Raw genomic sequence first — 230,686 nt, 5'->3', positions numbered from 1 at the left:
GTCCTGTTCACCGGGCTCCGCAAGGCCGGCCGCACCGCTGAACCCGGGGGGCGGTCGCCGCAGCTGTTACGGACCGACCCTTGCGGAGCATCGCAGCAGCCCCATAGGTTCCACGCCGGAGCAGTAATTGGGAGCGCTCCCATCATCGAGTCCTAGGGAAAGGACATCATGAAGAGCCTCATCGTCTCTCTCAGGTCCGCACGTGCCGCGGTGACGGCGTTACTCGTGACGCTGGCCTCGCTCGCGGCCCTCGGTGCAGTGGCGACGCCCGCCCAGGCGGACACCCTGATCTGCGACCAGTACGGAACGACCGTCATCCAGGACCGCTACGTGGTGCAGAACAACCGCTGGGGCACCGGTGAAGCACAGTGCGTCAACGTCTCCGGCGACGGCTTCACCGTCCAGCGGGCCGACGGTTCTGTCCCGACGAACGGGGCGCCCAAATCGTATCCGTCCGTCTTCAACGGCTGTCACTACACGAACTGTTCGCCCGGCACCGCCCTCCCGGCGAAGGTGAGCTCGATCAGCAGCGCACCGACCGCGTTCACCTACGGGTACGTCGACAACGCTGTCTACAACGCGTCCTACGACATCTGGCTCGACCCGGAGCCGAAGACCGACGGCGTCAACCGGACCGAGATCATGATCTGGTTCAACCGGGTGGGCCCCATCCAGCCGATCGGCTCGCAGTCCGGCACCGCGTCCGTCGCCGGCCGTACCTGGGAGGTCTGGACCGGGAACAACGGCGGGAACGACGTCATCTCCTTCGTGGCGCCGTCCGCGGTCACGAGCTGGAGTTTCGACGTCATGGACTTCGTGGACCAGACCGTGGCCCGGGGGATGGCCCAGAACTCCTGGTACCTCACCAGCGTCCAGGCCGGGTTCGAGCCCTGGCAGAACGGTGCCGGTCTCTCGCTCAGCTCCTTCTCCTCGGTCGTCAACACCGGTGGCGGCACCGAGAACCCGGGTGAGCCGGAGGAGCCGGGCACGCCCGCGGCCTGCCGGGTGACGTACACGGCGAACTCCTGGTCGAACGGATTCACCGCCGATGTGAAGGTCGAGAACACCGGGACCGCACCCGTCGACGGCTGGAAGCTCGGCTTCACCCTGCCGTCCGGACAGTCGGTCGGCCAGGTGTGGAACGCGGCCCTCTCGGCCTCCTCGGGCGCGGTGACCGCCACCAACGCGGCCTTCAACACCCGGATCGCCGCAGGCGGCAGCCAGTCGTTCGGCTTCCAGGGCACGCACTCCGGAACGTTCACGGAGCCCGAACAGTTCACGCTCAACGGTGCGGCCTGCGCGGTGAACTGACCGTACGGCGGTCGTGTCCGTACTGCCGCTCTGTTCGTACGGCGGGCCCGTCCCCGTACGGCTGCCCTGTCCCCGTACGGCGGAGGGCACCGGGTCGGCCGCCCAGCTGTAGGTGGGACGCCGGCCCCCTCCGTGCGGCGGGCGGGCCGGCCACCCCCGTCGCACAGGGGGCGGCCGGCATTCCCGCTCAGACCTTGCGGTACCCGTACGCGTCCACGGCCGCCGCCTCCACGGTTGCCAGATCGCCCCCGGCCGACGCGGTCACCAGCGCGGCGACCGCGCCCTCGACGAACGGCGCGTCCACCAGCCGTGCGCCGTCGGGGAGTTCGCTGCCCTCGGCCAGCATGGACTTCACCGTCAGCACCGCACTACCGAGATCGACAAGCAGTGCGACGCCCGCACCCCTGTCGACCGACCTGGCCGCCTCGGCGATCAGCTGCGCACTGGTCCCGAGCCCTCCGGCGGAGGTACCCCCGGCCGCGGCCACCGGGGCGGTCGCACCGCCGGCCGCCAGTCCCCGTGCCAGCTCGACGACGGCGTCCGCCACCGGACCGCTGTGCGAGACCAGCACGATCCCGACCTGTTTCTTGTCGCTCACGCGTCTCCTCCGCCGCTCGACTCCGCCACCTCGGCGAGCGCGGCGACCAGCAGGGCGGCCGAGGTGGCCCCGGGATCCTGATGACCGATGCTGCGCTCGCCCAGATAACTTGCCCTGCCCTTGCGCGCCTGCAACGGCACGGTCGCCAACGCACCCGCCAGCGCCGCGTCCCTGGCCGCCCCGGCCGACGTGCCCAGCGCCTGGACGGCCGGCAGCAGCGCGTCGAGCATCGTCTTGTCCCCGGCCTTCGCCCCGCCCAACTGCGCCACGGCCTCGACACCGGCCCCGAACGCCTCGGCGAATTGGCTGTCGGTCACTTCCGGATCGGTGCCCAGTGCTTTGCCGGTACGGCGCAACAGGGTGCCGTACAACGGCCCCGACGCACCGCCCACCGTCGAGATCAGCTGCCGTCCCGCGAGAGTCAGGAGCGCACCGGGCGTCTCGGGGGACTTCTCCTCCAGGACGGCGGTCACCGCGGTGAAACCGCGCTGCATGTTGCTTCCGTGGTCGGCGTCCCCGATCGCCGCGTCCAGGTCGGTCAGCCGGCCCGCCTCACGGTCGACGGCCGCCGCGGTGGCGGCCATCCAGCGGCGGAAGAAGTCGGTGTCGAGCACATGATCTCCTGTTCCTCACACACATCGGGCGGTGGTCCGTCAGCCACAAATGGGACGGGCGGTCGTCCAGTTGACCGGGTGGTGGTCGGGTTCACCGGCCCCAGCGGAGCGCGGGCGTCTGCACCGGCGCGTCCCAGAGCCTCAGCAGCTCCTCGTCCACCTGGCAGAGCGTCACCGAACAGCCTGCCATGTCGAGCGACGTCACATAGTTCCCCACCAGGGTACGAGCCACCGTCACGCCCCTCTCGGAGAGCGCCCGGTGCACCTCGGCATTGAACCCGTACAGCTCCAGCAGCGGTGTCGCCCCCATCCCGTTGACCAGCGCCAGCACCGGTCCGTTCGGCCGCAGGTCCTCCAGCACCGCGTTCACCGCGAAGTCGGCGATCTCCCCGGACGTCATCATCTGACGGCGCTCCCGCCCCGGCTCGCCGTGGATGCCGATACCCAACTCCAGCTCACCCGGCGGCAGATCGAACGTCGGGCTGCCCTTCGACGGCGTGGTGACGGCACCGAGAGCCACCCCGAAGCTGCGTGAGGACTCGTTGACCTGGCGCGCCACGGCCTCGACCCGCTCCAGGGGCGCGCCCTCGTCGGCGAGCGCACCCGCGATCTTCTCGACGAACAGCGTCGCACCCGTGCCCCGCCGGCCCGCCGTGAACGTGCTGTCGGTGACCGCGACGTCGTCGTCGACCAGCACCCGGGCGACCCGCAGGCCCTCTTCCTCGGCGAGCTCGATCGCCATGTCGAAGTTCAGCACGTCACCCGTGTAGTTCTTGACGACGAACAGGACCCCCGCGCCGCTGTCGACAGCGGCGGCGGCCCGGACCATCTGGTCGGGCACGGGCGAGGTGAAGACCTCACCGGGACACGCCGCGGACAGCATGCCGGGCCCGACGAACCCCGCGTGCAGGGGCTCATGACCCGAGCCGCCGCCGGAGACGAGCCCCACCTTCCCGGCGACCGGCGCGTCGCGCCGCACGACCACGCGGTTCTCGACGTCCACGGTGAGTTCCGGATGAGCGGCGGCCATACCGCGCAGGGCGTCCGCGACGACGGTCTCCGGTACGTTGATCAGCATCTTCAACGGTTCCTCCTGGGTAAGTTCCCGGTCAGGCCATGGAGCATGGTATTACCTGGTCAACGGGTCCGTAGGGCTTCGCGGGGGTTCGTGGTCCGTGGCGGCCGATGGCTCACGTGGGCGGTGTCCGGCGGGGCTGATGCTGACTTCCGGCTCTTTGTCAGGAGCACTCGGCTGTCGTTGTCGGGACGATGGGCGTCGTCACGTAACGAAGAGGCGGACCCAGTCGGGAAGCGGCGCGTCGAAAGAGGGCGATGGGAGGCATCCGCACCCCGGCCGGCCCGAATCGCTGTCAACACGGGGCAGGGGCTGGAGACCCTGAGGCCAGGCGTTTTCACGGTTCTCGTCGCAGGCGACGAGAGGACGGCCTGCGAGCCGGACGGAGTGTCTGCAGCCGGCACCGCGAGGTCGGCGGCCTGCACCCTGCCGAGGCCGAGCACCAGGTCAGGTCTGATCTGCGGCGCGCAGGGCCCGCGCCAGCCATTCCAGCTCCTCAGTCGCGTCGGGCGACGAATCCTGCCCGCGCACACGGGCGACGAGCCTGCGGTAGTGCTCCGCTCCTGCCTCGATCCCGGCCTCCAGACTGCGCAGCACGGCGGCCCGATCGGCGTCACCGAACAGGTCGGACAGCACCTCGGCCGCTGCGGGCCCCTCGGGAGCGACCCTGCCTTTCCTGGCCTCCGCGACGGTCTGCACGATCTGCCTGGCCCACCAGATGGACGCCCCAGGGGGACGTCCCTGCCCCGGTACGGGCGTGTTGAGCTCCATCCATGTGCGCAACCGGGCGCGGAAGCCGGGGTCCCGCACCAATTCGGCCAGTTCGATCCAGGCGTCGACCTGCTCGGGTGTGGGATCGTCGGGCAGGTCGATGCTGTAAGTGCGTATGCGGTCGCGCAGGCGTGGGTCACCGAGGCCGCCGAACACCCCCTCCTTGAACTCGTCGATGATTTGCTTGCGCTCGGCGGCGGAAAGCCGCGCCAACCGGTTCATCAGTGTTGTCTCCTCAACGGTCGAACCCCGCTTCGCCACGGTGGACAGGACGGCCCGGCTCACCTTGAGTGAGCTGATCTGCGCGTCGAGCGCGGTCACATGCGCATGGGCCACCTCGGCAACCGTGGTGCGGCCGCTCAGGACGCGGCACACGTCGTCGAGCCCGAGGCCCAGCTCCCGCAAGGTGCGGACCAGCTCGACGCGGGCCACGGACCCGGCGTCGTACAACCGGTAGCCGCCGGCGGAGCGGGCCACAGGCGGCACCGCCCCCTCGTCCGACCAGAAGCGCAGGGTACGCACCGGAAGCCCGGTGCGGTGCGCGAGTCGGCCAATGGTGAGCACGTCGGGGAGTTCGTCGTCCATGAGTAAGATCCTGAACCCTCCAGCGGCGGGAGACTCAAGTGCCTCGGTGTGACATCCCGTGAGTTCTCCAGAGCTCTGCCGAGTTTCCTCACCGCCGCCGGCGCCGACAGCATGTGCGTCCTCGCCTTCGGTCGGACTGCAGCCTGATCAGATCGGACGAGAGAGCTTCAGGAATCCCGAAGCCACGTCACTGAGCGGCCGATCAGGAGAACGAGAGAGAAGCCCCAGGCCAAGGCCCCGGAAGGAATCACGGGAACCCACGGGATGTCGCACATGCCATGGAACATGCAAGAGGGGCTGCAGCGGTCATTCCGCCAGTCCCCAGGGGCTCCCCTTGACCGAGGTGCACGCCCCGGCCTGGCTTCGGGCCGAGGTGCACGCCCCGGCCTGGGTGGGGGCCGGAGCGTGCACACAGGCCCGTCAGGTCGTGTCCTCGTGCAGAAGTCGGGGCCGTCGACGGCGGGTTCAGCGGCCACCCGCCGTGACACCGCCGACGGCTTCCGGTGCGCCTGAGGTAGTTGTGGCGGGCGGTGAGAACTACCTGGCTGAAGAGATCTTTGTGCCTGCACGGCGCGAAGGTCACCCGATTCGGATGCCGACCCCGAATTGCCGCTCGCCGCACACTCCGAGACCGTTACGAGGCCGGCTTCCTACGTCTCTATGCGTCAGTCGATCGACTCGCACCCACTGCGGCCACCTGTGATCTCCCGGTATCGCGGAAACTTCAGGTACTGACGACCTTGAGGGCCGTATGTGCCGTCAGCGGTGATGTTCTCCTGCTGCTGGGCGGACGCAAGGGCATTGCGAGTGTTCGACCCGAACTCGCCGTCAGTCGCGAGGCTGAACCCGTAGCAGGAGTTGAGCGTGAACTGGAGCCACTCCACGCCGGATCCGCTGCTGCCGTAATCCATCCGACAGTTGGCCGTTCTGCTGCCGCCAACTCTTCTGGACCGGCCCTCCACGAGTGCCATGCAGGCCTTGTCCGTCGATTGACGTCGGCTCCGTAGGCGGCCCGGTCCTCCCCGGATGCCTGCTGCCACTGGCGGCGGCCTTCATGTGTTCCGGGCCGACAGCCAAGGCAGGCCGTCAGGGGGTGCGAAACCCTCGGAAGGTCATCTGCCGACGGGTTCTGAACCCGAGTCGCTCGTACAGCGCGATCGCGCCGGCGTTCGTCTCGGCCACGTGCAGGAAGGGACGCTCGCCGCGAGCCACGATTCGGGTGACGAGCGCGCTGACCAGGCGTGCGGCGTGTCCTCGCCCACGTGCGTCGGGAAGGGTGCAGACGGCGCTGATCTCGGTCCACCCCGGGGGCCGCAGGCGCTCACCTGCCATCGCCACCAGGGCGCCGTCGTCACGAAGACCCAGATAGGCGCCGAGTTCGTGGGTACGGGGCCAGAAGGGCCCCGGCTCCGTGCGCGCAACCAGGTCGAGCATCTCGGGCACGCTGTCCGCGCCCAGTTCGACCACACCGGTGTCGGACTCGGGACCAGGCAGGTCGGGGCGGGCACCGCCGGGCCAGATCATCTGACGGCCCTCAAGACTGAAGACCGGATCCCAACCCGGCGGTGGAACGGCCGGACAGTTGAACATGTCAGCGAAGGCGCCTGGGCCGAGCAACCCGGCAAGATCGGTCCAGCCCTCTGCGTCCCGGCCGGTGGACACAGAGGAAAAGGTCGCCACATCCGCGTGATAGGTGGCGGCTCCGCCGAGCCGTCGGGCGAAACGCGCGTGCTGACCCGCGAGCGACTGTTCTACCGGTTCGTCGAGTACAGGGTCATCGTCATTCATCATCGTGCTGTGCCTTTCCTGGTGGGCCGGATAGAGATGGTCAGATAGGCCCGGCCGGCCCCATCAGCACCCCGGGTGCGGCATATTGACGTAGGTCCGTCAACGGCCCGGCTACCGCTCAAGAACCGACTCGCTGCCGCCGAACGTGACAACACTGCGGCTTGATCAACACAAAATATCCGAGGTCGTGGGCCAGACGACTCGGGAAGCCTTCGGCCTTGGCGTTCCGGCCGACGTCGATACGCTCACACGCCGCTCCACCGAGCTGGAACAGCAGATTCTCGCCCCCCGCAGCGAACTCAACCGCTGACGGCGTCGTCGCCCGCACCCGTGATTCCCCGAGGGCGGTGTCCCGGACGATCAACCTCTGATGGACTCGTGCCATGACGACGCTGCTGCCCCGCATCTTTCGAGCACTTGAACAGTTCCATGCCTCCCACCCCTGGGACCACAACGCCCACTACCACCGGCAGATCCTGCGCCAGCTCCCGAGAAGCTTCGACAGTGCCCTGGACGTCGGATCCGGCAGCGGTGACCTCGCCAGACTGCTGGCGTCACGAGCCGCAGCGGTGCACGGCATCGACGTCGACTCCACCATCGCCGCTCGCGCGCGGGAACTCACACCCCCCCCGCAGCCCCGGTGACCTTCACCGTCGGAGACGCACTGAACGAGATGCCCCCTGGCCCATACGACGTCATCACATGTGTCGCCACCATCCATCACCTGCCGTTCAGGGACGCACTCACCCGCTTCCGACAGCACCTGGCACCCGGCGGAACCCTGGTCGTCATCGGTCTCTACCGCCCGCGCTCTCGGAGCGACTACCTGATCGACGCCGTCGCCATTCCGTCGAACGTCGCCATGGCGTGGATCAAGAACAAGGGCCGCAAGTCACCGCGACCGACCTCGATGACCGCCCCGACCCGGCCGGCGACCATGACCTTCGCAGACATCGTGCGCGACGCTCGCCACGCACTGCCCGGCGCCCGGCTGCGCCGGGGACTGTTCTGGCGCTACAGGCTGGTCTGGCACCAGTGCTGAGCAACGCCCGCGTTCGCCTCATACAGTCACCGCATGGCCACCGAGGACGCGAGCCCAAGCCGGCTCGACATCGGCGCGATGCTCACCGACCGGACCCGTGCCTGCAAGGCAGCACGCGACGCCATCGCCGCCGGCGGCCAGGTGACGGTCTGGGACAACGAGGTGCCCCATGGGATGGTCGCCGGCATCGCCGCGACGAGACCGAGGCGGTCGTTGAAGATCGGCCTGACGACCCTCGGCCTCGAGAAGACCGTCGAGATCCTGGCTCACCACCGCGACAGGCAGTTGCGCACCGGCATCATCGACGCAGCAGACCGGTCGTGGCACTTCACGCTGTACTTCGACGCACCGGGACCGAGCTCTTGGCGTGCAGCGGCGTCAAACGTGAGCCCCCTTCGAAGGCGGGTGGTCAGAAGCTCCAGCTGTAGAGGCCGCCACCGGTATTCACCGCACTGGCCGCGAGCCGGGCACCTCCCTGCAGGACCGCCAGTAGGTCATGTCGTTGCCGTCCTCGGACCGGAGCCGCGTGGTCCAGCGGCCTGCGAGCTCTTCGAGTTCGGCAGAGCTCCCGTTGGCCAGCGCTCGGGTCAGCCGTTTCGGCAGAGCGAACACCTCCACTCCATCGCTCAAGGGAGCCGTGACCCACTCCGGCCACGCCCAACCGAGAAGCCGCTCAATCGTCGGGGCGTCGGCCGAAGGCTCCTCGAAGTACATGTCCCGCTCGGCGATGGCACTGACCGGCTCAATAGAGCGGCAGGTCACAGACTTGGTTGTTGCGGCAGTCGCTGCAGAAGGTCGCGCCGTCGGTGGGTTCGGATATTCGAGGCTGCGGAATAGCTCCTGGCTCAGAGCAGCTGAGGGCGTACGGGCACCCTGTAGGCGATCCCCGTCCCCATGTGGGCAGCTGGTATTGCGGCAGCGCGTGCCCAGTGAAGTAGGCCAAGATGACCCGATGAGCCAGGAGACAGACGGTGTAGCCAAGTCGATCGCAGGCGAGTTGAAGCGGGGCAGTTTCCGGCTGGCGGCGTACGCCGTGTGCATCGAGGACGGACGTGTGCTACTCGCCCATCACGCGTCAGGAAACTGGACTCTTCCCGGCGGAAGAGTCGAGCACGCGGAGGATCCGTTCGACACGGTGATCCGGGAGGTTGCCGAGGAGACCGGCTGCGACGCAGTGGTCGAACGCCTGCTGGGCGTGGACTCGAGAGTGATTCCCACGACCGCCGCGCGTGCGGGAATCGAGCACCAGAATGTCGGCATCTTCTACCAGGTCCGTATTACTGGCGGCCGGCTCCGACCTGAGCCGAACGGCGAAACCGTCGAGTCGGTCTGGACACCCATCCCCGAGATCGCACGCCTCCGCCGGTCATCGCTGGTCGACATCGGCCTCGCCCTGGCGCAGACCGTTCCGGCAACCGGCCACGTCGCTCCCGTCCCGGTCGTCGGCCTGATCCAGCACTGAGGCACCACCGACACCTACCTGGCCCGCTCAACCGCCCCCGGCTCGCATGGTCGACGAGCTACCTCAACTGCCGGGAGGCGACCGGGGTACGGGGAGCACTCAGGCGCCCGGTACCCGCGTGGGGCGGCGGTGGATCCCCTCATCGTCGTCGCTGGGCCGGTGGGTGCCCCCGCCCTCGGCGATGCCGTAGTTGTTTGCCGCCGTTGATGGTGACGGAGCCGTCCGCGGCCCGCTGGAAGCTATCCCGCGCTTGCGGTGGAGGAGTCGACCTGGTGGCCGTTGCCGAATGGGAAGAGCGCCATGACGGTGCCTCCTTCTGGTGTTGGTGAGGGGTGGCCAGGCGGCCTTCGTGACAGCCGACGGGCTGCGGGAACCGGGGGCGGCGGGGTGCCGTCGTGGCACTCCAGGCAGGTCCCGAGCGAGGTACGTAGGTCATGCCGGCCGAGATGACAGCGGCCGGTGCCGCTCACGCCAGGGATGACCGTGCTGGTCAACAGGGCCGCCGGTGGAGTGGGCCACTTCGCGCTGCAGCTGGCGAAGTGGAAGAGGGCACACGTCATCGCGGTGTCCTCGGGCCGGCACGAGCAGTTCCTGCGCAGGCCCGGCACCGATGAGTTCATCGACTGCACCAGGACTCAGGCCGCGGACGTGGTCAGTGGCGTCGACCTGGTGATCGACACCGTCGGTGGCCCGGACAGCTCACGCTTCCTGACCGTGCTCTAGCGCGGCGGCACCATGCTTCCGGTGTTCTTCGCCCAGTACGACCCGGAAGAGACGGCGAGTCCGGGCATCGCAGTCTGGAACATTCAGGTGCGTTCCAACGGCCCCCAGCCCGCCGAGATCGGGCGCCTGTTCGACGAGGGCAAGCTCCAGGCCGGGGTGGACAGTACCTACCCGCTGCCCGAGGCGGGCAGCGCACACACGCGAGCCGCGCAGGGCCACCTCCAAGGCGAGATCGTGCTGACGGTGGTCTCGTGATCGCCGAACTCCAGCAGGCGGTGGCGAACTGCGCCCACGCCCTGGACGAGCTGAATGTGCCCGGGCTGGAAGCGGTCCTGACCGAAGACACCACCTGGACCTTCATCGACGCGCTGTTGAACGCCGGCGGGTTCGGCTGCCCACCAGCGGATCGAGCAGGCAGTCGGGGACAGCCGGAGCGGTGATGGCCGTTCCGGCGGACGCGGGGCAGATCCTCGACGCGGAGAGCACCTGGGCGGCGAGTCCCGGCGAGGTCCTGCGCGCGGCGGGGCTCGCTGTGGCCGGCCCCGCTACGGCAGCAGGGCCCGGACCGCGCGTCGCGGTCCGGGCCCTGCCCCGTGCGGTGCCGCCCTGCGGCGGCGGTGCCTCAGCTCTGTGCGGTGTCGTCGCCCGTCTGCCCGGCGCCCTCAGCGGCGCCTGCCTTCTCGCGCATCCTGCGCACCAGCTCCGCCTTCTGGTCGGCGGCACCCTGGCGGTCGAGGTTGCGGTGCGGCCCATTGTTCTGCCGTTCGGCGCGGGACAGCCTCTTGCGCTGGCCGCCGCCCATGCCCACGGGGTTGTTGATGTTCTTGCTCACGGTCATGGGTTCTCCCGGAAGGATGTGAAGTGATCTACGGATTCATCGGTGGGGGACGGTCGCGGCGACGTCGAGGGACGTCAGCAGGGGCCCATCACGCGCTCACTCGTAAATCGGCGTTAGGAAGAACATGACACAAGACGTTACCCGGTTCCGTCGGCCCCGCACACCAAGGTTCTTGCCTTCCGGTTGCAGCCAGGCCTTCGGTGAGGCCTGAGGCGGTACTGCCGGTGGTTCGCCGCGCACTCGGAACACGGCGAGGACGCATCCCCACGTGACCCACGCGCTGGAGGTACGGACACCAGCACGCAGTGCGACGCCTTCGCCTCGTCGTTCCGGCCCCTCGTCCCAGCCGCGACGCCGGAAACCCTCGATACCCTGGCCCGAGTCTCGTCGCCCATCGTACGGAGCACCATGGCTGACCTGCCCGAATCGCACACCACCACGCTCCACGACCAGCCGTTTCCCGAACTGCTCGGATACCCGTGCGAGGTAGTGGTCAGCAGCGACGGGCAGTGGATAGCGGGCAGCTCGGTGATGCACCGGCACAGCCGGGTCGCCGTATACCGGGCCGCCGACCTGTCCTGCGCGCACCTGCTGACCTTCACGATGGAGGCCGGGTCGATCGCCTTCCACCCCACACTGCCCCTCCTGGCCGTCGGGCTCGACAACGGCGACGAGTACGACCGCGCAGGGGGCCTCACCCTGCTCAAGTGCGACACGGGCCACCGCGTCGACTTCACCGACCCGGCATGGGGCATCGAGCCCGTCCGCTGGCTGGACGACGGCACCCTGGAGCTCATCCTCTTCGCGCTGGACGACGGAGTCGACCACCTGATGGCCCGGGCGACGGTCGTACGGGAGAACTGGCTGGGTCTGACCTCCGACGCACTCGACCTGACCGCACTCGACCGGACACCGATCGACCTCGACGCCCCGAGGGTGTACGACGAGGTATCGCCCGCGCAACCACTGCTGCGCACACTGGCCGAGCGGGCCGGGCGCGGTTACGACGCGCAGGGCGGGGTCCGGGCCGTGGCCGGGCTCGGCAACGGCCGCGTGCTCGCCACCCGCAAGCACGTGGCGGTGGAGTGCTGGGCCGCGGACGGATCGGCGCTGTGGAGCGTGCCCGCGCCGTCGGCGAGCGGCGGCACCCGGATCGAGGTGGCCTCCGACGAGCGGAGCGTCCGCGTGGCCGTCGCCGGTCCCGACGCCCGCGCCCGGACCGACTTCCTGCTCGTGGACACGGCCGACGGCACCGTTCTCGACCGGCACTCCGTGCCGTTCTCGGCCGCGATGTCCGCCCGTACGGACGGGGTCTGGGCGATCCGGGACACGTACGACCGCAGTATCGGGACGGAGCCGCCCGCCCCGCCCAACACGCAGATCTTCGCCGCCGGCGGCAGCGACCTGATCGGCTCGGTCCACGTGCCGGACCGGTACGACCTTGTCCCGCTCCAGGCGCGCCGGTGCCCCGAGCTGCTGTACGGGCGAAGCGGCCGGAATGTGGTCGCGCTCGCCCCTGACGGTGCGATCGAGACCGTGCTCTTCTCCGTCGACGCACCGCTCGGGCGGGTGGTGTACGTGTCCGACGGCGCCGGCGCCGCTCTGCTACACGGGCACAGGGAGCTTGTCCGCCGACGCTTCCCGTCCGGCAAGGTCCTCTGGGGCAGGCCGTTGGAATCCGAGGTCATCGACCTCGACTCCCATGCCGGGGTCCTGCACGCCCTGTGCGCCGACGACAGCCTCGTGTCCCTCGATGCGGCCGACGGGACGGTACTCCGCCGGCATCCGCTGCCCCCGTACCAACCACTCTCCCTGTACGCGGCACCCGACGGCACGACCCTCGTCGGCACCACCGCAGGCCAGATCCTGCGATGTCCAACGATCCGGGTGCAAGACCGCCGGACGACCACCGACCGGTAGAGCTGTGCAGCCGTACCCACGGCCCGGCCAGCCCAGCCCGGTATGACGCCCGCCTCGACGCGATACGCGGGCCTGCCGCCGCTCCGCCCGCCCCCTCCGCAGGCGCCACCGGTGCCGGTGAAGTACTCCTCCGACCGGCACCGGCCCGGTCGCCTCATGGTTGTGGCCCACCCCAGCAGTCCCATCGACTGACGAGGGGCCACGACGCCGGAGGCCGCCTTGCGCGTACGGGTGGTGACCTCTCAGCCGCGCAGACAGAATTCCTGGTCCGCCACCCACTGGCCGAACCATTCGCTCAGCGGCACGCTGAAGCACCACTCGCGCCCGTTCGGGTCCGGCTCCGGCCCGACGGGCGCGGGCTTGTCCGGCTTCGGGGTCCCGCTCGGCGTGGGCTCCGGCGTGACGGGTCCCTCTTCGCCCGGCTGCCGGGTCAGCATGTCGCGGTACACCCGGGAGGACTCGGGATTGTCGGCGCACTGCCACACACCGTGCGGGCAGTAGTCCGTGATCGTCTGGTAGACCGGCTCGTGCTGCTCGAACCACTCCAGCATGCGGCGCATGTACTCGGAGTTGTCCCCGTTGCGGAACAGCCCCCACTCGGGGAACGAGATCGGCTTGCCGTGCTCCGCGGCGAAGTCGACCTGCTTCTGCAGGCCGTACGGTTCATTCACCTGGTCGTCGAACGTGCGGGCGGGAGGCTGGTCGTACGAGTCCATGCCGATGATGTCCACGACGTCGTCACCGGGATAGCACTCGGTCCAGGGCACGGCGTCCAGCCCCCGGCTCGGTGCGAAGTCGAAGCGGAACTCCTGGCCGGGCACCGACCGCATCGTGGTCACGATGCGCTTCCAGTACGCCTTCCACGCGACGGGATCGGGACCGCAGCGGTGGGTGTACGTGGTCCCGTTCATCTCCCAGCCGAGCACGATCACCGTGTCCGGGACGCCCAGCAGGACCAGGCGGTCGGCCAGTTTGCGGAAGTGCTCGTCGAAATCCCCGTCGGCACCCGCCCGCAGCAGCCGACGGACCTCGCCGTCGGGGACGCGCTCCTCGTTGCGCTCCAGCATCGGCGTGTTGAGCACGAACATCCGGTCCTCGGAAGCCCGCCGCCAGGCCGCCCACGAGGCGAGGAAGCCGGGGCTGCCCTCGATGTTCACCCATAGATCGCCCGGCAGATAGCTGTGCCCGACCCGCATCTCCGTCCCCCCGAGCCAGCGCGACAGCTCCGCCATCCGCTGCACGCCCTTCGGCCCGTAGTCCAGATAGGCGCCGACGGCCGTCGAGCCGTCCGGCCACGCCGGAGCCGGTGAGGAGCCCTTGCCGGCCGTGGAACCCGGAGTGTCCCGGTCCGCGACGACCGCGCCACCGACGAGAAGGCCGAGCACAGCCGTCCCGATTCCGAAGTTGATGAGACGGCGCTGCACGGGCACGGCTCCTCCTTGGATTGTGGCGTACCTCCGACCTTGTCGACCATAAAGAAAAATGTTCAACAACGGGCTCTGCGAAAACTCGTGAATAGACCATTCGCGACGCGCGGGGAATCAGACCCGGCCGTTCGGGTGAACCATTCCGAAGGTGAAAGGAAGGGAGCGGACCCGGTTGTCGAAATTCGAATCGACCAGCTCCGGTTCGCCCACCGCCCGCACCGCGTCCGGGCGCATGAGGAGTTCCCTGAAGAGTGCCCTCATCTCCAGCCGCGCCAGATGCGCGCCCAGACAGTGATGCGGACCGCCCCCGCCGTATCCCAGGTGCGGATTGGGCGACCGGGTGATGTCGAACGCGTCGGGATCGGTGAACACCGAAGCGTCCCGGTTCGCCGAGGCGTAGAGGAGCATCACCTTCTCGCCGGGGAGGAAGACACGGCCGCCGAGCTCGTACTCGGCGGCGACCGTCCGGCGGAACTGGATGATCGGCGTCGAATGGCGGACGATCTCGTCCACCGCACCGTCGGCGTACCGGTCGAAGTCGGACTCCAGCAGGGCGCGCTGCTCCGGGTGGGCCGCCAGCAGGACCATCCCGTGGGCGATCGCGTTACGGGTCGTCTCCACCCCGGCCACGAGCAGCAGCGAGAAGAACGCGCCCAGCTGACGGGAGGACAGTGCCTGCCCGTCGACGTCCGCGCGGACCAGCGCCGAGATCACGTCGTCCTCCGGGCGGTGGCGGCGCTCCCGGGCGATCTGCGCCATCACGATCTGCATCCGGGCCAGGGACCGCAGACCCCGTCCGGGCACCCGCAGCCGGGCCCGGCCCCGGCGCTGGACCCCGACGTACTCCGACGCGTGGTCGATCTGCGCCGCGATCCCGGCACGGTGGCGGCCGGGAATGCCCATCAGGTCGCAGATGACCTCGAACGGCATACGGGAGGGGGCCGACCGCATGAAGTCGCCGGGCCGCCCGGTGGCCACCTCGTCCACCAGACGCCGGGCGATCCCGTCGATGTTCTCCTCGGCGCGAGCGAGCAGCCGCGGGGTGAAGGCGCGGGAGATGGTCCGGCGCAGGCCGGCGTGCTCGGCACCGTCCATGTTCACCATGGAATTGCCGAACACGGCCTTGGCCCAGCGGGCCGGCTCCGGAGTGGTGACACCGGGCGCACTGGCGAACACCCGCGGCTGCCGGCTCGCCGCCCTCACGTCCTCGTACCGCACCAGCGCGTGGAACGGGGTGCGCGAACCCGTACACGGGGTGAAACGCACCGGTGCGCCGAGCTCCCGCAACCGGGCGAACGCGGCCAGCCGCTCGGCCCTGTGCAGCCGCCAGAACGACGGGTCGGCCAGATCGGCGTCCACCGTCCCTCCTCCACGGTCCGTGGAAACCTGCGTCGGCGCGTTCATGCACAACCTCCGGGAGCTCGAACGGCCATGCTGGCGCGCCGCGAGCCGCTGCGGGGCCGACGCGGCCGGACGGCCCCGAGAATTCCCACGGTCGCGTGACACGCGCCGACGAGAACCGTTCGCGCGTCATCTCGTTGCCCACTTCGAGAGAGAAGACAACTCGGAAGAGTGGACGAGAGGCAGGTACACCACCATGGACCCGACCGCAGGTACGAGCGGCGAAACAGCGGGCGGCCGCAGGCCCGGCCGCCGCGCCGTGCTGCGCACCGCCTTCACCGCGACGGTGATCGCCGGAACGGGCGGGGCGCTCGCCCCGGTCCTCCTCGGCGGCCCGGAGGCCGGACCCCCCGCGGCGCGCGACGCGGCGCGGCCCGAGCGGTTCGCGGAGAGGTACAAGGGCCGGGAGATCCGCGGCGCGGCCACGGTCATGGTCCCGGCCGGCGGGCAGCCGCGCGCCGGTGAGGCCGGAGCCGTGGCCGCCGTACCGGACGTCGAGGTCCGCATCGACGGCAGGCCGCTGCACGTGATGCGGCGCGCCGACGGCAGTTACCTCAGCACGGTCAACCACTACGAGTCTTTCCCGACGCTGCTGGAGACGGCCCGCGCGGCCGTCGACGAGCTCGGCACCTCCCAGCTGTCCACAGCCTCCCCGCACACCATCCGACCCTAAGGACGAGCACGGGTGTACAGCCGCAAGGATCAGCGCAACCTCACACGCACGGAGAAGAAGCGCCTGGTCGGCGCGATCCTGGAGCTCAAGCGCTCCGGACGCTACGACGAATTCGTCACGATGCACCGTCAGCACTACGTCACCGACGCCGAGGGCCGGCCACGGGCCGCCCACATGACACCGTCCTTCTTCCCGTGGCACCGCAGGTATCTGCTGGAGTTCGAGAAGGCGCTGCAGGCCGTCGACCCCACGGTCTCGGTCCCGTACTGGGACTGGACCCGGGACAGCACACCGTCCTCCTCCCTCTGGGCGGAGGACTTCCTCGGCGGCAACGGCAGATCCGGCGACCGCCAGGTCATGACGGGACCGTTCGCCTTCCGGCAGGGCGACTGGCGCATCAGCGGGGGAGTCACCGACGACCGCTTCCTGCGCCGGGACTTCGGCCGGCCGTCCGCACCGGTCACGCTGCCCACCAAGGCGGAGGTGGACCGCGCGCTGAGCGACCCGGTCTACGACACCGCGCCCTGGAACAGCCTCAGCACCACCGGCTTCCGCAACAGGATCGAGGGCTGGGGCATCAGAGGGACCCGGGGAGTCGCCAACCACAACCGGGTGCACCGCTGGATCGGCGGGTCGATGGCGGGCGCGGGGTCACCCGACGACCCTGTCTTCTGGCTGCACCACGCCTACATGGACCTGCTCTGGGACCGCTGGCAGAAGGCGCACCCGCGCTCCCGCTACCTTCCCGCCCGCAAGCTCCCGGCCGACGACCCGCAACGGGACCGCGTCTTCGCCCGGGACCAGCCGATGCCGCCGTGGGACGTGGCCCCCTCGCAACTCATGGACCACACCCGGATCTACCGGTACGTCTGAGAGGAGGCGGGTCCGCCCGGAATCGGGCGGGCCTCCCCTCTCCGCGGGAGCAAGGAGGGGAGGCCCGGGCCGGACAGCTACGGAGATCAGTAGCCGTAGCCACCCTTGTCGTGGTGGTTGTCCGGCACGTTCGCGCAGGTGTTGCCGAAGGCCGGGTTCAGCAGGGCGATGACGTTCACGGTGTTGCCGCAGACGTTGACCGGGATGTGAACGGGCACCTGCACGGCGTTGCCCGATCCGACACCGGGGGAGTGGGCCGCGACGGCCTCGGCTCCGGAGTCGGCGGTAGCCAGGCCGGCACCGCCGGCGATCAGGGCACCGGTACCGGCCATGACGGCGGCCACCTTCGAGATACGCGACATCAGTTCTCCTTGGGAGGGGTCGAAACCGGCCACAGAACGTGCGGCCGGTATGCCCTGACAACGCGGGAATCGACAGACGGTAACGGATCGGTCGAAAAGTCGTAATCCTTCGTCAGTTCCGGCCCGCCATCGGCAGTCCCGAGGCCGGGAATCCGCTCAGCCGGCCGTGCCAGTCGCGCGCGGCGGGGAAGCGGGCCTTCACGGTCTCCGCGGCCCTGTCCCGCACCGCCACCTGTGACTCCCTCAGTCGCAGCATCGGCTCCAGGGAGGAACGGGCCAGCAGCAGACGCTGATTGACGACCGGCTCCGGCGCCCAGTGGTTCTTGTACTGCTCCGAGCCGCGCAGCAGACTCAGCACCCCGCACCCGGTGCTCGCCGCCTGCTCGGCCACCTCGCGCAGCAGCATCGAGGACACGTCCACCTTCCTTTCCCTGAGCCGGGGATCGGCGCCGTACAGATAGCCGCCCGTCAGCAGCGCGGACCGGAGTGCAAGATCGGCGGCCACCACCTCTCCGTCGAGAAGGAACTCCCGGAGCGAGGCCTCCCCGTCGCGCACCATCCGGCGGGTGGAGCGCACCAGGTGCGCGCGGAAGCGGGGGCGCAGGTGCTCGGGGTTGATCCCGCGGCCACGCCACTGGAGTTCGTGCAGGCGCAGCAGGGTGTCGACCGCACCCGCCACCCGGTGGCCGGGCACCGGGTGGCACTCGATGCCCGTGGCGTCGGTCTTGCGCAGCTTGGCCCGGGCCCGTTGCGCACGCGAGCCCGGCATCCGCTCGATCAGGGAGGCGATCGGCAGGGCCGGCAGCTCCATGCAGGTCGAGTCGGTGAGTCTGCTCCGGGCCCCGGACCAGAGCCCGAACAGCGACTGGGCCGAGGCGTCGGGCCGTACCTCCCGCAGATCGATCACGGTGTGCACGGCGGCCCGGACGAGTCCGCGCTCCAGAGCGGCGACCGCGTCGTCGGCGCACCCGCCGTCGACGAGGATGTCGAAGAAGTCGGAGATCGCACCGCCCATGGCCACCAGCAGGGGCATCGGCCGGTGCGCGAGCATCAGGGGAGCCGCGCCGATCAGCCGGTCCCCGCGACGGGCCAGGACCACCCGGAGCCGCCCCGGGACTCCGTAGGACAGCCACCAGGAATGGAGCCAGGCATGGCTCTGGAACGGGGTCGCGGTCGGGCAGCGGCGGTGCAGCGCGTCCCATTCCCCGGCGAGCGCGGAGAACTCCCGCAGATCCCGGCACAGAGTGACGGAGAGCCGGCCGGAACGGGCTGAGGTCATCGGACGAGCTCCCGTTCATCGGCCGGGGCCGCCTGGGCGGGGCCCGGCACCTGGGCGGTGACGTCCCGTCGCCCCGGACGGGGCCGGACGAGGAGGACCAGCCCGCCGATCAGGCCGCCCGCGCTCGCACCCACGGCCGTGCCGAGCGGTACGGAGGGGGAGACCGGCTCGACCGGGCGCACGGCGTCCGAGAACTTGATCAGCTTCACCCCGGTGTCCTTGGCGACGTGCCCGCTGCTGACGACCACGGCCTCGGTCACCGCGTTGGCGATGTCGGCGGCCCGGCGCGGATCCGCCGACGTGCCGGTGATCGCGATCATCGGCGAGTCGGGGGAGGTCTCGGACCGCACATGGGTGCGCAGTTCGCGCACCGGCTCCCCGGCGGCGCCACGGGCGTAGGCCAGGGTCGCGTCGCTGGTGGCCAGTCGGCCGTACGACTGCGCGTAACCCAGTGCCGCCGCCGGGTCGATGTCCTTGCCCGCGGTCACCATGGCGTAGCTGGTGGACGCGTACTCGGGCCGGGCGAGCAGCCCGTAGGACAGCCCGCACGCCGTTCCGATCAGGACGCAGGCGGGCAGGGGCCACCAACGGGGCGGTACGAACGCGGGGCGGAGCCTGCGCGGACGCCGGCCGGGGTCGGTCGGCTGCGGCTCGGGCGAGTCGGTCATGAGTGGGCTCTCTCGGTCGAGGGGGCGGGGTCGAGGGCGTGTGCGTAGACGTTCATGAGGCGTTCGCCGCTGAGCCTGATGTCATAGCGGTCCACGGCCGGCGGGGGCGGCAGCCTGCGGGTGCCGCTCGCCATCCGGTGGCGCACCGCGGTCGTCAACTCACCGACGGGATCAGTGAGGGAGCCGAGGCGGACGGTGTCCGGAGCGAGGCCGGGGGGCAGGTCGTCGACGGCGGGACAGACACCGTGCACGACGGGCAGTCCGGCGGCCAGTGCCTCGACGACGGCCAGGCCGAAGGTCTCCTCGCGGGACGCCGAGACGAAGGTGTCCATGGCCCACAGCACCGGGGGAATGCCGGGCGTGTCGCCCCCCGCCCCGCACCCTCCGAGGAATCGGACGCGATCCGCGACCCCCGACCGGGTGGCCAGGGCACGCAGCGCACCGGCCTCCGGCCCCTCCCCGGCCAGCACGAGCCAGGCACCGGGGAGAGCCGCGACGGCGCGGATCAGCAGGTCGAAGCGCTTTCCTGGTACGAGCCTGCCCACGCCCCCGACCACGAAGGCGTCGTCGGGAATGCCGAGCAGCGCACGGGTCGCGCGCCGTTGCGCGTGGTCGAAACGGAAGGCCGCCACATCGATTCCGTTGGGCACCGTGTGGATCCGTGCGGCCGGTACACCCCAGTCGCGCAGCCGGCCGGCGACGGTGCCGGAGACGGCCACCGTCGCCGCTCCGAGCCGCTCGGTGCGCAGATAGAGCGCCCGGGTGCCACGGGTGAGCGGGCGCCCCTCGATCTCCGCGCGCCCCAGCGAATGCTCCGTCGCCACCGAGGTGGTCCCCGCGAGCCGCGCCGCGATCCGGCCGTACACACAGGCCCGGTACAGGTGCGTGTGCACGAGGTCGTAGGCCCCCCGGCGGATGAGCCGGGTCAGCCTGGGCACGGCGGTGAGGTCCCGGTTTCCGTTCATCGCGAGGTTCCGCACCCGGACGCCGTCGGCGCGCAGTCCCTCGGCGACCGCCCCAGGATTGGTGAGCGTCACGACGTCGCAGCGCACCGGCAGATGACGCAGCAGCAGCCTCAACTGCTGCTCGGCCCCGCCGATACCGAGGCCGGTGATGATGTGCAGGACCTTCACCGTCCCTCGCCCCCCGCCCGGCCGACGGGAGCGGCGGTGGTCCGGTGCCGCAGCCGGTGCCGGACCGCCTTCGCGCGGAGCCGGGCACCCCGGTCGGCATGACTGACATGCGTACGGGGCAGGGCCAGCGGCCCCAGCAGAGGGCCGGGGGTGAGGGCGCAGCCGTACGCGTACCCGGCGTCGCGCACCGACGCGACCACCCGCCGGTCGGCGGTGCCGTACGGATAGCAGAAGCCCGCCGGTCCCGTTCCGGTGAGACGGCGGATCGCCTCCCGGCTGCCGTGCGTCTCCTCACGCAGCTCGTCGTCGGCCAGCGCCGTCAGATCCCGGTGGCGCATACCGTGCGAGCCGATCTCCATGCCCGCCCCGGCGAGCGCGCGGATGCCCTCCTCGGTGAGCAGCGGCTTCCGCGGACCGAGCGGATCCCAGGCGTTGGAGCCGCCCGCCCGGCCGGGCAGGACGAACACCGTCGCCGAGCAGCCGTGCCGGAGCAGCACCGGCAGCGCCTCGTGGAGGAAGTCGGCGTACCCGTCGTCGAAGGTCAGCCCGACCAGCCCGCGCCGTCCGGCGGCGTGTGCCCGCAGCAGCGCGGTGACGCCCACCCCGGTGAGACCCCGGCGCCGCAGCCAGGTCAGCTGCTCGTCCAGACGGCCGGCGGAGACGGTGATGCCGTACGGATCGTCCGTCGGGTCGGTCACCGAGTGGTAGGTGAGGATCCAGGGCTGGGATCGGCGGATGTACGGGACGGCACGGGGCGCCGAGGTGTCAGCGGCCATGGGAGAACCTCTGTCGGATGAGGGCCAGCAGATGGACGGCTTCGGGAGCTCTGAGCGCGAGTCCGGCGAGAAGGAACGCCATGGGTACGAGGAAGCAGCCGGCTGCCAGGCTGAGCACCGGATTCGCCGTCAGGGAGGAGGCGAGCCAGCCCGTGGTCCCGGCGACCGTCGAGGCCGCCGCGGGCCGGCCGAGCGCGAGCGCCACGGCACCTGCCCGGACAGCCACCGCACGCGAGCCCAGCCCCAGGAGCATCAGCACCGCGGCCGTGCTGATGCCGATCGCGTTGGCCGCCGCGATGCCGTCGACACCGAACGGGCCGGTCAACACCAGCCCCGCACCGACGGTGACCAGCAGGCCCACGCCCATCGCGCGGAGCGGATACCAGGTGGGCGTCCCCGTCGCGAAGTACGGCCTGCACAGGGCTCCGACCAGGGTGTGGCCGAGGAGGCCGAGCGCGTAGACGCGCATGACCCCGGCCGTGTCCGCGGTGTCCGCGGCGTCGAACGCGCCGTGCTGGAAGAGGACTTCGACGATCCGGGGGGCGTACCCCAGCACCATCGCGGTGCCCAGCAGCACGACCGTGCCGGCCAGCGCGAGATCGCGCTCCACCCGTCGCCGGGCACCCTCCCGGTCCCCGGCCGCCATGGCCCTGGCGACCACCGGGAAGGTCACCGTGCAGATCATCATGGACAGCACCATCGGCAGCTGCGCGACCTTCTGTGCGTAGTTGAGGTGGGAGATCGCGCCGTCGGACAGCGACGACGCGAGGAACCGCTCCACGAACACCTGCGCCTGACGGCTCACCACGAACAGCACCACGGGCGCGAGGGCGGAGGCGCCGAGCAGCGCGGACACCCCCGGCCGTGCCCCCCGCCGCCGCGGCACGCCCGGCTTCCGCCGCGGCACCAGCCGCACGAACGCCGGCAGCTGGGTGAGGATCATGAACACACTGCCGACGGCGACCCCGGCCGCCGCCGCGCGCACCCCCCAGAGGGAATGCAGCGCGAGCGTCATCCCGATGATGCCGATGTTGTACGCGATGTAGACACCGGCCGGGGCCAGGAAACGGCCGTGCGCCCGCAGCGCCGCGCTGAAGTACCCCGTCACGCCGAAGGTGAGCACGGTGACGGCCGTCAGCCGCGTGCAGTCCACGGCGAGCGAGGGATCGTCGAGTCCCGGCGCCAGGACACCCACGACCCACGGGGCACCGAGGGCGAGCAGCACGCCCGCGCACGCCAGGGCGGTGAACAGCCGGGGAAAGGTGCCGGCGACGAGCGCGCGGACGGGATCGTCCGGGGAATCGCCGGCCGCGCGCCGCGTCAGGGCATGGCTGAAGGCGGGGACCAGCAGCAGTGCCATCCCGTCCTCGATCAGCAGCGTGGCGGCCATCTCCGGCACGGTCCACGCGATGAGGAACGCGTCGCTGTCATGACTGGCGCCGAACAGCTGGGCGATGGCCTGGTCCCGCACGAGCCCGAGCAGTGCCGCGATCACCGTGAGACCGGCGGCGCCCGCCGCGGCCCGGGCGGGGAACCCCCCGGGCCGCGGTGGAACAACAGGCGTGGATGTTCCGGGAACGGCTGTCTGCCCGGCTGTTCCCGTAACGGTCCCGGTCACGCGGCGGTCGCCCTTTCCGGGCCGGCCAGCGCCCACCACGCGGCCAGACCGAGCACGATCCCGGTGAGCACGGTGGAGGGGCCGCCGATGTCCGCGTACAGGAAGTCGACGGTCTGCCAGGTCATCAGCCCGACGGCGGCGAGACCGCAGTCGACTGCCGCGGCCCCCCGCGACCGGGTGAGCACCAGTCTGCGCACCCCGCCGACCAGCAGCGCCGCCCAGGAGCCCACCAGCACGGTGAAACCGATGAGGCCCTGCTCGCTCAGGACGAGCAGATACATGTTGTGGGGGGACAGCAGCGGCTGCTTCACGAAGTCCTGCCCGGCGCCCGCGATGTCACTGCCGGCCGAGAGACCGATCGAGGCGTGTCCGTCCCGGTGGGCCGGGAAGCCCTTGAGACCGACGCCGGTCGCGGGCTGCTCGCGCCACATCCCGGCTGCCGCGGCCCACATGGTGTAGCGGTCGTTGACCGACCGGTCGGGTGCGCTGGTCACCTCGGTGATGCTGGTGAGCCGCTGCGAGATCATCACGGACCCCACGCCGAAACCGCCGACGAGCACGACCCCGGCAGCGATCAGCACCGCCAGCGAGCGCACGGCCTGCCGGGCCCCGGCCGCCGCGATCACGGTCAGGGCGCCCGCCGCCGTCGCGATCCAGGCTCCCCGGCTGAAGGACAGCGTGAGCGGAACGACCAGCAGGGCGGCCGTCACCGGGGCGCCGAGCCGCAGCCACCGGGGTGCGCCCGAAGGGGTGCGGAGGGCGTACGCGGCCGCCGCGAGCAGCCCGTAGCCGACGACCGTGGCCATCCCCATCACATCACCGGCGCCGAACGTGCCGACGGCCCGGATGTCCTCACCCATGTACGAGGCCCCGGAACCGGTGGCGTACTGGTGCGCGCCCGTCGCGCCCTGGACGAGCGCGAGCAGTACGAGCGAACCCGTGATGATCCGGAACCCGTGGGCGTCCCTGACCAGCAACAGGACGGCAGCGGGGACCAGGACGAAGATCTGGAGGTACCGGACGAAGCCCGGCAGTGCGGCCATCGGGTCCGCTGCGGTCACCGTGGCCACGGCGAGCCCCGCGGCCGGCAGGCCGAGGACGAACGCCCCGGCCCGGGTGAGCGGACGGGCACGCAGGAACACCAGACGCCCCAGGCAGACGAGCACGGCCACGCCCGAGAGCAGATCGGCCGGAGGGACGCCGTACACGGTGCCGGCCCCCGTCCCGTCGGCGGGAACGGCCAGCAGCAGCACGGTGCCGACCAGGGGGAGCACCGGCCATCTGCCGCGCCACCGGCGCAGGAACGGATGCGCCGGAGCGGAAGGTACGGGCGCCGGCGCGGAACGTACGGCGGGGACCGCGGGAGCGGTGGTCACGGTGAGCGTCACGGTTCAGCTGCCTCCGAGCCGGAACAGCGAGCCGGCCGTGCGCGCGAGGACGCACACGTCCTGCCAGAGCGACCAGGTCTCGATGTACAGGTTGTCGAAGCGGGCGCGGTCCTCGATCGAGGTGTCCCCGCGCAGACCGTGCACCTGGGCCAGTCCCGTGATGCCGACCGGCATCCGGTGCCGGGCCCGGTAGCCGGGGTGGATTCGGCTGAACTGCTGGACGAAGTACGGGCGTTCGGGACGCGGCCCCACCAGGCTCATGTCGCCGCGCACCACGTTCCACAGCTGCGGCAGCTCGTCCAGCGAGGTCCGGCGCAGCGTCCTGCCGACGTGGCTCATACGCCCGTCGTCCGACACGTTCCACCGGGTGGCGGACTCGTGCGCGTCGGACGGACGCAGGGTGCGGAACTTCAGCAGGACGAACGGCCGCCCGTGCCGGCCGATGCGCTCCTGGTGGAAGATCACACCCCTGCCGTCACACACGCGTACGGCGAGTGCGCAGACGGCCATCACCGGGGCGGCCGCGACCAGGGCGACCATGGCGAGAACGGCGTCCATCGCACGCTTCACCCGGTGTGCGACCGGTCTGTGGGGACCCCCGTGCAGCGGGTGGGCGGCGAAACCCCACAGGTGGTCCGGCCGGTCCTGCCGGGACACCGACGGACCGGCGACGGGCGTTCCCTGATCGGTGATCAGCCATACCCGGCAGCCGTGCCGCACGAACAGCTCGACGAGCGCCGCCCCGTCGGGTGCGGACTCGGGCGGGACCGTGAAGACGGCGTGCCGCACGGAGTTCTGGATGACGGCCCGGGCGACGTCCTGCGAATCCGCGAGGACGGGCAGGACCGGCAGCGCCGCCGCGTCCGCCGGGGCAGCCGCGGATTCGGGGCCGGCGTCCACGGGGCCGCCGGAGCCCACCCGGCCGACCGGCCGGAGTCCGTACTCCGGGTGCTCCTGCAGCACCACCATGACCCGGTCGGCCGTCGGCCCCTCGCCCATCACCAGAGTGGACTGCGGATTCCGGGCGGCCCACCGGAGCCGGGCCCGGTGGACCGCGGCGCGCGCCCCGCTGCCCAGCAACGTCTGGGCGCCCGCCGCGAGGGCCAGCGCCGTCCAGCCCATGCCGTAGCGGGGGTCGTACGCGCCGAGCACCTCGGCGGTGGCGTACCACTGCACCAGCGCCAGGCCGCAGAGCGCGGGCAGTTCCGCCAGGACGGACGGGGACAGTCCGATCCGGTAAAGGCCCCGACAGGCGTTCAGGAGCAGCTGGGCCGCGGCCTGCAGGAGAAGGACACCCGGTGGCCAGGGCACCGGGGCCACCAGGGCGAGCGCCAGGCCCAGCGCCAGCCCGTCCGCGGCCACGAGGCCGGTGACGGGTGCCCATCCTCCGCGGCTCCCGGCGGCCCGCACGGACCGCGCGCGACCGCTCCCGCCGCGCGGGGGACGGATCGCGGAAGCCGCACGGCGTACGGCCGTCGCCTGGGCGGATCGGGGGGCCGGTGCACTCTCCGTCGTCATCGCTCGGTGCGCTTCCTCGTCGTGGGGCGGGACTGGCCGACAAGTTCCCGGTAGAGGCCCAGGACCGCGTCCGCGGTCTTCGTCACGTCGAAGACCGACCGGGTGTGCCGCTCTGCCGTGCGGCCCAGCTCCGTCCGCAGCGCCGGATCGGCCAGCAGGGCGGTGAGCGCCGCCGCGAGGGCGGCAGGGTCCTCGGGCGGCACGAGGCAGTGGGGTGCGTGGCCCGGCGGCAGGCTCTCCCTGGCGCCGTTGACGTCGGACAACAGGACGGGCAGGCCGCAGGCCATGGCCTCCAGCGGGGCCAGCGCCATGCCCTCCCAGCGCGACGGGAGCACGAGCACGTCGGCCGCGTGGATCCACGGCCGTACGTCCCCGCTCGCCCCCGCGAACACCACCCCGGCAGGCGCGGTGCGCCGCAGCTCGTCCCCGTACGGTCCGTCGCCGACCAGGACGAGCCGAGCGTCCCCGACGGGGGACCGGGCCCAGGCCCGCAGCAGGACGTCCTGGCCCTTCTGCCGGCTCAGCCGTCCGACGCACACGACCAGGGGTGCGTCGGCCGGAACGCCCTCCAGCAGGGCCAGGCCGGCGCGGGCAGCCGCCTGACCACAGCCGGGCCGGAAGCGGCCGAGGTCGATGCCGTTGCGGATCACCGACCAGCGGGCGGCGATGCCGGCCCGCTGACCCGCCCGGCGTTCGGACTCGCTGACGCAGAGGATACGGTCGCTCCACCGGGCCCCGAACCGCTCCCAGGCCATCGCCATCCCGGCCGCTCGGCCCTCCAGGGCCTCGAACGACCAGGCGTGCGGCTGGAACACGGTCGGAACCCTGCCCCGGACGGCGAGCCGCCCCGCGAGCCCCGCCTTGGAGCTGTGGGCGTGGATCACATCGGGGGCGCAGGCGCGGATCAGCCGGCTCGCGGTGGCGATCTCACGCCCCAGCCGGGGGCCCGGAACACGCTCCGCGGGCCAGAGGCACACACGTGCCCCGGCGGCGGCCGCCTCCGACGCCAGCGACCCGCCGGGCGGACAGGCGACCACAGGCCGCAGTCCCGCCCGGACCTGCGCGGCGACGAGGTCCGTCACGACCCGTGCGACGCCCCCCTCCACCGGCTGGACCAAATGAAGGACCGTCAGGCGACTTTCCTCGGTGCAACTCTTCTGCAGCACGCACGGCTCTCTTCTCACATGCCCCCGGGGAGCCGGATCGGGTGAACACCGGCGGCCCAGAATTTCGGAGGCAGAGATCAAGTGGGTAAAACCGAAGTGCACTTTGACAGACAGTGCGTGCGAAAACGCGTAGGACTCGCGCATCTGTCCGCACAGATTACCCTCGGGTGGGGATTGCGGGAGGATTTCCGGTGTGCTGCGGCGTGTCAGATGCCGGTCTTCGTATGTGTTCCGGACCGTGCCGCATGATGAAAAGGTCCGTATGCATTCGCCCGGTGCCAGGGTGCTCCGCAATTCGTCGCGGAATCGCGCACCGCCAATCCGGTGGTCGGTAAAGTGCGGGTAATGGCCGTCGGGTTGGGCATGCCCTTTGCGCGCCTTCCGGTTCTCTTCCCGCGGCCGGCAGCCGCCTGCCCCAGTCGACGGCACCCTGCCCGCGCCGTCGCGGCGCGGCTTCCGTGCGAACCGGCCAATCTTGGCGAAAGCGCCGGGTGTACACCGGACCCCGGATGTACTGCTGGTCCGTCCGCCCGACCCGGGGGTGTGGCCGCGGGAACGGCATCAGGTACAACTCGTGATGATCGTCCGCCCGTCGGCGGCCCCCGTACAGCCGGGCCCACCGGCGAACACAGAGGAGAAGCGATGGTTCACGAACGGGCCGGTCAGCCGGCGCAGCCCGGTGATCTGGTCGACGTGGCACGGCTGGTGACGGCCTATTACACCGTCCGCCCCGACCCGTCCGAGCCCGGCCAGCGCGTCGCCTTCGGCACCTCGGGGCACCGCGGCTCCGCCCTGTCGGCGGCCTTCAACGACGATCACATCGCCGCCACCACGCAGGCCATCTGCGAATACCGGGCCCGGCAGGGCACCGACGGGCCGCTGTTCCTAGGCGCCGACACCCATGCGCTGTCCGAACCCGCCCGGATCACCGCGCTGGAGGTGCTCGCAGCCAACGGGGCCACCGTCCTGATCGACACCGACGACGGCTACACGCCCACCCCGGCCGTCTCGCACGCCATCCTGACGTACAACCGGGACCGCACCACCGGACTCGCCGACGGCATCGTGGTCACGCCCTCGCACAACCCGCCCGCCGACGGGGGCTTCAAGTACAACCCGACCCACGGCGGTCCGGCCGGCTCGGACGCCACCTCCTGGATCCAGGACCGGGCCAACGCCCTGATCGAGGACGGGCTGAAGGGGGTACGGCGGATTCCCCACGACCGCGCGCTCGCCGCCGACACCACCGGACGGCACGACTTCCTGACCGCCTACGTCGACGACCTCCCGGCCGTCCTGGACCTGGACGCCGTACGCGATGCGGGGATCCGGATCGGCGCCGACCCCCTCGGCGGCGCGTCGGTCGCCTACTGGGGCCGGATCGCCGAACGCCACCGGCTCGACCTCACCGTGGTCAACCCGCTGGCGGACCCCACCTGGCGGTTCATGACGCTGGACTGGGACGGGAAGATCCGCATGGACTGCTCCTCCCCGTACGCCATGGCCTCCCTGATCGAACAGCGCGACGCCTACACCATCGCCACCGGCAACGACGCGGACGCCGACCGGCACGGCATCGTCACCCCCGACGGCGGGCTGATGAACCCCAACCACTACCTGGCCGTCGCCATCCGCTACCTCTACTCGCACCGCGAGGGCTGGCCGGCCGGTACCGGCATCGGGAAGACCCTGGTCTCCTCCTCCATGATCGACCGGGTGGCCGCGGACCTGGGCCGGCAACTGGTGGAGGTTCCGGTGGGATTCAAGTGGTTCGTCGACGGACTCTTCGGCGGCACCCTCGGCTTCGGCGGCGAGGAGTCGGCCGGGGCGTCGTTCCTGCGCCGTGACGGCCGGGTGTGGACCACCGACAAGGACGGCATCCTGCTGGCGTTGCTGGCCTCGGAGATCACCGCCGTCACCGGTTCCACACCCTCCCAGCACTACGGCGAGCTCACCGCACGGTTCGGCGACCCCGCCTACGCACGGGTCGACGCCCCCGCGACGCGCGAGGAGAAGGCGGTACTGGCCCGGCTCTCCCCGGAACAGGTCACCGCGGACACGCTGGCCGGCGAGCCCATCACGGCGGTCCTCACGGAGGCACCCGGCAACGGCGCCGCGATCGGAGGCCTCAAGGTCTGCACCGACAGCGCCTGGTTCGCGGCCCGGCCCTCCGGCACCGAGGACGTCTACAAGGTGTACGCGGAGAGCTTCCAGGGCGCCGAACACCTGGCCAGGGTCCAGGACGAGGCCCGTGCCCTGGTTTCCGAGGCGCTGGGCGGCACGGCCTGAGCGGACCCCCGGGCGGACCCCGGCGTCCGGGGTCCGTTCCGGGGTCCGGACGCCGGCCGGTCGGCCCTGACACACCGTCATGCCTCGGGAACGGTGTGCTGGACCTGCCGGAGGAACGTGGCGTTGTCCGGGGTCCTGCGGACCTTGTCCAGCAGCGCCTCGAGCATCGAGTGGCTGTCCCGGGTCCGCAGCGCGCGCCGCAGCCCCCGTACGGCTGTCAGCTCCGACGCCGACAGCAGGAGTTCCTCGCGGCGGGTGCCCGAGGGCGTGATGTCGACGGCGGGGAAGACGCGCCTGCCGGCCAGCGTGCGGTCGAGGCGGAGCTCCATGTTGCCGGTGCTCTTGAGCTCCTCGAAGAAGTAGTCGTCGGCCCGGGAGCCGGTGTCCACCAGCACGGTCGCCAGGATGGTCAGCGAACCACCCTCCTCGGCGAGCCGCGCCGCGCCGAACAGCTTCTTGGGTCCCGTGAGAGCCGCGGCGTCGACACCACCGCTCAGGGTGCGTCCGCCGGCCCCGGCCGCGTTGTTGTGGGCCCGGCACAGCCGGGTGAGGGAGTCGAGCAGGATCACGACGTCCCGGCCCTGCTCGACGAGCCGCTTGGCGCGTTCCACGGCGAGGTCCGCGAGCGCGATGTGCTCCTTCGCGGGCCGGTCGAACGTGGAGGCGTACACCTCGCCCCGGACGGAACGGCGCATGTCCGTGACCTCTTCCGGGCGTTCGTCCAGGAGGACCACCATCAGGTGGCACTCGGGGTGGTTGACGGCGACGGCCGCGGCGAGCTGCTGCAGCAGCACGGTCTTCCCGGTCTTCGGCGGAGCGACGATCAGTCCGCGCTGCCCCTTACCGACGGGGGACACCAGATCGACGATGCGCGGGGCAGGACCGCCGTTCGGGGTCTCCAGGCGCAGGCGCTCCCGGGGGTGCAGCGGAGTGAGGTCGCGGAAGTGCGGACGGCCCCGGAGCTCCCGCACCGCACGGCCGTTGACCGAGTCGGCATGGGACAGGGCGCGGGGGCGCTCGCAGGTGCCCTCGACGACATCGCCCTTGCGCAGGCCGTGCTGCCGGATCAGGGCGGGCGACACGCGGATGTCGCCGGGGGAGGGACGGCCGCCGTCGGTGCGCAGTACGCCGTGTCCGTCGTTCGTGGTGTCGAGGACACCGGCGGCGCGGACAGGGCTGCCCTGCTGGGCGACGGGGCGTTCGAGTGTGCTGGTCATGGGTGGGTCCTTTCGCGGACATGGCGAATGAGAGGTCCGGCGAAGCGAAGGCGGCAGAAAACACGCCTCGTACGACGGGCTGAATGAGCCCGGACCGGACAGAGGAAGCTGGATCGCCGGTCGTCGAAGGACGGGCGCGACAGCGAGAGAGAAAAAACAGCACCGGCGCCCGAAGAAGGGGGCGTACACATGTGCTGCTCGCAACGTAGCACGCGAGAACGGATACGGGAAGGGAGCAGCCTTGCTACCGCGCTGCAGCCGACCCGGACCAGACCTGCTGGACCGTGCGGTAGTCCGTCACCACGATCCCCTCCTGCCGCACGATCTCGCGCGCCTCCGGCGACGTCAGGAAGGCATGGTCCGTGCTGCGCACCCGCCATCCGCCGTCGATCGCGCGGGCTTCCGCGTCACCCAGCCCCGGGTGCACCGCCCACTCGCTCAGCCCGGCCGGAAGGGACCGCAGCAGCTCGGCATAGCGTGCCGCCTTGCCGTCGAGGTCCAGCGAGAAACTGTCCAGGAAGTCATGGTCCGTGACGGGCCGGCCCAGGCGCAGCATCTTCTCCCTGGCCGGCGGGAGCCAGATCCGTACCGCCAGGCCGTACTCCCCGGCCAGGGCCACGGTCAGGTCGAGAATGTCCTCGCGCCCGCCGTCCTCCAGACAGTGCCAGTCGAGGTGGGTCGGCCGGAGCCCGGTGTCCACGACGGCGTCGATCTGCGCGCGGAACTCGCGCTCGACCTCCTCCGGGCGGGCCCGGCCCAGCAGTTCGGGGATGCCCGCAGGCGTGAAGAGCTCACCCGCGTCGTCCAGCAGCGAGGGAACCCTGTCCTTCGCGCTCAGCGGCCCCCAGCGGTGGTCCGTCGTGTCGCGGACCAGCGTGAGGTGGATCCCGAACGGGATCTGAGGCCGTTCGCGGAGCAGACGCATGCCGTGCGACGCCCACGGGCACGGCACCATGAGGCTGCACGAGGCCGCGATACCGTCCTCGATCGACGCGACGACCGCGGAGTTGACCGCGTGGTACATCCCGAAGTCGTCGCAGTTGACGATGAGCACCCGGGCATCGGGCGCGAACCCCAGCAGCTTACCGGAGACGGTCGTGGGTGCGGTGTCGTCGGTCACCGCACCCACTATGGGCGAACGGCGCTCAGCCGTCCTCCGGATTCTTTCCGCCGACCGGGTCCGGCGTACCCGCCGCACCGCCCCGGAACGCCCCGAGGATCTGCTCCGCGGCCAGCGAGGCCGTCAACTCGCCCCCACGTACGCGCTGTTCGAGCCCAGGAGCGAGGGCGCGCACCGCCGCGTGGCTGCGCAGACTGTCCAGCAGCTCGTCGCGGACCATCGTCCACGTCCAGTCCACCTGCTGCTCCCGGCGCTTGGCCGTGAGCCGCCCGGTGGAGTCCAGCAGCGTACGGTGCTGCTCCAGCCGCTCCCAGAGCTCGTCCAGACCGGTCGACTCCCGGGCGCTGCAGGTGAGCACCGGAGGAGTCCACGCCGCGTCCACCGGATGCATCAGCCGTAGCGCACCCGCCAGTTCACGAGCGGCCGAACGCGCGTCGCGCTCGTGCGGGCCGTCCGCCTTGTTGACCGCGATGGCGTCGGCCAGCTCCAGGACGCCCTTCTTGATGCCCTGCAGCTGGTCGCCGGTACGGGCCAGGGTGAGCAGCAGGAACGTGTCGACCATGTTCGCGACCGCCGTCTCCGACTGCCCGACCCCGACCGTCTCCACCAGCACCACGTCGTAACCCGCCGCCTCCATCACCACCATGGACTCGCGGGTCGCCCTGGCCACCCCGCCGAGCGTTCCCGCCGTGGGGGAGGGGCGGACGAACGCCCGGGCGTCCACGGCCAGCCGCTCCATCCGGGTCTTGTCGCCCAGGATGGAACCGCCCGTACGGCTGGACGACGGATCCACCGCCAGCACCGCTACCCGGTGCCCGAGCCCCGTCAGCAGGGTCCCGAGCGCGTCGATGAACGTGGACTTCCCCACGCCCGGCACCCCGCTGATCCCGATGCGTCTGGCCCGCCCCGAATGCGGCAGCAGCTCGCCCAGCAACCGCTGCGCCAGCACCCGGTGATCGGCACGGGTCGACTCGACGAGAGTGATCGCGCGGGCCACGAAGGCACGCTTCCCGTCGAGCACACCCTTGACGTACGCGTCGATGTCGATGTCTCGCGCCATCCGTCAGCGGCTCACAGCTCGTGGCCCAGCGCGGCACCGAGCCGCGCGACCAGGTCGTGCGCGGCGTCCGGGATCACGGTGCCGGGCGGGAAAACCGCTGCGGCCCCCGCCTCGTGCAGCGCCTCGACGTCCTGCGGCGGAATCACCCCACCCACCACGATCATGATGTCCTCCCGGCCCTCCGCCGCCAGCTCCGCGCGGAGCGCCGGTACGAGCGTGAGGTGCCCGGCGGCCAGCGACGAGACGCCCACGATGTGCACGTCCGCCTCGACCGCCTGCCGGGCGACCTCGCCCGGCGTCTGGAACAGGGGGCCGACGTCGACGTCGAAGCCCAGGTCGGCGAAGGCCGTCGCGATCACCTTCTGGCCGCGGTCGTGGCCGTCCTGGCCCATCTTCGCGACCAGGATGCGAGGCCGCCGCCCCTCCGCCGCCTCGAAGACGTCGACCAGCGTGCGGGTACGGTCCACGGAGGGGGACTCTCCTGCCTCTTTGCGGTACACCCCGGAGATCGTACGGATCTGGCCCGAGTGCCTCCCGTACACCTTCTCCAGCGCGTCCGAGATCTCGCCGACCGTGGCCATCGCGCGGGCCGCGTCGACCGCCAGGGCCAGCAGATTGCCTTCGAGCCCCGGCCCCGGGTCCCGCTCGGCCGCCGCCGTCAGCGCGCGCAGGGCGTCCTGGCAGACCGCCTCGTCCCGCTCCTCGCGCAGCCGCCGCAGCTTCTCGACCTGCTGGGTGCGCACCGAGGAGTTGTCGACCTTGAGCACGTCGATCTTCTCGTCCGTCTCCACCCGGTACTTGTTGACCCCGATGACCGGCTGGCGCCCCGCGTCGATCCGCGCCTGGGTACGGGCCGCGGCCTCCTCGATCCGGAGCTTCGGGATGCCCGCGTCGATCGCCTTCGCCATGCCGCCGGCCGCCTCCACCTCCTCGATGTGCTGCCAGGCCCGCCGCGCCAGGTCGTACGTCAGCTTCTCCACGTACGCGCTGCCGCCCCACGGGTCGATGACCCGGCCGGTACCCGACTCCTGCTGGAGCAGCAGCTGGGTGTTGCGGGCGATCCGGGCGGAGAAGTCCGTCGGCAGGGCCAGCGCCTCGTCCAGCGCGTTGGTGTGCAGCGACTGGGTGTGGCCCTGGGTTGCGGCCATCGCCTCCACGCACGTCCGCGTCACGTTGTTGAACACGTCCTGCGCCGTCAGCGACCAGCCCGACGTCTGCGAATGGGTGCGCAGGGAGAGCGACTTGGCGTTCTTCGGCCCGAACTCCTTGACCAGCTTCGCCCACAGCAGCCGGGCCGCCCGCAGCTTCGCGATCTCCATGAAGAAGTTCATGCCGATTGCCCAGAAGAACGAGAGCCGCGGCGCGAACGCGTCCACGTCGAGCCCCGCGGCCTGCCCGGCCCGCAGGTACTCCACACCGTCGGCCAGCGTGTACGCCAGCTCCAGATCGGCCGTCGCACCCGCCTCCTGGATGTGGTAACCGGAGATGGAGATGGAGTTGTAACGCGGCATCTTCTGCGAGGTGAACGCGAAGATGTCGGAGATGATCCGCATCGAGGGGCCGGGCGGATAGATGTAGGTGTTGCGGACCATGAACTCCTTGAGGATGTCGTTCTGAATGGTCCCGGCCAGCTTCTCCGGTGCGACGCCCTGCTCCTCGGCGGCCACGATGTACAGCGCCAGTACGGGCAGCACCGCGCCGTTCATCGTCATCGACACCGACATCCTGTCCAGCGGGATGCCGTCGAAGAGCTGGCGCATGTCGTAGATCGAGTCGATCGCCACGCCCGCCATGCCGACGTCACCGGTCACCCGGGGGTGGTCGCTGTCGTAGCCGCGGTGGGTGGGCAGGTCGAACGCGACGGAGAGACCCTTCTGCCCGGCGGCCAGATTGCGCCGGTAGAAGGCGTTGGACTCCTCGGCCGTGGAGAATCCTGCGTACTGCCGGATGGTCCACGGCTGGTTGACGTACATCGTGGGGTACGGGCCGCGCAGATACGGGGCGATGCCCGGGCGCGTGTTCAGGAAGTCCAGGCCCTCCAGGTCCTGCCCGGTGTACAGCGGCTTGACCGCGATACCCTCCGGCGTCTCCCAGAGCAGCTCGTCCTCGGACGCGCCGGTCGACTCCTTCACCGCGGCACTCCACCGGTCGGCGGATCCGTCGGCTGCGGTCCCGGCGGACAGGGGGATATCGGCGAAGTCCGGTACCGGGTTGCCCGCCACGGCGGTCTCGGAGGCCTCCGAGGTCACCGGGGTCTGTGAGGTCACAGGGGTCTGAGGGGTCTGCATCACGCCACTCCCATGCGGTCGAGTGCGGAGGAGAGGAAGGCGACCACGTCGCAGCCGGCGAACACATGGGCGTCGACACCGGTGTAACCGCCCGGCCGGCCCGCGAGGAAGACCTGCTCGGCGCCGGCGGACCGGAGCTCTCCGGCGACGGCCTCCGCCTGCTCGGCGTAGAGCGCGTCCCCGGAGCACAGGCAGGCGATCGTCGCCCCCGTGGCGGCGAAGGCGCCGCCCGCGGTCGACACGTCCACGGAAGCCGGCTCGTGGACGGGCTCGATCCCGCCCGCGCGGAAGAGATTCGCCGCGAAGGACGCCCGCCCCGTGTGCACCGCGGCGGGTCCCAGGGCCGCGAGGAACACCTTCGGGCGACTTCCCGTGGCCGCCAGATGGCGGTCCGACCTGGCCCGCAGCGCCTCGAACGCCTCGTCGCGGCGTACCTTCGGCAGACCACCCGAGGGGCCGGCGGGCGCGGACTCGCGCTCCACGGACCGCTCGTCCAGATTCGGGAACTCGCTGACCCCGGTCACCGGCTCCTTGCGCCGCGCCAGGTCCCTGCCGCGCGCGGCCCAGGTGGCCGCGAGCCGTTCCCCGACCATGCCGGAGCGCAGCGCGGCGGCCTGACCGCCCGCCCGCTCCACCTCCTGGAAGAAGGACCAGGCGGCGGCGGCCAGTTCATCGGTCAGCCGCTCCACGTACCAGGAGCCGCCCGCCGGGTCGATGACCCGGGCCAGATGAGACTCCTCCATCAGGATCGTCGACGTGTTGCGCGCGATCCGCCGGGCGAACGCGTCCGGCAGCCCCAGAGCATGATCGAACGGCAGTACGGTGACGGAGTCGGCCCCGCCGACACCCGCCCCCAGGCAGGCCAGCGTCGTCCGCAGCATGTTCACCCACGGATCGCGGCGGGTCATCATCACCGACGAGGTCACCGCGTGCTGGTGCTGCGCACCCGCCGCCCTCGCCCCGCACACCTCGGCCACCCGGGCCCACAGACGCCGTGCGGCGCGCAGCTTGGCGATCGTCAGGAACTGGTCGGCCGTCGCCGCGTAGCGGAACTCCAGCTGGTGGCAGGCCTCTTCGGCGGAGAGTCCCGCCGCGGTCAGCGCCCGCAGATAGGCGACGCCCGTAGCCAGCGAGAGCCCCAGCTCCTCCGCGGCCGAACCGCCCGCCTCGTGGTACGGCAGCGCGTCCACGGTCAGGGCGCGCAGCCCCGGGTACTCGCGGCCGCACACCCGCGCCCAGTGGACGGCGGCCGTCAGGTCCGGCTCCGTGCCGGTACGGGCAGTCCGCCCGAGCGGGTCCGCCCCGAGGCTGCCGCGTACCGCGTCCTTCGCCACTCCGCGCGTCTCGTGGAGTGCCAGCAGCGCGCGCACCGCGGGTTCGAAGTCGTCGCCGGCGTCGAGGGCGACGGGTGCCAGATCGAGGTACACGCCGTCCAGCGCACGGGCGAGGCCCGAGGCGGGAACCCCGCCGGGCCCGCCCACGGTGAGCCAGAGCGAGGTGACGCCGTTCTCCAGATCGCCGAGCAGCGCCTCGTTCAGGCGTACGGGATCCGTCAGGGCGTGGTGTTGTCGTACGTCCCAGCCGGCCGCGGTGTTCCCCGCAGCCCTGTTGCCCCGGACGAAGGGGGCAAAGCCAGGGAATCCGGGGTCGGCTGAGGTGTCGTCGGAGGTGTACAGGGGCCGGGCGGTGAGCCCGTCCCCGAGCGCGGTGGACAGCGCTTCCTCGGCGGCCGTGCCCGTGACGTCCTTGCCCGACTTGCGCAGTACACCTTCGACAAGGCTCTGCCACTGGTCGTGGGAGGGGTCAGGGAAATCGGCGGCCAGAGAGAGCCCGTCAGCAGGCAGGACCGTCATGCTCAGATGCTAGGGCAGCACTTTTGGTGGCATCAGTAGAACCGGCTGTGACCTTGCACTCTCCGGAACGCACGCGATCCTGTGAGTAAGGGGGTGAAGTTCTCTTGGTCATGGTTCTTCACAGTGCGTCACTTAATGACCGAAGTTATGCTTTGGCGACCCAGCACCGTGAGGGAAAGGACGCGCCATGGCCGTGGGACCCGTGGAGTACCTGGTCGTCACTTTTCCCGACGGCCGGTTCGCCGACGTGATCGCGCCCGTCCTGGCCGACGCGGTGGCGTCGCAGGCGGTGCGCATCCTCGCCCTGGCCTTCGCGCGAAGGGGTGAGGACGGCACCCTGGAACGTGTGGAGCAGCGGGTGCTCGACCCCGCGGGGCTGGTGTCGTTCCGGCCGCCGCAGGACGAGACGGCCGGACTGCCGGACATCACGGACGTCGACGCGCTCGGGCGCATGCCGGAGGGCAGTTCCGCGGCGCTGATCGTCTGGGAAGACCTCTGGTCGGTGCCGCTCGCCCAGGCGGCCCGCACGGCGGGCGGGGAGCTCGTGGCGCACGAGCGTGTCCCGGCGGACGGAGGGGACGACATCATCACGCTCCTGGAGCGGCTCGCCGAACTGAGGGCACAGGGTGTCCTGACCGATGCCGAGTTCGCGGCGCAGAAGGCCAGGATCCTCACCGACTGACACCCGGGCCGATACCCCCCGTCGGCGCCCGGCGTTTCTTTTGTTGAATTTCATGCTCCGTGCGACGTTGATCCTGACCTGTGCAGTTCGTCGGGAAAGAGGCAGTTCATCGTGCAGACCGCCCGGGCCGTCCCGGCCGCCACCGTCGTCAACCTGCGCGATCTGGGCGGTATCGCCCTGGGGCGCGACCGCCGCCTGCGACAGGGAATCCTTCTGCGCTCGGGCCAGCTGAGCGAATTCGACCCGGAGCACGACATGGCGGTGGCCGCACTCGGTATCCGCACCGTCGTCGACCTCCGCACCGCGGACGAACGCAAGTGGGCGCCCGACCGGCTTCCGCCGGGCGCCAGACTGTTCGTCGCCGACGTCCTTGGCGACAACCCGGGCGTCGCCCCGGCCCGGCTCAGGGCGCTGCTCTGCGACCCGGACGGAGCAGCGGCCGCACTCGGCGGCGGCAGGGCGGAGGAACTGTTCGCACAGACCTACCGGAAGATGGTCCTGTCGCCGGGCGCGGCGGCCGCGTACCGGGCCTTCGTGGAGACGGCCGCGGACCCGCGGGCGCGACCGCTGCTCTTCCACTGCGCCACCGGCAAGGACCGCACGGGCTGGGCCGCCGCACTCCTGCTGCTCGTCGCGGGCGCGCCCCGTGACGTCGTACGGGCGGAGTTCCTGGCGGTGAACCGCGCGGTCAGGGCCACATTCGGACCACTGGTGCGGCGCTTCCTCGACGAGGGCGGTGACCCGGACATCGCGACCGCGGTCGTCGAGGCCCGGCCCCGCTATCTGGAGGCCGCCCTGGACGCCATGGACGAGCGCTGGGGCGGACTCGACGGCTATCTGCGCGACGGGCTGCGATTGCCTCCGGCAGTGGTGGAGCGGTTGCGCGCCGACATGGCCGTACCGGTCTGACATCCGGCACGGCCAGGTGCGACGTCCGCGAAGGACCTCGCACCTGGCCGCAGTCCCGGGGGTCCCGTTCAGATCCGCAGGAGCCGTTCGCCGACGTCACGGTACTGCTGCAGGGCCACCCGCAGCTCCTCCGTCCGGGCCTCGGTGTCCCGCGTCCGCCAGCTGGAACGCAGGACATGCCTGCGGTCCTCCAGCGCCTCGGTCAGCTCGGCCACGATCCGGTCGAAGGTGCCCTCGGCCTCCTCGACCGCGTGGCGCGGGCTCTCGACGAAGTCGGAGACGGCCTGGCGCATACGCCGGGTCAGCGCGTCCTGCTCCTCGGCGGGCAGCAGCGGCAGGCCCGCCGAGGTGACCTCGGGGCGTGCGGCCGGCCGGTCCGTGGGGGCGGCCGTGGGCGGCGCACCCGTATCGCCGGGACCCCGGTTCATCACCTGGTGCCCGTCGGGGCCGGGTGCCGCGGTCCGTGACCCGTCGGTCTCGTGCGGCGGTTCCGGGACCGGGCGGGGTGCCTCGGTGTGCAGCCTCTCCGTCGCGGTCCGGGGTGCCTCGGTGGGATTCTCGGTGTGTCCGGTGCGGTGCGTCATGCCGCGGTCCTTCCGTCGGTCCGTTGCCGGTCCGGCCGGACCGGCTCGTCGGGCGCCTGCCCGAGCAGTACGTCGAAGAGGTCGCGGGACTCGATCAGTGCCTTCCGCATCTCCTCCGTGCCGCCCCGGCCGCGTACCGCCGTGTGCACCTTGCGGTACCCGTCGACCTGCTCCGCGTGGTGCACGGAGAGGGCGGCGGTCTGCTCCTCGAAGCCGGTGCCGTCCGGGAAACCCCGGTCGCGGGCCAGCCGTGCCAGCAGCGCGTCGGCCTCGGCGAGCGCCTCGGTGGGTGAGTCGATGAACCCCTCCTGCACGGCGGCCCAGCGGCCGGCGTAGGCCTCGCGCGCCTCCTGGGAAAGGGGCCGCTCCCGCAGGTGGCCGTGCAGCTTCACGCGCTCGGCGAGCTCGTGCTCGGCGGCCTTCGTGTCGCCGTCGTGACGGGCGACGGTGCGGTCGTACTCGGGTCCGAAACGGCGGCGCAGCCCGTGGCCGCCACCGGTCCGGGCACGGACGAGGAAGTAGCCGAGCACTGCCACCAGGACGGCGGCGACGATGATGATCACCACGGTCGTCATGACAGGCGCTCCTTCCGGTTCGTGGACGGTGCGTCGTGCTGTCCCACTCTCGTCATCCCCTTTCGGACGGGCCCGGCCGATGTGCCGGGCGGTGTGCACGCTGACGTGTACCCATCTGACGGAGTTCATGCGGACGTGACCGCTCGGTATCGTGGAAGCGCCGGACCGGGCCCGGACCCGGAGTCCTGCCGGACGCGTTCTGAGAGGGGCACACGGTGACCGAGCGCAAGCCCGCGGGTGTCAGCTTCGAATCGTGGGTGGACAAGCAGATCCGCGAGGCCGAACAGCGCGGCGATTTCTCCGCGTTGCCGGGCTTCGGCAAGCCGCTCCCCGGTCTCGGACGGCCCTACGACGAGACGTGGTGGATCAAGGCCAAGATGCAGCGGGAGGGACTCTCGTTGCTCCCGCCGTCGCTGACGCTCCGCAAAGAGGCGGAGGACGCCGGGCAAGCAGCCGCCGCAGCGAAGACGGACGCCGAGGTCCGGCGCATCCTTTCCGAGGTCAACGAGAAGATCCGCAAGGCGCTCCTCATGCCGCCCGAGGGCCCGCCGTTGAACCTCAGGCCCTTCGACATCGAGGCGGCCGTGGGGGAGTGGCGCGAGCGGCGCGGCCGGGTCTGAACCGGATCCCCCGCGGCCCCGTGCACGCGGGCCCGCACAGGTGCGTGATACTCGCTCTATGAGCGTTACGTACCGGCGTGACAGGTCCGCCGGCCCCGCAGGGGTCCGCATCCGGCGGGCCGTCGCGCGGGATGCCAAGCGGCTCACCCGTCTCGTCACCACCTCACGCGCCTACGAGGGTCCGTACGCGCCGATGGTCGCCGGGTACCGCGTCGGCCCGGACTACATCGAGACGCACCGGGTCTTCGTCGCCGTGGGTGGGGACGGGCGTGTGCTCGGTTTCTACGCGCTGGTCGTCTCCCCGCCGGAACTCGACCTGATGTTCGTCGGCGACGACGCCCAGGGGCTGGGGATCGGGCGCCTCCTCGTCGCCCACATGCGGGACGAGGCGCACCGCGCGGGGCTGAGCGAGGTGCGCGTGGTCGCGCATCCGCCGGCCGAGGGCTTCTACCTCGGCGTGGGTGCCGAGCGCACCGGTACGGTGGCGGCCCGCCCGCCCGCGGTGATGTGGGACCGGCCCGAACTGACCCTCCCGGTCGCGAGCGCCTGACGGGAGTGACCCCGGCCGGGGTCACTCCCGCGCCTTGTCGGCAGCCTCCGCTACGACCAGCCACCGTACGGGCGGGTGATGAGCTCCATCCCGTGCCCGTTCGGGTCGGGGAAGTAGATCCCCCGTCCACCGTCGTTGTGGTTGATCTCGCCGGGGCGCTTCTGGTGCGGATCGGCGTAGTACACGATCCCCTGCGCCTTGATCCGCTCGAACGCCGTATCGAACTCCGCCTCGGAAATGAGGAACGCGTAGTGCTGCGCGGTGATCGATTCGGCGGGAATGGCCGCGAAATCCAGCGTGACGCCGTTCGCGAGGACGAGCGGAATGAAGGGGCCCCATTCCCGTCCGGCTTCCAGGCCCAGAATGTGCGCCAGGAACTCGACGGACTCACGGTTGTCCCGGCAGTGAATGATGGTGTGATTCAACTCGACTGACACTGTGGAATGCCTCCAGCGGGCATCTCACGGGCTACCTCCACGCCTCACCCGGCCGGTGACCGACGCGCGATGCCGTAGGGACGATCTTAGGCGAGTGCTCACGGTGCGTCGAGGGCTTGGCCTGTAATCGCCCGGTGCCGACAGTCCCACGGTCACGCCCGCGCCGGCCCGGCCTGGTGAATTCCCAGGTGGGTGCCACCATGGACGGAACGGGCGGGTGCTGAGCCCGCCCGGGCGCGGCCGTACTGCCCGAAAAGGCCCCGGACCTGCGATGTTCCGGACGGGACCCTCATGCGCTTGCCCGCTGGATGTATTCGTGGAGCCGGTACGGGGCACCAGAACCACCCACTCGACGTGGTGGAGGCAGCGATGGGACGGATATCGACGGGCGGGGACGACAACGGCCCGGAACGCGACGTGACAGCGGCCAGGAGCGGCCGTGAGGAGACCGAGGAGGAGCGGGCGGACCGGCGGTGGACGGATCTGCTCCAGGAGCTGCGGGTCGCCCAGACCGGCGTGCAGATCCTGTTCGGCTTCCTGCTCGCGGTGGTGTTCCAGCCACGGTTCGCCGATCTCTCGACCACCGACCGGAACATCTACGTCGTCACCGTCATGCTGGGGTCGGCCACGGCCGCCGCCCTGATCGGGCCGGTGTCCTACCACCGGCTGCTCACCGGCCGGCGGATGAAGCCGCAGACCGTGACCTGGGCCTCGCACCTGACGAAGCTCGGACTCGGGCTGCTCTTCTGCACGATGTGCTCCGCCCTGCTGCTCATCCTGCGGGTGGCGCTCCACAACGCCCTGGCGTTCTGGCTGGTGGGCGCGATGGCGCTGTGGTTCCTGGTCTGCTGGTTCGTCTTCCCGCTGTGGGTCATCGCCAGGGGGCCGAAGCAGGGCGACGGCGAGCGGTCACCGGGCGACGGGGACTCCGGTCCGGCCGGATGACCCGTTCATCCGTCGTCGCTGTCCGCGGGGCTGCGTACGTCCGTCACGGTGAAGAGCCCGCCGTCCGGGTCGCGCAGCGTCGCCTCGCTGCCGTGGGGCACAGCGCGCCGCTCCATGACCGTGCCCCCGTGCTCCTCCGCGAGGTGGACCGTCGCCGCCACGTCGTCGACCGGGAACTGCACCTGCCAGTGCGGGCGCACCATCGGATCGGGCGCGGCCTCGACGGCCCCGGAGCTGATCCTGGCCAGCGGTCGGCCGTCGCACCGCACGAGTACCTCCTCCTTGACGTACGAGACCTCGCAACAGCCGGGCGCGCCGCTCTCCCAGCCGAGGACCTCGCCGTAGAAGATCGCGGCGTCGAAGGCGTTCCTGGTGCGCAGCCTGAGCCAGGCGTGCGCCCGGTGCCCGGACGGTGCCAGGGAGGCCGCGCGCCCCGTCCACTCCCAGACGCCGAACGACGCGCCCTCCCGGTCGGCGGCCAGGACGGCACGCCCCTTGCCGATGGCCAGCGGGCCCACCGCCACCGTGCCGCTGCGCTCGCGGATGCGGGCCGAGGCCTCGTCGGCGTTCCGGACCGAGAAGTACGGCGTCCAGGCCACGGCCACCTGGAAGGCGGAGGCGACCGCACCGATGCCCGCCACCGGCACACCGCCCGAACGGGCCATGGCGTAGTCCTCGCCAAGCGGGCCGGTGCGGAACGTCCAGCCGAGGACGGCACCGTAGAAGCGCTGTGCGGCCCCCAGCTCCTGGGTCACCAGGTGGACCCAGCACGGCGCGGTGGCGCCGGTCAGCGGCGCCGGTTCGCTTGCGGTCATGGTGGCACTGCCTTATCGGTTCTGCGGCATGACTTCTTCGGTGCCGCGGGGCCAGCCCCAGCCTCATGCGCACCGGCCGGTCCCGCAACACACGGCCTCCCCGCCGACGGAGCGACGGGAAGGCGGCGGCGGGTGGCGCCCCGCGGACCGGGGCGTACCCACCTCAGTCACGCGGGCGGTCGGTGTCGGGCGGGATCACCTCGTTGCCGTGGTCGCCGAGCTCGTACGGTGACAGGCCCCGGCGGTCCTCGGGGAAGCGGTCCGAGCCGTGCACGTCCTTCTCCCGGATCTCCGTCCGGTGATCCGGGCGGTGCGGCTGCTCCTCGGGGCGCGGGGGCGGCAGCTCCCGGTCCCGGCGCCGCATGCCCCACCAGAACGAGCCGATCAGCAGGACCACCACGGCAAGTCCTGCGATGCCGAGAACGACCCCGATGGGACCGGGTCCGGCGAGGGTGACGGCGAGAGAATCCCTGGCTCCGTTTGTTACGTCCATGCATGGCGCATACCCCGGGGGGCCGACAACAGACGGTTGAGGGAGTTAATTCATGTTTTGTGACGGTGTCCCGGCGAAAGAGTTTCACGCGGCTCGAACCGGCTACACGATCATGACGCGGCAGGTCGGCCCGCCCGGCATCTGCCCTCAGCGGGGCGAAACCCCCTCGTGTCGCCGTCGCGCGGCCACGGGGTGAGCCTGGAATGAATCCCCGGAACACCGGAGGGACGCCCGGGACAACCCGATTCGCTCGGCCGCCACCCGCTTCACCCGCACGAGTGCACTGTCCGACCGGTTCGTGACGATCCGCACCGGCAGCGGTACCGCCCTCCACGAAGTCGAAAGGAACCACTGTGAACAGCACGGACGTACAGACACAGGAGCACCGGGAGAGCGGCGACGTAGTGGTCGCGGTGACCGGCTGCCCGAAGGAGGACGCGCGGACCGTCTTCGACGTGCTGCGCCGGGCCTTCGTCTCCGACCGCCCGGCGAGCGACACACCGGAGGACGAGTCGACGACACGCCCTACCGTGTGGACGGCGACCGTCGATGTGTCCGAGACGCTGGCTGGCGCCAGGCCCACGCGGCTGTCGGCACCCGTGATCGTCGAGGCGCAAGGCGGCTACTGGGCGGTCGACCGCCTCCGTCAGCACCTGGCGGACACCTTCGCCGTCCGGGTCGTGGGAACGGCCGCGGGAGACCAGGAACAGGAGATCCGGCTGCGACTGGAGAGCCGCGGTCCCGCCTGATGCCCGCACCGTCCGAGACCGGAAGGCACCAGTCCATGCACCCCACCCCCGGGAAGGACGACGCGGACGCCGGACAGGGTCCGCCGCCGGGCACCCGCTCGGCCCTCACCCTCCACATCAACGGCGCCGCACGAACGCTGACGCTCGATCACCGCACCACCGTGCTGGACGCGCTGCGCGAACACCTCGGACTCACCGGTGCGAAGAAGGGCTGCGACCACGGCCAGTGCGGTGCCTGCACCGTGCTCGTCGACGGCCGGCGCGCCAACAGCTGCCTGCTGCTCGCCGTCGCTCAGGAGGGTGCACGCATCACCACGGTCGAAGGGCTGGCCGACGGCGACCGGCTGCACCCCGTGCAGGCCGCCTTCCTGGAGAGGGACGCCCTGCAGTGCGGCTACTGCACACCCGGGCAGATCTGTTCGGCGGTCGGCATGCTCGGCGAGGCGGCGGACGGATTTCCCTCCCACGTCACCCCGCCCACCGCGACCGCCCCCGACGGGCCTGCCGCCCTCGGGGCGGAGGAGATCCGCGAACGGATGAGCGGCAACCTCTGCCGGTGCGGCGCCTACCCCCACATCGTCCGGGCGATCGAGGACGTGGCGCCGTGAAACCCTTCCTCTACCTGCGCCCCGGCTCCGTGGCCGAGGCCGTCCGCGCCTGCGCCGAGCACCCCGGGGCCCGGTTCCTCGGCGGTGGCACCAACCTCGTCGACCTGATGAAGCTCGGGGTGGAGTCGCCCGGCCTGCTCGTCGACATCAGCCGGCTCCCGCTGGACCGGGTGACGCGGACGGACGACGGCGGACTCCGGATCGGCGCTACCGTACGCAACAGCGACCTCGCCGCCCATCCCGGCGTACGGACCGACTACCCCGCCCTGTCGCAGGCGCTCCTGGCCGGTGCCTCCGGCCAGCTCCGCAACACCGCCACCACCGGCGGGAACCTGCTCCAGCGCACCCGGTGCCCGTACTTCCAGGACACCTCCAAGCCCTGCAACAAACGTCTGCCCGGCTCCGGCTGCCCGGCCCGGGAGGGCGCCCACCGAGATCTCGCGGTGCTCGGCCACTCGCGGGACTGCGTCGCCACCAACCCCTCGGACATGGCGGTCGCCCTCGCGGCCCTCGACGCCACGGTCCTGCTGCACGGGCCCGAGGGGGAACGGACCGTGCCCGTCACCGGATTCCACCGGCTGCCGGGCGCCAACCCCGACCAGGACACCGTGATCAGGCCGGGCGAGCTGATCACCGAAGTGGTGCTGCCACCGCGTCCGGACGGTGCCGTATCCCTGTACCGCAAGGCACGCGACCGCGCCTCGTACGCCTTCGCGCTGGCCTCCGTCGCCGCTGTGATGACCGTCCGCGACGGCCGTGTCGAACAGGCGTCGCTCGCCTTCGGCGGGCTCGCCCACCGGCCGTGGCGCGCCTGGGCGGCGGAGACCGTGCTGCGGGACGCACCCGCGACCGACGAGACCTTCGCCCGGGCGGTGGACACCGAACTCGAAGCCGCCAGGCCCTTGCGGGACAACGGATTCAAGGTGGCCCTGGCCCGCAATCTGGCGATCGGGGCCCTGACAGGCCTCACCGCCCGGGCGGCACCGCCCCGCTGAGCCGCCCGGCCCGCACTTCGACGAACCGAGGACTTCCGCCATGAGCCACGCACCCCAGCCGCCCGGAGCCCCCGTCGCCCGCAGGGAGGGCCGGGACAAGGTCACCGGCACCGCCCGGTACGCCGCGGAGCACACCCCGCCCGGCTGTCTGTACGGCTGGATCGTCCCCGCCACCGTCCCGAGCGGGCACGTCGTCGCGACCCGTACCGCCGACGCCCTCGCCGTGCCGGGCGTGCACACCGTCCTGACCCCGGACAACGCGCCGCGCCTGAAGGAACCCGACGACCCGATCCTCTCCGTTCTCCAGGACGACCGGGTTCCGCACCGGGGCTGGCCCGTCGCCCTCGTCCTGGGCGAGAGCCCGGAAGCCGCCAGGGCCGGTGCGGCGGCCGTCCGGGTCGAGTACAGGACGACCGGCCACGACGTGATCCTCACCGGGGACCACCCCGGCCTCTACACGCCCGAGCAGGCCAACGGCGGCCACCCGGCGGTCCGCGAACGCGGCGACGCCGACACCGCGTTCGCCGCCTCACCGGTGCGGATCGACGTCACATACACCCTGGGGGGCCTGCACAACCACCCCATGGAACCGCATGCCTCCACCGCTCGGTGGGCCGACGGACATCTGACCGTCCACGACTCCAGCCAGGGCTCCACCACGGTGCGCGACAGCCTCGCCCGGGCACTGGGGATCGAACAGGACCGCATCACCGTCATCTCCGAGCACGTGGGCGGCGGCTTCGGTTCCAAGGGCACCCCGCGCCCCCAGGCCGTGCTGGCCGCGATGGCCGCGGGGCACACCGGACGCCCGGTCCAGCTCGCGCTGCCCCGCCGGTACATGGCGGCGATCGTCGGTCACCGCGCGCCCACGGTGCAGCGGGTGCGACTGGGCGCCGACCGCGACGGCGTACTCGCCTCCGTCTCCCACGAGATCGTCACCCACACCTCGACGGTCAAGGAGTTCGTCGAACAGGCCGCCGTGCCGGCCCGCGTCATGTACGCCTCGCCCCACAGCCGCACGGTGCACCGCGTGACCGCCCTCGACGTGCCCAGCCCCTCCTGGATGCGCGCACCGGGCGAGGCGTCGGGGATGTACGCCCTGGAATCCGCCATGGACGAGCTGGCCTGCGCCCTGGGGATCGACCCGGTCGAACTGCGCCTGCGCAACGAACCGGTGGCCGAACCCGACAGCGGACGCCCGTTCAGCAGCCGCAACCTCGCAGCCTGCCTGACCGAAGGTGCCCGGCGGTTCGGCTGGTACGACCGGGACCCGAATCCCGCAGTCCGGCAGGAGGGGCCGTGGCTGCTGGGTACCGGGGTCGCCTCGGCGACGTACCCCGTGCTCGTCTCGAAGTCCGCCGCCTTCGCGCACGCAGCGCCGGACGGCTCGTTCCGTATCGGGGTGAACGCCACCGACATCGGCACCGGCGCCCGTACCGTCCTGGCCCAGATCGCGGCCTCGGTACTGGGCACCCCGCCGGAGAACGTCCGTATCGACATCGGCGACAGCGACCTGCCCGCGGCTTCCGTGGCCGGCGGCTCCTCCGGCACGGCGTCCTGGGGATCGGCTGTGCACAAGGCGGCCAACGCCCTGGTGGACAGGCTCGGCGGCCGCACCGGGCCGGTCCCGCCGGAGGGCATCACCGTCACGGCGGACACGGAACAGGAGACGGCGAAGGAGTCCCCCTACGCGCGTCACGCCTTCGGTGCCCACTTCGCCGAGGTGGCGGTCGACTCCCTCACCGGCGAGGCGCGGGTGCGGCGGCTGCTCGGAGTGTTCGCCGCCGGCCACATCCTCAACTCCCGTACCGCACGCTCCCAGTTCATCGGAGGCATGGTGATGGGACTCGGCATGGCCCTCACCGAGGGCAGCACCATGGACCCGGTCTTCGGGGACTTCACCGAGAGCGACCTGGCCTCTTACCACGTGCCGTCGTGCGCCGACGTCCCCGACATCCAGGCGCACTGGATCGACGAGGACGACCCCCACCTCAACCCGATGGGCAGCAAGGGCATCGGTGAGATCGGCGTCGTCGGTACGGCGGCCGCCATCGGGAACGCAGTGCGGCACGCCACCGGCGTGCGGCTGCGCGCCCTCCCGCTCACCCCGGACAAACTGCTGCCCCACCTGCTGTGACGCAGCGTGAGTGGGCCCCTCGGTTGCGCAACCGGCCCCCTCGGGTCACTCTGATGAGTGACCCAGATGTGACAGCTGCTCACGCTTCGCGTTCGGGGGTCGTTGGTTCGAACGGGGTGAAGCACGTGGGCCTCGCGGTGAGGAGCCTCGACGATGACCGTTCCACTCGACCGGCACTATCTGGTCGAACTACAGGTGTCGGCAGAGCGTATTTCCCAGCTGCGGCGCATAGTCGCCGCGCACCTTCGTCACTGGAGTCTCGATCTGCACGTCCGGCCGGTGTGCCGGGCGGCGGAGGAGCTCCTGACCAACGTCCAGCGGCATGTCGGCGCCGACAACAAGTGCGTCGTCGAGCTCCGCTTCACCGGCCGGCACCTGACGGTGTCCGTGGCCGACAACGACTCCCGGATGCCCAAGCCGCTCAGCGGCGGTGGCGGCGGTCTCAGCCGCGTCATGGCCCTCAGCGACAGCTGGGGCACCTGCAGGACCACGGACGGCAAAGTCGTCTGGTTCACGCGCTACGCGGAGACGCCGTGCACCACCGGACTGCTGCCGCGTACACCGCTCCCCGGAGGCCGCACGTTCCTCGCCGGACCCGTTCCCGCCCTCGTGTGACGAGCGGCCCGGCGCCCGGCCGGTGCGGACGGCGTGCCCCGCGCACGCATGATCCACGCCGGCCGGGTACGTGTGACAGGGGGCCGCGTCGCGCGGCAGGGCGTGGCGTGTCACGGTCGGTCAACCGATGCAAGGAGGCCATGTCATGCCCATCGCGACGGTGAATCCCGCGAACGGCGAGACGCTCAGGACATTCGACCCAATGGACGCGCGGGAGACCGAGCGCAGGCTCGCCGCCGCCCACCGGGCGTTCCACAGCTACCGCACGACGGACTTCGCCGAGCGGGCCCGGCTGCTGAACCGGGCCGCGGACCTTCTCGACGAGGACCGGCAGGAGATCGCCCGCACCATGACCACCGAAATGGGCAAGCCGGTCACGGCGGCCCGCGCGGAGGCCGCGAAGTGCGCGAAGGCGATGCGCTGGTACGCGGCCGAAGCGGAGCGCCTGCTCGCCGACGAGCACCCCGCGGACGCCGACGTCAAGGACTCAGGGGCCTCCCGGGCCTACATCCACTACCGCCCGCTGGGCGTGGTCCTCGCCGTGATGCCGTGGAACTTCCCGCTCTGGCAGGTCATGCGCTTCGCCGCGCCCGCACTCATGGCGGGCAACACCGGACTGCTCAAGCACGCCTCGAACGTGCCGCAGACCGCCCTGTACATCGAGGACCTGTTCACGAGGGCGGGATTCCCCGACGGCTGCTTCCAGACGCTGCTCGTCGGTTCGGGCGCGGTCGAAGCGATCCTGCGCGACCCCCGGGTCGCCGCGGCGACGCTCACCGGCAGCGAACCGGCGGGCCGGGCGGTCGCCTCCGCGGCGGGTGACGAGGTGAAGAAGACCGTGCTGGAGCTGGGCGGCAGCGACCCGTTCGTCGTCCTGCCGTCGGCTGACGTGGCCAAGGCCGCGGAGACCGCGGTGACCGCCCGGGTGCAGAACAACGGACAGTCCTGCATCGCCGCGAAGCGCTTCATCGTGCACGCGGACGTGTACGACGCGTTCGCCGAGCGGTTCACCGCGGGGATGCGCGCCCTGACCGTCGGCGACCCGCTGGAGGAGTCCACCGACGTGGGGCCGCTCTCCAGCGAACAGGGCCGCGCCGACCTGGAGGAGCTCGTCGACGACGCCGTACGCCAGGGCGCCACCGCGCTGTGCGGGGGAGGCAGGCCCGAAGGGCTGGGCGGCGGCCTGGACCGGGGCTGGTTCTACACGCCGACCGTCCTCGCCGGGATCACCCCCGGCATGCGCATCCACCGCGAGGAGACCTTCGGCCCGGTCGCGACGCTCTACCGGGTGGCGGACGTGGACGAGGCCGTGGAACTCGCCAACGACACCCCCTTCGGGCTCAGCTCCAACGTCTGGACGCGCGACCGGGCGGAGACGGCACGGTGCGTGCGCGACCTGGAGGCGGGCGGTGTCTTCTTCAACGGCATGACCGCCTCGCACCCCGCACTGCCCTTCGGCGGGGTGAAGCGCTCCGGCTACGGGCGGGAGCTGGCCGGGCACGGCATCCGGGAGTTCTGCAACGCCACCACCGTCTGGTACGGCCCCGAGTAGGACACCGAGATCAGCCCACCGTGGTGCGGACGGCGGGCGAGACAGCGCCGCCGCCGACGATCCGAAGGGCGTTCTCGCCCTTGATGCCGAGACGCACCCGCAGGCTGTAGCCGCCGTCGCCGGTGGTCCTCATGCTCGCGGGCAGGGACACCCAGCGCTTGCCCTGCTTCTGCTGGAGGGTCACCTGGGTGCCGGGGCGGATGTGCCGGGCGGATCCGTGGACACGGAACTCCTGCCAGGCCGCGACGTGGCTCAGGGTCGTCCGCGCGGTGAGCGCGGGCCGGGTCGCCAGGTCCTCCGCGCTCGCCCCGGACGGCGGTGCGGGGACACCGGAGGACGCTGCGGCCCCGCCCACCGCGCCGGCCAGCACCACCGCTGTGAGCAGGGCCGCCGCCGATGCGCGCCTGAATCGGTCCATGAATGGCTCTCCTTCGTGTACAGAGTGATCAGTGAGATCAACCCGGAGCGCCAAACCTAGACATAATTCACATAATCTCCATGCAAGGACACGCCCTCAGAAGCGCAGGGCCGCAGCGATCCGGCCGTGTTCCGCGAGGGAGTCGTCCGCGACGAACACCACGTCGCAGCCGTTGTCCAGCGCCGCCTCGATGAGCTCGTCGACGATGTCCTCGCGCACCTGGCCGTCCGCCGCCCGCCTCTCGGCGTCGTCGGCCGGCTCCAGGTGCTCGTCGGTGACTCTGACCGTCTGCTGGAAGTGCTCCTCCACGGCGACCAGGCCTGCACGGCCCTCCCGTACCGCGGCCCACACCTCGTCGAGGCCGCCCGCGAAGGAGTTGCTGCCCCGGGCGTTGTCGAGCCTCTCCTGGATGCCGGCCGCGGTCTGCCGCTGCCGGTCCTGGAGTGCGGGGGTCAGGTCCCTGAGGAGTTCGGGCGCGGTCGTCTCCGCGGTGGTGCCCTTCGCGGCCCTGCCGACGGCCGACCTGGAGGTCTCGCCCACCCCGTCGAGCAGGGCGAGCGCGGGAGCGAGGCCGACAAGGAACAGCGGCCGTGGCTCCGCCGCCAGGACCGCGCGCAGCTTCTCGTCGACCGTACGCAGGAAATTGCGCGCGTCCTCGCTGCTGTACGTGCTCGGGGTGTCGCCGATCCGCTCCTCGCGCTGCGGGTTGGGCTCCTCGTGCGGGGCCGTGAGCGGGAATCCGCCCCTGCTCTCCTTGCGCAGTCCGTCGTTCGTCCCCGACCACAGCGCCGCGTGCTCGGCGGACACACTCAGGACCCAGAAGAGCTGCGCCCGTGCCTTCGCCGCGACGAGGTTGCGGGTGAGGTAGGTGTCGCTGAGGACCACTCGTTCGGGCGCGGTGCGTGGCAGTTGCCAGATCTGGTACTCGTCGGCGTCGGCGAGGATGACCAGGGCGTCCAGGGCCCGTCGCTGGTCCACCTCCTCGGCCGCCCGGTCGAGCTGCGCCCTGATCGCGGCGCGGGACTCGCGGTTCACCCGCGGGTCGGCCTCCAGTCGGTTGGCGGCCTCGGCCACCAGGTTGCGCAGCCGTACGGCGTCCTGGGCGTTGTCCGGCGCCCGGCGGTGGGTCGGCATCGTCAGGGACAGGGCCGGATAGGGCCTGGTCGCTCGAAGTTCCTGCAACAGGCCGGCGGTCAGGGCGTCCGTATCCATCGTTCCCTCCCGGAGGGTTCAAGGTCCGCGGTGCTGGGGCCGCCCTGCGGGCTGGGGCGGGTCGTTCGACGAGTCAATTCATACCGTTTGATCCTAGGATGAGCGAGTTATCCCCTTGCTTTTCGGAGGTATGTGCGATGTCCACGCTCACCGTGTGGAAGTTCCACTCGGCCGACGGCGCCGAGAACGTGGAGGCGGCCCTGAAGTCCCTCCGGAAGGAAGACCCGATCAAGATCCTCGACGCCGCCGTCGTGACCTGGCCCGCCGAGCGATCGAAGCCGAAGACGAAGCAGCTGATCAACCTGGTCGGCGCCGGTGCGCTGAGCGGGACGTTCTGGGGGATGCTGTTCGGGCTCATCTTCCTGATGCCGCTGCTCGGCGCGGCCATCGGCGCGGCGGCCGGGGCGCTCGGCGGGAAGCTCGCCGACGTCGGCATCGACGACGAGTTCATCGCCGAGGTCAAGCAGAAGGTGACACCGGGGACTTCGGCGCTGTTCCTGCTGACCACGGACGAGGTGGCGAGCCGTATCGGCGAGTCGCTCCCCGGCGGCGGGGCCGAACTGCTCCACAGCAACCTCCGCACCGAGCATGAGGCCAAGCTCCGCGACATGTTCGGTGACGACGCGGAATGACCGCGCGAGAGTTGTACGTCCGCACCCCCGGCAGGCCGGGGTGACCGCGGCCGAAGCCGTCACGGACGCCCTGGATGAGCTGCACGCCCGGTTCGTAGGTGTGCGCGACGGCGAACAGGCGCACTACATCCCGCAGTTGACGCGTGCCGACCCGGGTGACTTCGGTCTGGCGCTCGTCAGCATGGACGGCCACTGCTACAGCGCGGGGGAGGCGGACACCCCATTCACCGTGCAATCGGTGTCCAAACCCTTCGTCTACGCGCTCACCCTGTCCTCGCTCGGCCTGGACGAGGTGGACCGCTGGGTCGGCGCGGAGCCCAGTGGTGAGGCGTACAACGCCATCAGCCTGGAGCCCGGCACGGGGCGGCCCGCCAACGCCATGGTCAACGCCGGTGCGATCGTCACCACCGCCCTGGTCCCCGACACCCCGGAGTCCCCCGCCTTCAACCGGATCCTGGCCTGCCTGAGCCGGTTCGCCGGGCGGCTGCTGGACGTGGACGAGGAGGTGTACGCGTCCGAGGCCGCCACCGGGGACCGCAACAGGGCGCTGGCCTACCTGATCCGCAGCACGGGGACCGCGCACCTGGACCCGGTGGCCGCCGTGGACACGTACTTCCGGCAGTGCGCGGTGCGGGTGACGGCCGTGGACCTCGCGGTGATGTCGGCGACCCTCGCGTACGGCGGGGTCAACCCGATCACCGGCGAGACCGTCGTCTCCGCGGAGGTCGCCGCGCAGGTGCTCGCCGTGATGGCCACCTGCGGCATGTACAACGGCTCCGGCGAATGGCTGCTGCGCGTCGGGCTTCCCGCCAAGAGCGGGGTGTCGGGCGGTCTGATCGCCGCAGGCCCGGCCCGCTTCGGCCTGGCCGCCTACAGTCCACCGCTGGACGCGGCCGGCACCTCGGTCCGGGGACGGGCGGCGCTCGGAGCGATTTCGGAGCGGTACGGGCTCCACCTCATGCGGAACCCGGCCCTGCCGGGCTCCACCGTCACGCTGGCCACCACCGCCGACGCGTTGCCCTCCGCCCCCTCGGGCCGGCGTGAGCGTGCCCTGCGCGAGCGGGTCGGGATCGTCGCGGCCCAGGGAGCCCTCGACTTCACCGCCGCCGAGCGCGTGCTGTACGCCCTGGACGAGTCCGGACCGGAGCGGACGGGTTCGGTCGTGCTCGACCTGAGCGAGGTGACGGGGGCCGACTCCGTCGCCCTGGGCCTGCTGCACGCGGGTCTGGCGCGGCTCGTCGCGGACGGGCGGCGCGCGGCCGTCGTCGACCCGGGGAACCGACTGGGTCCGCCCGACCTCGTCCGCGAACGGACCGGCCGGGACCTGCCGCGCTTCGCCTCCCGCGAGGAGGCGCTGGAGCGCTGCGCGCAGGTCCTGGCCGGTCCGGACTGAGCGTCTACCGGACGGCGGCCTCGCCTACCAGATGGCCTCGACCCACTCCGGGTGGTCGATGAACGGGTTCCGGTTGTGCTGGTACTCGTCGAATATGACGTCGTTGCGGTTCTGCTCGAAGCTGTCCGGCGGGTCCTCCTGGCTCCACTGCTTCAGTACGGAGAGCCGCCCGATGTACGGGGCCGAACCGTTGTTCACGCTGTTGTTCGGTTCGAGGTCGGCCCAGGAGTCGTCGCCCTCGTACCGCACCGCCATGTAGAGGATCATCCGGGCGACGTCGCCCTTGACCGCGTCGCGCGGTTCGAAGGAGTCGCTGTCGGTGTAGTTGCCGGGAGCTCCCGACACCGCGCTGCCGCCGTTGTCGAAGTCCTTGTTGCCGCGGATGGAGTTGACCTGGACGTCCTCGGGGCGCAGGTGGTGGATGTCGGTGCCGGGTCCGGTGGAGGTGCCGAAGTCGCCGTGCGACTTGGCCCAGACGTGCTCACGGTTCCACTGGCCGACGCTGCCGCCGTTGCTGCTCTTGGACTGCGAGCGGCCGGTGTAGAGCAGGACCACGTTGGAGGAGTTGGACGGGTCCTCGTCGGTGTTCTTGAGTGCCTCCCAGACCTGGCTGTAGGAGAGCTTGGTCTGGTTGCTGATGATCGTGTGCAGCGAGCCCTTGAGCGCGGTGCCGGTCTTGCCCAGGGCGTTCTGGTAGTAGGTGTCGTCGAGGGCGGTGAGTGACGTCGTGGCGGCGGCCGGGGCGGTGGCGGTGGCCGCGGGTGCGGTGGCCGCGACGCCCGTGAGTACGGCGATCGAGGCGGCTGAGGCCAGTAGTGGACGCGCGTAGAAACGGCGGCGACTGGACATGGGGGGTGTCCTCTCCGGAGCAGCAGGAACCGCGCCGCCGCCACCGGGTACGTGGCGGGAGCGGTGCCGTGGTTGCCGAGTGATGCCTGGTCAGCCGGGAGCCTTCCACACGTAGGGTGCCGGTCGTGTGAACGTTGCGTAATCATCATGTGCAGGTCAAGTGACGGCTGGAGCGGGCTGCCGGGGCAACGGATGCGGCAACGCCGTCCCGGCGCGAGAATTGCCGCAAGGACGAGGAGGCGGCATGAGCGAAGAGTCCGAAACCACATCCGCATCCGTGCCGGAGGAGCAGGGGGTGACTCCCGACCGTCTGCTGCACACAGGTGGGAACGACCGGCCGGCCGCGGAGGACCTGGTGCTCGCCTCCGGGCGGGACCTGACCCCGGAGACCCTGGAGTGGGCACGGCGCAGGCTGGCCGAGGAGGGCCGGTCGGCCCTGGACAAGCGGCTTCCGTAGGAACCCGCGGCGGGGAGCGTGCGGAACGCTCCCCGCCACTCGGCTAGCCTGAACGCAATATGAACCGTTTGACGACGTCACAGGGCGCATTCGATCTCGCCCGCTTTCCCGAGGACCCGCGCGACCCGTTCCGTGCGTGGGACGCCGCCGACGAGTACCTGCTGCGCCGGCTGGAGGGGGAGCAGGACAGCGAGCCGGTCGCCCTGTCCGGCACCGTCGCCGTGGTCGGCGACCGCTGGGGCGCCCTCGCCACCGCGCTGGCCGGACACCGTCCGGTACAGATCACCGACTCGTATCTCGCGCAGCGCGCCACCGCGGCCAATCTGGTCCGCAACGGCGGCGACCCGGACTCGGTGAGCATGCAGTCGGTGCGCGACACTCCGCCGGAGCGCATCGACGTGCTGCTCGTACGGGTGCCCAAGAGCCTTGCGCTCCTGGAGGACCAGCTGCACCGGCTCGCGCCGGCCGTCCACGCCGGGACCGTCGTCATCGGCACCGGCATGGTCAAGGAGATCCACACCTCCACCCTCAAACTCTTCGAGCGGATCATCGGCCCCACCCGCACCTCCCTCGCGGTGAAGAAGGCCCGGCTCATCTTCTGCACACCCGATCCGGCGCTGACCAGGAGCCCCAGCCCCTGGCCGTACCACTACGACCTGCCCGACGACGTCGGTGCCGTCTCCGGCCGGACCGTCACCAACCACGCCGGGATCTTCTGCGCCGAGCGCCTGGACATCGGCACCCGCTTCTTCCTGAAGCACCTGCCCGGGCGGACCGGCGCCGACCGCGTCGTCGACCTCGGCTGCGGCAACGGCGTCCTGGGGCTGTCCGCCGCACTCGCCAACCCCGAAGCCTCCGTCACCTTCATCGACGAGTCGTACCAGGCGGTCGCGTCCGCGGAGGCGACCTTCCGGGCCAACACGGGACCGGACGCCAAGGCGGACTTCCTGGTCGGGGACGTGATGGCGGGCCTGCCCGCGGGGAGCGTGGACCTCGTCCTCAGCAACCCGCCGTTCCACTCGCACCAGGCGGTCTCGGACGCCACGGCCCGGAACATGTTCCACGGTGCGCGTGCCGCGCTGCGCCCCGGCGGTGAGCTGTGGGTCGTCGGCAACCGTCACCTCGGCTACCACACGCAGCTGCGCCGGACGTTCGGCAACTGCACCACCGTGGCCGGCGACCCCAAGTTCGTCGTCCTGCGGGCCGTCAAGCGCTGACCCGGCTCAGGACAGGCCGTCCCGGCCGGGACGGCACCACGGGCCGCCGCGTCCCACGGGCGTGGCGGCCCGGCTCCGGCGCGCACAGTTCGGCAGGGCCCCACCCCTCCCCGGAACGTGCGCGGTTGCGGTATGCATGTACCGACGCGGCGGCGTCACCGTACGTTTCGCGATCTTCCGAGCACGACCGCACCCCGGCACGACGACCCGGCCGCGAGGCCTCCCGGTTCCCCAGTCGAGCGGAAGGTACGAGCCGATGGACGAGCCCACGAGAGACGCGGACCCCGGGCTGTTCGGCCCCGGTTCCGTCTCCTGGCAGATGCACGGGGACCCCATGATGTGGGTCGCCGGCGTACGCGCCCTCTACCTCCAGGCACTGCACCCGCGTGCCGTCCGCGGTGTCATGCAGAACTCGGACTTCCGCAAGGACGCCTGGGGACGGCTGATGCGCACCGCCGGTTTCGTCGGCACCCTCACCTACGGCACCACCGAGGCCGCGGAGAGGTACGGCGCCCGGGTCCGCAGGATCCACCGCCTCCTCAAGGCCACCGACCCGGCGACCGGCGAGAGCTACGGCGTCGACGAACCCGGACTCCTGCTCTGGGTGCACTGCGCCGAGGTCGACTCCTACCTCCAGGTACAGCGCCGCTCCGGCTTCCCCCTCACCGACACCCAGGCCGACCGGTACGTCGACGAACAGCGTGTCTCCGCCCGTCTCGTCGGCCTCGACCCCGCCGGAGTCCCCGCGACGGCCGCGGCACTCGCCGCCCACCTCCGACAGGTCCGCCCCGAACTCGCCGCCGGTCCCGAGGCGCGGGACGTCGACGACTTCCTGCGCAGCCCACCGGTCCACGCCCTGCTGACACCTGCGCGCGCACTGGTGTGGCGGCGTGTGGCGGCACTCGCCTACGACTCCCTGCCCCCGTACGCCCACGAGTTGTACGGCAGGCCGGCGCCGCCCCGGGAAGCCGTCGACCGCCGGCTGCGCACCACCGGCGCCACCCTGCGCCGCATCCCCGCACGCCTCCGCTGGTGCCTGCCGCCCGGACACATCGTGAAGGCGATGAAACGACTCGGTCCCGACAGCCGCCCCGCCCCGTACAAACTCCGCAGACAGGCCGCCATACTGGACGCGCCGGGGAGGGCGCAGCAGTAGGCGAAGCAACGGGGGCGACAACAGGCGATGGCGGACACCAGGCTGATCCAGAGCCGGTACCGGCTGCTCGACATGATCGGGCGCGGCGGCATGGGCGAGGTGTGGCGTGCCCGCGACGAATCGCTGGGCCGCCACGTGGCCGTGAAATGCCTCAAACCGATGGGCCCCCCGCACGACCGGTCCTTCACCCGCATCCTGCGTGAACGCTTCCGCCGCGAGGCACGGGTGGCCGCCGCGCTCCAGCACCGGGGCGTCACCGTCGTCCACGACTTCGGCGAGTCCGAGGGCGGCGTCCTCTATCTCGTCATGGAGCTCCTGGAAGGCCGCAACCTCAGCCAGCTCCTGGAGGACAACAAGCAGCACCCGCTGCCGGTCCCCGACGTCGTCGACATCGCGGAGCAGGTCGCCGACGCCCTCGGATACACCCATCAGCAGGGCATCGTGCACCGGGACCTCAAGCCCGCCAACATCATGCGGCTCGACGACGGCACCGTGAAGATCTGCGACTTCGGCATCGCCCGGCTGGGCCACGACATCGGCTTCAGCTCACGGCTCACCGGCACCGGAATCGCCATGGGCACCCCGCACTACATGTCGCCCGAGCAGATCAGCGGCGGTGAGGTCGACCACCGCAGCGACCTCTACTCACTGGGCTGCGTCCTCTACGAGATCGCCACGGGCGTACCGCCGTTCGACCTCGACGACGCCTGGGCGGTGCTCGTCGGACACCGTGACACCCAGCCCGAACCGCTGCGCACCCATCGCGCCGAACTGCCGGGGTTCCTCGACCGGGTCGTCCTGGACCTGCTGGCCAAGACGCCCGGGGAACGGCCCGCCGACGCGAGCGACCTGCGACAGCGCATCGCCCTCGGCCGTACCGGCGAACAGCCCCGCGGACCCGAGGCCGGAAGGTTCCGGCTCGCCCCGCCCGTGCCCGTCCTGCACCCCGGCCCGCCGGCCGTCTCCCGGACGCCGCGGCTGCCCTCCTGGACCCGCGACATGACCACCGGGCACAAGGCGACCGGCGCGGCCCACCTCGGCACCGCGCCCGTCGACCACTCGGCGGGCCTGACCGGGGCATGGACGACCGGGCTCGGACTGCTGCCCCTCCCCGGCCCCCCGGCCGCCCGGACCTCGCGCCCCACCCCGTCGCCCGAGTTCCTCGCCACCCTGGCCGGCCGGCACAGCGCCGGGCTGAACCTGGCACGCCTGGGTCACTGGGAGGAGGCCGCGGAGGTGCACCGGTCGGTCGCGGACGCACGCGAACAGGCCCTCGGCCCCGACCACCCCGACACCCTCACCAGCCGGTACGAGGTCGCCTTCACCCTCAGCCGCACCGGACACGCGGCCGACGCGCTGCGCGCCTTCGTGCGGGTCGCCGACGGCCGCGAACGCTCCCTGGGCCCCGACCACCCCGAGACGCTGGCGGTCCGCCAGGAGACGGCGTACGTCCTTGGGCAGCTCGGCCGGCACGTCGAGGCCCACCAGGTGTACGCCGCCGTGCTCGCGTCCCGGGAGCGTTCCATGGGCCCGGACCACCCGGACACCCTGCGCTGCCGCCACAACCTGGCCTTCAGCCTCAGCCGACTGGGCCGCGTCGAGGACTCGTACCGGATGGCCCGCGAGGTGGCGGACGCCCGCGCCCGGCTGCTCGGGGCGACGCACCCGGACACCCTGGTCACCCTGTACGAAGTGGCGTACACCCTCGGCCGGCTGGACCGCTGGGACGAGGCCCTGCTGACGTACCGCGAGGTCGCGCGGGCCCGCGCCGTCGTCCTCGGCCCCGACCACCCCGACACCCTGTCCGCGCGCTACGAGGTCGGCATCAGCCTCGGCAGGCTCGGCCGCAGCGCCGAGGCCCTGGAGCTGTACCGCGCGCTGGTCGAGGACCGTACCCGGATCGACGGGCCCGCGGACGAGGAGACACTGCGCGCCCGGCACGGCCTCGGCGTCAATCTGGGACGGATGGCCCGCTGGGAGGAAGCCCTCGTCGAGTCGCGCGACGTGTGCGCGATCCGCGAACGCACCCTGGGCCCCGACCACCCCGACACGCTCGTCAGCCGCCGGGAGGTCGCCGTCGGACTCGGCTGGCTCGGCCGGTGGGCCGACGCCCTCACCGACTACCGGGCGGTCGCCGAGGCCCGCGAACGGGTCCTGGGCGCCGGCCACCCCGACGCACTCGCCAGCCGCAACGACGAGGCGTACTGCCTGGAACAGCTCGGCCGCGGCACCGAGGCGGTGGAGCTGTACCGGCGGGTCGCCGACCTGTGCGGGCAGGGCGGCCCGCAGCCGCACTGAGCGGCGCTCAGGCCCCCTGGGCCCGAGCGCGGTAGAGGTCTCGCAGCAGCGCGATCTCGGCCCCGTGGTGCAGCAGTTCCTGATTGACCCACCAGACGATGTCGATGAACGGGTCCTCCGGGTCGCTGCCGTGCGGATAGGTGCTGTACCCGACCGTGTCGAGCGCCGCGTCGTCGACGCCGAGCAGCGCGGCACGCCACGCGGCGGCCCCGGCCTCGAAGGCCGCGATCGCCCCGGCGGCGTCCCCCACGACCCGCTGGTCGTCCCGGGTCAGGGTGTGCCCGCCGGCCGTGTGGTCGGCGCGCAGCGTCAGCAGTTCGGTGAGGTGGCTCAGACGCCACGCGAGGGTGGTGAACGGCGGGGGCGACGGATGCGGGGGCGACGTGGTGTCGCGCCCCCATTCGCCCGTACCGGCGAGCTGGGTCGCGGCCGGGCCGGGACCGGCGCTCCGGCGGCGGACCGACCAGCAGCCCGGCACGGGCTCCCACAGGTACTCCTCGTCCGTCATCACCGGGGCCTCGACGCCCGTGCCGTTGCCGCTGTCCACGAACGGGCCCGTCATCCGGTTCCCGAGGCGCTCGCGAGCCCGGTCGAACTGCTCCAGCAGCGGGATCAGACGTGCCGGCGGTGTGGCCATGGACTCTCCTGCGGCGAGGACGGGCAGAGCGGTCGAAGGCAGCACCCTGCCACAGCAGCACCCCGCGCCGCGCACCGTTTCCGTGCCCACGGCCCGTCACGGTGCTCTGGCCAGCAGGGATCGTCCCGTGTTACGAAGAGTCCATGCCCACGGACGAGACACCCGCACCCGGCACACCCGCGCACGACCGCTACGACGCGGTGATCGTGGGCGGCGGCCACAACGGCCTCGTGGCCGCCGCCTACCTCGCCCGCGCCGGGCAGTCCGTCCTCGTCCTGGAGCGCCTCGGCACCACCGGGGGAGCGGCCGTCTCGACGCGCCCGTTCGACGGGATCGACGCCCGGCTGTCCCGCTACTCGTACCTCGTCTCGCTGCTCCCGCCGAAGATCGTCCGCGATCTCGGCCTCGACTTCGCCGTACGCAAGCGCACGGTGTCCTCGTACACCCCGGCCGTGCGCGGCGGACGGGCCACCGGGCTGCTCGTCGGCGGCGACGGCACCCGGGCGTCCTTCGCCGAACTCACCGGCGACGACCGCGAGTACGACGCCTGGCAGCGTTTCTACGCGATGACCCAGCGGGTCGCCGAGCGGGTCTTCCCGACGCTCACCGAACCCCTGCCGGCCCGCGACGTGCTGCGGAGCCGGATCGACGACGCGGACGCCTGGCGCACCCTGTTCGAGGAGCCCATCGGGGTCGCCGTCGAGGAGCGGTTCACCGACGACCTCGTACGCGGAGTCGTGCTGACCGATGCCCTGATCGGCACCTTCGCCGACGCCCACGACCCCTCGCTGCTCCAGAACCGCTGCTTCCTCTACCACGTGATCGGCGGCGGCACCGGGGACTGGGACGTGCCCGTCGGCGGGATGGGTGCGCTCACCGACGCACTGGCCGGGGCGGCCCGGGCGGCGGGCGCCGAGATCCGCGTCCTGCACGAGGCCACCCGGATCGACACGGACGGCGCCCGCGCGGAGGTCACGGTCCGCTCGCCCGACGGCGAACGGGTGGTCGGCGCCCGCCGCGTCCTGGTCAACGCCTCGCCGCAGGCACTGGCCTCGCTCCTCGGTGACGAGCCGCCCGCCCCGGCCGAGGGCGCACAGCTCAAGGTGAACATGCTGCTCACCCGGCTGCCGGAACTGCGTGACCACGCCGTCGACCCGCACCGGGCGTTCGCCGGTACGTTCCACATCGCGGAGGGGTACACACAGCTTGCCGACGCCTACCGCGACGCGGCGGCGGGACGGCTGCCCGCCGCCCCGCCGTCCGAGATCTACTGCCACTCACTGACCGACCCGTCGATCCTCGGCCCCGACCTCGCGGCCCGTGGCTACCAGACCCTGACCCTCTTCGGGCTGCACACCCCCGCCCGGCTCTTCGCCGCGGACAACGGGGCGACGCGCGCGGTCCTGCTCAAGGCCACCCTCGCGGAACTCGACAGCCATCTGGAGGAGCCCATCGCCGACTGCCTGGCCCTCGACGGCAACGGCGAGCCGTGCATCGAGGCGAAGACACCGCTCGACCTGGAGGCGGACCTGAGGCTGCCCGGCGGCCACATCTTCCACCGGGACCTGTCCTTCCCGTACGCCACCGAGGGCACCGGCCGCTGGGGCGTCGAGACCGCGCACGCCAACGTCCTGCTGTGCGGGGCGGGCGCGGTGCGCGGCGGCGGGGTCAGCGGGGTGCCCGGCCACAACGCCGCCATGGCGGCGCTGGGCCGGTGACGGACCGCCCGTCGCCTACTGGCCGAACACTCCGCGCAATGCGGAGAGCTTGCGCGGCAGGTCGTACTCCGCGCCGCCCTCGTGCCCGTTGTAGGGGAACACCTCGATCTCGGCCGGGCCGGCGTACGCGTGGTACGCCGCGAACACGGTCGAGGACGGGCAGATCCGGTCCATCAGCCCGACCGAGAACCACGCCGGAGCGGTCGCCCGCGCCGCGAAGTTCATCCCGTCGAAGTACGACAGGGTCTCCATCGCCTCCTCGACCCGGAAGCGGTGACCGGACAGCCAGCGGGCGATCTCCGCGTACGGACCCGCGTCCGTGATCTGCGACCCGCGCCGGAAGTGGCACAGGAACGGCACGTCGGCGACCGCCGCCGCCACGTCGTCACGCAGCCCGGCCACCGCGAGGACGAGACCGCCGCCCTGGCTGCCGCCGAGCACCGCGACCCTGGAGGGGTCCACGGCCTCGTGGGCCTTCACCGCGTCCACGGCCCGCACCGCGTCGGTGATGAGCCGCCCGTAGTAGTGCCGGGCGGGATCCTCGATGCCGCGGGTGACGAACCCGGGGGAGGAGGAGCCGTGCCCGTCCGGGCCGAAGTCCGGGGTGTCCGCGGTGTTCTTGCCGCCGCCGCCCTGGCCCCGGTTGTCCATGACGAGGTGGGCGTAGCCGAGCGCGCTCCAGGTCAGCCAGGAGTACGGGATGCCGCGCCCGCCGTTGTAGCCGATGTACTGCACCACGGCGGGCAGCGGCCCGGAGCGGACGCGCGGCAGCATCAGCCACGCCTTCACCCGCTGGCCGCCCCAGCCGGAGAACGTCACGTCGAACACGTCCACGGTCGCGAATCCGGCGTCGTACGGGACGAAGGTGGCGTCCAGGTCGTTCCGGGCCGTCTCGGTGAGCGTCTTCTCCCAGAAGGCGTCGAAGCCGGCCGGCTCCTCCGGCTGCGGCCGGTACTCGCGCAACCGCTCCAGGGGCATGTCGAACAGCAAGGGTCTAGCTCCTCTTCAGGGTGAGGTTGAGGGTCGCGCCGTGCAGGTTCGCCGTGTCGGCGGTGATCCGGATGCCCCGGCCGGTGGAGGTGACGCGGACGCCCGGGTCCGCCGCGACGACCTTCAGGCCGCGCCGGGCGAGGTCCACGGCGACGGAGGACCGGAGCTGGGTCGGGTCCGAGAGCGCCACCCTGACCGTGGGGCCGTCCACCCGCACGAGCACCGAGGCGGGTCCGTCTGCGGTCAGCTCCTGGGCGGTGCCGGCGGTCCAGAAGTTCGCGGCGAGCAGACCGTCCGCGCGACGGCGCACGGCGTGCACCGCCGTCGAGTCGGAGACGAGCTCCACCGGGGGCGCCGCCGCCCACTGCCTGGTGCGCGCGGCGGAGGCGGCCGGGGCCTGCAGCCAGAAGTAGCCCGCACCGTCCGGAGCCGCGCCGTGGTCCTGCCACAGCGTCAGGTAGGAGCGGGTCACCGGAGTGTCGGTGCCGTACTTGAGGTTGATCTCCCGCCAGGTCGCGGTGCGTTCCTCACGCAGGCCGCGCAGCGTGGCGGGCTTCGGGAAGACGTAGCCGCCGGTGCCCTCGGCGTGCAGCCACCGCACCCCGTCGAGCCGCGCCGACCAGCCGGCGTCCGTGGGGGCGGCCATTCCGTCGACGAGGAGTGCCGCGCGCGGGTCGCGCAGCTTGCGGTTCTCCACGACGGTCTCCACCGTCCCCGCGTCCGCGGTGATCCCGGAGCCCACGCACGCGATCACGTCGTCCAGACAGAACCAGCTCTTGAGGCCCTGCAGCGAACTCCCGTACGCCCGCAGCTCCATGCCGTACGCACCGAGCGTCGTCCCCGGCAGCGCGGTGCCGCCCGCCCAGTCGGCCGTGCTCGTCGTGCGCTGCCCCGCCGCGTCCGCCGGCCGGCCCGCGACGACCGTGGTGCCCGGCAGCCGGGCGGCGTCGACGGTGGGCCAGTAGTCCTCGCTGTAGTGCCCGAGGTCGTCGGTGTACAGCAGCACCATGCCGTCGGAGAGGTGCCAGCCGTGCAGATTCTCGTTCTGGATCGACTCGTAGTTGTAGATCCGGCTCGAGTACGCCGAGATGCCCAGCGCGAACGACGGCCTGTGGTGCGCCGCCTTGTCCATCCGGGGGTGCTGCTTGTGGGCGACCAGCGGGCCGCGCGCGGGGACGGACGAGTCGAGGATCCGGCGGGCGGCGACGAGCGAGGCCAGATCGGTGACGGCCAGGAAGTCCCGGTAGGTGTCCTCGGCGATCCACTGCTTGACCAGCGCGGTGAACCGGTCGGCCGTGTCGCCCGGGAAGCTCGGGATCAGCCGCAGCACCGCCTCGATGACCGTCTGTGCCGAGGTGTGCCCCTGCTTGCTGGGACGCGCGATCTCACGGCCGCACACCGACGCCATCACATCGCCCCGGGCCAGCAGCGGATCGAAACCGTCGTCGACCCAGCCGCGGACGTTGTCGAGATCCGGGTCGGTGACCGTCCAGTCCGTGCCCGCGAGCAGATTGAGCAGCCGGGAGAGGTTGTTGAGCAGTTCCTTGCCGTAGCCGCCGTTGTACGGGTGCTTGTAGTGCTGGAGGAACGAGCCGTCGGAGTAGAAGCCCTCACCCGTGCCCGCCGAGCCGTCGGCCCGGTCGTTGAAGGCCAGGACGCTGTTGGCACCCGAACCCTCGACGTCCGAAAGAGCGTCGCGCACCCGGGCCAGGGCGTCCCCGTCGTCCCGCAGGACGGCGTTGACCGCGACCACGGTGGAGATCCACACCCGGTTCGCCCCGGTCGCGATCTGCCGGTCCGCCCGCCACAGGTTCGGGTCGGGCGTGTAGTGCCGTACGGCCTCGTTGATCCGGGCCAGACGTTCCGTGCCGAGCACGTCGTACAGCAGCACGGACGCGTCGTTGAGCGCGAGCGCCGAGCCGATCTCCCAGTCCCAGTCGTTGTCGAACCGGGTGTGCTCGGCGCCGTACCGGTGCGTCAGCATCCAGTCGATGCCCGCGAGCAGCAGGTCGGCGAGTGCCGTGTCCCCGTGCTGCGGGGTGCCGGGTACGGCCCACGCGGTGGCGATCGTGGCCAGCCGCTTGAACGACGTGGTGACGTGGTTGGAGAGCGTGGTGCTGGTCAGGTCGGCGAACAGGCCGTCGGTACGGGACGGGTCCATGCCCTTAGCCGCCGTGGTCGCGGCACGGCCGGTGCGGGCGACCGCCGCCGCGATCCGCTCGTCCGCCAGGTCGAGACCGGCGCCCCCGGTGAGCAGCGTGTGCCAGCGGACCCGCAGCGCGGCCGCGTCCCCGGCGGCCGCGTGCGCGGCCCCGGACGTAAGGGTGAGGGGCAGGGTGACGGCCACGCCGAGCGCCGCCGCTCCGGCCAGGACGGTACGTCGGGTGGTTCCACTGTTGGTGCCTGGATTCATGCGGGCCCTCACAGGAGGTGTCGGCGGTCGACGGCCGCGGCGAGCGCGGCGTGACCGGAAGGGTTGGGGTGCAGGCCGTCGCCGCTGTCGAACGCGGGGAGCAGGCGCGAGGGACGGGCGGGATCACGCAGGGCGCCGTCGAAGTCGGCGACCGCGTCGAACAGCAGGCCGGTGCGTACGGCGCGGTTGATCTGCTGCCGGACCGCGTCGAGTTCCGGTGTCCAGCGGATCCATCCCTCGAACGGGGTGATGGTGGAGCCGACGATCCGCAGCCCCGCGTTCCTGGCCCGCAGGACGAGCTGGCGGTAGCCGGCCAGGACGAGTGCGGGATCCGTCTGGGAGGGCGGCTGCTGGAGGTCGTTGATGCCCAGGTGGACGAGCACGGTGCGCAGTCCGGGCAGCGAGAGGACGTCGCGGTCGAACCTGGCCTGTCCGCCCGGCCCGAACCGGGCGTCGTCCAGCAGCAGCCGGTTGCCGCTGACACCGAGGTTGGCGACGGCCGATCCGGGCAGCCGCCGGGCCAGCTGGTCCGGCCAGCGCAGGTCCGCGTCGTCGGGTGTGCCGACGCCCTCCGCGATGGAGTCGCCGAGCACGGCGAGCACCGGACCGTGGGCGCCGGTCACCTCGACGCCGGTGAGCAGGAACACGGAGGTGGTGCGGACCCCGTCGACGGTGTGCGAGGCATGGGTGTTGCGGTGGAAGGACAGGGGCCCGGTGGGGCCGGGCAGCCGGGTCTCCACCGTCAGCCGCGAAGCCGCCGGCACGCTCAGCCCGTGGACCGGATCACTGGTCAGGGACGCGCCCGCGGCCAGCCAGGCCTGCCGCTTCCCGCCGAACGTCACCGCCCGCCCGCCGGCCGTCACCGGACCGATCAGGACCGGTGCGGCCCCGAAGGCGTTCCCGTACCGCAGACGCACCTGCCCGCCGGCCGACAGCCGCAGGACGGCCGTGAACACACCGTCGGTGAGTCCGTGGGCGGCCACCGTGTCGGTCCCGGTCGGCGCGGTCTGCGCCGTCGCCCAGGACGTGGACCAGCGCGACCCGCCGCCGTCACCGTCACGCGCTGTCGTCGCGGCCCGGGCTCCGGGCGCGGCCGCCACCACGGCCACGCCCGCCGCTGCCGCCGCCAGAATCCCGCGTCTCGCGGGCCCCCGGCCGGTCACTGCGGGCACGCACCGGTCGGGTTGTACTCGCTCGCGTAGGTGCCGACCGCGTTGCCGCCGGTGTTGCCGCTCATGGTGTTGGTGCACACAGGGCCCTGCGGGGTGCGCATGAACTTGATGCCGCCGCCCGCGTTGCCGGTGATGGTGTTGCCGTACACGCTCGTGTCCGTGCCGTCGGCCGCGGTGTCACCGCCGAGCCGGACACCGGCGCCGACGTTGTCGTGCACGGTGTTGTAGCGGAAGATGTTGCCGCTGCCCCGGGCGTCGAGTCCGCCGGAGCTGGCGTCCTTCTGGCCGCTGCAGTCGTTGTACTCGACGTAGTTGTTCGTCGAGTTCTCCTTCACGTCGACGCACTCGTTGCCCTGCGTCGCGATGGTGTTGTGGTGGATGCGGTTGTTCCTGCTGATGTCCGCCGCCGCGTCCGGGGCGCCGTTCGCGCCCTGCTGCTCGGGGGCCGTGCCGAGGTAGATGCCCTCGCCGTTCTTGCCGCCCCCGCCGAACTTGAAGTCGGCGACCCCGCAGTTGGTGATCGTGTTGTCGTTCACCTCCGCGCCGGTGACCAGATAGCGCAGCCGCAGGCATTCGTCGGCGGCGTTCTTCAGCGTCATCCCGGTGATGTGCAGGGCTCCCACCCCGTTCCCCGGGGTCGTGCTCATGACATATATGAGCTTCAGTCGATAGCCGGCCACATCGCTGGACGAGCCGTGCAGCCCGTCCACCGTGAAGCCGCTCAGCGTCGTCGAGTCGTGCTGCACCTGGATGATCCGGGGGCCGCCGGCCCCCTTCACCACGGCGCCCGACGGGCCGGTGAGCGTGACACCGGAGCGCTTGGTCACCACGTCCTGCCGGTAGGTGCCGGCCGCGAGGTTCACCACCGCGCCCGTGGGGGCCAGGTCGAGGGCCTTCTGGATCGTGGCGAGCGGCGCCCCCGCCGACGTACCGGCGTTGGAGTCGCTGCCGGTCGGCGAGACGTAGTACGCCGTCGCCGCCTCGGCGGCCACGGACGGCGCCGGGAGAAGGAGCGAGGTGCCGGCGGCCAGAGCGGCGGCCAGGGTGGTGCGCAGTGCGTGGCTCATGAGGTGTGCCTCCTGGGATCAGCGAAGGACAGAGCGAGCAGTACGGGGATGCTGGGGCCCAGCAACAGCGGCCCCAGCGGTACGACCAGTGAGAGCAGCACGGCGGAGACCACCGCGCCGAGCAGTGCGGTGCCCCGGGCCGGGGACCCGAAGCCGAGCGCCAGCGCCCCGGCCGACCAGGTACGGACCGAGCCCCGCGGAGTCAGTCCGGCCTCGGCGGCGAGGGCGATGTGATGGATGACGAGCGCGGCGGCGATGCCCACCTGCGCGGCGAGCACGACGAAGGTCCACGGCTCCGAACGGGACAGCAGATACACGATGTTCGCGCCGAGGACGACCGCTGCCGCCGTCGACAGCAGCCCGTGCCGCCACAGCGCGCGCCAGTAACGGGGGAACGCGGCGAACGCGTTGACGAACACGCGGCTGTCACCCTCCGTCCGCCACAGCTGCAGCGCGTGCGCCATGGCCGCGAGTGCGGGCAGCCACGTCACGACGCCCAGGGACAGCAAGGTGCACGCCGCCCCGGCGACGGCCGGATACGCGAGGTACTCCAGGCGCCGCAGCAGCGTCGGCCAGCCGGACGAGAGGGTTGCCTGCATGATTCAGCCGACCTTTCCTGTGTAGGGCTCCGGCACGTCGAGGAGCACGTGCCCGTCCAGCTCCAGCAGTGTGCACCGCACGACGTACGGTGCGGAGCCGGCCCGGATCAGCACGGCGGCGCCGTCGGCGCTCACCCGTGCCGTACGGATCCGACGGGCGACGGGGGACAGCAGGACGCTCTCCCCGGTCTCCGCGAACATGACCCCGTGCCCGTCGAGGCACTCGATCCGCTCACCGGCCGGTTCCCCGCCGGGCACGACGGCGGTGAGGAAGAGACCGTCCGAGGCCCGCGGGGCCGTCGAACGCAGCGTGTGCAGCGTCCGCGTGAGACGCAGCTCCGGCGTACTGGAGGTCGGATTGGCCTCCACCTCGGTGACCTCGCAGGTGACCGAGGCGTCGTGGGGTGCGAACTGCCGTACGAGCGCGGTCGCCGCGCCCGACCTGATCAGCCGGCTGCCGTCCGGCCGCGGCTCGGTCGGACGGTCGGTCTGCAGCAGGAACGTCCACTCCCGCTCCGCGTCCGCCTCCGCCAGGTCGAGCAGCACGAGCCGTCCCGACGGGGTGAACACCAGGGTCCGGTCCAGGCGCCGGACGCCGAGCGCGGGGTCGTACATCGCGGCGATCTCCGCCGTGGCGTGCGCCCAGCCGGTCTCGGCGCCCACCAGGACATCGCGCTGCCTGGCCTGCCTTTCGTACGGGATGTCCTTGTAGACGTGGTAGCGGTTCTCGTCCGCGTACCCCTGTCCGTCCACCAGCAGCAGATTGTGGTGCGCCGCCCGCTTGCGGTTGCTGTAGCCCTCGTCGACGGCGAGGAACGCCCCCTGCGAGACCAGCACGAACGAGCCGGAATCCGGGTGGTGGTGACCCTGGTTCAGGGTTTCCCAGCCCAGTTCGTCCCGGTGCTTCGCCGAGGTCTCCCACGCGGTGTGGCCACCACCCGGACTCGCCTTGAACGACACCAGCGTGGCGTCCTCGTCCCACCCGGTGCGGGCCGCGAGCAGCCCGAGATCGGGGAAGAACGCACGGGTCTCGGTGGGCCGGGCCGCCGGGACGGACGGGTCGTACCAGAGGTACTCCAGATAGGCCTCGGGCAGGATTCCCGGCCGCACCCCGCTCTCCGCCGCCTCCTGCCACAGCAGCTCGCCCGAGGCCAGATCGCCCATCCACCGGGCCTCCGGGATGCCGTACTGGGCGGCGAGCCGGTAGTACAGCCCGGCGCTGTGGCCGCTCCGCCGGTCGTGGCAGTCGCCGTGATCGACGTTGAACGCGAAACCCGGCGCCGTCTGGTGGAGCCGGTAGCGGAAGGTGTTGGCGAGGAACCCGCCGCGCTCCCACCAGTCGACACCCTCCGCCTCCTTCAGGAGATCCAGATGGATCGCCAGGAACGGCACCCCGTAGCGCCAGTACACGACGCCCTCGGCATGGGAACCGTCGGCCGGCATCAGGTCCAGGACCGTGCCGAGATTGTCCTTGGCACGCTGGGTCCACTCCTCCTTGCCCAGGACGTAACCGGCGGTCGCCAGGCCCGCGTAACAGATCCAGTTGTGGTTCTGCCAGTACGAGGACGACCACCAGCGGCCCTCGCTCGCCACCGCGAACTCGTACATCCGGCGGCCCTGCAGCAGCAGCTTGTACCGCAGCAGCGCCCGCACCCCGTCCGGCAGGTCGTCACCGATCCACCGGTAGGCCAGCGACAGATGGTGCAGCAGCCAGCCCGCGTCCAGGTCGTGGTCCGGCATGTGGGCCCGGCCCCAGTGCGGCAGCCGCACCGCCGCCTCGATCCAGCGCCGGCTCTCCGCCAGATGCGCTCCGTCGCCGGTGACGCGGTACGCCAGAGCCGGGTTGGAGGCGGCGGGGCCCAGCCAGGTGATGCTGGCCAGGGGGTGCGTGCGGGGCGGGGTGAGGCCGCGATGGCGCGCGGCCTCCTCCCGCAGCCGGACCTCCTGCGCGGGGCGAGCGCCCGGTGGCGGCGTGGCGGACAGCAGCAAGGATCAGCCCTCCGTCCGGAAGCGCGCGGTGGAACCGTCCGCCAGATCCACCGTCAGCTCCTCGCCGTCGAGTCGTACGTCACTCACCGCGGGGCCCGCGGAGGCCGCCTGGTACACCGAGGCGAAGGTGACCCGGTCCGCCTCGGCGGTGAGGTCGACCCGGGTGCGCACGCGCTGCGGATCGTCGGCCGGACCGGGCCCCGGCCGGGTCACCGGCCGGACCGGCACCCCCGGGGTGTGGGTGTGCCAGCCGTGCAGGGTCTCGTCTCCGTACCAGGTGGTGCGTACGGGGCCGGCGGCCTGCAGCTGGATGTCGAGCTCCGTTCCCGGGCGGAGCTGGGCCGTGATCCGGCGCGCCTCCCGGCCCGTCACCGTCAGCAGGTCCACCAGGTAGCAGTCGCCGGCCACCACCCGCCGTACCGCGCGCACCCCTTCGTACGCCTCGGTGACCTCGGCGGTCACCGAGACGGCGTCCGAGTCCAGCAGCGCGCCCGTGCACTCCGCCTGCTCGGCGCCGTCCACCCGGAACGCCGGATGGGCCTCGGTGGAGGTGTACAGATCGCGGAACTCGGCGTGCGCGTACGGCACCTGGCCGGGGTCCGGCTGCCACGGCGTCGTCGCCCCGTACAGATAGAGGGACAGCTTGTCGCGGTGCCCGTGCGAGCCCCCGTGCGGACCGAAGTCCAGCAGCGCGTGGACGCCCGCCACCCGCACCACGCCGTAACCGGCCGCCGGGAACACGGTGACCGGACCCGGAGCCGGGCGGCGGGGGAGCGGTGGCCCGGCGAACCAGCCGCCGAGCTCCCGGTCCAGCCCGTCGTCCTGGGTGCCGAGCTCGGCCCGGGCCCGTGCCGCCACCGCCTCCAGCGCCTCGGACGGCACCAACTGCTGCGCGAGCGCCACCAGTTCGAGCCATTCCAGAGCCAGCGGGCGACGCAGGTAGGGGCCGTCGTGCAGCGCCGGCAGAATGCCGCCGTCCGTCGCGATCGCCGCCAGGACGTCCGTCATCCCGGCCAGCACCCCCACCACGTCGGACGGGATCGCCCTCGGATCGGTGGAGCGGAGCGCCAGCAGGGCCGCCCGCAGCACGAACCCGTGGTAGTAGGTGCTGCCCTCCCACTCCCAGCCGTCGTCCGCGACCGCCACCCGAAGATGGGCGTACAGGCCGTGGTCACCCTCCAGCCACTGCTTCGCGCCGTCCCACTCCCGGCCGCGGGCCGCCGACGCCGCCCGGCTCGTGGCGACGCCTGCCGCGTTCAGCCACGCGGTGTAGTTGGACGCGAGGTGCCCCTGGCCGGTCAGCACGTCACGGGCGTCGAGCGCCGCCCGCTCCAGGTCGTCGAGCAGCGGCAGCACCGCCGCCAGATCCTCCGTGCCCGTCGCCGCGAGCGTGCTCACCGCGTGCCCGATGTTCACCGCCCAGATGGCGTCGGTCAGCGCCTGGTGGAAGAGCCGGCCGCGCAGCATCCACGCCTGCGCCTCGCCGTGCCGCTCCGTGGCGAGGCCCGCGTACACCTCGGCGTACTCGGCGAGCCCGGCCACCGCCTCCGCCCGGTCGCCGTGATGGGCGAGCACCCGCAGATGCCGTGCCCACGCCTGGTGCGACAGCACCAGCCACGCGCCGCGCACCGCCTCCGTGTCGACCCGGCAGCCGTGCGAGCAGCGCGCGCCGTCCTCGGGGAAGACCCCGCCGAGGAGATCGCCGTGGTCGAGCTCGACCCCGTGCGCCGGGCACACGTACGCGTGCCACCAGCCGCCCCGCTCCCGGGCGATGCGCCTCAACGCGGCCACACGCCACCGTCGATGTCCACCGTGGTGGCGGTGAGGAAGCCCGAGGCGGGCAGGGCCAGATGGACGACCGCGTGGGCGACGTCCTCCGGCGTGCCGGCCCGGCCGACCGGGATGCCGGCCTCCATCGCCCGCTGGGCCTCGGGAGCGGTGAACGTCTCGTGGAAGGCGGTGCCCTTGATGAAGCCCGGCGCGACGGTGTTGACCGTGATGCCCGTACCCGCGAGCTCCTTCGCCAGGCCCTTGGTGAAGCCGCGGATGCCCGCCTTGGCGGCCGCGTAGGCGACCGAGCCGGGGCCGCCGCCGTTGTGCGCGGCCAGGGACGACATCGTGATGACGCGCCCGGCGGAGGACTGCGTCAGATACGGCAGCGCCGCCCGCACCGTGCGGAACGCCGACGTCAGATTGACGGAGATGACCTGGTCGAAGTGGTCGTCCGACATGTCCGCGATCTTCTCGCGGCCGATCAGATGTCCCGCGTTGCAGACCAGGATGTCCAGGCCGCCGAGGAATCCGGCGGCCTCCTCGACCAGCGTGTCCACCTCGCCGCTCAGCGTCGCGTCGGCCTTGAACGCCCTGGCCCTGCGGCCCAGCGCCTCGATCTCGGAGACCGTCTTCGCGGCCTCCTCGGCGGAGGAGTGGTAGTGGACGGCGACGTCGGCGCCGGCCTGTGCCAGGGCGACGGCGATGGCGCGACCGATGCCGTGGCCCGCTCCCGTCACCAGTGCGCGGGAGCCGTTGAGTTCAGCAGACATGGGTGGAGCCCTTTCGGTGACCGGCCCACGAGGGGCCGGAACCGGTCACTTGAGACCGGCGGTTGCGAAGCCCTGCACGAAGTAGCGCTGGCCTATGAGGAAGAGGACGACCATGGGAAGGGTGGCGAGCGTGGTGCCGGCCATCAGGAAGTGCCACTGGGTGCCGTTCTCCGTCTTGAAGACGGAGAGCCCCACCTGGATCACCCGCATGCTGTCCGTGTGCGTCACCAGCAGCGGCCAGAGGAAGTTGTTCCACGAGGACTCGAAGGTCAGCAGCGCCACCGTGATGAACGCGGGCTTGACCTGCGGGCTCATGATCCGGGTGTAGATCCGGAACTCGCCGAGCCCGTCGAGCCGGGCCGCCTCCTCCAGCTCCACCGGCAGGTCCAGGTAGAACTGCCGGAAGAGGAAGACCGCGAACGGCGTGACCGCCCCCGGGATGATGAGCGCCCACCAGCTGTCCAGCCAGCCGCTGCCGCCCTGGCCGAGGATGTCGTTCCCGCCGGCCAGCGGCATGAAGCGGACGATCAGGAACTCGGGCAGCACCTTGGTGTAGGTGGGGATCATGAGCGCCGCGATGAAGAGATAGAAGATCATCTCGCTGCCGCGGAACCTGATGCGCGCCAGGGCGTATCCCGCCATCGACGCGATCAGCACGTTGAGCACGGTGTGACTGGTCGCGATGATGAGACTGTTGCGGGCGTACGTGGCGAACGGCGCTGCCTTCAGCGCGTCGGCGTAGTTCCCGAACTCCCAGTGCTCCGGGAGCAGTCCGGCATCCTGCGACGCGATCTCCACAGGCGTCTTGAGCGAGGTGAGCACCATCCAGGCGAACGGCACCACCATCAGCAGGGAGACCAGGGAAAGCGTCACGTAGAGCGCGATCCGGCCGGCGGAGACCGGCTTCCTCTCGGCCACGACCCTCGGCGCGGGTGCCGGCTTCTGCAGCTCAGCTGTGGCCACGACTGCCTCCCATGATCCGCTTGTTGACCAGGGTGAAGCCCATCAGCAGCACGAAGAGCACCAGTGACTGTGCGCTGGCGTAGCCGACGCGGAATTCCCGGAAGGCGGACTTGTAGATCTCGTACGTCATCATCGTGGTGCTGTTGGCGGGGCCGCCGTCGGTCAGGATGTAGATCTGGTCGAAGGACTGGAAGGCCGTGATCATCGAGGTGATCAGCACGAAGAACGTCGCCGGCTTCAGCAGCGGCAGCGTGATCGAGAAGAACTGCCGGACCTTGGACGCCCCGTCCACCGAAGCCGCCTCGTACAGCTCCTTCGGCAGGGACTGCAGCGCGGCCAGATAGATGAGCATCTTCATGCCGATGCCCTGCCAGATCCCCACCAGGATCACCGAGGGCATCGCCCACGTCGTCGAGGAGAGCCAGGCGGGCCCGTCGATGCCCAGGAACGACAGCAGCGCGTTGAGCAGCCCGTTGCCGGGGTTGTAGATCCACAGCCAGACCAGGGCGATCGCGACGGTGGCCGTGACCTGGGGCAGGAACACCGCCGTACGGAAGAGGCCGCGCGCCTTGAGCCCCGTGTGCAGGGCCAGTGCCACCAGCAGGCCGAGCGCCATGCCGAAGGGCACCGTGAAGAAGGTGTAGACGAGCGTGTTGACGACGGACTTGCGGAAGACCGCGTCGTCCAGCATGTCCCGGAAGTTGGCCAGGCCCACGAACTCCGGCGCCGTCAGCACGTCGTACTTCGTGAAGGCCAGGGCCACCGAGACCACGACCGGAAGACCGATCCACAGCGAGGCGTGCAGCAGCGCGGGCGCCACCATGAGCATGCCCGCGCGGCGCCGACGGCGCCCCGGGCCCGTGGGGGCCCGGCGGGGACGCTTCGTCGCGGAGGTCTCGGGAGGGGAAGGCGGCCGGGCGGGCCGTGCCTTCACTACGGATGTTGCCACGGTGTCGGTCCTTACATCCGGCCGATGGCGGCCTCGGCGAGACGGCCGAGCTCCGCGATGGCGTCCTTCGCGGACTGACCGCCCACGATCGCGGGCTCCAGCGTCGGCTTGATCTTTTCGCGGATCTCCATCCAGGCAGCGGTGCCGCCCTCCGAGACGGCGTGCTGCAGGTTCTGCAGGGAGAGATCGACGAACTGGTTCTCCTTGACGTAACCCGACTCGTTGAGGTCCCGGAGACCGGGAACCGAGCCGCGCTGCTCCGCCGCGCCGAGGATCGACTCGGGGTTAGACAGGTACTCGACGAGCGCGCGGGCGGCGGCCGGGTGCTTGGACCGTGCCGACTGGGTGACGAGCGTGCCGCCCTGGAGCATGGCCGGCCTGCGGTTGGCCAGGACGAACGCACCGAGCTTGTCGTCCTCGATCAGCTCCGGGTTCTGCTCCTTGGCCTGCACCCACAGGGCGCTCGTCGACATCATCATCGACGCCTTGCCCGTCTGGACGTTGGACGGGGCTCCGGCGTCCGTCTTCTTCGCGTAGTCGGCAGAGCCGTCCTTCACCAGATCCTTGAAGAACTGCAGTGCCTCGACGCCGCGCGCGTCCGTGAACAGCACCTTCTTGCCGTCCGCGCTGAACAACTGGCCGCCGTTGGCGAAGAGGAAGGTCTCCCAGCACTGGCGCAGATCGATGGAGAACGGGTCGAATCCGATGCGGTCGCCCCCGGTCAACTGCTTCGCGACGGCGCGCAGCTCCGCCCAGTTGGCCGGGGTCTTCTTGATCCCGGCCTCCGCGAAGTGGTCCTTGCGGTACACGACGATGCGGGTGTCGAGGACGACGGGCAGCGCGTAGAGCTTGCCGTCGTAGCGTGACGGCTCCAGCACGCGCTTCTCGTAGTCGTGCGCGGTGGCGAGCTCCTCGGGAAGCTCGGCGATCGCCTTCTTCGCGGCGAAGGGAGGGATCCAGCCGACGCCCATCATCAGCACGTCGGGCAGCAGTCCGCCCGCGAGACCGGTGGTGATCTTCTCGTTGAGCTGCAGATACGTGGTGTAGTCCACGTTCACCTTGACGTCCGGATACTTCTTCCGGAACCCGCCGAGGATCTTCCCCTCCAGCAGGGTCTTGCCCTTCGCACCCTCGTAGATCGGGGTGAGCAGCGTGATCTCGCCCTCGGCGGGGCCGTCCGCCGAACCTGCCGCCGTGGAGCCGCCGCCGCAGCCTGCGAGGGCGGCGGCAGCGGTACCCGCGCCGATGGCAGCGAGGACGGACCGTCTGTTGAGTTCCATGGGCACCCCTTTTGAGGTGGAGTCGGTGGATCGATCCAGCGATGCCATCTCAGTCATGGCCGAGAAGTGCTGGTAAATCGATGCACTGATGCTAAGAACGCTCCGAGAGCGGCGTCAACAGCTGATGCACATGAATTTTCAGGGATGTTAACGGGTGTACCGGTGAAGTACGTTCAGTAAATCGATACACTAGGGTCAGCAGTGCGTTCCGAACCGGAGGTGGCATGAGCGGGGTAACGATCCATCAGGTCGCGGAGGCAGCAGGAGTCTCCGCGAGCACGGTCTCCAACGTCCTCAACGGACGTACCGACCGTATGCAGGCGGCCACCCTCGCTCGTGTGGAGCAGGTGATAGAGCAGCTCAGCTACCGGCCCAACCGGGCGGCGCGCATGCTGCGCACCGGCCGGATCAAGGTCATCGGCCTGATCGTGCCGTCCGTCGCCAACCCCTTCTGGGGCGCGCTCGCGAGGGAGCTGGAGGCCATCGCGCTGGCCGAGGGTTACCACGTACTGCTGTGCAACAGCGAGCGGGATCCCGCCCGTGAGCTCAAGTACGGGGAGGAACTGCTGGCCGACGGGGTCAGCGGGGTGGTCCTGTGCTCCTCGCTGCCCTCGCTCGACCATGTGGCCCCGCTGCTCAGCCGGGGCCTGAAGATGGTCGCCTTCGACCGCACCGCGCAGTCGGGCGATCCGGCGTCGCTGTCCAGTATCAGTGTGGACAACGCGATGGGCGCCGAGCTCGCCACCAGTCATCTCATCGATCTGGGCCACCGAAGACTCGCGTTCGTCTCGGGTTCGGTCAACAGCGTCAACCGCCGGGAGCGACTGCGCGGCTTCCGGGCCGCGCTGGAGTCGGCGGGCCTCGACCCGGCCGACGCGATCGTGTGGCCCGGCGCGGACACCACGGAATTCGGGGACAAGAACGCCGCCGAACTGGGCCGGAACGCCGCCCGGGAGCTGCTGTCGCGGCCGGACCCGCCCACCGGTTTCGTCGCGATCAACGACATGTGCGCGATCGGGATCTGCCGTGGCGCCAAGGACGCGGGGCTCAGCGCGGGGCGGGACATCTCGGTGGTCGGCTTCGACGACATCCTGCTCGCCGACCTCTTCGAACCCCCGCTCACCACGGTCCGCCAGCCGCTTCCGGAGATGGCGGCCGAGACCTTCCAGCAGCTGCGGGCCCGGATCGACTCGGCCCCGGGTGCCGGACGTTCACTGCTGATCAGGCCCCGGCTGGTCGTACGGGAATCGACGGCGCCGGCGCCGTCCCCGGCCCTCGCCGCGACGGGCGCGGGCCGCGCGGAGGCTGAGCGGGGGTGACGGGGTCGGCTCATGCCTCGGCCCTTCCGCGTCGGGCCCCGCACAGCAGCCGGCCCCGGACCCCGATGACGGCGGACCGCCCCGCCCGGTCTGGAGGACCGGACGAGGCGGGGTGCGGGACGGGAGGGACGGTTGCGGGCTTCACCCCTCCCGGTCCCGGCCGGTGACCGGCTCAGTTCATGAGGCGGTGCAGGAACCGACGACAGGAGCCGAGGTGTTGCCGTTGGTGTTGACGGTGAACCCGAAGGACGTCGAGGCGCCCGCAGCGAGACTCCCGTTGTACGTGGGCCTGATCGTCATGACGTTGCCACTGGAGTCCCAGGTGGGCGAGCCGTTCCAGGTGGCGGAGACTTTCTGCGGCGACGTCACGGTCACCGGAACCGTCCAGGTGCTGATCGCCGAACTGCCGGCCTTGATGGTCACCTGCCCGTTGTAACCGCCGTTCCAGGTGGCGGTCTGGGTGTAGGTGGCCGTGCAACTGCCGGAACCGCCGCCGTCGCCGCCACCGGGGGACCCGCCGAGCGCGGCGAGCACCGCGTCGTACGCCGGCTTCCTGTCGTAGTTCCCGTCGAACAGCAGCGGGGTGCCGCTGCTGCGCCACGAGTACTTGTCGGTGACCCCCCACACCGTGATGCCGGTGCAGCGCGAGACCGCCAGGCAGGCGTTCACGACACTGGTGTAGGAAGCGGCCTGGGCCGAGCCCGATCCCTCGATGTCCAGCTCCGTGATCTGCACGTCGACACCGAGGTCGGCGAAGCGCTGCAGATTGGCGCGGTAGTCGGAGGGGACGGGGGAGTTGCTGTTGAAGTGCGACTGGAAGCCGACGCAGTCGATCGGCACACCACGCTGCTTGAAGTCCTTCACCATGTCGTAGACCGCGTTGCTCTTCGCGTTCTGACCGTCGGTGTTGTAGTCGTTGTAGCAGAGCTTGGCGTCGGCATCGACCGTACGCGCGGTACGGAACGCCTCCTCGATGAAGCCGTTCCCGAGCTTGTCCTGGAACGGCGAACTGCGGCGCGCCCCGCTGCTGCCGTCCTGGTACGCCTCGTTCACCACGTCCCAGGAGTCGATCTTCCCCTTGTAGTGGGTCATCACCTGCGTGATGTGGTTGTTCATAGCCGTACGGAGATCGGCGGCGCCCAGGCCGCCGACCCAGCCCGGCAACTGCGAATGCCAGACGAGCGTGTGGCCCCGTACCTTCATGCCCTTGCTCTGGGCGTGGCTGACGATCTGGTCGGCGGACGAGAAGTTGAACGAGTTGCGGGTGCCCTCGACGGCGTCCCACTTCATCTCGTTCTCGGGCGTGACCGAGTCGAACTGGGCGTCCAGCGTGGACGCGTACTGCGCCTCGCCGAGGTGGTTGGCGGCCACCGCCGTGCCGAAGTACCGGCCCTTCGCCTCCGCGGCGTTGCCGAGCGTACCGACGGCCTCCGCCGGACCGGCGAGCGACACCACGCCCGCCACGGCGAGGACACCGGCCGTGACGAGGGACATTGCCCGTCCGGTACGGGCCGGCAGGTGCCGGCGGGCGGACATGCCGCCGGGGGATATCTGTGCCATCGCGTTTCCAGCCTCTTCTTCCGGATGCCGGGCGGATCCAACAGAGCGCCCGGACGGGTGAGTCGGACCGTTCGAGGTGCTGTGCAGCCGCCGGTGGATACGCCGAAGGGCGCTTCCGCGGCGGGAAGGCGAGCAGTGGTACAAGGGGAGCGAGGGAGAGTATGCGCCCAACGGGAAGTCGCGTCAACGGCATATTTCCGAAATATTTCCGAGCGAATAACTGCTCATCTGATTAGCCTCGCTCATTTCACCTGCTTAGCCGACGTGGTTCCGGTATGGAACGCGAATCATCAACAAGGCAGGGGCGTAATCACGCACGAGCATGACGAAAGAGATTCACAGCCTTGACCGAAAGTTTCGGTCCATGGTCTGCGGCTTCGCGCGAGGGGGGAGAAAGGGCCTTGCGGCCGCCGTGGAGAGGGAGAAAGGGCCTTGCGGGCCGCCGTGGAGAGGGAGCCGGCGAAGACCGCGAGCGTCCACGGGGAAGCACGAATCTCCTACGTGGAGTCGATCACTAACGACGACATCCGCTTCATCGTCGATGCCGAACAGATGCCGTTCGCCCGGCCCGTGTTCCCCGATGCCCGAGGGGCTGCCCACCGATGCCCGGGGAACGCTGAAGTTATCCCACACCCCCGGGGCGGAGCCACGGGCTGGGCGGCGGCGCGGGTGGACCGCCTGGTCGCCGGCGGCCGGACGGCGACCCTGACCGCGATCGTGACGAAGCCGAACGTCGAGGAGGCCGGCGCCCGGCTGGGCATCAGCGTCCAGCAGGGCGGCAAGGGTGAGCCGGACCGGCTCGGCTTCTCCTGGGGAGGGGGAACATCGACCCGGGGAACGCCGATGAGAACGGCTGGCCCGTAAGGCCGCAGTCCGGTACGTGCATGGCACCCGCACCGTTCACGACCGTGATCGCAGGCGGCTTCGGGGTGTTCCAAGCCGCGCCGAGATCACCAGGTCTCCCGTGCAACCCGAGGCGGCGATCCGCCGCGGCTGACGCCCTGGTCGCCGGGACGCCCTTCACGGCCGCACCGCAAGTGCCCCTTCCGTCCGCCCGGCGCCGCACGCCGCCGCGCTGACCCCGGTGCCTTACGGGCTGCGGCGCATCGCCATCGTCCCATGGCCGTACCGATGGTCCCCGAGGCCGGAGAAGAGCGCGGCCCGTCCCCGACTCGGCCCGCGCCCGCTTTCGCGTCCCGTGGCGCTTGTCTCAACTGCCGGTCAGGGAAAGGCCGATCACGACGCCTGCCGACACCGTCACCTTGCCGGGCGTCAGATCGCCCTCGCCGCTCCCGCTGTTCCGGCTGCGCCCGCGGGAACTCTGCAGCTGCTCGGAGTCCACGTCCTTGATGTGGGCGACGGGACCGAGCCGGACCTCGGCCGCAGCGGCGTACAGGGCGGCCTTCTCAGGCCCCGGCCACCGCCGCCGTACGCGCCTGGGCGCGCAGCTCCTTCCTGGTGCGCACATCGAATTCGACACCCCTGACCTGGTTGGCCCCCGCTTCGACGACATCGACGAGCACGGTCTGCGGGATGTCCGGATCCCGCAGCTCGATCACGAACGACGCGGTGCACTCGTAGCCCAGGAACATGCGTCCGCTGCCGTACGTCCACGGCGAGCGTGACGTCGACACGGCGGTGTCGGGTATCCGGTGCCCGCGCAGGACCTCGCGGATCCGGTTCACCCCGCCCCGGGTGGCGGCGAACGCCTCACCCGGCTTGTTCCTGGTCCGCTCGATCGCGACGCGGAGGCGTGCCAGGTCGGGCGCGGCGTCCACGCTCGCCGCCCCGAACACCGACACGCCCCACGGAGCGTCTACGGACTGTGTTCCGTTCATGCCGGTCATCCGACCGGCGATTCGCCGGCCGGACCGCTCAGTCGGCGGAGACGGTCCAGCCGGTCGCCTCGATGCGACCGGAGTCGCCCGGCCTGTTCCCGTCGAAGAGGGTGCGGCTGCCGTCCCGGACGCGCAAGCCGTCGACGTACGCACCGCGCCCGACGTACAACCGGTCGGTGGTGTACCGCCAGCGCAGCCTGACCTCCGTGCCGCGCCAGGCCGCCAGATCCGCGTCGAGACGGTGCCAGACCCGCCCCGACCAGCCGGACACCGAGCCGGTCGGGTGCGGTTGATCCCCCTGGGGCCGACCCGAGTACGCGGGGGCGGTCGTGAACGGGACCGGCTGCCACGTCGCTCCGGAGTCCGACGACGCCTCCAGGCTCAGGAAGTCCGACGCCGGCTCGGTGTCCCACCAGAGCGCGCAGCTCAGCGCCGCGCGCGCGGAGACCGGGCGCAGTGCCGGAAGCGTCAGCGTGGCGGTGGCCGCGCTCTCCATTCCGGAGAACCAGGCGGTGCCGCCCCGGGCGGGACGGACGGGCACGGCACGCGCCATCCGGTTGGCGGCCGCGACCCTCGGCGCACTGCCCGAGCGCCAGTTGCGCACGGGGTGCACGGAGTTGCCGAGGATGACGAGGAACGAATCCGTCGTCGGGTCGATGACCAGGCTGGTGCCGGTGAATCCGGTGTGGCCGGCCGTGTGCGGGGTGGCCATCGCACCCATGTACCAGTGCTGGTAGAGCTCGAAGCCCAGCCCGTGCTCATCGCCGGGGAACGCGGTGTTGAAGTCGGTGAACAGCAGCTCCACCGACTCCTCGGACAGGATCCGGGACCTGCCGTACACACCCCCGTTGAGGAGCGTGCGGGCCAGGACGGCCAGGTCCCAGGCGCAGGAGAAGACCCCCGCGTGCCCGGCGACCCCGTCCAGGCTGTACGCGTTCTCGTCGTGGACCTCGCCCCAGACCAGCCCGCGCTCCAGCCCCGACCAGGGCAGCCGGGCGTCCTCGGTGGCGGCGATCTTCGGCTTCCAGGAGGCGGGCGGGTTGTACCGGGTGCGCTGCATCCCGAGCGGAGCGGTGATCTCCTCGCGGAGCAGTGCGTCCTGGGTGCGGCCGGTGACCTTCTCCAGGACCAGCTGGAGCGAGATGAGATTGAGGTCGGAGTAGAGGTACTTCGTACCCGGGGCGGAGGCCGGTACCTCGTCCCACAGGAGGCGGAGCTTCCCCTCGCGGGTGGGCTCCTTGTACAGCGGGATCCAGGACCGGAAGCCCGACGTGTGGGTGAGCAGCTGACGGACCGTGATGTCCTGCTTGCCGCCGCCCGCGAAGTCCGGCAGGTACGAGGCGACCGCCGCCTCCAGTTCCAGCGTGCCCCGTTCGATCTGCTGCACGGCCAGGATCGAGGTGAACAGCTTGGACACCGAGGCCAGGTCGAAGACCGTGTCCTCGGCCATCGCGATCTGCTGGTCCGCGGGGAACTCCACCCCCGTGTCGGTCTTCTCGTCGTAGGCCGCGTACCGCACCGCCTTGCCGATCGGCCGGTGCAGAGCCACGGTGCCGCCGCGCCCGGCGAGCAGCACCGCGCCCGCGTACCAGGGGTGGGCGGGCGAGTCGGCGAGGTACTTCTCCGCGTCGGACACGAGCCGGTCGAGCTGTTCCTCCAGCAGCCCGGCACGCGCGGCGGAGCCCCGGCGCAGCGTGGGTCTGTCCGACCCTGATCCCATACCCGTCCCGGTTCCCGCTCCCGTGCCCGCCGCCTCCGCGTCCTGCCCGGCGCCGACCGCCGCTCCCGCCGCTCCCGCGAAGGGGATCGGTGCGAGGGCGAGTGCTCCGCCCAGCGCCAGTATCCCGCCGCCCATCCTCCGACGGCTCATTCCCCGGTCCGACACGTCCCCGGCCATCCGGAACCCCTTCCCCTTCATGTCGAAAGCACCAGCACGAAAGTAACTTTCGAAATCTCGTCCGATGATGAAACTTCCTGCCGAAGCAGAGATTACTGTCACCTCCGCCGCCCCGTACGTCTCTGACGGAACAAAGAATCTGACGACACATCAGTAAGCTGATGCGCAGCGGACACCCCGGCCGGTGCGACGGCGAGGAGCGTGCGCCAGGGCGAACCGCCGTCGTGAACATCCGCCTCACACCGTGCGAGTCCCGCCCACCTCCGGCAGCCTGTGCCCCATGAACGCGAGCGCGACGTCCGTGCCCTGGTCACCCGGTGGACCGTCACGGTGCCGGTGATCGCGGCGCTCGCCCTGGTGTTCAGCTGGGGACGCGACCTCTGCCCGTTCGCGGTCGCGGTCGTCGCGCTCTGCCTCGCGGGCGCGATGCTCGCAGCCGTCCACCACGCGGAGGTGGTCGCCCACCGGGTCGGCGACCCCTACGGCTCGCTGATCCTCGCGGTCGCGGTCACCGTCATCGAAGTGGCCCCGATCGTCCCCCCGATGGTGGACGGCGGCCCCAAGGCGTCCACGCTCGCCCGCGACACCGTCTTCGCCGCCGTCATGATCACCTGCAACGGCATCGTCGGCCTCTCCCTCATGGTCGGCGCCGTACGCAGCCGGGTCGCCGTCTTCAACGCGGAGGGCACCGGCGCGGCGTCGGCGACGGTGACGACACTCGCCACCTTCAGCCTGGTCCTGCCCACCTTCACCATCGGAAAGCCGGGCCCCGAGCTCTCCCCGGCCCAGCTCGGCTTCGCCGCCGTCGCCTCACTGCTGCTCCACGGCCTGTTCGTCGCCACACCGTGCGGCACCGCGAGTACTTCCTGCCGCTCACCCCGGACGGCAGACCGCGCGAGGACGACGACCCGGCCGCCCTGCCGGGTCAGGGGCGACCACCCTCAGCCTGGTCATGCTCCTGGTGGCGCTCGTCGCGGTCGCCGGGGACGCCAAGGCCGTGTCGCCGACCGTCGAATCGGGGGTCGAGGCCGCCGGGATGCCGCAGTCCGTGGCCGGCGTCGTCATCGCTCTGCTCGCCCTCCAGCCGGAAACCCTCGCCGCCGTACGGGCCGCCCGCCGCGAACGGGTGCAGACCAGCCTCAACCTGGCCCTCGGCTCTGCGATGGCCGGCATCGGCCTCACAGTCCCGGCGATCGCGCTCGCCTCGATCTGGCTGGACGGGCCCCTGCACCTCGGCCTCGGCGCCACCCACATGGTGCTGCTCGCGCTGACCGTCGTGGTGGGCGCCCTGACCGTCGTACCCGGGCGTGCCACGCTGCTCCAGGGCGGGTGCACCTGGCCATCTTCGCCGCGTTCGTCGTCCTGGCGATCAGCTCCTGAAGCCTCCTGAAGCCTACCGAGGACCCCTGACACCCACGGCCGAACCTTCCGGTGACGGCCCGTCCCCCCGGCCCCCGTCGGCCCCGTGCCGGACGCCGGACTCTTGACCCCCGGGCCCCGGGCCGCCCAGGATCACGCCATGACAGGTGTACGCAGCAGCACAGTCGACGGTGTCGTGGCGCGCAGCGCACGGCGCAACCCCGGACGCACCGCCGTGCGGTACCAAGGCCGGTCCTGGACGTACGCCGCGCTGGACGAGGCGGTCGGCACGGCCGCCGCCGTCCTGACCGGCGCCCACGGACTTCGCCCCGGGGACCGGGTCGCCTCCTACGCCCACAACTCCGACGTGTACCTGATCGCCTACCTGGCCTGCGCCCGGGCCGGACTCGTCCACGTGCCGGTCAATCAGAACCTCACCGGCGACGACCTGGCGTACATCCTGCGCCAGTCCGGCAGCTCCCTCGTCCTCACCGATCCCGACCTGGCCCCGCGCGTGCCCGCCGGACACGCCACACGCGCACTGCGGGACGCACCCGACTCGCTCCTCGGTGAGCTGGACACCCCGCGCCCCTTCACCTCCGTACGCGAGACCGGCGCCGACGACCTGGTCCAGCTGCTCTACACCTCCGGCACCACCGCCCAGCCCAAGGGCGCGATGATGACCCACGGCGCCCTGGTCCACGAGTACGTCAGCGCCATCACCGCCCTCGACCTGCGCGCCACCGACCGGCCCGTCCACACGCTGCCGCTCTACCACTCCGCGCAGATGCACGTGTTCCTGCTGCCCTACCTCGCGGTGGGTGCCGAGAACACCATCCTCGATGCCCCGGACGCGGGCCGGATCTTCGACCTGGTCGAGTCCGGGCAGGCGGACAGCCTGTTCGCCCCGCCCACCGTCTGGATCGGTCTCGCCAACCACCCGGACTTCGCCACCCGCGAGCTCGGCGGCCTGCGCAAGGCGTACTACGGCGCGTCGATCATGCCGGTGCCCGTGCTGGAACGACTCCGTGCCCGGCTGCCCGGGCTGGCCTTCTACAACTGCTTCGGGCAGAGCGAGATCGGCCCGCTCGCCACCGTCCTCGGCCCCGACGAGCACGAAGGCCGGATGGAGTCCTGCGGCCGGCCCGTGCTCTTCGTCGAGGCGAAGGTGGTCGACGAGCACGGCAAGGAGGTGCCCGACGGGACGGCCGGCGAGGTGGTCTACCGCTCCCCACAGCTGTGCCAGGGCTACTGGGACAAGCCGGAGGAGAGCGCGGAGGCGTTCCGCGACGGCTGGTTCCATTCCGGCGACCTCGCCGTACGCGATCCCGAGGGCTACTTCACGGTCGTCGACCGAGTGAAGGACGTCATCAACTCCGGGGGTGTACTCGTGGCCTCACGCCAGGTGGAGGATGCTCTCTACACCCACTCCGCGGTGGCCGAGACGGCGGTCGTGGGACTGCCCGACGACCGCTGGATCGAGGCCGTCACCGCGATCGTCGTCCTCCGCGGCGAGGCGACGGAAGGCGAACTGATCGAGCACGCCCGCGAGAAGCTGGCCCACTTCAAGGCCCCGAAGAAGGTCCTGTTCGTGGACGAACTGCCCCGCAACGCAAGCGGCAAGATCCTCAAGAGAGAGCTGCGGGACCGGTTCTCCCCGCCGCGTTCCTGACGGCCAGGTACCCGGCGGAGCGACTGTCCAGCCGGCCTCTTAGCCCGTTCGCCGCCGGGCAGCTGATCGTTCCTCAGGATCCGCCCACGCTCGGGTGACCTGGGCAAACGATCACCGAGGGCCGGATTCCTGCGCCTGGGCGGGTGAAGCGACGGGTCACGTGTCCTGTTGCGGAGGTGACGGACTGTCGGTTGCCTCGGGAGCGGAGCACAGCAGAGGCGCCGCGCAGACAGGCCGGACCCTGCTCCCGTTGGAGGATCCTCATGCGCAACACACTCATCGGTGCGGGTATCTGTCTGGCCGCCGCCGCCATCGCCCTCTCGGCCCCGTCCGCGGTGGCGGCGGACGCCCCCACGGCCCCGGCGACGGTGGCGGCAAAGACCCCCGCCGGCGAACAAAGCATTCACATCCGCCCGGGGAAGGCGTCACCGGGCACGCAGGTCACCGTCAGCACCAGAGCCTGCGGCAAGGAGACCTACGGCAAGGGCGTCTCGGAGGCCGGAGGGGACTTCCACCTCTTCGCGGGCGAACGCCCGGGCGTACTCGTCGGCGTGTTCGAGATCCCGGCAGGAACCGCACCGGGCACCGACACCGTGACGGTGAAGTGCCCGCCTCGGATCAAGCTCACCGACACGTACGAGATCGTCGACCGCGCCCCGACCGGCGGCGTGGACGCCGGCTTCGGCGCCCCCACGGACCAGGGCACCCAACTGGCCGCGGGAAGCGTCCTGCTCGCCGGAGCCGCGGCCGGGGGAGTGGTGAGGTTGCAGCGCCGGACGGCAGCCGTCGGCGACTGACCCGAACCGTACGAGCCCTGTCGCGCGGGCCCCGGACGCCGCACCGGTCCGGGGCCCGCGGACTCCCCACCCACCCGCGGCGAAGCAGAGGCACACGCGATGGAATCCGGGCGCAGGACCAGCACCTCACCGCAGGCGTTCCCCGCGGTCAAACACCTCGTCTGGGCCCTGGTGGCGGGCACCGCCCTCGTGATCAGCGGAGCACGTGACGGGAACCCGCCGCAGCCGCCGGCCGCCCGGTCCGCGCTGGCCCCCGCACCCCCCGCCGCCGGCAGCTCGCCGGACACGGCCGCGCCGCCCGGCGAGTCGTTCCCGGCCCCCGCGAGCGCCCTCGCCTACCTGGCGCCGGTCCGCCTTGCCCCCGTGCCGCCCGCCTACCTGCGCGCCGACCCCGTACCACCGGCGCTCGCACCCCGACCACCCGTACGCCCCGCACCCCTGCGCCCCGTCCCGAAGCATCCCGCGCCGGCCGCGCCCGCGGCGACACCGGCCCCCGGCCGCGGTGCCACGCCGACCGCCGTCCGGCCGCTGCCGAGGTCGGAACCGGTCCGGCTGCGGGTCCCGTCCCTCAGGGTGGACGCACCCCTGATGAAGCTGGCCCTCGACGCGGCGGGAGCCCTGCAGCCACCGCCGGACAACAACCCGGTCCTCGCGGGCTGGTACGCCGGCGGAACCGTCCCCGGCTCCGTGGGCACCGCCGTCACGGCCGGTCACGTCGACACCCGCATGGGTCCCGGCGTCTTCCACCGGCTGGGAACCGTACGCAAGGGCGCCACCATCGAGATCACCCGGGCCGACCTGAGCACCGCCGTGTTCACCGTGTACGCCGTCGAGGTCTACGACAAGGAGAAGTTCCCCGACAGGAAGGTCTACGGCGCCTCCACCCGGCCCGAACTCCGGGTGATCACCTGCGGCGGCGACTTCACCAAGAAGGACGGCTACCGGGCCAACGTCGTCGTCTTCGCGACCCTCACGGGCTCACGCTGAGCTCATGAGGGCCGCGCGGTCCTCAGCCGGCGTCCCTGAGATCGACGATCCGCCTGATCTTGCCGACCGACCGCTCCAGCGTCTCCGGATCCACGATCTCGACCCCGACCGTCACCCCGACCCCGTCCTTCACGGCTGCCGCGATCAGCCGAGCGGCGACCGCACGCTCGTCCGGGGTGGCACCGGCCCGCGCCTCGGCCCGCACGGTCAGCGCGTCCATGCGCCCCTGCCTGGTCAGCCGCAGCTGGAAGTGCGGCGCCACCGCCGGGGTGCGCAGCACGATCTCCTCGATCTGGGTCGGAAAGAGATTCACCCCCCGCAGGATCACCATGTCGTCGCTGCGCCCGGTCACCTTCTCCATCCGCCGGAACACCCGTGCCGTACCGGGCAGCAGCCGCGTCAGGTCCCGGGTCCGGTAGCGGATCACCGGCATGGCCTCCTTGGTGAGCGAGGTGAAGACCAGCTCACCCTCCGCGCCGTCCGGCAGCACCGCGCCGGTGAACGGGTCGACGACCTCCGGATAGAAGTGGTCCTCCCAGATGTGCAGACCGTCCTTCGTCTCGACGCACTCCTGCGCCACACCGGGACCCATCACCTCGGACAGCCCGTATATGTCCACCGCGTCGATCGCGAACCGTTCCTCGATCTCGCGGCGCATCTCCTCGGTCCACGGCTCGGCGCCGAAGATGCCGACCTTCAGCGAGGTCGTACGCGGATCGACGCCCTGGCGCTCGAACTCGTCCAGCAGGGTCAGCATGTACGAGGGCGTGATCATGATGATCTCGGGCCTGAAGTCCTGGATCAGCCGCACCTGCCGTGCCGTCATGCCGCCGGACGCGGGAATGACGGTGCAGCCCAGCCGTTCCGCCCCGTAGTGCGCCCCCAGGCCACCGGTGAACAGCCCGTACCCGTACGCCACATGGACCTTGTGGCCCGGCCGCCCGCCCGCCGCCCTGATCGACCGGGCGACGACGTCCGCCCAGGTGTCCAGATCCCGCCCGGTGTATCCGACCACCGTCGGCAGGCCGGTGGTCCCGCTGGACGCGTGGATGCGCCGCACCCGGTCCTCGGGCACGGCGAACATTCCGAAGGGGTAGTTGTCGCGCAGGTCGGCCTTGACGGTGAAGGGGAAACGGGCGAGATCGGCGAGCGTACGGCAGTCCTCGGGCCGCATACCGGCCTTGTCGAAGGCCGCCCGGTAGAAACCGACGTTGTCGTACGCGTGCCGCAGGGTGGCCCGGAGCCGTTCCAGCTGCAGCGCCTCCAGCTCGTCGCGGCCGAGCCGCTCGGCAGGGTCCAGCAGAGCCGTCATGCGGATGGTCCTCTCGCCGGGGCGGACGACCGATCATTCGGTCGATCTTCCTGGGAGCAGTAATTCAGGATGTGCGGCGCCCTGGCAAGAGGGGCGACATCCCCCAGGAGAAGAGGCTGGTCAGAGGCCCAGTTCGGTGAGTCCCGGGTGATCGTCGGGCCGCCGGCCCAGCGGCCAGCGGTAGCGCCGGTCGGACTCCTCGATCGGCAGGTCGTTGATGGACGCGTGCCTCGCGCGCATGAGCCCGCCGCCGTCGAACTCCCAGTTCTCGTTGCCGTACGAGCGATACCACTGCCCCGAACCGTCATGCCACTCGTAGGCGAAGCGCACGGCGATCCGGTCACCGTCGTGCGCCCACAGCTCCTTGACGAGGCGGTAGTCCAGCTCCCGGGCCCACTTGCGCGTGAGGAAGGCGACGATCTCCTTCTCGCCGGTGACCCATTCGCTGCGATTGCGCCAGCGCGAATCCGGCGTGTAGGCGAGCGCTACCTTCTCCGGGTCGCGGGTGTTCCAGCCGTCCTCGGCTCGACGGACCTTCTGGACTGCGGACTCCCGCGTGAACGGCGGGACCAGCGGCTGTGCGGTCATGGGGCTTCCTCCGGTGCCAAGTGAGAACGTGCGTTCTCCTCGTCTGCTGCCGTACTGTAGGAGAACGCACGTTCTCACGCAAGGGAGCCCCCGATGGACCTCGCACAGGCACGGGCCGCGGCGCTCGACGCCGCGGAGGACCTGTTCTACGAGCGCGGAGTCCAGGCGGTCGGCATGGACGAGATCCGCGCCGCCTCGGGCCTTTCGCTCAAACGCCTGTACGGGCTCTTCCCGTCCAAGTCGGCGCTCGTCCGCGCCTGCCTGGAAGCCCGCGACACCCGCTGGCGTGCGCGGCTGGCCGCGTACGTCGACAGCCGCCCCGCGCCCCGGGACAAACTCCTCGCCGTCTTCGACTGGCTCCACCAGTGGTTCTCCGAGCCGGGCTTCCGCGGCTGCGCCTTCGTCAACGCCTTCGGCGAACTCGGCGCGGTCGACCCATCCGTCGCCGACGTGGCCCGCCGCCACAAGGAGGCCTTCAGTACCTACGTCACCGGACTGGTCGTGGCCGCCGGACGGCCCGAGGCGTCGGCCGCCGCGTACGTACTGCTCGCCGAGGGCGCGATCGTCACCGCGGCCATCTCCGGAACACCCGACCCCGCCCACCGGGCCGGAGAGGCGGCCGCCCGGCTGCTCCAGGACACCGCATCCCGCTGATCGCTCTGGGCGTACGCGCCCGCAGCCGGCCTACCGCCCTGTTTGGATGGCAGGCATGCCGACCTTCCGCACATACGACGGGACCGAACTGGCCTACCACCTCGCGGGCGAGGGCCGGCCGCTGATCTGTCTGCCCGGCGGCCCGATGCGGGCGGCCCGCTACCTCGGCGGCCTCGGCGGACTGTCCCGCACGCACCGGCTGGTCCTCCTCGATCTGCGCGGCACCGGGGACTCCGCGGCCCCGGACGACCCGTCGACGTACCGCTGCGACCGGCTCGTCGACGACGTCGAGGCTCTGCGCGCACACCTCGGCCTCGAACAGATCGACCTGCTCGGCCACTCCGCGTCCGGGAGCCTGGCCGCGCTCTACGCCGCGCGGTACCCGCAGCGACTGCGCACCCTCACCCTCGTCACCCCGAGCACCCGCGCCATCGGCATCCCCGTCACCGACCAGGACTGGCGCCAGGCCTCCGAACTGCGCGGCCACGAGCCCTGGTACGCCGAGGCCAGGGCCGCACTGGAGGAGATCTGGGGCGGACGCGCCACGGCCGCCGCCTGGACCGCCACCCTGCCGTTCACCTACGGACGCTGGGACGCCGCGGCTCGCGCACACGCCGCCGAGGCCGCCGCACAGACCAACTCCGAGGCGCGAGCGCGGTACTACCCGGCAGACGGCCTCGACACCGCCACCGTCCTCCCCGCCCTGCGGAAACTGCGGGCACCGGTCCTCGTCCTCGCCGGGGAGTACGACGGTGGCCCCAGCCCCGACCGTGCGGCAGAGCTCGCCGCGCTCTTCCCGAACGGGCAGTTCGTCGTCCAGCGGGGCGCCGGACACTACCCGTGGCTGGACGACCCCGGCTCCTTCGCCCGCACCGTCACCGCCTTCCTCGACCCCGAGGTCAGCAGCGTGCAGGCGGGCGGGATCCGGCTCGCCCACCGCACCTGGGGCGACCCCGCCGCCCCGCCCGTCGTCCTCGCCCACGGCCGGGGCGGCAGCAGTGAGGACTGGACACGGATCGCCGAACGGCTCGCGGTACGGCACCGGGTGTACGCACTCGACTTCCGGGGCCACGGACTGAGCGACTGGCCGGGCCGCTACTCCCTGGAGCTCTTCCGCGACGACCTGCACGCGTTCCTGGAGGTCCGCAACCTGTCCGGCGCCGTCCTGATCGGGCACTCGATGGGCGGAGCGGCGGCCCTGCTGCTCGCCGGGCAGCACCCGGCACTGATCGGCGGACTCGTCCTCGAAGAGGCCCCGCCCCTGCTCCCGCTCGACCCGCCCCGCCCGCCGGCCCAGCGTCCCGCCGGTGAACTCGGCTTCGACTGGCCGGTGGTGCCCTCCGTCGACGCCCAGCTGAACGCCCCCGACCCGGCGGTACGGGAGCGCCTGGGCGAGATCACCGCACCCACGCTCGTCGTCGGCGGAGCCCGCAGCCACATCGACCAGGAACAACTGGCGTGGATGGCCCGCCGGATACCCGGCGGGCGGTACGTCTGCGTCGACGCCGATCACCTCGTGCACCGCGACAATCCGGACGCGTTCCTCGCCGCACTGAAGGCGTTCGGCGTGGGGTGAACGCACGAGGTGAACGCGCCGGACGAGATGTCGGGTGCCGTCAACCGCGGTGGAGCAGCGCCGTCAGCACCTCGTGCAGAGCCGCCTCGGTGTCCGCCACCGCGCCTTCGGACCGCCAGGCCACGAAGCCGTCGGGGCGCACGAGAACGGCACCCTCCGGGCTCGTGCCGTGGGCCGCGGCCCAGTCCGCCCCGTCCGCGGGCTCCAGATCGGCACCCGGCGCCGAACCGATCGCGAAGGCGTCCAGACGGACCGTCAGACGCTCTGCCACCCGGGCCGCCGCCGCACGCCACTCCGGGTGCCCGGCGTCGCACAGCAGCACGAACGACCTCTCGTACAGATCCAGGGTCGACACGCGCTGCCCGTCCCGGCCGACCCACAGGTGCGGTGCGCGGGTGCCGGGTTCACCCGACAGCCCCATGCCCTCGGGCACCACCGGCAGTGCGGGATCGGCACCGACCACCGCCCCCCGCACATAGCGGTAGCCCAGCGCGACGGTGAGCATGCCGCCCTTGCGCCCGCCCCCCGGCCCGGGGGAGCCGGCGTAACCCGGGTGGCTGTGCTCCCCCGAGCGGGCCGACGCACGCGCACTCGTGGCCTGCGCCACCGGCAGCCGCTCCGCCTCGTACGTCTCCAGGAGCGCGGGTCCCGCCGAGCCGTCGAGCACCGCGGCCAGCTTCCACGCCAGGTTGTGGGCGTCCTGAATACCGGTGTTCGAGCCGAACGCCCCGGTGGGGGACATCTCGTGGGCCGAGTCGCCGGCCAGGAACACCCGGCCCGCCCCGTAACGTTCGGCCACGCGCTCCGCGGCGTGCCACGGGGCCTTGCCCGTGATCTCGACATCCAGACCGGGATCCCCGACAGCCCTGCGGATGTGCTCCGCGCACCGCTCGTCGGTGAAGTCCTCCAGCGTCTCGCCCCGGTCGGGCTGCCACGGCGCGTGGAACACCCACCGCTCCTCGTTGTCCACCGGCAGCAGCGCCCCGTCCGCATCGGGGTTCGTCAGATAGCAGACGATGAAGCGCCGGTCGCCCACCACCGAGGCGAGCCGCCGGGACCGGAAGGTGATGCTCACGTTGTGGAACAGGTCACCGGGCCCCGACTGGCCGATCCGCAGCTGCTCCCGGATCGGGCTGCGCGGGCCGTCGGCCGCCACCACGTAGTCCGCACGCACCGTGGTGTGCTCCCCGGTCTCCCGGTCCTTCACCACGGCGGTCACCCCGTCCGCGTCCTGCTCGAAGGTGAGCAGCTCGGCGGAGAACCGCAGCTCACCGCCCTCGGCGCGGGCCTGGCGGACCAGCACGGGCTCCAGGTCGTTCTGGCTGCACAGGCACCAGCCGCTCGGGCTGAAGCGGGCGAGCCCGCCGCCCGGGTCGATCTCCTTGAACAGCCACTCCTGGTCGTCGCCCGTGAGCGAGCCCGCCTGGAGGATCCCGTGGTTGTCCGCCAGCACCGAGGCGGCCTCCCGGATCTGCCGCTCCGTGCCCGCGGCACGGAACACCTCCATCGTGCGGACGTTGTTGCCGCGCCCGCGCGGGTGGGTCGAGGTGCTCGCGTGTTTCTCGACCAGCAGGTGGCGGACACCGAGCCTGCTCAGGAAGAGGGAGGCGGACAGGCCCACCAGGGAGCCGCCCACGATGAGGACAGGTACGCGGTGCTCGACGTTCTCGTTCATCAGTTGCTCCAGCTCGGACGCAGGACGGATGCAGTGTCCATGCCCTCGCACGGAGGCTTCGGCCATCGCCTCACCTGAACGGTTCATAAATCTCGCGCCGCACGTACCAGCGTTCCACGATCAGTCGCGGGAGCGAACTCGCGATGCGGGGGCGGACGTCACGCATCGGCGGACAGGGACCTGCTGCGCTTCCACCGAAACCGACGGATGAGGACGGCCCACCGACGTGGCCGCCGCACCGTCTCGAAGGAGAGCGAAAGATGACAACCCTCTCGGAACGGATATCTCAGTCGGCCTTCGACGGTTCGAGGCTCCGGGTCATACTGCTGCTGGACCTGCACGACGGCGCCCAGAACCAGTTCCTCGAGGCGTACGAGCACATGCGCAACCAGGTGGCCTCGATCCCCGGACACATCAGCGACCAGCTGTGCCAGTCCATCGAGAACCCTTCGCAGTGGCTCATCACCAGCGAGTGGGAGAGCGCCCCGCCCTTCCTCGCCTGGGTGAACAGCGAGGAGCACGTCGCGACGGTCCAGCCGCTGCACAGCTGCGTACGCGACACCCGCTCCCTCCGCTTCAGCGTCCTGCGCGAGACCGGTGTCGCCTTCGAGCAGCGGAGCCCGGAGCCCGCCAAGGGCCGCCTCCAGGCCGCCCCGCGCCTGGGCGACGGAGTGGTACGCCACGCGCTCACCTTCACGGTGAAGCCTGGCACGGAGGAGATGGTCGCGAAGATCCTCTCCGACTACGACTCCCCGCAGGCACGCGTCGACGAGAACACCCGGCTGTGCCGTACCTCGCTCTTCATGCACGGGAACCGCGTCGTACGGGCGGTGGAGGTCGAGGGCGACCTGATGGCGGCACTGCGCCACGTCTCCCGTCAGCCCGAGGTCCGGGCCGTCGAGGAAGCCATCAACCCGTACCTGGAGCAGGACCGCGACCTCAGCGACCCCGACTCCGCCCGGATGTTCTTCACCCGGGCCGCGCTGCCGACCGTCCACCATGTGAAGGCCGGCCGTCACGCCGCCGCGGACGTCCAGCGTCACGCGCTGTTCTACCAGGCCAAGGAAGGCTGCGGCATGGCGCTGGCCCGGCTGTTCGCCGGTCAGGACGAGGAGGCCGCGGACGACGCCGCGAGCCCCATCGAGAGCAGCACCATCTTCCAGCGCGACGACATCGTGGTGCGGCTCCTCGAAGTGAGCGGCCCGTTCGACGCCCAGCCCGCGCAGGCGCTCGGCATCGGCGGCAACCGCAAGGCCGCCATGCTCGGCCGGCTCCTCGACGGCGGCGCGAACGGCCTGCCCACCACGGACACGGAGGCCGCGCGTTTCCTGGCGCAGGCCGAGATGAGCCTCATCACCGACCGTCGGGCCGCCGAGTCCTGAACCGAGTCACCGGCACCGGAGGGGACCGCCCCGCGATGCCGTCACACCGCACCACGCGCCTGGAGGAGAGCAGTCATGACCACGCACCGGCCCCGCATCGTGGACCTCAGCGAAACACAGCCCAACCGCAGGCGCGGAGGCGACCTGCGCGCCATGCTCACACCGGCGGCAGTGGGTGCCACCAGCGGTTTCATGGGGCTCGCCATCGTCCGTCCCGGAGAGCGCATCGGCGAGCACTACCACCCGTACTCGGAGGAATTCGTGTACGTCGTGGACGGACTCCTCGAGGTGGACCTCGACGGTGAACCGCACCCGATGCGGCCCGACCAGGGCCTGCTGATTCCCCCGCACGTCCGCCACCGCTTCCGCAACGTGGGTGACGTGGAGGCGCGCATGGTCTTCCACCTCGGCCCGCTCGCCCCTCGCCCCGAGCTCGGCCACGTCGACACCGAGGTCACGGAAGCCGCGGACCCCAGTGACGGCTACGCCCCGCCAGAACGAACGGGGGCCGCGTCATGACACGACGTGTGGCGGTCACCGGAGTCGGTGTCGTCGCGCCCGGCGGGATCGGAGCCCCGGCGTTCTGGGACCTGCTCTCCAACGGCCGCACCGCGACACGCGGCATCACCCTCTTCGACCCGGCGGCGTTCCGCTCGCGCATCGCCGCCGAGTGCGACTTCGATCCCGTGGCCCACGGCCTCGACGACGACCTGATCGCACGCTCGGACCGGTACGTCCAGTTCGCCCTGGTGGCTGCCAGGGAGGCACTCGGCGACGCCGGGCTCGACCTCGAGAAGGAGGACCCCTGGCGCATCGGGGTGTCCCTCGGCACCGCGGTCGGAGGCACCACCCGCCTGGAGAAGGACTACGTCGCCGTCAGCGGCGGCGGTGCGCGCTGGGATGTCGACCACCGGCCCGCGGGTGCCCATCTGGAGCGGGCCTTCTCGCCCAGCACCCTTGCCTCGGCCGTCGCCGAGGAGGTCGGCGCCCACGGGCCCGTACAGACCGTGTCCACCGGCTGCACCTCCGGCCTCGACGCGATCGGATACGCCTTCCACTCCATCGAGGACGGCAGGGTCGACGTCTGCATCGCCGGCGCGTCCGACACGCCGATCACCCCCATCACGGTGGCGTGCTTCGACGCGATCAAGGCGACCTCGGCGAACAACGACGACCCGGAGCACGCCTCCCGGCCGTTCGACGCCCACCGGGACGGGTTCGTCATGGGGGAGGGCGGAGCCGTCCTCGTACTCGAGGAGCTCGAACACGCCCGCGCCCGCGGCGCCACCGTCTACTGCGAGATATCGGGCTACGCCACCTTCGGCAACGCCTACCACATGACAGGGCTGACCTGCGAAGGGCTGGAGATGGCCGAGGCCATCAACACGGCACTCGCACACGCCCGGATCGACGGCTCGCAGGTCGACTACGTCAACGCGCACGGCTCGGGCACCAAGCAGAACGACCGGCACGAGACGGCGGCGGTGAAACGGGCCCTGGGCGCACACGCGTACAAGGTGCCGATGAGCTCCATCAAGTCCATGGTCGGCCACTCGCTCGGCGCCATCGGGGCGATCGAGATCGCCGCGTGCGTCCTGGCCCTCCGGCACCAGACGGTGCCGCCGACGGCCAACTACGAGACCGCGGACCCCGAGTGCGACCTCGACTACGTGCCGCGCACCGCACGGCCCCTGAAACTGCGCAGCGTGCTTTCGGTGGGCAGTGGGTTCGGCGGATTCCAGTCGGCCGTCGCCCTGACCCGACCAGGCGGGAGGACCCCATGAACACCCGGACACACCGGCGATCCGTCATCACGGGGATCGGTGTCGTCGCCCCCAACGGGACCGGCGCCGGCACCTTCTGGAAGCAGACGCAGGAAGGCGTCAGCGTCCTCGACCTGGTCTCCCGCGAAGGCTGCGAGAACCTTCCGCTGCGAGTTGCGGGCGAGGTCAGGGACTTCGACCCGGTCGAGTTCGTCGAGGAGCGCTACCTCGTCCAGACCGACCGCTTCACGCACTACGCGATGGCCGCCGCAGACCTCGCGCTCGACGACGCACGGCTCGGCCGCGCCGACTACGAGGACGCCCCGTTCAGCGTCGGAGTGGTCACCGCCGCGGGTTCGGGCGGCGGCGAATTCGGACAGCGCGAACTGCAACGGCTGTGGGGGCAAGGCTCCCGCTACGTCGGCCCGTACCAGTCCATCGCCTGGTTCTACGCGGCCAGCACCGGCCAGATCTCGATCCGCGGCGGCTTCAAGGGACCCTGTGCCGTCGTGGCCAGCGACGAAGCCGGCGGCCTGGACGCGCTCATGCACGCCGCGCGATCCATCCGGCGCGGCACGGACGCCGTGGTCGTCGGCGCCGCGGAGGCGCCCCTGGCGCCGTACTCGGTCGTATGCCAGCTCGGCTACGAGGACCTCAGCGTCTGCGATGAACCCACCCGCGCCTACCGTCCGTTCACCTCCGACGCCTGCGGATTCGTGCCCGCCGAGGGCGGCGCGATGCTCGTGGTCGAGGAGGAGACGGCGGCCCGCGGGCGCGGGGCACGGGTCCGTGCCGAACTGGCCGGCCACTGCGCCACCTTCACCGGCGCGTCCCGGTGGGAGCAGTCCCGCGAAGGACTGGCCCACGCCATCGAGGGAGCGCTGGCGGAGGCCGGCTGTGCGCCGGAGGAGATCGACGTGGTCTTCGCGGACGCGCTCGGCGTTCCCGCCGCCGACCGGGCCGAGGCGCTGGCCATCGCCGACGCCCTGGGCGCACACGGGCGGCGCGTACCGGTCACGGCGCCCAAGACCGGCATCGGCCGCGCCTACTGCGGGGCCCCCGTGCTGGACACGTCCGCCGCGGTACTCGCGATGGAACACGGCCTGATCCCGCCGACGCCCAACGTCTTCGAGGTGTGCCACGACCTCGACGTGGTCACCGGCCGCGCGCGCCCCGCGGAACTGCGGACGGCGCTCGTGCTCAGCCGGGGCCTCATGGGTTCGAACGCGGCCCTGGTCCTGCGGCGCCCCACCGACACCCCTCTGTGAGAAGGAGTAGTCCCTCATGACCGCTCAACTGACCTACGAAGAACTGGCCGCGCTGATGAAGAACGGTGCGGGCCTCACGGTCGATCCGCTGGCGATGGAGAGCCGCCCCGGCTCGGCCTTCGACGAGTACGGCCTCGACTCGCTCGGCCTGCTCGGCATCGTGGCCGTGCTCGAGAACCGGTTCGGCCGCCCGCTGCCGGCCGACGCCGACCGCTGCAAGACCCCCGGCGAGTTCCTCGACCTCGTCAACAACACCCTCGTGACAGGAGCCTGACGTGTCCGGACACACGGAGAACGAGATCACCATCGCTGCCCCGCTCGACCTCGTCTGGGACATGACGAACGACCTGGAGCACTGGCCGCAGCTGTTCAGCGAGTACGCGTCCGTCGAGGTGATCAAGCGGGAGGGCCAGAAGACGACCTTCCGGCTCACCATGCACCCGGACGACAACGGCAAGGTCTGGAGCTGGGTCTCGGAGCGCACCACCGACCGCCCGGCGCGCACCGTACGCGCCCGCCGCGTCGAGCCCGGACCGTTCCAGCACATGGACATCCGGTGGGAGTACACCGAAGTCCCCGGCGGCACGAAGATGCACTGGCGCCAGGACTTCGCGATGCGGCCCGACGCGCCGGTCGACGACGCATGGATGACCGACAACATCAACCGCAACTCCCGCGTCCAGCTGGAACTCATCCGCGACAAGATCGAGCAGCGCGACCGCGAGCGCCGCTCCGCCTCGGTCCCGGCCAACTGATGCCCCGAAAGGCAGCCAGATGCACCACGCACTGATCGTCGCCCGGATGGCACCCGAGTCCGCCCCGGACATCGCCGAGCTCTTCGCGGCCTCCGACAACACCGAGCTTCCCCACCTCGTGGGGGTCAACAGGCGCACCCTGTTCCAGTTCGGAGACGTGTACCTGCACCTGATCGAGTCCGACCGTCCCCCGGGCCCGGAGATCGCCAAGGTGACGGAACACCCGGAGTTCAAGGCCGTCAGCGAACGGCTCACCGCCTTCGTGAGCCCCTACGACCCGCAGACCTGGCGCGGTCCGAAGGACGCGATGGCCCAGCAGTTCTACCGGTGGCAGCGCGACGGCGCCTGACACACGGACGATCGCCCCGGGTCCGGCACCTGCGTGCCGGACCCGGGGCGATCGCGTCGTGCGCCCGGGACGTCAGTCCGGTACGACGCACTCGAACGCGTGCAGATACGCGTTGACCGGGTGGACCTTGCCGATCCGCAGGCCGGCCTCGGACAGCCGGCCGACCAGGCTCTCCCTGGTGTGCTTGGCGCCGCCCACGTTGAGGAGGAGCAGCAGGTCCATGGCGGTGGTGAACCGCATCGACGGGGTGTCGTCGACGAGGTTCTCGATGATCACGACACGAGCGCCCGGGCGGGCCGCGGCGACGACGTTGCGCAGCGTCCTGCGGGTGCTCTCGTCGTCCCACTCGAGGATGTTCTTGATGATGTAGAGATCCACGTCGACCGGGATGTCCTCACGGCAGTCCCCGGGCACGATCCGTACACGGCCGGCCAGTTCACCGCCGTCCCGCAGCCTGGCGTCCGCGCGTGCCACGACACCCGGCAGGTCCAGGAGTGTGCCGTGGACCGAGGGGTGCTTCTCCAGCAGACTCGCGAGCACGTGTCCCTGGCCGCCGCCGATGTCGGCGACCGAGGAAACCCCGGTCAGGTCGAGGAGTTCGGCCACGTCCCGCGCGGACTGCACACTGGACGTCGTCATGGCCCGGTTGAAGATCTGGGCGGACTCGCCCGCGTCCTGGTGGAGGTAGTCGAAGAAGCCCTTGCCGAAGGTCTCCGGGAAGACGCTCGTACCGGAGCGCACCGCGTCGTCGAGGCGCGGCCAGACCTCCCAGGTCCAGGGCTCCGTGCACCACAGGGAGATGTACCGAAGGCTGTTCGGGTCGTCCTCGCGCAGCAGCCGGGACATCTCCGTGTGGACGAACTTCCCGTCCTCGGTCTCGCTGAAGATCCCGTAGCAGCTCAGTGCCCGCAGCAGGCGCCGCAGCGGTACGGGCTCGGTGTTCACGACCAGGGCGAGCTCGGCCGCCGTGGCGGGTGTCGTGCCGAGCGCGTCGGCGACGCCCAGCCTGGCCGCCGCACGGACGGCGGCGGCGCAGGCCGCCCCGAACGCGAGCTCCCGCAGCCGCATGGCCGGTGGCGGGGCCTGGGCGGCGGAGGCGGCGGGCGCCGAGGGGGCGGTGAGGGGGGAGTCGACGGGCGTGGTTTCGGGGGTGGGACTGACAGTGGTCATACCGTCTCGTTTCTCCTGGTGCGGTGGTGCCGCCGTTACTCGGCACACATCCCGGCCGGTACAGATGTCCCGCACGTGTTGCTGTCGAAGGTGTTGCCCTTGCCGGTGGTGTCACGGTTGGCCAGGTCGGCCGGCTTGTTGCCCTGCACGAGGTTCCGCGTGACGCTGTTGTCGGTGTTGAGGGCACCCACGAAGCTCTTGAACAGCAGGATTCCGCCGGAGAGCGGGGTGGCCCCCACGTTGTCCCGGACGACGTTGGAACGTACGACCGTGCGCTCGCTGCCCGTCAGGACGATGCCCGAGCCCTGGATGGCCGACAGCCGCGGCGTCGCCGCGCAGAACTTGTTGTTCTTCACGATCCGGTTGCCGCTGATCGTCATGGCCCCGGCCGCCGGCTTGGACTCGTCGCCCACGACGAAGACACCGCTGCAGTTGGCGGTGATGCGGTTGCTGTCGATCACGAGGTTCCTGACCCGCCGGGCGGTGACGCCGATGCGGTTCCCGCTCAGGGTGTTCTCCCGGATCTCCGTCCCCCGGGTGTCGGTGGCCCCGCCCTCCTCGCTGACCGAGTTTGCGACGAAGACGCCCGCGTCGCCGTTGCCGGTGGCGGTGTTGCGCAGGAAGGCGGCACGGGTCGACCGCTCCTGGGCGATGCCCCAGGTGCCGTTCTTCGTGGCGGTCACCCGGCGGACCGTGAGTCCGTCGGTCCAGGAGGCCCAGACGCCGCTCTTCTTGAATCCGGAGACGGTCAGCGAGTGGATGCTGACGTCGTCGACGGTGTGGCCCTTGGTGCCGACGACACAGACGCCGTTGCCCTCCGTGGCGCAGGCATTGGCGGCCTTGGTGGCGGTCGCGGCCGGCCTGATCACCGTCCGGTCCCCGATGCCCCGCAGGGTCAGGCCCGGCGTCTTGATCAGGACGCTCTCGCGGTAGGTGCCGGGAAGGACGACGATCGTGTCGCCGGGACTCGCGGCGTTCACGGCGCTCTGGATGGAAGCACCCGGACGCACCACGTGGTCGGCGTGCCCGGCGGCGGCGGTGGGCACGGTGGCCGAACCCAGAGCTGTGGCCGCGGTGACGGTGACACCCACCAGGCATTTGATGTGTTTTCTTCTCATGAGCCGAAGCTATGGGCGATCAACCCCCAATGCCACGCAAGGTGAGCGTATGGATACATGGCGTGCCTGAATGGCTTACTCGCCCCTCCGTGCCCCGCATCAGGGCGACCGGCGCGGGGCGCGGGCAGTCTCATCCGACGTCGAGGGCGCGACAGCCGTAGCGTGGCGTCCATGACGGGCGAGCGCGATCTTCGAACACTGCTGCGGAGCATGCGACCGGAGGTGAACCCCGGCCGCTACGTCTTCACGACCGTGCCGGACGGTGGGATGCCCACAGGGGTCACCCCCGTGGCCACCGTTGCCGAGCACGAGGGGCTGACGCTCGTACTCCCCGAGGCGGACGCGGTGGCGGCCGGCCTGGCGTACGACTTCGTGGCCGGCTGGATCACGCTGCGCGTGCACTCCGCTCTGGACGCCGTCGGGCTGACGGCCGCCATCTCCCTGGCCCTCACCGACGCGGGGGTGAGCTGCAACATGGTCGCCGGATACCACCACGACCACCTGTTCGTTCCGTACGCGCGGGCGGCCGAGGCGGTCGAGGTGCTGGAAGCGCTGGCCGCGGAGTGCGACCAGCCTCCAGCGCCCACGCGCCCGGCGTGATCCGCGCGGGAGGTCCGAGGGGGCGCCCGGCTCCGCAACGTGAGCCGGGACACGTAACATGGCCCCATGTCCTTCCTCCGCCGCCGTAGCGCTGCCACACCCGCGGGCCCGGACTTCGACGTCCTGGCCATGGACCCGGGGGACTGGCCCGGCAACCTCGGCGCCGGTCTCCTCCCCGCTCCCGACGGAAGCTGCCAGGGCGTCTTCCTGCGGTACGACCTTTTCGGCGGCCGCGGCCCCGCGATGATCATCGGCAATCTGCCGGAGGGCTCACCGGCCCGCGAGACCGAGGAGGGCCAGGTTCCCTTCGAGGTCGCCCAGCTTCTCCTCGCGCTCGAGAACGACGAACCGGTCGAGGTGACCGGCACCGAGGACATGCCCGTCATGCAGGGTGACAGCCTGCTGATCGTGCGCCGCGTCAAGCTCTCCGAGAGCCGTATCTCCTGCGTTCAGTTCGACAGGAGCGACGGTGTGCTCGTCACCATCGCCAGCTGGGACCGCCCGATCACCGACGATCTGTACGCACTGCTGAAGCCACTTCCGGCCGAGCTGTTCCAGCAGGGCTGAAACGTCCCTGCGCGGTCAGCAGCTGGGTCACCCTCGCCGCCGACGTACCGAACCCCGTGGGACCGCTGAGGTGCCACGGGGTTCCCGTGCCCCGCCGCAGATCCTCCTCGCGGTAACGCCGGCAGTCCCGGTGCCAGATCAGGATGCCCGCCATCCAGTGCTGGAGCTCCACGACATAGCCCGCCAGGATCTCCCGTGCCTCCGCGTCCAGGTCGAAGTCGTCGTACATCACCGGGAGTTCCTGTTCGGCGACGTGCTGGAACTGGCGCATCCGTGAGTTCATCAGATCGTCCACGATCGACACGCCCGTCGGATAGTCCACCCCGAAGAAGTTCTGCACGACCAGGACGCCGTTGTGCACCTCGCCCTCGTACTCGATCTCCTTCTGGTACGAGAAGAGGTCGTTGAGCAGACAGGCGTAGTCCGCCGCCGCGTTCTCCAGGGACCGCAGCGGACCGCTGCGGTAGACCGCGTCCGGCACCTTCCTGCCGTGACCCAGCCGGCACAGGCTCATCGTCAGATCCGAACCGAACGTCGCCCGGCGCATCTCCATGTAGTCCACCGGATCCGGGATCCGGTTCTGCGCCTGGTTCGCCAGCTCCCAGAGCCAGCTCGCGGTCATCGACTCCACCGCCTCACGGAAGGCACGCCGCGCACTCCCGTCCATCGGGCCGGCGGTCCGCTCCCAGAGGTCGGCCAGACCCCGCTCCAGCGCGTTGACCGGATCCGGCACGGGTGCGCCGTCCAGCGGCATGAACAGCGACAGCCGCTCGTTGGCCAGCCGCGCCCCGGCCAGGTCACGCGTCCGGCCGTGCACCACCGGGAACCAGTCGTCGCCGTACGTCCCCCAGGTCAGCCACCCCGAGGACAGGTCCAGCTCGTCCGGTGTGGCATCGGGTTGCAACCCCGCCGCGCAGAGCGGCAGATCCGTCGCGACGAGCCGCTCCTCGTCCCAGATGTGCGAACCCGGCACACCCGGCTGCGCCTCCAGCAGCCCCATCCGGCGCGACCAGTCCACGATCCGCACCCGGGCCCCGTCCAGATGCGGGCTCAGCGTCGTGGTGAACGGCATGTCGAAGTCGGGCAGCAGGGACGGGCCGACGTGCCGGTAGGGCACATGCGTGTGGCTGCGCAGCCGGGCCGACTCCGCACGCGGCGTGAAGCGGAGCGAGGCGGCGGCCATGCCGAAACCGGGCACGCTCTCACCCGCGCCGCCGCCGTTCATGTAGCGGCTGGAGCGCATGTGCCACTCGTGGCCGCCCGACTGCCAGTCCTGAAGCCCCTTGACGTACGCGAGGACGGACAGCGTCTCGTCGGGCGTGAGTTCCTTCTCCGCGCAGAGCGGCCCGAGCTCCGTCAGAGCGGTGTTCTCGAACTGCTGGAGGCGCGAGGTCAGCAGATCGTTGACCGCCTCGGCCGCCTCCTGGGTGGAACAGCGCAGGAACGTCTCCAGGACGAGCACCCCGTTGCTGTTCTCGCCCTCGTCCTCGACCTCCCGCTGGTACGAGAACAGGTCGTTGCGCAGGTGCACCCCGTCGGAGAACGCGTCCCGCAGCACCCGCAGCGCTCGCGCGTCGGCCAGCGACGCGGGCACCTCCGCGTCCGCCGCGAACTCCACCAGCCCAGCCGACCACGGCGCACCGCCCACCTTGCGCCGCATCTCGATGTACTCGACGGGGTTGGCGATCCGGCCTTCGTTGATGTTCGAGAGCTCCCACAGGGACTCGTTGAGCAGATTCTCCGTGGACTCCGCGAACCTCGCCCGCCAGGCATCGGACATGCCCGGCACGGTCCGCGCCCAGAGATCGGCCAGACCCGCCTCCACGGGATTCGTGGGCTCCGGTGTCGCCGCACCCCGCTCCATCGGCATGAAGGCGGGCAGCCGGTCCAGATACCGCTTCCCACCCTCACGGTCCGGGGTGCGTTTGAACAGCTCCAGAAAGTGGTCGTCGAAGAAGAAGACCCACACGTACCAGTCGGTCACCAAGGAGAGGACCTCGGCCGAGCAGTCGGGATGGGTGTACGCGCACAACAGCGCGTAGTCGTGGGCCTCGAGGTCCTTCTCCTCCCAGATGCCGGATCCCTCCAGCATCCCCATCCCGCGGGCCCACTCCCGGGTATGGCTGCGGGCCACCTCCAGATGAGGGTTCAGGCGTGCCGGATACGGCACATAGAAATCCGGCAGTGAGAAGGGCTGTGCCATGAGTACGTCCGGCCTTTCCGAGAACTCCGCGCGGTCCGCGCGAACCTTTCCTGTCCGGGCCAGCACTACCCTTCGGCCATCCGGGGCACGCACCGCGCGAAATAGTCACACAAGCTCAGGTCCGGCGTGACACTGCACTCTTGACTCACCCTCAACTCGCGTCACAGAGTGTCCGCCGACGACGAACGCTGAGATCACCTCAGGCACGGCCCCGGTACGCCCGGCCCAGGAAGGGTTGTCATGACGTCCAAGCAGAGGACCAGGATCGCGCTCGCACTGACCACCGCAGGGGCGCTGAGCCTCGCGCTGCTCACCCCCGCCGCGCACGCCGACGCCGGCACCGTACGCCCGGAATGCCCCCGGAACCTGGACTGCGACTGGGTCCCCGCTGCTTACCGGCAGACCGGGGACCCGGCCGACAAGGAGACGTACGGCAACTACGACACTGCCGACCGGCCGGACACCAACGCGATCAGATTCATCGTCCTGCACGACACCGAGGTCGACTACGACACCACCCTGAAGATCTTCCAGAACCCGCTCAACCAGAGCTCCGCCCACTACGTGGTGCGTTCCTCCGACGGCCACGTCACTCAGATGGTGAAGAACAAGGACGTCGCCTGGCAGGCGGGCAACTGGTACCTCAACACGCACTCCATCGGCATCGAACAGGAGGGCGTCGCCGCCGAGGGCGCCAAGTGGTACACCCCCGAGATGTACCGGTCCACAGCCAGGCTCGTACGCCACCTGGCGGCGAAGTACGACATCCCGCTCGACCGGCAGCACATCCTCGGACACGACGGCGTCCCGCCGACCAGCGCCGCCGGGACGAAGAACATGCACTGGGACCCGGGACCCTACTGGGACTGGAACCGCTTCATGGCCCTGCTCGGCAGGCCCACCGCACCCAGCGCCCCACGGAGCAGCGAACTCGTCACGGTCGGCCCAGACTTCGCGACGAACGAACAGGCCTTCCGCGACTGCGAGAAGGGCGTCGACCTGCCGCTCCAGGGAAGCAGCGCGGTCCCCCTGCACACCGGGCCGTCCGCCGACGCACCCCTCTTCTCCGACCCCGGGCTCCACCCGGACGGTTCACCCGGCACCAACTGCGCCGCCGACTGGGGCAGCAAGATCAGCGCCACCCAGCAGGCCGTCGTCGCGGACCGGGCGCCGGGCTGGACGGCGATCTGGTGGTACGGGCAGAAGGCGTGGTTCCGCACCCCGGCCCGGACCCGCGTCACCGTCCCCACGTCCGGCTACGTCGTACGGCCGAAGGCGGGCAAGGACGAGGTGCCGGTGTACGGAGTGGCGTACCCCGGCAAGCAGGAGTACCCCACGGACTTCGTGAAGCCCACCGCGGGCAGCCCGCTGGTGTACACCATCAAGGCAGGGCAGGCCTTCCCCGGCGGCGGCGAGGCGCCCACCGGGTACTACTACGCACCGACGATCGACGCGTCGAAGCCGTACGATCACACGTATTTCCGGGGCACCGAGAAGTATGTGACGGTCCAGATCGGACACCGGATCGCCTTCGTGAAGACGTCCGACGTGGACGTGGTGCACGCCGGTTCCTGAACGAACCCGGGCCCGACGTGACTTTTTACGGCGCGCCGCGGGACCCGTGTGTCGGCACCGGTCCCGCGGCGCGCATCCCCGTCGGTCAGGTCATCGGCCCGCCGCGGTCAGCGCGTGCCCACGGCGGCGCGCACGGCCCGCCGGGCCATCGCGCAGTCGTCGTGCAGCCTGCGCAGCAGCAGCCGCTGCTCCTCGCTGGAGGAGAGCGCGCCCTGCCGGGCCTGGCCGCTCCCGGAGGGCGCGCCTTCGCGCATCGCCCGCTGCACAGCCGTCTCGTACGTACGGATCTCCCGGGTCAGGACGAGCATCAGATTGACCAGGAACGCGTCGCGCGAGGCCGCGCCCTTGGACTGTGCCAGTTGGCTGATCTGGCGCCGCGCCGTCGGTGCGTCACCGAGCACCGTCCACATCGTGGCCAGGTCGTAGCCCGGGAGGTACCAGCCCGCGTGCTCCCAGTCGACCAGCACGGGGCCGGTCGGCGGCAGCAGGATGTTGGAGAGCAGGGCGTCGCCGTGACAGAACTGGCCCATGCCCTGCCGGCCGCCCGCATGGGCCAGACCGTGCAGCAGCTTCTGCAGGTCACCCAGATCGCGGTCGGTGAACAGCCCCAACTCGTGGTAGCGGGCGATCCGCGAGGCGTAGTCCAGCGGCGCGTCGAACAGACCTGCCGGGGGGCGCCAGGCGTTGATCCGGCTGACCGCACCGAGGGCCGCCCGGATGTCCGCACGCGGTGGCGCCTCCGCCGGATGCCTCGTCAGTGCCGCCACCCTGCCGGGCATCCGCTCGATCACCAGTGTGCAGTTCTCCGGGTCCGCGGCGATGAGCCGCGGGACCCGAACCGGCGGGCGGTGCCTGACGAAGGCGCGGTATGCAGCTATTTCGTGCCGGAACCGCTCCGTCCACGCGGGGGAGTGGTCCAGTAAACACTTGGCCACCGCGGTGGCGCGGCCGGTCATGCCGGCGATGAGGACGGAACGCCCGCTGCGACGCAGCACCTGTACCGGGTTGAACTCGGGACAGATGCGGTGCACCGAGGCGATTGCCATCCTCAGCTGCGCGCCCTGGGGGCCGGACAGGTCGAGTCTGCCGCTGAGCGGTTGGGTGCCCGGCCCCGCCGCCCGCCGGGTCCGACCCGTGCCTGACACCGGCGGAGCGGCGCGGGGGTCGAGATACGGCCCGCCGCCCGCCCCCATGGGACGGAGCGGCCGGGGCGGGGCGGACACGGAGGACGATGCTGTGTACATGGGCGGTACAGATCCCTTCGTGCGCCGACAAGTTGCGTGCGCCGCCCCGGCCGGCGGCCGTTCGGCACCCTGGGGAGTACCGAGGGCTGCCGGGCGGGGTGGCGCTTTCCTACCTGACACCGGCCCGCGGGTGGCAGACCATCTGGCGGACCCTGGCGAACCCTGGCGAATAGTCGCTCGGCATCTGACAGGGGGTTAGTGTCAAGTCAGCCGAGAACCTGGGGGCTTGAAGTGACCGGAGAACCCAACACCCGTCTTTCCGACCTGTTCGGCCTGGCCGGCTGGTCCAAGGGCGAACTCGCGAGAATGGTGAACAGGCAGGCGGCGGCCATGGGCCACCTCCAACTCGCCACCGACACCTCGCGGGTCCGGCGCTGGATCGACATGGGGGAGTCCCCCCGCGATCCCGTGCCCGAAGTGCTGGCAGCTCTGTTCACCGAGCGGCTCGGCCGTGTCGTGACCATCGAGGACCTCGGGTTCGGCCGGCGCGGGCGTGTGGGGAATCGGCGAGAAGCCGGGACGGAGAAGAATCCCGACGGATTGCCGTGGGCGCCCGAACGGACGGCAGCGGTCCTCACCGAATTCACGGGAATGGACCTCATGCTCAACCGACGCGGCTTGGTGGGCGCGGGCGCCGCGCTCGCCGCTGGCTCAGCACTCACCGGCGCCATGCACGACTGGCTGCACTCCGAACCCGCTCCGGCGGCCCGGACCGCAACCCTCAACGACCCCCTGTACGCCGACAACGCCGGCTTCGACCGGTACGAGGCCGCGCCCATCGGATCCGAGGAGATCGAGGCCCTGGAGCGCTCGGTCGAGGTGTTCCGGGCCTGGGACGCCTCCCGGGGCGGCGGACTCCAGCGCAAGGCCGTCGTGGGCCAGCTCAACGAGGTGGGAGGCATGCTCGCCTACCGGCACCCCGACCACCTGCAGCGCCGCCTCTGGGGCGTCGCGGCCAATCTCGCGGTCCTCGCGGGCTGGATGTCCCACGACGTCGGCCTCGAACCCACCGCCCAGAAGTACTTCGTCATCGCTGCGCACGCGGCGCGCGAAGGCGGCGACCGTCCGCGCGCCGGTGAGGCACTCTCCCGTGCGGCGCGCCAGATGATCCACCTGGGCCGGCCGGACGACGCGCTGGACCTGATGAAGCTCGCCAAGTCCGGTTCCGGTGAGGAGACCCTGCCGCGTACGCGCGCGATGCTCCACACCATCGAGGCCTGGGCACAGGCGTCGATGGGCCGGGGGCAGGCCATGCGGCGCACCCTCGGCGAGGCCGAGGACCTGTTCGTCTCGGACAAGGGCGACGTGCCACCTCCGAGCTGGATGCAGATGTTCGACGAGGCGGACATGCACGGCATGCAGGCGCTGGCCTTCCGCACGCTGGCCGAGCACGATCAGTCGGCCGCGATCATCGCCCAGCGCCATGCGAAGCAGGCCCTCGACCTGCGGATAAACGGCCGCCAGCGCTCCAAGATCTTCGACTACATCTCGCTGGCCTCGGCATGCTTCATCGCCGACGATCCTGAGCAGGCGGACCGCTACGCACGTCTCGCCCTGGTGTCGATGGGGGAGACCTCGTCGCACCGCACCTGGGACAGGCTGCGCGAGATGTACCGGCTCACCGGCCAGTTCGCGGGATACACAAGGATCGAGGACCTGCGCCAGGAGATCGAACTCGCCCTGCCTCAGGGCACGTTCGGCAAGAAGCCCCGAGGCTCCCAGATCTGAGGCCGAGCCCTGTCACAGGGGCGCATTCCGTACTGTTCCCGCTCGTCGGGATGCCGGACAACGTGGTCCGGCGACCCTTCATGCCCCGACCCGAGCCACCAGCACACATGCGTCGTCCAGCCGTTCGTTCGCACCGAACTCCTCGACGACCGTGCGGACACAGTCCTGCGCCGTGCGGGCCTGTGCGAATCGCGGTGCCAGTCCCAGGAGTGCCTCCGGTCCTTCGGGTCCGGCACCCCGGTCGCTCCGCCGTGTCAGCCCGTCCGTGTGCAGCATCAGCACATCACCGGGCAGCAGGGCTACCTGGTCCTGCTCGTAGGTGACCCCGGACGCCGCACCCAGCAGCACCCCGTCCGGCGCGGGAAGAGGGCGCCCCGACCCGTTGCGGAACAGCAGCGGCGCGGGGTGTCCCGCCTGTGCCCACGCGAGCGTCCCGGTCGCCGGATCGAAGCGGCAGCACACCGCGCTGCCCAGGGCGGGTTGCGCCGAACATTCGATCAGCTGGTTCAGATGGCCCATCACGGCACCCGGCTCGATGCCGGCCACGGCCATACCCCGGAGTGCCCCGAGCAGCATCGCCATGGCCGAGGTGGCCGGGATCCCGTGGCCGGTCAGGTCTCCGACGGTGAGCATCGTCCGGCCGTCCGGCAGCCGCAGCGCGTCGTACCAGTCGCCGCCGATCAGGTCGCTGGATCCGGACGGCAGGTAGTGGGCGGCGACATCCAGTCCGCCCGCCCCTCGGCCGGGTAAGGGCAGCGAGCCGCACCATGCCGGCAGAACCGCCTTCTGCAGCTCCACCGCCACCCGGTGCTCGGCCTGCGCCATGCGTTCCCGGTGCCGCAGCGAGTCCCGGGTCCTGCCCACGATGTGCTGGCTGCGCCGGAGTCTGCTGACGTCGCGCAGGACCGCCCACATGGAGGCGGTGCAGCCGTCCGCGTCGAGTACGGGCTCGCCCATCATGTGCAGCGTCCGCATGGTGCCGTCGGGCAGCAGGATGCGGAACTCCCCGTCTATCGGCCGACCGTCCACCAGACAGTCCGTCACCATCGAGGTAAGCAGGGGCTGGTCCTCACCGAGGAGTACGGACGGCAGATCGTCCAGCGACAGGCCGCCCGCCTCCCGCGACCGGCCGAAGATCTGGTACAGCTCGTCGGACCAGGTGACCTCGTCGGTGAGCAGATTCCACTCGGCCGTGCCCACCCTGCTGAGGAGGGAGCCCGAGGCGGGCGGACCGGCCGACGACTTCCGGGTGGCCTCCGGCGCGGCCTCGGCGGCCGGCTGGGCGGGAATGCCGTCCCGGAGCTGTCCGAGATGCTCACCGAGGTCGTCGAGCTGATGGACGGCCAGCTCGCAGAGCGCTCGCTGCCATCGCCGCTGGGGGTCGTCCTCGTCGATGACCGTGGTGTCACGCCGCACGGCGTCCACGTCTCCACGCAGTCGCCGGGTCCGGTTGATCAACGCGTCGACGGCATCTCGCTCGGGCGGCTGTGGGGCGGGGCGGTCCGCAAACTGATGGGACGGCATCTCGTACTCCGATACAGGCGCGGCACGGTCGGTTCGTGGGGGTGGACCGAACACGACTGTTGCACAGGCCGCGGGAGCCCGTAAGGGATTCGGCAACACTCGATACGTTGTTGCTTCCGGCATATGCCGTCGGCCGCGTGGAGCGGGGGTCCGCCGAACACCCTTGATGCTTCGGGGGAGTTGACGCAAGTCATCCGGCGCGAAGGGCCCGTTGTGCGCCCGCGCGTGCGGCGCCTGGGCGGCGCACCCGTACCGGGGTCAGGGCATGTGCGCCGAGCGGCGCCCGGTGGATCGGCGGGGTACGCCCGGCGCCGGAACTCCCGACCGCTTCGATGTTCGGCATCAGGAGCGATGTGCGTCAGTCGCCAGTTCGAAGTGTTGGATCCGGGCGTCGGGTGCGAGCCCCGCCGCATCGGTGGCGGTGCGGGGCATGGGGATCCTGTCATCAGGGTCGGGAATGGCCGCGCACCCCCGCGTTGTCATCGGCAGAGCGAAAACGACACCCATTGCCATTTAGGGTGGTGGGGTCGGAACAACTGTCTGGAGGCCCCCGTGGCACGCAGTGAGACCAGGCCCGTCGTCCTGCTCCGGTCGACCGCCGGAACCGGCCATACCTACGTCACGCGCAAGAACCGCCGTAACGACCCCGACCGACTGGAGCTGCGGAAGTACGACCCGGCGTCGGGTGGTCACGTACTGTTCCGCGAGGTGCGCTGAGCGGGGCCGGTGGCAGGTGCGTGCCGGATCCCGTGGATCGGAGGTACCCCTCGGCCGGGGCGGGTGAGCCCCGTATCACCCCTGGTCGTCGTGGTGTGAGTCACATCCCGGGGGGCCGGTTCCCGGGAACGGACAGGGGTGGTTTATCGTTCATCTATACGTCGGAGTGAGCGGGCGGCGGTGACCGCCCTTTCACCTCGCACACAAGCCGCCCCGGCTGGATTCCCCCGATCCGGCCGGGGCTTCCTTCTGCCCGCGCCTACCGCCGTGGCCTGAATCTTTCGCAGCGCCGGACACCGTCGACGGCACCACTCACATGATCCGGGTCAGATCCGCGGCGTAGTACTCGATGGCGGGCCGGTACCGCTGTACGTGCGGGCTGCCGCTCGTCTCTGCGACCAGGTTCAGCAGAATCTGCATGGCCTCGTGGTGCTCGCCGGTGTTGAACAGCGCCATCGAGAGGAACGTCCGCAGTGCGCCGTCGTCGGGGAACTCCGCCACCCCGAGGCGCAGCGTCTCGACCGCCTGCCCGAACCTGCCCAATACCCGGTAGGTGCTGCCGAGTCCGAGCAACGCCCCCCGGCGGTCCTCCTCGCGGAGGCCGTCACCCTGCAGGCAGCGCTCGTAGTACGGGACCGCCTCGGCTTCCAGGCCGAGGACATCATGGACCCACGCCGTCTGGTAGGCCACGTCCACCGCGTCGGGGAACGTGGCGGTGAGGGCGAGCAGGTGTTCCCGGGCCTGTTCGGGATGGCCCCCCTCGCGCAGCCGTACGGCCTCGGCCAGCAGTTCGTCCTTGCTCTGTGCGCTCATGCGCACATCGTCGCATTCGACTCGGGGTGTGGCCGCCGGGGTTGGGGGCATCCGTTCCGCCATGACTGCAGAGGCGGACCGTAGTGCACGACGCAGAAGACTGGGCCGTCTTCTGCTCCGCGCGGCGGCATTGGCTGCCGCACTCCTGGGGCTTGTGGCGTTCTCGGTCGTCTTGGCCAAGATCACGCTGACGCCGTCACCGGCGTCGGAGGACCTCGTGACCTCCAATCTGCAGCCGGGACGGTCCTTGCGGCAGTACGCGGAGGACTACACCTTCCTGGCCGCGTGCAAACAGGCGGGCGGGAATCTGCTGCTCGGTGCCCCGTTCGGCGTACTGCTGCCGATCATGGTGCCGCGCAGGCTGCGGATGATCCGGATGGTCCTGCTGACCGTGCTCGTCATGTCGGTCGTCGAGCTCGCGCAGGGGGCGCTCGTCGCGGGACGGGCCTTCGACATCGACGACGTGATCCTCAATACGAGCGGTGCGCTGCTGGGGTACGCGCTGCTCGGCCGACGGATCAGCCACCGCTACCACACCCTCTCGGACGAGCCGCCCGCGGCGGAGCCGGCGAAGACCCCACCCGCGGCGAAGCCGGGGGCGACGCGGGCCACCAGCAGGACCGAGGTCGCGCGAAAGGCGCGGGCCGGCACGAAGGCCGTACGGGCGGGAAAGCCTGGGACGGGGAGCAAGCCCAGGGCGGGAAGAAAGGCGGGATCAGGCACCAAGGCGGGATCAGGCGGCAAAGCCGGATCAGGCGGCAAGTCGGCCTCGGCCGCCAAGTCCGCATCGGGACGCACGTCCAGCAAGTCCGGGGCCGCGACGCGCCGCAGCACGTCCGCGCCGATAGCTCGCGGACGCGCTCTGTTCGACCGGTGGCGCAGTCGCCGGCCGGGCCCGGGCGGGGGAGCGCCCGGAACCGGCCGACGGGGAAACTAGAGCGCCGGGTTGGCGTTCTTCATAAGCTCCTGGAACTGGGCGGAGAACCAGTGGCCCGAGACCGGAGCGTCGGGCAGAGCTCCGGAGAGGTTGTTGCCGTTCCGCACGTTACCCGTGTACGTGGGGTCGCACATCTGGTCGAATCCCTTGCCCTCGTCGTTCGGGATCGCCTTGCTGGAACCGTCGGACTCGCCCGGCGGCTTCATCCAGACGTACGCGTCGATCCCGGCGGCGGGGGCGGCCTGCGGCCGTTCGCCCAGGCCGGCTCCGGACTGGTTGCACCAGTTGCCCAGGTGGATGCGGCGGTCGTAGCGGCCGCCGTCCACATAGGTGTCGACGCTGGTGGTCGCACCCGGTCCCGTCGGCCGCTGCGTGCCGCCCCAGCCGTTGCGCGAGGTGTCGATCAGCATGCCGATGTCGGAGTTGAAGCCGACCGAGACGAGCTCGTTGCGGAATGCCTGGGCGAACGACTGCTCGTCCGTGTAGCGGTTCCAGTCGACCCACTTGGACTGGCGGACGGACGTCCCGTTGACGGAGTCGTTGATGGAGAAGTGGTCCTCCGTCAGCGCGCCGTAGTTGGCCGTGTTGGTGATGAAGCCGTGCACGTCGTTGACGGTCGCGCCCTCGGCGGTCGCGGCCTCGTGGAAGGTGTCCGCCGACGAGCCGAAGTTGTCGTCCCAGCCGATCCAGCCGTGGTGCCCCGCGTCGATGTAGTTGTAGACGTTGGGCGCGTCACCGAGCTTGTTGAGCGCGTAGCCGACGCCCTTGACGTAGTTGCCGTTGGCCTTCATCACGTCACAGGCCGGGGTGGCGGTGGGACGGCTGCCGGTGTTGGTGACGAGGTTCGGCAGCGAGTCGATCTCGACCGTGGTGACGATGCGCAGCCCCGCGTACTTCGCGTCGGCGAGTATCGCCGCGATCGGGTCGATGTACTCCGTCTTGTAGCGGCCGATCTCCGTGGGGCCGAGCTCTCCGTTGGAGGCGAGAGCCGCACAGTCACGTCCCGGCAGGTTGTAGATGACGAGCTGTACGACGAGCTCGCCGGAGCCCTTCTGGGTCAGGGCCTCGTCCAGGTGGTCGCGCAGTCCCATGCCGCCGTTGGCGCCCTCGATCGCGGCGATGCGGTCCAGCCAGACACCCGTCGGCTGTTCGGCGATACGGCTGCCGCCCGGCTCCGCGGCGGCCTTCGCCTGCCACTCCGGGTTCACATAGACGTTGGCACCCTCGTACGGGTTGTTGACACGGTTGCCGGCGGGCGGGTCCGTCGGGTCCGGCGGATCGGTCGGTCCCGTCGTGTCACCGTTGCAGGTGACGCCGTTCAGCTTGAAGGTCGCGGGAACGGCGCTCTGGCCGTTGCCCGTCGCATTGAAGCCGAAGGAGGCGGAGGCCCCCGAGGCGAGAGAGCCGTTGTACGCGACGTTCTTCGCGGTGACGGCCTTGCCGCTCTGGGTAACAGTGGCGTTCCAGCCCTGGCTGACCTGCTCGGTTCCGCCGAAGGACCACTCCAGCTGCCAGCTCGATATCGCGTCACCCGTGTTGGTGACGCTCACCGCGGCCGTGAGACCGCCGTTCCACTGGTCCTGGATCTTGTAATCGACGGTGCAACCGGCCGCTGCGGCGGCGGAGGCTCCGAACGGTGCCGCCGCGGCGGCGGAGCCCGCGGCTGCGGCGACGAGTGCTCCCGCCGCGATGAGCGCCGTTCGGGATCGGCGCAGGGTGGTGCGGCTCGTGCGGCTCATACGAATTCCGTTTCCTCAGCTGTCGAGGGCGCGCGGAGGGCGCGGCCCGATTCCGTACGGGTGGGGATACCGTCGTAGTCGCTGGTCATGGACGGGCCTGTGGAGCAGTCCCAGGTGTTCCAGGCCCGTCCTGGGCAGTAGGTCCGAGGTCGCCGAACCTCCGCGTGACCCGTCGGCGAAGCCGTGGGCGCAGGTGTTCTCGCCGAACTCGCCTGTGGCGAGGGGGACTTCGGCGACGACCGGAGCGAACGTGGAGGTCCAGCGGTCCTCGTTCGCACAGACATCGGTGTGATGGAGGTGCCGTGCTCCGGCGGGACGGCCCGCCGGGTCGTGCGGCTTGCGATCAGTGGGGCCGGTCGGATCCGGCTCCCGGATCCGCTTTGCAGAGCGTGCCGTTGAGCGTGAACGCACCGGATGGGGAGCCCGCACGCGAGCACGCACCAGCTCCGTACGTCAGGAGGCCGGCAAAGACGTCCGCACCGTTCGCGGGCGTCCCGTTCCAGCCTTCGCCCGCCGCGGACACGACCCTGCCCGGCAGCGACCGCAGGGCGTTTCGGCCCTGAGCCACCGTCCGTTCCCCGGGCAGATCGGATCCGAGGCTCCGGCCACCGGTAGCGGAACCCGGGCCGGCGAGCGTGACGGACCTCTGGAAGCCGCGGTCCCACTGATGCGCGGTGCTGTTGCTCCACCGTGCACACGGGGGCGGATCCGGAGGCCGGCACCACGGGGGCGGCGGCGAGGCCGGCCGTGGTGAGCACTGCTCCGAGGAGCAGTCTGAGCAGGTGCGATAAGTGCAGAGATGTCGCATGAGCGACTCCTGACAGACCGGGCGTGCCCCCTACGGCACGTCGACTGGTGGAACCGCTCCCACTGGTGAGGCTTGACGTTAGAGCGTCAAGTGGTGTCGGTCAACACACCTGTTCTCATCTCTTGCTATCGAAATAATTCGACTCTTCAAGTCTCTTGACTCCGATTTTCCTCGTCCCCATGCTGGGAGCGCTCCCACTGGTTCAAGGCTTGTGCACAGCCCCGCACACCCCCATGTACGCCGAGCCGCGAGGAGGTACCCGCGCATGCCGACGGGAACCGCACGAAGAACTTGGTTACCGAAAAGACCCGGCCGGACCCGAGCCGGATCCAGACGGCTGTGGACAGCGTTCGTGGCCGCGTTCGCCCTTCCCCTGGGTATGACCGCCGCAGCCGGCACCCCTGCCCAGGCAGCCGCCGTGCAGTGCAGCGTCGACCAGAAAGCCAATGACTGGGGTTCGGGATTCAGCACCGAACTCACCGTCACCAACCGGGGATCGGCCGCGATCGACGGCTGGACCCTGACCTACGCCTACGCGGGCAACCAGCAGCTCACCAACGGCTGGAACGGCATCTGGTCCCAGTCCGGCACGAACGTCACCGTCAAGAACGCGGCCTGGAACGGCACCATCGCCGCCGGGGCCGCGGTGACGACGGGCGCGCAGTTCTCCTACAGCGGCACCAACACCGCTCCGACCGCCTTCGCCGTCAACGGCACGGTCTGCGCGGGCGCGCACCAGCCGCCGATCACCGTACTCACCTCTCCGGCGGCGGGCGCCGTCTTCTCCGCCGGAGACCCGGTCCCCCTGGCCGCCACCGCGGCGGCCGCGGACGGAGCGGGGATCAGCAAGGTCGAGTTCTACGACAACACGACGCTGCTCGGCACCGACACCACCTCCCCCTACACGTACAGCGCCCAGGGCCTCGCCGCCGGCAGCCACTCCGTCTACGCCAGGGCGTACGACAGCCTCGGCGCCTCCGCGGAGTCCACCCCGGCGGGCATCACTGTCGCCGCCGGTCCCGCCGTCGTCGCGACACCGGCCCAACTGGGCGTCCAGCAGGGCAAGTCCGGGACCTTCGACGTGAAGCTCTCCACCCGGCCGGCGGCGAACGTCACCGCCACGGTGGCCCGGTCGGCGGGGAACTCCGGACTGAGCGTCAGCGCCGGGGCGAGCCTCACCTTCACCCCGACGGACTGGTCCACGGCCCAGAAGGTGACCGTCTCGGCCGATGCCTCCGGCACCGGAGCCGCGACGTTCACCGTGACGGCGCCCGGTCACGGCAAGGCCGAGGTCACCGTCACCCAGCTGGCGGCGGCGAAGGAGTACGACGCCCGCTTCCTCGACCTGTACGGAAAGATCACCGACCCGGCGAACGGCTACTTCTCCTCGGAGGGCATCCCCTACCACTCCGTGGAGACGCTGATCGTCGAGGCCCCCGACCACGGGCACGAGACGACGTCGGAGGCGTACAGCTACCTGATCTGGCTGCAGGCGATGTACGGGAAGATCACCGGGGACTGGACGAAGTTCAACGGTGCGTGGGACACCATGGAGAAGTACATGATCCCCACGCACGCCGACCAGCCCACGAACTCCTTCTACAACGCCTCGAAGCCCGCCACCTACGCGCCCGAGCACGACACCCCGAACGAGTACCCGGCGGTGCTCGACGGATCCGCGGCCTCCGGGTCGGACCCGATCGCGGCCGAGCTGAAGAGCGCGTACGGCACCGACGACATCTACGGCATGCACTGGATCCAGGACGTCGACAACGTCTACGGATTCGGCAACTCGCCCGGGAAGTGCGCGGCCGGTCCCACCGACACCGGACCGTCGTACATCAACACCTTCCAGCGCGGACCGCAGGAGTCCGTCTGGGAGACCGTCACCCACCCGACCTGTGACAACTTCACGTACGGCGGCGACAACGGCTACCTGGACCTGTTCACCGGGGACGCCTCGTACGCCAAGCAGTGGAAGTTCACCAACGCCCCGGACGCGGACGCCCGTGCCGTGCAGGCCGCCTACTGGGCCGACATCTGGGCCGAGGAGCAGGGCAAGTCGAGCGAGGTGGCGGCCACCGTCGGCAAGGCGGCGAAGATGGGCGACTACCTGCGCTATGCCATGTTCGACAAGTACTTCAAGAAGGTCGGCAACTGCGTCGGCCCGACCGCCTGCCCCGCGGGCAGCGGCAAGGACAGCGCGCACTACCTGATGTCCTGGTACTACGCCTGGGGCGGCGCCACCGACACCTCGGCGGGCTGGTCCTGGCGCATCGGGTCCAGCCATGCCCACGGCGGATACCAGAACCCGATGGCGGCGTACGCCCTGAGCTCGGTCGCCGACCTCAAGCCCAAGTCGGCCACGGGCCAGCAGGACTGGGCCAAGAGCCTGGACCGGCAGCTGGACTTCTACCAGTGGCTCCAGTCCGACGAGGGTGCCATCGCGGGCGGCGCGACCAACAGCTGGAAGGGCAGCTACGCGCAGCCGCCGGCCGGCACGCCGACGTTCTACGGCATGTACTACGACGAGAAGCCCGTCTACCACGACCCGCCGTCCAACCAGTGGTTCGGCTTCCAGGCGTGGTCCATGGAGCGCGTCGCCGAGTACTACCACGAGTCGGGTGACGCCCAGGCAAAGGCCGTACTCGACAAGTGGGTCGACTGGGCCCTGTCCGAGACGACCGTCAATCCGGACGGCACCTATCTCATGCCGTCCACGCTCAAGTGGTCGGGCGCGCCCGACACCTGGAACGCGTCGAGCCCCGGTGCGAACGACGGGCTCCACGTCACGGTCGCCGACTACACCAACGACGTCGGAGTGGCGGGCGCCTATGCCAGGACCCTGACCTACTACGCCGCCAAGTCCGGTGACGCGGAGGCGAAGACCACGGCCCAGGCGCTGCTCGACGGCATGTGGGAGCACTACCAGGACGGAGCGGGGGTGGCCGTGCCGGAGACCCGCGCCGACTACAACCGCTTCGACGACCCGGTGTACGTCCCCAACGGCTGGACGGGCGCCATGCCCAACGGTGACACCGTCGACAACGACTCGACGTTCCTGTCCATCCGGTCGTTCTACGAGGACGACCCGAACTGGCCGAAGGTGCAGAGCTATCTGGACGGTGGGGCCGCACCGGTCTTCACCTACCACCGGTTCTGGGCCCAGGCCGACATCGCACTGGCTCTGGGGGCGTATTCCGACCTCCTGGAGTGAGTGACCGAGGGGTGGAGGGACCTGGTCTGGTCGCCGGGCCCCTCCACCCCGCCCATCGGGCCGCTGCCCGTACAGGATCTGGCGTAGTCGTACCGCCGGGCGGACTGAAACGGCCGGAGCGGGTCACACGGAAGGCATGACGTCCACAGACGTAAGGACAGACAGCACCCCGGACCCCGACGGCGGCGCGCCCCGGCGCCGCAACCGCATGCGTGGATGCCTGCCGTTCGCCGGCGTGTGTGCCGCGGCCGTGGTCCTGATGCTCGTGGGGACCCGGCTCAGCCTCCTTCCGGGGCTCGGCGGCATGTTCGGCGAGGAGACCACGGACCGGTCCGGGCCCGCGGTCCTCAAGTCGATCCAGGACATGAGCGCGTACGAGGCGGCCTCCGGAAACTTCCAGGTCGTCGTCGACCTGGAGAAGGACGCCAAATTCCTGCCCGACGCCATCCGCGGCACCCGCACCCTCTACGTGGGCGCCGGCACGGTCGGAGCCTCCGTCGACCTCGGCAAGGTCGCCCAGGACGGCGTGGTCGTCAACAAGGAGCGCACCACGGCCGAACTCCGCCTGCCCCACGCCGTCCTGGGCAAGCCGGCGCTGGACCCCGACCGCTCCTACGCGGTCTCCAAGCAGCGCGGCCTCCTCGACCGGCTCGGCGACTTCTTCTCCGACAACCCCGGCAGCGAGCAGGCGGTCAACAAGCTGGCCGCGAAGCACATCGGGGAAGCCGCGAAGGAGAGCGGCCTCACCGGCCGGGCCGAGAAGAACACGGCCGCCATGCTCCAGGGCCTGCTCGGCTCCCTCGGATTCGACAAGGTTACCGTGCGCTACGTCGATCCGCCCTCCTGAGACCGAGGCCGTCGACTCCTCGCCCGAACGGACACCTCTACGGCATACTCATCGAAGTGATCAGTCATTTTGTTGACTAATAATTCGAGGAGTGATGGTCATGACCGCCACCGACACCACGGAACGCTTCCGGGCAGCCGTGGAGAAGCGCGATCTCGCGGCACTGGGCGGACTGTTCACCGAGGACGTCCGCCTCTTCAGCCCGGTCAAGTTCACGCCGTTCGAGGGGCGGCCGATGGTGCTCGGCCTCTTCGGCGTGCTCGTACGCACCTTCGAGGACTTCCGCTACATCGGACACCTCGAGGGTGAGGCGCTCACCAGTACGGAGGACGCCGCGGCCCCTTCGGAAGTCCTGATGTTCAAGGCGTCCGTGAACGGCAAGGAGATCCACGGGATCGACCTGCTGCAGTTCGACGAGGCGGGCCTCATCAAGGAGTTCACCGTGATGGTGCGCCCGATGTCCGCCGTCCAGGCCCTGGGGGCGGCGGTCCTCGAGGGCCTGGCGGCCGACGGTCTCGTACCGGACCCGGCCGCGGGCTGACCCTGCGAGGAGCCCGGCCGCGATCTCCGGCCGGGCTCCTAGACGGCATGGCGCGAACACCCTGAGCGATTGGTCAACTACCCTTCGTGTGCAGACCTGCTGTTGATCGGCAATCGAGGGGACCTCCGAATGAACCGTATCCGTACCGCACTTGCGGCGATCGGGCTCGCCGCCGGGCTCGTGGCAGCCCCCGCCGCGAGTGCCGCACCGCACCAGGATCCCGCGCGGTCGGCGGCCGTCAGCCACGACCCCTGCACCGGCGAGTTCCTCGGCGACGCCAGGCTGGGACCCAAGTGGCTGCCGAACCCGGCCCAGGCCCCGGTCGGCCCGCTGCTCAAGGGCTACAAGCGCACAGGAACCCTGTCGCCGTCCGCCTTCCTCACCAAGTACTGGGAGGGTCCCGCCGACACGGGCAGCTGGAAGTACCCGCCCAACGACGGCTTCGCCGAAGTCAACGGTGAGATCGACAAGGAGCCCGCCAAGCTGCGCACCGGCCAGCGCCTGGACCGCTTCGGCTCCGAGTACGGCAGCTACCTGGCACCGGCGGGCGACCCGTACACCGAGCGCGCCCTGCCCCCGCAGAACCTCAACACCCGTGACGCCGCGGTTCCCTGCGACTACCGTGTCTACAAGGTCGCCAAGCCGTTCTGGGTCTGGCAGGGCAGCATCGCGCCGTGGTTCGAGCAGCGCGGCGGCGGGCAGCAGATCAAGCTCGACGCGGTCTTCCTCGACCCGGGCGCAGGCGAGAGGCTCAACGTGAAGTGGCTGCTGGACCACGCCTACCTCACGCCCGCGGGGGCGTAACCACCCATGGAACGCCGTGAACTGCGGACCGTGCTCGAAGCGGCGAGGGTGCCCGACGGCTACTACCGCATCGAAGACGTCCACGAACCGGTCCCCACCCCCACCGACTTCCTGTTCCTGAGGCGGGCGGCCGACGGGGTGTGGGAGACCGGCGCGTACGAACGCGGCACCTACGAGGTGCTCGCCCGGCATCCGGACGAGGCCACGGCCTGCGGACACCTGATGCACCTCCTCGTGTGAGGGGTGCGGGCCGACCCGTTTGCCGGAACGGCAAGATCGCTTGCCCGGGGGAGCGGCAGCGTCGAATGATCGTGACGCAGACCGATTCCGGGAACCCCAGGAGGATCCATGCCGCGGCCCGCCCCCTCCGCGTCCGTCCCCGGGGCCGTCCACCGGCTGGTGGACGTCCCCGGCGGCCGGATCCATCTGCTCGAACAGGGCACCGGCCCCCTCGTCCTCATGATCCACGGCTTCCCCGAGACGTCCCACTCCTGGCGCCACCAGCTGCCGGCCGTCGCCGCGGCCGGCTTTCGCGCCGTCGCCCTCGACGTACGGGGCTACGGGCGCTCATCGGCCCCCGGCGAGGTGGACGCCTACCGGATGACGGCCCACGTCGCCGACAACGTCGGAGTCGTCCACGCGCTGGGGGAGGAGACCGCCACGGTCATCGGCCACGACTGGGGCTCGCCCATCGCGGCGAACAGCGCGCTGCTGCGGCCCGACATGTTCACCGCCGTGGCCATGCTCAGCGTTCCCTACGCCCCGTGGAACCCGATGCGGCCCACCGACGGCTTCGCCCGCATCGGCGGGGACGAGGAGTTCTACGTCAGCTACTTCCAGGAACCCGGCCGCGCCGAGGCGGAGATCGACCCCGACGTACGCGGGTGGCTCGCGGGGTTCTACGCCGCGCTCTCCGCGGACACGATGCCGCCGCCCGGTGAGGCCGGACCCTTCTTCGTACCTGCGGGCGGACGCATGCGCGACCGCTTCCCCGAGGGCCCGCTGCCGTCCTGGCTCACCGGGAAGGACCTCGACGTGTACAGCGCCGAGTTCGCGAGGACGGGGCTGACCGGCGGGCTCAACCGCTACCGCAACGTCGACCGGGACTGGGAGGACCTGGCCGCCTGGGACGGCGCGCGGCTCACCCGCCCCTCGCTCTTCATCGGCGGCGGCCTCGACTCCTCCACCACCTGGATGGCCGACGCGATCGCGGCCCACCCCACCACGCTTCCCGGCCTGGTCTCGTCGCACATCCTGGAGGGGTGCGGACACTGGATCCAGCAGGAACGCGCCACCGAGGTCAACACCCTGCTGACGGAATGGCTGCGCACGGTCCACGCCTGACCGCTCCCGCCGCCGCGTGTCGAAGTCCGGGGCCCGCACGCGGACCGGCCAAGGTGGGCGTATGAACAGTGCAGGCATTCTCGCCGATGCGTTCGAGCGCATTCATGAAACGGTTCACGCCGCAGTCGAAGGCCTGGTCCCCGCCGAACTCAATGCCAGGCTCGACGCGGACGCGAATTCGATCACCTGGCTCGTGTGGCACCTCACGCGCGTCCAGGACGACCACGTCGCCGACGCGGCGGGCACCGAACAGGTCTGGTTCCTACAGGACTGGGCCGGCCGCTACGAGCTGCCCTTCATCAAGGAGTCCACCGGATACGGCCACGACAGCGCCCAGGTGGCGTCCGTCCAGGTGGCCTCGCCCGACCTGCTCCTCGGGTACTTCGACGCCGTGCACGAACAGACCCTCGGCTTCGTCCGAGGTCTCGACGGCCGGGCCCTGGACCGCATCGTCGACGCGTCCTGGTCGCCCCCTGTGACCCTCGGCGTACGGCTCGTCAGCGTCATCGCCGACGACCTGCAGCACGCGGGTCAGGCGGCGTTCGTCCGCGGGGCGCTGGAGCGCCGCTAAGCCTGCGTCCCGGTACGCGCGTAATGGCCCGGACTCGTCCCGACCACACGCTTGAAGTGCCGGGAGAAGTGGGACTGGTCGTAGAAACCGACGCTCGTCGCCACCTCGGGCGCCCGCATGCCCCCGAGCAGCAGCCGCCGGGCCAGATCGACTCGACGGCCCGTCAGGTACTGGTGCGGAGCCATGCCGAACTCACGGCTGAACGCCCGCACCAGATGGGTGTGATGGGTGTGCAGCCGGTCCGCCGCGTCCCGCAGCGTCAGCCCCTCCACGTAGTGCCGGTCGAGCAGCGCCCGCAGTTCGCGGGCGACCCGGCGGTCGTGCGCCGGGCGCGGCACCCCGAGCTCACCTCGCAGATGCTCCGCGAGACGCTCGGAGACGAGGGCGAGACGGCTCTGGGCCTCCAGCTCGTCCCCCGGGCGCTCCAGCGACAGATGGAGCTGGTGGACACGGTGTCGCAACCGCGGATCGTGCAGCACGGGGCGGTCGACCGCCCGCCCGGCGAGTTCCGGGTCGATCTGCGCGGTGTTCAGGTACAGCACGCGCTTGCGGAAGCCCCCGGGCGTGACCCCGTCCCCGTTGTGCGGGATGTGCGGGGGGAGCAGTGTCACCACGGAGCTCGGTGCCCCGTGCTCATGGCGGTCCAGGTCGTAGCGGACCATGCCCTCGTCGACGATGAGCAGCGTCCAGGCGTCGTGCGTGTGCATGGGGTACGCGTGGTCGGCGAAGTGGGCGTGGAACACCTCGTCGATTCCCTCGACCCCCGGACGCCACGCGGTGATGTCCGGACGTGCAGCCATGAGGGAAAGCCTACAGGGGCGGTACGGGCCGACCGTGCAAAGTTCGTACAAGACCCCTGGCCGGCGGCTTGGCAGGCTCTGCGTATGACCGACCACAACGACAACGCGCCCGTACGCTTCGACACCAAGATCGCGGTGCTGCTCCGTGACGATCTCGAGACCTGGCAGCGCCTCAACGTCACCGCCTTCCTCGTCAGCGGGCTCGGCACACAGGCACCTGAGGCGATCGGTGAACCGTATGCCGACGCGGACGACACCCCGTACCTGCCGATGTTCCGCCAGCCCGTCCTCGTCTTCGCCGGATCGAAGGAGATGCTGACCACCGCGCACACCCGGGCGGTCGGCCGGGGCACGATCACGGCCGTGTTCACCTCGGACCTCTTCGCGACCGGTCACGACAAGGCCAACCGGGCCGCGGTACGGGCCGTCGGCCGGGACGGTCTGGACCTCGTGGGCCTGGCCTTCTACGGGCCCCGGAACGCCGTCGACAAGATCCTCAAGGGCGCCTCGATGCATCCCTGAGCGACAGCGGTGTGCGACGGGCGGGGCACACAGTGGTACACCCGTGCGAGTGAACGTCCGTGGTGCCATACTCGGAATCAGTCCGCAGGGCAGGCTTGGGTTCGTCCCGAAGGGTGACGCGTCATGAACTGGGCATCGTGGACTACCTGCGGTGTCTTCGCGGGAACAGGCGGAGTGCGCACCGAAGAGGTAGGAGTCGTGGACGGCGATCTGACCGTACACACGACATGGTCCGAAGGGCAGGCAGAGGTGGCCGTGCAGTACAGCGGCGCCTCGGACTGGTTCACGCTGGCCGGGAGTCCGGTGCCGTGCCCCTCCGAAGAAGCCAGCCGTTCCTTCCACCAGAGAGTCGTCGAGGCGGTACGCGCCGGAGGCGCGGCCACGGTCCCGGTGCCGCACGCGGTGGAATGAGCCCCGCCGCATGAACCGTGGACCGGGCGCACAGGCTCCGGCGCGCGCCCGTCACCGCCGGTCGAAGCGCCGGACGTACCGCCGCTGCCAGGGTGTCTCCACGGCTTTGGGATGGTAATGCCGGCGGACGTAGGCCACCGCCTCGTCCGCCGGGACCCCGTCCAGGACAGCCAGACACGCCAGCGCCGTACCCGTTCGCCCCCGCCCGCCTCCACAGGCCACCTCGACACGGTCCGTCGCGGCCCGGTCCCACGCCTGCCGGAGCATCGCCCGGGCCTGCGCCCGGTCCGCGGGAAGCCGGAAGTCCGGCCAGCGCAGCCACAGCGACTCCCAGGGAACCGGGGGCGGCTGCCTGCCGAGCAGATGGACGGAGAAGGTGGGATCAGGGCCCTCGGGAACCGGGCGCCGCAGTCCGCGGCCCCGGACCAGCCGGCCCGAGGGGAGCGCGATCACGCCCGCACCCGCCGGATCCCACCGCTCCGTCACGATCAGGCCTTCGCGTCGAGGTCCTGCGCGAGCAGCGTCGCCAGTTCCTCGACCGCCTCCTGCGCACCCGCACCGGAGGCGGACAGCACGAGGGTATCGCCGTGCTGCGCCGCCAGGGCGAGTATCGAGAGCATGCTGCGTGCGTCGACCGGGTCACGGCCGTCGCGCGCGATCGTCACCCTGACCGGCTGACGCGTCGCCGCCTGGACGAACAGCGAGGCCGGACGGGCGTGCAGCCCGCTGCGGGAGCCTACGGAGACGGTGCGCTGGTACATGGGTTCCCTCCTGAGGGACGAATCGATTTCAGGTTCCGGTACGGGAGAGGGGACAACGGAAGGGTCAGGCGGCTACGGGCACCTTGGGCTCGTCGGCCACGGGCGCGGCCCCCTCCGGGCTGCGCCGCAGTCCCTTGAGGACGACGACCAGGGCCGTCGCCACCGCCGTACCCGCGGCGATCGCCAGCAGGTAGAGGAAGGGCTGACCGATCAGAGGCACGACGAACACGCCACCGTGCGGGGCGCGGAGCGTGGCGCCGAAAGCCATGGACAGCGCCCCCGTGACCGCGCCACCGGCCATGACCGAGGGGATCACCCGCAGTGGGTCGGCCGCGGCGAACGGGATCGCGCCCTCACTGATGAACGACGCGCCGAGTACCCAGGCCGCCCTGCCGTTCTCCCGCTCGGTCCGCGTGAACAGCCTGCCGCGTACGGTCGTGGCGAGCGCCATCGCGAGCGGCGGCACCATTCCGGCCGCCATCACCGCGGCCATCACCTTCAGGCTGCCGTCCGTCGGGTCGGCCAGGCCGCCCACCGCGAAGGCGTACGCCACCTTGTTCAGCGGGCCGCCCATGTCGAAGCACATCATCAGGCCGAGGACGACACCGAGGATCACCGCGTTGGAGCCCGAGAGACCGTTCAGCCCGTCGGTGAGGGCCTTCTGGAGCGAGGCGATGGGCTTCCCGACCACGACGAACATCAGGAACCCGACGGTGATCGACGCGAGCAACGGGATCACCAGCACCGGCATGATGCCGCGCAGGGTCGGGTGCACCTTCACCCGTTGGATCGCCATCACGACCGCACCGGCCAGCAGACCGGCGACCAGACCACCGAGGAAGCCCGCGTTGATCGTGAGGGCGATGGCCCCGCCGACGAAGCCGGGGACCAGCGCCGGCCGGTCGGCCATCCCGTACGCGATGTAACCCGCCAGCACCGGGACCAGGAAGCCGAACGCGGCGCCGCCGATCTGGTTCAGCAGGGCGGCCCAGCTGTTCGCCTCGCCCCAGGCGAAGTGCTCGGCGACGGACGGGGCGCTCGCGATCTCGTAGCCGCCGATGGCGAACGACAGGGCGATCAGGAGACCTCCGGCGGCGACGAACGGCACCATGTAGCTGACGCCGGACATCAGATACGTCCGCAGCCTGACCCCGAAGTGAGCGGAGGAGCGGCCGGACGCACCCGCTCCCGTGTCCGCGCCGGCGTCGGAGAACCGGCTGGTCTCGCCGCGTTCGGCCTTGCGCCGGGCCTCGGCGATGAGCTCGGCGGGCCGGTTGATCCCGGCCTTCACACCGGTGTCGACCACCGGCTTGCCGCTGAACCGTGCCTTCTCCCGCACTTCCACGTCGTGGGCCCAGATGACCGCGTCAGCCGCGGCGACGACCGACGGGTCGAGCCGCTGGAACCCGGCCGAGCCCTGCGTCTCGACACTGATGACCACGCCCTCGGCACGTGCGGCCGCCTCCAGGGACTCGGCGGCCATGTAGGTGTGCGCGATGCCGGTGGGGCAGGACGTCACGGCGACGATCCGGAACGGCTCGTCGGCCGACGCGTCCTGTGCCTCCGCCGCTGCCTCGGCCGGTGCGGGTGCCTCCTCACCGCGGATCAGGGCCGCCGCGGCGGACGGATCACCCTCCGCCCGCAGCGCGCCGGTGAATCCGGGATCCATCAGCCGCCGTGCCAGGCTCGACAGGATGGTGAGGTGGTCGTCGTCCGCACCGGCCGGCGCGGCAATCAGGAAGACCAGATCCGCGGGACCGTCCGCGGCACCGAAGTCGATGCCCCGGGCACTGCGGCCGAAGGCCAGCGTCGGCTCGGTGACATGTTCGCTCCGGCAGTGCGGAATGCCGATGCCGCCGTCCAGACCGGTCGGCATCTGCGCCTCTCGGGCCGCCACGTCGGCGAGGAAGCCGTCGAGATCGGTGACACGGCCGGCCGTCACCATCCGTTCGGCCAGGTAACGGGCGGCTGCGCTCTTCGTCTCGGCGGACAGCTCGAGGTCGACCAGTTCCGCGGTGATCAGCTCACTCATCGCGGGGCTCCTTGCTCGTGGACCGTCCTGGGGACGGACGGTTCGGGGACGTGGGACTCGGACAGTTGGAAAGGGGGTACGGCGGTCATGGGGCAGGCTCCGTCAGAGCGAGATCCATGGGAATGTCCGAGGTCGTGACGACCGCGGACAGATCGAGGTCGGCCGGGGTCGGCATGACGCTTCCGGGCAGTTGGACGGCGGCCGCGCCATGGGCCACCGCGGCGGAGAGCGCCGCCCGGCCCGTTCCCCCGGCGGCGAGGAAGCCCGCGAGGGACGCGTCCCCCGCGCCGACGTTGCTGCGGACGGCATCCACCCGTGCGCCGGCGAAGTACGCGCCGGAATCCTCCACCAGCAACTGCCCGGCGGCGCCCAGGCTGGCCAGCACGGAGCGGGCCCCGAGCTCGCACAGCTCCTGCGCCGCCTTGAGCGCGTCACCGACAGTCGCGAGCGGGCGGCCGACCGCCTCGGCGAGTTCTTCCGTGTTCGGCTTGATCACGTCCGGCCGCTCGGCCAGCGCCGCGACCAGTGCGGCCCCGGAGGTGTCGAGGGCGATCCGGGCCCCCGCACGATGGCTGCGGGCGACCAGCTCGGCGTACCACTCGGGCGGCAGCCCGCGCGGCAGACTGCCGCAGCAGGCGATCCACTCCGTGCCCGCCGACCGTGAACGAACCGCGTCCAGCAGGCACTCCGCCTCGGCCGTGGTGATCTCGGGTCCGGCGGCGTTGACCTTGGTGAGCGTGCCGTCGGGTTCGACGAGGGTGACGTTGATCCGGGTGCTGCCGGTGATCGGCACCCCGGCGGCCTCGATGCCGTGCTCGCCCAGGAGCCGGGCCAGCAGCTCGCCCTCGGGGCCGCCCAGCGGCGCGACGGCCACCGTACGGTGTCCGGCGGCGGCGACCGCGCGGGAGACGTTGATGCCCTTGCCGCCGGGGTCGACGCGGTCCGCGGTGGCCCGCAGGACGGCGCCCCGGGTGAGTCCGGGCAGCTCGTACGTCCGGTCCAGGCTGGGATTGGGGGTGACGGTAAGGATCATGCGCGTACTACTTCCGTGCCCCGGCTCTCGATGGCCCGGGCGTCCTCGGGGCTGAGCCCCGTATCGGTGATGAGCAGGTCGACCTGGGAGAGGTCGCCGAAGCGCGCGAAGTGCTCCTGGCCGAACTTGGCGGAGTCGGCGAGGAGCACCACCCGGCGGGCGGCCGTGATCACCGCGCGCTTCACCGCGGCCTCGGCCAGGTCAGGAGTGGTGAGGCCGCTCTCGGCGGAGAAGCCGTTGGTGGCGAGGAAGACGACGTCGGCGTTGATCTCGCTGTACGCGCTGAGGGCCCAGGCGTCGACGGCGGCGCTGGTGCGGTGGCGCACCCGGCCTCCGACCAGGTGCAGCGAGATCCCGGGATGGTCGGCGAGGCGCGCGGCGACCGGCAGTGCGTGGGTGACCACGGTGAGACCGGAGTCGATCGGGACGGCGGCCGCCAGCCTGACGGTCGTCGTCCCCGCGTCGATGATGATGTTGCCCTCGGCGGGGAGTTCACCCAGCGCGGCGGCGGCGATGCGGTCCTTCTCGTCGGCGGCCACGGTGTCGCGCTCGGCGAGACCGGGCTCGAATCCGATCCGCCCGGCCGGAATCGCACCGCCGTGCACACGGCGCAGCAGTCCTGCCCGGTCGAGAGCCTTGAGATCACGCCGGACGGTCTCGGCGGTCACCTGGAATTCCTCGGCCAGCGACAGCACATCGACGCGGCCGCTCTCGCCGGCGAGGCGGAGGATCTCTTGCTGACGCTCCGGTGCGTACATGTGGTTACGTATCCGTTTCATGCCCGAGTCTGTGGATTCACCAGCAGGCTACGGCCGCTTCTCCGGAAAGTAAACACATTCGGAAGAAGAGTGGGCATGGATGGACATCAGGACGGACAGGAGCGTGAAGACGGAGGTCTCACCGGCCGGTGCGACGGGCCGCCCCGTGGCTCAGCGGCCGGGCGAGCAACGGCACCCTGAGCACCTGGTGCCCGCCGCTCGCGAGCATCCGTACCTCACCGAGCTCACTGACCTCGGCACGTACGATTCCGGACTCGTCCTCGTAGACCGGGTGACCCCCGGCACCGGACCGGGCCGTGAGGTGGACGACGACCACGTCGTCCGCGGCGCCCGTCGCCTGGAAAATCAGTTCGTAACTCTCCGGGTAATCCATGAGTGACCTCCCGACCGGGCACCGGCAGCCGCCGCCGCCCCGTCGCATCCATTGTTTCGCACCGGCGCACGTGGCGCTCGGGAGCCCGGCCCCGTGACCCCGAGTGATTCCGGATGCGGATTCGGTGAGGCGGGGCGACCATCATCTGCAAGGGACCGGACGCGTGCTGTCAGCTTCGCACGGCCGCCCGTGACGCCGGGAGTACCGCCGGCGCGATCGGACTTCGTCGGCGCGGGGCCGTGGGCTCCCGGCCGCCCTGTGGAGAGGAACTGCCGTGCTGATGGCCAATCCCGCAACGCTGCGGAATCTCGTCAAGCGCTACGAAGCACTGCGAAGCGCTCATGCGCGGCTCGGCACTCCCGAGAGCGGCCGTCGTCTCGAGGACGTCTCCTACACCCTGTGTGTCACCACCGGAACCAGGACCGTGCCCGATGCCCTGAGCGCCGCCGAGGCGCAGCTGCGGGCCGTCCCGTCAGCGGGCTCGGTGATGTCGGCGGCCGCACCGTCCGAGGTCCAGCTCACCGCCTGACGCCCACGGATCCCTACGAAGGACGCCGGTTCCCCGAACCGGCGTCCTTCGCCGTGCCGCACCAGGCCGGTCCCGGCCTCGCCGGGCGTGCCGCGCGACCAAGGCGAACGGGCGGACCGCACCGTCGATCGGGTGACAGCCGCCGGGCGGACAACATGACTGATCGCCGGGGCGGCTAGGCATGCGGGTATGAGATTTGAGACCCGCCGAAACAAGACCGTTTCCTCGCGCACCCGCCGGCTCCGTGTCGTCGGCGCCCTGTGCGCAGTCCTTGCCTCCGCCCTCGTGACCGGTTGCGGGCAGGACAGCGGTGACAAGACAGCCGCGGCGACCTCAGAAGCTGCGAAGGTCATTCCGAAGCAGACCACCACCCCCTCGGAGAGCGTCTCCGGCAGCCCTTCCAGCACGGCCCAGCTGACCGAGGACCAGACCGAGCGCAAGGAACTCCTTTCGACCGTCAAGGTCACCTTCGACAAGGCCGCCACGACAGCGGTGGGCGAGGTGTCCGGCGGCAAGCTGACCGACCTCGACATCGAGGGCCTGGACGACGAGGACGAGGCGAGCCCCAGCGCCAGCGCCAGCCCCAGCGGTGACGGGAGCGCGAGCCCTTACGGCAGCCCGAGCCCCGAGGGCAGCGCGACCGGCAGCCCGAGCCCGAGCGGCTCTTCCACGGGCCCGAGGTGGATCGCCGAGGTGGTCGAGAAGGACGGCACCGCGCACACCGTCACCATCGACGCGGTGTCGGGCGACGTGATCGAGTCCGTCCCGGACGAGGGTCAGACCGACGCCGAGAAGCAGGAACTCGCGGACTGGCTCACCAAGGCGACGCAGACGCCGCAGCAGGCGGCCAAGGTTGCCACGGACAAGAAGAAGGGCACGGTCACCTCGGTCAATCTCGACGAGAACGACACCCAGACCCTGGTCTGGGAGGTCGACGTCGTCACCGAGGACTGGAACAAGACCGCCTTCGAGGTCGACGCGGCGAACGGCAAGATCACCAACGAGGAAACCGACGACAACTGACCACCCCGACCGATCCCACACATCGGTGGCGGACCGCGACGCGGTCCGCCACCGATGTGCTTCCGGCGGCCACCGGACCCCAGGGTCAGCGCGGTCCGGCTGCCGGATCCCTCAGGTCCCGGGTGAAGCGCAGCCCCGGGCGGCCGCACAGCACGATCTCGCCGGCCGGCTGGAACCCCGCGCGGGCCAGCACCGCCTGCGACCCGTGGTTGTCCTGCGTCGTCACCGCCCGCAGGACGCTCAGCCCGTACTCGGCGAGAGCCAGCGCGCACACCTGTCGGACCGCCTGGGTGGCAAGTCCCTTCCCCGAGGCACGCTCGGCGATCCGGTAGCCCAACTCGGCCGAACCGTCCGCGACATCGACGAGGTTCACCCGCCCCAGAACGGCCCCCTCCTCGTCGGCCAGGACATGGAAGTGGAGCAGCCCGGCGGCCTGATCGGCGAGCAACTCGCTGTGACGCACGTCGAATCCGGCGAAATAGTCGTCACCCCGGTCCGGGACCGAGGCGGCGAAATACGCCCGGTTCTCCCGCTCGAAGGCGAGGAGAGCCGCAGCGTGATCGGGGCGAAGGCGCTGGAGGACGGTCATGGACGCGACGATATCCAGCGTCGGCCGTCCCTCGGGAAGCGGGGCACGCCGCCCCGACCCAACTGCGGCTCCGCCCGCGCGTTCCGAGGCCGCACGGCGTGCGTGCCTACAGCCGTGCACCGACAGACGCCCCGTTCCGGGGCACCAGGAACACCGGGGCGGGTGGCAGGGATCCGTCCGCGCCGCGTGACCCCGTGACGGCAGCAGTGTCCGTGCTCAGCACGGAGGCGTCGTCCCATGTGCCGCCGAGATCCCAGGAGTTGCCGTCGGTATCCGTATCCGCGCCGAGGGCGACGGCGCGTCCGTCCGAGACGGACAGGTTTCCCGAGAGCCCGGCGAGGCCTCCGGCCGTGTCGGTGTCGAAGCCCGTTCCGGCGTTGCGGAACGTCGAGGTGCGGGTGAGGGCGAGGGCCCCCGGATTGCCGTTGTCGGTGAAGCCGTGCTTCGCGTTCCCGAACGCGACCGAGTTGCGCACCGTGTGGCCCGCCGCCGGGGCCGGTGTGCCGCCGCCGAGTTTGAACCCGTTGCCGTCACCCGCGAAGTCCGGGAGGTTCCAGCGATCGAATCCGTTGCCGTACACGACCGTGTTCTCGATCAGGACCGGCGACGCGAACTTCCAGGTGTCGAAGCCGTCGTCGACGTTGTTCCACAGGCGTGCACCGCGCACCACGTTGCCCGCGCCGCTGCCTTCCTTGATCCCGAGGCCGTCCGCGCTCTCGCCGTTCTTGCGCGGGTCACGGTTGCCGAAGCTGTCGAGGCCGACGATCAGGTTGTCGGCGGATTCGCCCTGGAGCTGGAAGCCCGTCTCGTAGTTGTCGCGGGTCGTGAGCCGGGAGAACACGTTGCCGTCACAGCCGTCGCAGTAGTAGCCGTACGGGCCGTTGACGATCTCCAGGCCGGACACCCGCCAGTGGGAGGCCTCCTGGTGGATCGCTCCGCGCTCGGCGCGCGGGATGCTTCCGCCGACGGGCGTATGGGAGGCGGGCAGCCGCTCGCCGTCGATCACGACCCGTTCGCCCTGGTACGCGCCGAGCGAGATCGGCCGGGACGGCTCGCCCGAGGTGGTGATGGTGATGTTGTCCACCAGCCCGTACGTACCGCCCCGGACCGTGATGACATCGCCGGGGCGCGCCCTGTCCACGGCCGTCTGAATGGTCCTCAGCGGGTGTTCGAGAGTGCCGGCCGCGCTGTCGTCGCCGCCCACGGCCACGACGATGGTCGCCCCTGCCGCCACTGCCTCGCCGGGCGACGCCATCACCGCCACCGCTGACATCACGGCACCCAGCACCACTCCCGTTGACCTTCCGACGCTATGCATACGAGCTCCCGTTCCCTGGCACGACGGCTGACAGGAAGACAGTGGTCGCCGGGGTCCGAAAGGTTGCCGCTCACCACGGGAGGGAGTCCCGGTGGTGGACGTCGAAGCCGAACACACGGGCCGTCACAGCGGCGGTCGTCCCGAGTACGGCGACACCGGGCACCGCCGCCAGCCCGGCGAGTGCGCCGTGGAACAGGAGCAGCGGGCCGGCGACGAGCCCGGCCACCAGGACGCCGAGCACGAGCACACCCACCCACCGGTCGTCCTCGTCGGTCCAGCTGCGGATCCACAGTCCGGCGACGATCAGCACCATGAGCCAGAACTCGGTGCCGAACAGCCACCCCAGCCCGCCGGTACTCGCCCGCACGCACCACGCGTCGACGTAGGAGAGGCCCACCGCGACGGGTGCGACGACCGCCGCCTTGCCGGCCGCCGTGAGCAGGGACGCCCCTGTCGGGAGGACGCTCATACCCTTCCCTTCCCGGTGGCGGCTGCCGGACGCCGACGACCCGCGGATCCGATGGTCATGTACGAGGGGACGCGGGGGAGGGCCGGGCGGTTCGCGTCCGTCGTGGCCTTCCCCCGCGTCCGCCCGTATGTCAGGGGGCGATGCCCACGTCGTCCAGACGGCTCCACTCCCTTTCCTGGGCGCTGGTCAGCGCGGGCCAACGGTCCTCTCCGGGGCGGGCGTTGACGCGTGAGGCGCAGGAGCCGGGGACGTGATCGGGCCGGAAGAAGCATCCTGTGCCGTAGATCGTGTCGAAGGAGGGGCAGGACGCCGAGACGGCCGCGGGTGGGGCTTCCGGCCCGTCCGCACCCAGTCGGACAGCGCCGAGACGGCACTGGCGTCCTCGGCCGTGCTGAGCCCGCTGTGCTCGCTCTCCTGGGTGAACGTCTGGACGAGACGGCGGTCGCGGTGGGCGCCTTCCAGACTGTCGCGGTAGGCGGCTTCGTGTTCGACGAAGGCGGTGGGTCGCCGATGGCGTGCATCGTCAGTACGGGCACGGAGACACGGCAGGTCAGACCGCTGTCGTAGGACAGGTCGCGCCGTGCGGTGGGGTCGGCGCCGAAGCGCTCCGCACCGGCGTCGAGGGCCTCGTCGTCGTGGGAGCCCTGGTAGCGCACGCCCTTGTTGCCGAACGGATTGCGCCCGTCGAGCCGTTGGACGATGTCGCGGAACGTGAAGGTCGCGGACCGCAGGTGCGACTCCGGTGTCCGCTCCGGGACCTTCGTCACGGCGAGGATGTCGTCCAGGTTCCGCTGCTGGGCGGGCGTGCGTTCCCCGGGCGGAGCGGAGTAGCCGGTGCGACCCTCCTCCGCGGTCGTACAGCAGTACGGGCGACGGCCGTGACCTCAGCCCCGTACGCACGTTGTACCGGGCGTGCCTCCTTCTTCTCCCCGTACGCCCGCTGCCACTGCCACTGCCGCGCCGGCCGTGGCGAAGCCTCCGATCGCCTTCCTGCTGACGGCCCGACAGGGCGAGGCCGCCCGGCGGCTCCTGGCCTACGTGGGCTCGTTGCCGCTCGAAGGAGCGGATGCCCAGCTCCTCGCAGTGGTCGTCGCCATCCGGTCGGCCCGGGGCGGCACGGGCAACCTCACCGGGCAGGACCTGCGCTCACTCCGCCTGGCCGACGCGGAGGGGGCAGTGGCCGCCGTCGGAGCTCTGGGGTGGCAGGCGCGGGGCGACCTGATCGGCGGTAACCCCGACATCCCCGTGGCGATCACCGTGCCGGACCTCGTGGACGATTCGGACCGCCGGCTGCCCTTCGCCAAGCTGACGCGGTCCCGGGTGTCGGGGTGGACGAACCGGACGCTGACCGCCAAGCCGGCCAGGAAGACCTCGACCGAGGCCCGGCTGGCCGCACTGTTCCTGGCCGCGCACGCCCCCGCGGGCCGGCCAGGCACCCTGCCGGCCGACCTGCCCGCGCACTGCCGTGCCGCGCTGCCAGAGCTGTTGGCGAAGGGCTTCCTGCTCGAAGTGGACGGCAACCGCTACCTCCTGGGAGATGCCGTACGGCACCTGGCAGGCCTGCACCCCCTGCCGCCTGCCACGTCCCGCACGAAGGCGCCGACGATGACCTGGGACGAATGGAAGGCCCAGGTGAGTCCGGCGCTGCGGCGGCACGCCGAGGCGGTCGAGCACTGCCCGCAGTGCGCGATGCCCGTTGTGCGGGTGGCCGAGGCTTTCATGCGTACACCCGTTCCCGCGCAGTTCGACGGGACGGTGCGTGCCGCGTTCGACGCCTGGCAGGACAGCCACCCCGACGAAGGGCCGCGCGCCGCGCGGTTCAGCGCGGACTTCCGTGCGGCACACGGCCACGGGCCGTCCGTCAAGCAGATGTGCAAGGGGATGGGCTGGGGCAAGCAGTCGCGTGGGCTGCGGCTCCTCATCACACGGCACCTGATCGCCCGGCGGTGGCTGACGAATACCGAGCCTGTGCCGTGGACCCTCCGCCCCGGCCGGGCCGTCCTGTCGGGCGCCGCCGCGTCCGCGACGGGTGCGCGCCCTCGGTGAGTCCCTGATGGCGCCGCCGGTCGGCCTCGTGAATTGGCCGACCGTTCATCCCTCCGGTGTCCAGGGTGCGTTGGTCCAGGTGGAAGGGTTCATTACGTTTGTAGTGGGCATGCCAATGTTGTTCGCGTGCCCCCGCCACGCGTCAACCTGGAGGATCCATGAAGCCCGGAGCCCGTTTCCGCAGGGCGTCGCTCGTCGTCGCCGGCGCCATCACGCTGGTCATCGGTTCGGCGAGCAGTGCTCTCGCCGCCCCGCCGCCCGCCCTGCCGGGCAACGCGGACGGAATGGAGCAGACGTTCCAGCCCGCCTTCGACTACGACACGGACGGCTGCTACCCGACTCCGGCGATCGGACCCGACGGCACGATATCCCCGGGTCTCAACACCACCGGTGCGGTCAACGGCAGTTGCCGTGACGCCGGGGACCTGGACAACACCAACGGGTACGCGCGCTACAAGTGCAACAACGGCTGGTGCGCGATCATCTACGGGCTCTACTTCGAGAAGGACCAGGCGGTGGCCGGCAGCGGGCTGGGCGGGCACCGGCACGACTGGGAGCACGTGGTGGTGTGGGTGCAGGACAACGAGGCCCGCTACGTCTCCACCTCGGCCCACGGCAACTTCGACATCTACAACCGTGACCAGATCCGGTGGGACGGTACACACCCCAAGGTCGTCTACCACAAGGACGGCCTGAGCACGCACTGCTTCCGGCCCGCGAACAGCAACGACGAGCCGCCGGAGAACCACTACCACGGGTGGCAGTTCCCCACACTCGTCGGCTGGAACGGCTATCCCGAGGGAGTACGGGACAAGCTGGTCCAGGCGAACTTCGGCAGCGCGGTCTTCGGGCTCAAGGACGGCAACTTCAACGCCCACCTCGCGAAGGCCAAGCCGGCCGGAATCCCCTTCGACCCCAATGCATGACCGGTAGGGGAGAGTTACGCTGCGGGCAGCCGGGTGGCCTCCCGCGAGGTGGTGATCCCTCGCAGGCCCTGGGGGACCGGCCGTGATCTCGGCACCCCCCGGTCCGGCTGCCCGCGAACGGTCATACGGTGGCAGCGGACCAGGTCCGCCGTCATGGGTGGCTCCTGTGCGGCCGCCCGGCCGGCCCGTATGTCCGCACCGGTGCGGTCTCAGGTACGGCGGCGCTGCGCGTGGACGGCCTTGACGAGTTCATCGATCGCGGATCGGGTGTCTTCGTCGCGCGCGTCGTCGATCGCTTCGAGCGCGGCGGCGGCAGCCTCACGGATGTGGTGCGGTAGCCCCTCGGCGGCGGTGAGGTGATAGGCGGCCTTACGGCGCGCCGTGCGCTCGGCCGGATCCACCGCGCCGGGACCGGACAGGGGAAAGACGGAGACCCTGTACGCGGATATCCCCAGCACCACCATGTCCCCGATCCCGTCGGCGTATCCGAGCGCGGCAGCCTCGCCCCGGCCCTCCCGGATGGTCGCCACCAGCCGGCGGCGGGACAGGACCGAGCCCAGGGCGGCGCCGCCTCCCAGGGAAAGCGCGCACGTGACAGCGAGGAACGGGCCGTCCCAGACGAAGCCGGTGACTGCTCCGAGACCCGCGAGCGCGACGGTCCATCCGGCCGCGCTCCGTGAGCCCATGTGCTCGGGTGTGGTGTCCATGGTGCGAGTGTCTCAGCCGGGGCCGGCAGGGCGAGGCGGGGGAGTGGCCGACAGCGGTGGACGGCCCCGCGCCCAGGGCCTGTTCGAGCGCTGGGCGGTACTGGTTGAGCGTGCCGTGCCAGGACTTCGACGCCAGGGGTGTCGGTCGGGGCTCGGCCCAGCGGCGCTCCGCCGCAGGGCACAGGCCGCGGACCGCATCGAGGGCCGTACACAGCCGAGCGCCTGTCGCCAGTGCTGGATGCGAGTTCGGGACATCTGCTCTCGTCCCCGGAAGCTGACAGCGCGTTCATCATGAGTGTCTCCGACACCCTCCAGGAGGCGCTTGTGGCTTTGTAGGTGAGAGTTGGGTTCTGGCACACATTCCGTGAGGACGATCAACGGCGACAGCGCTGGAGTTCGTCACCATCGGCAGGCCGTGCTGTTCCGTCGGCCCAGCCCTCAGTATTCGAGTACGACTCGTAGGTGTATCGCGTGTCGCGGTCCCACTCCTCCCCGGTGATGCGTCTGTATGCCCGGTCCGGTGTGTAGAGCAAGCTCTCGGCCCAGATGAGGTCGGTGGCGTAGGGAGTGAAGGCCACAGGGTCTTCGAGGACGCTGTCGAATTCGGTGCGGCCGGCAGCAACGACCGCGGCACGGGTGTAGAGAAAGGCGTCTCCGCCCAAGTCGTGTCCGTACTCCTTGCGGTCCAGCCGGTAGAGCGCCGTGTCGCACAACGGGAGCCCGGACGGACTCGGTCGATGACGAATGCGTTCGCCCCGTGGCAGCGGTCGTCCTGGCTGGCAGCTGACCGCTGGGTGAACGACCGGTCGTCCCCCAGGGGCAGGACGAACCCGGACACTGGTACGTCGGCGGGGCTGCCGCTGAGTACCGGTACTCAGGCCCGCAGCACATTCCCGGACCACGATGAAGGTCACCACCGTTCGAGTCCGGGAGGACCCGCCCATGCTCAGCCGCCTCGCCGAAGCACTGGTGCCCGCCTTCGGCCGACTGACGGTCACCACCGACAGCGATGCCGACTTCGCGGCAGGCAGCATCATCGTTGCCAACCACAGCTCCTTGGCCGACCCCGCCGTGGTACTCGCGGCGCTGCGCCGTCTCGGCGTGGAGCCGGCCGTCCTGGCGGCCGCGGGCCTCTGGCGTATCCCCGTGCTCGGCCGTGCCCTCGCCCGGGAGGGACACATCCCCGTCCACCGGCATGACGCACGCGCCGGTGACGCCCTCGACGGCGCCGCCGAAGCCCTCGCCCGGGGACGCCTCGTCCTGATCTACGGCGAGGGCGGCATCCCGCTCCGCAAGGATGCCGGGGAAGCCGCCCCGGAAGCCTTCCGAAGCGGGCTCGCGCGACTCGTCCACCGAACCGGAGCACCCGTCATCCCCTTGGGGCAGGCCGGATCTCGTCGTATCGTCTCGGGAAGCTTGCTCAAGCAGGTCGTGGGCCTCGGGACCGCCCCGCTGCGCAGGCCCGGTCTCCATGTCCACGTCGGGGCGCCGATCATGCTGACGGGGGACGTGCCGAGCCGTACCGTCCATGCCCGTGCGGCGGTGACCGAGGCGTGGAGGAAGGCTGCCGAACGGCTCGGCGAACCGGTCTCCCTCGCCGCGTGAGAACCGGCAGCACGCCCGGACTCGAATCCGCCGGCTGGTTGTCGGCGCAGAACTGATGGGTTCCGGGCCGTTCCTGAGCCATTGGGCCAGCTGCTGAGACCGGTCCGGCTGAACCCTGGGCTGCGTGTCATGGCGCGATTCGACGAGGTCCTGGCGACGTTCTGGGACGAGGGCGACCACGGTGTCCAGCGACCACTGACGGACGACGACTCCGGTGACGGCTCCGCGTCGGTCCGACGACCGCGGCGTCCTCGGTCCAGCACCCGCTGGAGGCCCGGCGGATCCCCTTCTTGACCGGTGGCTCCGGTTGGCCCGACCGGTCAACCGGGGCGGCCGGAGGAAGCCCCGCCCCCGGGCCGGTCGCCGGGGGAGGGGCACCACCACGGCGTCCGGTCAGCGGGTGGCGAGGAACTCGAGGGTGTCGATCACGCGGTTCGAGAAGCCCCACTCGTTGTCGTACCACGCAACCACCTTGACGTGGCGGCCGTCTACGCGGGTGAGGGCCGAGTCGAAGATCGCCGAGGCGGGATTGCCCGTGATGTCGGACGACACGAGCGGGTCGTCCGAGTACTCGAGGATGCCGGCCAGCGGACCCTCCGCAGCGGCGCGGTACGCCGCCAGCACGTCGTCACGTGTCACGTCGCGGGCGACGGTCGTGTTGAGTTCGACGATGGAGCCCACTGGCACCGGTACGCGGATCGAGTCGCCCGACAACTTGCCGTCGAGGTGCGGCAGCACCAGGCCGATGGCCTTCGCGGCTCCGGTCGTGGTCGGCACGATGTTGACGCCGGCGGCCCGGGCGCGGCGGGCGTCGCGGTGCGGACCGTCCTGCAGGTTCTGCTCCTGCGTGTAGGCGTGCACCGTCGTCATGAACCCGTGTTCGATGCCGGCGAGTTCGTCGAGGACTGCCGCGAGTGGTGCGAGCGCGTTGGTGGTGCAGGAGGCGTTCGAGACGATCGTGTGCACGGCCGGGTCGTAGGCGTCGGTGTTGACCCCGAACGCGAGCGTGACGTCGGCGCCGTCCGACGGTGCGCTGACGAGTACCTTCTTCGTGCCCGCGTCGACGTGGGCACGGGCCGCCTTGGCCGAGGTGAAGCGGCCGGTGGCTTCCAGCACGATGTCTACGCCCAGTTCGGCCCAGGGCAACTGCGCCGGCTCTCGCTCGGCCAGCACCGTGATCCGACGGCCGTCGACGACGAGGGTGTCCCCGTCGACGGTCACCGGGCGCCCGAGCCGGCCGGCCGTGCTGTCGTAGGCGAGCAGACGGGCGAGAGTGGCAGGCTCCGTCAGGTCGTTGACGGCGACGATTTCGAGGGTGCTGTCACGCTCCAGCAGTGCGCGCAGCACATTGCGTCCGATGCGGCCGAATCCATTGATGGCGATGCGAGTCATGAGTGATGTCCCTTCCCTTCCACACCAGGTTCGCCTGCGGCCGACGCCGCTGACAGTGGCGGGATTGCCATGGTTCAAAAGGATCCCGCCAAGCGGTTCCGGGCCGGTCACTCGCCCCGCGTGAAGGTGCGCCGGTACTCGCTTGGTCCGGTGCCGAGGATGCGCCGGAAGTGAAGGCGCAGGTTCGCGCCGGTGCCGAGACCGGTGTCGGCGGCGATCTGTTCGACGCTGCGCTGCGAGCGTTCGAGCAGTTCGCGGGCCAGGTCGACGCGGGCGCGCATCACCCACTGCATCGGCGTGCAGCCGGTCTCCTCGACGAAGCGCCGGGAGAACGTGCGCGGCGAGACCCCCGCCTGCCGCGCCAGTACGTCGAGGGTGAGTGGCTCGCCGAGCCGGTGCAGCGCCCACTCGCGGGTGGCGGCGAACCGCTCGCCGAGAGGCTCGGGGACGCTGCGCGGCACGTACTGGGCCTGGCCGCCGCTGCGGTAGGGGGCCGCGACCAGACGCCGGGCCGCATGGTTGGACGCAGCCACTCCGAGGTCGCCGCGCAGGATATGCAGGCACAGGTCGATGCCGGAGGCGGCGCCGGCCGAGGTGAGCACGCTGCCCTCATCGACGAACAGCACGTTCTCGTCGACCCGGACGAGCGGATGCATAGCCATGAGCGCCCGCGTGTAGTGCCAGTGGGTCGTGGCGCGCCTGCCGTCGAGCAGGCCCGTTGCGGCGAGCGCGAAGGCACCTGTCGAGATGGCGGCAAGCCGCGCGCCCCGGTCGTGGGCGGCGATCAGTGCCGCGACGACGGCCTGAGGCGGGGCGTCGCGGTCCGGGAACCGGTAGCCGGGGACGAAGACGACGTCGGCCCACGTGAGCGCGTCGAGGCCGTGGGCAACGGAGTACGCGAGGCCGTCGCCGCCGGTCACGAGACCGGGTGCCGCCCCACACACCCGCACTTCGTACGGCATGCTCGCGCGGGTCGTGAAAACCTGCGCAGGAATTCCGACATCGAGCGGCTTCGCACCCTCGAGCACAAGGACGGCGACGCGATGCAGGCGGGAATCTGGCACAGGAAGAGGTTACGTGGGGCATGACTTCGGGACGCCCACCACGCGGACCGGGCAGACGCCCATGACGTACGCCTGCCGGAATGCGAGGACGCTTCGCCGAACCGGGAGTGCTCGCCGGTTCGCTCACCACGGCGCACGCGGCTCGTAGAGGCCGATGGTGCGGAGGCGGCGGTCTGCGAGGCCGAGGGATCCGGCATCCGGCATCCGGAATGAGAAACGCGTCGCCCTGATCCGTGCCTCCACTTCTTGACGTCGATCGCGACCGGCCGCGACCGGCCGCGACCGGCCGCGACCGGCGCGCCTTCGCGCGCTTGACTGAGCGCCTTCACGTGTTCCGACTGCCAAGTACGGCTGGTTTGCGAGCATAGAAGAGTCGGTATCGTGCAGGTGTGCCCGATTCCGAACAGCGTCCACTGCTCTTCCTCGATGTCGACGGGCCACTCATTCCGTTCGGGGCGGCACCGCAGCGGTATCCGGACGGGCATCCGACATTCCAGACGGATCTTGAACCGGAAGGGCTCGGTTCGAATCCACTTCTGGCCAGGATCAGTCCCGAGCACGGACCCCGGCTGATGGCACTACCGTGCGACCTGGTCTGGGCCACGACGTGGATGGCCGAGGCCAACGAATGCGTCGCACCGCGGATCGGCCTGCCGCCGTTGGCGGTGGTGAACTGGCCGGAACCGTCCGACGCCGAGGAGCAGGACGAGCGGGACGGACTCCACTGGAAGACGCGCGCCCTCGTCGCCTGGGCAAAGGGGCGGTCATTCGTATGGGTCGACGACGAGATCACCGACAGGGATCGGGTCTGGGCCTCAGGACACCATCGAGGACAAGCCCTGCTCCATCATGTTGATCCCCGCCAGGGCCTGACCGACGCCGACTACGCCGCAATCAGCGAGTGGTTGCGGTGTTCGTGCCGGTACGGAGGGTCGTAGGGCCGGTACCAGGTGCCGAGGGAGACCTCGCGTAGCTCGCAGTGCTTTTCGGTGCCGGTCATTTCCTCGTGCGTTCCAGCCGCTCGTACGTCGTCGTTCTCAACCGGCGGTGGGCTCGGGCATGTCGGCGGGGGTGTCCCGGATCCCTATGCGCAGGTGCTCCACGTGATAGAGGGCCTGGTCGAGGAGTTCGGCGACGTGGTTGTCGTAGAGCGCGTAGATGATCGAGCGGCCCCGGCGTTCGCCGGTGACCAGTCCGAGGTTGCGCAGCAGTCGGAGCTGGTGGGAACAGGCGGAGGCTTCCATGCCGACCGCCTCCGCGAGGTCGCCGACCGAGCAGGGCCCTTCCTGGAGCCGGGCCAGGATGTGAAGCCGGGAGGGCGTGGCAAGGGCCTGGAGGGTGGCGGCGACATCGGCGGTGCCGACGGCGTCGAGGCGCTCGCGGGTGGTGGCGCTGCTGGCGGTGTCGGTTCCGTGGCCCATGGAAGCCATCATAGCGGCGACACATGAAAACCTGTTCATGTGTTCCTGTATGGTGAACGGGTTGCCCCGTCCGCCCGTGAAGGGTTGTTCTGCCATGCCTCCTGCCCTGGATCAGCAGCTCGCTCCACCTGCCGCCGGGCCGAGTCCCGCGCTCCCGAAGCGGCGCACGCGAGTTCTCGCCCTGCCCGAGGCCCGATGGGCGCTTGCCGCGCTGGTGTTGTTCCTGATCGCGCTCCCGCTCCATCTCGCGGGTTCCCCCGCCTGGTTGTGGGGCCCGTTGTACGCCGCCGTCTACATCACGGGAGGCTGGGAACCGGGCTGGGAGGGCCTGAAGGCGCTGAAGGACAAGACGCTCGACGTGGACCTGCTGATGGTCGTCGCGGCGGTCGGCGCCGCGGCCATCGGCCAGGTCCTCGACGGCGCACTGCTGATCGTCATCTTCGCCACCTCCGGAGCCCTGGAAGCCGTCGCGACCGTGCGTACCGCCGACTCGGTGCGCGGTCTGCTCGACCTCGCGCCGGTCACCGCGACCCGGCTCCTGCCCGGCGACACGGAGGAGAACGTACCGGCCGGCTCCCTGGCCGTCGGCGACACGATCCTGGTGCGGCCGGGCGAGCGGGTCGGTGCCGACGGCAAGGTCCTGGTCGGGGCCAGCGACATCGACCAGGCCACCATCACCGGAGAGCCGCTGCCGGTGGCCAAGGGCTCAGGGGACGAGGTGTTCGCGGGAACGGTCAACGGCACGGGCGCTCTGCGGGTCCGCGTCGAGCGTGACCCGGCGGACTCGGTGATCGCGCGGATCGTGAAGATGGTCGAGGAAGCGTCCGAGACCAAGGCTCCCACCCAGCTGTTCATCGAGAAGGTCGAGCAGCGGTATTCGATCGGCATGGTCATCGCCACGCTGGCCGTCTTCACGATCCCGCTCGCCCTCGGCTCGGACCTTCAGTCCGCCCTGCTCCGCGCGATGACCTTCATGATCGTCGCTTCGCCGTGCGCCGTGGTGCTGTCCACGATGCCGCCGCTGCTCTCCGCGATCGCCAACGCGGGCCGCCACGGCGTCCTCGCCAAGTCCGCCGTCGTGATGGAACGCCTGGGTCAGGTCGACGTCGTCGCCCTCGACAAGACCGGCACCCTGACCGAAGGCACACCCCGGGTCACCGGCGTCCGCCCCGAGCCCGGTTCCGGTCTGGACGAGGACGCGCTGCTGGCGCTGGCGGCGGCTGCCGAACACCCCAGCGAGCACCCCCTCGGGCGCGCTGTCGTCCGGGCCGCCCGCGAACGCGGCCTCGCCATCGCCGAGGCGGCCGATTTCACCTCCGCCCCCGGAGCCGGTGTCACCGCCACGATCGGCGGGAGCACCGTTCAGGTCGGATCCCCGGATCGTCTTCTCGTCACCGGCGGCCCGGACGTCAGTGGTGTGGTGCGGGCGATCGAGGACGAGGGCCGCACCGCGGTACTCGTCCTGCGTGACGGCGGGCCGGTCGGCGTGCTGGGCATCGCCGACCGCCTCCGACCCGACGCGAAGGCGACGGTGGCCGCACTCCGCGAACTCACCGGACGGGCCCCGGTTCTGCTGACCGGAGACAACGAGCGCGCCGCCCGGCACCTCGCCGACGAGGCCGGGATCACCGAGGTCCGTGCGGGTCTGCTCCCGCAGGAAAAGGCAGCCGCGGTCAGGGAGTGGGAAGCCGAAGGCCGCCGGGTGCTGGTGGTCGGCGACGGAATCAACGACGCCCCGGCCCTGGCCGCCGCCCATACCGGCATCGCGATGGGCCAGGCCGGCTCCGACCTCGCTCTGGAGACCGCCGACGCCGTTGTCGTCCGCGACGAACTCGCCACCATCCCCGCCGTCGTGGCCCTCTCCCGCAAGGCGCGCCGCCTCGTCGTGCAGAACCTGGCCATTGCGGCCGTCTTCATCACCGTACTGGCGGCCTGGGACCTGATCGGGACGCTCCCGCTGCCGCTGGGTGTCGCCGGCCACGAAGGTTCCACCGTCATCGTCGGCCTCAACGGCCTGCGCCTGTTGCGCGAGAACGCGTGGACGAGCTCTGCCGGCAAGGCCACGGTCTGAGCGTGCGCGCCGCAGTCGTACGGGGGAGTCGCGGATCGTCGGCAGGGCCCGGCCCATCCAAGATCGGTCACCCGGGGGGCTCGGGTCACTACTATGCGTACATGACTTCCTGGAGCTGGTCGGATGCGGGCAGCAGCACCGACATGGTGGAGATCAACGGCATCGACCTCAAGCCGGACCCCCCGGAACCCGGCGAGGTGGTCACCGTATCGATCCCGGTCCACATCTCGAAGGCTGTCGAGCGCGGCGCCTGGATCGACGTCACGGTCAAGCTCGGTGCCGTCGAACTGGTCAACAAGACCTACAACCTGTTCGACCGGATCAGCGAGGGCGATCCCGGAACAGGCTCCTGGAACCTGTCCGTGGACACGGGGGTCACCGGGGACTTCATCGAGGTGGGCGACGCCGTGCTGACCGTAAGGCTGAAGATCCCCAGGGAGATTCCGCCGGCCAGGTTCGCCGTCGAGGCCCGCGCCTGCAACGCCGACGAGCACGACCTCTTCGCCTTGAACATCAAGGTCGACTTCGCGTACTGAGCGACGAACCCGGCGGCTCTTGACGAACCCCCGACCGGGAACCGGTCTCAGGCGCGGCGGACCCGCCAGAGCCAGATTGCCGTGCCGGCCAGCAGGGCGAGCGTCGCCAGGTTGGCCAGGAGGGCCGGGACGTCGCCCGACGAGTCGGCGTCGGACCATATCCAGATGCTGATGGCGACGGTCGGTAGGACGGCGCTGAGCAGAACGCCGGCGGTCTTCCGGGCGGAGCTCCAGTGCACCGAGGTGCAGAGCAGCACCGCGCCGATGACGCGGAACAACGTACTGCAGAACTGTACGGCGGGGACGTCGGGGAGGATCGCCGCCAGGAGGAAGGGGAGGGTGAGCATGAGGAGCGGGACCAGGGGGTGCACCTTGCCACGCCGGGCGGGTACACGGACACCGCCCGGGGCCGAGGCCCAGGCAGCCCCGTTCCCCGCCTCGGCCAGGGCTGTCGCCGCGATCGTACGGGGGTCCCCCAGCTCCGCCAGGACCTTGCCGACAGCGGTGTCGGGGCGCTCCGCGCGCGTCACCTCGACGTGTTCGGCGAGGTCGGCGAGGAGTTCCTGGCGACGGTCGGCGGGGAGTGCGGAGGCCTCGCGCTCCACGGCGGAGAGGTAGTCCTGTACGAGGTCGGCAGAGGTCTTCATGAGAGGTCTCCGGTGGAGGGGCGTGCGGCGGTCAGGAAGGTGTCGACGGCGTCGCGGAAGCCGGGCCAGACACGGGTGAACTCGTCGAGTGTGGCCCGGCCGCTGTCGGTGAGCGCGTAGTAGCGCCGAGGCGGTCCGGAGGCGGACTCCTGCCAGGTGGTGGTGACCAGGTCGTCGCGGCGGAGCCGGGAGAGCAGCGGGTAGACCGTGCCCTGGCTGGTGGCCAAGGCGCCGGACTCCTCCAGGGCATGGAGGAGTTCCACTCCGTAGCGGGAGCGGTCCCGCATCAGGGCGAGTACGCAGTACTCCAGGACCCCCTTGCGCAGCTGGGAGGCTGCCCGGGCCTGCTTGGTCGAATCACCTGGTTCCATGCGATACAAGGTACCTGGTGAGGCAAGCGGAAAGGAGGGGGATCCCGCCTGCCATCTCGCAGGCCGGCATGTGGCCCACGGCCTCCAGGGCGGCGTGGGTGCCTCTCCACCGGTCAGGTCACGGACCTTGGCAATGTGCCTTCCTTGCCGCGCTCGGTGACGACGATCGTGGCGCCGAAGAAGCGGCCGAGGCCGGTGCGTTGTGCCGGCCCATCAGGATGATCCGCTCCGCGCGCTCGAAGCCCGGCCCGGTAACGGCCTGCCCGTGCCGCCGGACGTCGGTCGGCGTGGATCAGCATCGAGACATCGGAGTTGTTCAGGGCCACCGCGCGGACGCGCACCAGCACCTGCCCCGTGCGAGAGTGACGTCGCCGCAGGCCGTGGGGTCGGGCGAGGGACCGGGCCGGGGAACGGCCGCGTCGCAGGCAGACATCGTTCACCATGGGGTGGCCTTCGGCATCGGGCCGACACGCCGTGTACGGAACCGCTCGTCCGCGCGCGCACCATCGCCGCCCACGTCAGCAGACCGGCGGATCGGATCGACGCGGGCCTGAGCCGACGGACGGTGCGGCGTACGAGTGCCGCACCGCGGGCTCAGGCCCGCCTTCACGCGGTCAGTTGCCCTGAATCTGCTTCCACTCCGCCTGGGCCTCGTTCAGCTTCTCGGCGAGGGTGTCGAGGAACTCCTTGGCCGTCATCTTGCCCAGGATCACCTTCTGGAAGCCCGGCTCGCTGTCGGCCTTGGACAGGGTGTTCCAGTCCGGCAGGTAGTACGGCAACTGCACGATCGTGGTGTCGCCGGAGAAGAGCGCCTCGGCGCCCAGTTTCGTGGCCTCGGCCTTGTCGAGCCAGGCGTCCTCGGCGGCATCCTGGTTCGCCGGGATGAGGCCCGCCGATTCGCCGAACTTGGAATTTGCCTCGTGGGATGCCGCGAACTCGATGAACTTCCAGGCCGCCGCCTTCTTCTCGGACGACTTGAACAGCCCAAGGCCGGACACGGGGTTGGAGACCATCACCCGGGTGCCGTCGGCGAGTTCAGGCTGCGGGATACCCCTGAACTTGTCGGTTCCCAGCGCCTTCACATGGTCCTGGTAGGAGCCCAGGTTGTGGTTGAGCATGCCGATGCTGCCGGAGTCGAACTGCGCGACCATCTTGGTGAAGTCGTTGTTGAGGTCGGCCGCAGGCGTGGCCTTCCGGTACAGGCCGACATACTTCTCCAGCGCTTCGACGTTCTTGGGATCGTTGACGGTGGTCTTCTTCTCGGCGGAGTCCCAGAAGGATTCGATGCCTGACTGCCCGTACATCGCGTCCAGTGCCTGGGCGATGGAACCGGGGCCGCCGCGGATCGTGTAGCCGAACACGTTCTTCTTCTTGTCCGTCAGTTCCTCGGCCGCCCTGTAGAAGTCGTCCCAGGTCCTGGGCTCGTCCAGCTGCGCCTTCTCGAACAGGTCGGTGCGGTAGTAGAGGACGCCGTTGGTAGCGGAGATCGGCACCGTGTACAGCTCGTCCCGGCCGCCGGCCGACTTCACGTTGTCGAGCATCGCCTTGTTCAGCTTGCCCTTCAGGGCGCTGTCCCCGATGCGCTCGTCCAGCGGCTCCAGTGCGTCCTGCGCGGTGATTCCGGCGATCATTGCCGCACCCACACCGCCGACGTCCGGCAGGCCACCACCCTGGATCGCCGTGTCGTACTTGGACTGCGCCTCCGTGGACGCCAGGCCGACGTACTCCACATCGATGTCGGGGTTGGCCTTCTCGAAGTCGGCGATGATCTCGTTCCAGACGGCTGTCCGGACGCCGCCGTTCTCGTCCCAGAAGACGATGCTTCCGGTGCCGGAGCCTTCACCGCCGCCGTCGGCCAGGCCGCTTCCGTCGTCGCCGCAGGCGGTTGCTGTCAGGGCCAGGGCGGAGGCCAAGGAGATCGCGGATGCGAGACGGCGACTGCGGTGCGTCTTCATGAAGGGCTCTCTTCTCTGAGTGCTCACTGCCGGGCTGTCCAGGCAGCCGGGTGCGGGACGAAGCCGTGCGGGATGTGTCGAGGGTTCTTTCGGTAAGGCGGTGGTGCGCGGAGTGCCGTCCGGGTCGGTGCTGTTCAGCGGCGGGGCGTCCTCGGCGCGGGCGCCGCTGCCGTGTTCGGGTTCGCCACCGGGAAGGTACGGGCGCCGGTCCGGCCGTCGCCGTTACGGCGCGGATCGGTCGGAGTTGCGGCGCGGTGCCCCGTGCCGGGCGGCGTGGCATCTGTGCGGTCGGCAGGCGGACCACAGGGCCGTCGGCGTGCTCATCCGCCCGCCCCGAGGCTCACGCCCGAGTTCCCGATCCGGTCGGAGGTCTCAACGACGTGCGTGCCGGTGCCGTGAGGTGGCCGGTCCGCAGTACCTCGGTCTCTCCGATTTCCTGCCCGTGGGCTGTTGTCCTGCGGAAACACCGATGTTGAGCGCCTCAGGCACGCACCGCGTGCGGGAAAGGACAGGGGGCGGGCTTGTCGGCATGGCGGCTCTCAGATCTCGTATCGCGTCTCATATATGACATATGAAGAACAACGCGATGAAGGTAAATCGGCCCACGGGCGCCGTCAATGCGCTGGACAAAAGAAAGTTCCCCACCTGACATCTGGGCAGTGGGAACGTCATGGTTGGGGTGGGAATCTTCCCTGTGTGCGTGAGTGCGGTTGTAGGCGAAAGGGTGGCCACTTTGCGAATGCCACTGGCTGCCGCGGTCGTTCCGGGGCGCTGCCCGTGCGGCGATCGGCGTTCACGGTCGGCCGGGTTCGGGGGAGAGGTATGGGTGCCCGGACAGGGGTGAACACGGCCCCCGTGCTGTCTCCGGTAAGGGCCGGTACGGCCGGTTCGCACCCTCGTCGCGCCGGTGCGGGACGTGCGCACGGCTGGTGGTGCGGCTCCGTGGATCCGGGGTCTGCGGGTGGCGAAGAGGGTCGGCGACCCGGAGTGCTGGATTCGGGATGCTGGATGAGTCGTTCGTGGTCGCGGGTCGACGAGGCTGGTCCGATCGAAGTGCTCGCGGGTCCCATGGGCGGCTGAATCGGTCAGGAATCAAGAAGCGCGGGTCACGGAACCGCACCTAGCATGATCGTCATGGACATCACCATTCACGCGAGCTTCCTCCCGCATGACGACCCGGACGCGTCCGTGGCCTTCTACCGCGACGTCCTCGGCTTCGAGGTCCGCAGTGACGTCGGACAGGGCAAGATGCGCTGGATCACGGTCGGCCCCCCAGGGGTGCCCGGCACGTCGATCCTCCTGGCCCCGCCCGCGGCGGACCCCGGAATCACCGAGGACGAGCGCCGTACCATCGCCGAGATGATGGCCAAGGGCACCTACGGCTGGATCCTGTTGGCCACCCCGGACCTCGACGGCACGTTCGAGAAGGTGCAGGCCGGCGACGCCGAGGTGGTCCAGGAGCCGACCGAGCAGCCGTACGGCATCCGCGACTGCGCCTTCCGTGATCCCGCGGGCAACCTGGTCCGGATCCAGGAGCTCCGCTGAGCCGTCCGGTCATTCCCGGCGGTGGCGCAGTGCTCGTGGGGGGGGCGTACGTTGACCGCCCCCACGGGGCGTTTCGACCAACTCGTCGACCTCGGCAAGCAGGTCGTCGTCATGGAGCCCGACCCCGCCCACCCGGCCCGCGCTTCAGGTGCTCGCGGACATCGAAGAAGAGGACTCCTCCCGTGTGCCACCCCTCGTGGGCGCGCGCACGCACCGAGGCCAAACGCCTGAGCGACCTCGTGCGGCTGCGCCGGATCCGTGACCGGATCGACCGGGAGTACGCGCAGCCGCTGGACGTCGAGGCGCTGGCCCGGGGCGAGCACATGTCGGCCGGGCACCTCAGCCGTGAGTTCCGGCAGGCGTACGGCGAGTCGCCGTACGGCTATCTGATGACACGGCGTATCGAGCGGGCGATGACGCTGCTGCGCCGTGGCGACCTCGGCGTCACCGAGGTCTGCTTCGAGGTCGGCTGCTCGTCGCTGGGCACCTTCAGTACGCGCTTCACGGAGCTGGTCGGTATGCCGCCCAGCACCTACCGGCGAGAGGCTGCCCGGGCCACCGCGGGCTTGCCGTCGTGCGTGGCGAAACAGGTGACCGGACCGATCAGGAATCAAGAAGCACCGGCCACCGAGCCGCAACTAGCGTGATGACCATGACATCAATCGAAGCAGTCACCCTCGACGTGGCCGACCCCACGGCCGCCAAGCACTTCTACGCCACCGCCTTCGGGCTGGACACCCAGATCCGCCTCCGGGCCTCAGGAGCACCCTCAACCGGCTTCCGAGGCTTCACGATGGCACTCACGGTCTCCCAGCCTGCCGACGTCAACAGCCTTGTCGATGCCGCGCTCGAAGCCGGCGCCACCCCGCTGAAGCCCGTCACGAAGTCGTTCTGGGGCTACGGCGGTGTCGTACAGGCCCCTGACGGGACGATCTGGAAGGTCGCGACCTCGGCGAAGAAGGACGCCGGGCCCGCCACCCGAAAGATCGACGAGATCGTGCTCCTGCTGGGAGCCGCGGACGTGATCGCGAGCAAGCGCTACTACCTGGGCCAGGGCCTTGCCGTGGCGAAGAGCTTCGGTCGCGTGTACGTCGAGTTCGAGGCAGGGACGAGTCCGGTCAAGCTCGCGCTGTACCGGCGCCGCGCCCTCGCCAAGGACGTCGGTGTCTCTCCCGACGGCACCGGATCGCACCGGCTCGTGATCGGAGGAGATGCCGGTGCGTTCGCCGACCCGGACGGGTTCGCGTGGGAAGCCGCATCGCCGGCACCCACGCCCTGAGGTGTCACTGATGCCCCGCCTGCCCCGCCTGCCCCGCCTGCGCCGCCTGCGCCGCCTGCGCCGCCTGCGCCGCCTGCGCCGCCTGCGCCGCCTGCGCCGCCTGCGCCGCCTGCGCCGCCTGCGCCGCCTGTCCGGTCGCCGGCCACGGACACCTGGCGGGTTCGGGCAGATGCGTGAACCGTCCCCAGCGTGTCGGCGATCGTTAGGGTTGACGCCTCGGACGGCCGGAGGACGGAGTCAGGGCATGCGGGTGACGATGACCAGTGCTGCGGCACGGACCGGCCGTACGAACGAGGACTTCACCGGCGCCGTACCGACGGCAGCGGTACTGGTCGACGGAGCAGGCATTCCCGGCACCGAGTCGATCTGCCGCCACGGCGTGGCCTGGTACGCCCACCGACTCGGAGGCAGCCTCCTCACCCTCTTTTCCCTCGCTCCGGACCGCAGTCTTTCCGCATTGCTCGCCGAAGCCATCGAGCGGACCACGGACGAACACCGGGACACCTGCGGCGTCACCGACTCCATCAGCCCGTCGGCGACCGTCGCCGTGCTGCGCCTGTCCGGCGGCCTCGTCGAGTACCTGGTGCTGGGCGACTCGGTCCTCGTACTCGACAGAACGGACGCCGCGCCGCTCGTCGTCTCGGATCCCCGGGAGGTGATCATCGGCAATTCCTACCGTCCGGCGCTCGAAGCCGCCGCGGAAGAGGGCGACGAGTACCACCGGGTGCTCCGGGACCTTCGTGCCAACCGGAACCGGCCGGGCGGCTTCTGGGTGGCCAAGGACGATCCGCGGGCGGCGGACGAGGCGATCACCGGAAGCTGCCCGATCTCCGAACTGACCGCTGCCGTCCTGCTCAGCAACGGAGCCGCCCGCATCGTGGACCGGTTCCGGCTCGCCGACTGGCCGGAGGTCATGGCCGTCCTGGCGACGGGCGGACCCGCCCACATCATCCGGCGAGTGCGGCAGGCGGAGGCGCGCCACGCGGTGAGGGCGGACGATGCGACGATCACGTACTGCACCGACCTCGGCGAGGCCTGAACGCGGAAGCAGGAGTGCGCTCGACTGCCGTCGTACTCGTGGGACTTGATGCGCCTCGGAGTGATGCGTACGCGCTTTCCACGGGAATGCTCCCGCTCCACTGACGGAGGGGGACTGCTGTGGTGGCGACGGTGACGGCGATCGGTGGGCTCCGCAGCCCTGCCCTACGCGCCACGGTCACGGAACACTCCAACTGGTGGCCGGACCTCGCCGCGTTCTGCTGAAGCGAACGGCGACCGGGCCGGCGGTTGGCGACCGGCGACTACGGCCTGTCCGACGGATCATCGCCCAGGGGGCGGAGATCCAGGCCGGCGACGGATGCCGAGGGCGGATCGCCCTCGGTGAGCAGCAGTGTGGTGAGCGCGTCGGCGGGGCCGGTCCTGAAGTGCACCTCCCCGCCCGGCAGGGCACCGCGCTCCTCGCCCCGTCGACCGGGAGGCGAGTTGGCCAACTGGCCCGCGACGTCCGGCCAGGGGGCATGCGCCAGCGCACCTTGTCGGCAGGTCTCTTTCCCCGAACGCACGCTTCTGCCTGACGGAACGGCGCGGTGACGGAGAAGTAGTCGGCGGCCGGAGCCGGAGCCGGAGATTGTGGACCGTTTCCGGGGTGGGGTGGGGTGGTCGCGAGGGTGCCCGGCTGCCGGTGCGGGCGGGTCGCCCACTCCGGTGGTGATGGGTACCGGGTGGGTGCGTGCGGCTCAAGTTCGCCTGGAGCGTGGGCTGTTGTGCCGCCCCTGTGTACAAGGGCTGAGTCTTCTCGCCGCACCCGTCGAGTTCGGCCGGGCGGGACGGGTGTCAAGCCGAACCCTCGCTCGCCGCCCAGCCGTACACCCGACGCCAGGGGCCGTTCACAGGCGGCCTAAGGTTAGGCTAGCCTAATCGACATGAGAGCTGGTGAGAGCACTTCCGGTGCCTTGGATGCCCCGGTGGCTACCGGTGTGCCACGTACGCGTGGTCACGGACTGTCCGCCGCCGGGGTGAGCGTGTCGTACGGCCGGGTCGACGTCGTACACGAGGCGGCGATCGCCCTGCGGCCCGCCGAGGTGACCGTCCTCGTGGGCCCCAACGGCAGCGGCAAGTCGACGCTGCTGCGGACCCTCGCCCGGCTGCAGTCCGCACGTACGGGTTCGCTCACCGTCGACGCGGGAACGGACGAGGCCACCGACGGCTTCGCCCTCGGAGCCCGCGAGTTCGCGCAGCGCGTCGCGCTCCTGACACAGTCCCGGTCGACACCGGGCGGGCTCACCGTCCGGGACGTGGTCGACTTCGGCCGCTACCCCTACCGGGGCCGCTGGGGCCGTTCCGACCCCCGCGGCACCGCCGCGGTGGACCGGGCGCTCGGCCTCACCGGTGTCACCGACCTGGCCGGGCGGGGCGTCGAACAGCTCTCCGGCGGTCAGCTCCAGCGCGTCTGGCTCGCGAGCTGCCTCGCCCAGGAGACAGGCGTCCTCCTCCTGGACGAACCGACCACCTACCTCGACCTGCGCTATCAGGTCGAACTCCTCGACCTGATACGCGACCTGGCCGACGACCACAAGATCGCTGTCGGCGTCGTCCTCCACGACCTCGACCAGGCGGCGGCCGTCGCCGACCGGGTCGCCCTGCTCCACGCCGGACGCATCGTCGCCGACGGTGTGCCCGAAGACGTGTTCACACCGGAGCTGCTGTCGGATGTCTACGGCATCCGCATCGACATCGGCACCGATCCCTCGACCGGCCGGTTGCGCACCCGCGCGATCGGCAGACACCACGCCAGATCCGAAAGGCTCAGCACCTCCTCATGAGACGCCACCTCCTCACCACGGCCGCCGTCGCCGTCGCCGCCCTCTCCCTGGCCGCATGCGGGACCACGGAGCCCTCCTCCGAGGACTCCGCGGCGTCCGGCAAGACGGCCGAGAAGATCACCCTCACCGATGACACCGGCACCAAGGTGACCCTCGACGGCCCCGCGAAGAAGGTCGTCGCCACCGAGTGGAACGTGGTCGAGGACCTGATCACCCTCGGCGTCGCCCCCGTCGGTGTCGCGGACGTCAAGGGATACACCGCGTGGAACACCGCGGCCCCGCTCACCGGTGACCCCAAGGACATCGGAACCCGTGGCGAGCCGAGCATCGACACCGTCGCCGCCCTCGCACCCGACCTCGTCGTCGCCACCACCGACCTCTCGCCCGCCGTGGTGAAGCAGCTCCGCAAGGTCGCTCCCGTCCTGGAGATCACGGCCGCCGACGCCGCCGACCAGATCGGCACGATGACGGAGAGCCTCGACCTCATCGCGAAGGCCACCGGCACGACGGACAAGGCGGACGCCGCGAAGAAGGACTTCGAGGCGAGTGTCGCCGAGGGCAAGAAGGCCCTTGAGGGCGCCGGACTCGGCGGCGCCGAGATCGCCTCCGCCGACGGCTACGTCGCGTCCAACCAGGTCTCCATCCGCGCCTACACCGGCGGTTCCCTCCTCGGCGCCGTCAACGAGAGGCTCGGTCTGAAGAACGCCTGGACCATCGAGGGCGACGAGAGCTACGGCCTCGCCACCACCGACGTCGAGGGCCTCACCGGCCTCGGCGACGTCCACTTCCCGTACGTCGCGAACGACGCCGACGGTGACGCGTTCGCCGGCCCCCTCGCGAAGAACGCCGTCTGGAAGTCGCTCCCCTTCGTCAAGGACGGCAACGTGTACCGGCTGCCCGACGGCGTCTGGATGTTCGGTGGCCCCCGCTCGATGGAGGCGTACATCGACTCCCTCGTCGACGCCCTGACGAAGAAGTAGTCCGCCGTGGCCGTCATCGACAAGACCGCGGTCGGCAGTGACCGCACCGCCGCGGCCACGACAGGCGCGGTCGCCGTGACGGCCACGCTCGTGCTGCTCGTCGCGGTACTCGCCGCCGTCGACATCACCCAGGGCACCGCCGACGTCGGCGCGGCGGAGGTCTGGAGCGCGCTCACCGGTGAGGCCGGGGCGGGGGACGCCTCCGTCGTCGTCGCGTCCCGGCTGCCGAGGATGGTCGCCGCCGTCCTCGTCGGGCTGGCGCTCGGCACGGCCGGCGCGGCCCTCCAGGCGGTCAGCCGCAACGTGCTCGCCTCACCGGACACCCTCGCGGTGAACGCCGGCTCCTACCTGGCGCTCGGCGTGGTCGCCGTGACCGGAACCACCCTTCCGCTCCTGGCCTCGTCCGGCGCCGCGTTCGTCGGCGGACTCGCCGCCGCGGCGGTCGTGCTCGGACTGTCCGGGCTCGGCAAGGGCACCGTCCGGCTGGTCCTCGCGGGCAGTGCGCTCGCGCTGGGACTGAACGCGGTGACCGAAGCACTGCTGCTCCTCTTCCCCCAGCAGACCGAGGGCCTCTACCGGTGGGGCCAGGGAGGCATCGGCCAGAACGGCTTCGACGGTGTCGTCCAGATGGCCCCGGTCGTCGCCGTCGGCCTCGTCGGACTGCTCCTCGTCGCCCGCCGCGTCGACGCCCTGGCCCTGGGCGACGACGCCGCCCGGGGGCTGGGCGTACCCGTCCGCGGGACCCGGATCACCACCGTCGTCCTCGCCACCCTGCTCGCCGCGGCGGCCGTCACGCTCGCCGGCCCGATCGGCTTCGTCGGCCTCTGCGCGCCCGCGCTCGTACGACCCCTCACCCGCCGGTTCCGAGGGCTCGTCCGGTCACGGGTGAGCCTGCCCGTCGCCGGTCTCGTGGGCGCCGCGCTCGTCCTCGGCTCGGACGTGCTGCTGCGGGCGATCGTGCCCGCCGACACCGCCGTCGAGGTACCGACCGGCGTCGTCACGACCGTCGTCGGCGGCGCGTTCCTCGTCGTCATGGCGCTCCGGACGCGGGACACCGCCTCCGCGGACGCGCCGGACCGGCTGCGGATCCCGGGGCGCACGGCGTTCATCACCACCGTGGTCGTCCTCGCCGTCGTCCTCGTCGGTGTGATGATCGCGGCGGTGCTCCTCGGAGACTCGAAACTGCTGCTCGGTGACGTCGTCAACTGGGCGCAGGGCCGGGCCGGCCGAGTCGTCACGTTCGTCCTCGACACCCGGGTGCCCCGGGTGACGGCCGCGCTCCTCGCCGGTGCCGCGCTGGCCCTGTCCGGCACCCTGGTGCAGGCCGTGACCCGGAACCCGCTCGCGGAGCCGGGCGTCCTGGGTGTCTCCGGGGGCGCGGGTCTCGGCGCGGTCCTGCTCGTCACCACCGTGCAGGCACCCGGCTCGTGGGAGGTCGCGGGTGCGGCGTTCGGCGGGGCGGCCGTGGCCGCGGCGATCGTCTTCGGACTGGCCGCGCGGGGCGGATTCCGGCAGAACGGGCTGGTCCTGCTCGGGGTCGGCGTGTCCTCCGCCGCGGCGGCGCTGATCAGCCTCGTCATCGTGCTCAGCGACCCGTTCGACACGACGAAGGCGCTCACCTGGCTGTCCGGTTCGACGTACGGGCGGAACATGCCCGACGTGCTGCCGGTCGCGGTGGTCCTCGCCGCCGGCATCGTCGTGGCGGTCGTACGCCGCCGGGAACTGGACCTCGTAGCCCTCGACGAGGACACCCCGAGGCTCCTCGGCCTCGGCCTCACCCGGGCACGCTTCGGCCTCCTCGTCGTCGCGGTCCTGCTCAGTGCCACCGCCGTGGCGGCGGCCGGCACCATCGGCTTCGTCGGCCTGGTGGCACCCCACGCGGCACGCGCCCTCGTCGGCCGACGGCACGTACGCGTGGTCCCGGTCGCGCTCCTGCTCGGGGCCGTGCTGGTCTGCTTCGCGGACCTCGCCGGCCGCACGGTGATCGCCCCTGCCCAGCTGGGCGCCGGCCTGATGACGGCCGTCATCGGCGCCCCGTACTTCGTGTACCTGCTGGTCCGCACGCGACGCTGATACGGAGGCGGGGCGGGCACGGCCACAGAACCGGAAGCCCGCCCCGCCGCCGGCAAGGGCTCCTTCGCACCTGCCGCGCCTCAGCGGCACCTGATGCCCGTAGCGTCCGATCGGCTTCGCAGCCCGTCGGCGACCTGCTGCCGGCCGACGAACCCACGTCCGGGCTCGACCGCGACCTGGTCGAGCGCACAGTCGACGAACTTCGACGGCACGTCGACACCCCCGCCGGTACGGGCGTGCCCACCCCCACGACGGCACCGGACGCGCCCTGCTGATGATCACCCACGACCTCATGGCGGCGGAACGCATCGCGGACAAGGTGGCCGTCATGTACGCCGGACGACTCGTCGAACCTGCCGACGCGAAGGCCTTCTTCGGCACACCCGGACCCAGCCACCCCTGCAGCGGGGGCCTGTTGAACGCCCTTCCCGACCGGGGCTTCACGCCAACACCCGGAATGCCACCCGAACTCGGCGGCCTGCCCGCGGGCTGCGATTTCGCCGTCCGCTGCGCGAGTGCCACCGACACCTGCGCGCGCCGACCGCCGCCGACGGGCTCCGTCGCCTGTCACCATCCCTGCCTACCGGAGGGCATCCGTGCTTGAACTGCGGGCCATCACCGCCGGATACGACCGCCGGTCCCCCGTCGTACGCGATGTCTCCCTGACCGTCCAGCCGGGCGAGGCCGTCGGCCTGCTCGGTCCCAGCGGCTGCGGCAAGTCCACCCTGGGCCGGGTCGTGGCCCTGCCGCACCGCCCCGGCTCCGGCACCCTCCCGCTGGACGGCGAGCCCGTCCGCAGCCGGCGCCACCACGCACCGCGCGCTCTGCGGACCGCCTTCGGCTCGTCTTCCAGCAGCCCAGGCTTTCCTCCGACCCCCGCCTGCGGCTCGCCGACCTGATCGCCGGACCGCTCCGCGCCACCGGCCGACGGGAGGAGGCCGCCGAACGGGTCGCCGAACTGGCCGCCCCTCTCGGCCTCACCCTGGACCTGCGCGAGGTCAGCGACGGCCAACTCCGGCGCGCCTGCCTCGCCCACGCCCCCGGTGGCTGATCTGCGACGAGGCGACCGCGATGCTGGACGCGTCCACCACCGCCGCGCTCGTCGAGGCCATCGAGCACTACCGCGCCGCGAGCGGGGCGGGACTGCTCGCCGTCGGGTACGACAGGACACTCCTGCGCCGGTGGTGCGATCGCACGGCGCACCCGGGACACCTGACGGCCGGAGGAGGGCTGCCCCTGACGCCCGGTGCGGGGCCGACCCGCGACGCGATGCTTCGCCGTTCCCCCTGACGATGCCCCGGAGCCATCCGATTGACAGAGTTGGCTAACGTCATTAGCTTATGGCTAACAGGATTAGCCAGGTTGGGAGATGTTCATGACCGAGTACCTTGCCGTCGACGGCGGCACGATCGCATTCGAGGTGGCGGGGTCCGGCCCGCTCATCGTTCTCGCGCACGGCATGGGCGACAGCCGCGCCGCATACCGTGCGATGATTCCGCAACTGATCGCGGCAGGCCACCGGGTCGCCGCGGTCGATCTGCGCGGCTGCGGCGAGTCCGGCGTCGACTGGCCGGCCTGGAGCCGCACCGCCATCGCCGGTGACCTGCTCGCCGTGATCCGTCACCTGGGCGGCGGCCCGGCCGTACTCGTCGGCCACTCGATCTCGGGTGGTGCCGCCACCGTCGCCGCGGCACAGGAGCCCTCTCTGATCAGCGCGGTCGTCGAGTTGGCGCCGTTCACCCGCAAGCAGTCGATCCGCCTCGGTGACCTGCGGGTGAAGCGCTTCCGGCAGGGCATGCTGCGGCTGCTCGGCGCGGGCGCGCTGGGTAGCGTTGCGCTCTGGCGCTCGTACCTCGACGTGGCCTACCCCGGCGCGAAGCCGGCCGACTGGACGGAACGGCTCGGCCGTATCGACTCCCTGCTGCGCGAGCCGGGCCGGATGAAGGCCCTGCAGGCCATGGGCCGGAGCGCGCCGACCGACGCCGGTGCACAGCTCGGCAGCGTCCGCTGCCCGGTCCTGGTCGTGATGGGAACCCTCGACCCCGACTGGGCCGACCCGCACGCGGAGGGCTCCGCGATCGTCGACGCCCTGCCGTCCGGCCTCGGCCGCCTGGAGATGATCGAGGGGGCCGGGCACTACCCGCACGACCAGTTCCCCGACCAGGTCGCGTCGCTCGTGCTCGCCTTCCTCCGATCGGACGCCGCCCGTGCCTAGGGCCGGTCTGGACCCGGCGGCCGTGGTCGCGGCCGGTGCGGCCCTCGCCGACGAGGTGGGCCTCACCAACCTCACCATGGGCATGCTGGCCGAGCGGGTGGGCGTGCGTACCCCGTCCCTGTACAAGCACGTGAGCAGCCAGGAAGACCTCACCCGGCGCATCGCCGCCCTGGCCCTGGGCGAGGCCGCCGACGCCGTCGGCGGCGCGGTGCGGGGGTACACGGGACGCGATGCCCTGGCAGCCGCGGCACAGGCCTTCCGTGCCTTCGTCCTTGAGCACACCGGCCGGTACGCCGCGACGATCGGCGTGGAACCGTCCGGCCCGGACGATCCCCTGGCCACCGAGGGGGAGCGGCTCCTCGGCGCGTTCACGGCGGTCCTGCGCGGCTACGAGATCGCCGAGCCCGATGTGGACCACGCCCTTCGCCTGCTCCGCAGCCTCTGCCACGGCTTCGCCACGCTGCAGGCGGGCAACGGCTTCCAGTGGAGCGCCGACGTCGACGAGAGCTTCGAGTGGCTGATCACCTTCGCCGACCGGGGCCTGCGCGCCATGTGAGCGTATGCGGCCGTGCCGACCGCTGAACGCCACCACGGGTCGGCACGGCCGCATACGCCCCACGGTGTGCCCACCCCGGCACCCCCGCCACGTGGCGGCCGTCCGGGGCCCGGCGCAGACTGGGCAGGGACTACGGCAGTCCGGAAGGGCTGGGACCATGGGCGACTACGCTGACCTTCCTGGTGTCAGGACGTGGTACGAGACCGAGGGAACCGGCGATCCGCCGGTCCTGCTGCACGGCGGCTTCTGCACCAACGACACGTGGGGTGCGCGCAGCGCGCGGACCTGGCCGCCGCCTACCGTGTACTGCTGCCCGAGCGGCGCGCGCACGGACACACCCCTGACGTCCCAGGCCGCTCCCGTACCAGGACATGGCCGACGACACCGTGGCCTTCCTGGAAACGGTCGTGGGAGAACGGGCGCATCTGGTGGGCTGTGCGACGGGGGCGTCGTCGCGCTGCTCGTCGCCATCGCGCGGCCCGACCTGGTCCGCAAGGCCGTGGTGATCGGGGCCAACTTCCGTCCCTCTCCCGAGTGTTTCGTCGAACCCGCGATGCTCGACGAGAGGCGAGGAGGGCATGATGACCGCCACCTACACCTTCGACGTCTTTTCCAGCCTCGACGGCTACGGCGCCGCCGGCGGCAACTGGACCGGCTACTGGGGCAAGCAAGGCCCGGAGCTGCTCGACCACCGCCTCGCCCTGTACGGCGATGAACAGCGGATGATCTTCGGGGCCAACACCTATCGGGTGTTCGCGCAGATGCTCGCATCGAGCACCGACGAGTCCGAGGTGCGTGACCCGTGGGTCACACGGATGAGGAGTCTTCCGGCAACGGTGGTGTCGACCACCCTGGAAGGTCCCCTCGACTGGCCGGACGCGACTGTCGCGAACGGCGATGCCGTGGACGTCGTCGCCCGGCTCAAGAGGGAGTCCGACGTACCGCTGCGCTCGCACGGCAGCCTGTCGATGAACCGGGCGCTGATGGCCGCCGGGCTGGTCGACCGCGTCCAGGTGACGCTCTTCCCCGTGATCACCGGCCGGACCGGGCTGGATCCGATCTTCCGTGGTGCGGCCGATTTCGACCTTGAGCTGATCGAGCACCGGACGCTCGACGGCCGCGTCCAAGAGCTCGTCTACCGGCCCACCCTGCACGTCTGAGCCCGTACGGAAACCCGCACCCGGCGCAGCGGCCGAGTCCGCCGTTCCCGAATGTCGCGTAGGCCCCCGTGAAGATGACGAGCGCCGGTCAGGCCCGCGCCGCTTGGAGGTGCGGACGGCCGGGGGCAGGGGACTTCAGGCCGCCGCGGCCGTCTGCGCGCCCAGTGCCGCGAACAGCCAGTCGTGCGCGGACCCGGGGGTCGGTTCCGGCGGACCGCCCGGCGGGGTGATCACCTCGGCGACCAGATCCCAGTAGCGGTCGATGCGCGGATCGGCCGCGAGCTGCCCGACCAGCAGCCGACGGAACGCAGGGGTGTCCCGGCTGCCGTACGAGCTCGCGTACGCGTCCACGAAGCTGTCCAGCTCCTCGCCCGGGCAGGGCGCCCGGCCCCGGCGCACTGGTGTGCCGGCGAGCTCGTACGCCTGAGCCAGACCGGCGTACAGCACAGCCGATGCGCGTGCCCCCGCGCCCTTGTGCGCCTCGGGCTGCGGTCGTTCGGCGCCGGTGCACGGGCGGGTCACGAAGGCGTTCAGCCGGGCGAAGGCGAGGACCTGGGCCGGTTCCGGATCCACGGGCGGCTCGGGGACCGCCGCCTCCAGGAACGCCGCCGTCGCCTCGGCCGGCATCCGCGGCGGCAGCCACGCCCGCCAGAACCGGGCCAGCGGTGCGGTGCTCGGCGGGGCCGCCACCGCACCGATCAGGCGCAGCCGGTCCGCCCGGTCCCCTGGCGGGCACTCCTGTACCAGCCGTAGCCCCGCCTCCCGCCAGCGCAAGGCCCGGAGTTCCGAGCCGAGTTCGCGCAACCGGCCCGCGACGGCGTCCTCCAGCACACTGCCCGCCCCGGCCTCCTCCTCGTCGATGACGCGGTGCACCTCGCGCACCGGCAGACCGAGGGCACGCAGGGATCGGATCAGACGCAGCCTGTCCAGCGCCTCGGGGCCGTACCGGCGATGCCCGCCGGCGCTGCGGGAGGCTTCCGGCAGCAAGCCCCGATCGGAGTAGAAGCGGACGGCCTTGACGGAGACGCCCGCGCGCTCGGCGAGTTCGCCGATGCCGCACAGGCCGTCGGGCGACGTGAACACTTGAACCTCCCTCAGGGGGAGCTCCTAGCGTACCGGCGAGCGGCGACGGGCGGTCGTAGCCGGTCTGCCGACAACGCCGTACCGAGTACCGATTCGCGATGACGAAATCCGATGACGACTGCCGAGGAGAGGCCCATGGCCGTATTCATTCTGGTGTCCGGCATGTTCACCGGCCCACACGTATGGGAGGAGACTGCCGCGCAACTGACGTCGGCTGGGGCCGAGGTACACACCGTGCCCCTCACCGGACTCGGACCGGGGGACAACCGTGGTGTCGCACCGGCCGGCACCGACCTCGGAACCCACATCGCGGACGTGCTCGCGGTGATCGACTCGATCGGCGCCACGGGCGACCAGGGCGGCCAGGGCGGCCAGGAGATCGTGCTGGTCGGCCACGACTACGGCATCCACCCGGCGCTGGGCGCCGCCGACCGGCGTGCTGAGCGCATCGCACGCGTCGTCCACCTGGACTCCGGGAGGCCACAGAACGGCGTTCCCGCCCTGGCCGCGGTCCCCGACCAGTCGCTGCGCGAGGAGTTGGCCGCAGCGGTCGGAACAGACGGCGCCGACGGGGAACTGCCCTCCCCGGCCCGTGACGAGTGGCAGCGCTGGGGCAGCACCTCGGGCATCCCCGACGCGGCGCTGGACCGGCTCACCGCCCTGGCGGTGCCGCAGCCGCTGCGCACCCTGTTCCAACCACTGCGGCTGACCGGCGCGGTGGCCTCGTTGCCCGTCACCGGGGTGCTGTGCAACGGGAACGGCGCGAGCATCGAGATGGTCCAGATGCTGGTGGGCTTCGGTGACCCTGCTCTCCGGGCACTGACCGACCCCGGGGTGACCTTCTTCGAACTCCCCACCGGCCACTGGCCGATGCTGTCCCTCCCCACCGAGCTGGCCCGAGTACTGCTGCGGGCCGCCGCAGGTGAAGGACACCGGCTGGTGGCACCGGGATCCGCTGAACCGCCCGCGCACCTGCGGCCGTTCCTGCTGGACGTCCCCGAGGTCCCCCGCGAGCGGACCGCGAACGTCGACCTGTACCTGCCCGACGCCGATGGACCCCGCCCGGCCGTGGTGTTCGTGCACGGCGGACCGGTGCCCGCCGAAGCCAGGCCGACCCCGCGGGACTGGCCGACGCTGGTGGGGTACGCCAGGTACGCGGCAGGGCAGGGCGTGGTGGGCGTGACCCTCGATCACCGCCTGCACGACATGGCCGACTACAAGCGCGCCGCCGCGGACGTGGCCGCCGCGGTGGACCTGGTCAGGGCCGATCCACGGGTGGACGCGGACCGGGTCGCCCTGTGGTTCTTCTCCGGCGGCGGACTGATCGCGGCGGACTGGCTGAGCTGCCCTCCGACGTGGCTGCGCTGCCTCGCGGCCAGCTATCCGGTCCTGGCACCGCTCCCGGGCCAGGGACCGGTCGACGGCCGCTTCCGCCCGGCGGAGGCGGTTGCGAGCGCGGGCGCCCTGCCTGTCGTGGTCACTCGGGTCGGACGCGAGATGCCCGGGATCGCGGCCACGGTCGAGCAGTTCCTGACCGCGTCCAGGAACTGCGGGGCGGACGTCCGGGTCGTCGACGTGCCGCACGGCCGCCACAGCTTCGAGACCCTGGACAGGACGGAGGAGTCGCGCGAAGCCGTACACCGCGCCATGCGCTCGGTACTGGCCCACCTGAAGGCCTGAACAGAGCGCGTCCATCTCGGCACCGTCACCGCCGCCGCGCTGCTCGTCTGGCTCAGGTCATGACTCCAGGAACGGCATGATGGTGGCCGGCAGGTGAGGATGGGCCAGGATGTCGTAGTGGCTGGCGCCGGGCAGGACGGCCAACTGGGCGCTGGAGCGGCCCGAACCGTCGAACCCGGCATCCCTCAGCCCGCCGCCGAGCAGGGCGAAGAACTCCACCATGTGCGCGGGACGGATGGCATCGGCGTCGCCGAAGACCAGCAGGGTCGACGCGGTGACGGCGGAGATCTCGGCGCTCCAGTCGTAGTCCTGCTGCTTCAGCTCGGCCGTCCTGCCGACCAGCACAGACCAGTCCTGGGGCCTGGGCGCGATCCGGGAGTAGAGCTCGTAGACCGGGGACTGCTTCATCATGTCGGCAGTCTGGGCACTCATCTGGTCCATCGCGGCGATGACTTCCGGGTGCCAGCCGTCCCGCTTGCAGGGCGTGGAGACGACCACGAGCCGGCGCACCGCCTGTGGGTGCTGGATCGCGACCCGCAGTGCGACATCCGCACCCGTGGAGTAGCCCAGCAGGTCGGCCTGCTCGATGCCGAGGTGCTTGATCAGAGCAGCGATGTCGTCCGCCATCAGTTCCGGGCGCAGCGGACGGTCGATGTCCGCGGTGCGCCCGTGACCCTGCAGATCAACCAGGATCACCCTGCGGCTCTCCGACAGTGCCGGTACCAGCGGCGCAAACATCTCTCCCGCTCCCAGCCCGCCGTGCAGCAGGATCAGGGGCTCACCGGAACCATGCTCCTCGAAGTGCAGGGACAGGCCGTTGACCTCTGCGTAGCTCATCGCATCACCTTTCGTCATGATCGCTGCGAGGGGGTAGACCGTAGCGGCCCGTGAAACTCATCGGTCACCCCACAGACAGCGGCCCTAGACCGAAGAGACACGGCCCAGTTCTTGGCCGCCAGCAATTGCAGCTCCTGGAATTGCCGCTTGTCGGTTGGCTTCGGCTCGCAGAGCACCCGGGCGATCTCGCTCACGCCGACATCGCGCAGCAGCCCCGCCAGACAGTCGGGCGACCAGCGATAGGCCGTCATGACCGAGTGGTCGAAGGACTGCGTCGGGATCGCGGAGTCGTCGGTGGCGAAGCAGCTGATCAGCAGGTGGCCCCCAGGGGCCAGGACCCGGGCGAACTCCGCGACCACGGTCGGGAGGTCCTGTGGTGGGATGTGGATGATCGAGGATCGCGAAAGTACCCCGCCCAGCGCGCCGTCCGCGATGTCGAGCGCGGCCATCGAGCCCACCTCGAACCGCAGCTCCGGGTTGGCCTCCCGAGCCAGCCCGATCATCGCGGGCGACGCGTCGACACCGAAGGCACGCAGTCCCAACCGCCCCAGATGAGCGGTGATATGCCCGGGCCCGCAGCCCACATCCGCAACCTCGCCCTCACCACCAGCGCGTACCGACTCGGCGAACGCGGCGAGCAGCGCACGCTCCAGCGGCCGGTCGCGCAGAGTGCCGGTGAAGTGCTGTGCGTAGCGCGTGGCGACGGCGTCGTAGGCATCACGGGTGGCGGGGAGGGAGTCCAGTTCGACCATTTCGGGAATGTAGCGGGTGCCACTGGACATGGGGGCGTTCGGTTCACATGGACGGGGGCGGCTTCGAGCACCGAAGCCTCGTACCGTGGCCCGATGGGGAATGTATTCGGCGGTGGGGAACAGAGTCTGTGCCTGTCCAACGGTGGTACCGAGGTCTTCATCGACGTCCTGATGCTGGCGGTGTCCGAACTCGCGGATGACGAGTGGGACTTCCGCTTCGCAGGCCTTCTGGCGCTGCAGGACCAGAACGTGATGGGACGCGGGTGCGTCGGATTCGACCTGCGGGACATCGCGTGGGGTACCACTTCGAGGCGGCGCGCCAGGTCGAAGGCATTCGTGCTGCGTACGACCGCGCTCGCGTTGAACCGCCACCGCTGGAGCGATCTGGGGTACGACCCTCCTTACGCCCAGCAATACCTGCACCGGTTCCAGGACATGGTCGAGAACTTCGTGCCGACCGGCGACACCGAGCGGACCTATGTCTTTCCTGGCCCTGAGGAGTGTGTGCCGGCTTCGTGTGTGCGGCATCGGATTCTGAGCGCGCTTCCGCACTGGGAGGGTTGTTTCCTGTGTGTGAGGTGAGGGCTCTCAGAGTGTGGTATGCGATCTCATGCCTGGCTTGTCATCGCTCGATGGGGTGACGTTGAGGCATTGTTGCCGCTCAAATGTTCGGAATTCGCTTGGGTGGTGGGATGAGTGGTCGCAAGCCGTACTCGAGTGACGTCTCCGACGCGCAGTGGGCCCCCGTCGAGCCCGTGATCACGGCATGGAAGGCCGGACACCCGGCCTCCAACCCGTATGCCCACCTCGCGCGAGTTGCCCCGCACAAGAGCGCAAGACCGGTCTGTAGGTTGCAGTCGCCGACCCCTTCGGCCCCCCGGAAAAAGCGTGCGGTTGCAAGCCTGCCATCCGCCAGCAGTGCATGCTGGCCCAGGAGCTGACATGCGTTTGCCTGATCCTGCGACATCCGATGCAGCAGCGCCACAATGTCGGTCGGCGCGGCTGGGGGAACAGAGAAGTTCGCGCTCACGGCCGGGACGGTGGAACGATGCCGGTGTCCAGCTGGCATGCAAGGCCCCTCGAACCGGCGAGCAGGCCCCCGCAGCCGCTGCTGTCTTGCGCATCAGGAAGTAGCGGCGTTGCAGTGTTTCTCGCGAGCCACCCAGTACTGGGCATGGTCTCGTCCGTGTGGCTGCGCAGCGCTGCGGGGTTGCGGTGCTTCCAGCAGATGGGCGCCTCGATTGCTGCGCTTGCTCCCTCTGCCGCGGCGGCGCGGAAGGCTTCTGCCCAAGCTCGTCGCTACGGGGCGGGGTCTGGTCCGGTGCCCGCGGAGGGCGGTTGGAGCGTGCCGAGGAGGGCTCCGAGGGGGCGGCGAGGCGGCTGTGGGGCCACTAGGGGTAGGTGCGCGGTACTGCTGCGCGTAGCGGATGTCTCGGGTAGCCAGACTGAGGGCAGTGCCTGACCGACCAGCTCCGGGGTGAGGTGTGCCTGTACCTGGTCGTGAATGGCCTTGAGGGACGATTCGTGCGCGGCTTCGGGCCGATTCGGATCGGCCAGCGCGTTCCGATGGCTTTGAGCAGCATCCCAGAGCGGGTGGTCTTGGTGAGCGCGCAGTGATCCGAAAGAGCCTGGTTCGAAAAGTTCGACGGGCTGTGCCTCTTTCCAGCTCTGGACGATATCCATGCCGTCACCGCCGCTGAGGTAGCTGAGGGCTATGGTGCCCGATGTCAGTCTGGCCAGACCAGAATTGCTCCCCGCCTGGATTCCCCAGGTCTCGAGGCAGAAGGTCCAGCTTCCCAGTGTGCCGAAGCGCAGCAGGCTTCCTGGGTTTGTGTGATCCACCAGATTTTCGGATGTGTTCAGAGTCAACAACGCACATGTTGTTTCCTGTGCGCCGAGCCGCAGCAATATCTCTGCCGGCGAGGTGTCCCGGACGTAGGTCAGGCAGAACGAAGGCAACCCCATCTCGAGAACCGCGCGTTCCGGCGCCATGTCAGGTTCCGGCGACGTATTCACTGGGTCTTCTCCTTTGCGGAAATGGGATGGGGTGGCCGTACTGATTCTGTCAGAAATGCAGATTGGCAGTGAACTTCTCACCGTCAATCACGTGCTGGCTTGAGATGAAACCGCTGTACTTCGCTCCGGCATCCGTGTTCTGCTGGAGCGGTACGTGGGCGCGTATGCAGGGTTCGTTCTTCGTCACAGGCCGCGAGGGATCGAACTCGTAGAAATTCCACGATCCGTTTTCGAGTAGTGGGACGATCTCAGCACACAAGCCGCCATTTGTTCCGCCCTCGTACGTGTCGGCGAAGGGGTACTCGTCGCAGGAGTCCGTCGGCACGAGGCTGTCGTCTCTGACGAACGAAACAGTCGAGCCCTCCTCACACGTGTTGGTTCGGATCGCGAGTTTTGTCATCCAGGCGTGTCGGCGGGCTGTCAGTGGCTCCGGGGTGGTCGCTGAGGTGCAGCTGCGCCCAGGCGTAGCCTGCTGCTGCGGCCCCGTACTTGTCGTCGATGGGAAGATCGAAAAACCGGGCGCACGCTGCTTACGACGCACCCCGTCACAGTGTTCTTCTCCATGGTCTTGTCGCATCGAACCCGACTGAGAGACGACCACACCGCAGGCACCGTGGCCGTTGCGCCACGAGGCGGCGGGGCTGTGAAGGTGTAACTGGGTACGGGGAAGTGTTCGGCACCAGATGCCGGAGAGTCGGTATAAGAGATGATGGACGCCGCACTCGCTCCGGGCGTCATTAGCACCCCGGTGCTCGCCAGAAGAGGGTTGTCTTGCTGAGCAGAGCAGGGTGAGGAACAGTCCGCCGTGAATTTGACGACGGTGCTGGCCAGGGCGCCGCCACCGGAAATCATTGTAATGAGTCCATCTTCCTTCCAGGAGCCCGACCTTGGCTTCAAGGTCGCCTGTCCGGTGAGAATGAAGGTGGCAGTGCTGACTACACCTGTCTTAATGTCGGTGAACGTGGAAACGACGTTCATGTTATAGCAGTATGAAAGCCTCCTCGCGGTCCACGTGTTGGGAACCACGGAACAGCTGGAAACCGTGTTGTCGCCCGATCCCTGGTCCTCTTCATGGGCTGGCTCTCCCAGGACTGAGGATATTCGTGGTGAATGAGGCGCGATGTGCGTGCACAGCACTCCCGGCCCGGCCGTGGAGGACACTGTCCTCGCGGGCATGTCGGAGCAGACGGGGGCAGTTTCCTCGATGGCGGTCGACAGTTGCGGCGCCGCCCGTGCCCTCAACTCGGCTTTCACCTGTGCTGGTGAAAGTGCTCCCAGTAACTTTCCCTTTTCCCAGGGAAGTGGGGCGGCTTGTGCCGCGGAGTTGGCTGTGAGGGTATGTGCAGCACTTAACCCCAGGGTAGTCAGTGCGGTCAAGGTGCGTCGCCCCAGGCGAAACAGAGAAGTCCTCCTGCTGATCTTGAGCGGTGCGGTCGGAGAGACCCTACAACTTGCGACCACTGAGCCAGGGGTGAGGATTCATCTGCGCCAACAGGAAGAGTCAATCGGCGGATTCCCGTGCATCGTCCTTGCGACGAGCCGAGGTTGCAGCCGCAGATCCACGGTCGGCACACGGTGATAAGTCCGGCGGCTCCGGAGCCGGGTATCACCTGAGGCGCAATCGCTCTTCGGTACGCGATTGGCTCCTACACAACCAGGCGAGCGGATGAGGTGGCGGTCAACGGCTGCTGCGGGCGCAGGCGAAGGTGACCGGAGACGAGGACGACTTGCCAGCTTGGAGGCGGTCCTGTCCCGCATTCCCGATTGACAGCGCGCCCTCCCGGGCATCCAGACGCCGCACAGGGCAACGGGCCGCGCACCCCTGCGCCCGGCCCAGCCCAACTTATCGACGGAGCGCACCCTCTCCCTGGACGAAAAGAAGTTGGAGCCTGGCTCGGAACCTTGCATCGGGGGTCCAAGCCGCGTGCCGGGGAAAGGGCTACCGCCGCCGGACCACCGGCCGGGCACCGGACCCGGTCCCGGAGCTGCTGGCGGCGCTGACCCCCTTCGTCGACGGCGCCGCCCTCCGCAGCGCCCAACCCGCCCAAAACCTACACTCAGAGTGCGGTACACGATCCTATGCCTGGCTTGTCATCGCTCGATGGGGTGACGTTGGGGCATCGTTGCCGGTCAAGTGTTCGGGATTCGCTTGGATGAGTGGTCGCAAGCCGTACTCGAGTGACGTCTCCGACGCGCAGTGGGCCCTGGTCGAGCCCGTGACCACGGCATGGAAGGCCGGGCACCCCGTCGGTCAGTGGCCACCAGGGCAGATACGCGATGCGGGGGATCGTGAACGCGATCCTGTACCAGAACCGCAGCGGCTGCCAGTGGGATCCTGCTCCCTCATGACCTGCCGCCCGCCGGCGCGGCGAGTACTACTTCTACAAGTGGCGTGACGACGGCACCGACCAGACCATCCAAGATCTGTTGCTGTGGCAACTGCGGGAGAAGAGGCGGCAATTAGCCGACTCGAGCCTGGTCATCCTGGACACGCAGAGTATTCATGCCGCCGTCGGCGTTCCGGCCACCACGACGGGCAAGGATCCGGCGAAGAAGGTGCCGGGGCGCAAGAGATGCCTGGCCGTGGACGTATTGGGCCTGGTCGTCGCAGTCGCCGTCCTGCCGGCCAGTGCGCACGACAACGCCGCCGGTATCGCACTGCTGGACGGCGTGGCCGCCCAGACGGACGCGGTGCGTAAATCCCCCTGGTCGACCAGGGATTCAAGAAGAGCGTCGTCGACCACGGCAAGCAGTACGGCATCGACGTCGAGATCGTCGAACGCAACCCCGCTGACACGGGCTTTGTCCCGCAGGCCAAGCGCTGGGTGGTGGAGCAGGCGAACGGGATCCTGATGTTCTACCGGCGGCTGGTCCGCGACTACGAACACCGACCCGCCAGCTCCCGCTCCCGCGTTTTCTGGGCGATGACCTCCGTGACGGCCCGCCGCCTCACCGGCGCCACCATCCCCGCCTGGAGGACACCGTGACCGAAAACCCGCAGATCAGCGCCGTCCTGGCCTACGTCGAGGCCCGCGAGCGCGAACTGGGCGAACAGGCTGGACAGCTCCGCTCCCGTATCGAGGACCTCACTGCCCACCTCGGCGAACTCGACGCGGAAAGCGAGAACCTGCGCATCACCCGCAAGACTCTCCTTGCCATTCCCCGACCTGATCCCGTCGAGGAGACGCCCCGCCCTGACGTGCCGGACCACCCGGCCTACCAGCAGATACTCACAGCCCTCACCGGTGCTGGTCGGTGGGTGTGGGCTTGTGGTGTGTGTTAGGTCCTTGGTCTGCCGTTCGTCCTGAGGAGCATTGAAGGTATCTGGTTCAGGCTGAGATGCCTGGTTCGGGCGAGGCATTCTCACCGAACCTGAATCTGATCCTGAATCTGAGCCTGGATTCGGGTTGTTCTCTCAGGTCTTTGAGTTTGATGGTGTGTTTGCTTGGCTGGGTGATTTGTTGGTTCTGATGGTGTGTTTGTTTTGTGGGTTGCTTGTTGGTGGGGCTTTGGCTGTTGGGTTGTGGTGGTGGGTTGTGTCTTTTCTTTTTGTTTGTGTTACCAGCCGGTTTTGATGGTGTGGGTGATGTGTTTGAGGTGGGTGGGGGTGAGCCACCAGCCGACGGGGATGGAGATGTGTTGGTGGGTGAGGGTGTCGAGTTGGGGGAGGGGGGTGGTGTAGGGGTGGGTGGTGGTGTAGTGGTCGTTGCGGTGGTGGATTTCGCTGGTGGTGATGCCGTTTTGGTTGAGGTGGTGGGTGAAGGCGGTGCGGTTTTCGACTTTGAGGGTGTAGTAGAGGAAGGAGGGGTTGCGGTCGGGTTTGCGTTGGGTGAGTTGGAGTCCGGGGGTGTGGGCGAGTTCGGTGTCGTAGTAGGCGGCGTTTGCGCGGTGTTTTTCGAGGTTGGTGTCGGCGAGGGTGAGGTTGGCGAGGCCGATGGTGGCGTTGATGTCGTTCATGTTGGCTTTGTAGCCGTATTCGGGGATGTCGTTTTTGAAGCGGTTGGGTCCGCTGTCGCGGTCGATGCCGTACCAGCGGAGGCGGCGGGCGCGTTCGAGGAGGTCGTCGTCGGGCAGGACGAGGAGGCCGCCGTCGCCGGTGGTGAGGTGTTTGACGGCCTGGAAGCTGTAGACGGCGATGTTGCCGTGGCCGCCGAGGGGGGTGTTTTTGTAGGTGGCGCCCCAGGCGTCGGCGCAGTCTTCGATGACGCGGGGGCGGTTGCCGTGGTCGTGTTCGGCCTGGTCGAGGATGCGGTTGAGGTGGTCGAGGTCGACGGGGTAGCCGCCCCAGTGGACGAGGACGATCGCGCGGGTGGTGGGGGTGATTTTCCGGGCGAGGTCGTCGAGGTCGAGGTTGAGGGTGTCGGGGTCGGTGTCGACCCAGCGGATGCGCATGTTGTTGGCGAGGATGGGCCAGTTCGTGGCGGTGCAGGTCAGGGCGGTGGCGAGGACTTCGCCGTCGTGGGGGGTTTCGGTTGCGACGAGGTGGAGGGCGAGGTGGAGTCCGGCGGTGGCGCTGCTGACGGTCAGGACGCGGGGGTTGTCCAGGCGTTGGGCGAGGGCGTGTTCGAGTTCGTCGACTTTGGTGCCCTGGCCGATGTAGCCGCTGTCCAGGACCTGGCCGACGAGTGCGGATGCCTGGTGGGACATGGCTACTTTGAAGAGGGGGATCATGTGTGTGGTTCCCTCGGTGGGTGGGGGCGCCCGGTGGGCAGGGTGTGGGTGGTGGGGCGGGCAGGGGTGTCGGTGGTGGGCGGGGGTGGGGTTTGTGCGTGGGTGACGCGGGCCGGTGGTGGGAGTACGGGCACGGGTACCCATGCGGTGCCGGCGGTGCGGTGCCGGTAGAGGTGTCCGGTCACACGGGTGCCGGTGTATCCGCCTGTGGGCAGCGGATCGGCGGACGAGGGGACCGGATGCCAGGTACCGTCGGAAGGCCGGGTGATGCCGTCGGTGACAACCCGCCCCTGGGCGCTGCCCGGTCCGTGCTCTGCGGCCCGGACGGTGCCGGTGCTGGTGCCCGTACCCCGGTTCTGGTGTGTTCACCGGTACCGCAGCCCGCGCCAGCACCTGTGCTGGTGTCTTCACCGGTACCCGGTCTTCACCGGTACCCGGGGGCACCGGTACCCGGTCTTCACCGGTACCCGGTCTTCACCGGTACCCGGGGGCACGGGCACCGCAGCCCGCGCCGGCACCCGGACTTCACCGGCACCCTGGGCGCACCGGTACGGGAGTGTGCGGGCACGGACCCGTACCGGTGCGGTCGTTTGGGCGGTGTTTTCACCGGTCCTGCGTTGTGCCGTCCCGGTCCTGCGTTGTGCCGTCCCGGTCCTGCGTTGTGCCGTCCCGGTCCTGCCGTCCCGGTCCTGCCGTCCCGGTCCTGCCGTCCCGGTCCTGCCGTCCCGGTCCTGCGGTTCCGCGTCGTGCCGGTTCTGCGTTGTGCGGTCCGGGTGCTGTGGGTTCCGTGTGGTTCCGGTCCTGCGGGTGTTGTGGGTGTTGCGGTTCCGGGTGTTGTGCGGGTCCTTGTGCTGCGTGGGTGTGTGCCGGGTGTGCGGGGTTTACTTGTAGGCGCCGTCGGTGGTCACGAACCGGTTGCGTACGAGCCAGGTTCCGTCGGTGCGGACGAGTTCGTCGTCGCAGAGGGTGTGGTGGCGGAAGTGGACGTCTCCGTCGAGGAGGGTCCGGTTGGGGACGACGTAGACCATGACGTAGCTCTGGGCGCGGACGGTGTTGTCGTCGAGCTGTTCGACGGTGAGCTGTCCGACCCAGTGGCGCAGGATGAGTCCTTCGTGCATGACGCTCTGGTGTGTGATCGCGTTGGTCAGGACGTCGCGGCCGACCAGGGGGTCGGGCATGTCGGCGGCCTGGAACACACCGTCGGGGGTGAAGGTACGGGCCCACTGCGCGCCGTCGCCGCGGTCGAGGATCTTGAGCTGGAGTGCGTAGAACTGCTGGATCTCCAGGTACAGGTCGTGGGGGACGAGCTTGGTGGTGAGGTCGTGTGAGTTCATTTCTGTCTCCTGCGGGGCCGGGTCGGTCATTTTGGTGGTGCCCGTCACCGGGTGGTGACGGTCATTCGGGTGTGGTGGTCACGTGGTGGTGGCTGCCACGTGGCTGTGCTGGCTGCCGGGTGGTGGCGGTCACCGGGGTGGTGGCGGTCGGCCGGGTGTGCTGGTCACGTGGTGGCGGCGACTTGGCTGTGCTGGTTACTGGGTTGTGGCGGGTACTCGGCGGTGCTCGTCGCGGGGTGGGTGGCGGGTACTCGGCGGTGGTGGTCGCGGGGTTGTGGTGTCATCCGGTGGTGGTCACGGGGTTGTGGTGGTGAGGTGGTTGAGGATCGTGTCGGCTGCGCGTGGTGCGCCACCGGCTTTCTGCATGTATCGGCGCATGTCGCGTACGTTGGTCTGGATGACTGGGTCGGCGGCGACGTCCAGGACCGCTTCGCGTAGGGACTGTGCGGTGACTTCTGACGGGGTCAGGACACGTCCGAGGTTCAGCTCGCCGGTCCGCGCGGCGATCATTTCCTCGTCACCGTTGTGTGGGACGGACACGAGGGGTACTCCTGCGTAGAGGGCGTTCATGGTGCTGCCGGCGCCGCCGTGGCAGACGAACGCTCCGGCGTGTTCGAGGACGGCCTGGAGGGTGAGCCAGGGGTGGATCTCGGCGTTGGGGGGGAGTTCGCCGACGGCTTCGAGGTCGACGCCGGGGCCGGCGGCGATGACGACGTGCCAGGGCAGTCCTTCGAAGGCGCGGGCGCACATCGCGAAGAATTCGGGCTGGGTGTTGAAGGTTGTGCCCAGGGAGATCAGGACGACGGGGTTGTCGTTGGCGGGCCGCCAGGTGCCCTGGAGGTCGCTTTCGCGCATGGGGATCCCGACGAACGTGTACTGGTCTTCGGGGAAGGTGTCGGCGTCGGACTGGAACTCGCGTGGCATGAAGGAGATGTTGCGGGGTGCGTCGGACATGAGGTCGTCCAGGGGGACGTCGTGCAGGCCGTGGGAGTCGGCGAACGCGCGGAGTTCGCGGGTGAGGTCGCCGAACAGTCCCTGGGCTGCGTCCTGGGCTTCGGTGAAGTACTGGTGGGAGGCCAGGACGGGGTAGAGCTGGATGCCGGGGATGCCGAGTTTGCGGGACATGACGCGGCCCAGGAACTGCATGGAGATGTCGTAGACGAGGCAGTCGGGGAGGTCGTCGCCGAAGTGGGCTTCGAGTGAGGGTGCGGTGGCGGCCGCTTCACGGACCGCGCCGAGCAGGACGCGGGCCAGCCAGTCCTGTGCGCCGGTCGGTGCGATCGTGCGGGGGTCGAGGGTGGAGGTGTAGGGGATGATGTCGGCGCCGGTGGCGGCGATGCGTTCGGCGACGGCGTCCGCGGCGAGGTAGCTGACCTTGTGTCCGCGTTTGACGAGTTCTTCGACGACGCCCAGGGTCGGGGTGACGTGACCGGCCGCGGGGATGTTCAGGAAGGCGATGTGCCTGTTCATGAGTGTTCCTGTTCCTGTTCCTGGTGTCGGTGTGTGCGCCGGTGGGTGACGCCGGGTCACCCGTGCGGCCGGGCCGGTGTCCGGGTGCGCAGGTCGTCGTAGCGGGGCAGGACGCCCAGGGCTTCGGTCTGGGCGAGTGTCGGTGCGTTCCTGTCCTTGTCGGACAGGATGATGTTGTTGATGGGGGGCCAGGGCAGGGCGAGCTGCGGGTCCAGGGGGTTGATCGAGATCGCTGTGCCGGGGGTGTAGGTGTTGTCGCACAGGTAGGTGACGACGGCGGTGTCGCTGACGGCGGCGAAGCCGTGGCCGAGGCCTTCGGCGATGTACAGGGCGTGGCGCCGGCGGTCGTCCAGCTCGACGGCGAGGGACCGGCCGTAGGTGGGTGAGCCGACGCGGACGTCGACGACGACGTCGATGACCGTGCCGCTCACGCAGGTGACGTACTTCGCTTCGCCGGGCGGGGCCGCGGTGAGGTGGATCCCGCGGATCGTGCCGCGCCGGGATACGGAGCAGTTGACCTGTGCCACGTTCATGGGGCGGCCGGTCCGGGCGGCCAGGCGGTGGGCGGCGAACAGTTCCAGGAACGCGCCGCGCGGGTCTTCGTGGACCTGTGGCCTGACGAGGTGGACGCCCTCGATGCCGAGCTCTTCGATCTCCATCAGGGTCTCCTTCTCACCTGGTGGCGCCGGCGCCGACCGGGACCGGCTGCCAGGCCTCTTCGGCCGCGGCTCCCGGCCGGGTCTGTCCGGCGGGCAGGGGCTGCCGGTTCTGCCCGGCGGGGGCGGGGAGGGTTTCCCCGGCGGGGGCGGGCTGCCGGTTCTGTCCGGTGGGGGTGGCGGGCAGGGTCTCCTGCGCGGGGGCGGGGAGGGTGTCTGCGGCGGGGGTGGTGGGCCGGGTGTCGTGCGGGGCGGGGTGGGGCTGCTGGATGTCTTCGGCGGCGGCGTCCAGGAGCCCGGTGAGGTAGGTTCCGTAGCCGCTGGGCATGAGCGGCCGGGCGAGTTCACGCAGCCGGTCGTCGCCGATGAGCCCGTTGCGCCAGGCCGCTTCCTCGACGCAGCCGATCTTCAGTCCCTGGCGTTCCTCGATGACCCGGACGAATTCCGAGGCCTGCACCATCGAGGCGAACGTCCCGGTGTCCAGCCACGCGGTACCGCGGTCCAGGACGGTCACGGAGAGTTCACCGCGGCGCAGGTAGGCCTGGTTGACCTCGGTGATCTCCAGTTCGCCGCGCGCGCTGGGCCGCAGGGACCCGGCGATCTCGACGACACGGTTGTCGTAGAAGTAGAGCCCGGGTACCACGTACCTCGATTTGGGGTGTGCGGGTTTCTCCTCGATGGACAGGACGCGTCCCTCGCGGTCGAAGTCCAGGACACCGAACGCGCTCGGGTTCGCCACCGGGTAGGCGAAGATGTGCCCGCCCCGGGGACGGGAGTGCGCCTTCAGCTGGTCCCCGAGGCCGACGCCGTGGAAGATGTTGTCGCCGAGGATGAGCGCGACCGGTTCGTCCCCGATGAAGTCCGCCCCGATCAGGAACGCCTGCGCGATGCCTCCGGGGCTGGGCTGCGTCGCGTACTGGATCTGCAGGCCCAGCTGTGACCCGTCGCCCAGCAGCCGCTCGAAGGAGTCCCGCTCGGAGGGCATGGTGATGACGAGGATGTCCCGCACGCCCGCCAGCACCAGGGTGGACAGAGGGTAGTAGATCATCGGCTTGTCGAACACAGGCATGAGCTGTTTCGACATGACTTGGGTGACCGGCCACAGCCGGGAGCCGGTCCCGCCGGCCAAGATGATGCCTCGCATGTTCCGGAGGCTAAGGACGCCGCCTATAGCGCCGATCGAGGCCGGGTGGGCGCCACCCCGCCCCCTCACGGCCCGCCCCGCCCCGCGGCGCGAGCCCGCCACCCGCCCCGCCCCGTTCCTGCACGGCACCCCGCCCCCCGTTCCTGCACGGCACCCCGCCCCCCGTTCCTGCACGGCACCCCGCCCCCCTTCCCGTGCGGCGCAGGCCGTTCCCGTTCCCGTATTTGCCTGGCACCCGGTTCCCGTACCCGCGTGGCGCGGGCGGCTCCCGCCCCGTTCTGTACCTGTCCGGCACACGCGGCGCCAGTTCCCGCCCGGCACCAGCTACCCGCCTCATTCCCGCCCGGCACCAGCACCTGCCCGGCACCTCCTGCTGTTTCCGTCCCCCGTCCCCCGTCCCCCGTCCCCCGTTCCCCGTTCCGCTCCCGCACCTGCCGGCACGTGCCCACACGCTGTTCCCGCGCTCTGCCTCTGCCTTGGCTGTGCGCGTACGGCCGGTGCTCCTTCGTCCTCATGTCCCTCGGTGCGGCGCAGGCGCTGCCCCACCCGCCCGCCGGCCGTCGTACGTGTCGTGGCCCTGTACCTGTACAGGTCTGTGTCCGGCTCCCGGCTTGTGGTGAACCGGCCGAGCCCGTCCGTACGGTGGCGCCGTCACCGTCGCAGCAATGTGTTCCCGGGAGCCTGACCCGGCTATGACCGGTAGCCGCACGGGCGGCACCCCCGGGGCGTGGGCGAACCCGCGTACCTGGGGCGGCACCCCCCGGGGGGCGTGGGCGAACCCGCGTACCTGACTTCACCGGCACCGGCCTCGGTGCCGGTACTGGTACTGGGGAGGGGCGAGGGCCGGGTCGGACAGGCGGGGATGGAAGGTGACGGTCCAAGACCGGGGGAGGCGATGGCGGGCAGGGTGCCGGCTGCGCCGCCCCGTCGGTGACCGCTCGGCCGTGCCCGCACGGTTCATCCGCTGTGAGCCGGCCCGGAGGATCGCCGCTTTGGCGGGCGGCCGGATCCCGGCGGCAACCTCGCAGGGCAAGGCGGCAGGACTGCTGTTCCTGCAGCCGGCTTCCGGACGGCGTGAGGGCGTACCGGACGGCCTGGAACTGTCACGCCACCGGGTACGCCGTTTCCGGGGCGGGATCATCACCCCTTCCAGGAGGGCTTGTTTGCCGGATGCGTCTTTGCTGTCGCGGTCGCAGTCTGGCTGCCGGGCGGGGCGTAGGGTGCGGGCGTCGCCGGGGTCCGGGGCTGCCGCCGGGTGGCGAGGAGGGGACCAGGTCCGTGTGCGGTGTCCAGGACGGCTGGTGCACGACCGGTCGCGGCTGCCGCCTGGTGAACGTGCTGCGCGGCGCCCGGGCCTGACGGTTTTGTGCGGCGAGGATTCTCCGCCGGTCCATGTGGGCCGTCAGGTTCTGCGTTTGTGTGGTGCGGGTCTCCGCGACCGCACACCGTGCCGGGGGCGGCCCGTCACGGCCCCGTACGTACGGCGCCCTTCGGGGAAGACCCGCCCGCACCGAACTGTTCCGCCCCGCCCGCCCCGCCAGCCCCGCCAGCCTGCACTGTCCGCACTGTCCGCACTGTCCGCATCCCGTCTCCCGGCCCCGACGCCAGCCCACAGCCTCTTCCGGGCCCGTCCGCCCCGCCCGTTTGCGTGCCCGGTCCCTGGCCGCAGCCCCAACTGCCCCTGGTCCGCTTCCCGGTCCGGTCTCCTGGCCGGTCCCCGTCCGGCCCGCCGCCGCTCCCGGACCGTTCCCGCCCGTCTCTGTGTCTGCGGGCCGGCCGGTGACAGCGAGAAGCCCGCCCGGGGGACCGGGCGGGCTTCTCGCCGCCTGCAACCTGCATGCCAAGACCTGCTGGACCTGCTGGAGCTGCCGGACCTGCTGGAGCTGTCAGCCGGTGGACCACCGGCCGGACCGACCTGCCGGACCGGCGTACCCGGGGACCTGCCGGACCTGCCGGACCTGCCGGACCTGCTGGACCTGCCGGACCTGCCGGAGCTGTCAGCCGGTGGACCACCGGCCGGACCGACCCGCCGGACCGGCGTACCCGGGGACCTGCCGGCTCTGCCGGTTACCGGGTCCCGCGGGGGACCGCTGCCGCGGCCGCGAGGCTGAGGGCGAGCAGGACCCCGGTCGCGAGGAACGCGACTCCGTAACCGGACACGAACGCGTGGGCGTCGGGGGGACCGTCACCGGCGACGTCCGCGGTACGGGTCTGTGCCAGGGCGACCATGATCGCGAGGCCGGCCGCTCCGCCCAGCGACTGCGAGGTGTTCAGCACACCCGAGGCCAGGCCGTGCTTGTCCTCCGGTACCCCCGCCGTCGCCGCGCCCGCGACCGAGGTGACCACGATGCCCAGGCCCAGGCCGAACAGCAGGGTCGGGCCCAGCAGATCGGTGAGGTAGGAGGCGTTCTCGTCGGCGGCGGACTGCCACACCAGCCCGGCGATCATCGGCAGGAGACCGACCAGCATCATCGGCCGGGGACCGGTCCGCGGTGCCACACCCGAGGACGCGGCCGCGCCGATGAACGCGAACACCGTGAGCGGCAGGAACGCCAGCCCGGTGCGGATGGCACTGTAGTGGAGGACCGTCTGGTAGAGCAGGGTCAGGAAGTAGAACATCGTGGGCAGTGCCGCCCCGAAGGCCAGCATCGTGAGGTTGGCCGCCCACACCGACCGGTTACGGAACAGGCTCAGTTCCATCAGCGGCTGCTCGGCCAGTTTCGCCTGGTCCAGCACGAACACCGCGAGCAGGACCACACCGGTCGTCAGCGAGGTGACGATACGCGCCGATCCCCATCCGTAGTGCTGTCCCTCGGCGAGCCCGTAGACGAGCGCGGCGATCCCCAGGGTGACCGACAGGGACCCCAGCACGTCCAGCTTGGCCTTCTTGCGCAGGGCACCGCCGGAGGCGGTGGTGACCGACATGAGTGTCATGCCCGCGATCAGCAGGCCCAGCGGCAGGTTCACCAGGAACACCCACCGCCACGACATCCACTCCACGATCGCCCCGCCGCTCAGGACACCGATCGCCCCGCCGCTCCCGGACGCCGCACCCCACAGGGCGAACGCCTTGGCCCGCTCGACGGGCTCGGTGAACGTGGAGCTCAGCACGGCCAGCGTCGCGGACGCGATGATCGCACCGCCGAAGCCCTGCCCGGCACGGCCCAGGACCAGGGTCGCCGCGTTCGGCGCGATACCGCCGACGAAGCTGAACACCGTGAACACGCCCGTCCCCACCAGGAGCAGACGCCGCCCGCCGAACAGGTCGACCATTCGCCCGGAGAGCAGCAGGAACCCCGCGAACGGGATCAGGTACCCGTTGTACACCCAGGTCAGGCTGCCCGGTGTGAAGTCCAGGGCGTTCTGGATCGAGGGGATCGCGACGTTCACGATCGAGGCGTCGAGGATCACGATCAGCTGCCCCAGGCAGCACACCGCCAGGACGAGTCCGGCCCGGCGCGCCCTGACGGGGGGTGCCAGTGTCATCTGATCGGTCATCGCAGGGAACTCCTTGTTCGGATGGGGGAGCGGACCGGGACCATGACCCGGACCGGAACGGGGTGCAGGTGCGGGTGAGGGCGAAGGTGCGGGGGCCGCCCGGTGTCAGTCAGCACAGAGGTGACGGTCACGCTGCCCGTGCAGGCGCCACGGGGCAGGGAGACCGGATCCCCGGGGGCGGCGGCCGCACCGCCTTCGGCGGCCCCGGAGCCGTCCTTCCCGGGCAGGCCCCCGGCACAGCGCACCGGCCGCACTTTCCTGCCGGTCGCCGGTAACTTCCGGTCGGCCATATCTATCACCCTTGTTCATTTCTGCGAGGCCGGGGCCCGGAACGGCCGCAGGACCGCACCGGACAATCCGGAGAACACACCAGGGCAGCACCCCGGAGAACACCCTTTTTGAATGTGTGAAGAAAATCTTCCGTGCGACAGAAAACCCTCCCGGCAGAATCCCCGGAATCCCCGGAATGCCCGGCCGCCCGGGGAACAGTCCGGCGCCGGGGACACCGAAGTACCCCGGGATTCCTACCCGTTCCACCAGGAGGTGTTTTCCCTGTACCACTCGACCGTGGCCTTGAGGCCCGTCTCGAACGACTGCCGCGGGGCGAAACCCAGCTCGTCCCGTATCTTGCTCATGTCCAGGGAGTACCGCTGGTCGTGGCCGAGCCGGTCGGCGACCCGCTCGACCCTGTCCCACCCCGCCCCGCAGCTCTCCAGCAGACGCCCGGTCAGCTCCCTGTTCGTCAGCTCCGTGCCGCCGCCGACGTTGTAGACATGACCGGGCCGGCCGCCCCGCAGGACCAGCTGAACAGCCAGGCAGTGGTCCGCGACATGAAGCCATTCACGGACATTGCCGCCCTGCCCGTACAACGGGACCCGCCGCCCCCGCAGAAGGTTCGTCACGAACAACGGGATGACCTTCTCCGGATTCTGATAAGGGCCGTAATTGTTCGAGCACCGGGTGATCACGACATCCAGACCATGGGTACGGTGCGCGGACAGCACCAGCAGATCGGAACCCGCCTTCGACGCCGCGTACGGCGAATTCGGTGCCAGCGGCTGCGCCTCGGTCCACGACCCGTCCGGGATCGAACCGTAGACCTCGTCCGTCGACACGTGCACGAACCGCCCGGTCCCGTGCCGCCGGGCCGCGTCCAGCAGGACCTGTGTGCCGAGCACGTTCGTCGTCACGAACGGGCGTGCGTCGTCGATGGACCGGTCGACGTGCGACTCGGCCGCGAAGTGCACGATCACGTCGTGCCCGGGCAGGGTCTGCCCGACCAGCTCCGCGTCACAGATGTCACCGTGGACGAACCGGAAACCGGGATGCTCCGCGACCGGCGCGAGATTGTCCATGTTGCTGCCGTGGCCGAGCCTGTCCAGGACAGTCACCCGGGCGCCGTCCGCCCCGGGAAGCTCGCCGGACAGCAGCGCCCTGACGTACTGGGACCCGATAAATCCTGCACCGCCGGTAACGAAGATCCGCATGCCGGCGACCCTAGGGCCCCCTCCTCGACACCGGCTTGAGCCCCCCGCACACCGGCACGGCCCGCACAGACGGACCCCACAGCCCACCCCCGTTCCCACACTCACCCCCAGCCGCCCCGACCACCCCACCCCGCCCGCCCTGTTCCCGTCCCGGCCTGAACCCGGCACAACCTTCCGCACCGTTCGAGGGTCACATCAAGTAGGAGCAAACCGCTCCCAGGGACACAAGGGGGAAATATGAGGATCACACGTACTATCGCCAGTGCCGGTGCGGTCGCCGCGCTGGCCGTGGGTGCCACGGCCGCGCTCAGCACGACCGCCTCCGCCGCACCCAACGTCACCCCGCAGGGCGTCTGCGGCAGCGCCTACAAGACCGTGAACTCGGTGCCCGTCGGCTCGCTCGGCACCGTCTACCTGACGTACAACTCCTCCAACGGCAAGAACTGTGTCGCCACGATCCGCACCAACCCGGGCACGGCCAAGAGCATGTCCGTGTACATCTACGTCCCCGACACCGACGAATGGGCCGACGACTACGGGAACTACACCTCCTACGCCGGGCCGGCCTACGTCTACGGCAAGGGCCACTGCGTGAGCTGGGGCGGCAACATCGCCAACGTGTACGTGTCCGTGGAGAACTCCAACTGCGCCGCCCTGAAGGAACGCCGGGTCACCGAGATCCGCTGATCCGGCCCCTGCACCCGGCCGGTCACGTGTTCCCGCGCCGCCGCCCGTCCACATAGTCACGCCGCGGATCCTGCCGCCGGCGCCGGCGGGGCAGGCACGCTGAGCCGCAGGCGGCACGGAAACCCGCAGCGCGCCCGGCCCCCGCCCCCGGGACCACCACAACCCGGGGACGGGAGCCGGGCACATCACATCGAGTACGCGACGCGGCCCGCCCCTCCCCGGCAGCCGCCGCCGCGCCGCCACACCCGACCTCCCCGACCGCAACCGCGCAGGGCGCTGCTGACACCACGACAACTCACCCCGGACAGAACGCAGTTCAGCCCATCCTGCCTTCCGCCGCCCCGCCCCCTGTCACCCCGCACCCGGAGTTCGACGAGCGGCCGGTCGGCCCGTACGTCAAGCGGGCCGCCCCGCGGTGCCGCAGCGGCCGGGGCGCCACCCCGGGGCCGTGGACAGCCACGGCCCGCCCCTACCCGTGCGCCGGGCACAGGCACCCGGCGCACACAGCCCTGCGGGCCCCCATACCCGGTCTGCGCACGGCACGGGACCCCTCCGCTCAGCCGGCACTCCGCAACCTCGTCCCCGCCCGGCCCGACCCTTGCGGCCCCCGTCCTCGTTGATGTCCGGTGGCTCCCGGCACAGATCTCGGGGGCGGTCGCGGAGCCCTCTGCCTACCACTGCGAGGGCTTGCTGCCCTGTCTCATCGGAAGGGAGCTGTCACGCGGGTTCCGTCGCCCTTCGACGGACCTGCGCCGTATGACTCCTCCTCCCGGACCGGGGAGAACACTCAACGCGCAGCGGCATCGGTGAGGATCGCCCCAAGCCGTGCCCGGCACTCGGCGACGAAGGAGGGGAAGGTGTTCCAGTAGTAGGAGATTCCACTGACGCCCACCGCGATCGCCCAGGCGCGGGCACGGGCCCAGGTCGCATCGTCCAGGCCCAATGTGTCCCAGTAGGCCTGGCGTGCCTGTGGCGGCAGGTCCCAGACCGTGGAGTGCTCGGCGTCGGGAAAGCCGACCGAGAGTCCTCCGAAGTCGATGACTGCGTGGAGTTCTCCTTCCCGGACCAAGAGGTTGGTCGGCTTGAGGTCGCCGTGGAGCCACACGTGAGGTCCGCAGGGCTCGGGCAGTGCGAGCGCGGCTCGCCACAACTGTTCCAGAGCGTCGATGTCGAGTTCAGGACCCACAGTGGTTCGGCAGTCGTCGAAACACCCGCTGATCCACTGGTCGCACGGCCCCAGGCTGCCTCCGCGATACCAGCTGAGGCCGTCCGCGCGAGCCGCTCCCATGAGGCCGACGCCGTGGAGCTGCCGCACGACCGCCGCGAGATCGGCCCCGAAAGCGGCCCAGTCCCGGACGGTGTCCGGGCCGGCCTCGGCACCGTCGATCCAGCGGTAGACCGACCAGACCAGAGGGAAGACGCTGGTGGGCGTCCCGGCGTGGACGGGCTCGGGAATCGGACAGACAAGGAAGGGTGCCAGGCGGGGAAGCCATTCCTGCTCCTTGCGCAGGGACTGCCCCTTGCTGGCAGTCCGTGGAAGTCGCACGAGCAGGTCATCGCCCAGCCGGTACATGGTGTTGTCCGTGCCCGCGCCCGCGGGCGACAACGGCAGGGCAGCCCACTGCGGGCACTGCGCTGTCAGCAGCGACCGGACCAGTGTCTCGTCGACCGGGATCTCATCCTCGTGAAGTGTCACGTCGGGAATTCCACCGCACGAGCGAACGCGAAGCCAGTGACTTTCCGAACGAGGCAGGCACACCCTGCCAAGGACACGCCGACCCGGGGGACCGAGCAGACCACCGGGCGGAATCAGCGAGACCGCGCTTCAGGGACGAACAGCTTCAGCGACACCGCAGCAGGCAGCAGGCAGCAGGCGGCAGGTGGCGGGCAGCGGGCGGCGGGCAGCCAGGCGGCAGGCGGCGGGCAGCCAGGCGGTAGGCGGCGGGCAGCCAGGCGGTAGGCGGCGGGCAGCCAGGCGGCAGGCGGCGGGCAGCCAGGCAGCAGGCAGCGGGCGGCGGGACACGCGTGTGAGACCGCGCACGCCCGCCGCCACACACGTGAGAATGACACCCCGTCACGTTCCTGGCTCTTCCCGCCGTTCCTGGTCGTGATCGCCGGGTGTCGACGACTCCACCGAGAACTGCTCCCCGAGCAAGCCCCGTCACCTACGGCACGGGTCCGCACCCGCACTGCCACCTCGCGCACCACCCCGCCGGACGCACTGCCGCCTCGCGCACCACCCCGCCGGACGCACTGCCGCCTCGCGCACCACCCCGCCGCCGGACGCGCCGCCCCCGCCGCCGCTGACGGTGCGCCAGGTGACCGGCCAGGTGACCGGCCGGCTCACCCGCCGTCCCACCCGCACGCCGTCGTGCTGCAGATCGCCGGCGAACACCGCGGCCAGCTCGCGCCACTGGGCCCGTGGCAGTCCCGAGCCGCCCTCCTGCGCGGTGAGGACCTGCAGGGCGACGTGATCGGGTTCCGGCCCCGTGGTACTCCCGTGTCCGGGCCCTCCCACCCCGCTCCGGGCGGCACCGGCCCTCCCTCCCCGTCCCGAGCCGCCCCGGCATGCCCCGCCGCGCCCGTACTGTCGGTGGCAGCTGACAGGCTGGAACGTATGGACAGCGACGACGAACAGCTCCTGCGCGGCCGCGTGTACGGCCAGGACCCGGGCACCCCCGGCCAAGGACCGAGGCCGGGACAGACCTATGCCGAACTGGTCGGCGGACCGCTGGACGGCCTGCTGCTCGACATCACCGGCTGGCCGAAGGCGGAAATCGACTCCGGTGCCGCACTGATGACCGAGCTCGGGCAGTTCGGCACCGGAGGGCGCGCACTGTACGACCCGCGCCCCGGCGACCCGGGACGCTGGGACTGGTCCGGCGACACCCCCTGACCCTGCCCCTCCGCACCACCCCCGCAAAGCGGACCGCCACCACACCCCGGAGCCGGCGCCCCGCACCAGGACTCCTCCCGGCCCACCCCCCGGGGACGGGAGCACCCTGCACCGGCCTTCGACCGCTGCTTCTTGGTCCCCGGGGGCCCCGGGGGCGTGCGCGCTCCGGGCGGGGTGTGCCCTCCGGGACACAGTCCACCGGCCGGCCTGCCGCCTACGGGCCGGACCCCGCCCGGCGACCGGGGGACCGCCCGCCGCCGCCTCCGGCCTCCCGGCCCCGGCTCCCGCAGGACCGGTTCAGGACCCGGTGGGGTTCCTCCCGCCCAGAGCCCAGGCCCCGACGTCGCGGTAATGGATCGGCCCGCTGCTACGGCCGGCGTTGCTGCCGACCAGGTGCAGACGTTCGGCAGGCCAACGGCGGCCGGTGAACCCGGCGATCCTCCCGGCGATCTCCGCCGCCGAGGTCCGGTCACCCCGGCGGGCACGGGCCAGGGTCAGATGGGGGCGCAGGGGCCGTTCCTCGAACACGACACCGCAGTCCCTGACCGTGCTGCGTACCTCGGCGGCGAGCAGGTGCAGTTCGTCGAGGTCTCCGTCGATCCCCGTCCACAGCACCCGGTCGTCGAAGTCCCCGCCACCGCGCAGCGCCAGCCACAAAGGCCGGCGGCCGGCCGCGAGACCGGCGAGCGGCCCGCGCAGGAGCGGAACGGTCCCGGCCGGCAGCTCCCCGAGGAACGCCAGGGTGATGTGCCAGTCCTCGATACGGTTCCACCGCATGTGAGGGTGCGTGCCGTAGGCGGGGCGCAGCTCCCGGGCGAGTTCCTCCTTCGCGTGGTCGGGCGGGGCGAGGGCGATGAACACACGGACGGTCGCGGGCGGGGCGGGCTGTTCGTTCACACCGCACTTCGTACCGCATCCGGTGACAGGGGCGAAGGCCGGGCGGCCCGGAGGGGGAAACACCCGCGGCCACGACGCCGGCCCGTCCCCGTCCCGGCGGCCGGGCCGTACGGACGGTTCGCCGCCCCGGCCCTCTTGGGGCCCTGCACAGAGGTGTCTACAGCAGCCTTGCAGACACCGCCCGCTAAACAGGGGAACTCCCTGCGGGAACGGCTGATCGGCATCGCAGCGGACCTTGCCATGACCGAGGGGCCGCCTCGCCCGGACACTGCGAGACCGTACGGGCGTGCCGCCGCACGGGCTCCGCGCCCGCTGTGACTCCGGCCGCCTGCCGTGTTGTGGGGGACCGGTTCTGTCCGGCTGTTCAGCCGGGGACCAGGACGCTCAGCCATTCCGCTTCACGCGGCCGGTACCCGTAACGAATCCTCAGCCCCGACACCAGCGCCGGGACGTGGCCGGCTCCGTAGACGAGGGCCACCCGGATCGGCTCCGTGCCCCGCTCCGTGTGGATCTCGCCGAGCGCGTCGAGCAGTTGCTGGTCGCGCCGGCCGGTCATCGCGTGCCCCACAGGACCGTCGGCCGTCATCTGCGCCCGCAGCGCCGAGGGCAGATCCTCGACCACCAGATCTTCGTCGAGAAAGGCGCGCGGACCACGCAGCGCGAACCAGGCCCGCCACGGGAGCCGCGACCATGAACAGCAGGTACATCCACCGCGGCAGCGTCCTGAGGCCCGCGATCACCTCCGCAGCGGTCACATCCGGGTTGATGACCGGCACGGCCTCGGGAAGCAGCAGATCGTCGCGCTGTTCCCGCAGGCCGTTGCGCCGCAGGCGCGGGGCGAACCGGTAGGCAAGCGTGAGGGCACCCATCCTGACCGAACCCCCTCGGATTCCCTACCCCTGCGCAGGTTCCTGAACCCGGCGCCCGCGGGGGCGTCAGCCCTGGGCCGGTGCCGCTGCTCGCCGGCGAAGACCCCGGGCCGCCCCTGCATGACTCCCGCGCCTACGCTCCTCACCCGCCCGCCGCCTATCCTGGACACGGTGCCCCCCACCGGGGAAAACGTGCCCACCACACAGCACCGGGCCCCCAGACGGGCAAGACAACGAAAAGGGGTCTGCAGCCATGAGGCCGCTGCCGAACGAGGCAGACCTCTGCCCGAAGAACGCAGTGGTCTGACCGGAAGGCACCCCGAACATGACCGAGCAACACGACCGCTGGGCGGAACTCACCGGCGGACAAGCCGGAGAAGAATACGCTCAGCGTTTCGCGCAACTCGCCGAATCGGGCCACGACATCCACGGCGAGGCCACCTTCTGTACCGGATTGCTGAAACCCGCCGCCCGGGTACTCGACGCCGGCTGCGGCACCGGCCGGATCGCGATCCGGCTCGCCGAGCTGGGCCACCACTGCACCGGCGTGGACGTCGACTCCTCCATGCTCGCCGTCGCCCGCCGAGAAGCCCCCACGCAGGAGTGGCTCCTCGGTGACCTGGCCCACCTGGATGCCCTCAACCTGCATCCCGGCTTCGACCTGGCGCTCGCCGCCGGAAACGTCATCCCCCTGCTGGCCCCCGGCACCGAAGCGGCCGTCGTCCGGCAACTGGCCGCCGCACTGCGTCCCGGCGGTCTCCTCGTCACCGGCATGGGACTGGACGCGGCACATCTGCCGCTGCCGGAACCACCGGTGACCCTCACAGAGTTCGACCACTGGTGCACCCGGGCCGGACTGACCTTGCGGCAGCGCTACGCCACCTGGAACGGCGACCCCTATGACGAAGGCTGCGGCTACGCAGTCAGCGTGCATCACCGCCCCGCAACGTGAAATCCCGCCCTCTCCGCGCGGTTCCGCCCCGTCGTGGATGCCCCCTTGCGCCAGTCGGAATCCGGGCACGAGCCGGGGGTGAGAGGCCGTGCGGCCCGGGCGGCGTGTCCGGCCGCGGGCGCTTCTCGGACCGGGGCCACGAACGTTCTCAGCGCAGGCTGAAGGACCTTCCGCGCAGCGGGCCGCACGCCACCGGGCGACACCCAGGGGCCGTACCCGCGGACACGGGGAGCAGGGCCTGGCCCTCATCGAGTACGGGCGCGGCGTACCGATGACGTAGCACACCCCGTCACGCCGGGCACCGTGCTCCGTCGGGCCTGACGCACTCCAGGAGATCAGCGCCCACGGGGCATGATGATCTACCGCATGGAGTGACCATGCGCCTGGCCGGCCCGTATGAGGGCTTGTGGCGGCGAACGAATGAGGCTGCAATGAGTGAACTGACGAAGCCCGGGATCGACCTTCCCGAGGGGGACGCCCCCACCGAGCTGACAACCCGCGACCTCGTCGTCGGGGACGGGCCCGAGGCGAAGCCGGGCAGGGTTGTCCAGGTTCACTACGTCGGGGTCACCTTCGAGTCCGGAAGGGAATTCGACACCTCCTGGGACCGGGGCCAGACGTTCAAGTTCGCCGTGGGCGGCGGGAAGGTCATCAAGGGCTGGGACCGCGGGGTCAGAGGGATGAAGGTCGGCGGCCGGCGCGAGATCATCGTGCCCCCGCGCCTCGGCTACGGCAACCAGTCACCCTCGCCGTTGATCCCGGCGGGCTCGACCCTCGTCTTCGTGGTGGACCTGCTCTCCGTCACGGTCTGAGGCCTTCCGCAACCCGGCCTCTCCGCCCGGAACCACGGCCCAGGCAGCACCTCAGCGCCGACCGCGATGTGAACACGGGAAAGTCACTCCGAGTCCTCCCACGTCCACAAGGCGGCGGCACTTCCATCAGGCTCCCGCCCGAACCGGAACCGTCCCAGGCCTTCGTCCGTCCTCCCGAACCGACCGAAGTGCCCCGCCGAAGGAAGCCGCGCAACAGCGGCCGAACCGGTCGAGGTAGGGAACTGAGCCTGGTTCAGCCAGATCACCGTGTACGGGGCGGCATCGGCCAGTGCGGCCAGGGCCGCGTCCGGGTGGGTCGGAGCGAGAGAACGGCACGCCCAGCTCGTGCAACTGACCGGCACCCGACGAGGCTGCGAAGCACTCGAACGCGCAGGCCCCACAGGTACGGCCCGAACCCTGGTCACCTGGCTGCCGGAACCCGAGTACGCCGTGCGCCGCAACTACCAGGATCAGGCCGGATCCGCCTGCGAAGAGGCGGCCACGAACCCGTGCAACCAGAGTTCCAGGCCCACCAATTCCGAATCACCGGCACGGTCCAGATCACATGCGACGTTACGGGACCGCGGGAGCCGAGGCGAAACGCCGTTGCGTATCGATGGACGCAAATGCTCCTGGGCGCGCATCGAACAGGCACGGCTCACCGGCCAACTGACCGATGAAGTGTTCGAGGAGTACGTCATCGACGACATCGTGGTGGAGGACATCGGCGACGGGACCGACGGCCACCCGGCTGTCCACCGCGTCCGGGCCCGTGACTCCGCTGCCGCCCTACTGGACAGACACGGCGGGCTCATCGCAGGAAGGGGCGGTGACGGGGCTGTAGTAGACGGAGCGGCCCTGCTTGGAACGCTCCAGCAGACCACGTGCAACCCCTTGCTCCAGGGCATTGCGCACCACAGTCGCCTGGACCTTGCGCTGCGGATGGGCCCCGGCCAGTGCGGCGGAGACCTCCGCGGCCGACTTCGGCTCGCTCTGCCCGGCCAGATATCTACCGGCCAGCACAGCCCAGGTCTCTTCGCCCGCAGCACCCCTGACCGGGGCCGCCTTCCCCGCCAGGGCCTCAGGAGACTTGGCCCTACGCGGTGCCTTCTCCTGCCCTGTCACGCCCTTCCCGCGGCGGGCCGCAGGAACCGAAGCCTTCTTCCCGTCCTTGCCCCGCCCCGCGTCCGACTCGCCCGCGCCGACGAGCACATCCTGCATCTTCGCCAGGACCTGCTCGCTCTCCTCGAGCTGGAGAAGCTCACCCTGCAACCGGGTCAGATCGGCACGCACCCGCTCCTGCTCCTGCTTGTTGACCGCGAGGTCTTCCGCGACCCTCTGCGTGTATCCAGCGGTGACTTTGAAGGCTGAAGCAACTTCGGACATGAGGCCCTCGTCTTCCGGTGCGCAAGTGAAGTGAGAACCCGATGTTACTCACGCACGGCTACGGGCAAATTCCCCGTGCGGACTTCCCTGCTCCCGGACACACCTTGAGGGCCTTCCGATCCCGCTCGGCACGTGCCACCTGCCGGGTCACCGCGGCAGGGCTCAGCCCGAATGCGTGTGCGGCGCCGGTGAGCGAGCCGTGCCGTTCGACCACAGCGAACAGCCGCAACTGTCCAGGGCCTGGCATTCACTCATCTCAATTCCAGCCCCCTCTTCCTTCACTTCTCCAAATGCCCGTCGTGCGCCCGCCCGGCGCCCGGTGCGGGTGTTGCTGCCGTAGGGGTGTGAGCCGCCGGTGCGGCCCTCCCGCCGCACAGACTGCCGGATTCCGACAGGGCCAGGGCGTGCGGCGACCCTCCCGTGGGGAGGCCGGGAGGGGCGGCAGGCCCCGCCTGTGCCGTAGCAGGAAGGCGGGGCCGTTGCGGGATCCCGGTCTCGGGGGCGGTCCGGGTGCACGCGCGATCAGCATGGCACCGGAACCGGCCAATCAACAGGGGTGTGACCGGAAACAGTTGCTCCGTCGGTGGATGCCGCGCCACTACCGTGACGTGATCCCATGGGGAACCGACGCAGCGGGGCGGGAACGAGTACCAGGGCATGGCCGTTCCAGGAGCACGGAAGCCGGGGCGGTACAGCTGCCGGACACCCCGCGCCGCCCAGACCACCGCGTTGGGCAGTCCGGAGTCCCCACGCATGGCGGCTGCCGATCGGATACCGCCGAAAGACGGTCAGCCGGCGAGGTCCCTGCTGCCGCGCACCTTGCTGAAGAAGAGAGCCAGTGGTGCCAGGAAGGCGAGGACACAGCCGGCGAACAGGGCGCTCCGCGCCCCGAAGGTGTCGGCGGCGGCACCGCCCAGCAGCGCGCCTACCGGAATTGCCCCCCAGGTGAAGAAGCGGACCGAGGCTACGACGCGGGGCAGCAGAGTCGGCGGGGTGACGGTCTGGCGGTGGGTGCGGGTGAGGATGCTGAGGATGGTGATACCGGCCGCGAAACCGGCCTGGCCCAGGCTGAAGCAGAGAGCTGTCCCACTCGAGTTGGCCAGAGGCATGCACAGCGCGACAGCAGCTCCTGCGGTGGTTGCCGCCACCACGGTGCGTGCTGTACCGATCCTGGCTGCGAGGCGAGTGGTGATCGCGGCACCCGCCAGGGCTCCCACGCCGTCGCTGGCCAGTACGAGCCCTACTGTTCCCGCCGACAGACCGGCCGTGCGGACGAGGAAGACGGGCGCAAGGGCCAGTACCACGCCGGAGGAGAAGTTGAACGCAGTGGAAGCCATCACACATGGACGTATCACCGGGTGCTGCAGCACGAACTTCAGGCCCTCCTTGATCTGCTTCGTGAAGGGCTCGTGACTGCGCGCGGGAGGGCGGGATCCTCCGCCGGGTATTCGCCAGAACAGGGCTGCGGACAGTAGATAGCTGACCGCGTCGGCGAGGAGACTGGTGGCCGCACCCAGTGTCTGTACCAGAAGACCGCCGAGTGAGGGGCCGGCCAGCTGGGTTGTCGCCAGGGTTCCGGAAACGAGACTGTTGCGGGCCGTCAGCTCCTCCTTGCTGACAATGGAAGGGAGGTAGGCCGTGTTGGCGACATCGAAGATGATATTGGCCAGACTGATGAAGAGCCCGACCAGGACGAGCTGCGCGAGCGTCAGCACGTCCAGCCATGCCGCGACAGGGACTGAAGCGATCAAAGCAGCTCGGGCCAGGTCCATGGCTACCTGCAGCCACCGCATCGGGAAACGTTGCACGATCACGCCGGCCGGCAGCCCGATGAGGACCGCACCCGCATAGCTGGCAGCAGTGATGAGACCGACATCGAAGGCTGATGCGTCCAGCGCGACGAGGGCGGTCAGCGGCAGGGCGACGGCGGTAATGCCGGATCCTAAGCTGCTGGTGCCCGAGGCAGCCCAGAAATACCAGAATCCTGAGCGTGACGAGGAGCCGCTGTGCAGCGTGGCGCTCTGGGGGCCAGCCGTCATGACAGGATTCCAATCTGTTTTCTGGACCTAAAACGATTCGGCGTGACCAGCGTCCCTGCCGGGCGACCGTGCGAACTGCCGGACGAGTAACTTCCCGCTCCCGGAGAGTCCGTGGAAACTTTGGTGGGTAACTCTTCTGCGAATGGCGGTCCTTGCCGGGACCGGCACGCCCAGATGCTGCGCGGCGCTGTCCCGGCAGCAGGGTCCGTCTCGGCCTTCAGCGGTATCCCGGGACAAGTGGCCAGTCATGATCCCCGGGTCCCGCCCACCTGCATGTCCGGGCGGACCCGGCGCGGACGCCGCGAGAGGCGCATGAACGGGCCACAACGGGAGCCGATCAAGGGGCAGCTCCAGATCGACACACCCCCGCGAGCTCGCACATGCCGCCTTCAGCCGCCTTCAGCCGCCTTCGGGCGGCGGCACGGCGTCCGAAACCCACACGCGGTTATCAGACCGCCCCACTGCCCTGCGGACGCGCCCTGATCTGGAACTCCAGATGGGAGACGGCCTCCCGCGCGGCCGTCAGTGCGGCATCGGCGGTGTCTCCCAGCGCCCGGGCGGACGCCAGTCGCGAGTCGGAGTCGGCGAGTGCGCCGATCCCTGTGCCCGGCTCGGCGAGCACCTTCACCTCGGTCACGTCCGGTACGGCCACCGCCTTGTCCGTTCCGATGACCGCTTCGAGGACGCCGGCCGTGTCGACCGAGGCGAACCAGATCGACGAGGCACGCTTCGGCCGGTCCGCGGCGTCGAGGGCTGCCCGGATATCCGGCAGGACCTGCTCGCCCAGTGCCTGGCGGGCCGCGTAGTCGTTGATGTCGACACCGGTGGCGTCCATGGTCAGGTCGGGGATGCTGTCGCCGCCCACGCGGACGTGTGTCTCGATCAGCCGCGGGCCCCGGCTGGTGAGGACGACCTCGGTGTGCGTGGGCCCGTCGCACACACCGATGGACTCGAGTATCCGCGTCACGTACGACCTGATGTCCCGGCTCTGTTCGCCGGAGAGGTCGGCGGGTGATACGTGGCCGAGCTCGACGAACCTCACCGGGTCGGAGTACTTGCGGGTGATACCCACCACCTCGTGCTCACCGGACTCGGAGAACGCCTCGACGCTGAACTGCGGACCGTCGAAGAACTCCTCGACCAGCACGCCCGTGCCGGCCGGGCCCGGATCGCCTTCGCCGGCCCACTCCAAGGCGCGCTCCAGTTCGCTCTCGGAGGTGACCTTGCTGACTCCCGCGCTGCCCGCACTGGTCACCGGCTTCACGATGCACGGCAGACCGTGGCGGCGTACGAAGGTGCGCAGCTCGTCGAGGTCCTTCACCCGCGCCGAGGCTGTGCCGTCGATCCCCTTCTCACGCAGCCAGGCGCGCATCGCGGCCTTGTCGTGGGCCAGGTTCACGGTGTGCGGGCTGTGTGCGGGCAGTCCCAGGGTTTCCGCGATCGCCGCGTAGGGGAACTGGTCCGACTCGCCGAACGAGGCGATGCGGGTGAACGGATCGACCTTGTGCACGGCCATGGCCAGGTCGATCCATTCCTGCTCGGGAGCCTCCTTGCGCAGGCAGATGACCCGAGCGTTCCCACCGGGCTCGCGGATCCGGCCGATGTAGGTGATGTCGCAGATGACCGTGGTCCGCGTCCCGGGCCTGGCGCGGCGCAGGCGGGGGGGAAAATCGCGACCTGGGCCGACGACGAGAATGTGCTCGGACATGGTCTGTCTCCCTGGGTGACTGGTGTGAAGTGGTGGCCAGGCCTGTGCGAGAGCCGCGTGCCGGCCAGGAACGAAACCAGGGCGCCGGGTGTTCCGGGGCCGAGAAAAAAGGGGGGCCGGCCATGGCCGGGCCCGGGCCCGGCCATGTGCTGTCCGGCGTGAAGAACCGGAAAAGCGTTCTGCGGGACTGCCGCCTGCCGGCACAGGGGCGACTTCCGGATGCTGCCGGGCTTCTTCAGCCTCGCGAGCCCGAAAGCGCCCGGCAGCGGGGCATCAGCCGGATGTGTGGCGGGCGCCGCCCTCGATGTGGATCGTCTCGCCGGAGATGAAACCCGCACGAAGAAGCCACATCACCGCCTCGACGACATCGTCACTCTCGCCGTGGCGTCCGACGAACGTCCTGGCCGCGCTCTTGCTCAACAGGGCGGCCTTCTTGTCACCGAGGCGGTCCCATGCGCCCGAGTCCACGACACCGGGCGAGACGGCATTGACCCGTACCGGCGCCAGATCCGCCGCCAGGTGGCGCGCGGCGTACTCGACCGCACCGTTGGTGACCCCCTTGACGAGTGATCCCGGCCCGGGCCGCCAGCCGACGACACCGGAGAACAGCACCATCGACCCGGTCGGCCGCAGCACCGGCGCGAAGTGCTTGGCCACCAGCATCGGGCCGACCACCTTCGCCGTGAACGCAGCCAGCAGCTTGTCCCGGTCCAGCTCGGTCGCGCGAACATCGTGCGGCGCCGAAGCGGTCGTCACGATGTGGTCGATCCCGTCCTTCAGCCGTTCCGCCGCAGCCGCGAGCGTCGACTCGTCCTGCAGGTCGACCCGCACCGCTGTGGCGCCGATCTCGCTCGCCAGCACCTCGGCCGCAGCCAGATCGCGGGCACCGACGACAACGTCGTACCCGTCCTTCACCGCACGCCTCGCGACGGCCGCGCCGAGCGCCCGTGCACCGCCGATCACCAGGATCCGTTCCATGCGTCCCACTCCCTCTCGTACGATCGGGTACAACGGTATGGATTTGATACCGGTATCTTCAACGAAACTGGGAGCAGCGATGGGTACGGCGTACAACGTGATGGCAGCGACCTGCCCGAGCCGCACGGTGCTGCACCGCATCGGCGCCCGCTGGACCGTGTTCGTCGTCAACGCCCTCGACGGCGGACCCCGCCGCTTCAGCGAACTGAAGGGGCATATCCGGGGCATCACCTCGAAGGCCCTGACCGAGACCCTGCGCTCGCTGGAAGCCGACGGTCTGATCAGCCGCCACGAGTACGAGGAGAACCCGCCCCGCGTCGAGTACGCCCTGACACCACTGGGCCGCTCCCTGCTCATCCCGCTCCGCGCCGTACGGGTCTGGGCCGAAAAGCATGTCCCGGACATCGAGATGGCCCGAACCCGCCAGCCGAACCTCTGACCCACGCGCCGCCGCCCCGCGTGCCCGCCCGAAGGACATCGATGACAAAACACGACCGGACGGCCCCGGTCTTCGCCCGCGCCCAGGACGGCACCGCATTGGCGTACCAGCACCACGGGGAGGGGCCGCCGCTGGTGCTGCTCGCCGGGCAGGCGAACGACCATCACTGGTGGGACGGCGTGCGTGAGGACTTCCACACCGTGCGCTCCACCGTCACCCTGGACCTGCGCGGCACGGGCGACAGCGACAAGCCCGAAGGGCCGTACTCCATCGGCCAGTTCGCGGACGACGTCGTCGCGGTCCTGGACGCGCTCGGTATCACGCGCGCCGACGTGTACGGCACCTCGATGGGCGGCCGGGTCGCGCAGTCGCTCGCGATCCGCCACCCCGAGCGCATCCGCCGGCTGGTCCTGGGCTGCACCTCCCCGGGCGGTCCGCACGCCGTGGAACGCGACGCATCAATACGGCGGTCCCTCGCACAGCCGGACACGGAGGCTGTACGCCGGGTGCTGGCCGACCTGATGTACTCGCCCCTCTGGCGGGCCACGCACCCCGGCCCCTACCGCACCCTCGGCGACCCGCGGATGCCCGCCCACGCGCGCCGCGGCCACCTCGTCGCCAGCAACGCGCACGACACCTGGAACGAACTGCCGCGCATCGCGGCACCCACCCTGATCCTCCACGGCGACCAGGACCGGCTGACCCCGCCGGACAACCTCCCGCTGCTCGCCTCCCGTATCCCCGGTGCCCGCACCCACCTCTTCCCGGGCGCCCGGCACGCCTACTTCGAGGAGTGCCGGGACGAGGCGGGGGACATGGTGCGGAGGTTCCTCGTCGAGGAGGCGTGAGGGTGAGCGGCAGTACCCTCCCCCCGACCGGCGCGTACGCCGGGGCTCGGGCCGTGGTCCGGTGCGGGCCGCGCAGAAGACCCGGCCGACGGTGACGGGGGAGAACGGGGGTCTCGGCGGGGAGGGCCAGGGGGCGGGCCGGATCCGGCGCTGTCCGCACTCGGCGATGTGGCTGCGGAGGTTCCCCACGGACAGGGAACACGGAGACCACCCTCTCCTCGCGGCGTGGAGTCACGTGCCGTACGCATCGCGATCGAGGCCCCGGAGAAGGGGTCGGCCACTCAGGAAGCGAGGCCGACGTGCCGGGCGTAGAGGGCGGCCTGAGTGCGGTGGGTGGCGCCGATCTTGAAGTAGATACTGCTGAGATGGTTCTTCACGGTCTTCTCGGATATGTCGAGCCGCCGGGAGATGAGCCGGTTGCTCAGCCCCTGGGCCAGCAGGCCGAGTACGCCCCGCTCGCGTGCGGTGAGGGCGGAGCCGGCCGACGGAGCCGCTCCCCCGGAATCGTTCAGGCCGACGTGCCGGGCGTAGAGGGCGGCCTGAGTGCGGTGGGTGGCGCCGATCTTGAAGTAGATACTGCTGAGATGGTTCTTCACGGTCTTCTCGGATATGTCGAGCCGCCGGGAGATGAGCCGGTTGCTCAGCCCCTGGGCCAACAGGCCGAGTACATCCAACTCCCGGTAGGTGAGTCTTACGGCCGGTGCTTCTTCCACGTTTTGCCTCCACCTTGCTTCTCTCGAAGGGCATGAGAAAAAACGTCCAAAGGACTTCATTCACGCGGAACCCGAAGTTTCAGGAGTCCGGGCGCGGCGGCTCCGGGCGCCGGCAGGGCGGTAGCCTCGCTTCCGGCCTCCTGCGGTCAAGCTATGCCTTACGTCGGCCCGTTGCTCGCACAGTCGTGCAGGTCATCAGCCAGGCTTGAGCGGATTCAGGCCGCGCCTCGAGCGAGCCTCAAGCGGGGGGTGCGGCCGCCGGTCAGATGCGTGCCGCTTTGCCATCACGTCATTGATTCTTCGCGGCGTTGCCACTACCGGCCTGCGAACGATGTGGTGTGCGCACACAGGGAAGGTCGGATTGACGTCATGCCTGTAGGTGCTTTCCGGTGATCTGCTGGGATCGGCTCGGTAGAAAGAGCCGGCCGGCCGGTGTCTGTCCGGGCGAGGGGAGAGCGGTGTGCCGGCGGCCTCGCCCGGAGCTGTTCAACAGCCCGGAGAGGTGCCCTCGATGAGCGCGACGCATACCTGTCGTTCCTTCTGGTGCCCCCTGTACGCGAACGCAGGTGCCGCCCGCGACGGCGGCGGAAGGAACGGTGCGCACATCGATCCGGCACGGCGGACCGAACTTCCCGTAGCTGCTGCCGCACAAGCCCGAAGCGCGCCGGGCGGGCCGGCGCGGGAACAGCGACGGATGACAGGGTCCGGCCGAGCTGCCGACGCCGACGAGACCGCCGCCGCCCGGTGCACGATCCCCGAACACGCCTGCCTGCCCCCGCCGGGTTGTGCCTGACGAGGCAGGGGACCTGCCGTCCTGTACCGCTGCCGAAGGCAGGGGCATGGCATCCGCCGACGGGGTGTCCGGCGGCTACCTCCTGGCCGAGGCGTCCGGCGGCCGGCCGCGGGCGACGCCCGTCGCCACCGGCGGTGAAGCACCGATCGCCCTGGAGGCCCGCGCCATCCACGCGGGCGGGGGCACTCGCGACCCGTGTCGTGTCGATGCTCTGTCTCAAGCGGTTCCAGGACCCGGACCAAGGCGAGGACCCGGACCAAGGCGAGGACCAGGACCAGGGCGAGGACCAGGACCAGGACCAGGACCAGGGCGAGGACGAGAACCAGGACCAGGGCGAGGACCCGGACCAGGACCCGGACCCGGACCAGGACCAGGACCAGGGCGAGGACCAGGACCAGGACCAGGACCAGGGCGAGGACGAGAACCAGGACCAGGACCAGGGCGAGGGCGAGGGATGACAACGGACATGCGAAGCGGCTCTTCGGCACGTCCGTAAAGCCGGTCAACCGGCGAGGCGGGCAGCGCGCCCGGCCGGTACGCCTCGTGGGCCGCCGTGGCGAGGCGGTGAGCATGGAGGACTTCGGTGCACCGGCGCCCTTCCGGACGCCGCACGAGCAGTTCGGCCCGACCGCGCCGCGGCCACTGCCCGCTCCGGCCCCGACCGACGGACCCGGTCCGACCCGCCTTCTGCGCTCCCCTTCCGGGACGCGGGGTCCGCGACGGGGGCCTCACACCCGCCAGTCACCCGCGATCTTCAGCAGATGGTCGTTCTCCTCGGGAGTACCGATGGTGATCCGCACCCCCTCGTCGCCGAAGGGGCGCACCATGACTCCCGCCGCCTCGCACATGCCGGCGAACGCCCGCGTGTGCGAACCGAGGCGCAGCCAGACGAAGTTGGCCTGGCTGTCGGGAACGCTCAAGCCCGCGGCCCGCAGCGCACGGGTGACCCGGGCGCGCTCGGCCACCAAGGTCTGTACCCGCTCCAGCAGCTCGGGTCCCGCGTTCAGCGACGCCCGCGCGGCGGCCTGGGCGAGCCCGCTGACACCGAACGGCACGGCGCAGGCCCGCAGCGCGGCCGCGACCGGCGGATGCGCGACCGCGTAGCCGACACGCAGTCGCGCCAGCCCGTACGCCTTGGAGAAGGTGCGCAGAACGGCGACGTTGGGACGGTCGCGGTAGAACCCGATGCCGTCGGGTACATCGGTGTCGTCGACGAACTCGCGGTACGCCTCGTCGAGCACCACCAGCACGTGGCCGGGCACCCGGTCCAGGAAGCGCGTGAGCTCACCGCGGTGCACGGCCGTGCCGGTCGGGTTGTTGGGGTTGCACACGAGGATCAGGCGGGTGCGGTCCGTCACCGCATCGGCCATGGCCTCCAGATCGTGCCGCTCCTCACGCAGCGGAATCTGCACAGGAGTTGCCCCGGTGGCCCAGGTGAGCTGCGGGTACGCATCGAACGAGCGCCAGGCGAAGAGGACCTCGTCCCCTTCGCCGGCCGCGGCGCGCAACAGGTCCCGGGTGACCCCGAGGGATCCGGTGCCGGGCACGAGGTGCTCCGGGGGCACTGCGAGGACTGCGGACAGTTCCGCGACCAGTTCACTGTTCGTCGGATCGGGGTAGCGGTTGACGCGCCCCAGCTCCTCGCGCATCGCGGCGACGACCGACGGCAGCGGGGGATAGGGGTTCTCGTTCGATGACAGCTTGTCCACCAGGTCGCTGGGAGCACTCCGGCCGGGGACGTAGCGAGGCAACCCGGAGACATCGGCGCGCAGCCGGGGGGCAGGTGCAGGGGGCATCGACGGAACTTCCTGAATGGGGGACGCGGACGGTCGTGCGGGGGCGCCGTTCATCAGGGGCCCCGGGGCCCCGCGCCGCGACGCGACGGGGCGCGCGGGCCTGGGAACCAGCCCGCGCGCCCCGTCGCTGCCAGGGTCAGCCGACGGCCTCAGCGGGCGCCTTCACCTCTTCGACGGCCTCGGTTCGTACGCCTGCCTCGGCGAACTCCTCCAGGAAGGTGGGGAAGGACAGCCGGACGTCCTCGAAGCCCGAGAACCGGTTGGCGGACTGCATCCGCAGGCCTGCCACGAACAGCGACATGAAGATGCGGTGGTCGCCCCAACTGGACAGCGTCACTCCGCCGGGATACGTCCCCGCTCCGCGGACCTCGAAGCCGTCGCAGATCCCGTCGTCGTACAGAACCTCGATGTCCACGCCCGCGCGGGTCAGTTCGGCGGCCATGGCCTCGATGCGTGACGCCTTGTGGAAGCGGGTGAGGCGTCCGCCGGTCACCCGCAGGCTGCCCTGCACGTACGCCCCGAGGGCGGCGAGCGTGGGCACGATGTTGGGGCAGTCCCGCACATCCACCTCGAAGGTGCCGCGCAGGCTGCCCGGCGGGTTGTCGACGATCAGTGACGAGGTCTCCTGGTCGAAGGTGACGCTCACCCCGAGCTGCCGCAGGATCGGGACGATCGCGAACTCGCCCTGCATGCTGTCGCCGTACACGTTGCTCAGGACGGTCCGGCCCGGGAAGAGCGCGGCCGCGGCCAGCAGGTACGACGCCGAGGTGTAGTCCTCGCGCACGGTGACGTCCATGGCCTGGTAGGTGGAGGGCTCCACCTGGTAGTGACGCATGTCGTCCGACGCGGAGACCTTGATACCCGCGTCAGTCAGGCTCGCCAGCGTCTGCCGGATGTAGGACTGGGAATAGACCTCGCCCGTCACCTCGATCTCCACCGGGCCTTCGGCCAGCGGCGCGGCGAACAGGATGGCAGTGATGAACTGCGAGCTGATGTCGCCCGGGAGCCGGCAGGTGCCGCCCTTCAGGCCGCGTCCCCAGTTGATGACCGGGGCCTTGTTCTCGCTGACGATCGACTCGATGTCCGCGCCGAGTTCGCGCAGCGCCTCCAGCAGAGGCTCCATCACGCGGTTGCGCAGGGTCGCGTCGCCCGTCACCACGACCGGCGACGGCTGTACGGAAGCCAGCGCCGTCACGACGCGGAACACCAGACCCGAGCCGCGGGACTGGATGACCCGCCCGATGCGCGGGAACGACTGCCCGATGCCCTGGATCTCCAGGTACCCGTCGTGCTCGGTTATCTTGGCACCGAAGGCACGGCAGGCGTTCTTCATGGTCTCCGTCTCATCGCAACGGAGATCATTGAAAACTCGTGACGTGCCCTCGGCCAACGTGCCGGTCAGAATTGCCCGTTGCGTCTCCGGTTTCGAAGAAGGGACGCGGAACGTTCCGGAAAAAGAATCAACCGGATCAACCCTCAGCAGCATCCTCGTATCTCCTGTTTCCCATCATTCGCCGTCTGATGCTTTTGCAAGCGATGTCGCTTTGACGTCCGGGCCGGCGGTATCCACGGAGCGAGAACATGTCATCCCACCGCTTGGCGATTCGATGCCGGGCGGCAGTTCGGGGAAAGCCTCCTGGCGTGCACGGCAGCCCTCATCCGACGGTGGGGGCGCCCTATGAATTCTGTGTCCCGTGATGCGTGCGGGCAATAGGTCCATCTGCCCATGGCATTTCCGGCATAAAGGGGTCCGGACCCCCCTCGTGCCGCCGGGAGTGCTGCCACGCCGGCGGACAGGAGATAACCCTGGCCGGGGTGGGGGAGGGGGCGGTGGCCGGTGGGTGGGGCGTGGCGGGCAGCGCCCGAGGATTTTCCGGCACACCCGATCCACCCGGGCCACCGGGGGAATGGTCCGGAAGGCCGGCCGCGCGAGTGGAGCCGGCAAGGGGCCGGACGGGCCGTCGCGCCCTGCGGAGACCCTCGCTGCCGCAGGGGAGGACCGCCTCCCGGCTGGGCGCTGGCACCCGGGCGTGCCGGAAGGCTGAAGAGCGCCCTGCCGGCGCAGGCCGCAGGGCACGCGCCTGACGTGCCGGCCGTGGTCGCGGCAGGGGCTGCTCGTGCTGGTTCGTCGGCATCGTGCGGAGCGGTCCGCACGGGGCGGGGCAGCAGCCCGGGCCTGATGCTGCTGGGCATCCCGGCCGGCTTTCCCTCAGGCCAGGAACCGGAAGGACTGCTTGTAATAGACCATCGGGGCCCCCGCGTCCCCACCCAGGCGCGCACCCGCCACCCGGCCGATCAGGATCGTGTGGTCCCCGGCCGGATACCGGGCGTGCACCTCACAGTCCAGCTCGGCCAGTGCGCCCGCGACAGCCGGCAGCCCTCCGGGCGTGCGGGACAGGCCGTCCGATGCGAACTTGTCGGCACCTTTGGTCGCGAACTGCACTGCCAGCGGCTTGTGTTCGGTGCCCAGCACGCTCACCGCGAAGTGCTCGCAGGAAGTGAACGCCGCGTAGGAGTCGGCTGAGTTCGCCAGACAGACCAGGATCAGCGGCGGGCCCAGCGACACCGAACAGAACGAACTGGCCGTGAAGCCGCGCGGCACCCCGTCGTCGCCCAGAGTCGTCACGACCACGACCCCGGCTGCGAAACGGGCCATCGCAGCCCGGAAGTCCTCGGAGCTCGCCCGTCGTACCGTCTGCGTCGCTTCCGTCATGGCAGTACACCACCTGTCCTGCGAAATTCAGTCCGGTTTCGAAGCCCAGCTGCAGGGCGTGTCCACGCCGCACGCGGCACGGGCGATATCCGCGGAGCGAGTACACGACATCCCACCGCTCGGCGCCTCGATGTCGGGGCGGCAGTTCGGGGAAACCCTCCTGGCGCGCACGACAGCCCCTCCTCCGGCGGCGGGGGGCGCGATAGGGATTCTGTGTCCCGTGCGGGCCACGGGCAATAGGTCCATCTGCCCATGGCGTTCACGGCAGGAAAAGGGGGGGTCCGGGCCTCTTTGTGCCGCCGAGGTGCTCGGTGAATCACCCGGGCCGGCGGGCGGGCCGTCATCAACGCAGCGCACTCGTCAAAGGGGGGGGGACCCCCCGGGGAGGGGGTGTGCTCCTCCTTCCCGGCCCAGAGTCCGGCCCGGCCGGGAACGCGGCGGTGTGGAACCAGCAGGGCCGGTGTCCCGGCAGCCGCCGTCCGCGACCACCGTGGTCCTGGCCGACGGCGGCTTCGGCGCCGGACGGTTCCCTGGCTTGCGGCTGCGTCATCGGCGACCCGGTGGTCGGTCGGGCAGCACCCGGTCCTCCGGCGGCAGGCTCCAACGGCCGCCCCTGCGAAGGCTCGAGCACCAGCCCGGACAGCACGTGGCCGGGTGCCCGCAGCGCCGGGGCGCTGGGACGTAGGTCCTATTCTGACCAGGCCGGTCCCGTGCGAGGCTGAGGCAGCGCGATCAACACGTTGGGGGCCGTTCCCGGGATTCAGGTTCGGGTTCATTCTTCGGTTCCCAAAGGCCCGCCGCCGCCGTCAACCGGCCGGGCGCTTCCATGCCTCCTGTGAACCGTGAGGACGATATCCATGTCCGGCGCAATCCTGTTCTTGAACCGCTGGCCCTTGTACGAGGACGAGCGGCGCTGGGAGAACCGCCTCGCCGCTCCCGAGATCGTCTTCTGCCCTCAGACCGACCGCGTCACGTACATCTGCGACGAGGGCGGCCGCAGTGCCGTGCCCGCCGACGCCGAACGGGTCCACGTCGTGGCGGACTTCGGCGATCTGGAAGGTGTGCTGGGGACCGTCGACGCCGTCGTTCGCGACGAAGGCCCCTTCGACCACGTCATCGGCTTCTCCGAAATGCTCCTCGACCTCGCGGCGACCCTGCGCGAGCGGTACGGCATCCCGGGCTCCAGCACCGAGGAGACCTCCCGGTTCCGCGACAAGACCGTCATGAAGGAGACGCTGTCGCGGGCAGGCCTTCGCGTGCCGCGCTGGGCTTCCTGCCGCACCGAGGACCAGATCCTCGCGGCGGCCGAGGAGTTCGGCTACCCCGTGATCGTCAAACCGGTGCGAGGAGCCTCCAGCCAGGGTGTGCGCGAGATCGCCTCGGCCGGGGAACTGCGGGCCCTGTGCGCCGAACAGAGCCTGCACGACCTCGAGATCGAGGAGTTCGTACAGGGCGAGATCCTGCACGTCGACGGCGTCCTGGACGCCGCCGGCAAACCGCTGTTCCTGTGCACCTCGCGCTACGTCTCCACCTGCCTGGACTTCGAGCTCCTGGGTGAGCCGCTCGGCTCCGTCTTCCAGACGGACCCCGCGGTGCGCGGCCGCTGCGAGGACTTCGCCGTGCGCTGCCTGACCGCGCTCGGCCTGCGGAGCTCCGCCTTCCACCTCGAACTCTTCGACACCGGCGACGAGCTGGTGTTCCTGGAGGTCGGCGCCCGGGTGCCGGGCGCCGACGTGCCCTACGTCATCCACGACGTCCACGGCGTGAATCTCTTCCGGCTGTGGACCGACGTGCTGCTCGGCCGCCCGGTGGACCCGCCGCTCCCCGACCCGGAGCAGAGCGGCGGCTGGCTGATCATCCCAGGCCCCAGGCCGCTGCCCCAGAAGATCACCGAAGCCACCTCGCTGCTGGGTGAAGTCCCCTACGTGTACCGGGAACTGGTGCCCCGGGCGGGCGAGGTCCTGGTCTCCCGCCCCGGCTCGTACGCCACGCTCCAAGGAGGCCGCTTCCTTTTCCGGGGCGGCACCCAGGAACAGATCGAACAGGCCGTGAGCCAGGCACGGGCGCAGTACCGCCTGACGACCGAGCCCGTCCCGTAGACCGCCAGACCGCCCGAACCATCTCATGCCATCGGCAACCGAACCGTCGAATCCGTGGAGGAAGACGTGGATCAGAGCCACGCGAAGCTAGCCGACAAGAACTTCGTGCTGTTCGCCGAGGGGTGCTTCGGACTCTTCACCAGCAAGATCGCCGCCTCGCTGATCCGCTACCGCGGGGACCGCTGCGTCGCAGTGATCGACAGCCGCAAGGCCGGCCAGACCGTCCAGGACGTCCTCGGCTACGGCGGTGCGATCCCGATCGTCGGCCGCGTCGAGCACGCTCTGCACCTGCACCCCGAGGTCATGGTCATCGGCAAGGGCCTGCATTCCGTCGAGCTGCCCTCCGGGTGGAAGCCGCACATCCTCGCGGCCGTCGACAACGGCCTCCACCTGATCAACTCGATCCACTACCGCCTCGCCGACGACCCGGACATCGCCCGTGCCGTCCGTGACAAGGGCATCACCGTCTGGGAGACCAAGGACGCCCCGACCGTGCCGCTCAACAGGGCCCGCGTCCTGGACCTGGACACCTGGGTCGTCCACACCTGCGGCAGCGACTCCAACATCGGCAAGAAGACCGCCGCCCTGGAGATCTGGAAGGAGGCCAACCGCAGCGGCATCCCCACCGGTTTCGCCGCCACGGGTCAGAGCGGCATGCTGATCTCCGGCCACGGCATCGCGGTCGACGGCGTGGCCGGCGACTTCATGGGCGGCGCCGTCGAACAGGTCGTCATGGAGGCCGCCGCCGGCAACGAATGGGTCGTCGTCGAGGGCCAGGGCTCCCTCAACCACATCGGGTTCAGCGGCGTCGCCCTCGCCATCCTGCACGGCTCCCTGCCGCACGCCCTGGTCTTCTGTCACCGCCTGGGCGCCGAGCGCACCAAGGTCTGGGAGACGCCCATCATCCCCATCCCCGAGCTCATCCGCATGAACGAAGAGCTCACCGTCTTCGAACGGCCCGCCAAGGTCGCCGCCGTCAGCGTCAACAGCGTCGGCTTCACCGAGGAGGAGTACCGCCGCGAGGCCGAGAAGCTGGAGGCCGAAACCGGACTGCCTGTCGTCGACCCGGTCCGTGAGGGCGGCGCCGGCCGGCTCGTGGACATCCTGCGCGCCCACCAGCGCGAGACCGCCGGCCGGCAGCCGGTCCGGCAGCGCTGAGGGCGGCCCGGAACCCGGAGGAGATGCACAGATGAAGAGAGCAATCCTGCTCCTCATGCACCAAGGCAAGTCGTACACCGAGGAGATCGCCGCGGCCACCGCCGGGCTCGGCCTGCACCTGGTCGCCCTCAGCTCCCGGCCGCGCAAGCCGGGGGTCCTGCAGGAGAGCCGCCGCCACGTGGCGGACTGCGTGGTCACCGAGGAATCCGAACTGGGCTCCGGTGACGTCGACAAGGCCGTCCGCGAACTCGCCGACCGGGGCTACCGGGTCGAGGCCGCCCTCGCCACCTTCGAGGGCTACCGGCTCCTGATGGCCGAGCTCAACGAGCGGCTCGGCGCACGGGACTGCGCCGAACCCGCGTTGCGCCTGTGCCTGGACAAGTACGAACTGCGCCGCTACCTCTTCGCCGAGGGACTGAGCGAGGTCGGCGTCCACCGGATCACCCCCGGTGTGACACCCGAACTCGACCCGTCCACACGCTGGTTCGTCAAGCCGGTGCGCGGTGCCTCGTCCTTCGCGACCTTCGTCCTGGACAACATCGACGACCTCGCCGACCTGCCCGCGATCCAGGAGCAGATGCGCGCCGACCGGTCCATGAAGGCGATCTTCATGGACCGGTACGACTTCCTCGTCGAGGAGTACGTCGAGGGCCCGGAGTTCAGCTTCGAGACGTTCGTCCTCGACGGCCGGATCCACCACCTGTGCGTCCACGAGAAGGCCCGCGTGGAACGCCTGGAGCGGACCACCCTGGAGGGGATGTCGGTCAGCCCGCCCGTCAGCCTGGACCGTGACCTCGTCCTGGAGGGAGCCGACCACGTCACCCGCTGCCTCACCGCGCTGGCGGAGCACGGACTGACCGCCGGCGCCTTCCACATCGAGGTCAAGTACTGGAAGTCGAAGAAGCGCTGGGAGATCATCGAGATCAACCCGCGGATGGGCGGCAGCCTCATCAACGCCAGCGTCCAGACCGTCACCGGGCACTCCCTCCTCGACCTGTGGACCGAGTCCCTGCTGCTGCCCGACGGCGAGCGGGACGCCTTCCACGACCGGCTCACCCGCGCCTCCCAGGTGGAGGCCCTGCGCACCGGCGCGGCCACCCGGGCGACCGTGTTCCTCAGCAAGTACGGGGAGAAGGGGCGGACCGTCGACGCGATCCGCTTCGAGCCGCCCACCCGCCCGCCCCGCATCCTGCGCGTCCACGTGGCGCAGGGAACTCAACTCGAAGCTTCCGACCGGGGGATCTGCCTGATGGACGCCCTGTGGGACGTGGCGGCCGACGACCTCGACGCCGAGACCGACTTCCTCGACCGGCACGCCACGGACCATTTCCACGTCCGCTACCGCTGACCGCTGGCCGCGCCGGCCCGGTCCTGGACCGGACCCGCACGCGCGCGGCAGACCGAAGATCCGGGCCGCCCTCCCGCGGCCCGGCTGCGAGAACCCCGCCCGAACCCGGGGCCGCCGAGCAGATCACCGGCGACCCGTCCACCGCCGCGCCGGGCGGCACACCTTTCCGTGAACGCCCTCCCCTGCGAAACCCCCGCGAAGAACGCCTTGCCTGCGAACCCTCTTGTGAAGGAGAACGTGATGAACCGCGTGCAGAACACCGGGATCAACCACCCGAAGCCGTTCTACAACGAGGAGCAGAGCCGTCTGAAGAAGGCCGAGCTCGACCGCTACATGGACAAGAAGATGGCGGAGTGGAAGGACACCGTCCCCTTCGCGTCCCACCTGACCGAGCCCGAGCTCCACCAGGCGTACTACCGCCGCACCCTCATCGAGCACGTGTGGCGCATCCGCCTCTCCCGGGTCAGCCAGACCAAGGCCATCTACAAGATCGCCCAGGTCGCGCCCCGGGCCGCCCGCGACTACGCGCAGTACCAGGCCGACGAGATGCTCCACGACAAGCTGTACATCAGCGACGCCGCGGCCGCCGGCGTCACCGAGGAAGAGATCCTCGCCACGGAGCCCTACCTCTCCACCCGCCTCCTCGAGGGCTTCTTCTACTACACCCTGGAACACGAGTCGGCCCTCGCCCCGGTCGTCTCCAACTACCTGGTGGAGTACACCCAGGTCAAGCTCCAGCCGGCCATCGTCGAGAACCTCCAGAACCGTCTCGGCAAGGAGAACGTCAAGGGGCAGGCCGCCCACCTCCACGTCGACACCACCGAAGACCACTCCCAGGAGATGTGGGACATCCTCCACCAGCTGATCTTCAGCGAGGAGGACTTCCAGAAGGTCTTCAAGTACATCGACGACGTCCAGGAGATCCTCGCGCTGTTCTTCCGGGAGATCTACGAGGACACCTTCGCCAAGCGCGTCGAGGCCACCGTGTGACCCGCGAGGCATCCCGCACCGCCATGGCCGGCGAACCGTCCAAGGCAGGCGCCCACATCCGGCCGCGGTACGAGCGCGGGGTCCGCGACGGCTTCGAGGTACGCGGCAGGCCCACGTACCCCGGCGGCACCGACTGAGCCGCCGCAGGGCCGCCGGGCAGCCATCGCCCGGCGGCCCTCGTACGGACCCCACCCCACCGCACCCCCGCCGCCCAGCAGAGAGGAACCCCGCGCATGTCCGCACCCGACACGGCCGCGCTCGTCAAGGAGTACCAAGAGAACGGCTTCGCGGTCGCCGAGCGTCTCTTCGATCCGAGTGAAGTCGCCGAGCTCAACACCGCCATCACGCAGATCCTGGACGTCCCCGACATCGGCTCCGTCGCCGAAGTGGAGCCGGGCGACAACGGCATGGCCCGCCGGATCTGGTCGCCCACCAAACAGCACTCCGCGTTCGAGCGGGCCGCCGCCCACCCCGGACTGCTCGACCACGTCGAGGCACTCATCGGCCCCGACATCCTGTTCCACTACAGCAAGCTCCACCTCAAGGCCCCGCAGGTGGGCAGCGTCGTGGACTGGCACCAGGACTTCTCCTACTACCCCCACACCAACACCGACCTGGTGACGGCCCTCGTCTACCTCGACGACACCACCACCGAGAACTCCGCCCTCCAGGTCATCCCCGGCTCTCACCGGCGCGGCCTCGCCGACCACTACGTCGACGGCTACTTCCGCGGCAAGGTAGCGGGTGCCGGCGCCCCCGACCCGGCGCTCGCCGTGCCCATCGAGGCGCCCGCAGGCAGCGTGGTCTTCATCCACTGCCTGCTCCTGCACTACTCCTCCTCGAACAACTCCGACCGGTACCGCCGCGCCTTCCTGCCGGCCTACCGGGCAGCCGACGCCTACCCGATCCACTTCGGATCGCACGCCGGCCACAACGAGCCCGGAGTGCGGCTGCTGCGCGGCAGCGTGTCGGACACGGCACGCGTGGAAGCCGGGGCATGGCGTCTCCCGCTCGCGGAGCGCCCCTTCGGCTCGCTCTTCCAGCTCCAGGAGGGCGTCGACGAGACCGCGACTGCGGCGACCCCCGGGTACGCCACCCTGGAGGAGGCGAAGTGACAGCCCCATGAGCACGCCGGACGTGACGGTCGTCCGCGCCTGCCTGCGGGGCGGCGCGGGCGGCAGCCCCACGGCCGTCGTCCTGGAGGACGACGGCCACGGCCCGCTGCCGGGCGACGACGAGCGGCGCCGGATCCCCGTCGCACGGGGCACCTCGCACGCCGTGTACGTACGCCACGTCGGCGACACGACCGAGCTGCGCTTCTTCACCGCGGAAGGGGAACTGCCCGCCTGCGGTCACGGCACGGTCGCCGCCCTCGCCTTCCTCGCGGCACGGCACGGCGGTACCGGGCCCTACCGGGCCACCCTCCGTGCCGGGGGGCGCGTGTTCGCCGGGCGGGCCGAGCGTGACGGCGAACTGATCACCGCCGCCTTCGACCCCGGACCCGTCGACCTGCGCGAACCCACCGCACAGGAACGCGCCCTCGTTCTTCCGGCCCTCGGCCTCACACCGGACGAGGCCGCACGAGGCGGCGTCCGGATCGCCGGCGTGGGCCGCGAACGCATGCTGGTGCCGGTCCCCACCCGGACCGCGGTCGCCGCCCTGCGCCCGGACCTCGACCGCCTCAGGGCGGCCTGCGACCGGTTCGGCCTGATCGGCGCGTACGTCCACTCGAAACCCTCGCCCCAGGGCGCCCTCGCGGCCCGGATGTTCGCCCCTTCGATCGGCATTGCGGAAGACATCGCCAACGCCAACAGCACTGCCGCTCTCGCCGCACACCTGGCCGGCCGGGGCGTCGGCCGGATCGCCGTAGACATGGGCGACGCCCTCGGCAGCCCCGCCACCGTCACCGCCACGGCGGGAAAGGACCTGCGCGTCGAACTCGGCGGAACCGCACGGGTCCTGACGGAGCAAAACCAACAGACGTCTTGAAAGACCGGAAGGTGAGAACGTGGTCGTCAGTGGCTTGCCCAACCAACCGCAGTCAGACGCGAACGAGCTGAGAGTGCACTGGAACTCGCCGCTCAGCGGGCAGCAGAAGGCGTCGGGAAAATACCAGACCGGCCAGCTCGACTTCGACGGGATCGTCGACTTCGCGCAGGAAGCGGACAGCCTGGGAGTCGACTCGCTCCTCATGGGCATCGGCAACCACATGCCCGACCCGCTCCCGATGCTCGGCGCCCTGGTCCGCGAGACCAAACGCGTCAAGTTCCTCCTCGCCTACCGTCCCGGACTGCTCCCACCGACGCTCTTCGCCCAGGTGGTCAACACGGTCTCGTGGATGTCGGACGGGCGGATATCCCTCAACCTGGTCGCCGGAACCTCCCCGGTCGAGCAGGCGTACTACGGAGACTTCCTCGCCCACGACGAGCGCTACGCACGCTCCAACGAATTCCTGGACATCCTCCACCGGCTCTGGCGTGGTGAGACCCCGCTGTCCTACGAGGGCGACCACTACCGAGTCAAGGACGCGCAGGTCGGCCTGGGATACAAGGGCGGAAGCCGTCCCGAGATATACATCAGCGGGGCATCGGAGGTGGCACAGCAGACCGCCGTGGACCACGGCGACTGCTGGCTGCGGTACGGCGACACCCCCGAGGGAATGGCCGCGGCCGCGAAGCCCGTCCTGACGCAGGGCGGCCGCGTGGGAACCCGCATGCATGTGCTGGCGAGGGAGACCCGTGCGGAAGCGCTGGCGGATCTCGCCGATCTGATGCGCGATCCCGACGAAGAACACCGCAAGCGGATCGCGGATGCCGTGGCCTCCTCCGACTCCGTGGCAGTGAACACGTCCTTCCGGCTGGCCGAGTCCGCGGACTCCGACTGGCTTTCTCCCATGCTGTACTCCGGTGCCGTGGCATACCGCGGCGGGCCGGCCCTGTGCGTGGTGGGCAGCTACGAGGAAGTCGCGGCGTACCTCTACGAGTACAAGGCAGCCGGGATCAGCGAGTTCATCTTCTCCGGCTGGCCGACCCAGCAGGAGATGCGGATCTTCTACACCCGTGTACTGCCGCTGCTGCGCGAGCACGAACGCGCCGGGGCCGAAGGCATGAAGACCGGTCAGCTTCTCAGCCCTGGAGCACTGAGCTCGTAAGCCCGGCCCGTCAAGCCGCATCGCGCTCCCGACCGCCCCGGCGAACAGGGCGGTCACGGGTCGCATCCACCAACTCCGGGAGGTGTCGAGTCCCTTGTGGCCCGGGTCCGTTGACGAGAACCCACGCCGAGCGGGCACGACCGCGCACGCCGACCCCGGCGACGCGGCCGGCCCGCCCGGCGAGACCACATCGACGACGGCACAAGACGGCATCCCGGTCCGTGCGGCTGTTCCCCGCCGTGTGCCCGCACCCGGGGCACACGTGCGAGGTGCCGTGCGCGTCCACCCCGGCCACCGCCGCACCGGCCCGGCGAGCCGTCTGCCGGACATGCCCTTCCGGCCGGTGCGACCGCCAAGGGCAGTGCCTGGCCCGCTGCCCGCGAAGAGGCCCGCGAAAGGGCCCGCGAAAGGTCCCGCGAAAAGGCCCTGCCCCCTCACGGAAACCGCTCAGCCCTTCGAGGGCGATCGGGCGTCAGGTGCGTGATGGGGATTTCAGCGGAGCAGGCCCTGCGAGGCCGACCGGCCCCGACCGGATGGCGCGTCCGGGCCCTGGTGGCCGGCTACTCCGTGTCCGCCTACGGGAACTTCCTCAACCTGATCGCCCTGAGCCTGTTCACGTACCAGATCGCGGGCACCGCCCTCGGCATCGGCGCGGTGATGGCGCTCCGGCTGTTCTCCGGCGTACTGGCCGGCCTGGGTGCGGGCGCGATCACCACGGCCCTGGGCCGTCGCACGGTGATGATCGGCGCCGATGCGGCGCAGGCTGCCGCGATGACGGTGCTCGCGCTCAGCGCCCGCGACCCCTCGCTCGCCCTGCTCCTGGGCGCGGTCGTCGTGCTCGGCGCGGGCAACACCTTGTTCACCGTGGCGCTGCGCAGCGCCGTGCCGGTGATCGTGGGCCATGACGAACGGACGCGGACCAACGGGCTGCTGGTGACCGCACGTTCATTCGCCACCGTTCTGGGCTTCGCCTCGGCCGCGGGAATCATCGCCTTCGGTGGACACGGCCTCGCGTTCGCGGTCAACGGGGCCAGCTTCGTGGTGTCGGCCGCGGCGGTACTGGCACTGCGGCTGCCCACCGCTGCCGATGCGGATACCGACACCGGCGCAGCCGCTGAGCCGGCACCGCCGCAGCCGGTCCCGAAGCGGCCGCCGGGCGTCCGCGCCGGACGCCTGCTCGCAGGAATTCCGGGACTGCTGCTCGGGATGCTGCTGCTGCGGGGCACCGACGCGTTCGCCTCCTCCTCCCACAACGTGGCCCTGCCGATGGTGGCCGGCCTCAGGTCCCCGGACAATCCCGCACTGTTCATGACCGAGTTCTGGGTCGCCTGGGCCGTGGGCACCGCCCTGTCCCCCCAGCTGCTGAAGCGTCTACGCGGCGAGAAGGCGCACGACGCGCGGGTATTCGCGCTCGGCACCGGCCTCATGTCGATCTCGTTCGTGCTCGCCTTCACCGGGCTCCCCCTGCCCGCCCTGATCGGCGCGGCCCTCGCGGCGGGGCTCGCCGACGGCTGCACCGAGATCGTGTACGTCTCACGCCTGCAGGCCGCGCCGGAGCCGGAGCGCAGCCGGCTGTTCGGCCTGTCGGCCTCCGCGGAAACGGCCGGATTCAGCCTCGGAATGCTCGGCGCCGCGGCTGCACTGGAGGGCTTTCCCGCCCTCACCGTCGTCGCCGCATTCCACGGCACCGCCCTGAGCGGGGCGCTGGCCCTCTCGCTGTACGCCGCCGTGCGCCGCCACGGTGGCCTCCGGCCGCACCACCGACCGTCCTGGTTCCAAGGCCACACCGATCGCTGAAGAAGGGGACACACATGGCACGCGTACGGGGGCAGGCCCTCTGCCGAGGGCCTGAGCCGGAGCTCACCGCGAAGGACCCTCGCGACGCGGTCCAGGCCCTGCTGCGGGCCGCGGCCGCCGCAGACGGGGCGGGAGTGGTCACGGTGGGGCCGCAGGACTCGGCCGCCACCCTCACCTACCCCCAACTCCTGCACCTCGCACAACGGTTCGTGACCGGACTGCACACACACGGGGTGCGGCCGGGGGACACCGTGGTCCTGTGCGGGCTCCCGCTCGCCGAGTTCTTCCCGGCCTTCTGGGCCTGTGTCCTGGCCGGGGCCGTGCCCGTGTCCGTCTGCGACCCGCCCACCGCCGGCTCGGCGGCCCTGCAACGGCTGCGGCACACCCGCGCGTTACTGAACCATCCCCTCGTCGTCACCGACGCCCCCGGTGCGGCCGCCCTCGCGCGCGCCGAACCTGACGGGCCGGTGGCGATCGCAGCCCACTGGGCACAACACCCGCCGACGTACGAGCACCATGTGCCCCAGGCCTCGGACACCGCGCTCCTCATGCTCTCCTCCGGCAGCACGGGCCCGCCCAAGGCGGCGCGGCTCACCCACGCCGGACTCGCCGACTTCGCGGCCGGCGCCCGCCGGATCCTGCCGGTACGAACCGGCGACACCTTCGTCAACTGGCTGCCGGTGGACCACAGCGGGGCATTCCTGCTCTACCACGTACTCCCGGTCTTCGCAGGCTGCACGAATGTGCACGCACCGACCCGAACGGTGCTGACCGACCCGCTGCGCTGGCTCGACCTGCTCCACGAGCACCGCGCCCAGCACGGCTGGGCGCCCACCTTCGCGTACCAAATGGTCGCGGACGCACTGACCGGACAACCCGACAGGAAGTGGGACCTGAGCGCCCTGACCTCGCTGGTGTGCGGCGGTGAGCAGATCGTCCTGCCGGCCCTTCGGGCCTTCCTCGACGCCACCTCGGCCTTCGGCGTCCGCGAGGACCACCTCGTCCCCGCCTGGGGCATGGCCGAGACCGTCACCGCGATCACCTACGGCCGCCTCGACCGGCCCGGAACCGTGCACCGCCTCGTCAAAACCAGTCTCGGCGGCGAACTGCTGAGCGCCGACGACGACACCCCGGACGACCAGTGCGTCACCTTCGTCGCCGCCGGATCACCCGCCCACGGCACGACCCTGCGCATCGTCGACAGCCACGGGCAACCACAGCCCGGCGGCAGGATCGGACGGCTGCAGGTACACGCGCCGGCCCGCCTGACACCGGGGTACATCGACAACCCGGACGCCGATGCCGCCGCCTACCCACAGGGCCACGACTGGCTGGACACCGGCGACCTGGCGTTCCTCGCCCAGGACCAGGTCGTCATCACCGGCCGCCGCAAAGACGTCATCATCCTCAACGGGCACAACGTCTACGCCCACGAGGTCGAGACCGTCGCGACGGCGGTGACCGGGGTGCACGCGGGTGAGGTGGCCGCCTGCGGGATACCCGACGCCGACCGGGGCACGGAGCAGCTCGCCGTGTTCTTCGTCGGCCACGGCGCGAAGGACGACGCCCGCGTCGCACGGCAGGTGCAGGCAGAGCTGTTCACACGCCTGGGCCTGACCGCCGCACATGTACTGCCCGTCGCGCGGGCCGAGTTCCCCCGCACGCCCGCCGGCAAAGTACGGCGCGGCGAACTGCGCGACCGGTTCCTCGCAACACACCCGGGCCCCGGCGAGTGCGGCGTTCCCAGCAGCGACGACACACCGGGCGACGACGTCGGGCGCACGGTGCGTGAGGAACTGGCCACCGTCCTCGGCCGCCCCGCCGGGGCACACACACCCTTCTACGAACTCGGCCTGACATCCGTGCAACTGGTGCGCCTGCGAGGGCGCCTCGAAGAGCGCCTGGGCCGGGGGATGGCCCAGACCGACCTGTTCGAACACCCCACGGCAGCCGCGCTCACCGCACACCTCTGCGCGGCCCGGGAACTCCCGGCGCAGGCGGACCGCAACAGCGGCGAGGACACGGACCGGCGGGTCGCGGTCATCGGCATGGCGCTGCGCTTTCCCGGGGCCGACTCACCCGAGGGATTCTGGCGCAACCTGCGCGACGGCGTCGACTGCCTCACCGTCTTCGACCAGGACCAACTGGCAGCCGCGGGCCTCACCCCCGAACAGGCGAAGGCTCCCGACCGCGTCCCCGTCGCCGGAGTCCTCGACAAGGCGCTGGACTTCGACTCCGACCACTTCGCACTCAGCCCCAAGGAAGCCCGGCTCACGCACCCGGCACACCGCCTCTTCCTGGAGTGCTGCCACCGGGCGCTGGAGGACGGCGGCTACGCGGGCACCCGGCAGAACACCAGAATCGGCGTGTTCGCCGGCACCGGCATGCACCTCTACGACCACCAGCAGGACGCACCCCCCACCTACGGCCGGCACCACGAGCACGACGACGCCGACCCCGTCACCGGCATGCAGCGCACGATCGGGCAACAGCCGGACTTCGTCGCCTCCCGGGTCGCCTACCGGCTCGGCCTCACCGGACCCGCCATCGGCGTACAGACGGCCTGCTCCACCTCACTGGTCGCCGTACACCTGGCCGCACAGGCACTGCTGACCGGTGACGCCGACATGGCCCTCGCCGGTGCCGCCGCCGTGCACCTGCCCCAGGAGACCGGCTACCGCGCTCACCCCGGCTCGGTCCTGTCCCCCTCCGGGCGCTGCCGCGCCTTCGACGCGGACGCCGACGGCACCGTGGGCGGCAACGGGGTGGCGGCCGTGCTCCTCAAGCGCCTGGACCGGGCGCTGGCCGACGGGGACACGGTGCACGCGGTGATCCTCGGCTCGGCTGTCAACAACGACGGCGCACAGAAGGCCGGCTTCACCGCACCCGGCGTGGCCGGACAGGTGGCCGTCGTCCGTGAGGCGCTGCGCCGGGCCGCTGTCCCGGCCGACACCCTCACCTATGTGGAGGCGCACGGCACCGGCACACCGCTGGGAGACCCCGTCGAGTTCGAGGCGCTGCGCCGAGCGCTCGCACAGGACACCGCCCAGACCGGGTTCTGCACGGTGGGCTCGGTGAAGCCCGCCGTTGGACACCTCGACAGCTGCGCCGGCATGGCAGGCCTGATCAAGACGGTCCTGATGCTGCGACACCGCACCCTGGTACCGACCCTGCACCTGAACGAGCCCAACCCCCAACTGCTCCTGAACGGCGGACCCCTGCGCCTGGGCACCGAACTGCAGCCATGGTCCGTGCCCGCCGGGACGCCCCGTCGGGCGGGAGTCAGCGCGCTCGGCGTGGGCGGCACCAACGCCCACGTCATCCTCGAGGAAGCCCCGGCACGCCGCCCCCCGCCCGCACCCGACCGGCCCGTGCTCGTCCCCCTTGCGGCGCGCGACACCGAAGCCCTGCGGGAGCTGACCGGGAACATCCGCGCCCACCTGCGGACCTCACCGGACACGGCCGCCGCCGACGTGGCGGCCACGCTGGGGCGCGGCCGCCCCCACCCCACCGCCCGCCTTGCCGTGGTGGGCACCGACACCGGGGAACTCGCGCGGGCCCTGGAGCAGGAGCCGCCCGCCCCCGCACCGTCCGGGCCCCTGGCCTTCGCCTTCCCCGGCCAGGGCAGCACTCGCGCCGGCATGGCCCGGGGAATCCACGCCGGGTTCACCGAAGCCCGTTCGGTGCTGGAGCGCTGCGAGCACATCTACGCCCAGGAGTTCGACGGCACCCTCATGCCGATGCTGCTCGGTGAGGCCGGTGAGGCCGGTGAGGCCGGTGATGCGGATGATGCCGCAGACCGGGTCTGGCCCACCGAGGTCGCCCAACCCGTCCTGTTCGCCCACCAGGCGGCGCTGCTCGCGCTCTGGCAGGCCTGCGGCGTGCGGCCCGCCGTGCTGCTCGGCCACAGTGCCGGCGAGTACGCGGCGCTGTACGCGGCCGGAGCGTTCACCCTCGAGGACGGCCTGCGCCTCACCGCCCGGCGCGGCCGCCTGATGCATCGCGCGTGCCCGCCCGGCGGAATGCTCGCCGTCCACACCGACCGGGCGACCGCCGAACGCGTCGCCGCGGCAGCGGGCCTCGACGTGGCAGCGGTCAACGGGCCCCGCTCGCACGTCCTGTCGGGGACGCCCGCAGCCCTCGCCGAGGCCGGGCACCTGCTCGACCGCGACGGCATCGGCCACCGCACCCTCCCGGTCGACCGGGCCTTCCACTCGGCCGCCCTCGACACCGCGCTGACCGACTTCCGCACCTGTGCCGAGGAGGTCGCCTACGCACCTGTGCGTGTGCCCTTCGTCAGCGGCCTTGACGGCGAGGTGCGCCCCGCGGGCTGGACCGTCGATGCCCGCTACCTGTGCGCCCAGGCCCGGCAGCCGGTCCGCTTCGACCTGGCCATGGCCACGGCGGCGGACCTGGCCCGGGGCGGCTTCGTCGAAATCGGCGCCGGAAACACGCTCAGAGGCCTGGGCCGGCACCACATCCCCGCAAGCCGCTGGCTGGGCGCCCAAGGCACGGGCGACGACGCCACCGGACAACAGCGCGGCGTCCTGCACTCGCTCGGCGAGCTGTACCGCGCCGGGGCGGACCTGGACTGGGAGGTCCTCGCACGCGGCGGAGGCAGGATTCCACTGCCCGGGCACCCGCTGCGACGCCGCACGATCGCGCCTCCCGAGCAAGGGCCGCAGCGCGCCACCGGCCCGGTCGACTCCCCCCAGGAGCCGCCTGCGATCCAGACCCCCGTCGCCCCCGAAGCCCTCGTGGCTCCCGTCGCCTCCGTGGCTCCTGCCGACCCTCCCCACACCACGTTGGACGAGGCCGAACTGCTCACCGAGATAAGGGAGCTGACCGCAAACAATCTGGGCGCCGGCCTCGCGGACATCCGCCCGGACCGCTCCTTCCTCGAGCAGGGCGCCGACTCACTCGCCCTGATGGGGGCGGCCGCGGACCTGGAACGCCGCTATGGCGTGCGCCTTCCCGTCCGGGAGTTCTTCGAGGCGGCGGACACGCCGCGCAAGCTCGCCGAGCGCCTGGCCCAGATGGGCGCCCAGGTGACCGGACGACCGCCGCACGCCGCTTCGGGGCCTGCACCACAACCCGCGCCGCACGGCGAACCTGTGCCGCAGGGCGAGCCTGCCCACCTCGACGTTCCCACCCCCCACCCCCGCCCCGCCTCGGCACCGCCCCGCGCACCCTCCCTCGCAGCGTCATCACTGCCGGAGCCGCAGACCACACCCGGCCCCGCACCGGCCTTCGCTACGCCGGACACGCCACTGGCCGTACGCGACCTGTTCGCCCAGCAGCTGGAGCTCACCCGGCACCTGGTCGACCAGGTGACCGGCGTCATCAACCGGCAGATCGACGCCCTGACCCCCGCCGACCCACCGCCGCACACGATGCCCGCCGCCCCGCCGAAGACCGAGGCAGCACCCTCCAAGCCGGCAACCGCCCCCGCCACCACGCCGGCCGGGACAGCACCCCCTTCCACCACGGTGACCACCCCCGCCACCGCGCCGCTCACCCCGGCACCCGGCCCCGCACAGCAGCCGGCCCCCGCACCGTCCACCGGCCCCGCACCACCACCCGCCACCGCCACCGCCGCCGTCGACTTCAGCCTCTACTTCTTCGGCGACTACCCCGACGACGCCGCCCAGGACAAATACGCCCTGATCATGCAGGCGTCCGAGTACGCCGACCAGCACGACTTCCACGCCCTGTGGCTCCCCGAGCGGCACTTCAACTCCTTCGGCGCACTCTTCCCCAACCCCTCCGTCCTCGCCGCCGCCCTGGCGGCCCGTACCCGCCGCATCCGGCTGCACGCCGGGTCCGTCGTCCTGCCGCTGCACCACCCGGTCCGGGTCGCCGAGGAATGGTCGGTGGTCGACAACATCTCCGGCGGCCGGGCGGGCCTGTGCTTCGCCGGCGGCTGGCACGCCACCGACTTCGCACTCGCCCCGGACGCCTTCGGGCGCCACCGCGAGCTGATGTACGAACAGGCGGACACCGTACGCCGGCTGTGGTCCGGCCAGCCGCTCACCCTGACCGGCGGCGACGGCAAGCCCGTCGACGTCACGCTGCACCCCAAACCCCTCCAGGAACAACCACCCCTGTACGCCGCGGTGGTATCAAACCCCGACAGCTACCGGCGGGCCGCCGCCCACGACCTGGGCATCGTCACCAACCTGATGGCGCAGACGGTGGAACAGCTGGCAGAGAACATCGCCCTGTACCGCCGCACCCGCGCCGAGCACGGCCTCGACCCGGCCGCAGGCCGCGTCGTCGTGCTGGCCCACACCTACCTGGGCCCGGACGCAGCCCAGGCACGGGCCGAGGCCTACCGCCCCTTCGTGTCCTACCTGCGCTCCTCGCTGTCCCTGTTCAACCAGGTGACCAACAGCCTCGGCCTCGACGTGGACCTCGCGAACACCCCCGAGCAGGACGTGGAGTACCTGCTCGGCCGCGCCTACGAGCGCTACTGCGCCTCGCGTGCCCTGATCGGCGACGAGTCGACGGCCGCCGAGACGGTGGCCCGCCTGGTGGCGGCGGGTGCGGACGAGATCGCCTGCTTCGTCGACTTCGGCGTGCCCGCACAGCAGGTCCTGGCCGCCCTGCCACTGATCGACCGTCTGCGCCGACGACAGCACCTGCCCCCCGAACGCCAGGCGCAGGACGACCTGGGCGAGCGCGGACCGCTCACCCCGGCCCAGCGCCGCATCTGGTTCCTGGAACAGCTGCACCCCGGCACCCGCATGTACCACGAGCCCAAAGCGATCCGCCTGGACGGGCCGCTGAACACCGAGGCACTGGGCCTGGCTCTGCAACAGGTCGCCGACCGCCACCCCGCGCTGCGGACCGTCTTCCGTGAGGCGGACGGCGTCCCCTACCGGCAGGTGCTGCCCCGCATGACACTCGACTGCCCCGTCGAGGACCACTCCGGGACGGGCGAGAACGAGGCACTCCGGGCAGTGTCGGCCACCGAAGGACGACGCGTCCTCGACCTGAGCGAGGGCCCCCTCCTATCGGCCAGGCTGCTGCGCCTGGCCCCCGAGCGGCACCTGCTGTTCCTGCTCGCCCACCACATCACCTTCGACTCGTCCTCCACCCAGGTACTCGCCCGCGACCTCGCCGCGTACTACCGCGCCCGGCCCGACGGCCAACCCCGACTCCCCGAACTGCGCAACACCATCCCCCTCACCTCCGACCCGGCGGCGACCGCCGCGAGCCTCGACTTCTGGCGGCGCGAACTCACCGGCACACCGGATCTGGAACTGCCCACCGACCGGCCACGCCCGCCGGTACGCACCGGTGAGGGAGCGAGCCTGTCCCACGCGCTGGACGCCGAACTCATGGAACGCATACGCCAGACGGCCGCCACCCACCGGGCCACCGTGTTCATGGCGCTGACCGGTGCGATCGGCGCCGTACTGGGCCGCTTCGCAGGCCAGTGCCACTTCGTGCTCGGCACCGCCGTCGCCGCCCGGCCCGAGGACGCCGAGCACACCATCGGGCTCTTCCTCGACACGGTTCCGCTCCGCCTGGACCTGAGCGGCGACCCGGACTTCGCGACCCTTCTCCACCGCGTCCGCGACACCAGCACGGCGGCGTACGAACACCGCGACCTGCCCTTCGACACCCTGGTCGAAGCGCTGGCCCCGCGCCGCGACCCGGGCCGCAACCCCCTGTTCCAGGTCATGGTCGAGTACGAACGCGAGGGCGAGGCCGACTTCGACCCGCCCAGCCTGACCGCCACGCTCCTGGACGTACCGAGCGAACGAGCCCCTTTCGACCTCAGCATCTACCTGACACACCACCGCGAAGGCCTGCGGTTCATGGTCGAGTACGACACCGCGCTCTTCGACCAGGCCACCGTGCACCGGTTCGTCCAGTACGTGGAGCAGCTGCTGCGCCGGGCCCTGGACGCCCCCGGCGTCCCGGTCGCCGAACTGGCCACCCCCACAGCCGCCGATCGCTCCGTGCTCGCACGGTGGGGCGGCTTCCACGAAGAGGCGCCCACCGGCCCGGACACCCTGCACGGCCTCTTCGAGGAGCAGGCCCGGCGCACACCGCAAGCCCCCGCGCTCATCCACGACGAACTGACCCTCCCGTACGGGGAGCTGGACGCCCGCGCCCATCGCCTCGCCCACCAGCTCCGGCAGCGGGGCGCGGGCCGGGGCGAGCGCGTGGCGATCCTGCTGCCGCGCGGCCCCGAGCTGATCACCGCGCTGCTCGCCGTCCTCAAGAGCGGAGCCGCCTACGTTCCGCTGGACCCGTCCGCGCCGACACCCCGGCTGAACGGACTCCTCGACGACAGCCTCCCGGTCCTCCTGCTCACCGGCGCGGCCACGCTCGAACGGCACCCGACGCTGGCCACCCCGACCACCCTGCTCATGGAGAACCTCGACACGTCCGCGCCCCTTCCGGACACCTCGCCGGCCGGCGAGGTACGGGCCGAGGACCCCGCGTACTGCATCTATACCTCCGGCTCCACCGGCCGGCCCAAGGGCGTGATCGTCCCGCATCGCGGCCCGGCCGCCCTCATCCGCAGCCAGCTGGCGCGGCACCTACCGCTGCGCACCCTGCAGTGGACCTCGCCCGCCTTCGACATCAGCGTCCAGGAGATCTTCACGACCCTCGCCTGCGGGGCTGCCCTCGTCCTCATCGACGACGAGGTGCGCCACGACCCGCAGGCGCTCACCCGGACCGCGCGCCGCCACGCGGTGCAGCGGCTCTTCATGCCCTGCACCCCGCTGCGCTACCTGATGGACACCGGGCCCGAACTGCCCGCCCTGCGCGAGGTGTTGCACTGCGGAGAGGCGCTGCAGCTCACTCCGGCGCTGCGCCGCTTCCTGGCCGCCCACCCGCAGTGCTCCTTGTACAACCAGTACGGCCCCACCGAAACGTCGATCATCGTCACCTCGCACCGGGTCGTGCCCGCCCAGGAACAGTGGCCGCCGATCGGGACACCGGTGCCCGGGGCGCACATCCAGCTCCTGGCTCCGGACGGGCGTGAGGTGCCGGTGGGTGCGATCGGCGAGATCCACGTGGGCGGCACACCCCTCGCACACGGCTACCACGGCCTCCCCCAGGAGACGGCGGCCCGCTTCGTCGACCACGGAGCCGGAACGGTGCGCTACCGCACGGGTGACCTGGCCCGCTGGCGCCCGGACGGCACGCTGGAGTACCGGGGCCGCGTCGACGACCAGGTCAAGATCCGCGGACACCGGGTCGAACCCCGTGAGGTACAGGGGGTGCTGAGCGCACTGCCCGGGGTCCGCGACGCGGCCGTGGTGCCGCGACGGGACACGCACGGCGACATGGAACTCGTCGCCTACGTCGTCCCGCGGCGCGCCGGGAACGGCGACAGCACCAGCCTGGCGCAGCTGAGGGCCGCGCTGGCCGACGAACTGCCCGACCACCTCGTCCCCGGCCGCTGGGTCGCGCTGGAGCGGCTGCCGGTCAGCACATCCGGCAAACTCGACCGAAGCCGCCTCCCGGAGCCCCGCGCGGCCGACACCCCGCACACGGCGGGCGCCGAGCCCACCACCGTTGTGGAGAAGTCCCTGCACGAGCTGTGGTGCACGGAACTGGGCACCCGGTCGCTGCCCGTGGACCGTTCCTTCTTCCAGCTGGGCGGCCACTCACTCAGCGCGATCCGCCTGCTGCACCGCATGGCCGACGAGCTGGACGTGCGGCTGTCGATGGCGGACTTCTTCCGCAACCCGACGATCAGGGCACTGGCGGCGCGGGCCGAGAACAGCGACACGGCGGACAACGGCACAGCCCCGGCAGCGGTCGTCGCCGTCACCCCGATGACCTCGAGCCTGCGCCGGCTGTGGCGGCGCCACCACGAACGCGGCGACCCCTGCGTCTACAACGTGACGCACCGCGTCGACCTGCGAGGCGAGCTGGACACCAACCACCTGACGCGGGCACTGGAAGCTCTGGTCGCCCGGCACGACGCGCTGCGCAGCCGGTGCGTCCAACGGGACGGGGACCACCTCATCGAGGTGCTGGCCGAGGTGCCCGTAGAGGTGCCGGTCGCCGATCTGACCGCGTACGCCACAAACGAGGACGGCCTCGCACGCTGGTGCCGGGGCGAGGCGTCCCGGCCCTTCGCCATGGACCACGCCCCGCTGTTCCGCTTCCGCACGGCCCGGGTCGCCGCGGACCGCTGGATCCTGCTGGCCGTGCTGCACCACGGAATATGCGACGGCTGGTCGATGAACGTGCTGTGGCAGGAACTGCAGGAGCTGTACAACGCCGCCTGCCGTGGCACCCATGCGGAACTCCCACCGCCCTCGGCACAGTTCACGGACCTGGCGCGCGCCGAACACGACCTCCCCGCGCAGCGGCGCCGCCACCTGCAGGAGTACTGGAGCCGTGAACTCGACGGCGCCCCGCTGAGGTTGAACCTGCCCTACGACCACCCCCGCCCTCCCACCCTGTCGGGGCACGGCGCCCTGCACACCCACACCCTCGACCCCCGCACGGCCGCGCAGGTCGCCGAGGCGGCGGCCGGCCTGGGCACCACCCCGTACACCATCTGGGCAGCCGCCTTCGCCGCCTGGGTCGCGCGCCGGTGCGACTGCCCCGACGACGTGGTCCTTCCGGCATCCAGCGCCAACCGCGCCCGAGCGGGCCGCGAGGGGGCCGTCGGCTTCATCGGCGACACCGTCCTCCTGCGTGCCCGTGTCGGCGACGCCGCCACATTCGCAGATCTGGTGGACCAGTTGGGTTCCACACTCTTCGCGGCGCTCGACCACCAGGACCTGCCGCTGAGCGAGGTGGCAGGGCTGCTGGACGCCCGCCTGGCCGCCGAACTCTTCCCCACCATGCTGTTCACCGTGGTCACCGCCCAGCCGCCCGCCCTTAACCTGTACCGCCTGACGGCGACGATCAGCGGTGTCTCCGTACACGCGTCCGCCCGCAACGAGCTGTACGTGGTCGTACACCCCGGTCCGGAGCGGACGACGCTCACGTTCGAGTACTCGACCGACCTCTTCGAGCCCTCCACGATCGAGACCTGGGCATCCGACTTCGCCCGGATCCTGGCGCGGGCGACGGCCGACCCGTCAGCCCTCATCGCATCGCTGGGCAGCTCAGACCAGGCCGGCCAGGTCACCGGGTGAGTGGCGGGTTCCCGGCGTGGAGCCAAGGAGATCGTCGGCACAGGCAGTCGTTCAGGACATGTCGAACCGTTGCGGTTTTCCCGCCGGTGGACTGCGGTACATGCCGTCCGGACATTCGAGCGGAATTTCCGGTCCCAGTAGAATTCCGGAACCGGCCACGGCGGCGCCGGAACTCGACCCACTTGCGCCCCATGTGTCCATCGCCTTTACTCCCACGAGTCGCAACGGCCGGGAGGAGATTCGGTGCACCGAATTCAAGGCCATCGCGACGATCTCCAGGATTCCCTTGAAAATTAAGACAGTTGGGCATGAAGGTGGTTGTCGGACGAGTGAACGCAACGTAGCGTTTTAAAGACAGGAAATTGACGGTGTTGATCCTCTGACCCAGGTCACGGCGGATCGCGGCCCCGCCGGTGTTCTAACAGAGGCGTTGATGAATCATGGTGAACTTGACCGTAGAAGCACTCGAAAGCGTCCACGGGCGCAGTGCCGTCGGCCTGTGCGTGAGACTGGAGACGCTCGTCGACGAGGAATGGGTCCTGCTCGCCGAACGCAAGACGGACGAGCGCGGCCGGATCGACGACTGGGACGGCCCCGGCGAAAGCCAAGGGCTCTATCAAGTCGTGTTCGACGTCGACCGGTACTTCTCCGGACTCGGCGTGACCCCCACCTGTCCGGAAATCGTCACCACGTTCCGCATCTCCGGCGAGCAGGCGGAGTGCCGGGTGAGCCTAAACTTCTCGCTCCACCACTACTTCGTGACCTTCACCTAGACCGCAGGGCCCCGTCATCGCCCCGAGACGGACGAGGATCGGTCCGGCGGCCTGCGGGGGCATCGCGGACACGAGTTCCCGCGCCTCGGCCAGGGAATGCTCGGCGGCCTCGGAGTCCCCGGCTGCCCGCAGGGCGGCATGCAGGACGATCAGTGCCTCGGCCTCCTCGGCAGGAGCATCCATCAACCGGAACAAAGGCAGCGCCCGTCGCAGGTGGATGACCGCTTCCCCGGCATCCCGCGCGGCGAGCGCCAGCTCCCCGAGGGTCACCAAGGTACGACCCGTGATCAGCCGCTCGTCGTTCGCCTCCGCGCGCGCGAGGGCGCGGCGCAGGGCCTTGGTGGCCCCCTTCGTCTCCCCGTGCATCAGCAGGGCGGAGCCGATCCCGTGGAGTGCGTACGCCTCACCGGTGTGGTCACCGATGAGGAGGACGATACCCAGCACCTGCTCGAACGCGTGCAGAGCGGCCTCGTAGTCACCGCGGTCCAGATGCCTCTGCCCCAACCGGTGCAGCACCTGGGCCTCGACACGTCGGCCGTTGCCCTCCCGGCTCAGCCGCAGCGCCTCACTCAGGAGCGGGCCGGCCGCAGCGTCGTCACCGCTGTCCAGCCGCAGCTGCGCGAGGTTGTGCAGAACATAGGCCACAGCGACGGATCCCCCGCCCTCCCTGAAGACCTTGAGCGCCGCCTCGTAGTGAGCGGTGGCCTCGTCGTGCCGGCCATGGATCCGGGCCAGGTATCCCAGCCCACGGGTGGCCAGGGCGCCACCGAGCCTGTCGCCGATCTCCTCGAAGATCGCGGCAGACCGCAGCAAGTGGCTCTCGGCAGAGGCGAAGTCCTGATTGGTCACGGCGAGCGAACCCAGCGAGTGGAGCGTCGCCGCCTCACCGACCCGGTCGCCCGCCCTACGGCTCGCGGCGAGTGCCACCTCGTGTGTGTCACGCCAGTCATCGAGGCACACCTGAGTCTCCATGAACGTCACCGCAGTGACGGCGAGCCCCCAGCAATGCTCGGTGAGCCCCATCATGGCGGCCCGCCGGACACAGGCGAGCAGCGAGGAGCGCTCCCTGGAGAACCACTGGAGGGGCTCGGAGAGGATTCGGTCCACCAAGGCGCCCGGCAGCGGGTACAGGGAGACGTCATGACTCCTTATCAGTACGTCCTGGCCGTACTCACGGTCCCGCGCGTTCTTCAACAGGAAGAGGAAACAGCCGAGCACCCGGCAGACAGCGGCCTCACGGGCTTCCGTACTCTCCTCGGCGACCAGCCGCTCCCGGGCGAAGAGCCGGATCAGACTGTGGAGTCGGTACTGCCGGTGGGCACCGGTCGCGGCGCCCACCGTGTCAAGCAGCTGCGCGTCCGTGAGCTCGTGGACCAGATCGCGCACCGTCGTCTCGGGAAGATCCAGGAGCGCCATGGCGGCCCAGAGGGAGAACGGCCCCTCCTCCAGGATGGCCAGACGCCGGAACAGACGGCGGGTGCCCTCGCCCAAGCTGTCGTACGTGAGGGAGAGTCCGGCCCTGATACCGACGTCGGCGTACTTGAGCTCGTCCAGCCTGCGGGTCTCGTCCTCCAGACGTTCCACCAGCTCGGCGATCTCCCAGTGGGGCCGGGCGGCGAGGCGGGCCCCGGCGATACGCAGCGCCAGCGGGAGGTGTCCGCACAGTGCGGCGAGGGCCTTCGTGGCCCCCTGCTCGTCCGCGGCGCGCTGCGCCCCCGCCATGTGGCCGAGGAGATCGGCGGACTCCTCCGGCGTGAAGGTGGTGATGTCCACCCGAACCGCGCCCGCGAGGCTGCCGATGTGGCGCCGGCTGGTGATGATGACGGCGGAGGTGGGCCTGCCCGGCAGAAGCAGTCTGATCTGGCTCTCCTCGGCGACGTTGTCCAGGATGATCAGCACGCGTCGCTTCGCCAGGAGCGCGCGGTACATCTCCGCCCGCTCCTCCACGTCTTCGGGAATCACCGTGCCCTTGACGCCGAGGGCACGCAGGAAACGTTCGAGCGCCTGGGCGGGCGATACCGGTGCGGAGACCCCGCCGTGCAGTTCCGCGAAGAGCCGGCCGTCGGGGAAGTCCGCGGCGACCTCGTGGCCCACGTGGATGGCCGTGGCGGTTTTGCCGACTCCCGGTTTTCCCACGAACGTGACGATGGGCACCGCCAACGGGGACCTGCCGTGGGAGGCCACCAGCAGTTTGCGGACGTCGGCGACCAGGCTCTCGCGCCCCGTGAAGTCCGCGACGGCGGCGGGCAGCATCTCCGGTGCGCCGCTGGACGCAGGGGGCACGGCGCGGTTCTCCGGGAGGTCGAGCCGGGGGTCCGAGACCAGAATGGAGTGCTCGAGCTGTCTCAACCGGACGTCGGGTAACACGCCCAGTTCGTCGAGCATGAGTCTTCGGGTCTCGCGGTACACGTTGAGCGCCTCCGCCTGGCGCCCGGAGCGGTAGAGAGCCAGCATGAGCTGGCCGCGCAGTCGCTCGCGCAGCGGGAACTTCGCGATGAGCTCGAAGAGTTCACCGACGAGCACGCTGTGCCGGCCGAGGGCGAGTCCGAGCCGGATGTTCTCCTCGGTGGCGGTGATGCGCTGCTCGGTGAGCCGGCCGGCGCCGGACGCCACCACCTCGCCGGGTATGCCTTCGAGGGGGGAGCCGCGCCACAGCACGAGCGCCTGACGGTACATGGCCGCCGCCTCCTCCCGCTGCCCCCCGTCATGCAGCTTGCGCGCCTGCGCGACGAGCGAGTCGAAGCGCAGGGCGTCGAGGCTCTCCTCGTCCGCGCGGACCATGTAGCCGTGGGGGTGCGTGCTGATGACGTCGTCGACGCCGTGGGCCCCGAACAGGCGCCGCAGGCCCGAGACGCTGATGTGGAGCTGAGCGCGTGCCGTCGCCGGCGGAGTCTGCTCGTACACGGCACGGATGAGCCGGTCGGTGCTCACCACCTGGCCGGCGTTGAGCAGGAGGGTGGCGAGCACGATCCGCTGGCGCGCGCCGCCGAGTTTCAGCGGCGTGGAGTCGACGCTCGCCTGAAGGGGACCGAGGATGCTGAACCCAACTCTGGGTAGGCAGATCTCGCTGTCGTCCCCGGACACGTTCTGCTCCACGTGGTTTCCCCCCAGGAACGTGTGTGGCTCGAAGAACTCTAGCCCGATCTTTCGCGCGCTCGGCAGTCTGGAGGACTTGATGTTGTAAGTGGCCTTGACCATAAGCGCGTTGCCGCCCGCCGGTGCGAGTCCGGTCCGGGTAGCCGCTGCACGGTGTTCCCCCTGCGTCTTCCCGGACACCACGTACTGCAAGGCCAGGGTGAACCGCCGGATCGTCTCGCAGCCGGTAGTCATCGCGTCCGGCTTCTCGGCCGGCGGACACCGCGAGATCCTCGTGTGACGGGCGGCGACAGCGAACCGGAGCCGTTTTTCTGCAGGTTCCTGCGGGCCCGCGGCCCGGACCACGTCCAGCTGGTGATCTCTCATTTCGCACAGCGGTGCGGTGGCCGCGGTCCGCACCGTGTTCCTCCGGCAGGCCGGGCAGCGATGCCGCGCCTGCTTCGTCCGCGATGCCTTTCCGGTGATCGGGAAGGGGCCGGCGGCGGTGGCCGCGGCGACCATCCGCACCATCTTCGCGCAGACCACTGCTGAGCAGGTCCGAACCCGGCCGGACGTCGTGGCGGACATGCCCGGACGGCAATTCCCGCAGGTCGAGGCGACGCTGCCGGAGGCGACCGGGGACAGCACGGCGTTCGCGGACTTCCCGGCCGGCGCACGGGAAGAAGATCTGGCCAGCGAACCCTTCGGAGCCGCTGAACCGGGAGATCAAACGCCGGGCCGACGCCGACCCCGGTCTGCCCCGTCCCCGGTCTGCCCCGACCCCATCGCCCTCGACCGGCTCACCGCCGCGGTCCTGGCCGAACTCCACCACGGATGGCAGGTCTTCGACCGTCGCCGCCTCTGCGAAGGCTCATCGCGGAACTCTGCACCGCGAGCCCGCCCCACACCGGCAGCCCTCTCACCACCGGAACCGGACGAGCTCGACCGGCCACACCACCCGATGGGACACCGCCGACCTCGATGCGGCCCGCGTCAGATCCGCGTGCGTTTGTCAACACGCTGATCCCCGCACCGGTTTGACGGCCACTCGAACCGTCGACCCCATCGGCGAGGTCCCCTTCCGCCGACGGGGGACGTATGACCCCTCAAGGAGGCAGGACCTGGGAAGCCGACCGGCTCGGCAGGGCGTTGAGGGAGTTCCCGTCCGCCCACGTGCAGGCCCGCCGACGCTTCTATCGTCTCCCTATTGTCCCTGCCGGTTCATCGATCGTGACCCGATGTCACGGCTTGCCAAGCTATAGCCATCCTCAAGCAGCCGCCGACAGGCCGGACTTCGGAAGTGGGAGAGACAGTATATATGAGCAGGAACTGGTCGATTCGTGTCGCATTCGCCATCCCTCTCGCAGTCGCCATGACGAGCGTGGCCCCCTCGATAGTGACGGCCGTCGTTCAGGCGGAGCAGCCGCTGACGGCCACCAGGGGGACGGACGGCGTCCTGCGGCCTTCCACCGGGGGGCCCGACCTGCACAACCCGTGGGGGTGAACGGGCCCTGCCGGTGCTGCGAGACCTCAGGTACGCGCCGTCCTGGCCGTGTGCCGGACAAACGCTCCACAGAGGATGGGAAACAGCGTGGACATCGATGTACTCGGTGCACTGGCGGTACGGGAGCAGGGTTTCTCGGTCACGCCCACCGCTCCCAAGCCACGACAGGTGCTCGCCCTGCTTGCCCTCAACGCCGACCAGGTCGTCCCGGTCACCACGGTGATCGAGGAGCTCTGGGGCACCGAACCCCCGCGCAGCGCGCGCCCCACGCTGCAGACCTACATCCTGCAACTGCGTGAACTGATCGGCACGGCACTGAGGCAGTCCGACGACATGGGGCCCCGCTCCGCCAAGGATGTGCTGATGACGGTGCCCGGCGGCTACCTGCTCAGCAGCGGCGAAGGGCGCAGCGACGTAAGGGAGTTCGAGCGGCTCGCGAGCGCCGGGTACCGGGCCATGGACGCCGAGGACTACCCGCAGGCAGCCGAACGGCTGAACGAGGCACTGGCCCTGTGGAGGGGACAGGCCCTTGCCGACGTCCAGACCGGACCTCATCTGGAGCCCCAGGTCAAACGGTTGGAGGAGAGCCGGCTGTGCGCGCTGGACCAGTGCATCGACGCCGACCTCCGGCTCGGAAGGCACCGTGAACTGCTCGCCGAGCTGACCGTGCTCGTCAGCCGCTACCCCACCCACGAAAGCCTGTGCGGACAGTTCATGCTGGCGCTGCACCGCTCCGGGCGCCGCGGTGAGGCGCTCAACGCCTACCAGCGGCTGCGCACCACGCTGGTGAGCGACCTCGGCCTGGAGCCGTCGGCCGCCCTCGTCAAGGTGCAGCGCTCCATCCTCGTCTCCGGCCCACCCGGCGCCGCGGGCGGCACCGGACTCAACAGGACGTCCGCCGACCGGGGGCTGACCCGGACCGGCTGAGTGTCCGTACGGAGACACGCGCACTGGGGGTCGCCGCGAACGAAGGGCCCGTGGCGCGAGGAGTGGCCGGCAGAGGACCGATCCGGATGCCCCACAGTCGCGTAACCCGATCTGTCAGTGGTGCGGACAGCCCGCTCCGGGTGCTCCCAGCCGCCACCAGGGCAGCCTGGCCATCGCCCTGACCCACAGCCACGCCTCCTGGTACACCGGTGACCAGATGCAGGAAACACACGCCGCGCCTACGACCGGGACCGCACCCTGATCACCGCCTGCCTCGGGGGAGCCCGAAGCGACGAGGGGAACGAACGCGTCCGAGGCCACCCGGCTGGCGAGTTCTCTCGCGGACCGGTACGGCCCGGATGGGCGATGCTCGCCTCCGACGGCGCCTACGAGCCGCACGAGGACGCCGACCACGACCTCTCCGGATACTTGACCGGTGCCCCGCGCACGGCCGCCGAGCGCCTCGTCGGCGACGCCGTCCGGCGCGTACACGAGCGGAACGACCCGTACGCGGACAACGTCACCGTCTTCGTTTCCCACATCACCCAGGAGGGCGAAGAGCACACCGCCATTCCCCGCCCCCTGCTCCCGCTCGTCGGTAAACCGTTCGTACCCGGGGCCGTTGCCCGGCTCGCCGGTGAGTGACCGTGGCGAGCGAAGCGCCGGGACCGTCCTCGCCGAAGCGGACGCGGAGCATCTCGC

Annotated in this window: 200 protein-coding genes and 11 pseudogenes; 104 read left to right on the top strand and 107 right to left on the bottom strand. The window is 70.7% G+C overall.

Features of this window, described 5'->3' with window-relative positions:
* Positions 1-168 precede the first annotated feature (168 nt).
* A complete protein-coding gene (locus tag OG524_RS01335; protein WP_405392833.1) occupies positions 169-1,311 on the top strand; it encodes a GH12 family glycosyl hydrolase domain-containing protein in 1,143 nt (380 codons plus the stop codon).
* Positions 1,312-1,498: 187 nt separating this feature from the next.
* On the opposite strand, the gene OG524_RS01330 is transcribed toward OG524_RS01335, so the two are convergent.
* The 6 genes from OG524_RS01330 to OG524_RS01305 all read right to left on the bottom strand — a co-directional run bounded on the left by OG524_RS01330 (position 1,499) and on the right by OG524_RS01305 (position 6,742).
* Positions 1,499-1,909, bottom strand: coding sequence for a PTS-dependent dihydroxyacetone kinase phosphotransferase subunit DhaM (locus tag OG524_RS01330; protein ID WP_405392834.1), 411 nt, complete (start codon positions 1,907-1,909; stop codon positions 1,499-1,501).
* Positions 1,906-2,523 carry a dihydroxyacetone kinase subunit DhaL gene (gene dhaL / locus OG524_RS01325; protein ID WP_405392835.1) on the bottom strand — a complete coding sequence of 206 codons (618 nt, stop codon included), beginning with the start codon at positions 2,521-2,523 and terminating at the stop codon, positions 1,906-1,908. Before dhaL ends, OG524_RS01330 begins: the two co-directional genes overlap by 4 nt.
* 91 nt (positions 2,524-2,614) lie before the next feature.
* Positions 2,615-3,601 (bottom strand): dihydroxyacetone kinase subunit DhaK, encoded by a 987-nt coding sequence (gene dhaK, locus OG524_RS01320; RefSeq protein WP_405392836.1) that lies wholly within the window; start codon positions 3,599-3,601, stop codon positions 2,615-2,617.
* Positions 3,602-4,045: 444 nt separating this feature from the next.
* Positions 4,046-4,954: a MerR family transcriptional regulator gene (locus OG524_RS01315; RefSeq protein ID WP_405392837.1), complete on the bottom strand. Its 909-nt coding sequence runs from the start codon at positions 4,952-4,954 to the stop codon at positions 4,046-4,048.
* A 665-nt stretch (positions 4,955-5,619) separates the two neighbouring features.
* The gene (locus OG524_RS01310; protein WP_405392838.1) at positions 5,620-5,925 is read right to left on the bottom strand and encodes a peptidoglycan-binding protein; all 306 of its coding nucleotides are present in this window, start codon (positions 5,923-5,925) and stop codon (positions 5,620-5,622) included.
* 115 nt (positions 5,926-6,040) lie between these two features.
* Positions 6,041-6,742 (bottom strand): GNAT family N-acetyltransferase, encoded by a 702-nt coding sequence (locus tag OG524_RS01305; RefSeq protein WP_405393394.1) that lies wholly within the window; start codon positions 6,740-6,742, stop codon positions 6,041-6,043.
* Positions 6,743-6,929: 187 nt separating this feature from the next.
* Between OG524_RS01305 and OG524_RS01300 the strand changes: the two genes are divergently transcribed.
* Both OG524_RS01300 and OG524_RS01295 read left to right on the top strand, forming a co-directional pair.
* Positions 6,930-7,052, top strand: coding sequence for a hypothetical protein (locus OG524_RS01300; RefSeq protein ID WP_405392839.1), 123 nt, complete (start codon positions 6,930-6,932; stop codon positions 7,050-7,052).
* A 73-nt stretch (positions 7,053-7,125) separates the two neighbouring features.
* Positions 7,126-7,784: pseudogene (locus OG524_RS01295) on the top strand (class I SAM-dependent methyltransferase).
* Positions 7,785-8,228: 444 nt separating this feature from the next.
* On the opposite strand, the gene OG524_RS01290 reads toward OG524_RS01295, so the two are convergent.
* Positions 8,229-8,498 carry a hypothetical protein gene (locus OG524_RS01290; RefSeq protein ID WP_405808643.1) on the bottom strand — a complete coding sequence of 90 codons (270 nt, stop codon included), beginning with the start codon at positions 8,496-8,498 and terminating at the stop codon, positions 8,229-8,231.
* A 238-nt stretch (positions 8,499-8,736) separates the two neighbouring features.
* Between OG524_RS01290 and OG524_RS01285 the strand changes: the two genes are divergently transcribed.
* The 3 genes and pseudogenes from OG524_RS01285 to OG524_RS01275 all read left to right on the top strand — a co-directional run bounded on the left by OG524_RS01285 (position 8,737) and on the right by OG524_RS01275 (position 10,409).
* Positions 8,737-9,246, top strand: a complete 510-nt coding sequence (locus tag OG524_RS01285) for an NUDIX hydrolase (protein WP_405392842.1) — start codon at positions 8,737-8,739, stop codon at positions 9,244-9,246.
* A gap of 453 nt (positions 9,247-9,699) precedes the next feature.
* Positions 9,700-10,224 (top strand): annotated as a pseudogene (locus tag OG524_RS01280) (zinc-binding dehydrogenase); the annotation flags it as partial.
* Positions 10,221-10,409, top strand: coding sequence for a hypothetical protein (locus OG524_RS01275; protein WP_405392843.1), 189 nt, complete (start codon positions 10,221-10,223; stop codon positions 10,407-10,409). The pseudogene OG524_RS01280 and the gene OG524_RS01275, both read left to right, overlap by 4 nt.
* A gap of 182 nt (positions 10,410-10,591) precedes the next feature.
* Here the strand turns inward: OG524_RS01275 and OG524_RS01270 are convergent, their stop codons facing one another.
* Positions 10,592-10,807 carry a DUF6243 family protein gene (locus OG524_RS01270; RefSeq protein WP_405392844.1) on the bottom strand — a complete coding sequence of 72 codons (216 nt, stop codon included), beginning with the start codon at positions 10,805-10,807 and terminating at the stop codon, positions 10,592-10,594.
* Positions 10,808-11,215: 408 nt separating this feature from the next.
* On the opposite strand from OG524_RS01270, the gene OG524_RS01265 reads away from it, so the two are divergent.
* On the top strand, positions 11,216-12,727 hold the full coding sequence (locus OG524_RS01265; protein ID WP_405808640.1) for a hypothetical protein: 1,512 nt from the start codon (positions 11,216-11,218) through the stop codon (positions 12,725-12,727).
* 242 nt (positions 12,728-12,969) lie between these two features.
* On the opposite strand, the gene OG524_RS01260 is transcribed toward OG524_RS01265, so the two are convergent.
* Together OG524_RS01260 and OG524_RS01255 are read right to left on the bottom strand one after the other, a co-directional pair.
* Positions 12,970-14,157, bottom strand: a complete 1,188-nt coding sequence (locus tag OG524_RS01260) for a glycoside hydrolase family 26 protein (RefSeq protein WP_405808639.1) — start codon at positions 14,155-14,157, stop codon at positions 12,970-12,972.
* 111 nt (positions 14,158-14,268) lie between these two features.
* Entirely contained in the window at positions 14,269-15,558 is a 1,290-nt protein-coding gene (locus OG524_RS01255) for a cytochrome P450 (RefSeq protein WP_405808636.1), read from the bottom strand.
* Between the two features lie 193 nt (positions 15,559-15,751).
* Here OG524_RS01255 and OG524_RS01250 point away from each other — a divergent pair, with 193 nt between their 5' ends.
* Entirely contained in the window at positions 15,752-16,228 is a 477-nt protein-coding gene (locus tag OG524_RS01250) for a tyrosinase family oxidase copper chaperone (protein ID WP_405808634.1), read from the top strand.
* Between the two features lie 12 nt (positions 16,229-16,240).
* Positions 16,241-17,101, top strand: coding sequence for a tyrosinase family protein (locus OG524_RS01245; protein WP_405808632.1), 861 nt, complete (start codon positions 16,241-16,243; stop codon positions 17,099-17,101).
* A gap of 86 nt (positions 17,102-17,187) precedes the next feature.
* Here the strand turns inward: OG524_RS01245 and OG524_RS01240 are convergent, their stop codons facing one another.
* From OG524_RS01240 to OG524_RS01200, 9 genes are all read right to left on the bottom strand, one after another.
* Positions 17,188-17,463, bottom strand: coding sequence for a chaplin (locus OG524_RS01240; RefSeq protein WP_405392850.1), 276 nt, complete (start codon positions 17,461-17,463; stop codon positions 17,188-17,190).
* A gap of 112 nt (positions 17,464-17,575) precedes the next feature.
* Entirely contained in the window at positions 17,576-18,742 is a 1,167-nt protein-coding gene (locus OG524_RS01235) for a GNAT family N-acetyltransferase (RefSeq protein WP_405808630.1), read from the bottom strand.
* Positions 18,739-19,410, bottom strand: a complete 672-nt coding sequence (locus OG524_RS01230; RefSeq protein WP_405392852.1) for a YveK family protein — start codon at positions 19,408-19,410, stop codon at positions 18,739-18,741. Before OG524_RS01230 ends, OG524_RS01235 begins: the two co-directional genes overlap by 4 nt.
* Positions 19,407-20,543 carry a glycosyltransferase gene (locus tag OG524_RS01225; RefSeq protein ID WP_405808628.1) on the bottom strand — a complete coding sequence of 379 codons (1,137 nt, stop codon included), beginning with the start codon at positions 20,541-20,543 and terminating at the stop codon, positions 19,407-19,409. The genes OG524_RS01230 and OG524_RS01225 overlap by 4 nt, the downstream gene beginning before the upstream one ends.
* Positions 20,540-21,319, bottom strand: coding sequence for a polysaccharide deacetylase family protein (locus OG524_RS01220; protein WP_405808626.1), 780 nt, complete (start codon positions 21,317-21,319; stop codon positions 20,540-20,542). Before OG524_RS01220 ends, OG524_RS01225 begins: the two co-directional genes overlap by 4 nt.
* A complete protein-coding gene (gene murJ / locus OG524_RS01215; RefSeq protein ID WP_405808624.1) occupies positions 21,309-22,937 on the bottom strand; it encodes a murein biosynthesis integral membrane protein MurJ in 1,629 nt (542 codons plus the stop codon). The genes OG524_RS01220 and murJ overlap by 11 nt, the downstream gene beginning before the upstream one ends.
* Positions 22,934-24,325, bottom strand: a complete 1,392-nt coding sequence (locus tag OG524_RS01210; RefSeq protein WP_405392856.1) for an O-antigen ligase family protein — start codon at positions 24,323-24,325, stop codon at positions 22,934-22,936. Before OG524_RS01210 ends, murJ begins: the two co-directional genes overlap by 4 nt.
* Before the next feature lie 3 nt (positions 24,326-24,328).
* Positions 24,329-25,843, bottom strand: a complete 1,515-nt coding sequence (locus OG524_RS01205) for an exopolysaccharide biosynthesis polyprenyl glycosylphosphotransferase (protein WP_405808622.1) — start codon at positions 25,841-25,843, stop codon at positions 24,329-24,331.
* Positions 25,840-27,009, bottom strand: coding sequence for a glycosyltransferase family 4 protein (locus OG524_RS01200; protein WP_405808620.1), 1,170 nt, complete (start codon positions 27,007-27,009; stop codon positions 25,840-25,842). The genes OG524_RS01205 and OG524_RS01200 overlap by 4 nt, the downstream gene beginning before the upstream one ends.
* Positions 27,010-27,651: 642 nt before the next feature.
* Here OG524_RS01200 and pgm point away from each other — a divergent pair.
* Entirely contained in the window at positions 27,652-29,298 is a 1,647-nt protein-coding gene (gene pgm / locus OG524_RS01195) for a phosphoglucomutase (alpha-D-glucose-1,6-bisphosphate-dependent) (RefSeq protein WP_405808618.1), read from the top strand.
* Between the two features lie 77 nt (positions 29,299-29,375).
* On the opposite strand, the gene rho is transcribed toward pgm, so the two are convergent.
* From rho to mutA, 5 genes are all read right to left on the bottom strand, one after another.
* Entirely contained in the window at positions 29,376-30,515 is a 1,140-nt protein-coding gene (gene rho / locus OG524_RS01190) for a transcription termination factor Rho (RefSeq protein ID WP_405392860.1), read from the bottom strand.
* A 244-nt stretch (positions 30,516-30,759) separates the two neighbouring features.
* Positions 30,760-31,635: a polysaccharide deacetylase family protein gene (locus tag OG524_RS01185; protein WP_405808615.1), complete on the bottom strand. Its 876-nt coding sequence runs from the start codon at positions 31,633-31,635 to the stop codon at positions 30,760-30,762.
* A 25-nt stretch (positions 31,636-31,660) separates the two neighbouring features.
* Positions 31,661-32,695, bottom strand: a complete 1,035-nt coding sequence (gene meaB, locus OG524_RS01180; protein ID WP_405392862.1) for a methylmalonyl Co-A mutase-associated GTPase MeaB — start codon at positions 32,693-32,695, stop codon at positions 31,661-31,663.
* An 11-nt stretch (positions 32,696-32,706) separates the two neighbouring features.
* Positions 32,707-34,983, bottom strand: a complete 2,277-nt coding sequence (gene scpA, locus OG524_RS01175) for a methylmalonyl-CoA mutase (protein ID WP_405392863.1) — start codon at positions 34,981-34,983, stop codon at positions 32,707-32,709.
* On the bottom strand, positions 34,983-36,836 hold the full coding sequence (mutA, locus tag OG524_RS01170; protein WP_405392864.1) for a methylmalonyl-CoA mutase small subunit: 1,854 nt from the start codon (positions 36,834-36,836) through the stop codon (positions 34,983-34,985). The genes scpA and mutA overlap by 1 nt, the downstream gene beginning before the upstream one ends.
* Positions 36,837-37,023: 187 nt before the next feature.
* Here mutA and OG524_RS01165 point away from each other — a divergent pair, with 187 nt between their 5' ends.
* Together OG524_RS01165 and OG524_RS01160 are read left to right on the top strand one after the other, a co-directional pair.
* Positions 37,024-37,518: a DUF6325 family protein gene (locus OG524_RS01165; RefSeq protein ID WP_405392865.1), complete on the top strand. Its 495-nt coding sequence runs from the start codon at positions 37,024-37,026 to the stop codon at positions 37,516-37,518.
* A 111-nt stretch (positions 37,519-37,629) separates the two neighbouring features.
* Entirely contained in the window at positions 37,630-38,427 is a 798-nt protein-coding gene (locus OG524_RS01160) for a tyrosine-protein phosphatase (RefSeq protein ID WP_405392866.1), read from the top strand.
* Positions 38,428-38,495: 68 nt separating this feature from the next.
* Here the strand turns inward: OG524_RS01160 and OG524_RS01155 are convergent, their stop codons facing one another.
* Both OG524_RS01155 and OG524_RS01150 read right to left on the bottom strand, forming a co-directional pair.
* On the bottom strand, positions 38,496-39,011 hold the full coding sequence (locus OG524_RS01155; protein ID WP_405392867.1) for a hypothetical protein: 516 nt from the start codon (positions 39,009-39,011) through the stop codon (positions 38,496-38,498).
* Entirely contained in the window at positions 39,008-39,586 is a 579-nt protein-coding gene (locus tag OG524_RS01150; protein WP_405392868.1) for a hypothetical protein, read from the bottom strand. Before OG524_RS01150 ends, OG524_RS01155 begins: the two co-directional genes overlap by 4 nt.
* A gap of 215 nt (positions 39,587-39,801) precedes the next feature.
* Here OG524_RS01150 and OG524_RS01145 point away from each other — a divergent pair, with 215 nt between their 5' ends.
* Positions 39,802-40,206 carry a DUF1992 domain-containing protein gene (locus tag OG524_RS01145; RefSeq protein WP_405808611.1) on the top strand — a complete coding sequence of 135 codons (405 nt, stop codon included), beginning with the start codon at positions 39,802-39,804 and terminating at the stop codon, positions 40,204-40,206.
* Between the two features lie 58 nt (positions 40,207-40,264).
* Entirely contained in the window at positions 40,265-40,756 is a 492-nt protein-coding gene (locus OG524_RS01140) for a GNAT family N-acetyltransferase (RefSeq protein ID WP_405808608.1), read from the top strand.
* A gap of 50 nt (positions 40,757-40,806) precedes the next feature.
* On the opposite strand, the gene OG524_RS01135 is transcribed toward OG524_RS01140, so the two are convergent.
* Entirely contained in the window at positions 40,807-41,193 is a 387-nt protein-coding gene (locus OG524_RS01135) for a VOC family protein (protein ID WP_405808606.1), read from the bottom strand.
* A gap of 369 nt (positions 41,194-41,562) precedes the next feature.
* On the opposite strand from OG524_RS01135, the gene OG524_RS01130 reads away from it, so the two are divergent.
* Positions 41,563-42,138, top strand: a complete 576-nt coding sequence (locus OG524_RS01130) for a DUF6328 family protein (RefSeq protein WP_405392872.1) — start codon at positions 41,563-41,565, stop codon at positions 42,136-42,138.
* Positions 42,139-42,143: 5 nt separating this feature from the next.
* Here OG524_RS01130 and OG524_RS01125 read toward each other — a convergent pair whose 3' ends face one another.
* A complete protein-coding gene (locus OG524_RS01125; protein ID WP_405392873.1) occupies positions 42,144-42,953 on the bottom strand; it encodes a VOC family protein in 810 nt (269 codons plus the stop codon).
* Between the two features lie 163 nt (positions 42,954-43,116).
* On the bottom strand, positions 43,117-43,446 hold the full coding sequence (locus tag OG524_RS01120) for a DUF6479 family protein (RefSeq protein ID WP_405392874.1): 330 nt from the start codon (positions 43,444-43,446) through the stop codon (positions 43,117-43,119).
* Positions 43,447-43,799: 353 nt separating this feature from the next.
* Here OG524_RS01120 and OG524_RS01115 point away from each other — a divergent pair, with 353 nt between their 5' ends.
* The 6 genes from OG524_RS01115 (at position 43,800) to OG524_RS01090 (ending at position 50,102) form a co-directional block, all read left to right on the top strand.
* Positions 43,800-44,195 (top strand): hypothetical protein, encoded by a 396-nt coding sequence (locus tag OG524_RS01115; protein ID WP_405392875.1) that lies wholly within the window; start codon positions 43,800-43,802, stop codon positions 44,193-44,195.
* Positions 44,196-44,230: 35 nt separating this feature from the next.
* Positions 44,231-44,803 carry a 2Fe-2S iron-sulfur cluster-binding protein gene (locus tag OG524_RS01110; protein ID WP_405392876.1) on the top strand — a complete coding sequence of 191 codons (573 nt, stop codon included), beginning with the start codon at positions 44,231-44,233 and terminating at the stop codon, positions 44,801-44,803.
* Positions 44,800-45,798 carry an FAD binding domain-containing protein gene (locus OG524_RS01105; RefSeq protein ID WP_405392877.1) on the top strand — a complete coding sequence of 333 codons (999 nt, stop codon included), beginning with the start codon at positions 44,800-44,802 and terminating at the stop codon, positions 45,796-45,798. The genes OG524_RS01110 and OG524_RS01105 overlap by 4 nt, the downstream gene beginning before the upstream one ends.
* A gap of 40 nt (positions 45,799-45,838) precedes the next feature.
* Entirely contained in the window at positions 45,839-47,935 is a 2,097-nt protein-coding gene (locus tag OG524_RS01100) for a xanthine dehydrogenase family protein molybdopterin-binding subunit (protein WP_405808602.1), read from the top strand.
* A gap of 153 nt (positions 47,936-48,088) precedes the next feature.
* Positions 48,089-48,550 carry an ATP-binding protein gene (locus tag OG524_RS01095; protein WP_405392879.1) on the top strand — a complete coding sequence of 154 codons (462 nt, stop codon included), beginning with the start codon at positions 48,089-48,091 and terminating at the stop codon, positions 48,548-48,550.
* Between the two features lie 145 nt (positions 48,551-48,695).
* Positions 48,696-50,102, top strand: a complete 1,407-nt coding sequence (locus OG524_RS01090; protein WP_405808600.1) for an NADP-dependent succinic semialdehyde dehydrogenase — start codon at positions 48,696-48,698, stop codon at positions 50,100-50,102.
* 10 nt (positions 50,103-50,112) lie between these two features.
* Here the strand turns inward: OG524_RS01090 and OG524_RS01085 are convergent, their stop codons facing one another.
* Positions 50,113-50,520 carry a hypothetical protein gene (locus OG524_RS01085; protein ID WP_405392881.1) on the bottom strand — a complete coding sequence of 136 codons (408 nt, stop codon included), beginning with the start codon at positions 50,518-50,520 and terminating at the stop codon, positions 50,113-50,115.
* A gap of 96 nt (positions 50,521-50,616) precedes the next feature.
* On the bottom strand, positions 50,617-51,732 hold the full coding sequence (locus tag OG524_RS01080) for a chemotaxis protein (RefSeq protein ID WP_405392882.1): 1,116 nt from the start codon (positions 51,730-51,732) through the stop codon (positions 50,617-50,619).
* A 137-nt stretch (positions 51,733-51,869) separates the two neighbouring features.
* Between OG524_RS01080 and OG524_RS01075 the strand changes: the two genes are divergently transcribed.
* Complete coding sequence (locus OG524_RS01075; protein ID WP_405392883.1) at positions 51,870-52,364, top strand: DUF1269 domain-containing protein; 495 nt, start codon at positions 51,870-51,872, stop codon at positions 52,362-52,364.
* 40 nt (positions 52,365-52,404) lie between these two features.
* Complete coding sequence (glsA, locus tag OG524_RS01070; RefSeq protein ID WP_405392884.1) at positions 52,405-53,757, top strand: glutaminase A; 1,353 nt, start codon at positions 52,405-52,407, stop codon at positions 53,755-53,757.
* 24 nt (positions 53,758-53,781) lie between these two features.
* Here glsA and OG524_RS01065 read toward each other — a convergent pair whose 3' ends face one another.
* Positions 53,782-54,606 carry an endonuclease I family protein gene (locus OG524_RS01065; protein ID WP_405392885.1) on the bottom strand — a complete coding sequence of 275 codons (825 nt, stop codon included), beginning with the start codon at positions 54,604-54,606 and terminating at the stop codon, positions 53,782-53,784.
* Between the two features lie 244 nt (positions 54,607-54,850).
* On the opposite strand from OG524_RS01065, the gene OG524_RS01060 reads away from it, so the two are divergent.
* From OG524_RS01060 to OG524_RS01045, 4 genes are all read left to right on the top strand, one after another.
* Positions 54,851-55,063, top strand: coding sequence for a hypothetical protein (locus OG524_RS01060; RefSeq protein ID WP_405392886.1), 213 nt, complete (start codon positions 54,851-54,853; stop codon positions 55,061-55,063).
* 59 nt (positions 55,064-55,122) lie between these two features.
* Positions 55,123-56,280, top strand: coding sequence for a methyltransferase (locus OG524_RS01055; RefSeq protein ID WP_405392887.1), 1,158 nt, complete (start codon positions 55,123-55,125; stop codon positions 56,278-56,280).
* Positions 56,281-56,536: 256 nt separating this feature from the next.
* Entirely contained in the window at positions 56,537-57,436 is a 900-nt protein-coding gene (locus tag OG524_RS01050) for an oxygenase MpaB family protein (protein ID WP_405392888.1), read from the top strand.
* 27 nt (positions 57,437-57,463) lie between these two features.
* On the top strand, positions 57,464-59,734 hold the full coding sequence (locus tag OG524_RS01045; RefSeq protein WP_405392889.1) for a tetratricopeptide repeat protein: 2,271 nt from the start codon (positions 57,464-57,466) through the stop codon (positions 59,732-59,734).
* Positions 59,735-59,741: 7 nt separating this feature from the next.
* Here the strand turns inward: OG524_RS01045 and OG524_RS01040 are convergent, their stop codons facing one another.
* On the bottom strand, positions 59,742-60,371 hold the full coding sequence (locus OG524_RS01040; RefSeq protein ID WP_405808595.1) for a DinB family protein: 630 nt from the start codon (positions 60,369-60,371) through the stop codon (positions 59,742-59,744).
* 143 nt (positions 60,372-60,514) lie between these two features.
* On the opposite strand from OG524_RS01040, the gene OG524_RS01035 reads away from it, so the two are divergent.
* Positions 60,515-62,089 (top strand): phytoene desaturase family protein, encoded by a 1,575-nt coding sequence (locus OG524_RS01035; protein WP_405808593.1) that lies wholly within the window; start codon positions 60,515-60,517, stop codon positions 62,087-62,089.
* A gap of 15 nt (positions 62,090-62,104) precedes the next feature.
* Here OG524_RS01035 and OG524_RS01030 read toward each other — a convergent pair whose 3' ends face one another.
* The 11 genes from OG524_RS01030 to OG524_RS00980 are packed head-to-tail and all read right to left on the bottom strand — an operon-like array spanning position 62,105 to position 76,054.
* Positions 62,105-63,079 (bottom strand): acetylxylan esterase, encoded by a 975-nt coding sequence (locus OG524_RS01030; protein WP_405392892.1) that lies wholly within the window; start codon positions 63,077-63,079, stop codon positions 62,105-62,107.
* 4 nt (positions 63,080-63,083) lie between these two features.
* On the bottom strand, positions 63,084-65,492 hold the full coding sequence (locus tag OG524_RS01025; RefSeq protein WP_405392893.1) for a polysaccharide lyase 8 family protein: 2,409 nt from the start codon (positions 65,490-65,492) through the stop codon (positions 63,084-63,086).
* Between the two features lie 8 nt (positions 65,493-65,500).
* Positions 65,501-66,664, bottom strand: coding sequence for an SGNH/GDSL hydrolase family protein (locus OG524_RS01020; protein WP_405392894.1), 1,164 nt, complete (start codon positions 66,662-66,664; stop codon positions 65,501-65,503).
* Complete coding sequence (locus tag OG524_RS01015; RefSeq protein ID WP_405392895.1) at positions 66,652-67,731, bottom strand: DUF1565 domain-containing protein; 1,080 nt, start codon at positions 67,729-67,731, stop codon at positions 66,652-66,654. Before OG524_RS01015 ends, OG524_RS01020 begins: the two co-directional genes overlap by 13 nt.
* Positions 67,728-68,330, bottom strand: a complete 603-nt coding sequence (locus OG524_RS01010) for a DUF624 domain-containing protein (RefSeq protein ID WP_405392896.1) — start codon at positions 68,328-68,330, stop codon at positions 67,728-67,730. Before OG524_RS01010 ends, OG524_RS01015 begins: the two co-directional genes overlap by 4 nt.
* A 3-nt stretch (positions 68,331-68,333) precedes the next feature.
* Entirely contained in the window at positions 68,334-70,319 is a 1,986-nt protein-coding gene (locus tag OG524_RS01005) for a hypothetical protein (protein ID WP_405808590.1), read from the bottom strand.
* Between the two features lie 3 nt (positions 70,320-70,322).
* Positions 70,323-72,110 carry a heparinase II/III family protein gene (locus OG524_RS01000; RefSeq protein WP_405392898.1) on the bottom strand — a complete coding sequence of 596 codons (1,788 nt, stop codon included), beginning with the start codon at positions 72,108-72,110 and terminating at the stop codon, positions 70,323-70,325.
* Entirely contained in the window at positions 72,098-72,862 is a 765-nt protein-coding gene (locus tag OG524_RS00995) for an SDR family NAD(P)-dependent oxidoreductase (protein WP_405392899.1), read from the bottom strand. The genes OG524_RS01000 and OG524_RS00995 overlap by 13 nt, the downstream gene beginning before the upstream one ends.
* Positions 72,863-72,907: 45 nt before the next feature.
* On the bottom strand, positions 72,908-73,825 hold the full coding sequence (locus OG524_RS00990) for a carbohydrate ABC transporter permease (protein WP_405392900.1): 918 nt from the start codon (positions 73,823-73,825) through the stop codon (positions 72,908-72,910).
* A complete protein-coding gene (locus tag OG524_RS00985) occupies positions 73,812-74,774 on the bottom strand; it encodes a carbohydrate ABC transporter permease (protein ID WP_405392901.1) in 963 nt (320 codons plus the stop codon). Before OG524_RS00985 ends, OG524_RS00990 begins: the two co-directional genes overlap by 14 nt.
* An 11-nt stretch (positions 74,775-74,785) precedes the next feature.
* A complete protein-coding gene (locus tag OG524_RS00980) occupies positions 74,786-76,054 on the bottom strand; it encodes an ABC transporter substrate-binding protein (protein ID WP_405808586.1) in 1,269 nt (422 codons plus the stop codon).
* A 224-nt stretch (positions 76,055-76,278) separates the two neighbouring features.
* Here OG524_RS00980 and OG524_RS00975 point away from each other — a divergent pair, with 224 nt between their 5' ends.
* Positions 76,279-77,373: a LacI family DNA-binding transcriptional regulator gene (locus tag OG524_RS00975; protein WP_405392903.1), complete on the top strand. Its 1,095-nt coding sequence runs from the start codon at positions 76,279-76,281 to the stop codon at positions 77,371-77,373.
* Positions 77,374-77,550: 177 nt separating this feature from the next.
* On the opposite strand, the gene OG524_RS00970 is transcribed toward OG524_RS00975, so the two are convergent.
* Positions 77,551-78,909: an endo-1,4-beta-xylanase gene (locus OG524_RS00970; RefSeq protein WP_405393396.1), complete on the bottom strand. Its 1,359-nt coding sequence runs from the start codon at positions 78,907-78,909 to the stop codon at positions 77,551-77,553.
* Positions 78,910-79,434: 525 nt separating this feature from the next.
* Here OG524_RS00970 and OG524_RS00965 point away from each other — a divergent pair.
* The gene (locus tag OG524_RS00965) at positions 79,435-79,797 is read left to right on the top strand and encodes a hypothetical protein (RefSeq protein ID WP_405808584.1); all 363 of its coding nucleotides are present in this window, start codon (positions 79,435-79,437) and stop codon (positions 79,795-79,797) included.
* Positions 79,798-80,143: 346 nt separating this feature from the next.
* Here OG524_RS00965 and OG524_RS00960 read toward each other — a convergent pair whose 3' ends face one another.
* From OG524_RS00960 to OG524_RS00950, 3 genes are all read right to left on the bottom strand, one after another.
* Positions 80,144-80,275 carry a hypothetical protein gene (locus OG524_RS00960; protein WP_405808582.1) on the bottom strand — a complete coding sequence of 44 codons (132 nt, stop codon included), beginning with the start codon at positions 80,273-80,275 and terminating at the stop codon, positions 80,144-80,146.
* Positions 80,276-80,339: 64 nt separating this feature from the next.
* Complete coding sequence (locus tag OG524_RS00955; protein WP_405808580.1) at positions 80,340-80,771, bottom strand: SIMPL domain-containing protein; 432 nt, start codon at positions 80,769-80,771, stop codon at positions 80,340-80,342.
* A 37-nt stretch (positions 80,772-80,808) separates the two neighbouring features.
* Entirely contained in the window at positions 80,809-82,668 is a 1,860-nt protein-coding gene (locus OG524_RS00950; protein WP_405808579.1) for a serine hydrolase, read from the bottom strand.
* Positions 82,669-82,941: 273 nt separating this feature from the next.
* On the opposite strand from OG524_RS00950, the pseudogene OG524_RS00945 reads away from it, so the two are divergent.
* From OG524_RS00945 to OG524_RS00930, 4 genes and pseudogenes are all read left to right on the top strand, one after another.
* Positions 82,942-84,048 (top strand): annotated as a pseudogene (locus OG524_RS00945) (calcium:proton antiporter).
* A gap of 139 nt (positions 84,049-84,187) precedes the next feature.
* A complete protein-coding gene (locus OG524_RS00940; protein ID WP_405392907.1) occupies positions 84,188-85,699 on the top strand; it encodes an acyl-CoA synthetase in 1,512 nt (503 codons plus the stop codon).
* Positions 85,700-85,962: 263 nt separating this feature from the next.
* A complete protein-coding gene (locus OG524_RS00935; RefSeq protein WP_405392908.1) occupies positions 85,963-86,496 on the top strand; it encodes a sortase in 534 nt (177 codons plus the stop codon).
* Positions 86,497-86,595: 99 nt separating this feature from the next.
* On the top strand, positions 86,596-87,483 hold the full coding sequence (locus tag OG524_RS00930) for a class F sortase (RefSeq protein ID WP_405808576.1): 888 nt from the start codon (positions 86,596-86,598) through the stop codon (positions 87,481-87,483).
* Between the two features lie 22 nt (positions 87,484-87,505).
* Here the strand turns inward: OG524_RS00930 and paaK are convergent, their stop codons facing one another.
* On the bottom strand, positions 87,506-88,795 hold the full coding sequence (paaK, locus tag OG524_RS00925; protein WP_405808574.1) for a phenylacetate--CoA ligase PaaK: 1,290 nt from the start codon (positions 88,793-88,795) through the stop codon (positions 87,506-87,508).
* Between the two features lie 120 nt (positions 88,796-88,915).
* Positions 88,916-89,383, bottom strand: coding sequence for a DUF1348 family protein (locus tag OG524_RS00920; protein ID WP_405392911.1), 468 nt, complete (start codon positions 89,381-89,383; stop codon positions 88,916-88,918).
* Positions 89,384-89,476: 93 nt separating this feature from the next.
* On the opposite strand from OG524_RS00920, the gene OG524_RS00915 reads away from it, so the two are divergent.
* Both OG524_RS00915 and OG524_RS00910 read left to right on the top strand, forming a co-directional pair.
* Positions 89,477-90,037: a TetR/AcrR family transcriptional regulator gene (locus tag OG524_RS00915; RefSeq protein ID WP_405392912.1), complete on the top strand. Its 561-nt coding sequence runs from the start codon at positions 89,477-89,479 to the stop codon at positions 90,035-90,037.
* A 55-nt stretch (positions 90,038-90,092) separates the two neighbouring features.
* The gene (locus OG524_RS00910; RefSeq protein ID WP_405808572.1) at positions 90,093-91,613 is read left to right on the top strand and encodes an alpha/beta fold hydrolase; all 1,521 of its coding nucleotides are present in this window, start codon (positions 90,093-90,095) and stop codon (positions 91,611-91,613) included.
* 40 nt (positions 91,614-91,653) lie between these two features.
* Here OG524_RS00910 and OG524_RS00905 read toward each other — a convergent pair whose 3' ends face one another.
* The gene (locus OG524_RS00905) at positions 91,654-93,288 is read right to left on the bottom strand and encodes an FAD-dependent oxidoreductase (protein WP_405392914.1); all 1,635 of its coding nucleotides are present in this window, start codon (positions 93,286-93,288) and stop codon (positions 91,654-91,656) included.
* 260 nt (positions 93,289-93,548) lie between these two features.
* On the opposite strand from OG524_RS00905, the gene OG524_RS00900 reads away from it, so the two are divergent.
* The 7 genes from OG524_RS00900 (at position 93,549) to OG524_RS00870 (ending at position 98,805) form a co-directional block, all read left to right on the top strand.
* Positions 93,549-94,670 (top strand): SchA/CurD-like domain-containing protein, encoded by a 1,122-nt coding sequence (locus OG524_RS00900; RefSeq protein ID WP_405392915.1) that lies wholly within the window; start codon positions 93,549-93,551, stop codon positions 94,668-94,670.
* Between the two features lie 75 nt (positions 94,671-94,745).
* Entirely contained in the window at positions 94,746-95,189 is a 444-nt protein-coding gene (locus OG524_RS00895) for a cupin domain-containing protein (protein ID WP_405392916.1), read from the top strand.
* The gene (locus OG524_RS00890; RefSeq protein ID WP_405392917.1) at positions 95,186-96,454 is read left to right on the top strand and encodes a beta-ketoacyl-[acyl-carrier-protein] synthase family protein; all 1,269 of its coding nucleotides are present in this window, start codon (positions 95,186-95,188) and stop codon (positions 96,452-96,454) included. The genes OG524_RS00895 and OG524_RS00890 overlap by 4 nt, the downstream gene beginning before the upstream one ends.
* Positions 96,451-97,701: a ketosynthase chain-length factor gene (locus OG524_RS00885; RefSeq protein WP_405392918.1), complete on the top strand. Its 1,251-nt coding sequence runs from the start codon at positions 96,451-96,453 to the stop codon at positions 97,699-97,701. The genes OG524_RS00890 and OG524_RS00885 overlap by 4 nt, the downstream gene beginning before the upstream one ends.
* Positions 97,702-97,717: 16 nt before the next feature.
* The gene (locus tag OG524_RS00880) at positions 97,718-97,975 is read left to right on the top strand and encodes an acyl carrier protein (RefSeq protein ID WP_405392919.1); all 258 of its coding nucleotides are present in this window, start codon (positions 97,718-97,720) and stop codon (positions 97,973-97,975) included.
* Between the two features lies 1 nt (position 97,976).
* Positions 97,977-98,456: an SRPBCC family protein gene (locus OG524_RS00875; RefSeq protein WP_405392920.1), complete on the top strand. Its 480-nt coding sequence runs from the start codon at positions 97,977-97,979 to the stop codon at positions 98,454-98,456.
* Between the two features lie 19 nt (positions 98,457-98,475).
* Positions 98,476-98,805: a TcmI family type II polyketide cyclase gene (locus OG524_RS00870; protein WP_405392921.1), complete on the top strand. Its 330-nt coding sequence runs from the start codon at positions 98,476-98,478 to the stop codon at positions 98,803-98,805.
* A 72-nt stretch (positions 98,806-98,877) separates the two neighbouring features.
* Here the strand turns inward: OG524_RS00870 and OG524_RS00865 are convergent, their stop codons facing one another.
* The gene (locus tag OG524_RS00865) at positions 98,878-99,975 is read right to left on the bottom strand and encodes a methyltransferase (RefSeq protein WP_405392922.1); all 1,098 of its coding nucleotides are present in this window, start codon (positions 99,973-99,975) and stop codon (positions 98,878-98,880) included.
* 35 nt (positions 99,976-100,010) lie between these two features.
* Positions 100,011-101,093, bottom strand: a complete 1,083-nt coding sequence (locus OG524_RS00860) for a nitrous oxide reductase family maturation protein NosD (protein WP_405808554.1) — start codon at positions 101,091-101,093, stop codon at positions 100,011-100,013.
* A 171-nt stretch (positions 101,094-101,264) separates the two neighbouring features.
* Here OG524_RS00860 and OG524_RS00855 point away from each other — a divergent pair, with 171 nt between their 5' ends.
* Positions 101,265-101,693 carry an ACT domain-containing protein gene (locus OG524_RS00855; protein WP_405808553.1) on the top strand — a complete coding sequence of 143 codons (429 nt, stop codon included), beginning with the start codon at positions 101,265-101,267 and terminating at the stop codon, positions 101,691-101,693.
* Positions 101,694-101,759: 66 nt separating this feature from the next.
* Entirely contained in the window at positions 101,760-102,260 is a 501-nt protein-coding gene (locus OG524_RS00850; RefSeq protein ID WP_307123115.1) for a hypothetical protein, read from the top strand.
* On the opposite strand, the gene OG524_RS00845 is transcribed toward OG524_RS00850, so the two are convergent.
* Positions 102,199-104,463 (bottom strand): germacradienol/geosmin synthase, encoded by a 2,265-nt coding sequence (locus tag OG524_RS00845; protein ID WP_405808551.1) that lies wholly within the window; start codon positions 104,461-104,463, stop codon positions 102,199-102,201. The genes OG524_RS00850 and OG524_RS00845 overlap by 62 nt on opposite strands.
* Before the next feature lie 240 nt (positions 104,464-104,703).
* Here OG524_RS00845 and OG524_RS00840 point away from each other — a divergent pair, with 240 nt between their 5' ends.
* A complete protein-coding gene (locus OG524_RS00840) occupies positions 104,704-106,038 on the top strand; it encodes an N-acetylmuramoyl-L-alanine amidase (RefSeq protein ID WP_405808549.1) in 1,335 nt (444 codons plus the stop codon).
* Between the two features lie 107 nt (positions 106,039-106,145).
* Here OG524_RS00840 and OG524_RS00835 read toward each other — a convergent pair whose 3' ends face one another.
* Positions 106,146-107,282, bottom strand: a complete 1,137-nt coding sequence (locus OG524_RS00835; protein ID WP_405808547.1) for an aminoglycoside phosphotransferase family protein — start codon at positions 107,280-107,282, stop codon at positions 106,146-106,148.
* 231 nt (positions 107,283-107,513) lie between these two features.
* On the opposite strand from OG524_RS00835, the gene OG524_RS00830 reads away from it, so the two are divergent.
* A complete protein-coding gene (locus OG524_RS00830; protein ID WP_405392928.1) occupies positions 107,514-109,010 on the top strand; it encodes a hypothetical protein in 1,497 nt (498 codons plus the stop codon).
* Positions 109,011-109,088: 78 nt separating this feature from the next.
* On the opposite strand, the gene OG524_RS00825 is transcribed toward OG524_RS00830, so the two are convergent.
* A complete protein-coding gene (locus OG524_RS00825) occupies positions 109,089-110,534 on the bottom strand; it encodes a PP2C family protein-serine/threonine phosphatase (RefSeq protein ID WP_405392929.1) in 1,446 nt (481 codons plus the stop codon).
* Positions 110,535-111,086: 552 nt separating this feature from the next.
* Here OG524_RS00825 and rpmG point away from each other — a divergent pair.
* Positions 111,087-111,251 (top strand): 50S ribosomal protein L33, encoded by a 165-nt coding sequence (rpmG, locus tag OG524_RS00820; RefSeq protein WP_405392930.1) that lies wholly within the window; start codon positions 111,087-111,089, stop codon positions 111,249-111,251.
* A 312-nt stretch (positions 111,252-111,563) separates the two neighbouring features.
* Here the strand turns inward: rpmG and OG524_RS00815 are convergent, their stop codons facing one another.
* Positions 111,564-112,064 (bottom strand): tetratricopeptide repeat protein, encoded by a 501-nt coding sequence (locus OG524_RS00815; RefSeq protein WP_405392931.1) that lies wholly within the window; start codon positions 112,062-112,064, stop codon positions 111,564-111,566.
* Positions 112,065-112,125: 61 nt separating this feature from the next.
* Between OG524_RS00815 and OG524_RS00810 the strand changes: the two genes are divergently transcribed.
* Complete coding sequence (locus tag OG524_RS00810) at positions 112,126-113,001, top strand: VanZ family protein (protein ID WP_405392932.1); 876 nt, start codon at positions 112,126-112,128, stop codon at positions 112,999-113,001.
* Here the strand turns inward: OG524_RS00810 and OG524_RS00805 are convergent.
* Together OG524_RS00805 and OG524_RS00800 are read right to left on the bottom strand one after the other, a co-directional pair.
* Positions 112,998-114,740, bottom strand: coding sequence for a glycoside hydrolase family 6 protein (locus tag OG524_RS00805; RefSeq protein ID WP_405808543.1), 1,743 nt, complete (start codon positions 114,738-114,740; stop codon positions 112,998-113,000). The two genes, OG524_RS00810 and OG524_RS00805, sit on opposite strands and share 4 nt — an antisense overlap.
* A 343-nt stretch (positions 114,741-115,083) precedes the next feature.
* Complete coding sequence (locus OG524_RS00800) at positions 115,084-115,548, bottom strand: cellulose binding domain-containing protein (protein WP_405392934.1); 465 nt, start codon at positions 115,546-115,548, stop codon at positions 115,084-115,086.
* Between the two features lie 265 nt (positions 115,549-115,813).
* Here OG524_RS00800 and OG524_RS00795 point away from each other — a divergent pair, with 265 nt between their 5' ends.
* From OG524_RS00795 to OG524_RS00765, 7 genes are all read left to right on the top strand, one after another.
* The gene (locus OG524_RS00795) at positions 115,814-118,765 is read left to right on the top strand and encodes a glycoside hydrolase family 48 protein (RefSeq protein ID WP_405392935.1); all 2,952 of its coding nucleotides are present in this window, start codon (positions 115,814-115,816) and stop codon (positions 118,763-118,765) included.
* Positions 118,766-118,901: 136 nt separating this feature from the next.
* The gene (locus OG524_RS00790; RefSeq protein ID WP_405392936.1) at positions 118,902-119,612 is read left to right on the top strand and encodes a DUF4230 domain-containing protein; all 711 of its coding nucleotides are present in this window, start codon (positions 118,902-118,904) and stop codon (positions 119,610-119,612) included.
* Positions 119,613-119,712: 100 nt separating this feature from the next.
* The gene (locus OG524_RS00785) at positions 119,713-120,153 is read left to right on the top strand and encodes a nuclear transport factor 2 family protein (protein ID WP_405392937.1); all 441 of its coding nucleotides are present in this window, start codon (positions 119,713-119,715) and stop codon (positions 120,151-120,153) included.
* 129 nt (positions 120,154-120,282) lie between these two features.
* A complete protein-coding gene (locus tag OG524_RS00780; protein WP_405392938.1) occupies positions 120,283-120,957 on the top strand; it encodes a TNT domain-containing protein in 675 nt (224 codons plus the stop codon).
* Positions 120,958-120,963: 6 nt separating this feature from the next.
* Positions 120,964-121,197 (top strand): hypothetical protein, encoded by a 234-nt coding sequence (locus OG524_RS00775; protein ID WP_405808540.1) that lies wholly within the window; start codon positions 120,964-120,966, stop codon positions 121,195-121,197.
* A 108-nt stretch (positions 121,198-121,305) separates the two neighbouring features.
* Positions 121,306-122,301 (top strand): alpha/beta fold hydrolase, encoded by a 996-nt coding sequence (locus OG524_RS00770; RefSeq protein WP_405392940.1) that lies wholly within the window; start codon positions 121,306-121,308, stop codon positions 122,299-122,301.
* A 61-nt stretch (positions 122,302-122,362) separates the two neighbouring features.
* Positions 122,363-122,872 (top strand): DUF664 domain-containing protein, encoded by a 510-nt coding sequence (locus OG524_RS00765; RefSeq protein WP_405392941.1) that lies wholly within the window; start codon positions 122,363-122,365, stop codon positions 122,870-122,872.
* On the opposite strand, the gene OG524_RS00760 is transcribed toward OG524_RS00765, so the two are convergent.
* A complete protein-coding gene (locus OG524_RS00760; RefSeq protein ID WP_405808538.1) occupies positions 122,869-123,672 on the bottom strand; it encodes an AraC family transcriptional regulator in 804 nt (267 codons plus the stop codon). The two genes, OG524_RS00765 and OG524_RS00760, sit on opposite strands and share 4 nt — an antisense overlap.
* A gap of 84 nt (positions 123,673-123,756) precedes the next feature.
* Here OG524_RS00760 and OG524_RS00755 point away from each other — a divergent pair, with 84 nt between their 5' ends.
* Positions 123,757-124,194 (top strand): DUF2000 family protein, encoded by a 438-nt coding sequence (locus tag OG524_RS00755; protein ID WP_405392943.1) that lies wholly within the window; start codon positions 123,757-123,759, stop codon positions 124,192-124,194.
* A 123-nt stretch (positions 124,195-124,317) separates the two neighbouring features.
* Positions 124,318-124,605, top strand: a complete 288-nt coding sequence (locus tag OG524_RS00750; protein WP_405392944.1) for a hypothetical protein — start codon at positions 124,318-124,320, stop codon at positions 124,603-124,605.
* 51 nt (positions 124,606-124,656) lie between these two features.
* On the opposite strand, the gene OG524_RS00745 is transcribed toward OG524_RS00750, so the two are convergent.
* From OG524_RS00745 to OG524_RS00720, 6 genes are all read right to left on the bottom strand, one after another.
* A complete protein-coding gene (locus tag OG524_RS00745; protein ID WP_405808536.1) occupies positions 124,657-125,091 on the bottom strand; it encodes a protein-tyrosine phosphatase family protein in 435 nt (144 codons plus the stop codon).
* 2 nt (positions 125,092-125,093) lie between these two features.
* A complete protein-coding gene (locus OG524_RS00740) occupies positions 125,094-125,366 on the bottom strand; it encodes an HPr family phosphocarrier protein (protein ID WP_405392946.1) in 273 nt (90 codons plus the stop codon).
* Positions 125,367-125,430: 64 nt separating this feature from the next.
* Positions 125,431-127,398 (bottom strand): fructose-specific PTS transporter subunit EIIC, encoded by a 1,968-nt coding sequence (locus OG524_RS00735; RefSeq protein WP_405808533.1) that lies wholly within the window; start codon positions 127,396-127,398, stop codon positions 125,431-125,433.
* An 85-nt stretch (positions 127,399-127,483) separates the two neighbouring features.
* Positions 127,484-128,431 (bottom strand): 1-phosphofructokinase, encoded by a 948-nt coding sequence (gene pfkB, locus OG524_RS00730; protein WP_405392948.1) that lies wholly within the window; start codon positions 128,429-128,431, stop codon positions 127,484-127,486.
* Entirely contained in the window at positions 128,428-129,189 is a 762-nt protein-coding gene (locus OG524_RS00725; protein WP_405393398.1) for a DeoR/GlpR family DNA-binding transcription regulator, read from the bottom strand. The genes pfkB and OG524_RS00725 overlap by 4 nt, the downstream gene beginning before the upstream one ends.
* A 139-nt stretch (positions 129,190-129,328) precedes the next feature.
* Positions 129,329-129,583, bottom strand: a complete 255-nt coding sequence (locus OG524_RS00720; RefSeq protein WP_405392949.1) for a DUF6296 family protein — start codon at positions 129,581-129,583, stop codon at positions 129,329-129,331.
* Positions 129,584-129,857: 274 nt separating this feature from the next.
* On the opposite strand from OG524_RS00720, the gene OG524_RS00715 reads away from it, so the two are divergent.
* Together OG524_RS00715 and OG524_RS00710 are read left to right on the top strand one after the other, a co-directional pair.
* Entirely contained in the window at positions 129,858-130,112 is a 255-nt protein-coding gene (locus tag OG524_RS00715) for a DUF5133 domain-containing protein (RefSeq protein WP_405392950.1), read from the top strand.
* Between the two features lie 189 nt (positions 130,113-130,301).
* Positions 130,302-131,135: a PepSY domain-containing protein gene (locus OG524_RS00710; protein WP_405808530.1), complete on the top strand. Its 834-nt coding sequence runs from the start codon at positions 130,302-130,304 to the stop codon at positions 131,133-131,135.
* 85 nt (positions 131,136-131,220) lie between these two features.
* On the opposite strand, the gene OG524_RS00705 is transcribed toward OG524_RS00710, so the two are convergent.
* From OG524_RS00705 to OG524_RS00690, 4 genes and pseudogenes are all read right to left on the bottom strand, one after another.
* Positions 131,221-131,724 (bottom strand): GNAT family N-acetyltransferase, encoded by a 504-nt coding sequence (locus OG524_RS00705; RefSeq protein ID WP_405392952.1) that lies wholly within the window; start codon positions 131,722-131,724, stop codon positions 131,221-131,223.
* Between the two features lie 106 nt (positions 131,725-131,830).
* Positions 131,831-132,997, bottom strand: coding sequence for a right-handed parallel beta-helix repeat-containing protein (locus OG524_RS00700; RefSeq protein ID WP_405812410.1), 1,167 nt, complete (start codon positions 132,995-132,997; stop codon positions 131,831-131,833).
* A gap of 115 nt (positions 132,998-133,112) precedes the next feature.
* Complete coding sequence (locus OG524_RS00695; RefSeq protein ID WP_405392953.1) at positions 133,113-133,511, bottom strand: hypothetical protein; 399 nt, start codon at positions 133,509-133,511, stop codon at positions 133,113-133,115.
* A gap of 130 nt (positions 133,512-133,641) precedes the next feature.
* A pseudogene (locus OG524_RS00690) lies at positions 133,642-134,347 on the bottom strand (hypothetical protein); the annotation flags it as partial.
* Positions 134,348-134,477: 130 nt separating this feature from the next.
* On the opposite strand from OG524_RS00690, the gene OG524_RS00685 reads away from it, so the two are divergent.
* Both OG524_RS00685 and OG524_RS00680 read left to right on the top strand, forming a co-directional pair.
* Positions 134,478-135,557: a hypothetical protein gene (locus OG524_RS00685; RefSeq protein ID WP_405392954.1), complete on the top strand. Its 1,080-nt coding sequence runs from the start codon at positions 134,478-134,480 to the stop codon at positions 135,555-135,557.
* 158 nt (positions 135,558-135,715) lie between these two features.
* On the top strand, positions 135,716-136,483 hold the full coding sequence (locus OG524_RS00680) for an NPP1 family protein (RefSeq protein ID WP_405392955.1): 768 nt from the start codon (positions 135,716-135,718) through the stop codon (positions 136,481-136,483).
* A gap of 209 nt (positions 136,484-136,692) precedes the next feature.
* On the opposite strand, the gene OG524_RS00675 is transcribed toward OG524_RS00680, so the two are convergent.
* Positions 136,693-137,190 (bottom strand): hypothetical protein, encoded by a 498-nt coding sequence (locus tag OG524_RS00675; protein WP_405392956.1) that lies wholly within the window; start codon positions 137,188-137,190, stop codon positions 136,693-136,695.
* A 374-nt stretch (positions 137,191-137,564) separates the two neighbouring features.
* Positions 137,565-137,852 (bottom strand): hypothetical protein, encoded by a 288-nt coding sequence (locus OG524_RS00670; RefSeq protein WP_405808527.1) that lies wholly within the window; start codon positions 137,850-137,852, stop codon positions 137,565-137,567.
* A 280-nt stretch (positions 137,853-138,132) separates the two neighbouring features.
* On the opposite strand from OG524_RS00670, the gene OG524_RS00665 reads away from it, so the two are divergent.
* Positions 138,133-138,795, top strand: coding sequence for a lysophospholipid acyltransferase family protein (locus OG524_RS00665; protein WP_405392958.1), 663 nt, complete (start codon positions 138,133-138,135; stop codon positions 138,793-138,795).
* A 393-nt stretch (positions 138,796-139,188) separates the two neighbouring features.
* Here the strand turns inward: OG524_RS00665 and gap are convergent, their stop codons facing one another.
* Both gap and OG524_RS00655 read right to left on the bottom strand, forming a co-directional pair.
* On the bottom strand, positions 139,189-140,187 hold the full coding sequence (gap, locus tag OG524_RS00660) for a type I glyceraldehyde-3-phosphate dehydrogenase (RefSeq protein WP_405392959.1): 999 nt from the start codon (positions 140,185-140,187) through the stop codon (positions 139,189-139,191).
* A gap of 107 nt (positions 140,188-140,294) precedes the next feature.
* On the bottom strand, positions 140,295-141,251 hold the full coding sequence (locus tag OG524_RS00655; RefSeq protein ID WP_405392960.1) for a GlxA family transcriptional regulator: 957 nt from the start codon (positions 141,249-141,251) through the stop codon (positions 140,295-140,297).
* Positions 141,252-141,640: 389 nt separating this feature from the next.
* On the opposite strand from OG524_RS00655, the gene OG524_RS00650 reads away from it, so the two are divergent.
* Entirely contained in the window at positions 141,641-142,189 is a 549-nt protein-coding gene (locus OG524_RS00650; protein ID WP_405392961.1) for an HAD domain-containing protein, read from the top strand.
* Between the two features lie 99 nt (positions 142,190-142,288).
* Here OG524_RS00650 and OG524_RS00645 read toward each other — a convergent pair whose 3' ends face one another.
* On the bottom strand, positions 142,289-142,672 hold the full coding sequence (locus OG524_RS00645; RefSeq protein WP_405392962.1) for an ArsR/SmtB family transcription factor: 384 nt from the start codon (positions 142,670-142,672) through the stop codon (positions 142,289-142,291).
* A gap of 94 nt (positions 142,673-142,766) precedes the next feature.
* On the opposite strand from OG524_RS00645, the gene OG524_RS00640 reads away from it, so the two are divergent.
* Complete coding sequence (locus OG524_RS00640; protein WP_405808524.1) at positions 142,767-144,743, top strand: heavy metal translocating P-type ATPase; 1,977 nt, start codon at positions 142,767-142,769, stop codon at positions 144,741-144,743.
* Between the two features lie 101 nt (positions 144,744-144,844).
* Entirely contained in the window at positions 144,845-145,279 is a 435-nt protein-coding gene (locus tag OG524_RS00635) for an ML domain-containing protein (protein WP_405392964.1), read from the top strand.
* A gap of 47 nt (positions 145,280-145,326) precedes the next feature.
* On the opposite strand, the gene OG524_RS00630 is transcribed toward OG524_RS00635, so the two are convergent.
* The 4 genes from OG524_RS00630 to OG524_RS00615 form a co-directional block, all read right to left on the bottom strand.
* Positions 145,327-145,926, bottom strand: coding sequence for an HAAS signaling domain-containing protein (locus OG524_RS00630; protein WP_405808521.1), 600 nt, complete (start codon positions 145,924-145,926; stop codon positions 145,327-145,329).
* Positions 145,923-146,297 (bottom strand): PadR family transcriptional regulator, encoded by a 375-nt coding sequence (locus OG524_RS00625; protein WP_405392966.1) that lies wholly within the window; start codon positions 146,295-146,297, stop codon positions 145,923-145,925. Before OG524_RS00625 ends, OG524_RS00630 begins: the two co-directional genes overlap by 4 nt.
* A 113-nt stretch (positions 146,298-146,410) precedes the next feature.
* Positions 146,411-146,644 (bottom strand): hypothetical protein, encoded by a 234-nt coding sequence (locus OG524_RS00620; protein WP_405392967.1) that lies wholly within the window; start codon positions 146,642-146,644, stop codon positions 146,411-146,413.
* Between the two features lie 267 nt (positions 146,645-146,911).
* Positions 146,912-148,252 (bottom strand): ABC transporter substrate-binding protein, encoded by a 1,341-nt coding sequence (locus OG524_RS00615; RefSeq protein WP_405392968.1) that lies wholly within the window; start codon positions 148,250-148,252, stop codon positions 146,912-146,914.
* A 1,134-nt stretch (positions 148,253-149,386) separates the two neighbouring features.
* Between OG524_RS00615 and OG524_RS00610 the strand changes: the two genes are divergently transcribed.
* The 4 genes from OG524_RS00610 to OG524_RS00595 all read left to right on the top strand — a co-directional run bounded on the left by OG524_RS00610 (position 149,387) and on the right by OG524_RS00595 (position 152,115).
* Complete coding sequence (locus OG524_RS00610; protein ID WP_405392969.1) at positions 149,387-149,797, top strand: VOC family protein; 411 nt, start codon at positions 149,387-149,389, stop codon at positions 149,795-149,797.
* 182 nt (positions 149,798-149,979) lie between these two features.
* Positions 149,980-150,444, top strand: a complete 465-nt coding sequence (locus OG524_RS00605) for a helix-turn-helix transcriptional regulator (protein WP_405392970.1) — start codon at positions 149,980-149,982, stop codon at positions 150,442-150,444.
* 5 nt (positions 150,445-150,449) lie between these two features.
* A complete protein-coding gene (locus OG524_RS00600) occupies positions 150,450-151,076 on the top strand; it encodes a glyoxalase (RefSeq protein ID WP_405392971.1) in 627 nt (208 codons plus the stop codon).
* Between the two features lie 244 nt (positions 151,077-151,320).
* Positions 151,321-152,115, top strand: a complete 795-nt coding sequence (locus tag OG524_RS00595; protein WP_405392972.1) for an integrase — start codon at positions 151,321-151,323, stop codon at positions 152,113-152,115.
* 262 nt (positions 152,116-152,377) lie between these two features.
* On the opposite strand, the gene OG524_RS00590 is transcribed toward OG524_RS00595, so the two are convergent.
* Complete coding sequence (locus OG524_RS00590; protein ID WP_405392973.1) at positions 152,378-152,638, bottom strand: hypothetical protein; 261 nt, start codon at positions 152,636-152,638, stop codon at positions 152,378-152,380.
* Between the two features lie 360 nt (positions 152,639-152,998).
* Between OG524_RS00590 and OG524_RS00585 the strand changes: the two genes are divergently transcribed.
* The 9 genes and pseudogenes from OG524_RS00585 to OG524_RS00545 all read left to right on the top strand — a co-directional run bounded on the left by OG524_RS00585 (position 152,999) and on the right by OG524_RS00545 (position 160,882).
* On the top strand, positions 152,999-153,898 hold the full coding sequence (locus tag OG524_RS00585) for an ABC transporter ATP-binding protein (RefSeq protein WP_405392974.1): 900 nt from the start codon (positions 152,999-153,001) through the stop codon (positions 153,896-153,898).
* Positions 153,895-154,878, top strand: coding sequence for an ABC transporter substrate-binding protein (locus OG524_RS00580; RefSeq protein ID WP_405392975.1), 984 nt, complete (start codon positions 153,895-153,897; stop codon positions 154,876-154,878). The genes OG524_RS00585 and OG524_RS00580 overlap by 4 nt, the downstream gene beginning before the upstream one ends.
* Before the next feature lie 6 nt (positions 154,879-154,884).
* On the top strand, positions 154,885-156,951 hold the full coding sequence (locus tag OG524_RS00575; protein ID WP_405808517.1) for an iron ABC transporter permease: 2,067 nt from the start codon (positions 154,885-154,887) through the stop codon (positions 156,949-156,951).
* A gap of 119 nt (positions 156,952-157,070) precedes the next feature.
* Positions 157,071-157,555: pseudogene (locus OG524_RS00570) on the top strand (oligopeptide/dipeptide ABC transporter ATP-binding protein); the annotation flags it as partial.
* Positions 157,548-158,241, top strand: a pseudogene (locus OG524_RS00565) (ABC transporter ATP-binding protein). The pseudogenes OG524_RS00570 and OG524_RS00565, both read left to right, overlap by 8 nt.
* A gap of 85 nt (positions 158,242-158,326) precedes the next feature.
* A complete protein-coding gene (locus tag OG524_RS00560) occupies positions 158,327-159,166 on the top strand; it encodes an alpha/beta fold hydrolase (protein WP_405808515.1) in 840 nt (279 codons plus the stop codon).
* A 22-nt stretch (positions 159,167-159,188) separates the two neighbouring features.
* Positions 159,189-159,722 carry a TetR/AcrR family transcriptional regulator gene (locus OG524_RS00555; RefSeq protein ID WP_405812409.1) on the top strand — a complete coding sequence of 178 codons (534 nt, stop codon included), beginning with the start codon at positions 159,189-159,191 and terminating at the stop codon, positions 159,720-159,722.
* A 157-nt stretch (positions 159,723-159,879) separates the two neighbouring features.
* Positions 159,880-160,284 (top strand): annotated as a pseudogene (locus OG524_RS00550) (alpha/beta fold hydrolase); the annotation flags it as partial.
* A 19-nt stretch (positions 160,285-160,303) separates the two neighbouring features.
* The gene (locus OG524_RS00545; protein ID WP_405808513.1) at positions 160,304-160,882 is read left to right on the top strand and encodes a dihydrofolate reductase family protein; all 579 of its coding nucleotides are present in this window, start codon (positions 160,304-160,306) and stop codon (positions 160,880-160,882) included.
* A gap of 135 nt (positions 160,883-161,017) precedes the next feature.
* Here OG524_RS00545 and OG524_RS00540 read toward each other — a convergent pair whose 3' ends face one another.
* Positions 161,018-161,965, bottom strand: coding sequence for a MerR family transcriptional regulator (locus OG524_RS00540; RefSeq protein WP_405392978.1), 948 nt, complete (start codon positions 161,963-161,965; stop codon positions 161,018-161,020).
* Positions 161,966-162,100: 135 nt separating this feature from the next.
* Between OG524_RS00540 and OG524_RS00535 the strand changes: the two genes are divergently transcribed.
* Positions 162,101-163,645, top strand: a complete 1,545-nt coding sequence (locus OG524_RS00535) for an alpha/beta fold hydrolase (RefSeq protein ID WP_405808510.1) — start codon at positions 162,101-162,103, stop codon at positions 163,643-163,645.
* Between the two features lie 57 nt (positions 163,646-163,702).
* Here OG524_RS00535 and OG524_RS00530 read toward each other — a convergent pair whose 3' ends face one another.
* The gene (locus OG524_RS00530; protein WP_405808508.1) at positions 163,703-164,482 is read right to left on the bottom strand and encodes an alpha/beta fold hydrolase; all 780 of its coding nucleotides are present in this window, start codon (positions 164,480-164,482) and stop codon (positions 163,703-163,705) included.
* Positions 164,483-164,496: 14 nt separating this feature from the next.
* A complete protein-coding gene (locus tag OG524_RS00525; protein ID WP_405808506.1) occupies positions 164,497-165,234 on the bottom strand; it encodes a class I SAM-dependent methyltransferase in 738 nt (245 codons plus the stop codon).
* Positions 165,235-165,327: 93 nt separating this feature from the next.
* On the opposite strand from OG524_RS00525, the gene OG524_RS00520 reads away from it, so the two are divergent.
* Entirely contained in the window at positions 165,328-165,816 is a 489-nt protein-coding gene (locus OG524_RS00520) for a hypothetical protein (RefSeq protein WP_405392982.1), read from the top strand.
* A gap of 717 nt (positions 165,817-166,533) precedes the next feature.
* On the opposite strand, the gene OG524_RS00515 is transcribed toward OG524_RS00520, so the two are convergent.
* Positions 166,534-167,250 (bottom strand): DUF6461 domain-containing protein, encoded by a 717-nt coding sequence (locus OG524_RS00515; RefSeq protein WP_405392983.1) that lies wholly within the window; start codon positions 167,248-167,250, stop codon positions 166,534-166,536.
* A 49-nt stretch (positions 167,251-167,299) separates the two neighbouring features.
* Positions 167,300-167,650, bottom strand: coding sequence for a hypothetical protein (locus OG524_RS00510; RefSeq protein WP_405808504.1), 351 nt, complete (start codon positions 167,648-167,650; stop codon positions 167,300-167,302).
* A gap of 1,753 nt (positions 167,651-169,403) precedes the next feature.
* Between OG524_RS00510 and OG524_RS00505 the strand changes: the two are divergent.
* Both OG524_RS00505 and OG524_RS00500 read left to right on the top strand, forming a co-directional pair.
* Positions 169,404-170,237: pseudogene (locus tag OG524_RS00505) on the top strand (IS5 family transposase).
* Positions 170,234-170,533: a hypothetical protein gene (locus OG524_RS00500; protein ID WP_405808502.1), complete on the top strand. Its 300-nt coding sequence runs from the start codon at positions 170,234-170,236 to the stop codon at positions 170,531-170,533. Before OG524_RS00505 ends, OG524_RS00500 begins: the two are co-directional and overlap by 4 nt.
* A gap of 275 nt (positions 170,534-170,808) precedes the next feature.
* On the opposite strand, the gene OG524_RS00495 is transcribed toward OG524_RS00500, so the two are convergent.
* The 7 genes and pseudogenes from OG524_RS00495 to rfbB all read right to left on the bottom strand — a co-directional run bounded on the left by OG524_RS00495 (position 170,809) and on the right by rfbB (position 181,510).
* Positions 170,809-171,921, bottom strand: a complete 1,113-nt coding sequence (locus OG524_RS00495) for a DegT/DnrJ/EryC1/StrS family aminotransferase (protein ID WP_405385926.1) — start codon at positions 171,919-171,921, stop codon at positions 170,809-170,811.
* 881 nt (positions 171,922-172,802) lie between these two features.
* A complete protein-coding gene (locus tag OG524_RS00490) occupies positions 172,803-173,255 on the bottom strand; it encodes a nuclear transport factor 2 family protein (RefSeq protein WP_405808500.1) in 453 nt (150 codons plus the stop codon).
* Between the two features lie 294 nt (positions 173,256-173,549).
* Positions 173,550-174,725 (bottom strand): macrolide family glycosyltransferase, encoded by a 1,176-nt coding sequence (locus tag OG524_RS00485; RefSeq protein WP_405385922.1) that lies wholly within the window; start codon positions 174,723-174,725, stop codon positions 173,550-173,552.
* A 56-nt stretch (positions 174,726-174,781) separates the two neighbouring features.
* Complete coding sequence (locus OG524_RS00480) at positions 174,782-175,384, bottom strand: dTDP-4-dehydrorhamnose 3,5-epimerase family protein (protein WP_405385920.1); 603 nt, start codon at positions 175,382-175,384, stop codon at positions 174,782-174,784.
* A 286-nt stretch (positions 175,385-175,670) separates the two neighbouring features.
* Positions 175,671-176,525 (bottom strand): annotated as a pseudogene (gene rfbA / locus OG524_RS00475) (glucose-1-phosphate thymidylyltransferase RfbA); the annotation flags it as partial.
* Positions 176,526-178,592: 2,067 nt separating this feature from the next.
* The gene (locus OG524_RS00470) at positions 178,593-180,023 is read right to left on the bottom strand and encodes an MFS transporter (protein WP_405808497.1); all 1,431 of its coding nucleotides are present in this window, start codon (positions 180,021-180,023) and stop codon (positions 178,593-178,595) included.
* A gap of 524 nt (positions 180,024-180,547) precedes the next feature.
* On the bottom strand, positions 180,548-181,510 hold the full coding sequence (rfbB, locus tag OG524_RS00465) for a dTDP-glucose 4,6-dehydratase (RefSeq protein WP_405385917.1): 963 nt from the start codon (positions 181,508-181,510) through the stop codon (positions 180,548-180,550).
* Positions 181,511-181,747: 237 nt separating this feature from the next.
* Between rfbB and OG524_RS00460 the strand changes: the two genes are divergently transcribed.
* Positions 181,748-182,197 carry a spore-associated protein gene (locus tag OG524_RS00460; RefSeq protein WP_405385915.1) on the top strand — a complete coding sequence of 150 codons (450 nt, stop codon included), beginning with the start codon at positions 181,748-181,750 and terminating at the stop codon, positions 182,195-182,197.
* A 787-nt stretch (positions 182,198-182,984) separates the two neighbouring features.
* Here the strand turns inward: OG524_RS00460 and OG524_RS00455 are convergent.
* Together OG524_RS00455 and OG524_RS00450 are read right to left on the bottom strand one after the other, a co-directional pair.
* The gene (locus tag OG524_RS00455; protein WP_405808494.1) at positions 182,985-183,893 is read right to left on the bottom strand and encodes an aminoglycoside phosphotransferase family protein; all 909 of its coding nucleotides are present in this window, start codon (positions 183,891-183,893) and stop codon (positions 182,985-182,987) included.
* A gap of 681 nt (positions 183,894-184,574) precedes the next feature.
* Positions 184,575-184,710, bottom strand: a pseudogene (locus tag OG524_RS00450) (LLM class F420-dependent oxidoreductase); the annotation flags it as partial.
* A gap of 104 nt (positions 184,711-184,814) precedes the next feature.
* Here OG524_RS00450 and OG524_RS00445 point away from each other — a divergent pair.
* Complete coding sequence (locus tag OG524_RS00445) at positions 184,815-185,093, top strand: hypothetical protein (RefSeq protein ID WP_405385912.1); 279 nt, start codon at positions 184,815-184,817, stop codon at positions 185,091-185,093.
* 297 nt (positions 185,094-185,390) lie between these two features.
* On the opposite strand, the gene thpR is transcribed toward OG524_RS00445, so the two are convergent.
* The gene (gene thpR, locus OG524_RS00440) at positions 185,391-185,990 is read right to left on the bottom strand and encodes an RNA 2',3'-cyclic phosphodiesterase (RefSeq protein ID WP_405385910.1); all 600 of its coding nucleotides are present in this window, start codon (positions 185,988-185,990) and stop codon (positions 185,391-185,393) included.
* Between the two features lie 364 nt (positions 185,991-186,354).
* Positions 186,355-186,612 (bottom strand): hypothetical protein, encoded by a 258-nt coding sequence (locus OG524_RS00435; protein WP_405385909.1) that lies wholly within the window; start codon positions 186,610-186,612, stop codon positions 186,355-186,357.
* 572 nt (positions 186,613-187,184) lie between these two features.
* On the opposite strand from OG524_RS00435, the gene OG524_RS00430 reads away from it, so the two are divergent.
* Positions 187,185-187,811, top strand: a complete 627-nt coding sequence (locus OG524_RS00430) for a class I SAM-dependent methyltransferase (RefSeq protein ID WP_405385908.1) — start codon at positions 187,185-187,187, stop codon at positions 187,809-187,811.
* A 431-nt stretch (positions 187,812-188,242) separates the two neighbouring features.
* On the top strand, positions 188,243-188,623 hold the full coding sequence (locus OG524_RS00425; RefSeq protein ID WP_405385906.1) for an FKBP-type peptidyl-prolyl cis-trans isomerase: 381 nt from the start codon (positions 188,243-188,245) through the stop codon (positions 188,621-188,623).
* A gap of 789 nt (positions 188,624-189,412) precedes the next feature.
* On the opposite strand, the gene OG524_RS00420 is transcribed toward OG524_RS00425, so the two are convergent.
* The 5 genes from OG524_RS00420 to OG524_RS00400 form a co-directional block, all read right to left on the bottom strand.
* On the bottom strand, positions 189,413-190,009 hold the full coding sequence (locus tag OG524_RS00420) for a hypothetical protein (RefSeq protein WP_405808491.1): 597 nt from the start codon (positions 190,007-190,009) through the stop codon (positions 189,413-189,415).
* A 58-nt stretch (positions 190,010-190,067) separates the two neighbouring features.
* Positions 190,068-190,256 (bottom strand): LysR family transcriptional regulator, encoded by a 189-nt coding sequence (locus OG524_RS00415; RefSeq protein WP_405385903.1) that lies wholly within the window; start codon positions 190,254-190,256, stop codon positions 190,068-190,070.
* A gap of 541 nt (positions 190,257-190,797) precedes the next feature.
* Positions 190,798-192,048: an MFS transporter gene (locus tag OG524_RS00410; RefSeq protein WP_405385901.1), complete on the bottom strand. Its 1,251-nt coding sequence runs from the start codon at positions 192,046-192,048 to the stop codon at positions 190,798-190,800.
* 448 nt (positions 192,049-192,496) lie between these two features.
* Entirely contained in the window at positions 192,497-193,756 is a 1,260-nt protein-coding gene (locus OG524_RS00405) for an ATP-grasp domain-containing protein (RefSeq protein WP_405385900.1), read from the bottom strand.
* Positions 193,757-194,029: 273 nt separating this feature from the next.
* Positions 194,030-194,734: an SDR family NAD(P)-dependent oxidoreductase gene (locus OG524_RS00400; protein ID WP_405385898.1), complete on the bottom strand. Its 705-nt coding sequence runs from the start codon at positions 194,732-194,734 to the stop codon at positions 194,030-194,032.
* A gap of 79 nt (positions 194,735-194,813) precedes the next feature.
* Between OG524_RS00400 and OG524_RS00395 the strand changes: the two genes are divergently transcribed.
* Together OG524_RS00395 and OG524_RS00390 are read left to right on the top strand one after the other, a co-directional pair.
* Entirely contained in the window at positions 194,814-195,173 is a 360-nt protein-coding gene (locus tag OG524_RS00395) for a winged helix-turn-helix transcriptional regulator (protein ID WP_405385896.1), read from the top strand.
* A gap of 41 nt (positions 195,174-195,214) precedes the next feature.
* Positions 195,215-196,021: an alpha/beta fold hydrolase gene (locus tag OG524_RS00390; RefSeq protein ID WP_405808487.1), complete on the top strand. Its 807-nt coding sequence runs from the start codon at positions 195,215-195,217 to the stop codon at positions 196,019-196,021.
* 281 nt (positions 196,022-196,302) lie between these two features.
* Here OG524_RS00390 and OG524_RS00385 read toward each other — a convergent pair whose 3' ends face one another.
* Complete coding sequence (locus tag OG524_RS00385; RefSeq protein ID WP_405808485.1) at positions 196,303-196,734, bottom strand: LuxR C-terminal-related transcriptional regulator; 432 nt, start codon at positions 196,732-196,734, stop codon at positions 196,303-196,305.
* Positions 196,735-197,733: 999 nt separating this feature from the next.
* Here OG524_RS00385 and OG524_RS00380 point away from each other — a divergent pair.
* The gene (locus tag OG524_RS00380; RefSeq protein ID WP_405808483.1) at positions 197,734-197,985 is read left to right on the top strand and encodes a hypothetical protein; all 252 of its coding nucleotides are present in this window, start codon (positions 197,734-197,736) and stop codon (positions 197,983-197,985) included.
* A gap of 270 nt (positions 197,986-198,255) precedes the next feature.
* On the opposite strand, the gene hisC is transcribed toward OG524_RS00380, so the two are convergent.
* The 3 genes from hisC to OG524_RS00365 form a co-directional block, all read right to left on the bottom strand.
* A complete protein-coding gene (gene hisC, locus OG524_RS00375; RefSeq protein WP_405808481.1) occupies positions 198,256-199,323 on the bottom strand; it encodes a histidinol-phosphate transaminase in 1,068 nt (355 codons plus the stop codon).
* 136 nt (positions 199,324-199,459) lie between these two features.
* The gene (gene aroA / locus OG524_RS00370) at positions 199,460-200,809 is read right to left on the bottom strand and encodes a 3-phosphoshikimate 1-carboxyvinyltransferase (protein WP_405385886.1); all 1,350 of its coding nucleotides are present in this window, start codon (positions 200,807-200,809) and stop codon (positions 199,460-199,462) included.
* A 723-nt stretch (positions 200,810-201,532) separates the two neighbouring features.
* On the bottom strand, positions 201,533-202,036 hold the full coding sequence (locus tag OG524_RS00365; protein WP_405385884.1) for a flavin reductase family protein: 504 nt from the start codon (positions 202,034-202,036) through the stop codon (positions 201,533-201,535).
* A gap of 857 nt (positions 202,037-202,893) precedes the next feature.
* Between OG524_RS00365 and OG524_RS00360 the strand changes: the two genes are divergently transcribed.
* The 8 genes from OG524_RS00360 to OG524_RS00325 all read left to right on the top strand — a co-directional run bounded on the left by OG524_RS00360 (position 202,894) and on the right by OG524_RS00325 (position 210,782).
* Entirely contained in the window at positions 202,894-204,135 is a 1,242-nt protein-coding gene (locus tag OG524_RS00360; protein ID WP_405808478.1) for an acetyl-CoA carboxylase biotin carboxylase subunit family protein, read from the top strand.
* Positions 204,136-204,201: 66 nt separating this feature from the next.
* Positions 204,202-205,293, top strand: a complete 1,092-nt coding sequence (locus tag OG524_RS00355; protein WP_405385881.1) for a DUF1611 domain-containing protein — start codon at positions 204,202-204,204, stop codon at positions 205,291-205,293.
* 31 nt (positions 205,294-205,324) lie between these two features.
* Positions 205,325-206,641, top strand: coding sequence for an acetyl-CoA carboxylase biotin carboxylase subunit family protein (locus tag OG524_RS00350; protein WP_405808476.1), 1,317 nt, complete (start codon positions 205,325-205,327; stop codon positions 206,639-206,641).
* Between the two features lie 240 nt (positions 206,642-206,881).
* On the top strand, positions 206,882-207,631 hold the full coding sequence (locus tag OG524_RS00345) for an iron-containing redox enzyme family protein (RefSeq protein WP_405385877.1): 750 nt from the start codon (positions 206,882-206,884) through the stop codon (positions 207,629-207,631).
* Positions 207,628-207,768, top strand: coding sequence for a hypothetical protein (locus OG524_RS00340; RefSeq protein ID WP_405385875.1), 141 nt, complete (start codon positions 207,628-207,630; stop codon positions 207,766-207,768). Before OG524_RS00345 ends, OG524_RS00340 begins: the two co-directional genes overlap by 4 nt.
* Positions 207,769-207,864: 96 nt before the next feature.
* Entirely contained in the window at positions 207,865-208,746 is an 882-nt protein-coding gene (locus OG524_RS00335; protein ID WP_405385873.1) for a phytanoyl-CoA dioxygenase family protein, read from the top strand.
* Positions 208,747-208,753: 7 nt separating this feature from the next.
* The gene (locus OG524_RS00330) at positions 208,754-209,620 is read left to right on the top strand and encodes a PhzF family phenazine biosynthesis protein (protein WP_405385871.1); all 867 of its coding nucleotides are present in this window, start codon (positions 208,754-208,756) and stop codon (positions 209,618-209,620) included.
* Between the two features lie 73 nt (positions 209,621-209,693).
* Positions 209,694-210,782: an LLM class flavin-dependent oxidoreductase gene (locus OG524_RS00325; RefSeq protein ID WP_405385869.1), complete on the top strand. Its 1,089-nt coding sequence runs from the start codon at positions 209,694-209,696 to the stop codon at positions 210,780-210,782.
* 10 nt (positions 210,783-210,792) lie between these two features.
* Here the strand turns inward: OG524_RS00325 and OG524_RS00320 are convergent, their stop codons facing one another.
* Positions 210,793-211,233 carry a zinc ribbon domain-containing protein gene (locus tag OG524_RS00320; RefSeq protein WP_405392999.1) on the bottom strand — a complete coding sequence of 147 codons (441 nt, stop codon included), beginning with the start codon at positions 211,231-211,233 and terminating at the stop codon, positions 210,793-210,795.
* A 32-nt stretch (positions 211,234-211,265) separates the two neighbouring features.
* Here OG524_RS00320 and OG524_RS00315 point away from each other — a divergent pair, with 32 nt between their 5' ends.
* From OG524_RS00315 to OG524_RS00305, 3 genes are all read left to right on the top strand, one after another.
* On the top strand, positions 211,266-212,579 hold the full coding sequence (locus OG524_RS00315) for an MFS transporter (protein WP_405385867.1): 1,314 nt from the start codon (positions 211,266-211,268) through the stop codon (positions 212,577-212,579).
* A 14-nt stretch (positions 212,580-212,593) separates the two neighbouring features.
* Positions 212,594-223,705, top strand: a complete 11,112-nt coding sequence (locus OG524_RS00310) for an amino acid adenylation domain-containing protein (RefSeq protein ID WP_405808472.1) — start codon at positions 212,594-212,596, stop codon at positions 223,703-223,705.
* Positions 223,706-224,154: 449 nt separating this feature from the next.
* Entirely contained in the window at positions 224,155-224,478 is a 324-nt protein-coding gene (locus OG524_RS00305) for a hydroxyisourate hydrolase (protein WP_405385864.1), read from the top strand.
* Here the strand turns inward: OG524_RS00305 and OG524_RS00300 are convergent.
* The gene (locus OG524_RS00300) at positions 224,437-227,808 is read right to left on the bottom strand and encodes a BTAD domain-containing putative transcriptional regulator (RefSeq protein WP_405808469.1); all 3,372 of its coding nucleotides are present in this window, start codon (positions 227,806-227,808) and stop codon (positions 224,437-224,439) included. The two genes, OG524_RS00305 and OG524_RS00300, sit on opposite strands and share 42 nt — an antisense overlap.
* Here OG524_RS00300 and OG524_RS00295 point away from each other — a divergent pair.
* The 3 genes and pseudogenes from OG524_RS00295 (at position 227,774) to OG524_RS00285 (ending at position 230,629) form a co-directional block, all read left to right on the top strand.
* Positions 227,774-228,577, top strand: a pseudogene (locus OG524_RS00295) (transposase). The gene OG524_RS00300 and the pseudogene OG524_RS00295 sit on opposite strands and share 35 nt — an antisense overlap.
* A 567-nt stretch (positions 228,578-229,144) precedes the next feature.
* Positions 229,145-229,984, top strand: a complete 840-nt coding sequence (locus OG524_RS00290) for a BTAD domain-containing putative transcriptional regulator (RefSeq protein ID WP_405808467.1) — start codon at positions 229,145-229,147, stop codon at positions 229,982-229,984.
* A 366-nt stretch (positions 229,985-230,350) separates the two neighbouring features.
* A complete protein-coding gene (locus tag OG524_RS00285) occupies positions 230,351-230,629 on the top strand; it encodes a hypothetical protein (RefSeq protein ID WP_405385858.1) in 279 nt (92 codons plus the stop codon).
* The last annotated feature ends 57 nt before the right edge of the window (positions 230,630-230,686 follow it).

Origin of the sequence: Streptomyces sp. NBC_01520, from assembly GCF_045040375.1 — a bacterium.
Lineage (GTDB): Bacteria > Actinomycetota > Actinomycetes > Streptomycetales > Streptomycetaceae > Streptomyces.
Note: the sequence above shows the minus strand (reverse complement) of the source record. Positions and strands in the feature narration are given on the sequence as shown.

Coding starts and splice junctions, on each gene's coding strand:
- OG524_RS01165 (WP_405392865.1), top strand. CDS start 37,024: ATGGCCGTGGGACCCGTGGAGTACCTGGTCGTCACTTTTCCCGACGGC.
- OG524_RS00795 (WP_405392935.1), top strand. CDS start 115,814: ATGCCGACGGGAACCGCACGAAGAACTTGGTTACCGAAAAGACCCGGC.
- OG524_RS01315 (WP_405392837.1), bottom strand. CDS start 4,954: ATGGACGACGAACTCCCCGACGTGCTCACCATTGGCCGACTCGCGCAC.
- OG524_RS00890 (WP_405392917.1), top strand. CDS start 95,186: ATGACACGACGTGTGGCGGTCACCGGAGTCGGTGTCGTCGCGCCCGGC.
- OG524_RS00535 (WP_405808510.1), top strand. CDS start 162,101: ATGGCCGTATTCATTCTGGTGTCCGGCATGTTCACCGGCCCACACGTA.
- OG524_RS00425 (WP_405385906.1), top strand. CDS start 188,243: ATGAGTGAACTGACGAAGCCCGGGATCGACCTTCCCGAGGGGGACGCC.
- OG524_RS00785 (WP_405392937.1), top strand. CDS start 119,713: ATGACCGCCACCGACACCACGGAACGCTTCCGGGCAGCCGTGGAGAAG.
- OG524_RS01010 (WP_405392896.1), bottom strand. CDS start 68,330: ATGCAGGCAACCCTCTCGTCCGGCTGGCCGACGCTGCTGCGGCGCCTG.
- OG524_RS00835 (WP_405808547.1), bottom strand. CDS start 107,282: ATGTACACAGCATCGTCCTCCGTGTCCGCCCCGCCCCGGCCGCTCCGT.
- OG524_RS00585 (WP_405392974.1), top strand. CDS start 152,999: ATGAGAGCTGGTGAGAGCACTTCCGGTGCCTTGGATGCCCCGGTGGCT.
- OG524_RS00800 (WP_405392934.1), bottom strand. CDS start 115,548: ATGCGACATCTCTGCACTTATCGCACCTGCTCAGACTGCTCCTCGGAG.
- OG524_RS00910 (WP_405808572.1), top strand. CDS start 90,093: ATGCCGACCTTCCGCACATACGACGGGACCGAACTGGCCTACCACCTC.
- OG524_RS00645 (WP_405392962.1), bottom strand. CDS start 142,672: ATGGGCCACGGAACCGACACCGCCAGCAGCGCCACCACCCGCGAGCGC.
- OG524_RS00780 (WP_405392938.1), top strand. CDS start 120,283: ATGAACCGTATCCGTACCGCACTTGCGGCGATCGGGCTCGCCGCCGGG.
- OG524_RS01045 (WP_405392889.1), top strand. CDS start 57,464: ATGGCGGACACCAGGCTGATCCAGAGCCGGTACCGGCTGCTCGACATG.
- OG524_RS01235 (WP_405808630.1), bottom strand. CDS start 18,742: ATGACCTCAGCCCGTTCCGGCCGGCTCTCCGTCACTCTGTGCCGGGAT.
- OG524_RS00735 (WP_405808533.1), bottom strand. CDS start 127,398: ATGAGTGAGCTGATCACCGCGGAACTGGTCGACCTCGAGCTGTCCGCC.
- aroA (WP_405385886.1), bottom strand. CDS start 200,809: ATGCTGCTGAGGGTTGATCCGGTTGATTCTTTTTCCGGAACGTTCCGC.
- OG524_RS01110 (WP_405392876.1), top strand. CDS start 44,231: ATGCACCCCACCCCCGGGAAGGACGACGCGGACGCCGGACAGGGTCCG.
- OG524_RS00490 (WP_405808500.1), bottom strand. CDS start 173,255: ATGAACTCACACGACCTCACCACCAAGCTCGTCCCCCACGACCTGTAC.
- OG524_RS00335 (WP_405385873.1), top strand. CDS start 207,865: ATGTCCGCACCCGACACGGCCGCGCTCGTCAAGGAGTACCAAGAGAAC.
- OG524_RS01150 (WP_405392868.1), bottom strand. CDS start 39,586: ATGACGACCGTGGTGATCATCATCGTCGCCGCCGTCCTGGTGGCAGTG.
- OG524_RS00905 (WP_405392914.1), bottom strand. CDS start 93,288: ATGAACGAGAACGTCGAGCACCGCGTACCTGTCCTCATCGTGGGCGGC.
- OG524_RS00485 (WP_405385922.1), bottom strand. CDS start 174,725: ATGAACAGGCACATCGCCTTCCTGAACATCCCCGCGGCCGGTCACGTC.
- OG524_RS00470 (WP_405808497.1), bottom strand. CDS start 180,023: ATGACCGATCAGATGACACTGGCACCCCCCGTCAGGGCGCGCCGGGCC.
- meaB (WP_405392862.1), bottom strand. CDS start 32,695: ATGGCGCGAGACATCGACATCGACGCGTACGTCAAGGGTGTGCTCGAC.
- OG524_RS01270 (WP_405392844.1), bottom strand. CDS start 10,807: ATGACCGTGAGCAAGAACATCAACAACCCCGTGGGCATGGGCGGCGGC.
- OG524_RS00560 (WP_405808515.1), top strand. CDS start 158,327: ATGACCGAGTACCTTGCCGTCGACGGCGGCACGATCGCATTCGAGGTG.
- OG524_RS00460 (WP_405385915.1), top strand. CDS start 181,748: ATGAGGATCACACGTACTATCGCCAGTGCCGGTGCGGTCGCCGCGCTG.
- OG524_RS00750 (WP_405392944.1), top strand. CDS start 124,318: ATGAACTGGGCATCGTGGACTACCTGCGGTGTCTTCGCGGGAACAGGC.
- OG524_RS00915 (WP_405392912.1), top strand. CDS start 89,477: ATGGACCTCGCACAGGCACGGGCCGCGGCGCTCGACGCCGCGGAGGAC.
- OG524_RS01035 (WP_405808593.1), top strand. CDS start 60,515: ATGCCCACGGACGAGACACCCGCACCCGGCACACCCGCGCACGACCGC.
- OG524_RS01285 (WP_405392842.1), top strand. CDS start 8,737: ATGAGCCAGGAGACAGACGGTGTAGCCAAGTCGATCGCAGGCGAGTTG.
- OG524_RS00940 (WP_405392907.1), top strand. CDS start 84,188: ATGACAGGTGTACGCAGCAGCACAGTCGACGGTGTCGTGGCGCGCAGC.
- rfbB (WP_405385917.1), bottom strand. CDS start 181,510: ATGCGGATCTTCGTTACCGGCGGTGCAGGATTTATCGGGTCCCAGTAC.
- OG524_RS00865 (WP_405392922.1), bottom strand. CDS start 99,975: ATGACCACTGTCAGTCCCACCCCCGAAACCACGCCCGTCGACTCCCCC.
- OG524_RS01080 (WP_405392882.1), bottom strand. CDS start 51,732: ATGGATACGGACGCCCTGACCGCCGGCCTGTTGCAGGAACTTCGAGCG.
- OG524_RS00770 (WP_405392940.1), top strand. CDS start 121,306: ATGCCGCGGCCCGCCCCCTCCGCGTCCGTCCCCGGGGCCGTCCACCGG.
- OG524_RS01050 (WP_405392888.1), top strand. CDS start 56,537: ATGGACGAGCCCACGAGAGACGCGGACCCCGGGCTGTTCGGCCCCGGT.
- OG524_RS01250 (WP_405808634.1), top strand. CDS start 15,752: ATGGACCCGACCGCAGGTACGAGCGGCGAAACAGCGGGCGGCCGCAGG.
- OG524_RS00935 (WP_405392908.1), top strand. CDS start 85,963: ATGCGCAACACACTCATCGGTGCGGGTATCTGTCTGGCCGCCGCCGCC.
- OG524_RS01155 (WP_405392867.1), bottom strand. CDS start 39,011: ATGACGCACCGCACCGGACACACCGAGAATCCCACCGAGGCACCCCGG.
- hisC (WP_405808481.1), bottom strand. CDS start 199,323: ATGCCCCCTGCACCTGCCCCCCGGCTGCGCGCCGATGTCTCCGGGTTG.
- OG524_RS00345 (WP_405385877.1), top strand. CDS start 206,882: ATGAACCGCGTGCAGAACACCGGGATCAACCACCCGAAGCCGTTCTAC.
- OG524_RS00705 (WP_405392952.1), bottom strand. CDS start 131,724: ATGACCGTCCTCCAGCGCCTTCGCCCCGATCACGCTGCGGCTCTCCTC.
- OG524_RS00675 (WP_405392956.1), bottom strand. CDS start 137,190: ATGGACACCACACCCGAGCACATGGGCTCACGGAGCGCGGCCGGATGG.
- pfkB (WP_405392948.1), bottom strand. CDS start 128,431: ATGATCCTTACCGTCACCCCCAATCCCAGCCTGGACCGGACGTACGAG.
- OG524_RS01085 (WP_405392881.1), bottom strand. CDS start 50,520: ATGGACCGATTCAGGCGCGCATCGGCGGCGGCCCTGCTCACAGCGGTG.
- gap (WP_405392959.1), bottom strand. CDS start 140,187: ATGACTCGCATCGCCATCAATGGATTCGGCCGCATCGGACGCAATGTG.
- OG524_RS00850 (WP_307123115.1), top strand. CDS start 101,760: ATGTCCTTCCTCCGCCGCCGTAGCGCTGCCACACCCGCGGGCCCGGAC.
- OG524_RS00895 (WP_405392916.1), top strand. CDS start 94,746: ATGACCACGCACCGGCCCCGCATCGTGGACCTCAGCGAAACACAGCCC.
- OG524_RS00405 (WP_405385900.1), bottom strand. CDS start 193,756: ATGTCCGAGCACATTCTCGTCGTCGGCCCAGGTCGCGATTTTCCCCCC.
- OG524_RS00920 (WP_405392911.1), bottom strand. CDS start 89,383: ATGACCGCACAGCCGCTGGTCCCGCCGTTCACGCGGGAGTCCGCAGTC.
- OG524_RS00860 (WP_405808554.1), bottom strand. CDS start 101,093: ATGAGAAGAAAACACATCAAATGCCTGGTGGGTGTCACCGTCACCGCG.
- OG524_RS01025 (WP_405392893.1), bottom strand. CDS start 65,492: ATGAATCCAGGCACCAACAGTGGAACCACCCGACGTACCGTCCTGGCC.
- OG524_RS00815 (WP_405392931.1), bottom strand. CDS start 112,064: ATGAGCGCACAGAGCAAGGACGAACTGCTGGCCGAGGCCGTACGGCTG.
- OG524_RS00315 (WP_405385867.1), top strand. CDS start 211,266: ATGGGGATTTCAGCGGAGCAGGCCCTGCGAGGCCGACCGGCCCCGACC.
- OG524_RS00390 (WP_405808487.1), top strand. CDS start 195,215: ATGACAAAACACGACCGGACGGCCCCGGTCTTCGCCCGCGCCCAGGAC.
- OG524_RS00955 (WP_405808580.1), bottom strand. CDS start 80,771: ATGAACGGAACACAGTCCGTAGACGCTCCGTGGGGCGTGTCGGTGTTC.
- OG524_RS01205 (WP_405808622.1), bottom strand. CDS start 25,843: ATGACGACGGAGAGTGCACCGGCCCCCCGATCCGCCCAGGCGACGGCC.
- OG524_RS01290 (WP_405808643.1), bottom strand. CDS start 8,498: ATGTACTTCGAGGAGCCTTCGGCCGACGCCCCGACGATTGAGCGGCTT.
- OG524_RS00775 (WP_405808540.1), top strand. CDS start 120,964: ATGGAACGCCGTGAACTGCGGACCGTGCTCGAAGCGGCGAGGGTGCCC.
- OG524_RS00805 (WP_405808543.1), bottom strand. CDS start 114,740: ATGAGCCGCACGAGCCGCACCACCCTGCGCCGATCCCGAACGGCGCTC.
- OG524_RS00845 (WP_405808551.1), bottom strand. CDS start 104,463: ATGGCACAGCCCTTCTCACTGCCGGATTTCTATGTGCCGTATCCGGCA.
- OG524_RS01095 (WP_405392879.1), top strand. CDS start 48,089: ATGACCGTTCCACTCGACCGGCACTATCTGGTCGAACTACAGGTGTCG.
- OG524_RS00980 (WP_405808586.1), bottom strand. CDS start 76,054: ATGGAACTCAACAGACGGTCCGTCCTCGCTGCCATCGGCGCGGGTACC.
- OG524_RS00840 (WP_405808549.1), top strand. CDS start 104,704: ATGACGTCCAAGCAGAGGACCAGGATCGCGCTCGCACTGACCACCGCA.
- OG524_RS00495 (WP_405385926.1), bottom strand. CDS start 171,921: ATGATCCCCCTCTTCAAAGTAGCCATGTCCCACCAGGCATCCGCACTC.
- OG524_RS00400 (WP_405385898.1), bottom strand. CDS start 194,734: ATGGAACGGATCCTGGTGATCGGCGGTGCACGGGCGCTCGGCGCGGCC.
- OG524_RS00415 (WP_405385903.1), bottom strand. CDS start 190,256: ATGCCAGGCCCTGGACAGTTGCGGCTGTTCGCTGTGGTCGAACGGCAC.
- OG524_RS00625 (WP_405392966.1), bottom strand. CDS start 146,297: ATGGAACCAGGTGATTCGACCAAGCAGGCCCGGGCAGCCTCCCAGCTG.
- dhaK (WP_405392836.1), bottom strand. CDS start 3,601: ATGCTGATCAACGTACCGGAGACCGTCGTCGCGGACGCCCTGCGCGGT.
- OG524_RS00600 (WP_405392971.1), top strand. CDS start 150,450: ATGACATCAATCGAAGCAGTCACCCTCGACGTGGCCGACCCCACGGCC.
- OG524_RS00740 (WP_405392946.1), bottom strand. CDS start 125,366: ATGTACCAGCGCACCGTCTCCGTAGGCTCCCGCAGCGGGCTGCACGCC.
- OG524_RS00580 (WP_405392975.1), top strand. CDS start 153,895: ATGAGACGCCACCTCCTCACCACGGCCGCCGTCGCCGTCGCCGCCCTC.
- rho (WP_405392860.1), bottom strand. CDS start 30,515: ATGACCAGCACACTCGAACGCCCCGTCGCCCAGCAGGGCAGCCCTGTC.
- OG524_RS01230 (WP_405392852.1), bottom strand. CDS start 19,410: ATGACCGACTCGCCCGAGCCGCAGCCGACCGACCCCGGCCGGCGTCCG.
- OG524_RS01130 (WP_405392872.1), top strand. CDS start 41,563: ATGGGACGGATATCGACGGGCGGGGACGACAACGGCCCGGAACGCGAC.
- OG524_RS01310 (WP_405392838.1), bottom strand. CDS start 5,925: ATGGCACTCGTGGAGGGCCGGTCCAGAAGAGTTGGCGGCAGCAGAACG.
- OG524_RS00610 (WP_405392969.1), top strand. CDS start 149,387: ATGGACATCACCATTCACGCGAGCTTCCTCCCGCATGACGACCCGGAC.
- OG524_RS00380 (WP_405808483.1), top strand. CDS start 197,734: ATGCTCTGTCTCAAGCGGTTCCAGGACCCGGACCAAGGCGAGGACCCG.
- OG524_RS00395 (WP_405385896.1), top strand. CDS start 194,814: ATGGGTACGGCGTACAACGTGATGGCAGCGACCTGCCCGAGCCGCACG.
- OG524_RS00885 (WP_405392918.1), top strand. CDS start 96,451: ATGAACACCCGGACACACCGGCGATCCGTCATCACGGGGATCGGTGTC.
- pgm (WP_405808618.1), top strand. CDS start 27,652: ATGGTTCACGAACGGGCCGGTCAGCCGGCGCAGCCCGGTGATCTGGTC.
- OG524_RS00765 (WP_405392941.1), top strand. CDS start 122,363: ATGAACAGTGCAGGCATTCTCGCCGATGCGTTCGAGCGCATTCATGAA.
- OG524_RS00285 (WP_405385858.1), top strand. CDS start 230,351: ATGCTCGCCTCCGACGGCGCCTACGAGCCGCACGAGGACGCCGACCAC.
- OG524_RS00950 (WP_405808579.1), bottom strand. CDS start 82,668: ATGGCCGGGGACGTGTCGGACCGGGGAATGAGCCGTCGGAGGATGGGC.
- OG524_RS00420 (WP_405808491.1), bottom strand. CDS start 190,009: ATGTCCGAAGTTGCTTCAGCCTTCAAAGTCACCGCTGGATACACGCAG.
- OG524_RS00790 (WP_405392936.1), top strand. CDS start 118,902: ATGACGTCCACAGACGTAAGGACAGACAGCACCCCGGACCCCGACGGC.
- OG524_RS00930 (WP_405808576.1), top strand. CDS start 86,596: ATGGAATCCGGGCGCAGGACCAGCACCTCACCGCAGGCGTTCCCCGCG.
- OG524_RS00410 (WP_405385901.1), bottom strand. CDS start 192,048: ATGACGGCTGGCCCCCAGAGCGCCACGCTGCACAGCGGCTCCTCGTCA.
- OG524_RS00720 (WP_405392949.1), bottom strand. CDS start 129,583: ATGGATTACCCGGAGAGTTACGAACTGATTTTCCAGGCGACGGGCGCC.
- OG524_RS00635 (WP_405392964.1), top strand. CDS start 144,845: ATGACTTCCTGGAGCTGGTCGGATGCGGGCAGCAGCACCGACATGGTG.
- OG524_RS00665 (WP_405392958.1), top strand. CDS start 138,133: ATGCTCAGCCGCCTCGCCGAAGCACTGGTGCCCGCCTTCGGCCGACTG.
- OG524_RS00970 (WP_405393396.1), bottom strand. CDS start 78,909: ATGTCCGCCCGCCGGCACCTGCCGGCCCGTACCGGACGGGCAATGTCC.
- OG524_RS01065 (WP_405392885.1), bottom strand. CDS start 54,606: ATGTCCAGTCGCCGCCGTTTCTACGCGCGTCCACTACTGGCCTCAGCC.
- OG524_RS01140 (WP_405808608.1), top strand. CDS start 40,265: ATGAGCGTTACGTACCGGCGTGACAGGTCCGCCGGCCCCGCAGGGGTC.
- OG524_RS01015 (WP_405392895.1), bottom strand. CDS start 67,731: ATGAGCCACGCACTGCGCACCACCCTGGCCGCCGCTCTGGCCGCCGGC.
- OG524_RS00510 (WP_405808504.1), bottom strand. CDS start 167,650: ATGACAAAACTCGCGATCCGAACCAACACGTGTGAGGAGGGCTCGACT.
- OG524_RS00310 (WP_405808472.1), top strand. CDS start 212,594: ATGGCACGCGTACGGGGGCAGGCCCTCTGCCGAGGGCCTGAGCCGGAG.
- OG524_RS01100 (WP_405808602.1), top strand. CDS start 45,839: ATGAGCCACGCACCCCAGCCGCCCGGAGCCCCCGTCGCCCGCAGGGAG.
- OG524_RS00430 (WP_405385908.1), top strand. CDS start 187,185: ATGACCGAGCAACACGACCGCTGGGCGGAACTCACCGGCGGACAAGCC.
- OG524_RS01120 (WP_405392874.1), bottom strand. CDS start 43,446: ATGGACGTAACAAACGGAGCCAGGGATTCTCTCGCCGTCACCCTCGCC.
- OG524_RS00900 (WP_405392915.1), top strand. CDS start 93,549: ATGACAACCCTCTCGGAACGGATATCTCAGTCGGCCTTCGACGGTTCG.
- OG524_RS00870 (WP_405392921.1), top strand. CDS start 98,476: ATGCACCACGCACTGATCGTCGCCCGGATGGCACCCGAGTCCGCCCCG.
- OG524_RS01240 (WP_405392850.1), bottom strand. CDS start 17,463: ATGTCGCGTATCTCGAAGGTGGCCGCCGTCATGGCCGGTACCGGTGCC.
- OG524_RS00825 (WP_405392929.1), bottom strand. CDS start 110,534: ATGCCGTCCCATCAGTTTGCGGACCGCCCCGCCCCACAGCCGCCCGAG.
- OG524_RS00530 (WP_405808508.1), bottom strand. CDS start 164,482: ATGAGCTACGCAGAGGTCAACGGCCTGTCCCTGCACTTCGAGGAGCAT.
- OG524_RS00700 (WP_405812410.1), bottom strand. CDS start 132,997: ATGTCAGCGGTGGCGGTGATGGCGTCGCCCGGCGAGGCAGTGGCGGCA.
- OG524_RS00810 (WP_405392932.1), top strand. CDS start 112,126: ATGACTGCAGAGGCGGACCGTAGTGCACGACGCAGAAGACTGGGCCGT.
- OG524_RS00880 (WP_405392919.1), top strand. CDS start 97,718: ATGACCGCTCAACTGACCTACGAAGAACTGGCCGCGCTGATGAAGAAC.
- OG524_RS01305 (WP_405393394.1), bottom strand. CDS start 6,742: ATGAATGACGATGACCCTGTACTCGACGAACCGGTAGAACAGTCGCTC.
- OG524_RS01075 (WP_405392883.1), top strand. CDS start 51,870: ATGTCCACGCTCACCGTGTGGAAGTTCCACTCGGCCGACGGCGCCGAG.
- OG524_RS00365 (WP_405385884.1), bottom strand. CDS start 202,036: ATGACGGAAGCGACGCAGACGGTACGACGGGCGAGCTCCGAGGACTTC.
- OG524_RS00595 (WP_405392972.1), top strand. CDS start 151,321: ATGCGGGTGACGATGACCAGTGCTGCGGCACGGACCGGCCGTACGAAC.
- OG524_RS00975 (WP_405392903.1), top strand. CDS start 76,279: ATGAGCGGGGTAACGATCCATCAGGTCGCGGAGGCAGCAGGAGTCTCC.
- OG524_RS01265 (WP_405808640.1), top strand. CDS start 11,216: ATGGCTGACCTGCCCGAATCGCACACCACCACGCTCCACGACCAGCCG.
- scpA (WP_405392863.1), bottom strand. CDS start 34,983: ATGCAGACCCCTCAGACCCCTGTGACCTCACAGACCCCGGTGACCTCG.
- OG524_RS01090 (WP_405808600.1), top strand. CDS start 48,696: ATGCCCATCGCGACGGTGAATCCCGCGAACGGCGAGACGCTCAGGACA.
- OG524_RS00630 (WP_405808521.1), bottom strand. CDS start 145,926: ATGAAGACCTCTGCCGACCTCGTACAGGACTACCTCTCCGCCGTGGAG.
- OG524_RS01055 (WP_405392887.1), top strand. CDS start 55,123: ATGAACCGTTTGACGACGTCACAGGGCGCATTCGATCTCGCCCGCTTT.
- OG524_RS00525 (WP_405808506.1), bottom strand. CDS start 165,234: ATGGTCGAACTGGACTCCCTCCCCGCCACCCGTGATGCCTACGACGCC.
- OG524_RS01255 (WP_405808636.1), bottom strand. CDS start 15,558: ATGAACGCGCCGACGCAGGTTTCCACGGACCGTGGAGGAGGGACGGTG.
- OG524_RS00710 (WP_405808530.1), top strand. CDS start 130,302: ATGAGATTTGAGACCCGCCGAAACAAGACCGTTTCCTCGCGCACCCGC.
- OG524_RS00545 (WP_405808513.1), top strand. CDS start 160,304: ATGACCGCCACCTACACCTTCGACGTCTTTTCCAGCCTCGACGGCTAC.
- OG524_RS00300 (WP_405808469.1), bottom strand. CDS start 227,808: ATGACTACCGGCTGCGAGACGATCCGGCGGTTCACCCTGGCCTTGCAG.
- OG524_RS01040 (WP_405808595.1), bottom strand. CDS start 60,371: ATGGCCACACCGCCGGCACGTCTGATCCCGCTGCTGGAGCAGTTCGAC.
- OG524_RS00755 (WP_405392943.1), top strand. CDS start 123,757: ATGACCGACCACAACGACAACGCGCCCGTACGCTTCGACACCAAGATC.
- OG524_RS00615 (WP_405392968.1), bottom strand. CDS start 148,252: ATGAAGACGCACCGCAGTCGCCGTCTCGCATCCGCGATCTCCTTGGCC.
- OG524_RS00760 (WP_405808538.1), bottom strand. CDS start 123,672: ATGGCTGCACGTCCGGACATCACCGCGTGGCGTCCGGGGGTCGAGGGA.
- OG524_RS00680 (WP_405392955.1), top strand. CDS start 135,716: ATGAAGCCCGGAGCCCGTTTCCGCAGGGCGTCGCTCGTCGTCGCCGGC.
- OG524_RS01220 (WP_405808626.1), bottom strand. CDS start 21,319: ATGGCCGCTGACACCTCGGCGCCCCGTGCCGTCCCGTACATCCGCCGA.
- OG524_RS00725 (WP_405393398.1), bottom strand. CDS start 129,189: ATGTACGCACCGGAGCGTCAGCAAGAGATCCTCCGCCTCGCCGGCGAG.
- OG524_RS00330 (WP_405385871.1), top strand. CDS start 208,754: ATGAGCACGCCGGACGTGACGGTCGTCCGCGCCTGCCTGCGGGGCGGC.
- OG524_RS00350 (WP_405808476.1), top strand. CDS start 205,325: ATGAAGAGAGCAATCCTGCTCCTCATGCACCAAGGCAAGTCGTACACC.
- OG524_RS00695 (WP_405392953.1), bottom strand. CDS start 133,511: ATGAGCGTCCTCCCGACAGGGGCGTCCCTGCTCACGGCGGCCGGCAAG.
- OG524_RS00360 (WP_405808478.1), top strand. CDS start 202,894: ATGTCCGGCGCAATCCTGTTCTTGAACCGCTGGCCCTTGTACGAGGAC.
- OG524_RS00480 (WP_405385920.1), bottom strand. CDS start 175,384: ATGGAGATCGAAGAGCTCGGCATCGAGGGCGTCCACCTCGTCAGGCCA.
- OG524_RS01335 (WP_405392833.1), top strand. CDS start 169: ATGAAGAGCCTCATCGTCTCTCTCAGGTCCGCACGTGCCGCGGTGACG.
- OG524_RS01125 (WP_405392873.1), bottom strand. CDS start 42,953: ATGACCGCAAGCGAACCGGCGCCGCTGACCGGCGCCACCGCGCCGTGC.
- OG524_RS00520 (WP_405392982.1), top strand. CDS start 165,328: ATGGGGAATGTATTCGGCGGTGGGGAACAGAGTCTGTGCCTGTCCAAC.
- OG524_RS00640 (WP_405808524.1), top strand. CDS start 142,767: ATGCCTCCTGCCCTGGATCAGCAGCTCGCTCCACCTGCCGCCGGGCCG.
- mutA (WP_405392864.1), bottom strand. CDS start 36,836: ATGACGGTCCTGCCTGCTGACGGGCTCTCTCTGGCCGCCGATTTCCCT.
- OG524_RS01060 (WP_405392886.1), top strand. CDS start 54,851: ATGAGCGAAGAGTCCGAAACCACATCCGCATCCGTGCCGGAGGAGCAG.
- paaK (WP_405808574.1), bottom strand. CDS start 88,795: ATGACGGCTCTGCTGGACCCTGCCGAGCGGCTCGGCCGCGACGAGCTG.
- OG524_RS00445 (WP_405385912.1), top strand. CDS start 184,815: ATGGACAGCGACGACGAACAGCTCCTGCGCGGCCGCGTGTACGGCCAG.
- OG524_RS00855 (WP_405808553.1), top strand. CDS start 101,265: ATGACGGGCGAGCGCGATCTTCGAACACTGCTGCGGAGCATGCGACCG.
- OG524_RS00995 (WP_405392899.1), bottom strand. CDS start 72,862: ATGTCTGCTGAACTCAACGGCTCCCGCGCACTGGTGACGGGAGCGGGC.